Origin of the sequence: Nocardia sp. NBC_00416, from assembly GCF_036032445.1 — a bacterium.
Taxonomy (GTDB): Bacteria; Actinomycetota; Actinomycetes; order Mycobacteriales; family Mycobacteriaceae; genus Nocardia.
This window is the reverse complement of record NZ_CP107932.1, coordinates 2,074,974-2,305,659: the sequence shown is the minus strand read 5'-3', so window position 1 is coordinate 2,305,659 and position 230,686 is coordinate 2,074,974. Positions and strand designations below refer to the sequence as shown.

170 protein-coding genes, 2 pseudogenes and 1 riboswitch (2 of these 173 only partly in view) are annotated in these 230,686 nt (G+C 69.0%); of the genes and pseudogenes, 95 read left to right on the top strand and 77 right to left on the bottom strand.

Annotated elements, in window-relative coordinates; genetic code table 11:
• The 10 genes from OG804_RS09225 to OG804_RS09180 all read left to right on the top strand — a co-directional run.
• On the top strand, nt 1-861 hold the 3' portion of the coding sequence (locus tag OG804_RS09225; RefSeq protein ID WP_328395907.1) for an aromatic ring-hydroxylating oxygenase subunit alpha. Its footprint begins 324 nt before the window's first position; 861 of the gene's 1,185 nt are visible here — the last part of the coding sequence; the start codon falls outside the window, past its left edge; its stop codon occupies nt 859-861.
• Nucleotides 858-1,631, top strand: a complete 774-nt coding sequence (locus OG804_RS09220) for an enoyl-CoA hydratase/isomerase family protein (protein WP_328395905.1) — start codon at nt 858-860, stop codon at nt 1,629-1,631. The genes OG804_RS09225 and OG804_RS09220 overlap by 4 nt, the downstream gene beginning before the upstream one ends.
• Nucleotides 1,628-2,311, top strand: coding sequence for a PaaI family thioesterase (locus OG804_RS09215; RefSeq protein WP_328395903.1), 684 nt, complete (start codon nt 1,628-1,630; stop codon nt 2,309-2,311). Before OG804_RS09220 ends, OG804_RS09215 begins: the two co-directional genes overlap by 4 nt.
• On the top strand, nt 2,308-3,540 hold the full coding sequence (locus OG804_RS09210) for a CaiB/BaiF CoA transferase family protein (RefSeq protein WP_328395901.1): 1,233 nt from the start codon (nt 2,308-2,310) through the stop codon (nt 3,538-3,540). The genes OG804_RS09215 and OG804_RS09210 overlap by 4 nt, the downstream gene beginning before the upstream one ends.
• Nucleotides 3,541-3,760: 220 nt before the next feature.
• Nucleotides 3,761-5,302 (top strand): class I adenylate-forming enzyme family protein, encoded by a 1,542-nt coding sequence (locus tag OG804_RS09205; protein ID WP_328395899.1) that lies wholly within the window; start codon nt 3,761-3,763, stop codon nt 5,300-5,302.
• Nucleotides 5,303-5,316: 14 nt separating this feature from the next.
• Complete coding sequence (locus OG804_RS09200) at nt 5,317-7,449, top strand: molybdopterin-containing oxidoreductase family protein (RefSeq protein ID WP_328395897.1); 2,133 nt, start codon at nt 5,317-5,319, stop codon at nt 7,447-7,449.
• Nucleotides 7,446-9,680 carry a molybdopterin dinucleotide binding domain-containing protein gene (locus OG804_RS09195; RefSeq protein ID WP_328395895.1) on the top strand — a complete coding sequence of 745 codons (2,235 nt, stop codon included), beginning with the start codon at nt 7,446-7,448 and terminating at the stop codon, nt 9,678-9,680. Before OG804_RS09200 ends, OG804_RS09195 begins: the two co-directional genes overlap by 4 nt.
• Nucleotides 9,677-11,311 carry an FAD-dependent oxidoreductase gene (locus OG804_RS09190; RefSeq protein ID WP_328395893.1) on the top strand — a complete coding sequence of 545 codons (1,635 nt, stop codon included), beginning with the start codon at nt 9,677-9,679 and terminating at the stop codon, nt 11,309-11,311. The genes OG804_RS09195 and OG804_RS09190 overlap by 4 nt, the downstream gene beginning before the upstream one ends.
• Complete coding sequence (locus OG804_RS09185) at nt 11,308-13,488, top strand: molybdopterin-containing oxidoreductase family protein (RefSeq protein WP_442941774.1); 2,181 nt, start codon at nt 11,308-11,310, stop codon at nt 13,486-13,488. Before OG804_RS09190 ends, OG804_RS09185 begins: the two co-directional genes overlap by 4 nt.
• Nucleotides 13,485-14,285: an SDR family oxidoreductase gene (locus tag OG804_RS09180; RefSeq protein ID WP_328395891.1), complete on the top strand. Its 801-nt coding sequence runs from the start codon at nt 13,485-13,487 to the stop codon at nt 14,283-14,285. The genes OG804_RS09185 and OG804_RS09180 overlap by 4 nt, the downstream gene beginning before the upstream one ends.
• Before the next feature lie 148 nt (nt 14,286-14,433).
• Here OG804_RS09180 and OG804_RS09175 read toward each other — a convergent pair whose 3' ends face one another.
• Complete coding sequence (locus OG804_RS09175) at nt 14,434-15,576, bottom strand: N(5)-(carboxyethyl)ornithine synthase (protein ID WP_328395889.1); 1,143 nt, start codon at nt 15,574-15,576, stop codon at nt 14,434-14,436.
• Between the two features lie 87 nt (nt 15,577-15,663).
• Nucleotides 15,664-15,831, bottom strand: a complete 168-nt coding sequence (locus OG804_RS09170; protein WP_328395887.1) for a hypothetical protein — start codon at nt 15,829-15,831, stop codon at nt 15,664-15,666.
• Nucleotides 15,832-15,999: 168 nt separating this feature from the next.
• Here OG804_RS09170 and OG804_RS09165 point away from each other — a divergent pair, with 168 nt between their 5' ends.
• The 8 genes from OG804_RS09165 (at nt 16,000) to OG804_RS09130 (ending at nt 25,566) form a co-directional block, all read left to right on the top strand.
• Nucleotides 16,000-16,809 carry an enoyl-CoA hydratase/isomerase family protein gene (locus OG804_RS09165; protein WP_328395885.1) on the top strand — a complete coding sequence of 270 codons (810 nt, stop codon included), beginning with the start codon at nt 16,000-16,002 and terminating at the stop codon, nt 16,807-16,809.
• Between the two features lie 41 nt (nt 16,810-16,850).
• The gene (locus tag OG804_RS09160) at nt 16,851-17,888 is read left to right on the top strand and encodes an LLM class F420-dependent oxidoreductase (RefSeq protein WP_328395883.1); all 1,038 of its coding nucleotides are present in this window, start codon (nt 16,851-16,853) and stop codon (nt 17,886-17,888) included.
• On the top strand, nt 17,885-19,363 hold the full coding sequence (locus OG804_RS09155) for an acetyl-CoA acetyltransferase (protein WP_328395881.1): 1,479 nt from the start codon (nt 17,885-17,887) through the stop codon (nt 19,361-19,363). Before OG804_RS09160 ends, OG804_RS09155 begins: the two co-directional genes overlap by 4 nt.
• Nucleotides 19,364-19,494: 131 nt before the next feature.
• Nucleotides 19,495-19,806: a hypothetical protein gene (locus OG804_RS09150; RefSeq protein ID WP_328395879.1), complete on the top strand. Its 312-nt coding sequence runs from the start codon at nt 19,495-19,497 to the stop codon at nt 19,804-19,806.
• Nucleotides 19,807-19,987: 181 nt separating this feature from the next.
• Entirely contained in the window at nt 19,988-20,476 is a 489-nt protein-coding gene (locus OG804_RS09145) for a Zn-ribbon domain-containing OB-fold protein (RefSeq protein ID WP_328395877.1), read from the top strand.
• Nucleotides 20,473-21,657 (top strand): thiolase C-terminal domain-containing protein, encoded by a 1,185-nt coding sequence (locus tag OG804_RS09140; RefSeq protein ID WP_328395875.1) that lies wholly within the window; start codon nt 20,473-20,475, stop codon nt 21,655-21,657. Before OG804_RS09145 ends, OG804_RS09140 begins: the two co-directional genes overlap by 4 nt.
• Before the next feature lie 27 nt (nt 21,658-21,684).
• Nucleotides 21,685-23,130 (top strand): aldehyde dehydrogenase, encoded by a 1,446-nt coding sequence (locus OG804_RS09135; protein WP_328395873.1) that lies wholly within the window; start codon nt 21,685-21,687, stop codon nt 23,128-23,130.
• Nucleotides 23,131-23,154: 24 nt separating this feature from the next.
• Nucleotides 23,155-25,566: a CaiB/BaiF CoA transferase family protein gene (locus tag OG804_RS09130; protein WP_328395871.1), complete on the top strand. Its 2,412-nt coding sequence runs from the start codon at nt 23,155-23,157 to the stop codon at nt 25,564-25,566.
• An 82-nt stretch (nt 25,567-25,648) separates the two neighbouring features.
• Here the strand turns inward: OG804_RS09130 and OG804_RS09125 are convergent, their stop codons facing one another.
• The 3 genes from OG804_RS09125 to OG804_RS09115 form a co-directional block, all read right to left on the bottom strand.
• Entirely contained in the window at nt 25,649-26,548 is a 900-nt protein-coding gene (locus OG804_RS09125; RefSeq protein WP_328395869.1) for an alpha/beta fold hydrolase, read from the bottom strand.
• 313 nt (nt 26,549-26,861) lie between these two features.
• Entirely contained in the window at nt 26,862-28,013 is a 1,152-nt protein-coding gene (locus OG804_RS09120; protein WP_328395867.1) for an acyl-CoA dehydrogenase family protein, read from the bottom strand.
• Nucleotides 28,014-28,044: 31 nt separating this feature from the next.
• Nucleotides 28,045-29,214, bottom strand: coding sequence for an aromatic ring-hydroxylating oxygenase subunit alpha (locus tag OG804_RS09115; RefSeq protein ID WP_328395865.1), 1,170 nt, complete (start codon nt 29,212-29,214; stop codon nt 28,045-28,047).
• 155 nt (nt 29,215-29,369) lie between these two features.
• Between OG804_RS09115 and OG804_RS09110 the strand changes: the two genes are divergently transcribed.
• From OG804_RS09110 to OG804_RS09100, 3 genes are all read left to right on the top strand, one after another.
• A complete protein-coding gene (locus OG804_RS09110) occupies nt 29,370-30,299 on the top strand; it encodes a GNAT family N-acetyltransferase (protein WP_328395863.1) in 930 nt (309 codons plus the stop codon).
• A 196-nt stretch (nt 30,300-30,495) separates the two neighbouring features.
• Nucleotides 30,496-31,320 (top strand): mycofactocin-coupled SDR family oxidoreductase, encoded by an 825-nt coding sequence (locus OG804_RS09105; protein ID WP_328395861.1) that lies wholly within the window; start codon nt 30,496-30,498, stop codon nt 31,318-31,320.
• 12 nt (nt 31,321-31,332) lie between these two features.
• Nucleotides 31,333-32,826 (top strand): aldehyde dehydrogenase, encoded by a 1,494-nt coding sequence (locus OG804_RS09100; RefSeq protein WP_328395859.1) that lies wholly within the window; start codon nt 31,333-31,335, stop codon nt 32,824-32,826.
• 264 nt (nt 32,827-33,090) lie between these two features.
• On the opposite strand, the gene OG804_RS09095 is transcribed toward OG804_RS09100, so the two are convergent.
• The 3 genes from OG804_RS09095 to OG804_RS09085 all read right to left on the bottom strand — a co-directional run bounded on the left by OG804_RS09095 (nt 33,091) and on the right by OG804_RS09085 (nt 35,489).
• Nucleotides 33,091-33,741, bottom strand: a complete 651-nt coding sequence (locus OG804_RS09095) for a TetR family transcriptional regulator (RefSeq protein ID WP_328395857.1) — start codon at nt 33,739-33,741, stop codon at nt 33,091-33,093.
• A gap of 84 nt (nt 33,742-33,825) precedes the next feature.
• Entirely contained in the window at nt 33,826-34,683 is an 858-nt protein-coding gene (locus tag OG804_RS09090) for an alpha/beta fold hydrolase (RefSeq protein WP_328395855.1), read from the bottom strand.
• A 20-nt stretch (nt 34,684-34,703) separates the two neighbouring features.
• Complete coding sequence (locus OG804_RS09085; protein WP_328395853.1) at nt 34,704-35,489, bottom strand: SDR family NAD(P)-dependent oxidoreductase; 786 nt, start codon at nt 35,487-35,489, stop codon at nt 34,704-34,706.
• A 149-nt stretch (nt 35,490-35,638) separates the two neighbouring features.
• Between OG804_RS09085 and OG804_RS09080 the strand changes: the two genes are divergently transcribed.
• The 7 genes from OG804_RS09080 (at nt 35,639) to OG804_RS09050 (ending at nt 42,252) form a co-directional block, all read left to right on the top strand.
• A complete protein-coding gene (locus tag OG804_RS09080; protein WP_328395851.1) occupies nt 35,639-36,589 on the top strand; it encodes a PDR/VanB family oxidoreductase in 951 nt (316 codons plus the stop codon).
• Between the two features lie 32 nt (nt 36,590-36,621).
• Nucleotides 36,622-37,413, top strand: coding sequence for an enoyl-CoA hydratase-related protein (locus OG804_RS09075; RefSeq protein ID WP_328395849.1), 792 nt, complete (start codon nt 36,622-36,624; stop codon nt 37,411-37,413).
• A gap of 239 nt (nt 37,414-37,652) precedes the next feature.
• Nucleotides 37,653-38,516, top strand: coding sequence for an SDR family NAD(P)-dependent oxidoreductase (locus OG804_RS09070; protein WP_328395847.1), 864 nt, complete (start codon nt 37,653-37,655; stop codon nt 38,514-38,516).
• A 44-nt stretch (nt 38,517-38,560) separates the two neighbouring features.
• Entirely contained in the window at nt 38,561-40,078 is a 1,518-nt protein-coding gene (locus tag OG804_RS09065) for a class I adenylate-forming enzyme family protein (RefSeq protein WP_328395845.1), read from the top strand.
• A gap of 5 nt (nt 40,079-40,083) precedes the next feature.
• The gene (locus OG804_RS09060; protein ID WP_328395843.1) at nt 40,084-40,947 is read left to right on the top strand and encodes an enoyl-CoA hydratase-related protein; all 864 of its coding nucleotides are present in this window, start codon (nt 40,084-40,086) and stop codon (nt 40,945-40,947) included.
• 58 nt (nt 40,948-41,005) lie between these two features.
• Nucleotides 41,006-41,638, top strand: a complete 633-nt coding sequence (locus OG804_RS09055) for a TetR/AcrR family transcriptional regulator (protein WP_328395841.1) — start codon at nt 41,006-41,008, stop codon at nt 41,636-41,638.
• Between the two features lie 290 nt (nt 41,639-41,928).
• Nucleotides 41,929-42,252: a hypothetical protein gene (locus OG804_RS09050; protein ID WP_328395839.1), complete on the top strand. Its 324-nt coding sequence runs from the start codon at nt 41,929-41,931 to the stop codon at nt 42,250-42,252.
• 56 nt (nt 42,253-42,308) lie between these two features.
• Here OG804_RS09050 and OG804_RS09045 read toward each other — a convergent pair whose 3' ends face one another.
• The 5 genes from OG804_RS09045 to OG804_RS09025 form a co-directional block, all read right to left on the bottom strand.
• Nucleotides 42,309-43,070 (bottom strand): 3-hydroxyacyl-CoA dehydrogenase, encoded by a 762-nt coding sequence (locus OG804_RS09045; RefSeq protein WP_328395837.1) that lies wholly within the window; start codon nt 43,068-43,070, stop codon nt 42,309-42,311.
• A gap of 32 nt (nt 43,071-43,102) precedes the next feature.
• Nucleotides 43,103-44,296 carry a thiolase family protein gene (locus tag OG804_RS09040; RefSeq protein WP_328395835.1) on the bottom strand — a complete coding sequence of 398 codons (1,194 nt, stop codon included), beginning with the start codon at nt 44,294-44,296 and terminating at the stop codon, nt 43,103-43,105.
• Nucleotides 44,297-44,605: 309 nt separating this feature from the next.
• The gene (locus OG804_RS09035) at nt 44,606-45,952 is read right to left on the bottom strand and encodes an aminotransferase class III-fold pyridoxal phosphate-dependent enzyme (protein WP_328395833.1); all 1,347 of its coding nucleotides are present in this window, start codon (nt 45,950-45,952) and stop codon (nt 44,606-44,608) included.
• A 65-nt stretch (nt 45,953-46,017) separates the two neighbouring features.
• Entirely contained in the window at nt 46,018-47,751 is a 1,734-nt protein-coding gene (locus OG804_RS09030) for a hydantoinase B/oxoprolinase family protein (RefSeq protein WP_328395831.1), read from the bottom strand.
• Nucleotides 47,748-49,805, bottom strand: coding sequence for a hydantoinase/oxoprolinase family protein (locus tag OG804_RS09025; protein ID WP_328395829.1), 2,058 nt, complete (start codon nt 49,803-49,805; stop codon nt 47,748-47,750). The genes OG804_RS09030 and OG804_RS09025 overlap by 4 nt, the downstream gene beginning before the upstream one ends.
• Before the next feature lie 230 nt (nt 49,806-50,035).
• Here OG804_RS09025 and OG804_RS09020 point away from each other — a divergent pair, with 230 nt between their 5' ends.
• A complete protein-coding gene (locus OG804_RS09020) occupies nt 50,036-50,812 on the top strand; it encodes an IclR family transcriptional regulator (protein ID WP_328395826.1) in 777 nt (258 codons plus the stop codon).
• Nucleotides 50,813-50,867: 55 nt separating this feature from the next.
• Here the strand turns inward: OG804_RS09020 and OG804_RS09015 are convergent, their stop codons facing one another.
• Genes OG804_RS09015 through OG804_RS08995 form a run of 5 tightly spaced genes read right to left on the bottom strand, consistent with a single transcriptional unit; the run spans nt 50,868 to nt 56,395 of the window.
• The gene (locus OG804_RS09015; RefSeq protein WP_328395824.1) at nt 50,868-51,749 is read right to left on the bottom strand and encodes an ABC transporter permease; all 882 of its coding nucleotides are present in this window, start codon (nt 51,747-51,749) and stop codon (nt 50,868-50,870) included.
• The gene (locus OG804_RS09010) at nt 51,746-52,546 is read right to left on the bottom strand and encodes an ABC transporter ATP-binding protein (RefSeq protein ID WP_328395822.1); all 801 of its coding nucleotides are present in this window, start codon (nt 52,544-52,546) and stop codon (nt 51,746-51,748) included. The genes OG804_RS09015 and OG804_RS09010 overlap by 4 nt, the downstream gene beginning before the upstream one ends.
• 16 nt (nt 52,547-52,562) lie before the next feature.
• Complete coding sequence (locus tag OG804_RS09005; RefSeq protein ID WP_328395820.1) at nt 52,563-53,441, bottom strand: ABC transporter permease; 879 nt, start codon at nt 53,439-53,441, stop codon at nt 52,563-52,565.
• Nucleotides 53,438-54,751 carry a hypothetical protein gene (locus OG804_RS09000; protein WP_328395818.1) on the bottom strand — a complete coding sequence of 438 codons (1,314 nt, stop codon included), beginning with the start codon at nt 54,749-54,751 and terminating at the stop codon, nt 53,438-53,440. Before OG804_RS09000 ends, OG804_RS09005 begins: the two co-directional genes overlap by 4 nt.
• A gap of 54 nt (nt 54,752-54,805) precedes the next feature.
• Nucleotides 54,806-56,395, bottom strand: a complete 1,590-nt coding sequence (locus OG804_RS08995) for an AMP-dependent synthetase/ligase (RefSeq protein ID WP_328395816.1) — start codon at nt 56,393-56,395, stop codon at nt 54,806-54,808.
• Between the two features lie 248 nt (nt 56,396-56,643).
• Here OG804_RS08995 and OG804_RS08990 point away from each other — a divergent pair, with 248 nt between their 5' ends.
• Entirely contained in the window at nt 56,644-57,108 is a 465-nt protein-coding gene (locus OG804_RS08990) for an SRPBCC family protein (RefSeq protein WP_328395814.1), read from the top strand.
• Nucleotides 57,109-57,190: 82 nt separating this feature from the next.
• On the opposite strand, the gene OG804_RS08985 is transcribed toward OG804_RS08990, so the two are convergent.
• Nucleotides 57,191-62,656, bottom strand: a complete 5,466-nt coding sequence (locus OG804_RS08985; RefSeq protein WP_328395812.1) for an ATP-binding protein — start codon at nt 62,654-62,656, stop codon at nt 57,191-57,193.
• Nucleotides 62,657-62,913: 257 nt separating this feature from the next.
• Here OG804_RS08985 and OG804_RS08980 point away from each other — a divergent pair, with 257 nt between their 5' ends.
• Nucleotides 62,914-63,387: a MarR family winged helix-turn-helix transcriptional regulator gene (locus tag OG804_RS08980; protein WP_328395810.1), complete on the top strand. Its 474-nt coding sequence runs from the start codon at nt 62,914-62,916 to the stop codon at nt 63,385-63,387.
• 33 nt (nt 63,388-63,420) lie between these two features.
• Here OG804_RS08980 and OG804_RS08975 read toward each other — a convergent pair whose 3' ends face one another.
• Both OG804_RS08975 and OG804_RS08970 read right to left on the bottom strand, forming a co-directional pair.
• A complete protein-coding gene (locus OG804_RS08975; protein WP_328395808.1) occupies nt 63,421-64,458 on the bottom strand; it encodes an acyl-CoA thioesterase in 1,038 nt (345 codons plus the stop codon).
• A 277-nt stretch (nt 64,459-64,735) separates the two neighbouring features.
• A pseudogene (locus OG804_RS08970) lies at nt 64,736-64,915 on the bottom strand (hypothetical protein); the annotation flags it as partial.
• 395 nt (nt 64,916-65,310) lie between these two features.
• Between OG804_RS08970 and OG804_RS08965 the strand changes: the two are divergent.
• From OG804_RS08965 to OG804_RS08955, 3 genes are all read left to right on the top strand, one after another.
• The gene (locus tag OG804_RS08965; protein ID WP_328395806.1) at nt 65,311-89,757 is read left to right on the top strand and encodes a non-ribosomal peptide synthetase; all 24,447 of its coding nucleotides are present in this window, start codon (nt 65,311-65,313) and stop codon (nt 89,755-89,757) included.
• Complete coding sequence (locus tag OG804_RS08960) at nt 89,751-90,533, top strand: FkbM family methyltransferase (protein ID WP_328395804.1); 783 nt, start codon at nt 89,751-89,753, stop codon at nt 90,531-90,533. The genes OG804_RS08965 and OG804_RS08960 overlap by 7 nt, the downstream gene beginning before the upstream one ends.
• Nucleotides 90,534-90,656: 123 nt before the next feature.
• Complete coding sequence (locus OG804_RS08955; RefSeq protein WP_328395802.1) at nt 90,657-90,872, top strand: MbtH family protein; 216 nt, start codon at nt 90,657-90,659, stop codon at nt 90,870-90,872.
• Between the two features lie 124 nt (nt 90,873-90,996).
• Here the strand turns inward: OG804_RS08955 and OG804_RS08950 are convergent, their stop codons facing one another.
• The 5 genes from OG804_RS08950 to OG804_RS08930 all read right to left on the bottom strand — a co-directional run bounded on the left by OG804_RS08950 (nt 90,997) and on the right by OG804_RS08930 (nt 100,046).
• Nucleotides 90,997-92,211 (bottom strand): lipase family protein, encoded by a 1,215-nt coding sequence (locus tag OG804_RS08950; RefSeq protein ID WP_442941866.1) that lies wholly within the window; start codon nt 92,209-92,211, stop codon nt 90,997-90,999.
• A gap of 211 nt (nt 92,212-92,422) precedes the next feature.
• Complete coding sequence (locus OG804_RS08945; RefSeq protein WP_442941865.1) at nt 92,423-95,704, bottom strand: arabinosyltransferase domain-containing protein; 3,282 nt, start codon at nt 95,702-95,704, stop codon at nt 92,423-92,425.
• A 232-nt stretch (nt 95,705-95,936) separates the two neighbouring features.
• Complete coding sequence (helR, locus tag OG804_RS08940) at nt 95,937-98,129, bottom strand: RNA polymerase recycling motor ATPase HelR (protein WP_328395796.1); 2,193 nt, start codon at nt 98,127-98,129, stop codon at nt 95,937-95,939.
• A 432-nt stretch (nt 98,130-98,561) separates the two neighbouring features.
• Nucleotides 98,562-99,017, bottom strand: a complete 456-nt coding sequence (locus OG804_RS08935; protein WP_328395794.1) for a VOC family protein — start codon at nt 99,015-99,017, stop codon at nt 98,562-98,564.
• A gap of 192 nt (nt 99,018-99,209) precedes the next feature.
• A complete protein-coding gene (locus OG804_RS08930) occupies nt 99,210-100,046 on the bottom strand; it encodes a helix-turn-helix transcriptional regulator (protein WP_328395792.1) in 837 nt (278 codons plus the stop codon).
• Between the two features lie 101 nt (nt 100,047-100,147).
• Between OG804_RS08930 and OG804_RS08925 the strand changes: the two genes are divergently transcribed.
• Both OG804_RS08925 and OG804_RS08920 read left to right on the top strand, forming a co-directional pair.
• Nucleotides 100,148-100,699: a YceI family protein gene (locus OG804_RS08925; RefSeq protein WP_328395790.1), complete on the top strand. Its 552-nt coding sequence runs from the start codon at nt 100,148-100,150 to the stop codon at nt 100,697-100,699.
• Between the two features lie 289 nt (nt 100,700-100,988).
• A complete protein-coding gene (locus tag OG804_RS08920) occupies nt 100,989-101,762 on the top strand; it encodes a thioesterase II family protein (protein WP_328395788.1) in 774 nt (257 codons plus the stop codon).
• Nucleotides 101,763-101,837: 75 nt separating this feature from the next.
• Here OG804_RS08920 and OG804_RS08915 read toward each other — a convergent pair whose 3' ends face one another.
• Complete coding sequence (locus OG804_RS08915; protein WP_328395786.1) at nt 101,838-102,704, bottom strand: SDR family NAD(P)-dependent oxidoreductase; 867 nt, start codon at nt 102,702-102,704, stop codon at nt 101,838-101,840.
• A gap of 45 nt (nt 102,705-102,749) precedes the next feature.
• Here OG804_RS08915 and OG804_RS08910 point away from each other — a divergent pair, with 45 nt between their 5' ends.
• Both OG804_RS08910 and ilvD read left to right on the top strand, forming a co-directional pair.
• Nucleotides 102,750-103,235 carry a MarR family transcriptional regulator gene (locus OG804_RS08910; protein WP_328395784.1) on the top strand — a complete coding sequence of 162 codons (486 nt, stop codon included), beginning with the start codon at nt 102,750-102,752 and terminating at the stop codon, nt 103,233-103,235.
• 151 nt (nt 103,236-103,386) lie between these two features.
• Entirely contained in the window at nt 103,387-105,066 is a 1,680-nt protein-coding gene (gene ilvD / locus OG804_RS08905; RefSeq protein WP_328398290.1) for a dihydroxy-acid dehydratase, read from the top strand.
• Between the two features lie 9 nt (nt 105,067-105,075).
• Here the strand turns inward: ilvD and OG804_RS08900 are convergent, their stop codons facing one another.
• Together OG804_RS08900 and OG804_RS08895 are read right to left on the bottom strand one after the other, a co-directional pair.
• Nucleotides 105,076-105,321: a hypothetical protein gene (locus tag OG804_RS08900; protein ID WP_328395782.1), complete on the bottom strand. Its 246-nt coding sequence runs from the start codon at nt 105,319-105,321 to the stop codon at nt 105,076-105,078.
• A gap of 45 nt (nt 105,322-105,366) precedes the next feature.
• Entirely contained in the window at nt 105,367-106,197 is an 831-nt protein-coding gene (locus tag OG804_RS08895) for an enoyl-CoA hydratase/isomerase family protein (RefSeq protein WP_328395780.1), read from the bottom strand.
• Between the two features lie 80 nt (nt 106,198-106,277).
• On the opposite strand from OG804_RS08895, the gene OG804_RS08890 reads away from it, so the two are divergent.
• The gene (locus tag OG804_RS08890; protein ID WP_328395778.1) at nt 106,278-106,766 is read left to right on the top strand and encodes a winged helix-turn-helix transcriptional regulator; all 489 of its coding nucleotides are present in this window, start codon (nt 106,278-106,280) and stop codon (nt 106,764-106,766) included.
• On the opposite strand, the gene OG804_RS08885 is transcribed toward OG804_RS08890, so the two are convergent.
• From OG804_RS08885 to OG804_RS08870, 4 genes are all read right to left on the bottom strand, one after another.
• Complete coding sequence (locus OG804_RS08885) at nt 106,751-106,906, bottom strand: hypothetical protein (RefSeq protein WP_328395776.1); 156 nt, start codon at nt 106,904-106,906, stop codon at nt 106,751-106,753. The two genes, OG804_RS08890 and OG804_RS08885, sit on opposite strands and share 16 nt — an antisense overlap.
• On the bottom strand, nt 106,903-108,339 hold the full coding sequence (locus OG804_RS08880) for an amidase (RefSeq protein WP_328395774.1): 1,437 nt from the start codon (nt 108,337-108,339) through the stop codon (nt 106,903-106,905). Before OG804_RS08880 ends, OG804_RS08885 begins: the two co-directional genes overlap by 4 nt.
• A gap of 124 nt (nt 108,340-108,463) precedes the next feature.
• A complete protein-coding gene (locus OG804_RS08875; RefSeq protein WP_328395772.1) occupies nt 108,464-109,297 on the bottom strand; it encodes a GntR family transcriptional regulator in 834 nt (277 codons plus the stop codon).
• A 342-nt stretch (nt 109,298-109,639) separates the two neighbouring features.
• A complete protein-coding gene (locus OG804_RS08870; RefSeq protein ID WP_328395770.1) occupies nt 109,640-110,752 on the bottom strand; it encodes a fatty acid desaturase family protein in 1,113 nt (370 codons plus the stop codon).
• 227 nt (nt 110,753-110,979) lie between these two features.
• On the opposite strand from OG804_RS08870, the gene OG804_RS08865 reads away from it, so the two are divergent.
• The 3 genes from OG804_RS08865 to OG804_RS08855 all read left to right on the top strand — a co-directional run bounded on the left by OG804_RS08865 (nt 110,980) and on the right by OG804_RS08855 (nt 113,623).
• The gene (locus OG804_RS08865; RefSeq protein ID WP_328395768.1) at nt 110,980-111,300 is read left to right on the top strand and encodes a hypothetical protein; all 321 of its coding nucleotides are present in this window, start codon (nt 110,980-110,982) and stop codon (nt 111,298-111,300) included.
• Between the two features lie 138 nt (nt 111,301-111,438).
• Nucleotides 111,439-112,320 (top strand): LLM class flavin-dependent oxidoreductase, encoded by an 882-nt coding sequence (locus tag OG804_RS08860; RefSeq protein ID WP_328395766.1) that lies wholly within the window; start codon nt 111,439-111,441, stop codon nt 112,318-112,320.
• A gap of 385 nt (nt 112,321-112,705) precedes the next feature.
• Nucleotides 112,706-113,623, top strand: a complete 918-nt coding sequence (locus tag OG804_RS08855) for a DUF5995 family protein (protein ID WP_328395764.1) — start codon at nt 112,706-112,708, stop codon at nt 113,621-113,623.
• Nucleotides 113,624-113,701: 78 nt separating this feature from the next.
• On the opposite strand, the gene OG804_RS08850 is transcribed toward OG804_RS08855, so the two are convergent.
• Nucleotides 113,702-114,193 (bottom strand): beta-class carbonic anhydrase, encoded by a 492-nt coding sequence (locus OG804_RS08850; protein ID WP_328395762.1) that lies wholly within the window; start codon nt 114,191-114,193, stop codon nt 113,702-113,704.
• A gap of 435 nt (nt 114,194-114,628) precedes the next feature.
• Between OG804_RS08850 and OG804_RS08845 the strand changes: the two genes are divergently transcribed.
• Nucleotides 114,629-115,336 (top strand): SDR family NAD(P)-dependent oxidoreductase, encoded by a 708-nt coding sequence (locus OG804_RS08845; protein ID WP_328395760.1) that lies wholly within the window; start codon nt 114,629-114,631, stop codon nt 115,334-115,336.
• Nucleotides 115,337-115,430: 94 nt separating this feature from the next.
• Here the strand turns inward: OG804_RS08845 and OG804_RS08840 are convergent, their stop codons facing one another.
• A complete protein-coding gene (locus OG804_RS08840; RefSeq protein ID WP_328395758.1) occupies nt 115,431-115,913 on the bottom strand; it encodes a hypothetical protein in 483 nt (160 codons plus the stop codon).
• A gap of 41 nt (nt 115,914-115,954) precedes the next feature.
• Here OG804_RS08840 and OG804_RS08835 point away from each other — a divergent pair, with 41 nt between their 5' ends.
• Entirely contained in the window at nt 115,955-116,446 is a 492-nt protein-coding gene (locus OG804_RS08835; RefSeq protein ID WP_328395756.1) for an Lrp/AsnC family transcriptional regulator, read from the top strand.
• Between the two features lie 36 nt (nt 116,447-116,482).
• On the opposite strand, the gene OG804_RS08830 is transcribed toward OG804_RS08835, so the two are convergent.
• A complete protein-coding gene (locus tag OG804_RS08830) occupies nt 116,483-117,382 on the bottom strand; it encodes an LLM class flavin-dependent oxidoreductase (protein ID WP_328395754.1) in 900 nt (299 codons plus the stop codon).
• 384 nt (nt 117,383-117,766) lie between these two features.
• On the opposite strand from OG804_RS08830, the gene OG804_RS08825 reads away from it, so the two are divergent.
• The 3 genes from OG804_RS08825 to OG804_RS08815 all read left to right on the top strand — a co-directional run bounded on the left by OG804_RS08825 (nt 117,767) and on the right by OG804_RS08815 (nt 121,064).
• Nucleotides 117,767-118,966, top strand: a complete 1,200-nt coding sequence (locus OG804_RS08825; RefSeq protein WP_328398289.1) for a PP2C family protein-serine/threonine phosphatase — start codon at nt 117,767-117,769, stop codon at nt 118,964-118,966.
• A gap of 68 nt (nt 118,967-119,034) precedes the next feature.
• The gene (locus OG804_RS08820) at nt 119,035-120,624 is read left to right on the top strand and encodes a sensor histidine kinase (protein ID WP_442941864.1); all 1,590 of its coding nucleotides are present in this window, start codon (nt 119,035-119,037) and stop codon (nt 120,622-120,624) included.
• On the top strand, nt 120,621-121,064 hold the full coding sequence (locus tag OG804_RS08815; RefSeq protein WP_328395750.1) for a response regulator: 444 nt from the start codon (nt 120,621-120,623) through the stop codon (nt 121,062-121,064). The genes OG804_RS08820 and OG804_RS08815 overlap by 4 nt, the downstream gene beginning before the upstream one ends.
• 21 nt (nt 121,065-121,085) lie before the next feature.
• Here OG804_RS08815 and OG804_RS08810 read toward each other — a convergent pair whose 3' ends face one another.
• Nucleotides 121,086-121,454: an STAS domain-containing protein gene (locus OG804_RS08810; RefSeq protein ID WP_328395748.1), complete on the bottom strand. Its 369-nt coding sequence runs from the start codon at nt 121,452-121,454 to the stop codon at nt 121,086-121,088.
• A gap of 382 nt (nt 121,455-121,836) precedes the next feature.
• Between OG804_RS08810 and OG804_RS08805 the strand changes: the two genes are divergently transcribed.
• Nucleotides 121,837-122,256 (top strand): ATP-binding protein, encoded by a 420-nt coding sequence (locus OG804_RS08805; protein WP_328395746.1) that lies wholly within the window; start codon nt 121,837-121,839, stop codon nt 122,254-122,256.
• 162 nt (nt 122,257-122,418) lie between these two features.
• Here OG804_RS08805 and OG804_RS08800 read toward each other — a convergent pair whose 3' ends face one another.
• The 3 genes from OG804_RS08800 to ccrA form a co-directional block, all read right to left on the bottom strand.
• Nucleotides 122,419-122,886 carry a hypothetical protein gene (locus tag OG804_RS08800; protein ID WP_328395744.1) on the bottom strand — a complete coding sequence of 156 codons (468 nt, stop codon included), beginning with the start codon at nt 122,884-122,886 and terminating at the stop codon, nt 122,419-122,421.
• A 115-nt stretch (nt 122,887-123,001) separates the two neighbouring features.
• On the bottom strand, nt 123,002-124,072 hold the full coding sequence (locus OG804_RS08795) for a class I SAM-dependent methyltransferase (RefSeq protein ID WP_328395742.1): 1,071 nt from the start codon (nt 124,070-124,072) through the stop codon (nt 123,002-123,004).
• A 186-nt stretch (nt 124,073-124,258) separates the two neighbouring features.
• Nucleotides 124,259-125,626, bottom strand: a complete 1,368-nt coding sequence (gene ccrA, locus OG804_RS08790) for a crotonyl-CoA carboxylase/reductase (RefSeq protein ID WP_328395740.1) — start codon at nt 125,624-125,626, stop codon at nt 124,259-124,261.
• A 220-nt stretch (nt 125,627-125,846) separates the two neighbouring features.
• On the opposite strand from ccrA, the gene OG804_RS08785 reads away from it, so the two are divergent.
• From OG804_RS08785 to OG804_RS08735, 11 genes are all read left to right on the top strand, one after another.
• Complete coding sequence (locus tag OG804_RS08785; RefSeq protein ID WP_328395738.1) at nt 125,847-134,318, top strand: SDR family NAD(P)-dependent oxidoreductase; 8,472 nt, start codon at nt 125,847-125,849, stop codon at nt 134,316-134,318.
• The gene (locus OG804_RS08780; RefSeq protein ID WP_328395736.1) at nt 134,318-139,192 is read left to right on the top strand and encodes a type I polyketide synthase; all 4,875 of its coding nucleotides are present in this window, start codon (nt 134,318-134,320) and stop codon (nt 139,190-139,192) included. The genes OG804_RS08785 and OG804_RS08780 overlap by 1 nt, the downstream gene beginning before the upstream one ends.
• Nucleotides 139,193-139,226: 34 nt before the next feature.
• The gene (locus tag OG804_RS08775; protein WP_328395734.1) at nt 139,227-148,550 is read left to right on the top strand and encodes a type I polyketide synthase; all 9,324 of its coding nucleotides are present in this window, start codon (nt 139,227-139,229) and stop codon (nt 148,548-148,550) included.
• 146 nt (nt 148,551-148,696) lie between these two features.
• Nucleotides 148,697-149,566 (top strand): SDR family NAD(P)-dependent oxidoreductase, encoded by an 870-nt coding sequence (locus OG804_RS08770; RefSeq protein ID WP_328395732.1) that lies wholly within the window; start codon nt 148,697-148,699, stop codon nt 149,564-149,566.
• Between the two features lie 138 nt (nt 149,567-149,704).
• Complete coding sequence (locus OG804_RS08765; protein WP_328395730.1) at nt 149,705-151,342, top strand: ABC transporter substrate-binding protein; 1,638 nt, start codon at nt 149,705-149,707, stop codon at nt 151,340-151,342.
• Between the two features lie 2 nt (nt 151,343-151,344).
• A complete protein-coding gene (locus tag OG804_RS08760; RefSeq protein ID WP_328395728.1) occupies nt 151,345-152,325 on the top strand; it encodes an ABC transporter permease in 981 nt (326 codons plus the stop codon).
• A gap of 3 nt (nt 152,326-152,328) precedes the next feature.
• Complete coding sequence (locus tag OG804_RS08755; RefSeq protein ID WP_328395726.1) at nt 152,329-153,198, top strand: ABC transporter permease; 870 nt, start codon at nt 152,329-152,331, stop codon at nt 153,196-153,198.
• Nucleotides 153,195-155,027, top strand: coding sequence for an ABC transporter ATP-binding protein (locus OG804_RS08750; RefSeq protein WP_328395724.1), 1,833 nt, complete (start codon nt 153,195-153,197; stop codon nt 155,025-155,027). Before OG804_RS08755 ends, OG804_RS08750 begins: the two co-directional genes overlap by 4 nt.
• 15 nt (nt 155,028-155,042) lie before the next feature.
• Complete coding sequence (locus OG804_RS08745; RefSeq protein WP_328395722.1) at nt 155,043-157,013, top strand: FAD/NAD(P)-binding protein; 1,971 nt, start codon at nt 155,043-155,045, stop codon at nt 157,011-157,013.
• Nucleotides 157,010-157,408: a VOC family protein gene (locus OG804_RS08740; RefSeq protein WP_328395720.1), complete on the top strand. Its 399-nt coding sequence runs from the start codon at nt 157,010-157,012 to the stop codon at nt 157,406-157,408. The genes OG804_RS08745 and OG804_RS08740 overlap by 4 nt, the downstream gene beginning before the upstream one ends.
• A 343-nt stretch (nt 157,409-157,751) precedes the next feature.
• Nucleotides 157,752-160,598 carry a helix-turn-helix transcriptional regulator gene (locus tag OG804_RS08735; RefSeq protein WP_328395718.1) on the top strand — a complete coding sequence of 949 codons (2,847 nt, stop codon included), beginning with the start codon at nt 157,752-157,754 and terminating at the stop codon, nt 160,596-160,598.
• Between the two features lie 42 nt (nt 160,599-160,640).
• Here OG804_RS08735 and OG804_RS08730 read toward each other — a convergent pair whose 3' ends face one another.
• On the bottom strand, nt 160,641-162,092 hold the full coding sequence (locus OG804_RS08730; RefSeq protein WP_328395717.1) for an MFS transporter: 1,452 nt from the start codon (nt 162,090-162,092) through the stop codon (nt 160,641-160,643).
• Between the two features lie 133 nt (nt 162,093-162,225).
• Between OG804_RS08730 and OG804_RS08725 the strand changes: the two genes are divergently transcribed.
• Nucleotides 162,226-163,032: a TetR/AcrR family transcriptional regulator gene (locus tag OG804_RS08725; RefSeq protein ID WP_328395715.1), complete on the top strand. Its 807-nt coding sequence runs from the start codon at nt 162,226-162,228 to the stop codon at nt 163,030-163,032.
• Nucleotides 163,033-163,351: 319 nt separating this feature from the next.
• On the top strand, nt 163,352-164,563 hold the full coding sequence (locus tag OG804_RS08720; protein ID WP_328395713.1) for a cytochrome P450: 1,212 nt from the start codon (nt 163,352-163,354) through the stop codon (nt 164,561-164,563).
• A 79-nt stretch (nt 164,564-164,642) separates the two neighbouring features.
• Here the strand turns inward: OG804_RS08720 and OG804_RS08715 are convergent, their stop codons facing one another.
• From OG804_RS08715 to OG804_RS08705, 3 genes are read right to left on the bottom strand one after another with little or no spacing between them, the layout of a single operon-like run.
• Nucleotides 164,643-165,305: a methionine ABC transporter permease gene (locus OG804_RS08715; protein WP_328395712.1), complete on the bottom strand. Its 663-nt coding sequence runs from the start codon at nt 165,303-165,305 to the stop codon at nt 164,643-164,645.
• Between the two features lie 12 nt (nt 165,306-165,317).
• Nucleotides 165,318-166,346, bottom strand: coding sequence for a methionine ABC transporter ATP-binding protein (locus OG804_RS08710; RefSeq protein ID WP_328395711.1), 1,029 nt, complete (start codon nt 166,344-166,346; stop codon nt 165,318-165,320).
• Nucleotides 166,343-167,215: a MetQ/NlpA family ABC transporter substrate-binding protein gene (locus tag OG804_RS08705; protein ID WP_442941773.1), complete on the bottom strand. Its 873-nt coding sequence runs from the start codon at nt 167,213-167,215 to the stop codon at nt 166,343-166,345. The genes OG804_RS08710 and OG804_RS08705 overlap by 4 nt, the downstream gene beginning before the upstream one ends.
• 133 nt (nt 167,216-167,348) lie before the next feature.
• On the opposite strand from OG804_RS08705, the gene OG804_RS08700 reads away from it, so the two are divergent.
• From OG804_RS08700 to OG804_RS08690, 3 genes are all read left to right on the top strand, one after another.
• Nucleotides 167,349-168,230 (top strand): MetQ/NlpA family ABC transporter substrate-binding protein, encoded by an 882-nt coding sequence (locus OG804_RS08700; protein WP_328395709.1) that lies wholly within the window; start codon nt 167,349-167,351, stop codon nt 168,228-168,230.
• Nucleotides 168,231-168,428: 198 nt separating this feature from the next.
• Nucleotides 168,429-168,845 (top strand): hypothetical protein, encoded by a 417-nt coding sequence (locus OG804_RS08695; RefSeq protein WP_328395707.1) that lies wholly within the window; start codon nt 168,429-168,431, stop codon nt 168,843-168,845.
• Nucleotides 168,846-168,887: 42 nt separating this feature from the next.
• Nucleotides 168,888-169,046: a hypothetical protein gene (locus tag OG804_RS08690; RefSeq protein ID WP_328398911.1), complete on the top strand. Its 159-nt coding sequence runs from the start codon at nt 168,888-168,890 to the stop codon at nt 169,044-169,046.
• A gap of 97 nt (nt 169,047-169,143) precedes the next feature.
• On the opposite strand, the gene OG804_RS08685 is transcribed toward OG804_RS08690, so the two are convergent.
• On the bottom strand, nt 169,144-169,701 hold the full coding sequence (locus OG804_RS08685) for a TetR/AcrR family transcriptional regulator (protein WP_328395705.1): 558 nt from the start codon (nt 169,699-169,701) through the stop codon (nt 169,144-169,146).
• Between the two features lie 86 nt (nt 169,702-169,787).
• On the opposite strand from OG804_RS08685, the gene OG804_RS08680 reads away from it, so the two are divergent.
• Entirely contained in the window at nt 169,788-170,504 is a 717-nt protein-coding gene (locus OG804_RS08680; RefSeq protein WP_328395703.1) for an SDR family NAD(P)-dependent oxidoreductase, read from the top strand.
• Nucleotides 170,505-170,557: 53 nt separating this feature from the next.
• On the opposite strand, the gene OG804_RS08675 is transcribed toward OG804_RS08680, so the two are convergent.
• From OG804_RS08675 to OG804_RS08615, 13 genes and pseudogenes are all read right to left on the bottom strand, one after another.
• Nucleotides 170,558-171,607 (bottom strand): choloylglycine hydrolase family protein, encoded by a 1,050-nt coding sequence (locus tag OG804_RS08675; RefSeq protein ID WP_328395701.1) that lies wholly within the window; start codon nt 171,605-171,607, stop codon nt 170,558-170,560.
• A 271-nt stretch (nt 171,608-171,878) separates the two neighbouring features.
• Nucleotides 171,879-172,628, bottom strand: a complete 750-nt coding sequence (locus tag OG804_RS08670) for an MHYT domain-containing protein (protein ID WP_328395699.1) — start codon at nt 172,626-172,628, stop codon at nt 171,879-171,881.
• 474 nt (nt 172,629-173,102) lie between these two features.
• Nucleotides 173,103-173,303 (bottom strand): hypothetical protein, encoded by a 201-nt coding sequence (locus tag OG804_RS08665; protein ID WP_328395697.1) that lies wholly within the window; start codon nt 173,301-173,303, stop codon nt 173,103-173,105.
• Nucleotides 173,304-173,566: 263 nt separating this feature from the next.
• The gene (locus OG804_RS08660; RefSeq protein ID WP_328395695.1) at nt 173,567-174,304 is read right to left on the bottom strand and encodes an SDR family oxidoreductase; all 738 of its coding nucleotides are present in this window, start codon (nt 174,302-174,304) and stop codon (nt 173,567-173,569) included.
• Between the two features lie 233 nt (nt 174,305-174,537).
• A complete protein-coding gene (locus OG804_RS08655; protein ID WP_328395693.1) occupies nt 174,538-175,461 on the bottom strand; it encodes a hypothetical protein in 924 nt (307 codons plus the stop codon).
• Nucleotides 175,458-175,607 carry a hypothetical protein gene (locus OG804_RS08650; RefSeq protein WP_328395691.1) on the bottom strand — a complete coding sequence of 50 codons (150 nt, stop codon included), beginning with the start codon at nt 175,605-175,607 and terminating at the stop codon, nt 175,458-175,460. The genes OG804_RS08655 and OG804_RS08650 overlap by 4 nt, the downstream gene beginning before the upstream one ends.
• On the bottom strand, nt 175,600-175,866 hold the full coding sequence (locus OG804_RS08645) for a hypothetical protein (protein ID WP_328395689.1): 267 nt from the start codon (nt 175,864-175,866) through the stop codon (nt 175,600-175,602). Before OG804_RS08645 ends, OG804_RS08650 begins: the two co-directional genes overlap by 8 nt.
• A gap of 247 nt (nt 175,867-176,113) precedes the next feature.
• Nucleotides 176,114-176,398, bottom strand: a pseudogene (locus OG804_RS08640) (SDR family NAD(P)-dependent oxidoreductase); the annotation flags it as partial.
• Nucleotides 176,395-177,048 (bottom strand): class I SAM-dependent methyltransferase, encoded by a 654-nt coding sequence (locus OG804_RS08635; protein ID WP_328395687.1) that lies wholly within the window; start codon nt 177,046-177,048, stop codon nt 176,395-176,397. The gene OG804_RS08635 and the pseudogene OG804_RS08640, both read right to left, overlap by 4 nt.
• Before the next feature lie 126 nt (nt 177,049-177,174).
• Nucleotides 177,175-177,915, bottom strand: a complete 741-nt coding sequence (locus tag OG804_RS08630; protein ID WP_328395685.1) for an MBL fold metallo-hydrolase — start codon at nt 177,913-177,915, stop codon at nt 177,175-177,177.
• A gap of 179 nt (nt 177,916-178,094) precedes the next feature.
• Nucleotides 178,095-178,682 carry an LppU family putative lipoprotein gene (gene lppU / locus OG804_RS08625; RefSeq protein ID WP_328395683.1) on the bottom strand — a complete coding sequence of 196 codons (588 nt, stop codon included), beginning with the start codon at nt 178,680-178,682 and terminating at the stop codon, nt 178,095-178,097.
• 694 nt (nt 178,683-179,376) lie between these two features.
• On the bottom strand, nt 179,377-180,069 hold the full coding sequence (locus OG804_RS08620; protein ID WP_328395681.1) for an SGNH/GDSL hydrolase family protein: 693 nt from the start codon (nt 180,067-180,069) through the stop codon (nt 179,377-179,379).
• Nucleotides 180,066-181,466, bottom strand: a complete 1,401-nt coding sequence (locus tag OG804_RS08615; protein WP_328395679.1) for an MFS transporter — start codon at nt 181,464-181,466, stop codon at nt 180,066-180,068. The genes OG804_RS08620 and OG804_RS08615 overlap by 4 nt, the downstream gene beginning before the upstream one ends.
• 99 nt (nt 181,467-181,565) lie before the next feature.
• On the opposite strand from OG804_RS08615, the gene OG804_RS08610 reads away from it, so the two are divergent.
• Nucleotides 181,566-182,165, top strand: a complete 600-nt coding sequence (locus tag OG804_RS08610; protein WP_328395677.1) for a TetR/AcrR family transcriptional regulator — start codon at nt 181,566-181,568, stop codon at nt 182,163-182,165.
• Between the two features lie 12 nt (nt 182,166-182,177).
• On the opposite strand, the gene OG804_RS08605 is transcribed toward OG804_RS08610, so the two are convergent.
• Both OG804_RS08605 and OG804_RS08600 read right to left on the bottom strand, forming a co-directional pair.
• On the bottom strand, nt 182,178-183,308 hold the full coding sequence (locus OG804_RS08605; RefSeq protein WP_328395675.1) for an NAD(P)-binding domain-containing protein: 1,131 nt from the start codon (nt 183,306-183,308) through the stop codon (nt 182,178-182,180).
• A 136-nt stretch (nt 183,309-183,444) separates the two neighbouring features.
• On the bottom strand, nt 183,445-184,188 hold the full coding sequence (locus OG804_RS08600; protein ID WP_328395673.1) for an NADPH-dependent F420 reductase: 744 nt from the start codon (nt 184,186-184,188) through the stop codon (nt 183,445-183,447).
• 144 nt (nt 184,189-184,332) lie between these two features.
• Between OG804_RS08600 and OG804_RS08595 the strand changes: the two genes are divergently transcribed.
• The gene (locus OG804_RS08595; protein ID WP_328395671.1) at nt 184,333-184,974 is read left to right on the top strand and encodes a TetR/AcrR family transcriptional regulator; all 642 of its coding nucleotides are present in this window, start codon (nt 184,333-184,335) and stop codon (nt 184,972-184,974) included.
• On the opposite strand, the gene OG804_RS08590 is transcribed toward OG804_RS08595, so the two are convergent.
• From OG804_RS08590 to OG804_RS08575, 4 genes are all read right to left on the bottom strand, one after another.
• Entirely contained in the window at nt 184,953-185,228 is a 276-nt protein-coding gene (locus OG804_RS08590; protein ID WP_328395669.1) for a hypothetical protein, read from the bottom strand. The genes OG804_RS08595 and OG804_RS08590 overlap by 22 nt on opposite strands.
• The gene (locus tag OG804_RS08585; RefSeq protein ID WP_328395667.1) at nt 185,225-185,713 is read right to left on the bottom strand and encodes a hypothetical protein; all 489 of its coding nucleotides are present in this window, start codon (nt 185,711-185,713) and stop codon (nt 185,225-185,227) included. Before OG804_RS08585 ends, OG804_RS08590 begins: the two co-directional genes overlap by 4 nt.
• Before the next feature lie 190 nt (nt 185,714-185,903).
• Nucleotides 185,904-187,502 (bottom strand): sensor histidine kinase, encoded by a 1,599-nt coding sequence (locus tag OG804_RS08580; protein ID WP_328395665.1) that lies wholly within the window; start codon nt 187,500-187,502, stop codon nt 185,904-185,906.
• A complete protein-coding gene (locus OG804_RS08575; RefSeq protein ID WP_328395663.1) occupies nt 187,495-188,172 on the bottom strand; it encodes a response regulator transcription factor in 678 nt (225 codons plus the stop codon). Before OG804_RS08575 ends, OG804_RS08580 begins: the two co-directional genes overlap by 8 nt.
• Nucleotides 188,173-188,292: 120 nt before the next feature.
• Here OG804_RS08575 and OG804_RS08570 point away from each other — a divergent pair, with 120 nt between their 5' ends.
• Nucleotides 188,293-188,670 carry a PepSY domain-containing protein gene (locus OG804_RS08570; RefSeq protein ID WP_328395661.1) on the top strand — a complete coding sequence of 126 codons (378 nt, stop codon included), beginning with the start codon at nt 188,293-188,295 and terminating at the stop codon, nt 188,668-188,670.
• A gap of 137 nt (nt 188,671-188,807) precedes the next feature.
• Nucleotides 188,808-189,557 (top strand): dienelactone hydrolase family protein, encoded by a 750-nt coding sequence (locus OG804_RS08565; RefSeq protein WP_328395659.1) that lies wholly within the window; start codon nt 188,808-188,810, stop codon nt 189,555-189,557.
• Nucleotides 189,558-189,935: 378 nt separating this feature from the next.
• On the opposite strand, the gene OG804_RS08560 is transcribed toward OG804_RS08565, so the two are convergent.
• The 3 genes from OG804_RS08560 to OG804_RS08545 all read right to left on the bottom strand — a co-directional run bounded on the left by OG804_RS08560 (nt 189,936) and on the right by OG804_RS08545 (nt 193,710).
• Nucleotides 189,936-190,121 (bottom strand): hypothetical protein, encoded by a 186-nt coding sequence (locus OG804_RS08560; protein ID WP_328395657.1) that lies wholly within the window; start codon nt 190,119-190,121, stop codon nt 189,936-189,938.
• A gap of 519 nt (nt 190,122-190,640) precedes the next feature.
• Nucleotides 190,641-193,226 (bottom strand): MFS transporter, encoded by a 2,586-nt coding sequence (locus OG804_RS32315; protein ID WP_442941772.1) that lies wholly within the window; start codon nt 193,224-193,226, stop codon nt 190,641-190,643.
• Nucleotides 193,219-193,710, bottom strand: a complete 492-nt coding sequence (locus OG804_RS08545; RefSeq protein ID WP_328395655.1) for a MarR family winged helix-turn-helix transcriptional regulator — start codon at nt 193,708-193,710, stop codon at nt 193,219-193,221. The genes OG804_RS32315 and OG804_RS08545 overlap by 8 nt, the downstream gene beginning before the upstream one ends.
• A 197-nt stretch (nt 193,711-193,907) precedes the next feature.
• Between OG804_RS08545 and OG804_RS08540 the strand changes: the two genes are divergently transcribed.
• The 4 genes from OG804_RS08540 (at nt 193,908) to OG804_RS08525 (ending at nt 197,638) form a co-directional block, all read left to right on the top strand.
• The gene (locus OG804_RS08540) at nt 193,908-194,558 is read left to right on the top strand and encodes a nitroreductase family protein (protein ID WP_328398286.1); all 651 of its coding nucleotides are present in this window, start codon (nt 193,908-193,910) and stop codon (nt 194,556-194,558) included.
• 172 nt (nt 194,559-194,730) lie between these two features.
• On the top strand, nt 194,731-195,555 hold the full coding sequence (locus tag OG804_RS08535) for an NADPH-dependent oxidoreductase (RefSeq protein WP_328395653.1): 825 nt from the start codon (nt 194,731-194,733) through the stop codon (nt 195,553-195,555).
• A gap of 210 nt (nt 195,556-195,765) precedes the next feature.
• A complete protein-coding gene (locus OG804_RS08530; RefSeq protein WP_328395651.1) occupies nt 195,766-196,503 on the top strand; it encodes an SDR family oxidoreductase in 738 nt (245 codons plus the stop codon).
• Between the two features lie 103 nt (nt 196,504-196,606).
• Complete coding sequence (locus OG804_RS08525) at nt 196,607-197,638, top strand: aldo/keto reductase (RefSeq protein ID WP_328395649.1); 1,032 nt, start codon at nt 196,607-196,609, stop codon at nt 197,636-197,638.
• A 16-nt stretch (nt 197,639-197,654) separates the two neighbouring features.
• Here the strand turns inward: OG804_RS08525 and OG804_RS08520 are convergent, their stop codons facing one another.
• A complete protein-coding gene (locus OG804_RS08520) occupies nt 197,655-198,710 on the bottom strand; it encodes an LLM class flavin-dependent oxidoreductase (RefSeq protein WP_328395647.1) in 1,056 nt (351 codons plus the stop codon).
• 33 nt (nt 198,711-198,743) lie between these two features.
• A complete protein-coding gene (locus OG804_RS08515; RefSeq protein WP_328395645.1) occupies nt 198,744-200,051 on the bottom strand; it encodes an NtaA/DmoA family FMN-dependent monooxygenase in 1,308 nt (435 codons plus the stop codon).
• Between the two features lie 285 nt (nt 200,052-200,336).
• Here OG804_RS08515 and OG804_RS08510 point away from each other — a divergent pair, with 285 nt between their 5' ends.
• From OG804_RS08510 to OG804_RS08475, 8 genes are all read left to right on the top strand, one after another.
• Entirely contained in the window at nt 200,337-201,278 is a 942-nt protein-coding gene (locus OG804_RS08510; protein ID WP_328395643.1) for a TauD/TfdA dioxygenase family protein, read from the top strand.
• Between the two features lie 200 nt (nt 201,279-201,478).
• A complete protein-coding gene (locus tag OG804_RS08505; RefSeq protein ID WP_328395641.1) occupies nt 201,479-203,122 on the top strand; it encodes an ABC transporter substrate-binding protein in 1,644 nt (547 codons plus the stop codon).
• Nucleotides 203,122-204,141: an ABC transporter permease gene (locus OG804_RS08500; RefSeq protein ID WP_328395639.1), complete on the top strand. Its 1,020-nt coding sequence runs from the start codon at nt 203,122-203,124 to the stop codon at nt 204,139-204,141. The genes OG804_RS08505 and OG804_RS08500 overlap by 1 nt, the downstream gene beginning before the upstream one ends.
• Nucleotides 204,138-205,025 carry an ABC transporter permease gene (locus OG804_RS08495; protein WP_328395637.1) on the top strand — a complete coding sequence of 296 codons (888 nt, stop codon included), beginning with the start codon at nt 204,138-204,140 and terminating at the stop codon, nt 205,023-205,025. The genes OG804_RS08500 and OG804_RS08495 overlap by 4 nt, the downstream gene beginning before the upstream one ends.
• Nucleotides 205,022-206,671 carry an ABC transporter ATP-binding protein gene (locus OG804_RS08490; protein WP_328395635.1) on the top strand — a complete coding sequence of 550 codons (1,650 nt, stop codon included), beginning with the start codon at nt 205,022-205,024 and terminating at the stop codon, nt 206,669-206,671. The genes OG804_RS08495 and OG804_RS08490 overlap by 4 nt, the downstream gene beginning before the upstream one ends.
• Nucleotides 206,672-206,731: 60 nt before the next feature.
• Nucleotides 206,732-208,123: an NtaA/DmoA family FMN-dependent monooxygenase gene (locus OG804_RS08485; protein ID WP_328395633.1), complete on the top strand. Its 1,392-nt coding sequence runs from the start codon at nt 206,732-206,734 to the stop codon at nt 208,121-208,123.
• 32 nt (nt 208,124-208,155) lie between these two features.
• A riboswitch (SAM riboswitch) is annotated at nt 208,156-208,269 on the top strand.
• A 46-nt stretch (nt 208,270-208,315) separates the two neighbouring features.
• On the top strand, nt 208,316-209,629 hold the full coding sequence (locus tag OG804_RS08480; protein WP_328395631.1) for an aminotransferase class V-fold PLP-dependent enzyme: 1,314 nt from the start codon (nt 208,316-208,318) through the stop codon (nt 209,627-209,629).
• 103 nt (nt 209,630-209,732) lie between these two features.
• Nucleotides 209,733-210,929, top strand: coding sequence for a GNAT family N-acetyltransferase (locus OG804_RS08475; protein ID WP_328395629.1), 1,197 nt, complete (start codon nt 209,733-209,735; stop codon nt 210,927-210,929).
• On the opposite strand, the gene OG804_RS08470 is transcribed toward OG804_RS08475, so the two are convergent.
• The gene (locus tag OG804_RS08470; RefSeq protein WP_328395627.1) at nt 210,910-211,797 is read right to left on the bottom strand and encodes a polysaccharide deacetylase family protein; all 888 of its coding nucleotides are present in this window, start codon (nt 211,795-211,797) and stop codon (nt 210,910-210,912) included. The two genes, OG804_RS08475 and OG804_RS08470, sit on opposite strands and share 20 nt — an antisense overlap.
• A gap of 55 nt (nt 211,798-211,852) precedes the next feature.
• Here OG804_RS08470 and OG804_RS08465 point away from each other — a divergent pair, with 55 nt between their 5' ends.
• The 5 genes from OG804_RS08465 to OG804_RS08445 all read left to right on the top strand — a co-directional run bounded on the left by OG804_RS08465 (nt 211,853) and on the right by OG804_RS08445 (nt 216,204).
• Complete coding sequence (locus OG804_RS08465; protein WP_328395625.1) at nt 211,853-212,221, top strand: MerR family transcriptional regulator; 369 nt, start codon at nt 211,853-211,855, stop codon at nt 212,219-212,221.
• Between the two features lie 179 nt (nt 212,222-212,400).
• Nucleotides 212,401-213,675 (top strand): carotenoid oxygenase family protein, encoded by a 1,275-nt coding sequence (locus OG804_RS08460; protein ID WP_328395623.1) that lies wholly within the window; start codon nt 212,401-212,403, stop codon nt 213,673-213,675.
• A 4-nt stretch (nt 213,676-213,679) separates the two neighbouring features.
• A complete protein-coding gene (locus OG804_RS08455; RefSeq protein WP_328395621.1) occupies nt 213,680-214,564 on the top strand; it encodes a GntR family transcriptional regulator in 885 nt (294 codons plus the stop codon).
• A 154-nt stretch (nt 214,565-214,718) separates the two neighbouring features.
• Nucleotides 214,719-215,453: a membrane protein YczE gene (gene yczE / locus OG804_RS08450; RefSeq protein ID WP_328395619.1), complete on the top strand. Its 735-nt coding sequence runs from the start codon at nt 214,719-214,721 to the stop codon at nt 215,451-215,453.
• A gap of 73 nt (nt 215,454-215,526) precedes the next feature.
• Nucleotides 215,527-216,204, top strand: a complete 678-nt coding sequence (locus OG804_RS08445; RefSeq protein WP_328395617.1) for a GOLPH3/VPS74 family protein — start codon at nt 215,527-215,529, stop codon at nt 216,202-216,204.
• Here the strand turns inward: OG804_RS08445 and OG804_RS08440 are convergent.
• Entirely contained in the window at nt 216,201-217,112 is a 912-nt protein-coding gene (locus OG804_RS08440) for a DMT family transporter (RefSeq protein ID WP_328395615.1), read from the bottom strand. The two genes, OG804_RS08445 and OG804_RS08440, sit on opposite strands and share 4 nt — an antisense overlap.
• 378 nt (nt 217,113-217,490) lie before the next feature.
• Between OG804_RS08440 and OG804_RS08435 the strand changes: the two genes are divergently transcribed.
• From OG804_RS08435 to OG804_RS08420, 4 genes are read left to right on the top strand one after another with little or no spacing between them, the layout of a single operon-like run.
• A complete protein-coding gene (locus tag OG804_RS08435) occupies nt 217,491-217,883 on the top strand; it encodes a hypothetical protein (RefSeq protein ID WP_328395613.1) in 393 nt (130 codons plus the stop codon).
• On the top strand, nt 217,873-218,661 hold the full coding sequence (locus OG804_RS08430; protein WP_328395611.1) for a hypothetical protein: 789 nt from the start codon (nt 217,873-217,875) through the stop codon (nt 218,659-218,661). The genes OG804_RS08435 and OG804_RS08430 overlap by 11 nt, the downstream gene beginning before the upstream one ends.
• Nucleotides 218,658-219,125, top strand: a complete 468-nt coding sequence (locus tag OG804_RS08425) for a roadblock/LC7 domain-containing protein (RefSeq protein WP_328395609.1) — start codon at nt 218,658-218,660, stop codon at nt 219,123-219,125. Before OG804_RS08430 ends, OG804_RS08425 begins: the two co-directional genes overlap by 4 nt.
• A gap of 32 nt (nt 219,126-219,157) precedes the next feature.
• A complete protein-coding gene (locus tag OG804_RS08420; RefSeq protein WP_328395607.1) occupies nt 219,158-219,529 on the top strand; it encodes a hypothetical protein in 372 nt (123 codons plus the stop codon).
• Nucleotides 219,530-219,708: 179 nt separating this feature from the next.
• Here the strand turns inward: OG804_RS08420 and OG804_RS08415 are convergent, their stop codons facing one another.
• The 5 genes from OG804_RS08415 to OG804_RS08395 are packed head-to-tail and all read right to left on the bottom strand — an operon-like array spanning nt 219,709 to nt 224,470.
• Complete coding sequence (locus OG804_RS08415) at nt 219,709-220,584, bottom strand: short-chain dehydrogenase/reductase (RefSeq protein WP_328395605.1); 876 nt, start codon at nt 220,582-220,584, stop codon at nt 219,709-219,711.
• The gene (locus tag OG804_RS08410; RefSeq protein ID WP_328395603.1) at nt 220,581-222,047 is read right to left on the bottom strand and encodes a flavin-containing monooxygenase; all 1,467 of its coding nucleotides are present in this window, start codon (nt 222,045-222,047) and stop codon (nt 220,581-220,583) included. The genes OG804_RS08415 and OG804_RS08410 overlap by 4 nt, the downstream gene beginning before the upstream one ends.
• Nucleotides 222,044-222,553 (bottom strand): SRPBCC family protein, encoded by a 510-nt coding sequence (locus OG804_RS08405; RefSeq protein ID WP_328395601.1) that lies wholly within the window; start codon nt 222,551-222,553, stop codon nt 222,044-222,046. The genes OG804_RS08410 and OG804_RS08405 overlap by 4 nt, the downstream gene beginning before the upstream one ends.
• Before the next feature lie 19 nt (nt 222,554-222,572).
• The gene (locus OG804_RS08400) at nt 222,573-223,592 is read right to left on the bottom strand and encodes a PDR/VanB family oxidoreductase (RefSeq protein ID WP_328395599.1); all 1,020 of its coding nucleotides are present in this window, start codon (nt 223,590-223,592) and stop codon (nt 222,573-222,575) included.
• Entirely contained in the window at nt 223,589-224,470 is an 882-nt protein-coding gene (locus OG804_RS08395; protein WP_328395597.1) for a metal-dependent hydrolase, read from the bottom strand. The genes OG804_RS08400 and OG804_RS08395 overlap by 4 nt, the downstream gene beginning before the upstream one ends.
• A gap of 97 nt (nt 224,471-224,567) precedes the next feature.
• Between OG804_RS08395 and OG804_RS08390 the strand changes: the two genes are divergently transcribed.
• Nucleotides 224,568-225,179, top strand: a complete 612-nt coding sequence (locus OG804_RS08390; protein WP_328395595.1) for a TetR/AcrR family transcriptional regulator — start codon at nt 224,568-224,570, stop codon at nt 225,177-225,179.
• A gap of 366 nt (nt 225,180-225,545) precedes the next feature.
• Here OG804_RS08390 and OG804_RS08385 read toward each other — a convergent pair whose 3' ends face one another.
• Nucleotides 225,546-226,310 carry an IclR family transcriptional regulator gene (locus OG804_RS08385; RefSeq protein ID WP_328395593.1) on the bottom strand — a complete coding sequence of 255 codons (765 nt, stop codon included), beginning with the start codon at nt 226,308-226,310 and terminating at the stop codon, nt 225,546-225,548.
• A gap of 292 nt (nt 226,311-226,602) precedes the next feature.
• Between OG804_RS08385 and OG804_RS08380 the strand changes: the two genes are divergently transcribed.
• The 4 genes in view from OG804_RS08380 to OG804_RS08365 are tightly spaced (at most 34 nt apart) and all read left to right on the top strand, a layout consistent with a single transcriptional unit that may run on beyond the window.
• On the top strand, nt 226,603-227,679 hold the full coding sequence (locus OG804_RS08380) for an aldo/keto reductase (protein WP_328395591.1): 1,077 nt from the start codon (nt 226,603-226,605) through the stop codon (nt 227,677-227,679).
• 34 nt (nt 227,680-227,713) lie between these two features.
• Entirely contained in the window at nt 227,714-229,174 is a 1,461-nt protein-coding gene (locus OG804_RS08375; protein ID WP_328395589.1) for an NtaA/DmoA family FMN-dependent monooxygenase, read from the top strand.
• 3 nt (nt 229,175-229,177) lie between these two features.
• Nucleotides 229,178-230,605 carry an NtaA/DmoA family FMN-dependent monooxygenase gene (locus OG804_RS08370; protein ID WP_328395587.1) on the top strand — a complete coding sequence of 476 codons (1,428 nt, stop codon included), beginning with the start codon at nt 229,178-229,180 and terminating at the stop codon, nt 230,603-230,605.
• Nucleotides 230,606-230,618: 13 nt separating this feature from the next.
• Nucleotides 230,619-230,686 carry the beginning of an ABC transporter permease gene (locus OG804_RS08365; protein WP_328395585.1) on the top strand. The gene runs 787 nt beyond the window's last position, so the window shows 68 of its 855 coding nt (coding positions 1-68); it begins with the start codon at nt 230,619-230,621; its stop codon lies off the right edge, out of view.

The following is a 230,686-nucleotide window of genomic DNA, read 5'->3' as shown; positions in this document are numbered from 1 at the left end:
TGTAAACGTGTTTTCGCGTGCCCGTATCACAACTGGTCCTACGGCAAGGACGGGTCGCTGCGCGGGCTCCCGCATGCCGAAGGTTTCGAGGGGATGGATCGCGCCGAATACGGGCTGGTCGAGTTCCCGTGCGAAGTCCGGCACGGATTGGTCTGGGTGGTGCCGACGGTGGGCGCCGAACTGGATATCGCGACGGTGCTCGGTCCGAAGCACGACGCGGAGGTCACCGATACCGGAATGGCGGAGTCGTATCAGGTACGCAAGGAGACCTGGCGGCTGGGCATGAACTGGAAGATCGCCGTGGACGGTGTACAGGACTCCTATCACCTGTGCCAGTTGCACACCAAGACGGTGTGCAACTACCTCGAGGGCAATATCACCGCTTTCGACCCGGTGGGCCGGTCGTGGCGGCTGGTGGTGGCCCGCAAGGCGATCACCGAGGTGCGTGACGCCGACCCGGACAGTTTCGACGTGCGCGACTACTCGCTGGCGAACTACACGGTCTACCCCGGAACCATGCTGGTCACCGAGCCGAATCATTTCGAGATCTGGACCATCGTGCCGGACGAGGACGATCCCAACGTCAGCTACTGCACGATCCGGTTGCTGTCGCCGCGCAAGCCGCAGACGCCGCGTGAGGAACGGATCCTGGAGAAGAACTGGGAACTGCTCATGGAGACGCTGCACGCCGAGGACTGGTTCGTCACCAAGACCATCACCGATAACGCGGCGCACGGCCAGGTCCGTGAGTTGATCTACGGACGGAACGAGCTGCCGGGTCAGGTATTTCACAATATGGTCGCAGACGATGTCGCCATGCTCGAACGAGAGCGGGCGGAGCAGTCGGTGCCGGCCTCGTGACCACCGGCGACCTGCGGTCGGACCGCCCGGCGCCGGGCGTACTCCGGCTGACCCTGAACCGTCCCGCCGTCCGCAACGCGATAACGCTTGCCCTGCAGCGGGAACTGGATTCGGCGCTGGCCGCCGCGGCGGCCGACGATTCGGTGCGGGTGGTGATCCTGGCCGGGGCGGGCGACCTGGCTTTCAGCGCCGGATACGACTTGACCGAACTCGCGGCGCTGACACCGGCCGAGTCCGCCGCGGCGATGGCCGAGCGCGAGGAACTGCTGTGGCGGTACCTCGCGTTCCCCAAGCCGACCGTCGCCGCGGTGCGCGGCGCGGCCCACGGTGCGGGCACCCTCCTCGCGGTGTGCTCGGATCTGCGCGTGGGAGGTCCCGATACCTCGCTGGCGGTCACCGCCGCGAAGTACGGCGGGATGAACCTGACCTGGCTGCTCGATTCGCTGATCGGCGCGGCCCATGCCCGGGACCTGCTGATGACGGCGCGGAACGTATCCGGTGACGAGGCGTATCGGATAGGACTGCTGAGCCGCTGTTCGGCAGATGTGGCCGCGGCGGCGGTCGAGCTCGCGACGGATGTGGCGGTGCGGTCGCCCGACGCGGTGCGGCAGATCAAATCGCTGCTGCTGGCCGGGCCGGGCCGGAGTCTGCGGGATCGGTACGACCGGGAGAATGTCGCGCTCCGGTCCATGATGGCGGACCGGTCGATCGAGGATATGTTCTCGACCTTCTTCGCGGCCCGGGTTCCGGCGGCGGAGTCGAAGAGATGAGCTTCCCCGGAGAACCCGGAGCGAGCGAGCGGAGGCGTCCCGCCGATATCTGGAGCCCCGGCTGGGACGACCCGTTCGTGCCCACCGCCGAGTCCGACGACGAGTACGCGGCACTGATCGAGGCGTTGCGGGCGGTCCAGGAAGCGGTGACGAGAAGTAGGCCGACCCCGGCCGCGGCGGCCGCCGCGGCCTCCGGATTGCGCGAGATCGCGACCGCGATGCGGGCCTTCGAGGTCGACGAGGATTCGCAGATCGCGGGTAAACGCTGGGATCTGGCCGGTCACGGTCAAGCACTGGCGCCGCCGGTGCGTCTCGACGAGATCACCGCGACCTCGGCGCGCGGCGTGGTCACGGTGGGGCGCTTCCACTCCGGGCGGTACGCGATGAACGGCGGGGTGATGCCGCTGATCTTCGACGAGATCCTGGCCCGGCTGGCCAACCGGGACCGGCCGTGGGCGCGCACGGCCTATCTGAACGTCGCCTTCCGCGCGCCCGCGCCGCTGCACACCGAGCTGGTGCTGAACGCGTATCTCGTACGGCAGGAGGGCCGGAAACGGTTCCTGCGCGGGACCCTGCACCACGGGGAGTCGCTGGTCGCCGAGGCCGAAGGTCTCTGGGTCGAGCTGAAACCCGAACAGACACGGAATATCTCGAACGAACTGGAAGGGGTCGTCCGATGAGCGGCTTCTCGCTGCTGAACGGCGTGCGCGTACTCGAGGTGGCGCAACTCGCGCCGTCCTCGCTGGGCGGGCACCTCGCCGATCTCGGCGCCGAAGTGATCAAGATCGAGGCCGGTCCGGCCGGTGATCCGGTGCGGGTCGGTGGTAGCCGGGCGGTCGGCGGTCCGGACGGGCCGGCCTTCATGCACTTGCGCTGGAATCGGGGGAAGAAGTCGGTGGCCCTGGATCTGCGGACCGCCGAGGGGAAGCAGGCGTTCCTCGATCTGGCGCGGTCCTGCGACGCGGTGGTCGAGGGTATGCGCGGCGGCTACCTCGACTGGCTCGGGATCGGCTTCGCCGAGTTGCGCCGCGTGAATCCGAAGATCGTGCTGTGCACCGTGTCCGGAATGGGTACCGACGGTCCGTACCGCGGACTCGGCACCGGCGGCCCGGTCTTCGACGCCTACGCCGGCCTGCGCGAGGTGAGCACGCCGGACGAACCGCCGGTCACGGGAATCGCGGGCTCGACCAGTCCGCCGGTCGCCATGTACGCCCTCGGCGCCTATGGGGCGATGGGTCTGCTCGCGGCTCTGCACCGGGCCGCCGTCACGGGCACGGGCTGTCAGGTGGAGGTGTCGGGTATCGATATCGCCGCGGCCTGGATGCCGGACCTGGTGGACGCCGAGCTCAACCGCGACTGGTCGATTCCCCGGCCCACCTGGCTGCCCGACGGCCGGCTGCCGGACTGGCCGAGGCTGGAGGCCTATCGGACCAAGGACGGCAAAGCCGTGCTGTTCGGTTCCCATGTGGAGAAGTTCTGGCGCAATTTCCTGGTCGCGGTCGGTCGTGAGGATCTGGTCGAGGTGGATCTGGCCGGCACCGATGAGGGGGCCCCGGCCCGCGCCGATCTGGTGTGGCGGGCATTGCGGGAGATCTTCGCGCAGCGCACCAGGGACGAATGGGTGCGGTTGTTCCTGGAACACGGGATCGCGGGCGGTCCGGTCAATACCGGACCCGAGATGCTCACCGATCCGCATTTCCGGGCGCGTGACAACACCTACCGCGTCGAATACGAGGGGGTCGGCGAGCTGAAGTTCCTGGTGAGCCCGGTCCGGGTCGCGGGCGAGAAGTTCGCGCCCGCGCTGCCGCCGCCGGTGGGGGCCGACACCGCCGATGTACTGCGCGTGATCGCCGGATACGACACCGACCGGATAGCCGCGGCTACCGATCCGCAACTGCCCGGAAAATAGGCAAAAGCGGGCGACCTGCCCGCCTGTCAGCACCGAATACGACGCCCACGCGCGATCTGCGCGGTGGGTGTCGTATTCGTGCAAAAGGGACTATCGGTACGAACTTCCAGAATCGGGTATTGCACCGGCTACCTACAGCTGTTAGGTTTACGGCACGCAGTGAGGGCGGTCACACCGCCGCGGCGTGCGGCCGGCATCCGGCAGATCACGAGGAGCTCAGATGAATCTTGCGGATTTGACTCGTTACTGGGGCAAGACCCGCCCGAACCAGCAAGCCATCGTTTTCGGTGACACCGCTCAGACGTGGGCCGAGGTGGACGCGGTGACCGACGCGCTCGCCCGGGGTCTGGCCGCCCGGGGCGTCCGCAAGGGCGACCGCGTCGCGGTGATGATGCTCAACCGTCCGGAGCTGGCCCACATCATCCTGGCCACGCTCAAACTCGGCGCCATCAGCGTCCCGCTCAACTTCCGGCTCACCGCGAAAGAGCTGGCGCCGATGGTGGTCGACTCGGCGCCGCGCGTGGTGATCGTCGAGGACGACTTCGCCCCGTTGCTCGAGGTGGCCGCCGAGCAGACGCGATTCGAGACCTACGCGATCGGTGGCGACGCGCACCCTCCGTTCGGCACACTGCTCGATCCGGGCCCGGTGGCGCGGGTCGAAATCGCCGGTGACGACGCGGCCTTCATCTGCTACACCTCCGGCACCACCGGTGTGCAGAAGGGCGCGCTGGTCACCCACCGCAGTGCCATGGCACCGGGTATCTCCCAAACCGTCAGCCACGGATTCACCGCCCGCGATCGGGTCCTGTGCTCGGCGCCGCTGGTGTACACCGGCTCGGTGCTGTCGATCTTCATGCAGCTCGTCGTGGTGCCCGGCGCGACGATGGTGCTGCTGCGCGAATACGATCCCGAGATCGCGCTGGACACTCTCGAACGCGAACAGATCACCGCGACGACCACCGTGCCGGTCATCTGGGAACGGATGACGACGCTGCCCGATTTCGGATCCCGCAAGCTGGCGAAGTTCACCTTCGCCGGAACCGGCGGCGCACCGGTGAGCCTCGATCTGGTCGAGTTCTACCGATCCCATGGAATACCCCTCACCCAGGCATACGGCCTGACCGAGGCGTCGGGCATGGTCGCGACCCTGAGTTTCGCCGACGCCCGCACCCGGCCCGGCTTCGCCGGACTCGCGCTGGTCGGCACCCAGGTGAAGATCGGCGACCCGGATGCGGACACCCCGGCCGGTGAGGTCGGGGAGATCCTGGTGCGCGGCGAGCATGTGATGCGCGAATACTGGAACAAGCCCGAGGCGACCGCCGCGACCCTGGTGGACGGCTGGCTCCGGACCGGCGACCTGGGCCTGCAGGACGAAGGCGGTTTCCTCAAGATCGTGGACCGCAGCAAGGACATGCTGATCTCCGGGGGTCTCAATGTCTACCCCGCCGAGATCGAGCAGGCGCTGCACGCCATCGAGGGGCTGGTCGACCTCGCCGTCATCGGCGTGCGCGACGACCGTTGGGGCGAGGTGCCGATGGTGGTCTTCCACAGCGACCGCCCCGCCGGCGAGGTCGTCGCCGATATCGCGGCGGTGGCCGCCAGCGATCTCGCGAAGTTCAAACGGCCCAAACACGCGGTGGCGCTGGGCGAACCGCTGCCCCGGACGTTCTCCGGCAAACTCGCCAAGCCGGTGCTGCGCCGCCGGTTCCCCGAGGTCCCGGCCGACGCGGTCGTGGTCGAGGGCGCCACCGCCACCGCGTGAACGACGGTCCTCGCGTGAACTCCGCTGCGCGGCGGCAGGTGTCGTACTGCCGCCTGTGCGCTTCTTCCTGCGGTGTCCTGCTCGATATCGACGACGGCCGGATCACCAGGGTCCTCGGCGACGCCCACCATCCGATCTCGCGCGGCTACACCTGTGTGAAAGGCCGGCGCGCGGGTGACCTCGCGCACGGTCCGGACCGGCTGACCACCTCGCTGCGCCGTACCCGCGCCGGGGCGTACGCGCCGGCGCCGGTCACCGAGGCGGTCGCCGGTATCGCGGACCGCCTGCGCGGGATCGTCGACCGGCACGGCCCGGACGCGGTCGCGCTGTTCATGGGCACCCAGCAGAATTTCGCGGCGCTCACCCCGCTGCTGGCGCGCGCGTGGTTCCGCGGCACCGGCTCGCACAAGCTGTTCTCCACGATGACGATCGACCAGTCCGCGAAATGGGTGGTGGCCGAACGGATGGGCAGTTACCTCGGCGGGCGGCAGCGGTTCGAAGACGCCGATGTATGGCTGCTGGCGGGTACCAACCCGCTCGTGTCCGGAAACGGCGGCGACGGGGACGGCGCGGTCGTGCAGAATCCGTCGGTGACGCTGCGTGCCGCCCGCGCGCGGGGATTGCGGTTGATCGTGGTGGATCCTCGTCGCACCGAGACCGCCGCGCTGGCCGACCTGCACCTGGCGCCCCGGCCCGGCACCGACGCGGTGCTCTTCGCCGGGCTGCTGCGCTCGATCCTGACCGAACAGCGGCACGACGCCGACTTCTGTGCCCGGTATGTCGGCGACCTGCCCGAACTGGCCGCAGCGGTCGCGGCGGTGACCCCCACGGTGGTACGGCGCGTCTGCGGTGTCGGCGAGGACCAGTTGCGGGCGGCCGTCCGGATGTTCGCGGGCGGCGGTCGCGGGATGGCCACCACCGGTACGGGTGTCTGCATGGGGCCGCATTCGAACCTCGCCGAACACCTGGTGGCCGCGTTGAACGTCATCTGCGGCCGCCATCTGCGCGAAGGGGAGCGCGCCGATGACCGGGCCGTGCTCACCCGGCAGACGCCGGCCCGCGCCGAAGTGGCGGCACCTGCCCGCGATTACGAACACGGGTTCCGGAGCCGCATCGGTGGTGTCCGGGCGATCCGGGGTGAACTGCCGTCCGGGATCCTTGCCGACGAGATCCTCGAACCCGGGCCCGACCGGGTCCGGGCGCTGATCGTCTCCGGCGGAAATCCCGCGGCGGCCCTGCCCGGCCGGGCGAAGATCCTGCGCGCCCTGCGGTCGCTCGATCTGCTCGTCTGCGTGGACCCGCGCATGTCGGACACCGCGCGGCTGGCGGACTACGTGATCGCGCCCACGACCATGTACGAACGAGCCGACCACACCGTCATCATGGAACCTTTCTTCCCTCGTCCCTTCGCCCAGTACACACCCGCGGTACTGGACCCACCGCCGGGCGTCGTGGACGACTGGCGGTTCTTCTTCGACCTCGCGGCGGCATCCGGGCAGCCGATCAAATTCGCCGGCCGGATCCTCGATCCGCATCGGCCACCGACCGCGGAGCAGCTGTTGGCCATGACGACCGAACGGGGCCGGGTGGCCTTCGACGATCTGGCAGGCGCGCCGCACGGGTATCTCGCGGGTCCCAGCGGTGCGGTCGTCGGACCGGCGGACCCGTCCGCCGCGGGCAACCGCCTCCGGCTGATGCCCGGCGACGTGCACGAGGAACTGCGAGCCGCGCTCACCGGAACCGGTGACCAACCCGATTTCCCGCTGCGCCTCATAGTGCGGCGGATCCGCGAGGCCGTGAACTCCACCGGCACCCGCGTCCCGGGGCTGGTCCCCGGCGGAACCAACCCGGCCGCCCTGCACCCTGCCGACCTGGCCGCGCTGGGGCTCGGCGACGGCGAAGCGGCCACCGTGCGCTCGGCGGCAGGGCGGGTGCGGACGACGGTCCGAGCCGACCACACGGTGGCGCGCGGCACCGTTACTATGACCCACTGCTTCGGCTCCCTGGACCCGGACGAGGAGTTCGGCGTGAACGTCAACGATCTGGTCGGCGTCGCCGGGGCGCAGGCGATCAACGCGATGCCGACGATGACGGCGGTTCCGGTCGCCGTCGAGCCCGCGTGCCCCGCGACCCCGGAGACGAGATGACCGGCGTCCGCACCGGGCACCGGATCTGCCCGCTGTGCGAATCGACCTGCGGCCTGCTCGTCGACCTGGACGGCAGACGAATCGCCGGAGTCGCGCCCAATCCACGCGATGTCCTGAGCGACGGGCACAGCTGCGCCAAAGGACTCGGGCTGGGCGCCCTGGAGTCCGACCCGGATCGGGTCCGGACCCCGCTGTTGCGCGCACCCGGTGGTGGCTTTCGCGCGGCCACCTGGGCGGAAGCGTTCGACGAGATCGGCCGCCGGTTGCCCGAATTCGTCACCGGCGATCCGGGCACTTGCGCGGTGTATCACGGGAATCCCGCCGCCCACCACCTCGACACCACCTTCTACCTGGGGGAGCTGATCGGCGCGCTGGGTACTCGTGCCGTCTACTCGCCCGCCAGTGTGGACACCTGGCCCAAGAACCTCGCGCACATTCTCTTGTACGGCACCGGCCTCGGCCTGAGCCTGCCCGATATCGATCGCACCAACCACCTGCTGATCCTGGGGTCCAATCCTGTTGTCTCCAACGGCAGTACGGTGACGGCACCGGGGATGCGCCGCCGGTTGCGCGCGCTGCGCGAGCGCGGCGGCAGTCTGGTCGTCGTCGATCCCGTCCGGACCGATACCGCCGAGCTCGCCGACCTGCACGTGCCGATCCGGCCGGGCACCGATGCCCTGTTCCTGTTCTCGGTGCTGTCGGTGATCGCCGCGGAGAACCTGGCCCGGCCCGCCCGGGTTCCCGCGGTAGTGGACGGAATGACCGAGGTTCTGGCGCTGGCGCGGGAATTCTCCCCGGAGACGGTCGCCCCGGTCTGCGGTATCGATCCGGAGATCGTGCGGCGGGTCGCGCGGGGTTTCGCGGCGGCGCCCACCGCGGTGGCGCATTCCCGGATCGGCACCTGTATGCAGGAATTCGGCACACTTGCGAACTGGCTGGTCGAGGTGTTGACGATCGTCACCGGGAATCTGGACCGCCCTGGTGGCGCGATGTTCGCACTGCCGCCCTGCGGGGGCCCGAACACTTGGCCGGCCAGCACACCGCCGCGGCCGATATTCGGCCGCTGGCGGTCTCGGGTGCGCGGGCTGCCCGAGGCGATGGGCGAACTGCCGGCGGTCTGCTTCGCCGAGGAGATCCGCACCCCCGGGCCGGGACGCACCCGCGCCCTGATCACCGTGGCGGGCAACCCTGCCCGCTCGCTGCCGAACACCGGCTCGGTCGAGAAGGCGCTGGCAGCGCTCGATTTCATGGTTTCGGTGGACTGCTATGTCAACGAGACCACGCGATACGCCGATGTGATCCTGCCGCCTCCACCGCTGGCGACCAGAGGGCATCACGATGTGACGCTGGCGCATTTCCAGATTCGCAATGTCGCCCGCTACACCGCACCGCTGCTCCACCCCGCCGCCGGTGAACTGCCGGAATGGCAGATCCTGCTGCGCTTGGCCGCGATCGCGAAGGGCACGCCGGAGCGCGCGGTCACCGAACTGGACGACGAGGTGGCCGCCCTCGCCGCCCGGCGGGCCGCGAAACTGGCGGGCGTCGACCAGGATCAGGTGCGGGTATCGACCGCCGGTCGGCACGGTCCCGAGCGCCTGTTGGACCTACGGCTGCGCGGCGGCCCCTACGGTGACCGCTTCGGCGCCGAACCGGGAGGCTTGACCCTCGCAGTGCTGGAGGCGAATCCGGACGGGATCGACTATGGTCCGCTGCGGCCGCGGCTACCGGAGGTCTTGCGCACACCGGACGGCCGGATCGACCTGGTACCGGAGCTGATCGTCGCCGATATCGCCCGGCTGCGCGCGAGCGTCGCCCGACCGGTCGCGCCACTGCTGCTGATCAACCGGCGCCAGCGCCGCGGAATGAACTCCTGGCTGCACAACGCCCTGCCCCAACCCGACGACGGTCAATGCGCACTGCTGATGAACCCGGCCGACGCGGCCGGGCGCGGACTGGTCGACGGGGACCGGGTGCGCGTCGGTTCGGCGACCGGCACCGTCACCGCGGAGCTCCGGGTCGACGACGCCCTGCGTCCCGGAGTGGTGAGCATGCCGCACGGGTGGGGGCACCGTGGGCCCGGACTGGGCATCACCCGTGCGGCGGCCGCGCCCGGCGCCGATTACAACGCGCTGGTGGACGACGCCACCGCACTCGAGGCGCTGACCGCGTCGCCGATCTTCAACGGTGTGCCGGTCACCGTGACCCGCCGCAGCGAGGAGACCCGCCGATGACCTACGTGATCACCCAGAATTGCTGTAACGACGCCACGTGCGTCGCGGTGTGCCCGGTGGACTGCATCCACCCCACCCCCGCCGAACGCGAATACCGCGACACCGAGATGCTCTACATCGATCCGGGTGCGTGCATCGACTGCGGCGCCTGCGCCGACGTCTGCCCGGTGGACGCCATCGCCGCGGCGGACGCGCTCGGCGCCGACCAGCAACCCTACCGAGACCTCAACGCGGAGTACTTCACCCGGCATCCGCGCACCGTGGCGCCGGGTGCGCATATCCAGCCGCTGCCCCTGTCCATCGCGACCGCCGGGCGCGGCGAGCCGGTCCCGCTGCGAGTCGCTGTGGTCGGCTCCGGGCCGGCCGCCTTCTACGCGGCGGAAGAACTGCTGGCCCGCCGGGATATCGCCGCCGAGGTCACCATGCTGGAGCGGCTGCCCGTGGCCGGCGGGCTGGTGCGATTCGGCGTCGCTCCGGATCACGGGCGCACCAAGACCGTCGACCGCGTCTTCCAGCGAACCGCTCACCGCGCCGGATTCACCCTCCACCTGGGGGTCGAGGTCGGCCGGGACGTGACAGACCAGGAGCTGCTGGCCCACCACCACGCGGTGGTGCACGCCTCCGGCGCGGCCGGCGACCGGCGGCTCGGCATCCCCGGCGAGGAGCTGGCGGGTAGTCATTCCGCGCGTGAATTCGTCGCCTGGTACAACGGCCATCCCGACCACGCCGACCGGGCGTTCGACCTGGGCGCACGGCGTGCGGTGGTGGTCGGCAACGGCAATGTCGCGCTCGATGTCGCGCGCCTGCTCGTCACCGATGTGGACCGGCTCCGCACCACCGATATCGCGGATCATGCCCTGGCCGCGCTGGCGGACAGTGCGGTGGAGGAGGTGATCGTGCTCGGGCGCCGGGGGCCCGAACACGCGGCCTGCACGACCCCGGAACTGCTGGCGCTGGGCTCGTTGCCGGGGATCGATGTGCTCGTGGACGGAGCCGTCGAGGCAGGGCCGGACGCCCCGATGAAAACACGGGTCCTCGCCGAGTACGCGCGGCGCCGGGCGACACCCGGCAACAAGCGGATCGTGCTCAGGTTCGGCCGCACCTGCGCGGCGATCGAGGGGCCCGGCCGGGTGGCGGCGCTGACGGTCAGGGAGACCGCCGGCGGAACTCCGGAGTCGATCCGGTGCGGGCTGGTGATCCGCGCGGTGGGATATCGCGGCCTGCCGATCACCGGACTCCCGTTCGACGAGGCCACCGCGACGGTCGCGAACATCGCGGGCCGGGTGACCGAACCGGCCACCGGAGCGCCGATTCCCGGGCAGTACGTGGCAGGCTGGATCAAACGCGGCGCGACCGGGGTGATCGGAACCAATCGGTATTGCGCGACGGAGACAGTGGAGGCACTGCTCGCCGATCATCGCCGGGGCCTGCTCGCCGAACCGGTCGCGACACCGGCCGATTTCACCGCTCTCGTCCGGGAACGGTGCCCGAATGCGCTGAGCGGCGCGGATTGGCGGGCCATCGACCGCCACGAGCGGCAGCGCGGGCTCGAATCGGGACGGCCGCGGGTCAAGGTCGTCGATACCCGGACAGCCGTGCTGGTCGCCGACGCCGAGCGGAACCACGGGTGAGTCGGGTGGACCCGGACCGGATACACACCTTCTGCCGTATCTGCGAACCCGGCTGCGGATTGGTCGCCGAGGTGCGCGACGGCGAGGTCCTCCGGTTGCGGCCCGATCCGGAACACCCTGTGCACAAAGGCTTCTCCTGCCACAAGGGCGTGCACTACCTGCAGCTTCATCACGACCCGGACCGACTCGACCGCCCGCTGAAGCGGACGAACCCGCGCGGCGCGGACCAGGGTGTCTTCGAACCGGTCGACTGGGACGTCGCGGTCGGCGAGATAGCCGCCCGGATACAGGATGTGCGCCGCCGCCACGGACGTAACGCCCTCGCCGTCTACCAGGGCAACCCGTCGGCGTTCAACGGCGCCTACTATGCGAACGCGGCCCGGATCGCGCGCGGCTTCGACACCCGGATGCGGTTCAGCGCCGGGACCCAGGACACCTCCGCCAAATACGCGGCCAGCGAAGCGATCTACGGCGCGTCGATGGCCCATCCGATCCCGGACCTGCTGCACACCGACTATTTCCTGTGTCTCGGCAGCAATCCGGCCGTTTCGCATATGACCCTGATTCACGTCTCCGACCCGATGGCCAAGCTCCGCGCCGTCCGGGCGCGCGGCGGGACGGTCCTGTTCGTGAATCCGCGCCGTATCGAATCGTCCTCGCCGGAAACCGGTGCGGTGCTGCTGATCAAGCCGGACACCGATTTCTATTTCCTGGCCGGGCTGCTGCACGAGATCCTGTTCCGGATCGGGTTCGACCGCGCCGCCGTTGCGCGGCGTGCGCGCAATATCGACGGACTGCTGGAATTCGTCCGCCGCTATCCGGTGGAACGGGTAGCCGGGGTGACGGGAATCGAGGCCGAAACGATCCGGCGGGTGGCGGACGATTTCTGCGCGGCGCCCAGCGCGAGCGTCTACATGGCGACCGGTGTGAACCAGGGCCGGTTGGGCGCGCTGGCCTACTGGATGCTCACCATGGTGAGCCTGTTCTCCGGGAACCTCGGTCGTCGCGGCGGCAATATCTACTCCCGCGGCATCGCGGACGCGGTGCGCGGATCGAAGCGGCGGCGGGCCGATCCCTACTTCGACGGCCCGCTCGGGGAACTTCGCACGGTGAGCGGCGATCTGCCCGCGGCACTGCTGCCGGAGTTCATCGAGAATCCCGACGAACCCGTGCGCGCGCTGATCGTCGTCTCGGGCAACCCGCTGCTGTCGGTGGGCGGTGAAGCGCGCCTGCGCCGGGCCTTCGAGCAATTGGAGCTGATCGTGACGGTCGACCTGTACCGCACGGTCACCGGCGAGCTGGCCGACTATGTCCTGCCCGCCACGGACTGGCTGGAACGGGCCGACGTCAATTTCCTGAATACGCTGGGCGTAGCGCTGGAACCCTATGTGCAGTACACCCCGGCCGTCGTGCCGGCCGCGGGCGAACGCCGTGACGACTGGTGGATACTCTCCCGTATCCAGCAGGAACTCGGCGTATCGACACTGCTCGACGATCCGGATCCGGATCCGTTCGCCACCATCGACGCGACGCTGCGTGCCGCGGGGACCACCCTGGACCAGCTGGCGGCGATGCCCGCCGGGACCATGGTGCTGCCCGATGCCGACCCCGACCACGTGTTCGGCATCGCGGTCCAGCACGACGACGGCCTGATCGACTGCTGCCCGGAGCTCTTCCGACGGGCCTACGGGACCGCGGAGACGATCTTCGCGGAACTCGCGGCGGAGCCCGTCGACCAGCTCAAATTGATCACCCGGCGCACCCACCACATGGTCAACAGCTGGTTGCACAACCTGCCGGTCTTCGATCGGGAGATCCACCGGGGCAATCCGCTCTGGATGCATCCGCAGGACGCCCGCCGCCGGGGGCTGGTCGAGAGCGATCCCGTCACCGTCCGCAATCGGTACGGCTCGGTCGAGGCGGTAGTGCAGTACGACGAATCCCTGCGCCGCGGCGTGGTCGCCATGACGCACGGCTGGGGCCAGGGCCGCGCCGGTGGGCTCGGTGTGGCGCGGCGCAAGGCCGGGGTGAACGCGAACCAGCTCGCGCCCACCGGCCGGGACGGCTTCGACATCCTCAGCAACCAGTCCCAGCTCACGGGAATCAATGTCGACGTGGTGCGCGGTGGGACCGACGACCCGTGCCACGAACCGGAACAGGCGAGGTCGATCGAATGAAGCCCGGCAGAACTGGTCAGGCGACGAACGTCGAGGGGATCACCCCGCCGGATCGCGCCGCGCGTCGGCGGGTCGCGGTGGTCACCGGCGGCGGTCGGGGGATCGGGGCCGCGATCTCGCGCCGCCTCGCCGCCGACGGGTTCGCGGTGGCGGTCAACTACTCGTCGAGTGCACGGGACGCACAGCAGCTCGCCGAAGAGATCAACGCGACCGGGGGCCGGGCGACCGCGATCCGGGCCGATGTAGCCGATGCCGCCCAGGCGACGGAGTTGATCACGGCGACGACAGCCGCGTTGGGTGCGCCGACCGTGCTCGTGAACAACGCCGGCATGAATCTCGCCGGGTCGGCGCGGAAACAGTCGCCGCGGGATTGGGACCGGGTGATCGGGGTCAACCTCAGCGGGGCGTTCTACTGCACTCACGCGGCGTTACCCGAAATGTACGAAATTGGTTGGGGCCGAATTGTTTTCGTCAGCAGCCCGTCGGGTGGGCGCCGGCCCGCCCCGGGCATGAGCGCCTACGCGGCCGCGAAAGCGGGGCTGGTCGGGATGACGCGCACCATGGCGCTCGAGGTGGCCCGGCGCGGCATCACGGTCAATACCGTGATGCCGGGCTTCGTCGACACCGACATCATCGCCTCCGGCGGGCCGGGCGCGGCGCGGGATCTGGCGGCCAGTTGGCCACGGATCCCGGCCGAATCGGTAGCGGCGACCGTCGCGTTCCTGGTGAGCGAGGAAGGCGGACACATATCGGGCGAAGAGGTCGGAGTCTGGCTGGGCGGCCCGGTCGGGATCTGAATCCGGATCGTGGAGTCCGGGCTCGGAGGGTCGCCGGTCACGTTGAGCCGCGCAGTTGCTCGGCCGCGAGGCGTCCGAAACCGCCACTCGCGCCGGTCATGACGACTGTGCTCGATGTGTCCTTCCGGGAATCCGTGCGTGCCTCGATTCAGAGCACCGCGTAGGGATGGGTTTCGGCGCGCCCCTGGAACGACAGGATCCGCGGGTTCTGGATACGGCCCGCGCGGATCTCGATCGCGCGCCGGACGGTTTCGTTGCCGTCCCAGGCGTCCGGCCCGCCCACCACGATCGGCAGGTACTCCAGCAGCGCCTCGGAGTTCTCCCAGGTGGCCGAGTTCCACAGGTACGACGGGCTGTGGTCCACACCGTAGTAGTGCAGGTCGTCGCCGACGGTGAACATGGGGTCGGCGAACGACGTCGGACGCGACCATTCGAAGCCCATGCCCGCGTCGCAGGAGACATCGACGAACAGAGTCGAGCGGGCGAACAGTTCGAGATCGTCGTCCAGCACGAAGAGCAGCGGATTCTCGGTGTCCTGGAACATGCAGTTGACGATCACGTCGTAGTGGGCCAGCACCTCGGCCAGCGGTCCCGGTTCCGGGGATTTCAAAGCGAGCGTGTGGCGGGGGTCGTGGGGGTCGCGCTGAAAGGTCTGCATCCGCACCGACGCGAACGGTGAGGCGACCGCTGAAACGCTGCGCTGCGTCAGCACCGTCACATCGCTGATCCCGAGTGCCGACAGCGCGCGCACCGCGCCACGGGCAGTGGCGCCGAAACTGATGACCGCGGCGCGCAACCGCTTACCGTAGTCGCCGGTGAGACCCCGCAGCTGCAACGCGTGCAGGACCGAGCAGTAACCGGCCAGCTCGTTGTTCTTGTGGAAGACGTGCAGACTGAAATTCCCGTCGGCGGTCCAGTGGTTCATCGCCTCCCACGCGATCAGCGTCAAACGCCTGTCGACGGCCAACTGGGTGAGCCGCTGATCCTGCACGCAATGCGGCCACCCCCAGACAGTTTGTCCCGGATGCATGGCCTCGAGGTCTTCGGCCAGCGGTTTGGGCAGCAACAGCACATCGCAGTCGGCGAACAGCTCCGCACGCGTCCGATGTCCGGCGACCAACGGCGCCAGCCGCTCGTCCGAGTAGCCGAACCGTTCACCGTAACCGTGTTCGAGGAAGATACTCGCCCGGATCCCGGGGTCGATCCGGTCGAAGTGCGCCGGATGGATCGCGAGCCGGTGCTCGTCCTCCTTGCGGGAGGTCGCCACTACACCGAGCGTCAGTTGCTTCACTGTACGAGCCTACGCGTGGGCGGCCACCGCGGATTCCACGAAGCAGAACAGCGGCTCGGCCGGATCACGCCGCCGCGATCCACCAGGTCACGGGCTGAGATAGTGGTGCAGCAGGGTCGCCCGGCCGTCCGATGTGAACCAGTCTCCCCGCGCGCTGTGGATCCGCGTCCAGCCGGTCCGTTCGGACAACGCTATCGCCGCCGGGCCGCCTGCTTCGACATCGAGTACGGCCCGGCGCCCGGAGCGGGACGCCACCGGTGACGACGACGACCTTTCCGTGTAGTTCGTGCCCGTTGTCCACCTGGTTCCTCGATTCCGGCGCGTGCGGTTCTTGAGGTATAAATCTAAAGGTATTAGCTTTAGATGTCGACGGCCCGACGGTTTCGCAGGGGCCGTGACAGACGATCCGAGGGAATGCGACGTATGTCCGACCTGATCCAGACCGAGCATCCGCGGCCCGGCGTACTGCTGGTCCGCCTGAACCGGCCGGATGCGCTCAACGCGATGAACACCGACCTCATCGAGGCCCTGCACGAGGTGCTGGCCGCGGTGCGTGACGATTCGGAGGTTCGCGCGATCGTGCTGACCGGGAACGGGAAGGCATTCTGCGCCGGACTGGATCTGCGCGGCTACGGCGCCCCGCCCGGCGCCGCGGAGGGGGAGGGGCGGCCGCAGGCGGGTCTGCGGGTGCAGCAGCACATCGCCTCGCTCGTGGAGGCGTTCCGGGGCGCCCGACCGCCGGTGATCGCCGCGATCAACGGCGCCGCGGCGGGTGGCGGCATGGCGCTGGCGCTGATGGCCGATATCCGGATCATGGCCGATACCGCCGCGCTGCACGCCTCCTTCATTCAGCGCGGTCTCTCCAACTGCGATATCGGGGTCAGCTGGCTGCTGCCCCGGATGATCGGATTCTCCAGGGCCGCACAGATTCTGCTCACCGGACGGTCGGTCGACGCGGCGGAGGCCGAACGAATCGGGATCGTGTCCTCGGTGGAACCGGCCGACCGCCTGCTCGATGCGGCACTGGAGACCGCGGAGGCGATCGCCGGCAACAGTCCGTTCGGGGTGTGGATGACCAAAGAGGTCATGTGGTCCAACCTCGAGGTGCCCAGTCTGCGGGCCGCGATCGATCTGGAGAACCGCACCCAGATCCTCAGCGCCATGACCAAGGACCACCGGGAAGCCGTGCACTCGTTTCTCGAGAAGCGCCCGCCCGTCTACCGCAACCACTGACAGGGCAACAGAATGACCAGACGACAGAAGGGCGGACGGCGATGAAGGTCGGCATCGCGGCCGGGTACTGGGGTTCGGGGCCGCCGCGGCGGATGGAACAGACCGTCGCCGAAGCCGAGGCCCTGGGTGTCGACAGCTTCTGGACCGCGGAATCCTACGGATCGGATGCGCTGACTCCGCTGGCCTGGTGGGGCGCGAAGACGAGCCGGATCGCACTGGGGACCTCGGTGTGCCAGATCTCGGCCCGCACCCCGACGGCCCTGGCCATGGCCGCCCAGACCATCGACCATCTCAGCGGTGGACGGTTGATCCTCGGGATCGGCGCTTCCGGGCCGCAGGTCGTCGAGGGCTGGTACGGCCGGCCTTATCCGCGACCGCTGGAGCGCACCCGCGAGTACGTCGCGATCATGCGGGCCGTGTGGGCCCGGGACGAGCCGGTCAGCTATCAGGGCCGGCATTACGAACTCCCGTACACGGGCGGCACCGGGCTGGGTAAGCCGCTGAAGTCCATCGTGCACCCGCTGCGCCGCGATATTCCCGTCTACCTGGGAGCCGAAGGACCGAAGAACGTCGCGCTGGCCGCCGAGATCGCGGACGGCTGGACACCGCTGTGGTTCTCCCCCAAGAGCGACGACTTCTACCGGGCCGCACTCGCCGAGGGGTTCGCCCGGGAGGGCGCGCGGCGCGCGGCCGGCGACTTCGAGGTGGCCAATGTCTGCTGGCTGGTCGAGGACGATGATGTGGAACGTGCGGCGGCGCGACTGAAACCGGTCGTCGCGCTGTACGCCGGCGGGATGGGCGCCAAGGAGGCGAACTTCCACAACGACGTCTTCGTCCGGATGGGCTGGGGCGAGGCCTGCGCGGAGATCCAGGAGTTGTATCTCAACGGCCGGGCGGATCTGGCGGCGCAGGCGGTGCCCACGGCCATGGTGGAGGACGTCGCGCTCGTCGGACCCGTCGACAAGATCTGTGAGGACATCGTGAACCGCTGGAAACCGACCTGCTTGACCACGCTGATACTCGGCGGCTGGCCGCGCCCCGAATCGCGGGAGCGGATCCTCAAGGCGGTGCGGTCGTGACAGTGGATCCGCGAACTCCGGTACTCGTCGGCGGTGGCCAGATCACCGACCGCGCGGGCGGCCGCGAACCGGTCGACCTGATCGCCGACGCCGCGTTCCGGGCGGCCGACGAGGCGGGCAGCGCCCGGCTGCTCGCACTGGTCGACTCGGTACGGATCGTCGGCCTGCTCTCGTGGCGCTATCGCGATCCCGGTGCGCTCGTCGCGGCACGGATCGGCGCGGAGCCCGCGCACACCGGATATACGGGCAGCGGCGGCAGCACTCCGCAAGCTCTGGTCAACGCGGCCGCCGCGGACATCGCCGCCGGGCGCGCCGAGGTCGTGCTCATCGGCGGCGCCGAATCGTGGCGCACCCGGACGAAGCTGCGCGCCCAGGGGATTCGACCCGACTGGACCGTGCAGGACGACTCGGTGCCGTCCGCGCCGATGCTGGTTCCCGAGGTGCCGATGCGCTCGGACACCGAGAAACGCGCCGGGCTGGACCGGCCCGCGTACATCTACCCGCTGTTCGAACAGGCCTTGCGGATCGGCGCGGGCCGCTCGATCGACGAGCACCGGACGGCGATCGGGGAGCTGTGGGCGGGTTTCAGCAAGGTCGCCGCGACGAATCCGTATGCCTGGACGCAACGCGAGTACACCGCCGCGGAGATCGTGACGCCGAGTGCCGACAATCGGTGGATCGCGTCGCCCTACACCAAGCTCATGAACTCGAACAATATGGTCGAGCAGGGCGCGGCGGTGCTGCTGTGCTCGGTGGCGGTGGCCACGCGGCTCGGGATCGCCCGGGAGAACTGGGTGTTCCCCCAGTCGGGCACCGAAGCGCACGACACCTACGATATCGCCGCGCGCGGCGCGCTGGACCGGTCGCCGGCCATCCGCGTCGCGGGCGCCCGGGCGCTCGAATTGGCGGGTATCGGGCTCGACGATCTCACGCATATCGACGTGTATTCGTGCTTCCCGTCGGCCGTGCAGGTGGCGGCCCGGGAACTCGGACTCGCGGTCGACGATCCGGATCGGCCGCTGACGGTCACGGGTGGCCTGACCTTCGCGGGCGGGCCGTGGAACAACTACAGCACCCACGCGATCGCGGCATTGGCCACCCGGCTGCGTGAATCGCCCGGCTCGTTCGGGCTGCTGACCGCGAACGGCGGTTACCTGACCAAGCACGCCTTCGGCGTGTACCGGTCGGAGCCGCCGGCGGCGGGATTCCGGCGCGAAGATGTGCAGGCGGTCGTGGACCGGGAGCCGACGGTTCGTCCGGAACCCGGGTACGCGGGCCGCGCGACGATCGAGTCGTGGACGGTGGTCCACGACCGTGCCGGACAACCCGAGCGGGGCTTGCTCGCCGCGCTCACGTCGACTGGGCGAACGCTGGCGGCCACCGCGGAGCACGATGCCCTGCAACGCCTCGTAACCGCGGATGTAGCGGGTGATCGCATCGAGGTGGCGGCGGACGGAAGTTTCCGGTTTTCATAGCCTGACCTGGTTGGACGGTGCGCCCTTGTGGTCCGCCATTGACCAGGAAAACCTAAAGGCATAAGGTAAAAGTCGGTTGGTCGCCGGATGTCACGCGGCATCGACGGCCCCGGGGGAGCAAGGAGAGAGTCATGTCCGAAGAGGACTTCCGCGCGCTGTACGAGCGCCATGTCGGCCACGTCGTGAGCGGGAACATGAAGGCGGCACTGGCCGATATGGTGCGGGAGAACCTGCCCACCGTCTTCGACGGCGTCACCGTGCCCCGGGGCGAAGTCAACAGTTTCGAGATCAAGGACATCCGCGCCGAGGGCGACAAGCAGATCGGTGAGACGGTCTACGACACTCCCGAGGGCGTGATCGGCCTGCGCTCGATCTGGGAACTGCGCGAAGGCGCCTGGAAGGCCGCCGCGCTCGAGAACTTCCCCGCCGGGAACAGGGCATGAGCGAGTCAGGCCCGGAGGCGGCAGCGGAGCGTGACCACGCAGGGCCCTCGCTCGTGCCCAGTAGGCGCGGCATGAGCGAGTCAGGCCCGGAGGCGGCAGTGCGATACCTCCGCCTTCGCTGCGGCCTCCGCGTCGGAATCCGGACCGATCGCCGAGCGCAGCGATACGGACGGGGCAGAGCATGAGTGAGTCGAGTCCGGAGGCGGCAGTGGAGCGTGACGACGTAGACGCCCGTGTTCGCGAGTACCTCTGGGGGCCGGCCGCGGACGGTCTCGATCAGCCGTATTGGGACGGCCTGGTCGCGGGCGAACTGCGCCTGCAACGCTGCGGGAACTGCGCCGAGTGGATCTGGGGGCCGCAGTGGATCTGCGGCGCCTGCCACACCTTCGACCCCGGCTGGGCGGCGGTCGAAGCGGTGGGCACCGTCTACAGCTGGTCACGCAGTCACTATCCGTTCATCACCGAACTCGCCGACCGGACACCGTATGTGACGGTCCTGGTCGAACTGCCGGCCGCTGACAACCGCCGGGTCCTCGGCATCCTCACCGGCGACGACGCCGACGGGGTCCGGATCGGGCAGCGCGTGGTCGGGCATTTCGAACTCGACGAGGGCGCGACCTGGCCGCTGCTGCGGTGGCGGCGCGACAGCACAGAAGGAGCACGCTCGTGAGCACTGCGTCGCTACGCGGAGCCGCCGCGGTCGTCGGTGTCGCCGATCTGCACTACAAGCGGGGCGAGGCGCCGCACGGTGAGCTGCGGATGACCCTCGAGGCGATCGTCGCCGCGTGCGCCGACGCCGGGATGTCCCCGCGCGAGCTGGACGGGTTCGTCTCCTACGCCGGCGGCGGGCACGACGGCGCGATACTCGGCGCAGCGCTCGGCGTCGAGGAGGTGCGCTGGTCGAACATGATGTGGGGTGGCGGCGGCGGTACTGTCGCCGCCGCGCTCAACAATGCCGCGGTGGCCATCGCCACCGGCCAGGCCGAATGCGTCGTGGTGTTCCGGGCGATGGCCCAGGAGGACAGCGGCCGGCTCGGCTACGCGAAGTATTTCTACGGTCCGCACTATCTGGCGCACGGGGTCGGCTCGCCCGCCCAGGTGTGTGCGCTGCGGACCCAGCGGCTGCTCGAGCACGACGGGGTGCCGCGGGAGGCGCTGCGGGCCCTGGTGCTCGCCGCCTACCGGCACGCGCAGAACAATCCGACGGCCGCCGGATACGGCCGACCTCTCGACGAGGAGGGTTACGAATCGTCGCGGATGATCACCGAGCCGTTCCATCTCTACGACTGCTCCCGGGAGAGCGACGGCGCGGTGGCGCTGGTCCTGGTCTCCGCCGAACGAGCCAAGGCGATGCGTCCCGACGCCGCCTATGTGCTGGCGGGCGCCCAGGGCGCGCCCGGCGGCTACTCGTCGATCATCGACAACGACGATCTGTACACGAGCGCCGGATTCGCGGCTCGTCCCGGTCGATCCGGGGTGGCCGACCGGCTCTGGGCCGCGGCCGGGCTCGGGCCCGACGACGTCGATGTCGTGCAGGTGTACGAGAACTTCAGCGGCCCGGCGGTGGCCGCGCTGATCGACCACGGACTCGCCCCGGCCGGACCGTCCGCGGGCGAGGTGCTCACCGTCGACAACCTGACCGCGGGGATCGGAAAACTGCCCGTGAACACCAGCGGCGGCAATATCGCGGACTCTTTCGTCAACGGTATGGGACTCGCGGTCGAAGCCGTCCGGCAGATTCGCGGCACGTCGACCAATCCGGTTGCGGACACACATATCTCGCTGTTCATCGGCGGACCGATGGCGCCGCTGGTCAGCTCCACGCTGTTCGGCCGCGAAGACACCCTCTGACCATTCCCGCACTACCCGAGGACCGATATGGACACCACCCTGGACCGGCGCGCGCTGTTCATCGACGGCGAATGGGTCACTCCGCGTACCGATTCCACCGTCGAGGTGATCGAGGCGGCGACGGAGAAAGTGCTCGGCACCTCCGCGCTCGCGGAACAGGCCGATATCGATGCCGCCGTGGCAGCGGCCCGCCGAGCCCTGCCGGCATGGCGGGGGCTGAGCCCGGCGGACCGTGCCGCGCTGCTGGACGGATTCGCCGCGGCCCTGAAGGCGCGGGCGAAGCAGACCGCCGCGCTCACCAGCCGTGAGAACGGGATGCCGATCTCGTTGTCGATCGCCGTCAACGGCTACGCCCCGAGCCTCATGTTCGGGTATTACGCCGACGCGGTGCGCGATACCGTGCGCGATGAGGTGCGGCCGAGTGCTTTCGGCGGACGCACGGTAGTGCGCCGCGACCCGGTGGGTGTGGTGGCCGCGATCACCCCGTGGAACTATCCGCAGTCGCTGGCGGCGATGAAACTCGCGCCGGCCCTGGCCGCCGGATGCACCGTGGTGCTCAAGCCGGCTCCCGAAACCGCCTTGGACGCATTCGTTTTCGCGGAGGCCGCGCTGGAGGCGGGAATTCCGCCGGGCGTGCTGAACATCGTCCCGGGCGGGCGGGAGGCCGGTTCGTATCTGGTCGCGCATCCCGATATCGACAAGGTCGCCTTCACCGGATCCACCCCGGCCGGGCAGGCCATCGGTGAGGTGTGCGGGCGGCTGCTGCGACCGGTCACCCTGGAACTCGGCGGCAAATCCGCCGCTCTGGTCGCTGATGACGCCGATCTCGACGTCTTCACGGCGAATCTGCTCGAGGTCGCGTTGGTGAACAACGGCCAGACCTGCCATGCGAGTACCCGGATCCTCGCGCCCCGCAGCCGGTACGCGGAGGTCGTCGAGGCCGTCACCGAAACGGTGCGGAATCTGCGTATCGGTGATCCGCTGGATCGGCAGACCCAGATCGGCCCGCTGGTCAGCGCCGCGCAGCGCGACCGGGTGGTCGGCTATATCGACTCCGGGCGCTGGGACGGCTACCGGATCACCACCGGCGGCGGTATCCCCGCCGACCGGCCCACCGGCTGGTACGTCGAGCCGACGGTCTTCGAAGGCGTGCACAATGCCGCGCGGATCGCGCAGGACGAGATCTTCGGCCCGGTGCTCACGATCACCCCGTACGACGGCGAGCAGGACGCGATCGAGATCGCCAACGATTCCCGGTACGGGCTCGGCGGCACCGTGTGGACGACCGACGAGGAACGGGGGCTGGCCCTCGCGGACCGGATCCACAGCGGCACGGTGGGAGTCAACCACTATCAACTCGACCTGGACGCGCCGTTCGGCGGGGTCAAGGCTTCCGGCCTGGGACGCGAACTCGGCCCGGAGGGGCTCACCCCTTACTACACCACGAAGTCCGTCTACTTCGGTACGCGCTGAGCGGTACCACCGAAGGAGCCAACGATGACACTTCCGCTGCACGGCGTCCGGGTTCTCGACCTCACCGACAGCCTCGGGGAATCGAGTGGACGCTATCTCGCCGACCTCGGCGCCGAGGTGATCCGCGTCGAACCGCCGGGCGGCTCGCGGTCGCGCACGGCCGAACCGGTGCTCGACGGGGTGAGCATCCCGTTCGCACTGCGCAACGCCAACAAGCTCGGGATCACCGTCGACCTCACCACGGCGCCGGGCCGGGCCCGCCTGACCGAGCTGGCCCGTGACGCGGATATCCTGCTCGAGTCCCGGCCGCCCGGAGATCTGTCGGAGCTCGGTGTGGGTCCGGCCGAGATACGGCGTGCCGCACCGAGTCTGGTGTGGGTATCGATCAGCGGATTCGGCCAGGACGGGCCCTACCGTGACTGGCTGGCCACCGAACCCGTCCTCTACGGGATGTCGGGTGTGCTCTCCCGTTCCGGGGCTCCCGGCGCCGAACCGCTGCTTCCCCCGGCCGGTCTGGTCGAGGAGACCGTCGGTGTGCACGCCGCCTGGGCGGCGTTGCTCGCCTATCACCGCCGGCTCGACACCGGTCGTGGTGAGACCGTGGACATCTCGGCCTTCGAGGTAATGGTGCACGGTTTCGATCCGGGGTTCGGGACGCAGGGGTCCGCCGCGGCCGGGCGGTCGGAGGACTTTCCGCGTGGTCGCCCCGACGCGTCGAATTTCTACCCGGTTTTCCCGTGCCGCGACGGTCACGTCCGGATCTGCCTGCTGGCCAGGCGGCAGTGGCGCGGAATGTTCGAATGGCTCGGTGCGCCAGAAAAATTCGCGGATCCGAAGTACGACACCATTCCGGCCCGCTTCGCGGCCGCCGATTCCCTGCATCCCCTCATCGAGCGACTGTTCGCCGGGCACACCCAGGCGGAACTGGTCGCCGAGGGCGCCCGTCGCGGGGTACCGGTCGGGGGAGTGCACACGCTGACCGAAGTGCTCGCCACCGAACACTTCGATACGAACGGCTCTCTGGTGGACGCCGAGCTCGCCGTCGGCCTGCGTGCCCGCGTCCCTTCGGGCTACGTGTCGCTCGGCGGTCGCCGCGCCGGATTCCGCACGCGGGCACCGGAGCCCGGCGAGCACGATGCCCTGGACCTGACCCGAAGCCGCCCCGCCGCGACACCGGCCGGCGATCCGTCGGCCGCGCCCCTGGCGGGACTCAGAGTGCTGGACCTCGGTGTCATCGTCTTCGGCGCGGAACTGAGCCGGCAGTTCGCGGACTACGGCGCCGAGGTGATCAAGATCGAGAACGCGAATTTCCCGGACGGCCTGCGCCAGTCCAAACGCGGCGCCGCGCTGGCGGCCTCCGTCGCGTGGGGGCATCGGAACAAGCGCAGTCTCGGACTGGACCTGCGCAGTACCGAGGGCGTCGCGCTGTTCCGCCGCCTCGTCGCCGACGCTGATGTGGTGCTCGCCAACTTCAAACCCGGCACGCTCGCCTCGATGGGACTGTCCTACGAGGTTCTCGCGGAGATCAATCCACGCGTGGTCGTCTCGGAATCCAGTGCGTTCGGCAGTACGGGACCGTGGCGGGCCCGCCTCGGTTACGGACCGCTGGTCCGCGCCTCGTGCGGGGTGTCGGCGCTGTGGCGTTATCCCGACGACGCGGAACTGCTCTGCGATGGGCAGACGGTCTATCCCGACCATATCGCCGCCCAGGTCACCGCCGTATCGGTACTCGCCGCCCTGATCGCCCGCCGCCGCAGCGGCCGCGGCACCGATATCGAAGTCGCGCAGGCCGATACCGCGCTCGTGCAACTCGGGGCCCAATTGGTGACCGAGGGGCTGCGGCCGGGCACCGTGACCGCACCGGGGAACGCGGATCCCGGCGCCGCGCCGAGCGGTGTGTACGCGTGCGCGGGCGATGACGAATGGTGTGTGGTCACGGTGCGCGACGACAGCCAGTGGGCCGCACTGTGCGACCTGCTCGACCGGCCGGAGCTGCGGGACGACAGTCGATTCGCCACCGGGGCACAGCGCGTCGCGCACCGTGCCGCGGCGGATCAGCTACTCGCGCAATGGTTGCGTACGCAGGACCCGCGGACGGCCGCCGCGGCCCTCCAGCAGGCCGGGGTACCCGCCGGTGCCATGGTGCGGCTGCCGGAACTGCTCACCGACCCGCACCTGACGGCCCGCGCGACCTATACCGAGGTCGAGCACGAACTGTTGCCGATGACCCTGCCCGCCACCGCCCGTGCCGCCGCCTTCGCCGAGATCGCCGACCCTCCGGTCCGGCAGGCTCCCATCGCGGGCGAGCACACCCGGGAGGTCTGCGCCGGGGTGCTCGGGATGACGGAAACCGAGATCGACGAGATGGTGCGGGCCGGGGTTCTCCAGCCTCCGGCCACGGATCCGGCCCGCGTCCGCGAACCCGCCGCCGGCTAGCTCGGCCGGGCGGTTGTCGCCCTGCTCGGCGGAATGAGAGCGTTCCCCGTGGACGGGCCGGCGGCCCGGTTCGCCGGACGCCTCATCCGGCTGCGCGGGTGCGCGCGAGAATGATCGCGGCCAACTCGGCCGGGCGTTCCTCGGGAACCCAGTGGGTCGCGTCGAGGATTTCGTGGTCGAACGGGCCGGTCACGTATTCGGCGGTCAGCTCGGCGCCGCGTCGTGCGATGAAAACATCCCGGGTGCTGGATACGTGCGTGGTCGGCGCGCTGACCTTCTGACCGGCTCGCCGCCGGTCGACGATCGGTATCGCCCGGTACCAGTTCAGGGCGTAGTGCAAGGCGCCGCCGTCGACGATATCGCGGCGCAACCGAGCCAACTGCTCCTCGTCGAGACCCGACAGGGCGGCAGCACGGCGGCGCAGGCTCGTGTCGCCGGCCGAACCCGCCGCGCGAAAAGCCGCGGAAAGCACCACCTCGGGGATCCACGGCACCTGGAACAGCGCCATATAGCAGGTGCGCAGGGCTTGGCTACTGCTCACCAGGGAACGCGCGAAAGCCATCGGATGCGGTACCGAGATCGAGGTCAGCGTGCGGACCAGCTGCGGGTGCCGGGCGGCGGTGCTCCAGGCGACGGTCGACCCCCAATCGTGCCCGACGAGATGCACGGGTTCGCCGCCCAGCGCTGTGATCAGCGCCGCGGTATCACCGACCAGTGCGCTGATCCGGTAGGCGAAACGCCCGTCGGGCCGGGCGCCGGGCGAGTAGCCGCGCTGGTCGGGAGCGAGGGTGCGGTAGCCGCGTTCGTGCAGGAACGGGGTGAGCCGCGACCATTGCGCGGCCGTCTGCGGAAATCCGTGCAACAGCACGATCGGGATGCCGTCGAGTGGACCCTCGTCGATCACATCGAAGGTGAGTCCGTCGTTGACGAACGATGTCAACCGGGTGCCGGTGCGACCCCCGGACGGTGTATCGGCCTGCATGGTGAAACGCTACGGCACATCGTCTCGCGGTGCCCGGTCCGCGGACCGAGCGGGAGCGTCTTCACGGAGAGCGTCGGCCCGGCAGACTCCCATCGCGGGTGAGCACACCCGGGAGGCTGCGCCGGGTGTTCGGGAGGAATGACAGCGAAATCGACGCGCTGGTGCGGACCCGGGTTGTGCAACACCGGCGACGGACCCGGCTCCGGCCCGCGCGCCTCCCCGGCCGGAACCGGGTCGCCGGCGAACAGCCGGTGGTGGCCCGGGCCCGGCGAATCCGGTCTCGGCTGGCGGAACTGCTCGTGCAGTAAGGGTTTCAGGCCTTCAGGAGGTCGCGGTGGATGATCTCTTTCATGATCTCGTTGGTGCCGCCGTAGATCCGCTGGATCCGGTGATCCAGGTAGGCTCTGGCTACCGGGTACTCCATCATGTACCCGTAGCCGCCGTGGTACTGGACGCCGGAGTCGATGACTCGGCCCTGTAATTCGGTGGCCCACAGCTTCGCCTTGGCGGCGTCCACCGCGGTCAGCGTGCCCGCATTGTGCGCCCGGACGCATCGGTCGAGATAGGCCCGGGACACTTCGATAGCGGTCCGCAGTTCCGCGAGATCGAAACCCATACCTTGGAATTCGCCGATCCGCTTGCCGAACGCGCTGCGCTCGCGCACGTAGTCCATGGTCCAGGTGAATACCGCCTCGGCGGAGACCTGCGCCGCGATGCCGATCCCGAGTCGCTCCAGGGGCAGCGACCGCATCAGGTAGGCGAATCCGGCGCCGCGGTCCCCGAGCAGGTTCGCGGCGGGCACGCGGACATTGTCGAAGAACAGTTCGGCGGTGTCCTGAGCGTGCAGGCCCACCTTGTCGAGCTTGCGGCCGCGGCTGAAACCGGGAGTACCGTCCTCGACCACGACCAGGCTGAACCCCTTCGACCCGGCGTCGGGGTCGGTCTTGGCGAAGACGATCACCAGATCCGCGAGGATGCCACTGGTGATGAACGTTTTGGCGCCGTTGATGATCCAGTCGTCGCCGTCGCGGACCGCGGTGGTGGTGATCGCGCGCAGATCGCTGCCCGCGCCGGGTTCGCTCATCGCGATCGCGCCGATCGTCGCGCCGGTGACGAAACCGGGCAGCCAGCGGCGGCGCTGCTCGTCGTCGGCGTGCCGGAGCAGGTAGTTCAGCACGATGTCGTCGTTGGTCGAGAAGCCGGACTGCAGCGCCGAGGCGCCGGCCCGGGCGATCTCCTCCTGGATGATCACCCGATACCGGTAATCGGTTTCGGCGGGACCGCCGAACTCCTCGGGGACGGACAGTCCCAGCAGGCCCTGGCGGCCGGCCGCGAGCCAGATATCCCGGTCGATCAGCCGCTGCGCGTCCCACTTCTCCATATTCGGCACGACGTGCTTGTCGACGAATCCACGCACCGAGGCGCGGAACAGTTCGTGGTCGTTGTCGAAGAGATCGCTCTCCACTGTCGGTACTCCTTGGTTCGGGTGGCCCGGCTCAGGGCTGGGCGAGAAGTGTTTGCACGCCGCGGCGGAACACCTGGTTGGCCACCTCGTTGCGGCCCAGGATCATCCGTCCGGCGTTCGCGCTGGCCATACTCACCTGGGAGTCGCGCAGCAGCGGGAAATCCTCGGCGTGCAGGACGGCCAGCAGGATCTCCCAGTTCTTGTCCCAGATCCGGGTCCAGCGTTCCTCGGTCATCTCGGTGTCCTCGACCTTGGGCACGATCAACCGCATCTCCATCCGGCTGCGCTGCGGGTCGGTCGGATGGGGCCGGAAGGTGAGCAACTGGAAATGGTCAGGTTGGCGCAGCAGTGTGCTGTTGGGCAGCAGGAAATGGGTTTCGGTGACATGGCCGGCCAGGCTGGTGTCGCCCGGGTCCTCCTCGATCCACCGGTCGATCGACTTGCGCGGCGCGATGAAGCGGCAGTGCCGGCCGAAATCGTCGAATGCCAGCACATTGGTGTGGATGTGCTTGGCGGCGGTGTTGGGATGCGCGTACTGGATGTGGTAGCCGTCCAGGAAGGCATCCTGCATGATCTTCCAGTTCACCGGCTCGTCGAAACCCTCGGACCGGACGGTGACCAGTGCGGAAAGGTCGTAGGAGGCGAGGACCGCGTCCATCTCCGGGCCCAGCCAGGCCGCGACATCGATCTCGGCGTCGGCGTCGTCGACCACCCAGATGAAGCCGTGCCGCTCCTCGGTGGGTAGTGCGATCAGGCCCATCTGCTCCCGTTCGGCTTCGCCGAAGGTGTTGTCGCGGGTGATGGTGCGCAGGCTGCCGTCGGTGTCGTAGGACCACCGGTGGTACGGGCAGGAGAAGAGGCGGCACCGCCCCTTTTCCTCCTTCTCGACCATGGCTCCGCGATGCCGGCACAGGTTGACGAGCGTTTTCACGCCCCCGTCGCGCTGGCGGACCACGATCACGTTGTTCCGCGGCAACTGCAGGGTGAAGAAGTCGCCGGCCCGTGGGATCTCGGATCCGTGCGCGACGATGCTGGGCACCCGGCCGAAGACCAGATCGCGTTCGCGCTTGGCGATCGCGGTATCGGTGAACTCCTCCGGCCGGAACCAGGTGGTGTGTTCGAACTCGTCGGTGGTGTCGTTGCGCAGATGCTCGAGCGTGCGGCGAATGCGTTCCTCGCGGGGTGCTCCGACCTCGGTCATCGGGTTACCTCCATTCTCGTGCGCGGCGGTGTCACCGCCGCGCGATCATTGCCTAAATCTAAATGAGTTAGTTTTAGCTGTAAAGCCCGGGTCTTGTCTCCGGAAACCGACTACCGTTAGATTTAGCCACCGATTCCGCTCGCTGAGGAGTACGGATGATCTCTTACCGATGGCGCGCCGCACTGGACGAGGACGAGCGCGCGCAGGTGCTGGCGCTGGTGCGCGCGGCGGCCGGCTACGACGCCGAGGCCGGATTCTCGACGATCGATCCGCATGCGGTCGGCGAACGATCCGACGATCCGGTCCGGGTCGCGCATCTGCCGATCCGGGCCCGGCGGGATCTGAGCATCCGCGCCGACGCTCCCTGGGTGACGGTCGCCTACCTGAATCTGGTGGTCGACGCGGAAGGTCTCGGCACCGTGCGTTTCGTGGTGCACCCGGACTACCGATCGCGGGGCATCGCCACCCTCCTCGTCGAAGAGCTGGGCCTGGACACCTCCCCGGCCGGCGGCTGGGCGGGAACCGGCGCGCGTGCGCTGCGTGCCTGGGCGTACGGCAGTCATCCCGCGGCCGAGCGGCTCGCGACGCGATTCGGCATCTCGGTGGTCGAACGGCGCTGGACTCTGGTCCGGCATCTGTCCGGACCGTGGGCGGTGCCGCTCGCCGAGGTGGACCCCGGCCGGGCGGTCCCCGAGTCTGTTCCGGTCCGCCCCGGCGACGAGGTCGCCGAGTCCGCGGCGGTGTCGCCCGCATCCGACGGTGAGTCGCTGCACGGGCAGGGCCGGGTGATCGCCGTGCGGGACTCGCAGGGTGCGGTGGGGGCGATCCGATTCGATACCGAGTTGGTGGCACACGCCGAATTCCGGGCGGCCTGGATCGGCGGTGTCGCCGTCGCGGAACGAGCCGCGGACGGGGATCTGGGGTCGGCACTGCTGGGACGCGCGCTGGGGGAGATGCGCGCCGCCGGTGCCCAGCTGGCGCTCGTGCAAATCGATCCTCGCGATGAGCGAGATGTCCGGATGTGGCGATTGCAGTGGTTCGAGCAGGAGGACGCCCATGTTCGATACGGCGTCGGTGCTACATGAGATAAAGAACGTTTCTTGTTTTATGTTGACCAGCTCGTTATCCCGCAGTACCGTGTTGTGACGCCACTCACAGCCACTCGGCACACACACTTCCCGCTTCCGCGGTCGTCACCGCGGACCGGACGGCGGCCCGATTCGGAACTGCACCCCGTCCGGTCGGCCGGAAATCGAAAAGCACAGCGAGAGAGAGAAATTCATGAAGCGTCTCGAAGGCAAGGTCGCGTTCATCACCGGTGTGGCGCGTGGGCAGGGACGGTCGCACGCCGTCCGCCTCGCGGAAGAAGGCGCGGCGATCATCGGCATGGATATCTGTGCCCAGATCCCCTCGGTCTTCTACCCGATGGCCACCGAGGAGGACCTCGCCGAGACCGTCCGGCTGGTCAAGGAGGCCGGCGGGCAGATCGTCACCACCATCGGCGACGTCCGCGATCGCGTCGACGTGCAGCGGGCCTACGACGCGGGCATCGAACAATTCGGCCACGTCGACATCGTCGTGCCGAATGCCGGCATCATGCCGGTGCTCGACCAGGGCAGCGAGCCCCAGGCGTGGCACGACGCGGTCGACACCATGCTCACCGGTGTCTGGCACGCGCTGGAAGTGACCGTGCCCGGCATGATCGAACGCGGCGAAGGCGGTTCGATCGCGATCACCAGCTCGGCCGCCGGACTGCGCAGTATCGGGTTGAGCACCTTTCCGGGGCAGGCCGGATACTCCGCCGCCAAGCACGGAGTCGTCGGTCTCATGCGGCTGTACTCGAAGCAGCTCGCCAAGCATTTCATCCGCGTCAACACCATTCACCCGACCGGCGTCAACACCCCGATGGTGGCCAATGCCGAGTACGGGGCGTTCGTCAACGCGCACCCCGAAGTCGCCAACGACGACGCGTACAAGAACCCGATGCCGGTCGAGTTGATCGAGGCCATCGATATCAGCAACGCGCTGGTATTCCTCGCTTCCGACGAGGCCCGCTACATCACCGGCGTCACCCTCCCGGTCGACGCCGGCTACAACAACCGCTGAGGAAGGCCCGATATGACCATTACAGACACCCTTGCCTCGGCGCCACCGGTCGCCGACCGCGCACAGGTCTTCATCGGCGGCCGCTGGGTCGATTCGACCGGCGACGAGTGGATCGAACTCGTCGACCCGTGGAGCGAACAGACGGCCGCCCGGATCCGCAGTGCCACAACTCAGGACGTCGAACGCGCGGTGGACGCCGCCCGCCGGTCCTTCGACTCCGGTGTCTGGTCCGGTAAATCCATGTCGGAGCGGGCCGAGGTGATCGACGAGATCGCCACCCTGCTCGAGCGGCGACTCGACGATCTCACCACCATCGGAGTGCTCGAAGTGGGCGTCCCGATCACGGTGAGCGCCGGGACCCAGCAGATGAGCGTCGGCCTTTTCCGCGCGGTCGCGGCGGAGGCGCGCGACTTCACACCGCGCGAGGACCGGACTCGCGCCGACGGCGGGGTATCGCGCATTCTCGCGGAGCCCACCGGGGTCGTCGCCGCGATCATTCCCTGGAACGGGCCGATCGGAACCATCGCGTTCAAGGTCGCGCCCGCGCTCGCGGCGGGGTGCTCGGTCATCCTCAAGGGCGCGCCCGACGCGCCGTTGTCCCCGGCCGTGTTCGCCGATGTGATCGCCGAACTCGTGGCCGCGGGCAAGATCCCCGAAGGCGTGGTCAGCGTGCTGATCGCCGACCGGGAGGTCTCGGAGAGCCTGGTTACCAACCCCGGCGTCGATCACATCACTTTCACCGGGTCCACCGCCGCCGGACGGCGGATCGCGGCACTGGCCGGTGCGCGGATCGCGCGAGTGTCCCTGGAACTGGGCGGGAAATCCGCGGCGATAATCCTCGACGACGCGGACCTGGACCATGTTCTGCAGTCATTGCCGATGGGCGGCTGCATGCAGTCGGGACAGGCGTGTATCGCGCTGACCCGGGTACTGGTCTCACGAGCGCGCCACGACGAGGTCGCGGCCGCGCTTACCGCCGCCTATTCGGCACTGCCGATGGGCAACCCGTGGGCGCCGGAGAACTTTCTCGGCCCCCTTGCCGGGCAGCGTCATTACGAACGTGTGCAGGGCTATATCGACGCCGCCGTGCGGGACGGGGCCACCGTCCTCACCGGAGGCGGCCGCCCGGACGAACTGACCCAGGGGTACTTCGTCGCCCCGACCCTGATCGACGGAGTGCGCAACGATATGCGCATCGCCCGGGAAGAGGTGTTCGGTCCCGTCATCTCGCTCATCACCTACGAGGACGAGGACGACGCGGTGGCGATCGCCAACGATTCCATCTACGGCCTCTCCGGCGCGGTGTACACCGAGGACGTGGACCGCGGTTACGCGCTGGCCCAGCGGATCCGGACCGGCACCGTGAGCGTCAACGGTTCGGTCATCGATTTCACCCTGCCGTTCGGCGGATACAAGCAGTCCGGTATGGGGCGCGAGGGCGGAGTCGAGGGTCTCGCGGAGTTCTTCGAGACGAAGACCGTGCACATGCCCGCCCCGGCGCAATAGCCGAGACCGACGCGGCCGTGGCCGGCACGAGTTCGCCTTGATCTCGTACCGGCCACGAGTCGTCCTCGAACAACCGACGCGCAGGTGCCTGCCGGACTCCGTGTCAGGTCTTCCGATCAGCCGGGGTCGCGCCGGAGCCTTCGTCGGCCCGGTCGATGTCCCGTGCGAAGTACAGCTCGGTCGACTTCCGCCTGGCATCGTGGGTCGTGATCCGGAACAGCGTGAGCGACACGTCAGTACCGCACCGGATCACCCGATACGTTCTCAGGCGATGACGACCGCCGCGTCCACGGTCGCGTCCGCATTCCGCACCACACCGTGCAGGAAGCTGCGCACCATCTCCTCGAACAGCTGCTTCGAGGTCATCGTGTTGTCCGCCAGCGCCTCGGCGAGCACGGGCTGTGACGCCGCGTCCACGTTGGGGAAGATCGTCGTGCGGGTACTGGGCCCGCGCATCGCTTCGGTGAGCGCGGCGCCGAGCGTGAGCCGCTCCATCCCGTCGAGGATCTGGACGTGCAGGTGGGAGGGCACACCCGAATCCGCCAGGAAGCGGGCGGTTTCCTCATAGGTGCTGATCAGCAGGTCGCGCGGCAGGTACTGCAGCAGGATCGGCGCGGCGTTGCGGTGCCGCAGAATCGAGCGGCGGAAGTTCAGCGCGAGAGCGACGAAGAACTCGGGCCAGTCCGGGCCGGGTTTGCGGCGGGGGATGGTGCCCGCACCGGCTATCTGGCGGGCCACCGCGGCCAGGATCTCCGACTTGTCCGTGAAATGGTGGTACAGCGAGGGCGCGCGCACACCCAGATGTTTGGCGAGTTTCGGGAGGCTGAATGCGTCCAGACCCTCGGAGTCGATGATCTCGATGGAGGCCGCCACCACCGAGGAGCGGCTTATCAGAGGTTGCGACGGTCGGGGCATATCGGGCTTTCCACTCGGGTCGCGCCAGGAGATTTACCTAGCGTCGTGAGGCTGATCGTAACGTGTGGCCGGTCGGGCGCCGGGCTACGCCACTGTCTCGTCGAGGAATCCGAGCAGGCCGTCGGTCAGCACGTCGTTGTCATCGCCGCTGACCATGTGCCCGGCGCCGTCGACCGCGATATGACGTGCGTGCGGGATCAGGTCGAGCAGGTCGCGTACGCCGTCGGATCCCACGACATCGGATTGCGTTCCCTGGATCAGCAGCGTGGGCACGGTGATCCGCTGTGCCGCGGCACGCGCTCGATGCTCACGGTGCGCGGCCCGGTCGGGGGCGTTGTCGCGGTGGCTGATCATCCGTGGATCCCAGTGCCAGTACCAGCGACCTTCGCGCAGCCGGAGATTCTTGCGCAGCCCGTCGGGACGAGGCGGTCGCCGCCGGTGCGGGTTGTAGGCGGCGACGGCCGCGGCCGCCTCGTCGAGCGTGTCGAAACCGGACAGGCCCTCGCGCATGAACGCGGTGACCCGGTCGACGCCCGCACGCTCGGCCCGTGGGGTGATATCGACCAGCACGAGGGCGCGCGCGAGGTCCGGATGTGCGCCCTGGGCGAGGAGACTCGCCATCCCGCCCATCGACGCGCCGACCAGTACGGGCGCTCGATCCAGCTCGGCGACGAGTGCGATGAGATCCCGGGCGTGGGCGGCCAGGGAATAGTCGCCGTCCGCCGCCCACTCGCTGTCGCCGTGCCCACGGGCGTCCACGGCCAGGGCGTGCCAGCCGTGGTCGGCGAGATGAATGCCGGTGCGCCGCCAGGAATGCCGGGTCTGGCCGCCGCCGTGCAGTAACAGCACGGTGCCGCGATCGTCGTTCGCGGGTTCGAAACGGTCCGCGACGAGGGTGACTCCCGCGCCCGGTAGCTGCACGACGGTGCTGGTGCCGGTCATCTCAGATCTCCTTGGTGGGCTCAGTGGCCGGATGTTCCACCGTCGACCGCGAGGGTCGACCCGGTGATGTACCCCGATGCGGCACTGGCCAGGAACACCACGGCCGCATCGATTTCGCGCTGGGTGGCGGTGCGGCCGAGGGAGCATCCGCGCAGGAATTCGTCCAGGGTGTCGCCGTGCATCTCGCCGATCATGTCGGTGTCGACGAACCCCGGGGCTATCGCGTTGACGCGGATGCCTTTTCGTCCGGACCACTGGTGCGAGAGATCCCGCGTCAATCCGATCAGGCCCGCCTTGCTGGATGCGTAGGCGGCCTGTGGCAGCACCGATTTGATCAGCCCCAGCATGCTCGCGACATTGACGATGCTCGATCCCGGTGCCATCACCCGGGCGCACGCCTGGGCCGTCCAGTAGGCGCCGAACAGATTGACCTCGACCACGTTCCGGTAGTCCTCGGGGCGTTCCCGGGTCGCGGGTGCGGCGTGGGTGACCCCGGCATTGTTGACCAGGATGTCGAGCCGGCCGAATTCGTCGATCGTCGAACGCGCCAGGGTGTCGCACTGGTCGGGGTCGGTGATATCGGTGGGGACCGCCAGGCACCGTCGACCCAATTCGGTGACGGTCGCCGCGACCAGTTCGAGTTTGTCGCGCCGGCGGCCCGCCACCACGATATCGGCGCCCGCCTCGGCCAGGGCACGCGCGAAGCCCGCACCCAAACCGCTGCCCGCCCCGGTCACCACGACCACGCGTCCGGTCAGGCGGAACAGGTCGAGCACCGATTCCCTCGGCGGAGTGCCTGTGTCCATATCCGGACTCCCATCGTTCGTATGGCTAACTGTATTAGATTTACCATCAGATCGTGGTTCTTGTGTAGTCGATCTACGTCGCTCTTGCCTCGCATTAACCTAACAGCATAAGATTTACAGAATCGTGTTTCGAGTGGATGGGTAGGGCGATGAGCGAGAGTCGGGTACCCCGCCGGATGCGGGTGGTCGGAAAAGAGCCGGCCGCGGACGGAGTCGTCACCGTGACGCTTGCTGATCCGGACGGTGCCGCGGTCCCGGAGTGGGCGCCCGGCGCCCATATCGACCTCGTGCTCGGGGACGTCACCCGCCAGTACTCGCTGTGCGGCGATCCGGCCGACCGAACCGCGTGGCGGGTCTCGGTGCTGCGCGAACCGAACGGGCGCGGCGGATCGGTGTTCGTGCACGACAAGCTGGATGCCGGTGACCTGATCGAGGTCGGCGGACCCCGCAACAATTTCGCGCTCGTCGCCGCCCCGTTCCATCTGTTCGTCGCCGGGGGCATCGGCATCACACCGTTGCTGCCGATGCTGCGACAGCTCGACGAGCACGGTGCGCCGTGGCAACTGCTCTACGGCGGCCGGTCGCGCGCGAGCATGGCCTTCGCCGCGGAGCTCGCCGCGCGGTACCCCGCGCAGGTGCGGCTGTGCCCGCAGGACGAGTCCGGCCTGCTCGACCTGGACGCGGCGCTGGACGGCGCGGCGGCGGGCGCGGCGGTGTACTGCTGTGGTCCCGAACCGCTGCTGCGGGCGATCGAATCGGCGTGCATCGGGCGCGCGGACCTCGCCCTGCATGTCGAACGGTTCGCGCCCAAGGAGGTGGACGCTTCGCCTGCCGGTGCGTTCGAGGTCGAATTGGCGCGCAGCGGCGCGGTGGTGGAGGTCGCGGAATCGGAGTCCGTACTCGACGCTCTGCAACGCAGCGGCGCGGCCGTGGACTTCTCGTGCCGGGAAGGTACCTGTGGAACGTGCGAGGTGGCGGTGCTCGCCGGTCGGCCCGAGCATCGGGATTCGGTGCTCACCGAAGACGAGCAGGAAGCCAACGACGCCATGATGATCTGCGTTTCCCGTAGCCGCACGCCCCGTCTCGTCCTCGACCTCTGACCGTCGCTCGACCCGATTTCCCAGGAGGTACCGTGTCCCAGTCCGAGCCCGCCGCGCTGTACGAGGTGCGTGACCATATCGCGGTTGTCACGCTGAATCGGCCCGACGCCCTCAATGCCGTGAACTCGGCGCTGTCCGTGGCGGCCGGGGCGGCGCTCGACCGGGCGGCGAACGACCCCGAGGTGCGCGTGGTCGTGATCACCGGCGCCGGCCGGGCCTTCTGTGCCGGAGCGGATCTGAAAGAGATCGCGGCCGGCAGGAGCGTCTACGACCCGGCGCATCGCGACCGTGATTTCGCCGGGATCGTGCGGCACTGGATCCCCAAACCGGTGATCGCGGCGGTCAATGGTTTCGCGCTGGGCGGCGGTACCGAGATCGTATTGTCCGCGGATCTCGCGGTGATCGACGAAGCCGCCGCGCTGGGGTTGCCCGAAGTGCGCCGCGGGCTGATCGCCGCCGCGGGCGGGCTGTTGCGCATTCACCGCCAGGTGCCCGCCAAGGTGGCGGCCGAGATCGCGTTCACCGGGCAGCCGATCTCCGCGGCGCGTGCCTACGAGCTCGGCTTGGTCAACCGGGTCGCCGCCTCCGGTACCGCGCTCGCGGTCGCCCTCAAGCTGGCCCGGGTCATCGCCGCCAACGCGCCGGTATCGGTCCAGCAGAGCAAACGGGTGCTGCACGACAGTGCGGCGACGGATACGGGCTGGTCCGCCGCGGAATGGGATGTCAACCGGGCCGCGGCGAAGGTGGTGATGGCGAGCGAGGACGCGAAGGAGGGGCCGCGTGCTTTCGCCGCGAAACGGGAACCCCGATGGACCGGGCGCTGACCGGGCCGGTCGGTGGTTTGCCCGTCGTTCGCGGTGGCCGCCATCCGTTGTTTATCAAAATACAAAATTTGATTGACGTCTCACAGCTCGGTCTGTAGCGTGGATCACACGGCGACCGGTCCGATCCGGCAGCCTCGACTCAGCACCGTGACTCCGCTGCCGGTGCACCTCGACTCGAATCATCAAGAATCACTGACGCCGGATGCCGGTCGTCGCTTCATGGGCAAAGGAGCTCAGCTGTGAAACTCCAGGACAAAGTCGCGATCATCACCGGCGGCGGATCGGGCCTCGGGCGGCAATCCGCCCAGCTGTTCGCCTCCGAGGGCGCCCGGATCGCCGTGGTCGATATCGACCCGGAGCGGGCCAAGGGAACTGTCGAGCTGGTGCGTGAACAAGGCGGGACCGCGATCGCCGTGGTCGCCGACGTCAGCGTCAAGGCCGAGATCACCGACGCCGTGGCCGCGACCGTCGCGGAGTTCGGCAAGCTCGACATCATGTTCGCCAATGCCGGCGTGGTTTCCCGCGGTGGCGTTCCGTCGGTGGCCGGAGGCGAACAGGTCGCGTTCGAAGACCTCACCGAAGCGGACTGGCAGCATGTGCTCGGGGTCAACCTGAGCGGCGTCGTGTACTCGGCGCAGGCCGCGGTGCCCGCGCTGGAGGCCAACGGCGGCGGCGTCATCCTCGCGACGTCCTCGGCCGCCTCGATCGCCGCCTATCACAGCATCGCGATGTACTCGGCGACGAAAGCCGGCGTCAACGGCCTGGTGCGCGGTCTGAGCCTGGACCTCGGCGCCCGCGGCATCCGCGTCAACGCCATCGCCCCCACCCACGGAATGTCCCCGAACTTCCTGGCTCCGGCCGGTACTCCGGTCGTCGGCAAGTCCTACGAGGAGACCGCCGGTCCGTGGCAGCCGGGTATCTCGCCGATCCCTCTCAAGCTCAACCGTCCGCCGTCGCTGCTGGACAATGCGCGCGCGGCCCTCTTCCTGGTATCCGACGATTCCGCCTACATCTCCGGGGTCACCCTGCCCACCACCGACGGCGGCACGCTGTCCAGGGTCGCGATGTGGTTCGACGAGGACCGCGGCTTCACCGAGGCCTGAGCCGCCCGGGCAACGCCGACGCCGTTCACAGGAGAAGGACAACGATGGCTGCGACAATCGGATCGGCCCTACGCTGGTGGGCCGATACCAAGGGAGATCAACGCGCACTGATCGTCGAGGACGAGGCGCTGACCTACCGGGAACTGCAGGACTGGTCGAGCCGGGTGGCCCGCCGGATCGCCGACGCCGGGATCGCGCCGGGTGAGCGGGTGGGCGTGCTCGGTCCGAACTCGCTGGTCTGGCCGGTGCTGGCGCTCGGGGTGCTCAAGGCGGGGGCGGTGCTCGTACCGCTGAACCCCCGGTTGAAACCTGCCGAACTGCGCAAGGTGCTCGACGATTCCGGCGCGGTGCTGACCATCGCCCCGGTCGAATTCGCCGGGCAGATCGAACGGACACTCGAGCTGGGGCAACCCTTCGAGGCGCGCTTCTTCGAAGAATTCGCGGTATTGCGGGCCGGTGGCCGCGACGACTTCCGGATCGACACCGAGCGCGACGATCCGGTCGCGCTGTTGTTCACGAGCGGCTCGACCGGTTTGTCGAAGGGCGTCGTCTGTACCAACCGGACCCTGCTGGACATCGTCTTCGAGGCCACCCTCACCGAAGAGGGTCTGCGGCCCGGATCGACCGCGCTGCTGCTGCTTCCGCTGGTGTTCACTCCGGGCGTGGTCTGGGGCCTGGTCATGGCGGTGGTGCTGGGCAACACCCTCGTGATCGAAAAGGAACTGCGACCCGAACGAGCGGTCGCGCTGATCGGCGAGCACCAGGTGAACACCCTGTTCGGGGTGCCCCTGGTATTCGAGGCGATCGCGCGGACTCCCGCGTTCGCCGAAACCGATGTCTCGTCACTGCGCACCGCCATCGTGGGCGGCGCGGCCGTATCACCCGCGTTGCTCGAGACCTGGGCGGACAAGGGTGTAGCGCTGCGCCAGATCTACGGTATGACCGAGGCCGGCGGTGTCGCGACCGCGACCGTCCGCGCGGAGGCGTTCACCCACCCCGGCACCTGCGGCAGCGGCTCGATCTTCACCGAGCTGAAGGTGATCCGCCCGGACGGCAGCGATGCCGAACCGGGGGAGGAGGGCGAGATCGTGCTGCGCGGCCCGGGGGTCACCCCCGGCTACTGGAACGATCCGCAATCCACCGCACAGGCGCTGCGCGACGGCTGGCTGCACAGCGGCGACCTGGGCACCCGCGACGAATCCGGCCGGGTGAAATTCGTCGATCGCATGAAGGACCTCATCATCACCGGCGGTATCAACATCTCTCCGGTCGAGATCGAGCGGGTCATCGGCGAACTCGACGGTGTGGACGAGGTGGCGGTGATCGCCGCCGCGGACGAACGGTTCGGCGAGACGCCGGCCGCGATCGTCACCGCCGGTGGCGGGCTCGACGCGGCGGCGGTCGTCGCGCACTGCGATCGACTGGTGGCCGATTACAAGGTGCCCCGCTATGTCGTGATCCGGTCCGAACCGCTGCCCCGACTGCCCAACGGGAAGCTCTCCAAGACCGCGATACGCGACGAATACCGAGACGTCACCACCCGATTCGAGAAAGTGCGTTGAGTTCCATGACCCCGGATGCGGTGCACGACGAGCCGGTGCTGCTCGAACGCGACGGTGAGATCGCGATTCTGCGGTTGCACCGGCCGGATCGGCTCAATGCCTTCACCGACGAGATGTGCGAGCGGGTGATCGCCGCCATGGACCGGATCGACGCCGACGATACGGTGCGTGCGGTGGTGCTGACCGGAAGCGGGCGCGCGTTCTGCGCCGGCGCCGATCTGGCCGCCGGTGGCGACACCTTCGTCCTGGGCGACGACCCCGATACCGGGGGCGCACCGGCGGACCAGGGCGGGCGTGTCGCGCTGCGGCTGTACCGGGCGACCAAGCCGGTGATCGCGGCGATCAACGGCCCGGCAGCCGGCGTGGGAGTCACCATGACATTGCCGGCGGATATCCGGATCGCCTCGGATACCGCCAAATTCGGCTTCGTCTTCACCCGGCGCGGCATCGTCCCGGAAGCCTGCTCGTCGTGGTTCCTGCCGCGTATCGTCGGCATCTCGACCGCGTTGGAGTGGACGCTGGGCGGGCGGATGGTCGGCGTCGACGAAGCCTGTGCGCGGGGACTGGTGCGTGAGATAGTGCCGGCCGACCGGATACTGGCGCGCGGGATCGAACTCGCCCGCGAACTGGTCTCGGGAACCGCGCCCGTCTCGGTGGCGCTCACCCGCCAGTTGATGTGGAGAATGCTCGGCGCGGACAGTCCCGAGGCGGCGCACCGGGCCGACTCACTGGCCGTCTATCTGCGGGGCGCCTCCGGCGATGCCCGGGAAGGCGTCGAATCCTTCCTGGGCAAACGCGACCCGCAATTCCCCGATCGCGTCTCCGCGGGACTACCCGACCTGTTCGGTGAATCCGCGCCGGAGACCTGATTGCTACCATTCCCCAGGCCCGGCGTCCGGCCGGGCTGCCGACAGGAGGGGTGCGACGATGGCTCGACGGCGTACCGGAAGCGTCCTCAGCGAGGACCCCGCGGAGGCGCGCCGCCAGATCCTCGCGGCCGCCGAGGTCGTCTTCGAACGTTACGGCGTCGCCAAGACCACGATGGATGATATCGCGAAGGAAGCCAACGTTTCCCGACCGACCGTCTACCGCTACTTCGGTGACCGGGACACGCTGATCACCGCGCTGATCGAGATCCGCGCCCGGGCCATGTTCACCCGCGCTCGGACTTTCCTGCGCGAGCGTGCGACCTTCGTCGAGCAGATCGTCGACGGTCTGATCTACCTGGTGGACACCGGTCGCAAGGACCCGTTGGTGCGACTGATCGTCAGCCCCGAGCACATGGATCTGGCCACCGCCCTGGTCGGCAGCTCCGAGCTCGCGGCCCGGCTCACCGAGGAGATGTGGGCGCCGGTTCTGCACGAGGCCCGGGAACGGGGCGAGGTCCGGGCCGATCGAACCGATACCGAGATCTGCCAGTGGATCGCCCTGGTGGAATTGATCCTGGTGGGGCGGATGGACTTCGGCACCGATACAGATCCCGACCATCGCCGGATGCTGACGAAGTTTCTGCTGCCGGGGATCGTGACTCCCGAGGCTGCGGACCGGGCCGGCATCTGACGAATCGCAGCATGAGATGTCCGCTGTCGAGCCGGAGTTCGATGGCGCATCGGATATCGGATCACCGATCTCCGGGCCGGCGGATACGAGCTCCGAGCTGTACCTTCTGGCGAGCGGGTGCGTCCCGCGTCGATCGGTCTCGGCGGGTGATCTCGCTCGTAGCGGGCCGGGTCAGCTGCGTCCGGGCAGGAGGCGTGCGGCCACGTTGCGCGTGGCCAGACCCCACCGGGTCTTCGGGACCAGCAGGGCCGCGGCCCTGCTGGCGCCGCGCTGTTTCGGCGTGCGACGATATGGTCAGCCCGCTCGCCGCGCTGCGCCTGCGGCTCATCCACACCGTTCCGGCAGTGCGCGGACGGGCACTCCACATCCAGGCCGAGGCTCAGCGCGAAATTGCCCAGCGCTTGGCCGAGGCATTTCCCGACCGGCTCGATCGAGTCAGCGCGGCCGCGCTGACCGGTGCGTTCGTCGGCGCCATCACCAGCGCGCTCCAGGTTCTGCTCGACGGCGCAGACCAGCCCGCCACCTCCGCGTCACGACAGGCGGCGGTCCGCGCGGCCACCGATGTAGCCCTCGGCCCCTGGCGGGACCAGCTGGGCCGACAGCGGGTCCGATAGCGGCCGAGCGCGGATGAGCCCGGGCCGACTCCGGCGCGTGCGCCGGTCGGCTCGGGTCAGCGCGGGGCCATGCGGATGGCGCCGTCGAGGCGGATGGTCTCCCCGTTGATCATCGGGTTCGCGACGATATGCGCGACCAGGGAGCCGTATTCGGCAGGTTCGCCCAGCCTGGAGGGATGCGGAACCTGCGCACCCAGGGACTGCTGGGCCTCCTCCGGCAACGAACCCAGCAGCGGCGTCTTGAACAAGCCCGGGGCGATGGTGTTCACCCGGATCAGCAGTGAGGCCAGGTCGCGGGCGATCGGCAGGGTCATGCCGACGACGCCGCCCTTGGAAGCGGAATAGGCGGCCTGCCCGATCTGCCCTTCGAACGCGGCGACCGACGCGGTGTTGACGATGACACCCCGTTCGCCGTCGACCGGTTCGTTCTTCGCGATCCGTTCGGCGGCCAAGCGCAGCACATTGAAGGTGCCGATCAGGTTCACGCCGATGACCTTGGTGAAATCGGCCAGCGGGAACGCGCCGTTCTTGCCCACGGTCTTGATGGCGTTGCCGATGCCGGCGCAGTTCACCGCGACCCGCAACGGTCCCAAGGATTCCGCTACGTCGAGTGCCGCGGCTACCGCCGCTTCGTCGGTGACGTCGGCCGGGACGAAACGGACGTCGTTGCCGAGTTCCTCGGCCACGGTCGCGCCGGAGGAGGAGGCGAGGTCGACGATCACCACGCGGGCGCCTTCGGCCAGCAGGGCTTTCGTCGTGGCCAGTCCGAGGCCCGAGGCGCCGCCGGTGACGACCGCGACATTGTCCTGGATGATCATTTGTTGTGCTCCGATTCAGGTGATTTCCGGGGTCAAAGTCGTTCGATGACAGTCGCGTTGGCCATTCCGGCGCCCTCGCACATCGTCTGCAGGCCGTATCGGCCGCCGGTCCGTTCCAGGTGGTTGACCAGGGTTGTGAGCAGGCGGGTGCCCGAGGATCCGAGCGCGTGGCCGAGTGCGATCGCGCCGCCGAGCGGGTTGAGTTTCGCCGGATCGGCGTCGAACTCGTGGGCCCAGGCCAGCGGTACCGGTGCGAAGGCCTCGTTGACCTCGTAGGCGTCGATATCCCCGATGCCGAGCCCGGCCTTGGCCAGCGCCTTGCGGGTGGCGGGAATCGGTGCGGTGAGCATGAACACCGGGTCGTCGCCGGCGACGGCGAAGGAATGGAACCGCGCCCGCGGGGTGAGTCCGAGCCGGTTCGCGGCCTCCTCGCTCATGATCAGTACCGCGGACGCCCCGTCGGTCAGCGGCGAGGAATTGCCGGGCGTGATCTGCCAGTCCGCCTCGGGGAATCGCGCCGCGAAGGCGTCGGTGCGGAACGAGGGATTCAGGCCGGCGAGTCCACCGGCGCTGGTGGCGGCGCGGACCGTCTCGTCGACGGTGTGCGTGACGGTCGATCCGGCCGCGTCCACGACATCGATCGGCACGATCTCCCGGTCGAAATACCCTTTCGCGATGGCGTCGGCGGCGCGCTGGTGCGATTGCGCCGAGAACCGGTCCAGGGTCTCGCGGTCCAGCTTCCATTTCGCCGCGATGAGTTCGGCGGAAATGCCCTGGTGCACGAGACCTTCGGGGTAGCGGGCGGCGATTCCCGGCCCGGCGGCGTCCTGGCCGATCGGTGAGGTGCCCATCGGGATCCGGCTCATCGATTCCACGCCGCAGGCGATGACGATGTCGTAGGCCCCGGCCAGCACGCCCTGCGCCGCGAAATGCGCCGCCTGCTGGCTCGAACCGCATTGCCGATCGATGGTCGTCGCCGGTACCGAATCGGGGAAACCGGCCGAGAGCAGCGCGGTCCGGGAGATGTTGAGGGCCTGTTCGCCGACCTGCTGCACGCATCCGCCGATCACGTCGTCGACCTGAGCGGGATCGATTCCGGTGCGGTCGACGAGGGTGCGCAGTACATGCGCGAGCAACTCCACCGGATGCGTGCCGGACAGCGCCCCACCCCTCTTGCCTTTGCCGGAGGCGATGCGGACGGCGTCCACGATGACCGCGTTGCTCATATCGGTTCCTTTCATCGGCCGCGGCCCGGTGCGAACCGCATGCCTCGGAGCCCGGCGGCGCCAGTGGCGACCAGCCGAGTTCGCGTGTTCGGGCGTATGCTCACATATCTATCACCATTAGTTTTACTGGTCAACGGCAGTGGCGCGGAGATCGGCTGGATCGCGATGTTCCGCGGCGGATAGGTGCAGGTCGGAACTGCGCCATATCCTGTCCCGGGTGGGGCGCCGCCAAAGGCGTCACTCGGCGCTCCGGCGTCGCGGCGCCGTGACCCGGGCGGATTGCGGGTGGACGAGCAGGCCGAGGCGACCTCAGGACCCCGACCGCGACAGGAGCAGATCCGCGGCGGTCAGTCCCGCGTCGAGAGCTTCGACGATCCGGTCGATCTCGGCGTCGGTGATGATCAGCGGCGGTGCGATGAACAGGGAGGTCGCTTCGTCGCTGGTACCGATCTGCACGCCGCGTGCGCGGGCGGCCGCCACGACCTGATCGGCGGGCTGGGGTGCGTCGGTATCGGAGAGCCATTCGCGCCACTCCCGGCCGCGGAGTTCGACGGTCCAGTGCAAGCCCCGCCCGGCGACGCGCTCGACGCAGGGGTGTCGTCCGGCCAGTTCGACCAGCGCCGCGGCGATCCGGGGGCCGGTGCGGGCGGTTCGTTCGACCAGGCCTTCGGCCCGGACCACCCGGAGATGGGCGCGGACGGCGTGGATCATCGCGGGGTGCGCGCGGAAAGTGCTGTAGTTCTGCCATTTCGCCGCCCGCAGCAGATCCAGCACCCGCTTCGACAGCACCACCGCGCCCGCGGGGGCGGCGCCGCCGGCCAACGGCTTGCCCAGGGTCACCATATCGGGTCGGCTGGGCGCCCCCTGGAAAGCGAACCAGCTGCCCGATCGTCCCAGTCCGGTGACCACTTCGTCGGCGATCCAGATACTCTCGGCGGCGCGCGCGGCGCCCGCGACCCGCTCCTGGTAGCCGGCGTCGTAGTAGCGCCCGCCCTGGGTGTAGTCGACGATCACCGCAGCGGATTCCGAGAGCGCCGCGGTCAGTTCCGTATCCACCAGGGCTCGCGCCGCCGCGCTGCCCGCTGCCCGCCAGACCGCGCCGTCCGGGCCCGCGATGGTTCTCACCTCGGACGAGCGCGCGGGTGTGCGGACTCCGCCGGTGAGCAGGGACAGACCGCCGTGCCACTGCGGCTGCACGGTCACGGCACGCGATAGCCCGACCAGGCCGTGATAGGCGCGCTCGCGGGTGACCAGCGGATCGCGTCCGGTGAGCGATTGCGCCAGTGCGAGCGCGATATCGTTCACCTCGCTGCCGCTCAACCCGAATCGCACTCCACCGACCCAATCGGTCTCCCCCGCGAAGGCGATATCGACGAGTTCATCGGCCGCCGCGTCGCGTTCGGCCCACCGCTGCCCCTCGGTCGCGACCGGGAAGCGGGCCGACTCCACGACCGCCTCCACCATCGCCGGGTGCGCGTGTCCGAGTGGTCCTCCAGTGTTGGACGCGTCCAGGACGGTGGTGCCGTCCGCGTATTCGAGGTAGACGCCGCGCCCACCCACCAGCGCGGGCGGCCGGGGCGCAGTGGAGTTGACACCGGCGCGAACGAGCTTGCCCTCGACTCCGCGGGGCCGGCTCGCGTTCGAGATTTCTTGCATGGTGGGTCCTTTCCGGCTGTGTCACCACCCGATTCGCCCTGCCGCGTGCCGGGCGAATCGGGAGATCAGGGTCGGGTCGCTACGAGCTCGCCGTCGGGGCGCGCCGGATCAGTCCGGATCACCACGCCGTAATCCCGGACGGCGGCGGCGCTGGTGATGTAACCGTCGTCGAGATCGCTCTGGATATCGGCGAGGGGGCGCTCGGACGGAGGTCCGTAACCTCCGGCTCCCGCGCATCGGACCGTCAGCGTCGAGCCCGCGCGCACGCTGATCGGTGGCGTTTTGCTCGACAGTTCGGTGACGGTTCCGTCGGGATGGGTGAGCACGAATCGGGCGCGCCCGCCCGCCGAGCCGCCGAACAGTCCGTACGGGGCGCTGATATCGCGGTCGGCGACTATGGTCACCGTCACGTTCTCGGTGAACTCGAGTTCGCGGGTGATGCCGTTGCCGCCCCGGTGTTTCCCGGCGCCGCCGCCGTCGACGGTGAGTCCGTACCCGGTCATCCGCACCGGGTGCGAGCCTTCGAGGATCTCGTTGGGGGTGTTGCCGGTGTTGCCGATACTGGTGCGCCGGGCATGTGAACCGTCCGCCGCGGCGTTGCCGCCCTGCCCCGCGCCGTGCACCTCGTACATGATCGTGTCGTCGACGACGTCCTCACGACCGACGAGAAGGACCGTGGCGCTGCCGGTGCCGGCCGCGGGGACGCGGGTGGGTACCGCCTGCGCCAGGCATCCCAGTATCACGTCGGCGATCCGGGAGGACGTTTCGTGGTTGCCCGAGACGACAGGAGCGGGCGCGTGCGGATTGACGATGGTTCCCGGGGGCGCCACGATGGTGACCGGTCGATACGAGCCGGAGTTCGACGCGCTGCGGGGTTCGGCGATCGCCTTGAGTGCGAACAGCGTCGCCGAGTGGGTGACGCCGAGCGGGCTGTTCATCCCGCCCCGCGACTGCGGGGACGAGCCGGTGAAGTCGACGGTCACCTCGTCGTGTGCCACGGTGAGGGTGCCCCTGATGACGAGCGGCCCGGGGTCGAAGCTGTCGCCGTCGCAGACGTCCTCGAACACATAGGCGCCGTCGGGGATCTCCACGAACGCGGCGCGCGCACGGCGCTCGCTGATCTCGAGTACCTGTGCCATGGCCAGCCGCACCGCGGCTGCTCCGTAACGCTCGCAATAGTCCAGCAGTCGTCGTTCGGCGGCGACGCATCCGGCGTACTGGGAACGCATATCACCCAGGCGTTCCGCCGGGTTGCGCATATTGGCCGTGATGATGTCGAGGATCTCCGCGCTGGGTTCGCCCTCGCGGTAGAGCTTCACCGGGGGGATGCGCAATCCTTCGCCGTAGATGTCTCTGGCGAGGGTGTAATAGCTGCCGGGCGTCGGCCCGCCGATATCGACATAGTGGCCGCGTACCGCGGCGAAGCCGATGAGCCGGTGCTCGGCGAAGATCGGCTTCGCCATGAAGAAGTCCGGCATGTGATTGTTGCCCTGGTAGGGATCGTTCTGCAGGAGAACATCGCCCGGGCGGATCGTCTCGGCGGGAATCCGGGCGAGTATGCCACGCAGCGACAGCGTCATGCTGGCGAGATGGATCGGGATATCGCCGACGCCCTGCGCGACGATCTCACCGGTCGGGTCGAGGAGCCCGCAGGAGAGGTCACCGGCCTCCCGCCAGAGGTTCGAGTACGCGGTGCGCAGCACCACGGCCTTCATCTCGGCGACCGCGGCGCGCAGTCCCGAATCGAGCACCGACAGGGTGATCGGATCGAGTCGTGTGGCGTGGGTGGTCGTGGTCATGCCTGCCCCTTCAGGTCGATCAGGAGATTGCCGTAGCCGTCGACGCGCGATACCGATCCGTGCGGGATGACGACCGTCGTATCGGCGGAGTCGACGATGGCCGCGCCGTGGAAGGTGTCGCCGGGACGGAGATCCGCGCGCACATACCGGGGCACGGCGACGGTCTCCGATGCCGACAGGATCAGGTCCCGCGTTCCCGCAGGTTCGGGGTTCGTCGGGGTCGCGGTATCGGCCGGCGGCAGTGCGCTGTCGGTCAGCAGTCCGATCGCGGACACCCGGGCGACGGCGATGTCGACCGGTTCACCGTCCACTCGGAACCCGTTCGCCTTCTCGTGCATCACATGGAAACGCTCCGCGACGAGTGCGCTCCACCCGGCTACGGAGAGATCTCCCACCGGCACGGTGAGGGTCGAATTCTGGCCCGCGTAGTGCAGATCCAGTTCGAGTACGAGCGACCGGCCCGCCTCGGGCACACCCTCGTCGGTCAGCCCGGTGACCGCGCGCCGTGACATCGAGGCGAAGACCTCGTCCAGCTGCGTCTCGACCGTGGCGCCGAGCCTGCCGGTGAAGCTCGTGGCGTGGTTGTGCACGACATCGGAGACCACCAGGCCCACTGCGGAGAGGACGCCCGCGACCGGCGGGACGACGACGGTGGGGATGGACAACTCGCGCGCGATATCCGCGGCGTGCATGGGTCCCGCTCCGCCGAACGCGTTCATGGCGAATGTTCTGGGGTCGTGGCCCTTCCCGACGCTCATCGCCCGCACCGCCCCCGCCATCGCCGCGGTGCTGATCCGCCGGATCCCGAGGGCGGTGTCCACCGCGGACAACCCGAGCCGATTCCCCAGCCGTTCGCACGCGGCGAGCGCCGCGCCGCGATCGATGCGCACATCGTCGCCGAGTACGGTGCCGTCCGCGAGAATGCCGAGCACGACATTGGCGTCGGTGACGGTGGGTTCCGTCCCGCCGCGGCCGTAGGCGGCGGGGCCGGGATGCGCACCGGCGCTGGCGGGTCCGACGAGGAACTGCCCCCCGGAGTCCACATGCGCGATGCTCCCGCCCCCCGTCCCGATGGTCTCGATATCGACCGTCGGGACCTGAACGGGCAGATCCATGGAGGTGGATCGCGTGGTCAAGGGGATCTCGTGGTCGGATACGAGACATACGTCGAAGCTCGTGCCGCCCATATCGACGGTGATGATGTTGCGCAATCCGGTTCGGCGCGAGATCAGCCGGCTCGCGACGACGCCGCCGCTGGGGCCCGAGAGCAGGAGATTGACAGGCGTGCGGGCAGCGCGCTCGGTCGAGGTGATGCCGCCGTTGGACTGCATGATCCAGGTGCGAACCCGCGGATTCCACTGTTCGACCCGCTCGCCCAGGCCGGTGAGGTAGGGGGCGCAGACGGGTTTGAGATAGGCGTTGAGCACCGTGGTCGATGTGCGTTCGTATTCGCGTACCTGCGGCATCACCTCGCTCGACAGCGAGATCGCCAGTCCGGGCGCCGTGTCACGGATGATCTCGGCCGTGCGGCGTTCATGGGAATCGTTGAGGTACGAGTACAGGAAACTGACGGCGACACTGGTGATTCCGCGCGCGAGGATCCGGCGGACCGCGTCGCGCACCGATTCCTCGTCGAGTTCGGTCATCACCGCGCCGTCGTTGCCCAGTCGTTCGGTCACCTCGAATCGGTCCCGGCGGGCGACGAGTGGGGCGGCGCCGGTGTCGAGCAGGTCGTAGAGGCTGTCGGCGGGCCGGGTGAGGCGTCCGATCTCCAGCACGTCGCGGAATCCGCGCGTGGTGAGCAGCGCGATGCGTGGGCCGTTGCGCTCGAGGCTCAGATTCGTACCGATGGTCGTGCCGTGTACGAGGTCTCGAATGCTTCCGGCCGATCCCTCCGGCGCCAGCTCGACGACACGCTGGGCCGCGGCCAGGACCGCTCCCGCCGGGTCGCCGCCGCGAGAGGACACCTTCGCGCTGCTGACGAGTCCTGTTTCTTCGTCCCAGAGGACTGCGTCGGTGAATGTGCCACCCGCGTCGATACCGATGCGTTTCACGTCGTACCCTTCGTCCAGATCGACCAGAATTCCATCTGATGGAAAGCTAATCTGCTGTATGGAATGAGATTAAGCGCTGATTCTGGCGGCAGTCAAATGGAAGAGGCCGTGGATCTGTCGTAGATTCTTGTAGTGCGGAATACTTTCCCATTGAACGAACTGCTATCGCGGCCCTGAAAACGGGCTCGCAGAAACCGGGTCGCGGACCCGGGTCGAGCACAAGGAGGAACATGCCACCCGCCGAATCGCAGGGGATGCTGTCGAAAGGGCTCCTGTTGCTGCAAACCCTCGGTGATCACCCGCGTGGCGCAACGGCCACCGATATCTCCCGGGCGACGAAGCTGGCCGTGAGCACCGTGCACCGGCTCCTGCACACCGAAGTGGAACACGGCTTCGTCAGCTTCGACCCGTCCGACAAGACCTACCGCCTCGGCGTTCGCGTCTTCGAACTGGCGACCAAGGTGTCCGGTGTGCTCTCCATCGCCGAGACGGCCCGGCCGCTCATGCGGGAGCTGAGCCGTAAGACCGGTGAGACCGTCCAACTGGCGGTGCTGAGCAACAGCCGCGCCTTGTTCATCGAGAAGGTCGGCACCGAACAGGCCGTCGGGATCCGCGGTTCGGTCGGCGAGAGCGAACCCCTGCATGCCACCTCGACGGGGAAGGTCCTGCTCGGCCAGCTCGATCCCGAACGGTTGGAAGCGATCCTCGACGAGCTGACCCTCGACGCGTGGACCGCGAACACCGTCACCGAACGGAGTCGGCTGACCGCTGAACTGGACAGGGTGCGGTCCGACGATTTCGCGACCGCGAACGAGGAATTCGACCCGGGTGTCCGGGCGATCGCGGTTCCGGTGCGCAACGGTCGCGCGGAAATCGCCGCCGCCCTGTGCATCTCGGCTCCGGTGTTCCGTGTCTCGCAGGATCGCATGCTCGGCTGGTTGCCCGAACTGCGGGAATCGGCGGCGGCGATCGGCATCCGGCTTCCATTGAGCACCGCGCTGTACTGATTCCGTGCGGGCCCGGGTGGGCACGGATCGGGACCGGCCCACCCGGGTATCCGGATCAGGAATTCCACCTCGTGGCCCGGTTCACGAGCGCCCCGACGACCTTCATCGTGGTCAGCGCGAGTGCCGAGAACACGACGGCGACGACGAACATCCGGTCGATCTGGGAGAAGCGCAGCGTGTCGTTGAGCATCCAGCCGAGACCGGATTCCAGGCCGTACATCTCCGAGGCCAGCACACTGGTCCAGGCGACCAGGCCCGCGAACATCAACGGTCCGCGCAGTTCGGGCAGAATCGCCGGGAGGATCACCCGGACGTACAGTGACCGCGTCGAGACGCCCAGCGTGCGCGGGTACTCCGTGATCTGCGGCGCCAGGTTCGCCACGGCGTTCAGCACCGCGATCAGCACGATGAACGCCGCGCCGAACACGATGAACACCACACTGGCCGTCGACGTCGCGCCGAACCACAGGGTGAACAGCGGCGCCATCGCCAGGGCGGGCAGCATCCGCATCAGTTCCGCCGCCCCCGAGACGCCGAGCCGGACCGGACGAACCGCCGCGACCAGCAGACCCAGCACGGTACCGGCCGCGACGGCCAGGACCAGTCCGATCGCCACGCGGCCGGTGGTGACCAGACCGTTGTACACCAGCGCGGCCGCGGCCGAGACGATTTCGCCGTCACCGCCGGCCGCGACACCGAGCCCGCCCGAGTAGTAGTGGCCGAGCCCGAGGAAACCGCGTCGCGCGACGGTCGCCAGCGACGGCAGCACTCGATCGGCCTGCTCGTTGGTCGCCGCCATGACCCGGGCGGCGAGTTCCCAGGCGAGCAGTCCGACGAGCAACCCGCCGAGGATGCTCGATGTCTTCGCCCGGGTGCGCAGGACCAGTTTCGAACGCCGCACCGGGTTCGCCGCCGGCGCCGGGTGGACCGCGGTCACGATTGCCTGCCCGCGGGCGCCTGCAGGACCTCGAGCAGGCCCCGCCGGATCCGGTCGGCCTCGGGGTCCATCCGGAGCCCGTCGTCACGAGGACGGCCGAACGGCAATTCGATATCCGCGCCGACCTTTCCGTCGGTGACCACCACGATCCGATCGGCGAGCTTCAACGCCTCGTCGACATCGTGGGTGACGAACACGATGGTCTTGCGCGTCTCGGTCCACAGGTCGAGCAGTGTGCTGTGCAGCGTCGCTCTGGTGAAATAGTCCAGCGACCCGAACGGCTCGTCCATCAGCAGGATATCGGGGTCGTTGGCGAACACCGCCCCGATGGCGACGCGTTTGCGCATCCCGCCGGACAACTCCTTGGGCCAGGCGTTCTCCCGCCCGGATAGGCCCACGGCCGAGAGGAAATGGTCGACGCGCGGCTGCCATTCCCGGGCGGGGACCTTGCGCATGCGGGGTCCGAAGGAGATGTTGTCGCGCACCCGCAACCACTGGGGAATCGCGTCCTGCTGGAACACCATCCCGAGATTGGCGTCCGGTCCGGTGACCACCTGTCCTTCGGCCCGGACCGTGCCGGAGGTGGCGTCCTGGAGGCCGGCCATACACCGCAGCAGTGTGCTCTTGCCCTGGCCGGAGGGACCGAGAACGCAGAGGAACTGGCCGCGCGGAACCCCGAGGGAGAGCTCTTTCAACGGCGTGATCGCCGCTGCCCCCTTTCCGAAGGACACGGTCAGATCGGTGATCTCGAAAGCCAGGTCGGCAACTCCGACGGGCGCTATCGCTTCTGTCGTCATAACTGCTCCACTTCTGTCACTGCCAGCGCGTGAGAGTTCGGATGCCCCGGCGCAGCACGAGGTCGAGGAAGATCGCCACCAGGCCCAGGGCGATCGATAAACCGAGAACACCGGATACGTCGCCCTGACCGGCGCGCAGCGCGATCAGACGGCCGATTCCGATCTGCGATCCGAGCAGTTCGACGGTCGCCTGGACCGCGATACCGGTCGCCAGCGCGATCCGGAGCCCCGACAGCACGGACGGGAGCGTGCCGGGCACGATCACGTACCGGAATCGGGCCCGCGAGTTCAGGCCCTGGGTCGCCGCGTACTCCTCGAATGAGGGCGGGAACGCGGCGGCGGCGGATTGCGCGACGAGCCCGACCGAGACGAAACAGTAGAAGCCGACCAACACCATCTTGTTCAGGTGTCCCTGTCCGAACCAGACGAGGAAGAACGGGGCCAGTACCAAGGCGGGAACCGCTCCGAACACGAAGAACAACGGCTCGGAGATATTGCGAATCCACTGGATTCGCGAGCTGAGCAGGCCCACCGCCGCGCCCAGGGCGCTTCCGGCGGCCCACGCCACCACCGCCAGTCCCACCGTCCAGGCGAGATTGGTCGCGACGCCGGGGGACCGCACCCCGAGGTATCGAAGGCCCGGATCGTCTACGAAGCTGTCCGCGAAATCGGTGGCCACCTCCCACGGTCCCGGCAGAATCGCCCGAGAGCCGATACTCAGCGCGAGGAGATGCCAGACGATGAGGAAAGCGGCCAGGCCCAGTATCCGCCAGCCCGCCGCGCCGAGCGGTTCCCGCCACCGGCCCGGCCGTCGGCCCGGGCCGGACCGGATCGTGGGGCGGGTCGCGGCCGGCAGGTCCATGGTCGCCGCGGCCGGGCTCGATGTTGTCGTCATGCGGCGCCGTTCGCCGCGGCGGCCAGGCGATAGGCGTCGAGGTAGTTGCGCGCGTCGTACTGGGCGCGAGCCGCCTGCTTCAGTCCGCCGTCCGGCGCGGCGGCGAGGGCGGTGTCGGCCTTCGCCCGGTAGTCGGCGAGTGCCCGGTAGACCTGACCGGCGATGCTGATCTGGTCCGCGCTGTGCCCGTCGCCGATCACCTGTTGTGCGGCGAGTTCGGCGACCTGGGCGCCCGCGACCTTACGGAAATTGAAAGCATCGTCGTTATCGCCGTACAACGCCGCCGCGGCCTCGAAATCCCGCAGGGAGTACAGGCCGTCGAAGGTCGCGGCCAGCTCTTCGGCGGTCAGCGCGGACCCGGTGTAGCTGTTCACGTAGTCGACGAAATCGGCGGCCGTGCCGACCGGGTCCGCGCGCATATCGTCGATCAGCCGGTATATCACGCTGGTGAACCGCAACAGCGTGTCCCAATTCTGTTCCGCGTAGTCGGTCGTCGTCAGATATCCGGAAAAGGTCGAGCGCAGTGCAACGGTATCCGCCGCAGGCATATTGTCGATGACCTGCCGCAGGTCGATCAATGGTTCCCAGCCGTCCATCTGCAATCGGACTATTTCGACCGCGCCGGTGGGGGAGACGAAGTCGGCCTGCCCCGACTGCGCCGCGCGGACGATATCGGGGTTGGCGAGATGCTGGACGTTCCAATCGGTCATCGACCCACCCGCGGTACCGGTGATGAGGTTGTAGAAGGTGGGTGCGACGCCCTGGCGCAGGATGACATCGTGACCCTTCACCTGGTCGAGGACTGCCGCTACGGCCTCCTCGTAGGACAGGCCGGAGGCCATGACCTGAGAGAGCGTCTTGTATTTGCCCGCCGGGGCGAGAATCCGGTAGCCGTAGAAGACATCACTGATACCGAACCCCACCACGTTGTTCACATTGTCCAATTGCGGTGGTATCGCCGAAATGTATCCGGAACCGAGTTGGATCTGGTTGTTGAGCAACGGTGTCAATGAACCGATGAGGTCGGTCTGGGCGCCGTTGGGTGCCGGATCGACGGTGATTCCCACCTGGTCGAAATAGCCCCGGGCGATGCCCGCCACGCCCAGCAGTTCATCACCGTAGGGCGAGAACCCGGCTTTCACGGTGGCGCGCGGGATGGTCTCGCCCGCGCTCGCCGTCGCGGCCGGCGGGATGAACGGTGCGGCCGCGTTTCCGGAACCGTCGAGCCCGGACGCGCAGGCGGCGAGCATCGAGACGGCGGCAGCGGCGGCGGCGAATACGCCGAGGCGGCCACGAAAGCGTTTCTTCATTGTTCTCCTATTTCGACGGGATCCGTTTCCGGCGAAGATGAAAAGGGCGGTGGATCAGCCCGCCGATCGCAGTGGACTCGCTACCGTGTCGATCACGCGGACACCGTCGCGCACTGTGCCGCGGTAGACGTCGTCGAGGGTGCCGGCCATATTGGCCAGCACGATGTGCCGCACGGTCTTTCCGCTGTCGGTCAGTTCGCCGTCGGCCCTGGACAGCGCGCGGTCGACGACGACGATCTTGCGAACCCATTCGGGCGGGGAGACTTCGGCGTTGACGCGCCGCGCGGCAGCCGTCAATTCGCCGTCGTCGACGCGGTGATGTCCGGCCGTCACCACCGCGACGAGATACGGCCGGCCGTCTCCGGCGACCACGACGCCGTCGAGCCGGCAGCTCTGCCGGAATACGTTCTCGGCGAATTCGGGCGCGACATTCTTTCCGGTCGAGGTGACGATCAGATTCTTCTTCCGGCCGGTCACCGTGAGATAGCCGTCCGCGTCCAGCTGCCCCAGGTCGCCTGTGTGGAACCAGCCGTCGCGTAATGCTCGCGCTGTCGCTTGCGGGTCGTCGAGGTAGCCCGAGAACATATTCGGGCCGCGCGCCAGGATCTCACCGTCGCCGGCGATGCGCAGCTCCACCCCGGATAGGGCGCGGCCCACCGTTCCCGGGCGATTGTCGTGCGGTGTCGAGATGGTCAGGGCGGTCGAGGTCTCGGTGAGTCCGTAGCCCTCGACCAGTGAGATCCCCGCGTCCGCGTACGCGGACAGCATCTCCGGCGCGATCGGCGCACCGCCGGTGAGGGCGTACACCAGCCGGTCTCCGAACATCGCGCGCAGCCTGTCCGGGTCTCGGTCGGCCCGCAGGTACGCGCTCTCGAACAGCCGCGGCACCCCGGGGACATAGGTGGGTCGCGTCCGCGCGATCTGTTCCAGTATCTGTGCGGTGTCGCCGGATCCGTACACGAGTTCGCCGCCCACGGCGAAGGTGGTCAATTGCTGTAGCCGTGCCGATGCGTGGGCCAGCGGCAGGAAGACGAACGCGGTTTCCCGATGCGCGAGTCCGTGCCACGGATGGGTCTCGGCGGCCACCGCCATCTCGACGACCGCGGCGTAGCTGCCATGGGTGAGCAGGCATCCCTTCGGTTTCCCCGTCGAACCCGACGAGAACGAGATGGAGTACAGGTCCGCCGATTGCACCGCCGGCCGGGAACCGGCGTCCGGGCCGCCCGCCAACTCGCCGAGATCGCCGTCCTCGGCGCCCACGCGCACTATCTCGGGCCCGTCCGCATCCATGGCGGGTACGTCGTGCAGTGCCTCCACGACGAGGACGGCAGGTCTCGTTCGTTCGACGATATCGAGCAACTGGGCGGGCGCGCTGGTGGGATAAACCGGAACCAGCGGGGCGCCGAGCATTGCTGCCGCCAGATCGACGACGGACCAATCGGCGCGCGTCCGCAACTGGATCGCAACTCGGTCCCCGTGTCGTACACCACGTGCGTGGAGGGCGTCGGCGGTCGAGCGGATCAGGTGCCACAGATCGGCATAGCTCCGCTGCCGCCATCCCCGCGACGTGGCGAAACGTTGCGCCGGAGCGCTGTTGTCCGGCCGGATGTGCGGGGCGAGCAATTCGGGGATGCTGGTGACCATTTTCCCACCTGATAGGAACTGTATCTACTACGTGGTAGAAGCCTAGGGTGGTATTCCGCGCCGGACAATCGACAGCAGCATTTGTAACCGGCGATTAACACCGGGCGGCCCGGTGGGCGACCCGCATTGCTCCGGCACCGCCGCGCCCCGGCCGCTACCGACCGACAAGTGTGCGCGAGCGGTTCGGTGGCCGGGACAGTCGATGGGGCCCGCTTCTGGGGTGGGACCGATCGTGAGAGGCTGGGGCCATGACAGAAGAACGGTTCGAAGTGCAGCGCCAGATCGCCGCGCAGCCCGCGGAGATCTTCGCGGTACTGTGCTCGCCGGCCGGGCATGTGACCATCGATAGTTCGGGCATGCTGCAGTCGGCGGAGGGCGAGTCGGTGAGCGGCGTCGGCGACAAGTTCGTCGTGCACATGGACCGCGAAGCACTCAACGATTTCCCCATGGGCAAATACGACGTGACGGTGATCATCACCGAGTTCGCGCCGGACTCCCATATCGAATGGACGATCGACGGCACGATCCAGCCGCCGATCGAACATCTCTACGGCTATCGTCTCGAGCCGAGCGACGTCGGCACCCTGGTCACCTCGTACTACGACTGGAGCCGGATCGCACCCCCCTACCGGGAAGCCGGCATCTTCCCGATCATTCCGGAAGCGGCCCTGCGCGCCACGCTCGGCATCCTGGCACGCACCGTCCAGAAATAGCCGCGGAAGCCGGCGGCGGATACACGAAACGAGGCACGAGCGTGATTGCTCGTGCCTCGCTTCGTTACCGACCCCGGACGGTTCAGCGGGTCAGGCGCGCCTCGATGGATTCGATGATGCGCGGGCGCAGTTCGGCGGCGCGGATGACGGCGTCGACCGAACCGACCTCTACGGCGCGATGGATATTGTGCACGCGGTCGAATTCCGCGGCGACCTCACCGAGTTTCTCGGTGCGGACCGACGACCGGAGTTCGTCGAGTTCGGCGGTGAGCGTCGCGCGGTCGGTGCCGGACGCGTTCGCGGCCCGGGCCTCCAGATCGCGTACGCGCTGATCGGACGCGGTGCGGCTGTCGACCTCGCCGGCGAAGACCACCGCGGCGGCCGGGGCGCCGCCGAGCACCGAGGCGAACGAACCTTCCAGTGCGAGCACCGTCATATTCGGGTTCAGTGCCTTGGAGAACACCACGAACGCACCACCGTGGTAGCGCGAGATCACGCAGAACACGATGGGACCCTGGAAGTTCACGATCGCGCGGCCGATCTCGGCGCCGTACTCCAGCTGCAGTTTGCGCATCGATTCAGGTGAACCGTCGAAGCCCGACAGGTTCGCCAGCACGACCAGCGGCCGGTTTCCGCTGGCCGCGTTGATCGCCCGCGCGGCCTTCTTCGACGACCGCGGGAACAGAGTGCCCGCGGTGTAGGTGTCCGGGCCGTCGGTCGACGGGAAGCCGCGCCGCGGCACCCCGCGCGATTCGATGCCCAGCAGGCACACCGGGATACCGCCGAGATGCACATCCTGCACCACCGCGGTCTCGGCGTCGGCCATACCCGCCCAGCGTTCCAGCACCGCATGGTCCTGGTCGGCGAGCGCCCGCATGACAGTGCGGATATCGAACGGCTTCTTGCGGTCGGGATTGGCCGTCGCGGAGAAGATCTCGCCGACCGTGGTGAAATCGCTGTCGGCCATCACATGCGGGAATCCGGAGATATCGCGATCGACGGGATCGGTGGTCTGCGACCGGCGCGGTCCCTGTTCACCGGGTGCGACATAGGTGTGGTCGTAATGCGACATCAGCACCGCGCGGGCGGCGGTCAGGTTCGGCGCCCAGTACTGCGCCTGCCCGTTGGGGCCCATCACCCGGTCGTAACCGCCGATGCCGAAGTTGTCCTCGGCCGAGACACCACCGGAGAAGTCCAGCGCCTGCTTACCGGTGAGCACCATGGCGGAGTCCGGTGTCATCACCAGAATGCCCTTGGTGTGCATGAGCATCGTCGCCTCGGCGTTCCAGTACGGCTGGGCGCCGACATTGATGCCCGAGACCACGATATTGATCTCGCCGCCGTCCTGGGTGAACTCGACGATGCGCTTCAGTGCCGCCGCCACCCAGTCCATGTTCTCGGTGCCCGATGTCATCGAGATCCGGGCGCCGGAGGACAGCGCGTACCACTCCAGCGGTACCTGCATCTTCTCGGCCAGGTCCAGTGCGGCGATCACCCGGCGGCACTCCGGCTCCGACAGCGCGCCCAGCGATTTCGTCGGATCGCCGAGCAGTACCACGCGGGTGACGCCCTGCGGATGCTGCTCGGTGGGCGTGGTGACCACGCCCGCGACCATCGCCGCGGTATTGCGGCCCTTGGGCCGGTCGACCGGAACGAGCGTGTGCTCGGCGTCGAGATCGTATTCGGCGAATTCACCGAGCAGACCGGTCAATTCGTAGGGGTACACGGTGTTGCGGCTGCTGGCCCGCAGCACCTTCTGCCGGTAGGCGTCGAGCGGTTCGACCGGATCGTCGGATCGTTCGCCGACGGTCACCTCGGCGCCACCGGTGGCGTCGAAGGAGATGCGCAGCGCGAGCTTGACCAGGTCGCCGGACTTCGCGTCACGCTGCCGCGCGATGAGCAGGATCTCCTCCAGCCCGGCGCCCGCGGTCGTCGGCCGGACGCGGTCGACGATCATCTCCAGTTCGGAGCGGGTGATATCGATCGGCGGCCAGATGTACATCACGATGCGGTTGGTCTGGAAGCGTTTGGACGACGGCCGCCCCGACTGTGCCCGGCGAATGGAATCCAGGCAGGTGGCGATGGTGCTCTCCGCCGTCGGCAGCGCGACCAGCCGACCGTCCTGCTCGCGCAGCGCGGTCAGATCCCGGACCTGTGCGAAGGCGACGAGTCGCTCGTCGGCGGGGTTCTCCTTCGCGATGCATTTGAACAGGTAGACCTCTTCGTCGTCCGAGGACGGCAACCGGGTGAGGTCGAATTTGCGCAGCCGCGTCATCTGCATCCGCTGCGCGATGTAGGGGTGCAGCCCGCGGATCAGGCGTTCCTCGGCCATCCCGGTGGTCGACGGGCGGAAGGTGAAGTGGTGGTGCATCACCGCGCTGCCGCTTCCCGCGACAGTGGCGGTGATCCGGTGCACCTGGTTCGGCAACCGCTGGGCGCTGAGGACCTCCTGCAGCGCGGCGGCCATCGCGTCGAAGTCCTCGGGCTGGTTCTCCCAGCCGAGGTAGATATCGGCCTCGATGGACGCGGCGCCGGTCGCCAGTTCGGCGAGACCGCTCAGCACGCTGTCGAGCGTATCGAAACTCGCCGCGGCCGAGACCAGGGTCAGACCCCGGCGCTCAGCGACGACGAAGGCGCGGTCGCCCACCCGGTGGGTGCGCACATCGGCGAGACCTTTGTTGCCGTAGTACCGGCGGGTGAGCACCTCCAGCATCACCGTGTTGTCCACGCTGCCGCGCGACAGTCGCTGGCCGAGTAGCCGTACCAGCGGTTCGGTGCTCCGGACCATTTCCGATACGCGGTCCGCGCGGTCGGCGGCGTTCGGCTGTGCGTCCAGGTGGCTCAGGTGCTTGCGGACATTGGTGTAGACGCGGGCGCGGTTGCGCCGCAGCAGCGGCTGGCCGTACCAGGCGTACACCATGCCGCGGGTCAGGTCGGCGATCACGGGGAAACGCACCTGTGTCGCCGCCACCAGACGCTCGAGCGCCAGACCGACCGGCTCGCGCAGCGCCCGGTCCGGCACCGGCTCGCGCAGCCATTCGCGCAACAGTGTCGTGATGACCGTGACGGTGTCCGCGGGGCGCTGCTGGGCGAGGAAGATCCGGAAGACCGCGGCCTCGAGGTCGGGGGTGCGGTCCAGTTCGGTGACACCGTAGTGGCCGAGTGCCTTGGCGAGCTTGGTTCGGTAGGACTCCGGCAGGCCGGCCCGTTCGACGTCGAGACTCTGCAGGTAGGTGTGGAAATACTCGCGGGCGCTGTGTACGTGGCCGTGGCCGCCGTCCTCATCCCATGACCGGTTGTGACTCAGTTCGGCGAGATCGGCGAAGACCTGCACGAGCTCGAGTTCCTCGGCGAGGGGCCGGCGATTGTCGGCGATCGCGGCCCGGCGCGCGGTGAGGTAGTCGTCGAGCACCCGGCGGTCGTCGTGCGGGTCGACGTCGAAGCCCAGCAGCAGGCTGCGCAGATCCTGCTGGCCGCGGATCATGCGCTCGTGCGGCCGCACCTGGCCGGACTCGCCGGGCAGGTCCAGTTCGACCGCCGCGGTGGCCGCCGTTTCGCCGGCCTCGTCGTCGTCGGCGAGCGGCTCCAGGCGCATCAGCGGCGCACCGGTCTCCACCTGGGTGCCGACGGAAACGCTGCATTCCTTGAGCCGGGCGCGGAACGGTGCGCGCAGCACCGTTTCCATCTTCATGCTCTCCAGTACCAGGACCGGCGCACCGGCCTCGACCTCCGCGCCGACCTGGAGCGGCGTGGCGACCACGAGCGCGGGTGCGGGCGAGCGGACGACGCCGCCCTCGTCACGGCTGATCCGATGGGTCACGCCGTCGACATCGACCAGGTGGATCGGCCCGTGCGTGCCGGTGATCAGGCGGTACCGGGTGCCGTTGACCACGATCTGCCCGGTGTGCTGATCGAAACGTTCGAGATCGACGTCGGCGGTGCGGATATCGGCGCCCGCTTCGATGCCGACCCGGAAGCGGTGCGCGCCGATGCGGGCGACGCGCACGCGGTAGCCCGCGCCGCGCAGTTTGAGATCGAGCGGTCGCCCGCTCTCGTGCTGCACCTGCGGACGACCGCCGGAGGCGGTGGACAGCAGCCGGTGCTGCTCGGCCCGCTCCTCCTCTTCGTAGGCGTCGATGGCGGCGGCGGCGAGGGCGATGGTGGAATGCTGGTGCGAGACGAGACGTCCCTCGCCGCGTACCCGGTCGATCCAACCGGTGTCCGCGCTGGCGTCGATGACCTCGGGTTGATTCAACAGGTCGAGCACGAAACTCTTGTTCGTCGCGCCGCCCTCGATGATCACCCTGGTCTCCGCCACGGCGCGGCGCAGCCGGCCCAGCGCTTCGTCGCGATCCCGGCCGTAGGCGATGATCTTGGCGATCATCGAATCGAAGTCGGCGGGGATGGTGTCGCCCTGGCTGACCCCGGTGTCGACGCGAATCCCCGGCCCGGCCGGGAGGTCCAGCAGTGCGATGCGGCCCGGCGCGGGCGCGAAGTCACGGTCGGGGTCCTCGGCGTTGAGCCGGGCCTCGATGGCATGGCCGCGCTCGGCGGGCGGTTCGCCCTCGAGCCGGCCGCCGGAGGCCACCAGCAGCTGGGCGCGGACGAGGTCGAAACCGGTGGTGGATTCGGTGATCGGGTGTTCCACCTGCAGGCGGGTGTTCACCTCGAGGAAGGCGAACAGCTGGTCGCCGGGGTGGTAGAGGAACTCGACGGTCGCCGCGCCGCGATAGCCGACGGCGATCGCCAGCCGCTCGGCCGAGGCTTTGAGTTCGGCGGTCTGCTCGGGCGAGAGGACCGGGGACGCGGATTCCTCGATGACCTTCTGGTTGCGCCGCTGCACCGAACAGTCGCGGACGCCGAGCGCCCACGCGGTGCCCTGGCCGTCGGCGATCACCTGGACCTCGACGTGCCGGGCGCCGGTGACCAGGCGTTCCAGGAACACCACGCCACTGCCGAACGCCCGCGCCGCCTCCTGGCTGGTGCGTTCGTAGGCATCGAGCAGTTCGGCCTCGTTCGTGATCACTCGGATACCGCGGCCACCACCGCCGGCGGTCGCTTTCAGCATCAACGGGTAACCGATCTGCGCGGCGGCCGCCGCGGCGGCTTCCACGGTCTCGACCGCGCCGCGGCTCCACGGCGCTACCGGTACGCCCACCTCTTCGGCGATCAGCTTCGCACCGATCTTGTCGCCGAGTTTGCGCATCGCGTCCGGGCTGGGACCGATGAAGGTCACGCCGATCTGCTCGCACAGTTCCGCGAACGCCGGGTCCTCCGCGACGAAGCCCCAGCCGACCCAGGCGGCGTCGGCGCCGGTCGATACCAGTGCCTGCTCGAGGGCCTTGAGGTCCAGGTACGGGCGTGCGGAGGCCGGGCCGAGGTCGTAGGCGATATCGGCCTCGCGGACGAACGTCGCGGTCCGGTCGACATCGGTGTGCAGCGCCACGGTCTCGATCGGTTGCGCTGTCTCTGCCGCCAGATCGCGGACAGCGTGGATGAGGCGCATCGCAGCCTCTCCCCGGTTCACGATGGCGATACGGCTGAACACTCGCCTGGCTCCTTCCTGTCCTGTGCACGGGCCCGATCGACGGGTGAGCCGGTTGCGGCTCTCGCTCTGCGTAGTGTGCACCCTCACTATGTATAAGTGCACAGCGTGCGGGTGCTACTCGCGCGTACAAATGTCCGGAGTGTCGCACGGCGCGCCGCCGCCGCCCCGTCGTCCGCCGTTCCGCGGTCGCTCGTAACTCCGGATTCTCAGTGGAAGCCGCCCGATAGATACTCCAAGGTTGGAGTTAATATGGATTCATGGGCGCCGATCCGCAACCCCACCGGCTCCACCCGGAGGAGCAGCGGGACTGGGATGCCCTCGCCTGCCTGCTGACGCGCCTACCGGCGGCATTCGACGCGCAGCTGCAGCGCGACGCGAGTATGAGCCACTTCGACTACACGGTCCTGGCGACACTTTCCGCGGCGCCGAGCGGCGCGCTGCGATTGAGCCGGATCGCCCGACGCACGGGCAGTGCCCTGTCGAGGCTGTCCAATGTCGTGATCAAACTCGAGAAGCGCGGCCTGGTGCGCAGGTCGCCGGACCCGGTAGACGGCCGTTCCACCCTGGCCGCCCTCACCGAGGCGGGCCGCGACGCCCTCGCCGCCGGCGCGCCCGCACATGTCGCGGAGGTCCGTCGCCTCGTCTTCGATCCGCTGACCGGAACTCAGCAGCGGCAACTGCGCGCGATCTCGGCGCGGATCCTGCGAGCACTGGATCCCGAACAGTCCTGACATCCAGCGGTGGGCCGGGGTTGCCGGGGGCGGTCAGCCCGGCATCGGTGCGCGGAAACAGCTGGGTTCGGCGTCGGCCGGCATATCGGCGGCGGTGGCGAACGGCTCCACCTCGGCGCGCAGGTCGACGAGGTGCCGGGCATGAGCTGCCAGGGCGTGGTCCTCCTCCGACTCCGGTGTCCACTGCCGGATGGGCCGTGCTTTTCCGCTGTCGTCGATCGCGACGACGACGGCCAGGCCGTGCGCCGCGAGGGCGGGTGTGTCGGAGTGGGGATCGGTCGAGGTCACATGGGTGCTGATGTGCATACTGTGCGGCCCGGTATGGATGAGTCGTGCGGTGACCTCGACGATATGGCCGATGACGATCGGGCGATAGAAGCGGATGCCGCCGAAGTAGGAGGTGATCACATGCTGCGCGGCCCAATCGGCACCGCACACATATGCGGCGTCGTCGATCCAACCCATGGTGCGTCCGCCGTGTACCTTGCCTCCCCAGTTGATATCCGAGGGCGCCGCCAGGAATCGCAGGGTCGCGCTCGGCCCGGTGCCCGCCGCGGTGTAGCGCTGGGCGGCCATGGCCTCCTCGATCCGTTTCCGCACCGAGACCCGCGCCCGCGCCTGCCGATGCCGCCGCAGTTCGAGAATCGTGTTCGGTTCCCATTGCGGGACCGCCACAGTCTGTCGTTCGCTGTCGATCGCGACGAAGATCGTCAGGCACTGTGCGGTCTGGACCGGTTTCTTCCGGGTGGGATCGGTCGAATAGACACTCACCAGGATGTGCATGCTGGTGCGGCCGGTGTGCACGAGATTCGCGTGCAGTTCCACCAGTTCGCCGACCACGATCGGCCGGTCGAGATGGATGTTCCCGACATAGGCGGTGACGCAGTAGCATCCGCTCCACTGTGCCGCGGCGGCGTAGGCGACCTTATCGATCCATTCGAGGAGTTTTCCGCCGTCGACCGATCCCGCGATTCCCGCGTCGGTGGGTTTGACGAGGAAACGGTGGATCGCCTCGGACCGCTTACCTGCCGATACGGGGGTGGAGAGGGAGTCGAGGGTTGATGCGCGCACGGCCTACCGATCTGTTCGTGTTCACGGGCTACACAGGGTTCGACTCCGTTGTCATCCGTGGACAATAGGGATCCGCGCCGCTACGGGCGAGTAATGCGGGTCCGCGTCGCGGGGTGACCCTTTCGGCCCGACGGCGTGCGCTTTTACCGATTCGTACGCGTGTAGGCCTGTTCCGAGTTCGTCGGGCCGGTTCCGCTTACGCGGATTCCGGCCTGCCGGCGTCGCCGTCCGGGGAATTCTCCGAGCTCCGGCAGAAAGCGCCGTCGAGCAATTCGGCCAGTAGCACTACCACGCCGGTCGCGGCCGTCACGGCGCCGAAACTCAGCAGAATATGCCGCGTCAGCCCCTGGTGGAAGACGTCCCACGGGTCGAGCCCCACCGCCGCGCGGATCATCACGGCCATCGAGAATCCGTACAGCCAGAGTCCGGCGAAAAGTGCGGCGAGACGGCGGATCATGCGATGAGCATCCCGGCCACTGGTATTCGAGTGCATAGCCAAGCGACTATTACTGGACTTGTTCATCGAGGCCGGTCGACTCGCCTTTCCGGGGTTTACCGGTGCCCGCCTCCCACTTCCATTGCGCTACTGGGTCGCCCCGGTTTCCGGGGGGTGGATCTCGTGTCCGGCGCGCCGGTGAGCGAAACGCCGCCACCGGTTGCGGGTCGCGCGGACGGTGTGCATACACTGTGCGGCGCAGGCGTTATAGCTATTTGCTCTTAAGCGTGTCCGATGGCAGGGGTTCGGACGCCGCTTCGACGTAGACGAAGTCGTACACAGGCAATTCCGAGCAGGTGCAGGGGGCTGATTCTGCTGTCCTCCGGTGCCTCCGAGTCTGAGCGAGAGGGTAGAGGATGAATCTGAAGTCAGCCACCACTGCCGACGATCTGGACCTGATCCCGCTGTCGAGGGCGCAGTACAGCATGTGGCTGGCCGACAATCTGCCGGGCAGGCCCGCGGTCAATATCGCGCACTACGTCGAAATCGAGGGCGCGATCGATTACGACGTGCTGGTCGAGGCCATCAACCTCGCCGGCCGGGAGACCGAATCCCTCGTCGTCCGGGTCGTCGAGTTCGACGGCCGCCCCTACCAATTCGTCGATCGCAGCATCACCTACACCGAGCCCGTGCTGGACTTCGCCGCCGCGGCGGATCCGTTCGCCGCGGCGATGGAGTGGATGCGCCGGGACTACAACACCAAGGCGGTCGATCTCGCCCACGATCGGCTCAGCGCGTCGCGGCTCATCAGAATCGGCGCGGACCGCTACCTCTGGTACGCCCGCGCGCATCACCTCGTGATCGACGGCTACGGCGCGTTCAACTGCATGAACCGGGTGACCGAGCACTACAACGCCCTGCTCGAGGGGACACAGCCGCCACCGCTGATCGCGGCGAGCCTGCGCGATATCGCCGAGGCCGAGCGTGCGTACCGGGCCGGGCCGCGGCTGGAATCCGACCGGGCGTACTGGCGCGACAAGGTCGCGGATCTGCCCGGCGCGGCGAGCCTGTCGGGTCGTACCGCCCGGTGGAGCGAGACCGATCAGGTGGCCGGTCGGCAGCTTCCGGATCGGCTGTCGGAGTCGCTCGATCGTTTCGCCGAGGAGCTGCACGCCTCACCCGCGCAGATCGTCGTCGCCGCGTTCGCCGCGTTCCTCGCCCGGATGACCGGGACCGATGACGTGGTGTTGTCGATGCCGGTCAGCGGCCGGGTGACGCGGCGGCTGCGCCATGCCGCGGCCATGCTGGCGAATATGGTGCCCATCCGATTCGCGGTGGATCCGACCACCACGGTGGAGCAACTGGTCCGCGCGTCGGTGTCCGAACTCGTCTCGGCCATTCGCCACCAGCTCTACCGATTCGAGGATCTGCGCCGCGATTCGAATGCGGCCGACGCGGCCGCCAATTCGTTCGGCCCGGTGGTCAACATTCTGTTCTTCGACTCCGAGATCCGCCTCGGATCCGCCGTCGGCCGCTATCGCGCACTCACCTCGGGCGCCCTCGACGATATGCAGCTCAACCTGTACCGGCCGGGCGCCGACGGGCCGCTGCTGCTCGAACTGCACGGCAACGCCAACCTGTACAGCCAGGACGAACTCGAGCTCCACACGGGGCGTTTCGTCGAATTCCTGCAGCGGCTGATGGAGTCGCCGCTGGACACCCCGGTCGTCGCGATTCCGCTGGTGGACTCGGCCGAAGAGCAGCGCATCGTCGGGGAGCTCGCGGGCCGCGATGGCACGGCTACCGGCGAGACCCTGGTGGACCAGCTCGCCCGGCAGGCCGCGGCCACGCCCGACGCCGTGGCGGTGAGCGACGGTAGGACCACGCTCACCTATCGCGAGCTCGACGAGCGGTCCAACCGGTTCGCCCGCGCACTGATCGCGCGCGGCGCCGGGCCGGAATCGCTGGTGGCCATCGCGATGCCGCGGGAGACCGATCTGGTCGTCGCCGCGCTGGCGGTGCTGAAATCCGGCGCGGGATACCTGCCGTTGGACACCGCCCATCCGGCCGACCGGCTCGCCTATGTGCTGAACGACGCCGATCCGGTCCTCGTCGTGACCGACCGGGCGGCGCGGGACCTGATCCCCGGCGACCCCGGCCGCATGGTGCTGTTCGACGATCATCCGGCCGCGGCGGGAGCCGGCACCCCGGTGACCGATGCCGAGCGCACCGGTCCGGTGCGCCCCGACAACCTCGCCTACGTCATCTACACGTCCGGATCCACCGGCCGGCCCAAGGGAGTGCCGATAAGCCATCGCGCCGTCGCCGCCTACCTGGTGAGCGCCGGGGCGGAGAGCGGTGTTCGGCCCGGAGACGTATGGACGCTGTTCCACTCGTTCGCGTTCGACTATTCCGTGTGGGAGATATTCGGGCCCTTGGTCTCCGGCGGCCGCATCGTCGTCGTGGACACCCGGACCACCCGGTCGCCCGACGATGTCGTACGCCTGGCGGCGCGCGAGAAGGTGACGGTCTTCAACCAGACCCCGTCCGCCTTCCAGCAGTTCGCGGCGGCCCGTGAACGCTACGCGTCCGCGGGCGAACCCGACGGGGAGCTCGCGTTGCGCACGGTCATCCTCTCCGGCGAACGTCTCGATCCGGCGAGCCTGAGCGGTTGGTACGAGCACAACCCGCGGACGCCGGTGCTGGTCAACAGCTACGGCATCACCGAGACCACGGTCTTCGTCACGTATCTGCCCCTGACGCCGGATATCGCGGTGCCCGGTGCGCCGAGCGCGATCGGCCCGGCGCTGCCGGGGTTGCGCACCTATGTCCTGGACGACCGGTTGCGGCCCGCGCCGCTGGGCGCCTGGGGCGAGATCTACGTCTCGGGAGCTCAATTGTCCCGCGGCTATCTCGGCCGGCCGGCGCTGAGCGCGGCCCGCTTCGTCGCCGACCCGTTCGGTGCCGCGGGCGAGCGGCTCTATCGCAGCGGCGACGTGGCACGGTGGAATCACCAGGGCGAGCTGGAGTACCGCGGCCGCGCGGATCAGCAGGTCCAACTGCGTGGTTTCCGGATCGAACTCGACGAGATCCGCACTGTGCTGCTGACCGACAGTACGGTCGCGACAGCGGTGGTCACGGTGCACCGTCCCGATACCGCGGCGGCCCGGCTGGTCGCCTATGTGGTGCCCGCCGCCGGCGCAACCTGTGCCGGTGAGGCGTTGCGCGCGCACGTGTCCGCGATGCTGCCGGAGTACATGGTGCCGGCGAGCATCGTCGTCCTGGCCGATCTGCCGCTGACGGTCAACGGCAAGGTCGACCATCGGGCACTGCCGGAGCCGGTATTCGATTCGGTCGCGGTGTATGTGGCGCCGAGCACGGTGGTCGAGGAGACGATCGCCGATGTGTTCGCCGAGGTGCTGGGAATCGAGCGGGTCGGTGTTCTCGACCATTTCTTCCAGCTGGGCGGCAATTCGCTCACCGCGACCAGCGCCGCGGTCCGGATCGCGGAACTGACCCGCTGCGATGTCTCGGTACGCGATCTGTTCGGCAAACCGACCGTCGCCGAACTCGCCGCGCAGATCATGGCCGGGCACCGTCCGAGCCGGCGGGCCCTGCGCGCCGAGCCGCGAGTAGACCCGATACCGCTGGCACCGGCACAGAACCGCATGTGGCTGCTCAATCAGGTCGATCCGGCCTCCGCGGCCTACAACATCCCGCTGGTGGTACAGCTCACCGGACGGCTCGACGCCGCGGCCCTGCGCACCGCCCTGACCGATGTCCTCGACCGGCACGAGGCGCTGCGCACCGTCTATCCCGCGGTGGACGGGGTGGGGACGCAGGTCGTGCTGGCGGCCGCGGACGTCGTCGCGGATCTCGACCTGACACCCGCGCCGACCGATCCGGACGAATTCCACCAGCGGATACGCGATCTGGCGTCCCGGGGATTCGATGTGAGTGCGCGCCCGCCGATCCGGTGCGCGCTGCTCGCCTCCACCGACCGCCGCCGCCATGTCCTGGCCGTGGTGCTGCACCACATCTGCTGTGACGGCGCGTCCCTGCGGCCGCTGGCGGCCGATCTCGCGACCGCCTACGAGGCACGGGTGCAGGGCAAGACGCCGGACTGGCAGTCACTGCGGGTCCAGTACGCGGACTACAGCATCTGGCATCGCGCACTGCTCGGCGACGAAACCGATCCGGACTCTCCGGCGGCCCGGCAGTTGGATTACTGGACAGCGCAATTGGCCGGTAAGCCGCCGGTGCTGGAGCTGCCCGCCGACCGTGCGCGTCCGGCGCGGCGGTCCACGGCCGGCGGTCTCACCGAGACCGTGATCCCGGCCGAGGTGTTCGCCGGGATCGAACGGCTGGCGCGGGCCGCCGATGTCACGACCTTCATGGTGGTCCACGCGGCGCTGGCCGTACTGCTCGCCCGGCTCTCGGGGTCCTCGGACATCACGATCGGCACTCCGGTCGCGGGTCGCGGTGAGCACGCGCTGGAACCGCTCGTCGGAATGTTCGTCAACACGGTGCCGCTGCGCACCGAGGTGCCCGCCGGCGAATCGTTCACCGCATTCCTCGCACGAATCCGCGCTATCGATATCGACGCCTTCGCCAACAGCGATCTGCCCTACGAACGCGTCGTGGAGGAGATCGAGCCCCGGCATTCGGCGGCACACGCACCGCTGTGCCAGGTGTACCTCGCTTTCGAGAACATGGACCGCCCGAGCCTGGAATTGCCCGGGCTCACGGTGGAGATCCTGGACCCGGGGCCGCAACCGGCGAAGGTCGACGTGATCGTCACCGTCGCCGAGAACACCGCCGGCGGCGGCGATATCGCCCTACGGATCGACTACGCGAAGGATCTGTTCGATCCGGGAACGGTCGGCGAACTGGCCGCGCGGCTGAATCGGGTGCTCGCGGCGGTGGTGTCGGATCCGCAGACACCGGTGGCCGCGGTGGATGTGCTGTCGAGCGCCGAGCGGACCGAGCTGGTACCGGCCTCGGGCGGCCCGGCCGAACCGCCGCGCGTGCTGGCCGCCGTGCTGTCGGCGCGGGACACCGAGGCGGTGGCGGTGCTCGCAGGGGACCGCGCGGTGTCCTACGGTGTGCTGGACGCCCGGTCGAACCGGATGGCGCGCGAGCTGATCGATCGGGGAATCGGGCCGGGAGACCATGTCGCGCTGGTGATGACCCGCTCGATCGAGTTCATCACCGGTATCTGGGCGGTGACCAGGACCGGTGCGGCGTTCGTCGCGATCGATCCGCGGAACCCGGCCGAACGGGTCGCGCTGATGACTGCCGACGCCGGGGTCGAGGTCGCGGTGACGGTGGCGGCCACCCGGACGTTGCTGCCCGGGTCGGTCCGGCAGTTGGTCCTCGACGATCCGGAAACCCGTGACGCGATCGCGGCGCGATCCGCGGCCGCGGTCACCGACGCGGATCGACTGCGCCCCAGCCGTATCCGGGATACCGCGTACGTGCTGTACACCTCGGGGTCGACGGGCATCCCCAAGGGCGTCGCGGTGACGCACGAGGGATTGGCGAATTTCGCCGCCGAGCAGCGCACACGCTACCGGGTCGACAGATCCTCGCGGGTGCTGCAGGTGGCGGCGCCCGGGTTCGACGCGGTCGTGCTCGAAGTGCTGATGGCGCATGCCAACGACGCGACACTGGTCGTCTCGCCACCGGAAGTCTTCGCGGGGCCGGAGTTGGCGGAACTGATCCGGACGCAGCGGGTCTCGCACGCGTTCGTGACCCCGAGTGTGCTGGCGACCATGTCGCCCGACGGTCTGGAAACGTTGCGGGTGCTGGTGGCCGGCGGCGAGGCGGTATCGGCGGAGACGGTGGCGGTCTGGGCGCCCGGCCGGGAACTGTTCAACGGGTACGGCCCGACCGAGACCACGATCATGGTCGCCATCAGTGACCCGCTGTCGGTAGGGGAGCGGGTCACCATCGGCGGTCCGATCCGCGGTGTCGGGGCTCTCGTGCTCGACAGCGCCCTGCGGCCCGTACCGGTCGGGGTGACGGGGCAGCTGTACATATCCGGCGTGCAATTGGCGCGCGGATACCTGAACCGGCCGGGCGCCACCGCCACCACCTTCGTCGCGCACCCGTACGGTCCGGACGGCGCCCGGATGTACCACACCGGCGACCTCGCCCGCTGGACATCGGACGGCACGCTGGAGTACGCCGGTCGCACCGACTTCCAGGTCAAGATCCGGGGACAGCGGATCGAACTCGGCGAGATCGAAGCCGTCCTCGCCGGGCACCCCGAGGTGACGGTCGCGCTGGCGGTGGGCGTGCCGTCCGAGTACGGCACGCGGCTGGCCGCCTACGTGGTGGCGGCGTCCGACGTCGACACGACGGAACTGTTGGGCCACGCCGCGCAACGGCTGCCCGCGCATATGGTCCCGGAAACGGTGGTCGTCCTCGATGCGCTGCCGCTGTCGGCGGTGGGGAAGATCGACCGTGCGGCCCTGCCCGCCCCGGTGTTCGGCACCGCTGCCACGGAATTCGTCGCGCCACGGGACGCCGCCGAGCAGACGGTCGCCGACGTGTGCGCGGCCGTGCTGGGTGTCGAGCGCGTCGGCGCCTTCGACAATTTCTTCGAGCTGGGCGGCAATTCGCTGTCGGCCACTCGGGCGGTCGCACAGCTGGGCGCCGCGTTCGGGGTGGATGTCGCGCTCCGGACGATATTCGACGCGCCGACCGTCGCGGTCCTGGCGCAGCGGCTGCGCACGAGCGACACCACCGGCCGGGAACCGCTCGCGCCGCAGGAGCGCCCGGACCGCATTCCGCTCTCGCCCGCCCAGACACGTATGTGGTTCCTCAACCAGTTCGACCCCGACTCCGCGGTGTACAACATTCCGCTGGTCGTCCAGCTGTCCGGTGACCTCTATGTGGCGGCCATGCGCACGGCGCTCGCCGATGTCCTCGACCGGCACGAATCGCTGCGTACCCGGTACCCGGACAGCGACAGCGGACCACACCAGCTGATCGTGCCGACCGAGGCGGTGCGACCGCCGCTGGTGCCGGTGGAGGTCGCGGCGCACGAGGTGGCGGATCGGGTGGCCGCGGCGGCCGCCGCCGGGTTCGACGTCACCCGCGAGGTTCCGTTCCGGATCATCCTGCTGCGCAGCGCACCCGACGAGCACACCCTGGTGCTCGTCGTCCACCACATCGGCTTCGACGGGTCCTCGCTCGCGCCCCTGGCCGCGGATCTCATGGCCGCGTACCGGGCCCGGACTCTGCACGAGGCGCCGGGGTGGACACCGCTGCCGGTGCAGTACGCGGATTACACGCTGTGGCAGCGCACGCTGCTGGGCAGCGAGGACGACCCGCACAGCCGGACGACCGCGCAGACGGAGTACTGGCGTTCGGCTCTCGCCGACCTGCCGGAGGTGCTCGATCTGCCCACCGATCGGCCGCGCCCGGCGCAGCAGACCTTCCGCGGCGCCACGGTGTCGACGACACTGCCCGCCGATCTGCATCGCGCGGTGGCCGCGCTGGCCCACCGGCACGACGCGACCGTGTTCATGGTCATGCACGCCGCCTATGCCGCGCTGCTGGCGAGGCTGTCGGGCACCGGTGACATCGCCGTGGGCACCCCGATCGCCGGGCGCGGCGAGCCCGGACTCGACGGACTTATCGGTATGTTCGTCAACACCCTGGTGCTGCGCACGCGCATCGAGCCCGGCGCGACGTTCACCGGAGTCCTCGATCAGATCCGGGCCGCGGATCTGGCCGCCTTCGAGAACGCCGATATCCCGTTCGAGCGGCTCGTCGAGGTGCTGAACCCGCCGCGCTCGACGGCGCACTCGCCGTTGACCCAGGTCGGTTTCTCGTTCCAGAACATCGATATCCCCACCGTGCGATTCGACGGCCTGACGGTCACCGCCCGGATGGCCGACCCGAGTGTGGCGAAATACGATCTGCATCTGAACCTGGTCGATTCGCTGACCCCGGACGGCGAACCCGGCGGAATGACAGTCGAATTCGGCTTCGCCACCGACCTGTTCGACGAGGCGACGGTCGTTTCGATCTTCGACCGCTACCTGCTCCTGCTGCGGGCGGTCGTCGCCGATCCCGCCGGCGCCGTCGGGGATATCGACCTGCTGACCGCATCCGAGCAGCGGGAGCTGGAAACGCGGTCGTACGGGCGCCGCACCTCGGTATCGCCCGCGACGGTCCCGGATCTGTTCGCCGCGCAGGTGCGGACCACACCCCGGCACACCGCCCTGATCGACGCCGAAAGCGGCGCTTCGCTGGACTACCGGGAGTTCGGCGACCGGGTGAATCGCGCGGCCCGTGCGCTGATCGGGCGCGGGGTGGGCCCGGGGACGGTGGTCGCCGTCGCGATGCGCCGATCGGTCGATCTGCTGACCGCGCTGTACGCGATCCACGCCGCCGGTGCGGCCTATCTGCCCCTGGATCCCGAACATCCGGCCGAACGGGTGCGCGCGATACTCGCCGCGGCGGGCGCGAGCGCGGTGCTCACCCGCGCCGTCGACGAGGCCGACCTGCCCGGCGAGGTACCGGTCTGGTCTGCCGCGGAGCTCGACGGGGACGATCCCGCACCGGTGACCGACGCCGACCGGATCCGGACCCTGCATCCCGACGACCTGGCCTACGTCATCTACACCTCGGGCTCGACGGGTGAGCCGAAGGGCGTGGCCGTCCCGCATGCCGCGGTGGTGAATCAGCTCCGGTGGATGCGCGATCACTACGAGCTCGACGCCTCCGACGTGATGCTGTGGCGGACACCGGTGACCTTCGACCTCTCGGTATGGGAGCTGTTCTGCGCGTCGACCTGCGGCGCGGCCCTGGTGGTCGCCGGGCCCGACGCCCACCGCGATACCGATACCGTCGCGCGGCTGCTGGCCGACCATCGGATCACCACCGTCGATTTCGTCCCGTCGCTGCTGGCCGCGTTCCTCGCGTCGCCGCAACGCCGCGCACTGCCGGACCTGCGCCGCGTCCTGTGCATCGGTGAGGCGCTGCCGGCCGAGACCGCCCGGCGGTTCACCGAGTTCAGCGGTGCGCGAATCGACAATCTGTACGGACCGACAGAGGCGGCGGTCAGCGTCACCGCACACCGGATCGAGGCCGTGGACGGCGTCACGGTGCCCATCGGCGTGCCCGAGGCCGATGTCGTGGTTCGTGTCCTGGACGCGCGGCTGCGTCCGGTTCCGCCCGGCGTGACCGGGGAGCTCTACCTGGGCGGTGTCCAGCTTGCCCGGGGATATCACGAACGCCGGGCCCTGACTGGTGCGGCATTCGTCGCCGATCCGCTGGGGACGCGGGGCGACCGCCTTTACCGCACCGGCGATCTGGTGCGCTGGGATGCCGCGGGCAGTCTGCGTTATATCGGCCGCGCCGACTCCCAGGTGAAACTGCGCGGCCTGCGCGTCGAACTCGGCGATATCGAAGCCGCGCTGGTGGCACACGCCGAGGTGGCGGCCGCCGTCGCGCAGGTGCGCACCGACCACGGCGAGCAGCGCCTGGTCGCCTATGTGGTCGCCGGGGCAGCCGTCGACAACGCGGGGATCCGGAGCTTCCTGCTGGAGCGGTTGCCCGCCTACATGGTTCCGGCGTCGGTGATCAGGATCGACGCGATCCCGCTCACGGCGAACGGCAAGGTCGACTATCGGGCGCTGCCGGCGCCGGATCCGAGTTCGCGCGAGGCCGAGTACCGGGCTCCGCGGGGTCTGGTCGAGCAGACCGTGGCCGGGGTCTTCGGCGAACTCCTGGAACTGCCGGAGATCGGTGCCCAGGACAATTTCTTCGAGCTGGGCGGGAATTCGCTGCTGGCCACCCGCGCACTGAGCCGGATCGGCGATATCCTCGAGGTCGCCATCGCGGTGCGCGTGATCTTCGAGGCGGCCACGGTCGCCGATCTCGCCGACCGGATCACGCGGCTGCGGGCGGTCCCGAACCTGCCCGCGCCCACACCACGGCCACGCCCGGAGCGGGTTCCGCTGTCCTTGGCGCAATCACGCATGTGGTTCCTCAACCAATTCGATCCGGAAGCCACGGGATACATCGTGCCGCTGGCGATCCGGCTCGACGGCGCCCTCGACCTCGGGGCGCTCACGGCGGCGGTCGGCGATGTGGTCGAACGGCACGAGAGTCTGCGGACCGTGTATCCCGCCGTCGACGGCAACCCCGTCCAGATCGTGCTGGCCGCCCGCGACGTGGTCGCGGGCCGGGAGCTCACCCCGGAGGCGGTCGGCGAACGCGAACTGCCGGGCCGGTTGTCCGAGTTCTTCCACCGCGGATTCGACGTGGCGAAGGAGGTGCCGCTGCGTATCGGGCTGTACCAGCTCTCGGATCAGGCCTGGGTGCTGGCCCTGGCCGCGCATCACATCAGTTGCGACGGATACTCGGTGGCTCCGCTGGCCGCCGATCTGGTGACGGCCTATCGGGCGCGATCCGGTGACCATCGGCCGGAATGGGCGCCGCTGCCGGTGCAGTTCGCCGACTACGCGATCTGGCAGCGCGAGGTGCTCGGGCGCGCGGACGACCCGGAGTCGCGCGGTGCGCGCGATATCGCCTACTGGCGTACGCAGCTCGCGGGGATACCGGAGCTGCTCGAGTTGCCGGCCGATCGGCCGCGGCCTAACGAGCGGTCCCAGCGCGGCGCGGTCGTCGAGGTCGCGATCTCGGGTGAGTTGCACGGCCGGATCCGGGCACTGGCACAGCGGGCCGGCGCCACCACGTTCATGGTGGCCCATACGGCGCTCGCGGTGCTGCTGTCCCGGCTGTCCGGCAGTGCCGACATCACTATCGGAGTGCCGCATGCGGGGCGCGGACACCGGTCGCTGGACGGTCTGGTCGGGATGTTCGTCAATACGCTGGTGATGCGCTCCCGGATCGCACCGGACCGCAGTTTCCGGGAGCTGCTCGACGAGGTGCGGCGCACCGATATCGAGGCCTTCGACCATGCGACGGTGCCGTTCGAGCAGCTGGTGGAAGCGCTCAATCCGGCGCGCTCCACCTCCCACACGCCGCTGTTCCAGGTGATGCTCGCCTATCAGAACATGGCTCGGGCCCGAGTCGAACTCCCCGATCTCAGCATCGAGAACATCGATCCGGGCGATAGCGCCGCTATCTACGACCTGCTGCTGATGATGACCGAGGAGCACGGCACGCGCCATGAACCGGTCGGCATGACCTTGCGCCTCACCTACGCCGCGGACCTCTTCGACGAGGACACCGTCCGGCGCTTCGCCGCGCAGTTCGTGCGGGTACTCGACGCCGCCGCCGCCGACGCCGGGTCGCCGGTGGGCGCGGTCGAACTACTGGATCCCGCGGACCGGCAACTGATGCTGGAGCAGTGGAGCGGGATCACCGGTCCCGCCGCGCCGGGAAGGACGCTTGTCGATCTCTTCGACGAGCAGGTCGCCCGGACCCCGGAGCTGCCGGCATTGTGCGGCCCCGACGGCGCCCTCTGGACGTATCGGGAATTCGACGCGGGTGTCAACCGGCTCGCCCGCTGGCTCATCGGCTGCGGCGCCGGGCCGGAAACGACGGTCGCGGTGGCGATTCGACGGTCCGCGGATCTGATCACCGCGCTGTACGCGGTGGTCAAGACCGGCGCGGCCTTCCTCCCGATCGACCCGGAGCATCCGAGTGCGCGGATCGCCCAGGTACTGGACGCGGCCCGGCCGCTGCTGGTGCTCACGACCTCCGGCGACGACAACGGCCTGCCCGCCGGTTGTGCCTCGGCGCGGATCGATCGTCTCGACGTGACCGGGCAGTCCGGCGATCCGATCACCGATGCGCAGCGGCGATCGCCGCTGCGGCCCGGCAATATCGCCTATGTCCTGTTCACCTCCGGCTCCACCGGCGTTCCGAAGGGTGTCGCACTGACCCATGCCGCCACGGCGAGTCAGCTGGCGTGGGCGCAGGAGCAGTGGCCGCACGGCGAGTCCGACGCGGTGCTGTTCAAGACGCCGATCACCTTCGATATCGCGGTATGGGAGTTGTTCTGGCCGTTGCAGACCGGTGCGCGGATCGTCATCGCGGAACCGGACGGGCACCGTGATCCCGGGTATCTGGCGCGCGCCATCGCCGAACACGGAATCGGCACCGTGCATTTCGTACCCTCGATGCTCGACGTCCTGCTCGACACCACCGGCCTCCGATTGCCCTCCGTCCGGCGGGTGTTCGTCGCGGGCGAAGCGCTGGCCCAGCGGACGATCGATGCCGCGGCCGGGGTGTTCGCGAACGCCGAAGTGGTGAACTGGTACGGCCCGGCCGAGGCGGAGGTCGTCACGGCATATCGCGGCCGGCCGGGGGCCACCACCCGCGTGATCGTGCCGATCGGCACCCCGGTGCGCGGTATGCGGGTCTACGTCCTGGACCCCCGGTTGCGGCCGGTGCCGGTCGGGGTGGCCGGCGAGCTGTACGTATCGGGTGTCCAGGTGGCCCGGGGTTACGCGGGGCGCTCCGGTCCGACCAGCGCCGCCTTCGTGGCCCACCCGTTCGGTGAGCCGGGTGAGCGGCTGTATCGCACCGGCGACCTGGTGCGCTGGACCGGAACCGGCGAACTGGAGTATCTGGGCCGCGGCGACTTCCAGGTGAAGGTCCGCGGCCAGCGGGTGGAGCCCGGCGATATCGAGGCGGCGTTGTGCGCGCTCCCGGAGGTCGCCCGGGCTGTCGCCGTCGCGACGTCGGAACGGATCGTCGCGTACGTGACGCTCGTCCCCGGCGCGGCGATGGACGGCCGCGCCGTGCGCGACCGGCTGGTCCGGTCGCTGCCTGCCTATCTGGTCCCCGCCGCCGTGCAGGTGCTGGACGCCCTGCCGCTCACGGCCAACGGGAAGCTGGACCGTGCGGCACTGCCCCGGCCGGTGTTCGACGACGAGACCGAGTTCGTGGCGCCGCGCACCGAGCGCGAAACCGTGCTGGCCGAACTCGTCGGCGCCGTCACCGGCGCCGAACGGGTGAGTGTCACGGCGAATCTGTTCGAGATCGGGCTCAATTCGCTGTCCGCGGCCCAGCTCGCGGCGCGCGCCGAGGTCGCGCTCGGCCACGAGGTCGGCATTCGCGATATCTTCGACGCGCCCACCGTCGCGGACCTGGCCGAGCGGATCGCCACTCGGCCCCGGCGTGCGGCGGTCGCGCCGGGTCCGCGGGTCCGCCCGGCGGTGATTCCGCTGGCGACAGCCCAGCGGCGGATGTGGTTCCTCAACCAGTACGACACCGATTCGGCGGCCTACAACCTCTGCTTCGCGGCCAGGTTGACCGGTCCACTCGATATCGATGCACTGCGCGCGGCATTCCTGGACGTGGTGATCCGGCACGAGCCGCTGCGGACGGTGTATCCGGCCGTGGACGGCGAACCGTCCCAGGTCGTGCTGGATGCCCCGGCGGCACCGGAGAATCTGGTGCCGGACCCGGAACCGGTCGCCGACGAGGCCGACCTGGCCGAGCGGATCCGGCAGGCCGCCGGAACGGGTTTCGACGTAGCCGTGTCCGCACCGATACTGACCAGGTTGTACCGCACGGTCTCCGGTACGCATGTGCTCGTCCTGGTGGCTCATCACATCGCGGCCGACGGCGCCTCGATGGCGTCGCTGGCCCGCGATGTGTTCACCGCGTACGAAGCGCGGGCCCGGCGCGACGCGCCGCACTGGGAACCACTCGCGGTGCAGTACGCCGATTACGCACTCTGGCAGCGGGAGGCGCTCGGCGCGGAAGACGACCCGGAATCACTGGTCTCGCAGCAGATCGCCTACTGGACCGAGACCCTCGGCGACGCTCCGGAACTGCTCGAACTGCCCACCGACCGGCCGCGTCCCGCCACCGTGTCCACGGCCGGCGGCAGTGTTCGCTTCGATATCCCGGCGCGCGTGCACGACGATATCGTCCGGCTGGCCCACGCCGAGGGTGTCACCGTGTTCGTGGTGCTGCACGCGGCGTTGGCGATCCTGCTGGCACGCACCGCGCACAGCGACGACATCTCGGTGGGCACCCCGGTGGCCGGCCGGGGCCACGAGGTGCTCGACGACCTGGTCGGCATGTTCGTCAACACCGTGGTGCTGCGCACCCGGGTGCACGAGGACCGATCGTTCCGCGACCTGCTCGCGCAGGTGCGCGCGGTCGACGTCGACGCGCTCGCGCACGCCGACGTTCCCTATGAACGGCTGGTCGATGCCCTGGACCGCACCCGGTCGACGGCGTACACGCCGCTCTACCAGGTGATGTTCGGCTTGCAGAATGTGCGGGAGGCCCGGTTCGAGCTGCCCGGTATCGGGATCGACATCCTCGACCCCGGTATCGCCCAGGCCAAGACCGACCTCACCGTGCTCTTGCACGAACAGCACGACGGGGCACGACCGGCCGGCATCGCGGGCGAACTCGTCTACGCCACGGATCTTTTCCGGGGTTCGACGGCGCAAGCGTTCGCCGACCGGTTCGTGCGGGTGCTCAGGGCGGTCATCGCCGACCCGGCCGCGGCCGTGAGCGCCGTCGACCTGCTCGGCGCGACAGAATCACGGGATCTGGTCCCGGCCAGTGGCGGTGCCGCGACGCCCTCGTGCCTGCTGCCGCACCTGTTGGCCGCGGCCGTGGAGATGGACCCGGCGGCCATCGCGCTGATCGGCGAGTCCGAAACCCTCACCTACGCCGAGCTCGACCAGCGATCGGACCGGCTGGCCGCGCATCTGCTCGCCCGCGGTGTGGGCCGGGGAGTGTATGCGGCACTGGCCGTGCCACGGTCGGTCGACTATCAGATCGCCATGTGGGCGATCACGAAGACCGGCGCCACGTTCGTTCCGGTGGATCTGCGCTATCCCCGCGAGCGGATAACCCATATGGTCGCCGATTCCGGAGCCGCACTCGGTATCACGATCGAATCCGCGCGGCCGGCTCTGCCGGACGGAATCCCGTGGCTGGTACTCGACGAGCCGGGCACGGCCGCCGAGATCGCGGCGCATCCCGGGCATCCCGTCACCGCCGCCGATCGTGCGGGAACACGGGTCCGGGACGCGGCCTACGTGATCTACACGTCGGGTTCGACCGGGACACCGAAGGGCGTCGTGGTCACCCACGAGGGACTGGCGAGTTTCGCCGCCGCGCAACGGGACCGTTACCGAGTCGAGCCGGCGTCGCGGGTCCTGCACGTGGCGGCGCCCGCCTTCGACGCGGTACTGCTCGAGGCCTTGATGGCGTGTGCGGCCGGTGCGTCCCTGGTGGTGTCGCCGGCGGAGGTCTTCGGGGGTTCGGAGCTGGCGCAGCTGATCCGCGCTCATCAGGTGTCGCACGCGTTCCTGACACCTAGTGTGCTGGCGACGGTGTCGCCCGCCGATCTGGAATCGGTCCGGGTGCTGGCCGTCGGCGGCGAGATGGTGTCGGCGGATCTGGTCGCCACCTGGGCGCCCGGACGACAGCTGCACAATATCTACGGGCCGACCGAGACGACGATCGTGATCACCATGAGTGAACCGGTTCGGTCCGGGGCCGTCATCGATATCGGCGGTCCGATCCCCGGCGCGCAAGCTCTCGTGCTGGACGCGCGGTTGCGGCCGGTGCCGGTCGGGGTGGCCGGTGAGCTCTACCTCGCCGGAGACGCCCTGGCACGCGGGTACCTGAATCGTCCCGCCCTGACCGCGGGCGCGTTCGTGGCGAACCCCTACGGTGGCTTCGCGTCCCGGATGTATCGCACCGGCGATATCGTCCGCTGGACGGGTCGGCGCGCACTGGAATACGTCGGCCGCAGCGATTTCCAGATCAAGATCCGCGGTCAGCGGATCGAGCTCGGCGAAATCGACGCCGCATTGGTCGCGCTGCCCGGGGTGGCCTCGGGGGTCACCGTGAACCGTCCCGGACCGGACGGCCGATCCCGGCTCGCGGCCTACCTCGTCGGCGAATCCGGCGCGGATGTCGCGCCGCGCGCGGTGCTGGATCATCTCGCCGATGTCCTGCCCGCCCATATGTTGCCCACGACGATCACCGTGCTCGACCGGATGCCGCTCTCCTCGACGGGCAAAGTGGACCGGAAGGCGCTGCCGGAGCCGGACTTCGACCTCGGTGACGACGAAGTGGTCGCCCCCGCCTCCGAGCTGGAGCGCACCATCGCCGCTGCTTTCGCGGATGTCCTCGGTGTGGCATCGGTCGGCGCGACGACGTCGTTCTTCACCCTGGGCGGCGATTCGATCATGTCGATCCAGCTGGCGTCCCGGCTGAAGTCCGCCGGGATCGTCCTGCGGGCTCGCGATATCTTCGAACGCAAAACCGTGCGGGCGCTGGCGCAGGTCGCCGGGGCCGCGACCCAGGTGTCGCTCCCGGAACTGTCCGGCGGTGGGGTGGGTGAGATCCCGCCTACGCCGATCGTGGCCTGGTTCGGCGAGCGGCTCGGTGCGGCGAATCGGTTCGCGCAGTCGATGCTGGTCCGTTTGCCGGGTGACGCGTCTGTCGCCGATGTGGCCGCGACCGTGCAGGCGGTGCTGGACCACCACGATATGCTCCGCTCGCGGCTGCGGGACGGCCGCCTCGAGGTCTTGCCGGCGGGGGCGGCCGGTGCGCTGGACGCGGTCTCCGTGCGTACCTTCGGGGCCGCCGAGGCGCCCGGTACCGACGGTTTCACCGCGCTCGCCGAGACGGCGTTGCGGACGGCCTCCGATCGTCTCGATCCGGCCGGTGGCCGGATGCTGCAGGTCGTATGCCTGCTGCCGGAGTCGGGGGTCGACGCCGAGGGCCGCGCTCTTCTCGTGATCCACCACCTCGCCGTCGACGGCGTGTCGTGGCGGATCCTGCTCCCCGATTTCGCCACCGCATGGCAGCAGATCACCCAGGGCGGCGTCGCCGGGCTTCCGGCGCAGGGCACCTCCATGCGGCGCTGGGCGCATGCGCTGAACGCCGCCGCCGCCGAACGCGGCGCCGAGCTCGAGTTGTGGGCGCGGATGGGTGCGGCGGCGGATCCGCTGCTCGGGCGGGCCGCGCTCGATCCGGCGGTCGACACCCAGTCGACGGTGCGGCACCTGACGTTGTCCGTCGCGGCCGAGGACACCGCGGCTCTGCTCGACGCGGTACCCGAAGCCGTGCGCGGCAACGTCGACGACGCCCTGCTCGCCGGACTGACGGTTGCGTTGACGCGCTGGCGCGCCCGGCGCGGCCACCGCCACGCCGGGATGAAAGTGCTGTTGGAGGGCCACGGGCGGGAAGAGCAACTCGCCGCCGGCGCGGACCTGGCCCGCACCGTGGGCTGGTTCACCAATGCCTATCCCGTTGCGCTCGAACTGAGCGAGGCGGACGCCGGTGACCCGCGCGCGGCGGTGAAGTCGGTGAAGGACCAGCTGCGCGCGATCCCCGACAAGGGAATCGGTTACGGCCTGCTGCGCTATCTGAACACCGACACCGGCCACCGGCTCGCGGCCGCCCCGGAGCCGCAGATCAGTTTCAACAATCTCGGCCGGGCGGGTGTCGACCTCACCGCGCTGGCGGGTGTCGCGTGGGTGCCGACCGGCGAGGAGTTCGATCGGCGCGCGGCGTTCGACCCGGATATGCCCGCGGCGGCGGCGATCACGATCGATGTGCACATCGTGGACACTCCGGCGGGCCCCGGTCTGTCGGCGCATATCGGTTACGCCTCGCGGTTGTTCGGCCACGAGGAGGTCGCCGAACTCGCGGCGGGATGGGTGGAAGCGCTGGGCGAGATCGGCGTCGCCGCCCGCGCGGAGCGCGACTGGGGACTGTCCCGGGCCGATGTGCCGCTCGTCGAGGTCACCCAGTCCGATCTGGACTCGTTCGCCGACCGATACGGACCGCTGACCGATGTGTGGTCGCTGGCGCCACTGCAGGCGGGGCTGCTGTTCCACGCCGAATTCGCCGCGGGTGAACTCGACGTCTACACAGCGCAATCGGTGCTGACCCTGGCCGGTGTCGTCGACGAGGCCCGGCTCGAACGCGCCGCGCGCACCGTGCTGGCCCGGCATCCCAACCTGCGCGCCGCCTTCACGCGCACCGCCGACGGTGTTCCCGCACAGGTGGTTCCCGCGCTGGCCGCGTTGCACTGGGACAGCGTCGATCTGTCCGGCGACCCCGATGCACTGGACGGGCTGATCGAAACCGAGCGAGCGGTGGTGTTCGATCCCGCCGATCCGCCGCTGCTGCGATTCCTCGCCGTGACCGTCGGACCCGGTGATTTCCGGCTGGTGCTGACGGCCCACCACCTGCTGCTCGACGGCTGGTCGTTGCCGTTGCTGTGCCGGGAGCTGATCGGGCTGTACGCGGTGGGAGATCGTGCGGACCTGCTGCCGCCGGCACCGTCGTATCGCGACTATCTGGAATGGCTCGACCGACGCGACCACGACGCCGGCGTACGGGTGTGGCAGGAGGCCCTGGGCGATATCGCCGAACCCACGCTGATCACCGACCCGCAAATCGCGACCGTCGCCGAGATCCCGATCGATCTGCCGATCGTGTTCGACCGGGCCGTGACCCGACAGCTGGTGGAATTCGCCCGGGCCCGCGGCGTGACCATGGCCACGATCGTGCAGTTCGCCTGGGCAGTGGTCCTGGGCAACCTGCTCGGCGCCGAACGGGTGGCCTTCGGCAGCACGGTCTCCGGCCGGCCCGCCGACCTGCCGGACGTGGAGTCGATGATCGGCCTGTTCATCAACACCGTTCCGGTCGTCGTCGACGTCGGCCGGGACCGGACCGTCGCGGATGCGCTGACCGGTCTGCAGGCGGACAACACCCGGCTGCTCGAACATCACCATCTCGAACTGTCGCAGATCACGGCGGCCGCGCGCACCCCCCAGCTGTTCGACACCCTGGTCGTGTTCGAGTCCTACCCGGTCGACAGCAGCGGGCTCGGTGACACCGATATCGACGGTATGCGGGTGGTCGCGGCCGAGGGCCGCGACGCCGCGCACTATCCGCTGATGGTGCAGGCCCATCAGACCGACGCATTGCACGTCCGGGTCCGTTATCAGCGGGCTCGGGTGGACGACGCCACGGCATCGGGGCTCGCGTCGCGTCTCGGCACGGTGCTGCGCGCCCTGAGCACCGCCGCGGGAACCCGGTTGGGCGCGTTGGATCTGCTGACGCCCGACGAACGGTCGGAGCTGGTACCGGCCGTGCGCGGATGCGCCGAGGCGCCGCGTTCGCTCGCGGAGCTGCTGGCGGTGGGTGCTGCGGTGAATCCCGCGGCGGCGGCGCTGATCTCGGGCGAACGGACAGTGTCCTATGCGGAACTGGACGCGTGGTCGAACCAGGTGGCGCGGCAGCTGATCGACTGGAGTGTGGGTCCCGGCGACAATGTCGCGCTGGCCGCGCCGCGATCGGTGGAGTTCATGGTCGGTCTGTGGGCGGTGACCAAGGCGGGAGCCGCGTTCGTCCCCATCGATTCGCGTAACCCCGCCGAGCGGGTGGCGCTGATGGTCGAGCACGCCGATGTCCGGGTGGCGATCACCACCGGCGGCTCGCCGGATCTGTTGCCCGATACGGTCCGTCCGCTGGTTCTCGACGAGCCGCGCACGAGCGAGTCGATCGCGGCACTCTCGGCGGATCCGGTGACCGATGCGCAGCGGGCGCGGACCCCGCATATCCGGGATACGGCCTACGTGCTCTACACCTCGGGATCGACCGGAACGCCCAAGGGCGTCGCGGTCACCCATGAGGGGCTGGCGAGTTGCGCGGCCGAGCAGCGGGACCGATTCGGCATCGACCGCGCCGCGCGAGTGCTGCAGGGTTCGGCGCCCGGGTTCGACGTCATGGTGCTCGAAGTGCTGCTGGCGCATACGAACGGCGCGGTCTTGCTATTGCCGCCGCCGGAGGTGTACGCGGGTGCCGAACTCGCCGAATTGATTCGCATCCAGCGGGTATCGCACGCCTTCGTTACGCCGACCGTGCTGGCGACGATGTCGCCGGCGGGTATGGAAACGCTCCGGGTGCTGGCCGCCGGGGGTGAAGCGGTGACCCCGGAAACCGTCGCGGTGTGGGCGCCGGGCCGGCGCCTGCTCAACGGCTACGGCCCGACCGAGACCACCATTCTGGCCTGTATGAGCGAGTTGGATCCCGGCGCCGACGTGACCATCGGCAGTCCGGTCCGCGGCGTCGAGGCACTCGTCCTGGACCCGTGGTTGCGGCCGGTGCCGCCCGGAGTGGTGGGCGAGCTGTACCTCGGCGGGCTGCAACTGGCGCGTGGGTATCTCAACCGTGTCGCCATGACAGCGGTCGCGTTCGTGGCGAATCCGTTCGGTGCGGTGGGCTCGCGGATGTACCGCACCGGTGACCTGGTGCGATGGAAGCCCGACCACACGCTGGAATACCTCGGCCGCAGCGATTTCCAGGTCAAGATCCGCGGGCAGCGGATCGAACTGGGCGAGATCGAGAGCGTGCTGTCCGCACAGCCCGGTATCGAGCGCGCGGTGGTCGTGCTGCGCAAGGACGACCGGGGTCTGGACCGGCTCGCCGGCTATCTCGTGGGCGCCGGCGAGGTGGATCTCGACGCGGTGCGAGCCGCCGCCCGCACGCAGTTGCCGGTGCATATGGTGCCCGATGTGTTCACGGTGCTCCCGGCGCTGCCCCGCACCACCAGCGGCAAACTGGATCGCCGGGCGCTGCCCGCACCCGCATTCGATTCCGGCCGGGAGTGGGTGGCTCCGCGGACAGCGGCCGAACTCTGTGTCGCGGAGGTCTTCGCGCGGGTCCTGGACGTGGAGAAGGTCGGCGCGACGGACGGCTTCTTCGAGCTCGGCGGCAATTCACTGTCGGCGACGCGGGTGGCCGCGCAGTTGAGTGCCGCGTCCGGCGTCCGGGTCGGTGTCCGGGAGCTGTTCGAGGCGCCGACGGTCGCCGAACTCGCCGCGACCCTGGCCGGCCTCGGCGGCGACAGCCGGGCTCCGCTGGTCGCGGGCCCACGGCCGGCGCTCGTTCCGCTGTCCCCGGCGCAGCAGCGTATGTGGTTCCTCAACCAGTTCGATACGGCGGTGGGCGCGTACAACATTCCGCTGGTCATCCGGTTGCGGGGCGAACTCGATGTCCAGGCGCTGCGCCACGCGTGTGCTCTGGTCATCGAGCGGCACGAATCGCTGCGCACCAAGTTTCCGGTAAACGGCGGCACTCCGCACCAGGTCGCGGTCGGCGTCGCCGAGGTCGCGCCGGAACTGATCCCGATTCCGGTCGACGAGGACCAGCTGATGGACCGGGCGCTGGCCGCGGTCTCCACCGGTTTCGATGTGACCCAGGCGCCGCCGCTGCGTATCGAACTGTTCGAACTCGGCGCCGGGGATCATGTTCTGCTGATCACGGTGCACCACATCTGCGCCGACGGGCAGTCGATGCTGCCGCTCGCCCGCGATGTGGCGACGGCGTACCTGGCGAGCAGGCAGGGGACGGTCCCGGCGTGGCCGGCGCTGCCGGTCCAGTACGCGGATTACGCGTTGTGGCAGCACGAGATACTCGGCGCGCCCGATGATCCGGACTCGCTGGTGTCCCGGCAGTTGCGTTTCTGGGAGCAGACTCTCGCCGGGCTGCCCGAACTGCTCGAGCTGCCCACGGACCTGCCCCGGCCGCCGGTGGCGTCGCTGCGCGGCCGGGCCGTCGAGTTCGAAGTCTCTGCGGATCTGCACACCCGGATCGGCGCGGCGGCCCGCGCGGGCAACGCGACCGCGTTCATGGTGCTGCACGCCGCGCTGTCGATCCTGTTGTCGCGACTGTCCGGAGTCGGCGATATCGCGGTCGGCACTCCGGTGGCCGGGCGCGGAGTCCGTGAACTCGACGATCTGATCGGGATGTTCGTCAACACGCTGGTGCTGCGTTCGCAGGTGGCGCCGCGGCAGACCTTCGCCGAGCTGCTGGCCGCCACCCGGGAAAGCGACCTGGCCGCTTTCGGGCACGCGGATGTGTCGTTCGAACAGGTCGTGGAGGCCTTGAATCCGCCGCGGTCGACCGCGCATCTGCCGCTGTATCAGGTGACGTTGGACGTCCAGAACCTGAGCAAGGCCGCGGTGCGTCTGCCCGACCTGAGTGTCGAGCCGGTTGAGAACGGCTTCGACCAGGCGCAGGCGGATCTGAACGTGAAACTGGCCGAGCAGTTCGACGACCACGGCCGTCCGGCCGGGATGGTGGGCCGCCTGACGTTCGCGACCGACCTCTTCGTCGAGGAGACGATGACGCGGTTCGCGCAGGCCTTCGTGCGCATCCTCGAGGAGGTGACATCGGATCGGGACGTGGTCGTCGGCGATATCGATCTGGTGGATCCGGCGCAACGCCGGGCGCTGTTGGGCGCGGCCGGGCACGACGGCGCCGAGATCGCGGAGACGACTCTCGCGGAGCTGTTCGCCGCCCGGGTCGCGGCCGATCCGGAGGCGATCGCGGTGACCGACGGTGTGTCGACGTTGACCTACGCGGAGCTGGATCGGCGGGCCGCCCGGCTGGCCGTGCGGCTGGCCGCGCACGGTGTCGGGCCGGAATCGCTGGTCGCGGTGGCGCTGCCACGTTCGGTCGATCTGGTCGCCGGCCTGCTCGCGGTGGTGCGGGCCGGGGCCGGATATCTGCCGCTGGATGTGACCTATCCCGCGCAACGGCTGCGCTTCGTCGTCGAGGACGCACACCCGTCGGCGGTGCTGGCCTCGGCGGCGACGGCCGCCGCGGTGCCCGCGTATCCGGCTCCGATAGTGCTCGTCGACGACTGCGTGGCCGGCGACGGCGACGACGGTGGTCCGGCCGGGCCGTCCCCGCGGCCGGACAATATCGCATACGTGATCTACACCTCGGGGTCCACGGGCCGTCCGAAGGGGGTGACGGTCAGCCATCGCGAAGCGGTCACCCTGTTCACCAATGCGGCCGGCCGATTCGAATTCGGTCCCGGCGATGTGTGGACGATGTTCCATTCCTACGCCTTCGATTTCGCGGTGTGGGAGATGTGGGGCGCGCTGCTGACCGGTGGTCGGCTGGTCGTGGTCGACCACGATGTGTCGAGGTCTCCGGAGGCGTTCGTCGAACTCGTCGACCGGGAACGGGTGACCGTCCTCAGCCAGACACCGTCGGCCTTCTACGGGTTCGCCGAGGCGGAGCGGGAGCGGCGGGAATCCGGCCGTGGCACCGCCGAACTCGCGCTGCGGTACGTCGTCTTCGGTGGTGAGGCTCTGGACGCGGCGCGGCTGTCCGGCTGGTTCGCGGCCCACGCCCCGGGATCACCGCGGCTGATCAATATGTACGGGATCACCGAGACCACCGTGCACGTGACGCTCGGCGAGATCAGCGGGGCGAAGGTCGCGGGGATCGGATCGCCGCTGCCGGGCATGCGGGTCTATGTGCTCGACGAGCGCCTGCGGCCGGTTCCGATCGGCGTCGCCGGAGACATCTACGTCGCCGGTGGGCAGCTTTCCCGGGGATACCTCGGAGCTCCGGGGCTGACGTCGAGCCGATTCGTGGCGAACCCCTTCGAACCGGACGGGATGCGGCTGTACCGGTCCGGCGACCTCGGCCGCTGGCGGGTATCGGCGCACGGGCTCGAACTGCGCTACGCCGGTCGCGCCGACGCCCAGGTCCAGTTGCGCGGTTACCGCATCGAACTGGGGGAGGTCGAATCGGCGCTGCTGCGTCATCCCGCGGTGATACGGGCCGCCGCGGCGGTGCACCTGCACGAGCGTGGGGTCGAGCAGTTGATCGGGTACGTGGTCGCCGCCGAGGGACAATCGGTGAATCCGGCGGACATCCGAGCGGCGGCCGCGGAGGTGCTGACGAGCTATATGGTGCCCGCGACGGTCGTGGTGCTGCCCGACCTGCCGTTGACCGTCAACGGCAAACTCGACCGGAAAGCGCTGCCCGCCCCCGATTTCGCCCCGGCCGGCAAGGAATTCGTCGCGGCGGGGACCGAGGCGGAGAAGGCGATCAGCGATGTGTACGCGCAGATCCTCGGCGTCGAGCGGGTGGGCATCACCGACGGCTTCTTCGACCTGGGCGGCAATTCGCTGCTGGCCACCATGGTGGTGACCGAGTTGCGCACGCGGGGGGTGACCATCGCGCTGCCGTGGATGTTCGACGACGCCACCCCGCGGGCACTGGCCCGCCGGGTCGAGGACGCGGAGGGCGGATCCGGCCTGCAGGTGCTGCTGCCGCTGCGGACCGGTGGATCGAAACCGCCGCTGTTCTGCGTGCACCCGGCCGGCGGACTGGCGTGGTTCTACGGCGGCCTCGTCGAGCATGTGCACGACGATCGGCCGATCTACGGGCTGCAGGATCCCCATGTCGTCGCGGGGGAGTCCCGCGCAGAATCGGTGGAGCAGCTGGCCGAACGCTATGTGACCGAGATCCGCCGAGTGCAGCCCGAGGGTCCCTACCATCTGCTGGGATGGTCGCTGGGCGGACAGATCGCGCACGCCGTCGCGGTCCGGCTGCAACGCGGCGGCGCCGCGGTGGGGCTGCTCGCCGTGCTGGACAGCGCGGTCGGTGCTCCCGGCGAGGCGGGTGCGGCGGCTGCCGCCGACGTACCCGATCGTCTGCCGGGCCGGTTGATGGCGGATCTGCTCGGCGGCTGGCGGGAGCTGTTCGCACTCGGTGACGATGTGCAGGCCGATACCGCCGAAGCGGCGTGGGCCGTCGTCCGTGAACAGGTGATCGGCACCGCGATGTTCACCGCCGAACAGGTCGACCGGGTCATGTCGAGCTTCGAGACCTCGGCCGAGATCGCCGACCGCTACCGGCCGGGGCAGTTCGACGGTGACCTCCACTTCTTCACCGCGGGCCGAGATCACGCCGACCACGATTCGCTGGCGCGAATATGGCGTCCCTATGTGACCGGCGAGATACACAACCGGGTCGTCGATGCCCGCCACCTCGAGATGAGCCATCCGGATGCACTGGCCGTTGTCGGATCGGTAATAGAAAGGGTCGCGAACGAATGCTGAACACTCTTCAGACGCTCAAGCTCGACGATGGCAGAGTCGTCACCTGCCCGAGTCCCGCGGAGGCCCGGTTTCTGTGGGGCGAGATCACGGCGGAGCCGGGTTTCTACCGGCGGGCCGCCGCCAGGTTGCGCCCCGGGGACATCGCACTCGATATCGGCGCGAACATCGGGCTCAGCGCGATGCTGTTCGCCGCGGCGTGCCCGGGCGCCCGAGTGATCGCGGCAGAGCCCGTTCCGGTGACTTTCCAGTGTCTGGAACGCAATATGTCCGCCTTCGTCCCGGACGGTGTCCCGCTGCGCGTCGCGGTCGGGGCCGCGCCCGGCGTCCTCCCGCTCACCTGGTACCCGCAGGCTCCGGCCAATTCCGGTCTCTATGCCGACCGCGACGAGGACGATGCCGCGACCAGAACGTTCCTTCGCAACAGCGGCCTCGACGATGAGGCCATCGCGATGATCACGGCGGGCCTGCACCAGGGTGAGCAGATCGAGGTCGACGTCACCACGGTGTCGGCGATATTGGACGAGCACGGGCCCGACGCCGAGATCGGTGTCCTCAAGGTCGATGTCGAGCGGGCCGAACTGGATGTGTTGCGGGGAATCGCCGCCGCCGATTGGCCCCGGATCCGCACCGTCGTCGCGGAGGTGCACGACAGTGCCGATCGGTTGGCGCAGGTCGACGAATTACTGAGCGGCCGGGGTCTTTCCGCGGAGATCCGCCAGGATCCGAGTCTGCGCGGTACCGATATCTACGAGGTGTACGCCGAGAGGAAGGGGTGAGGAGGGTCCCGGTGCTGCCGGGCCTGGTCGCCCGTGGCGGCGATCTCGTCCGTTTCCCGGGACCGGTCGGTGCGAACGATACGGGGACAGAGAACAAACGATGACGATATTCGGTGAGGTGAAATGAGCGCGAATCCCTTCGACGACGAGGACGGCCGGTTCTTCGTTCTGGTGAACGACGAGGCGCAGCATTCGCTGTGGCCGGCCTTCGCCGACGTTCCACACGGGTGGCGAATCGTATTCGGCGACGGCAGCCGGGCCGCCTGCGTGGAATACGTCGAGAAGAACTGGACCGATCTGCGTCCGGCCGGCCTGCGGGAAGCGATAGCGGCCGAATAGGTTTCCCGGCTCTCCGCCCAGCGACCGGTGCCGGGGGTTCCGGTCGAGGTCGACTGGGCGGAGACCGGTCGCCGGGCTGCGGCGCGGCAACGTCGTGCGCACCGGCTGCGGCGCGAGCCGGTGCTCAGCAGTTCGAGGGAGCCCGGTCGCCGCGGAAACGTCCCTCGAGCCAGGTGAGCACCGCGGGGACGCCGAGTACTGCCGCGGACAGATGTTCCGGGGATATCGTCAGTTCTGCCTGCACCGGCACCCCGGCGTCGCAGTACCGCCGGTTCGTCCGGACGATGGAATCCACCGGAATGAGCGGATCGCTGGCCGAATGCCATTCGAAAATGGGTATGTTCGGCACGCCGTCGAACAATTCCAGACTGTTCTGCTCGACCACCGCGCGTGCTTCCGCGTCGCTCACCAGCGACATGCTGGTGGCGTATTCGGCCACATTGTGCCCCGCCCCGGCGGCCAGAATCTCATTGGTGCAGCCGTTGGCGACGGTGCCGCGGGCGGCCAGGCCCCGGGTGTTCATCGAATCGCTGATGGGAAAACTATCGGGATATTCGCGTTCGAGTCCGATACCGGCCGCCATGACGAGACCGAAGGCGGGATGCGGAGTGGTGTTCACCGCCTCGAGCATGCGCACCAGATTCATCGGGACACCACCGGTCGCGGCGCCGGCGATCTCCAGTTCGGGTGCGTAGTGCGGGGCCAGCGCGGCCGCCCATGCCGTGGCCATACCGCCGCCGGAATATCCGGCCATGGCGATGCGGCTGCCGCTCAGGCCCAGTCCGGCCGCCCGTGCGGCCCGGATGCCGTCCAGGGTGATCTGGCCACCGAGCCGGGCCGCGCCGTAGGCGAAGGTCGGGCCGAGGTGGTCGGGCAGGGCCACACTCCATCCGCGGGCCAGCACCGCGTTCAGTGCGGCGGCTTCGCGGACCTGCAGGGTCGGATCGGGTGTGTAGAGCACCCGGGAGACCGCGCAGCGGGCGCCGAGGCCGTTGATGATGTGCTGGTAGGACAGCAGCGGTCCATCGGGGACGCGCCACTGTGGCGTGAGCACGGTAGAGGTCGCCGCGATCGGCAGTCCGCGCGAATTCGCCGAGCGGAATTTCACCAGGGTCACGGTGGTGCCCGGGAATATCGGAAGTGGCGGCATGGTCCGCGTTTCCAATATCTCGCCCGGCGATTTCTCCGCGATATCGCCGGGGGCGGCATAGAAGGGGTCCGGATCGGGTAGTGGATAGAGCGGCGCGGCTACGGCTGGGCTCGCGCCGAGCGCAGATACCGCCGTCACGCCGCTGAGGAGTACGGCGCCGAGGGCGCGTACCAATAGATTTCGATCGATCGTCGGGATCTGCACGCGACAAGTATCACGGACCGTCGCGCGATTTCGTGAACGTGCGCGTTCCAGTCGCGTTGTGTCGTGTCCGGAGGACGACGACGGCATCCCATTTATCTCGTGTGTCCGCGCAGGCGACCTGTCCGGTCCCTGCCACGCAGTGGTCGCCGGTGCGGTGAGTTCCACTGCGTGACAGGGCCGACGCGACGGCCTCCGGTTACCAGGAGACGTTGATATGCCCGGGACTCCAGAGACCGGATCGGGGCTCCTGGGTGACCGTCGGCACCGCGGTCCGCGCCGCGGTGTCGAGGGGGGTCAACCGCTGTAGCTGACCCCAATCGTGGCTCCAATCGTCCTTCAGATAGGTGGCCAGGGTCTGCGAGCTGAGCAGCTGCCGACTCCAGCCGAGCGGCCCGCCGCCATCGTGACGCTGCCACAGATTGGTGGTGTTGGCGGCCGGCCGGTCGGGCAGGATGCGCCAGCCGGGCGTCTGCGCGATACCGTCCTTGTGGTCGTAGGGCCGTTGACACGGGAACTGCAGGCCCACGGCCCAATCGAGCAGGACCGGCTGGTCCGATCCGATCAGGTCGTTCAGCGTGCGGGTCTGCGGGATCCGCGGCGGCGTCAACGCGATCCACTGCTCGGGGTCCAGCGTCTTGTCCTTGGCGACGATGCGCACTACATCGGCCTGTTCCGGTATCTGGTCCAACGGCACCCGCAGGTTCCGCCACGACGGCGTCGGACCGATATCGATCGGTATCACCGTGCCGAGCGGCCGCGCCGTGGTCGCCGAATCCGTGCTGCCGTATTCGATGTCCACGGGTTGTCCGGGCATCACCGAACCGTCCTGCGTGATCGCGCGGAACCGGCCCGCCGCGGTGATCGCCATGATCCCCTGGCGGTCGCCGGGGTCCGGTAACCGGTACCAGCCGGTGGTCAGCTCCGCAGCCTCCTGCTGTCCGGCGGTGCCGAGAACAGGAGTGCCGGGGGAGAGCCCGAAGGGCAGTGGCGCGCCACCGGTTTGCGTCCCGGAGCTGTTGTCGGACCTATCCAGCGCGTCCGCGATGCTGTCGTCGTCTTTCGACTGATCGTCGTCGTCGGAGGTGACGTCGTCGACGCCGTTGGGTACGAATCCGGACGCGTCACCGGTGAAGGTGCTCGCCGGGTCACCGTTGAGCGGCGCGAGCATCGAGGCATCGGGGTCGGTCTCGACCAGTACATCGTTGGCGAGCCCGCACGGCTTGCCCAGTACCGCGTCGATATTGGAACGAGCCAGCGAGAACGCCGGATACTGGGTCGCCGCGGCCGTCGCGAACGAACCCACCTGGAACAGTACGATCAGCGCCGCGGCCACCGTCAACGGAGGTACTTTCACCAGCCGCCAGGCGCGCGGCGAGACCCGGTGCGGTGTACCCGGTTCCGGCGCCCGGACATGCCACCAGGCGGCGAGCAGCAGGCAGAGCACGGCGATGGTCAGGAAGATCTGGCTCATTGCGACGCCGCCGATCGTCGGCGCCCGGTCCCACCACGGAATACCGTGGCCGGACGCGTAGAACCACTTGTTGACGCCGGTGAAGATCTGCGCCATCACCACCGCCACGATGGCCGCGAACAGTGCCCGGTAACGCGGGGCCCGCAGCACCTTCGGGCCCACCGCCACCGCCGTGACGACGGCGACCGCTCCGGCCAGTCCGGCGAAGACACCGTTGTGGTGGGTGAACTTCGTCGGCACGGTCGCCATCAGCAGCATCGCACCGAAGGTGATTCCCAGTAGCCGTTTCGCCGGACCCGACGCGACACAGGGGATCCGGCTGCCCTTGCGCAGCATCACGAAGGTGCACACCAGCAGGCCGAGCCACATCGCGACGACCCCGAAGCGGCGGCCGATCGAGCCGTCCGCGGTGGGGGTGAACAGGCGCTGGTAGGCCTGGTAGTCGTCGTACCAGGGCACCGCGGGCCCGACCGCGTTGTGCACGCGGGTCATCTCGAACAGCGCCGAGAGCGGCTGTACGCCGAACGCGAAGACCAGTACCAGTGTGCCGGCCGCGGCGAGTGGGGCCAGCAGTGCGCCGTAGGCCGGCAGCCGGGAAACCCACCGGGGCCGGGATCCGGCGGAGCCGAGCGGGCCGTCCTGCCCGGCGGCGGTCGCGGTCAGCGCGCGGGCCCGGTCGATGCCGAATCGCACCACCGAACGTGCCCCGGCCGCCAGGGGCGCGAAACAGATCACCCCCGAGGGCGCCGCGGTGAGACTGAACGCGGCGATCAGCACGGCTATCGCGTAGGGCAGCAGCCGTTTCGCCGCGATGGCGCGTTCGACGAAACACCAGGTGAGCAGGACCGCGACCGCGATCACCGGTTCCGGCCGCAGACCGTTGTTGTAGGGGAGCCATATCGCGAGAAATCCCAGTGCGCCGGTCCACACCACGATCTTGTCGTGGCGTAACCGCGTTCCGAGCCGGGGCATGACCTCGCGGCTCAGCGCCAGCCACGCGATGACCCCGGCCAGCAGGGTGGGCAGCCGCACCCACGGGCTGGCGGTGCTGATCTCGGTCATCTGCGCGATCACGTCGTAGGGCGGCGTGCCGACCGGATTCTCGGGCACGCCGAAGAACCGGAAGTAATTGGCCATGTAACCGGAGGCCAGTGAGGTGCGGGCCATGCCGAACTGGTAGCCGTCGTCGGAGGTCGTGGAGCCGATGAAATGCCACAGCAGCAGGGTCGCGAGCACCGTGGCGTCGATGCCGGTGAAGGTGCGCCAGCGCCGCGGTATCAGACGTCGCATCCGAAGCCCGCGGGATCGGTCCAACCGGTACAGCGCCGCCAGGGAGACCAGTGTGAACACCACCGCCAGCACCGTGGCGGCGCGTTTGAGGAGCGTCGGCTCGACCGAGAACCGGCTGTCCACCTCCGCGGTGACCGAGGTACCGCCCGAACTGGGCAGATCGCTGAAGATCCCGACCAGCTGGGGCCGGAAATCCCCGTACAGCACCACCGGCTCGGTATCGGTGCCGGTCAGCTCCGCCGTGGTGGACGAGCTGTCGGAATGCACCGTGAGGGTGGCGCCGGTAAGGCTGTCCAGCGGGACGCCGAACATCGACTGGCTGCGCAGTATCACCTCGAGGCGTGCGGGTTCACCGTTGCGTTCGGGCTGCACCCGAGCGACGAAACCGTACTTCTCGAGGTCGGGCGCGTCCGCGGGCATGGTCGCGGCGGCCGGTCCGCCACGTTCGGACAGCTGCGCCAATGCGGCGCCGGGAATGGTGACATCGAAGGTCAGCGGCGCGTACGACATCAGCGGCGCGCTGATGCTGCGGGTCGAACCGTCCTGGGGCCATGCGAGCGTGGTCCGGTCGACGTGCACCGGCAGCAGTGGCACCGCGACGGCGCACAGTGTCGCGAGCAGGCCGGCGATCAGGGCCACCCACCTCGCCCATTGTCCGCGTGCGGGCCGAATGGCCCCGGGTTGCTCGCCCGAGGGCGCCTCGTCCGCCCTCACCATGGTGTCCGTCACGGGGGGCGATCGTATCGTGACGCATTCGTAACCGGAGGAATCGGGCGAACTATTCTCAGCCTGCGCTCAGCGGGATTGCGGTGCGCAGTCCTCTGAACAGGGACGGCGTATTTTCGGGTCGCGCGCCGGGTGGCGGAACGGGATTTCCGATCGCGAGAACCTCGCGAGCCCGGGGGCGAGTGCCGGGGCGGGGCACACGCCCGCGAGTCGGCTCCGCGAACTATCGGTTTCCGGCGTGCACGGGCGCCCCGACATCCGTGAGACCGGCCAGAGCCGGCGGCAGCGGTGCCCGGTGCAGGACACCCAGCCGCTGGGTGGCGCGGGTAAGGGCCACGTACAGTTCGGCCGTGCCGCGTGGGCCTTCGGCCAGGATCCGCTCCGGTTCCACGATCAGCACCGAGTCGAACTCCAGTCCTTTGGTCTCCGAGGCCGGTACGGCGCCCGGCACGCCCGGCGGTCCGATCACCACGCTGGTGCCCTCGCGCCCGGCTTCCTCCTGGACGAATTCGGCTATTGCCGCGTCCAATTCGGCTGCGGTGACCTGCCGGGACCAGGGCCGCACGCCGCACGCGCGAACCGATTCCGGCGGCTGTACTCCCGGCGCGAACTCGGCGAGCAGTGCCGCGGCCACGGTCATGATCTCCGCCGGTGTCCGGTAGTTCACCGAGAGCGAGCGATACTGCCAGCGGCCGGGAACGTAGGGCTCGAGCATCGTCTTCCACGATTTCGCGCCGGCCGCCGACCGTCGTTGGACGAGATCGCCCACTACCGTGAAGGACCGACCCGGGCAGCGCCGCATCAGCACCCGCCAGTCCATTTCGGACAGTTCCTGAGCCTCGTCCACCACGACGTGCCGGTAAGTCCAATCGCGGTCCGCCGCCGCGCGTTCGACGAGCTCCCGGGTATCGCGCTCGACGAAACGGTCGGCCAGATCCTCGGCGTACAGCATGTCCTGGGCGAACAGATGGTCCTCGTCGTCCATCATGTCCTCGCGCCCGACCATGAGATCCAGCACGCCGGCCGCGTACTGGGCCTGGGCCTTGTCTTCCCGCTCGGCCGCCACATCCGCCGACTTGTCACCACCCAGCAGATCGACCAGTTCGTCGAGCAGCGGCACGTCCGATACCGTCCAGGCGTCACCCTCGGCGCGCCACAGCGCCTGTTCCGCGCCGGCCGCGCGTAGCCGCTCGGGTGCGGCGAACAGCTGTGCCAGCAGCGCTTCCGGCGTCAGCACCGGCCAGAGCTCGTCGAGCGCCGCGGTGAAGGCGTCGTTTCCCGCGAGCTCCTCGATCAGATCTTTGCGCAGGTCTTCCCAGGCGTCACGGTCCGACCTGGTCAGCCAGCCCCGGCCGATCCGGCCGATCGCCCGTTCGGTGAGCACATAGGTGATGATCTCCCGGAACACCGTGCGGGCTTCGTTGTGCGGTCGCCCGCTCACGCGCGCCTCCTCCCGGGCCCATTCCGCGGTCTCGGCATCGATACGCACCGTCACGTCGGCGAGTTCGATGGGCAGCGGTCGCTGCGGCAGCCGCTGCCGATCGGCGATCGCCGCCGCCAGCACCTCGAGGATCTGCAGCGACCCTTTGATCCGCGTGGCCTCCGGCGCGTCCTCCGCGGTGACGTGCAGGCCGGGGACGAGGTCACCGGTGGTCGTGAACACCACATCGGACTCGCCGAGCGACGGCAGCACGCGGCCGATGTGGTTCAGGAACGCCGGGTTGGGGCCGACGACGAGCACCCCGTGGCGCTCTATCCGTTCCCGCTGGGTGTAGAGCAGGTAGGCGACGCGATGCAGCGCCACCACCGTCTTCCCGGTGCCCGGCCCGCCCTCGATCACCAGGACCCCTGGGTGATCGAGCCGGATGATCTCGTCCTGTTCGGCCTGGATCGTCGCGACGATATCGCGCATCCCGTCACCGCGTGGTGCCGCGACCGCCGCGAGCAGGGCCGCGTCGCCACGTTCGGCCCCGTCGGGACGTCCCAGCACCTCGTCGGTGTAGTCGACCACGCGTCGACCGCGACTGTGGAACTGGCGACGGCGCCGCATGTTCTCCGGGGTCGCGGCGGTGGCGACGTAGAACGCGCGAGACGCGGGCGCCCGCCAATCGAGTAATTTCGATTCGAACTCGTTGTCCGCGTCGAGCAGGCCGATCCGCCCGATATAGGAGACCTCGCCCGACAGGGTGTCCAGTCGGCCGAAGCACAGTTTGTTGTCCGCCACGTCGAGCCGCTTCACCTCTTTGGCCAGCGCGCGCACCTCGGCATCGCGATCCAGCAGGGTCCCGCCGTTTCCCCGCAACGTCGCGGCGTACCGTTCCCCGGCTCGGGCGCGCTCGGCGTCCAGCTGTTCGTAGAGCCCGTCCACGTAGGTCCGCTCGGACCGCAGCTCGGTCTCGTACCCCTGCTCTGACATATGCCCTCGTTCCCTCGGCTCGCCGATCCCCGCGGTGCGCTCGGACACGGGTCCGCCGCTCCGGTGAAGTGCGACGGGCGTGGCGACGTGTCCACCCCTGCCGGGGCGTACGACGGCACGCTCTTCCGTGGCCCGTGTCCTCGGCTTCTGGGCTCGGCGGATGATTCTGCGGCAAGACCGGGGTCTTGCCGCAAGCCCCCCTGTGCGCTATATGTTGAAAGTGGAAAGGCTGGAACTGGCCTTTCCTTACTCGGTCGAGTGGGCACACTCACAGTTCTTTCCGGTCCGGAATCTCCCTGCCGACACCATTGCCGTGAACTGTCGTCCTCCACTGTTGCGACCCGAACCGCGGGGACCGCAAGACCGGGGCGATGACCGCGGTTCGATGATCATTCGCGGCGGGACCCACTCCGTGAGCGCGCGGCCGGGCCGTCACCGTTCGGCGGGGGCCTGCCAACATCGACGCATGCTCGGCTCGGCCCGGCGGTCCACCAGTTCGATCCGGAACCCGCCGGGTTTCTGCAGGAACGCGAAGAACAGTGCGCCATCCGGCATCTCGCGGGTCGCTTCGACCTGCCATCCGTGCCCGACCAGTTCCGCGATATCGGCGGTCACGTCGTCGGACCAATATCCGAGGTGATGCACACCACCGCCGGCGACCGGTTCCCACAGTGTTCCCGGCACGGCACGCACTACCTCGAGTCGCGGCTCGGTGATCGAGAACACGCACGCCAGCTCGACATCGTCGACGCCGGAGGGTCCGGTCACCTGGACGATATTGCCCAGTTGGTCGCCCCATTCGTAGCCGAGGGCGGCCGATAGCGCGGCGACGGTCGCGGCCATATCCGTGGTCACCAGGCCGAGATGGAAGTGGTCGTCAGCCTTCATGGCGGAGAACCTTTGCGCGCCGTGACCGGACAGCACGTGCCGGCCTATCGATCAGAATCTCATTCTCTTGCATAAGAAGAATATTCTCATCGAGCGGGGGTGGGTGCAATGGCGCCGACCTCCCGACCGGATAAGAAATCCGATTCATCGGGACGAGCAGGCAGGGGAGCGCCGGTCCTACCTAGGTGGGCTTCACTCCCCGACGGCTTGCCGGGGCACCAGGCGCAGGCTCTGACCGGACGCGGGAGCGCGGTCGACCAGCCAGACGACCAGGCTCTGTTGCCGGTCGCTTTCCAGGCTCTCGAAGGGGACGTCGACGGTGCCCAGTTCCGGGTGGTCGAAACGGAGGGTCGTGGCGATATCGTGGTGCGCACCCTGCGGGCGCCAGCGGGCGGCGAAGTCGGGGATTCGGTGCAGTGCGTCGATCGTCTCGCGCAGGCCGGTGTCACCGGGCCAGCGCAGGGCGGCGCGCCGCAGCGTCTCGGCGAGAGCATCGGCCGTCTCGGACCAGTTGCGCAGGACTCTCCTGGCCATCGGATGCGCGTACACGTAGTGGGCCAGATTCACGTTCTCCCGATCGTCCAGCAGGCCCAGCGGGGCGGCGAAATCCGCCCACGCCGCGTTCCAGCCCAGGACGTTCGCCCGGCGGCCGAGCACGAACGCCGCGGTGGGTGTCAGCGCCCGCAGAATGGCTTCCATCGTTTCGGGAACCTGCTCGTGCGCCTCGGGCTCCTTCGGGCACCGGGCCGCATGACTGCTGGTCAGCGCGAGCCAGCCGAAAGTGCTGCGCTCCCGTTCGTCCAGCAGCAGCGCCGTCGCCAGGGCCTCCACCACCGCAATCGAGGGATTGCTGTCACGACCCTGCTCGAGCCGGGCCAGATAGTCGACGCTGACCCCGGCGCGAACGGCGACCTCTTCGCGCCGCAGCCCCGGGGTGCGGCGCCGCCCGCCGGCGGGCAGGCCCAGATCTGCGGGGCGGAGTTCGGCGCGGCGCCGGACCAGGAACTCCGCGAATGCGCTTCGGGTCATCTCACCATCGTGCCCCGTCAGGGCGCGATCAGCCGCGCCTTGTCAGGTCCAGGATAAGGGGGGTCTGGCTAACGGCCGCCGCCGCGGTGATCGTCGATGCCATGACCACATCCCAGGAAACCGCCGGCCCCGCCGCGACCTTGCGCTCAGGTGAATGGGCACTCGATACCGCGCACTCCTCGATCGCCTTCACCATCCGCCACCTCGGTATCGCCAAGGTGCGTGGCGGATTCACCCGCTTCGAGACCCAGTTCGTGGTGGACGACTCCGGCGCCGCCGCCATCGCGGCGATCATCCACCTCGATTCGTTCGACACCGGAAACCCGGACCGGGACAACCACGTGCGCGCGGCCGATTTCCTCGATGTCGCCAACCGCCCCACCTTGACCTTCCGTGCCACCGAACCGGTTCGCATCGCCGATACCTTCGCGGTCGCGGGGGAAGCCACGCTGGGTTCGGTGACCCGGCCGGTCACCTTGGATGTGGAATGGGGCGGCATCGGCGACCTCGGTCCCGGCGGTGGACGCCATGCCGGGTTCTCCGCGACCGGCACCATCAAGCGCAGTGATTTCGGGGTCGGCGTCCCCGCGCCGGGGATGCTGAGCGACGCCGTCAAGATCGAGCTCGAGATCCAGCTGATCGAGCCGGTATAACCGCTCTCGTCGAGGCGGGGAATCCGCGGCCGGGGCCACCGCAGGAGGCGCCGACCGAGGCGATCGGGTCCCTCGATGCGCGTGACCACGAGCGGTTGTCGCCGTTCGTGGTCACGTGGGGCGCTGTGCGGCCGGTGGCCGGTCTGCGCGGCGGACCCTGGCGGGCGCGGGATCGGAGTACGGGCGTACCGTTTCTGCGCGCGCTCCCTACCGGAGCGGCCCGGTGCCCGATTGTGTGAACGGTCGCGTGCGGCGCCGTGGTGCCAACCGGATCGCAGAGGAGAGACCCGTGCCGAGCAGTGCCGAGCCGTCCACCTGGTTGCGGGAGTTGCGACCCGGGCGCGCGGGGCATCCGACGCTGATCTGCTTTCCCCCGGGTGGCGGCTCGGCCACCGGTTACAGTCGCCTCGCTTCGAGTTTCGGCCCCGGCCCGGCCGTGTACGCCGTCCAGTATCCGGGCCGTCAGGATCGGCTCGGTGACCCGCTCGTCCCCTCGATCACCGAACTCGCCGCTCTCATCGCCGCGGCGATCCGGCCGCTGACCGCCGCGCGGCCGGTCCTCTTCGGTCACAGCATGGGTGCGACCGTCGCCTTCGAAACCGCCCGGTGCCTCGAAGCGGACGGGCGGCCGGTCGCGGCACTGTTCGTGTCCGGTCGCCCGGACCCCACGTTCGTCGAGCAGGGGACCCTGCACCGGGCGTCCGACGACGCGTTGATCGCCGAGCTCGAGCGGCTCGCGAACGACCCGGCGTCGGTGCGGGTGCTGCGTGACGAGCCCGGTCTCGCCGAACTCGTATTGCCCGCCGTGCGTAACGATTACCGGGCGGTCGAGACCTATCGGTACCGGCCCGGGACGAGGCTTGGCTGCGATATCTTCGCGCTGCTCGGCCGATCCGATCCGACGACCACACCCGATCAGCTCGGCGGGTGGCGCCACCACACCGCCGGCGGTTTCGCGACGAGTTCGTTTCCCGGCGGCCATTTCTATCTCGACGACAACAGTCGTGAGATCGCGGATCTCATCGTCCGGAACGTCGGTGCGGAGAATCCTTCGAGCCCGTAGGCAGATCGTTCGATCCGATCGGCTCCGAAGGCGATTCGGACCTCGAAACCGGTGCCGGGGCTCGGCGTGCTCTGTTCACATTCCTTTGGTGAAGCGGTCGCCGCGCCCGGCTGCCGAGTACTCGGGGAAAGCGGTGTCGATCACGGCGGCCAGGCGTCCGAGGAGCGGCCCGACGTGCCGGGGACGGTCGGTGAGCGCCCGGCAGATGATCTGTGCACCCTGTTCGGGAGTCAGGGCCGCGCTGTCGCGGTATTGCGCGTTGGGGGCGATCATCGGGGTGCGGACGAGCGGCATGTACACCGAGGTGAAACGGACGTCCTCGGGCAGGGTTTCGGCATCGAAACTGGCGGAGAGCGAGTCCAGTGCCGCTTTCGACGCGACATAGGCGCTGTAACCGGGACCGCCGAAGAGGTTCGCGACCGACAGGATATTGACGATATGTCCGGACTGTCGTTCGCGCATACCCGGTAGCACGGCGAGCATCAGGCGCAGTGCGGCGAAATAGTTCAGGCGCATGGTGCGCTCGAAATCGTGGAAGCGTTCATAGGATTCGTCGAGCCGGCGCCGGATCGACCGTCCGGCATTGTTGATCAGGACGTCCACGCCGCCGTGCTCGGCGAGTACGGCGGCGACCGCGGCGTCGAGTGCGTCGAAATCGTTGAGGTCGCAGGGGTGGACGCTGGCTGTGCCGCCCTGTGCGCGGATCTGCGCGGCGACTTCGTTCAGTTCGGTTTCCCGTCGCGCCAGCAGCGCGACGTCGGCGCCTGCCGCGCCGAGCCGGACGGCCGCGGCCCGGCCGATGCCCGAGGAGGCGCCGGTGATCAGCACGGTCCGTCCGGTCGCCACGGTGGGCAGGGTGGGCCGCGGGCGCAGCCGGGGGAGTCCGAGGTGGGTGTCCAGTCCGTGGCCGACCTCGTAGATCAGACGGGATATTCCATGCATAGTGATGGATCATAATTTATATGACTAGAGATGTATATTGCCGTCATGGATGCTGCCAGCCTGCACCTGGTCGCCCGCAGGCTCCGGGCGATCGCCTTCGTCGCGACCGGCAATACCGGTAGGCGCCGGATCCCGCCGAGTGAATACGCCGTGCTCGAGGATGTGGCGCTGCACCCCGGCTCGTCGATTCGCGATATCACCGACCGGACGGCCATCACCCAGAGCCTCGTATCGCGAATCGTGGCGCGCTTCCGCGATCAGGCCCTGCTCACGACGGTGCCGGACCCCGCCGACGGCAGGCGCGTACTGGTCACGGTCGAGCCGGGCGTCGTGCAGGAGGTCTTCCGGACCCGCGGCCGGGTACCGGTCGATTTCGCGCTGGGGGCCGAACTGCCCCATCTGTCACCGGTACAGCAGACCCGGGTGATCGCGCTGCTCGACGAATTGGTCGGGCTCATCGAGGTACCCGGCGGGAGTGCCGGAGCCCCGGGCTCCGGCGGGCCGACTCGAACCGAGCGCGCCGCGCAATGATCATCGGCCCGTCGCGGCCGGTCCGCGGCGACCGTTCCGATGTGCCACCACCGTGCCGAGTTCTGCTCCCACTGCCGGGCGTGGTCCGGCGGACTTCCGGTACGGAAAGAGGATGATGGGCGTCGTGTCTTCCCAACCGAGTACTCCCGATATGAAACCGCGCAGCCGTGATGTCACCGACGGACTCGAGAAGACCGCCGCGCGCGGGATGCTGCGCGCGGTCGGCATGGGCGACGACGACTGGGGGAAGGCCCAGATCGGAGTGGCGTCCTCGTGGAACGAGATCACCCCGTGCAACTTGTCGCTCGACCGGCTGGCCGGCGGTTGTAAGGACGGCGTATTCGCCGCCGGCGGATTCCCCATGCAATTCGGCACCATCTCGGTCTCCGACGGGATCTCGATGGGCCACGAGGGGATGCACTTCTCTCTGGTCTCGCGTGAGGTGATCGCCGACAGCGTGGAGACCGTGATGCAGGCCGAACGACTGGACGGATCGGTTCTGCTCGCGGGTTGCGATAAATCGCTGCCCGGGATGTTGATGGCGGCGGCCCGGTTGAACCTGGCGAGCGTGTTCCTCTACGCCGGATCCATCCTGCCGGGTATCGCGAAATTGTCCGACGGCAGTGAGCGCGAAGTGACCATCATCGATGCGTTCGAGGCGGTGGGCGCCTGCTCGCGAGGTTTGATGAGCCGGGCGGACGTCGATGCGATCGAGCGGGCGATCTGCCCGGGCGAGGGCGCGTGCGGCGGTATGTACACCGCCAATACGATGGCGAGCGCGGCCGAGGCGCTGGGGATGTCGCTGCCCGGCAGCGCGGCGCCCCCGGCCACGGATCGTCGGCGCGACGGATACGCCCGCCGCAGCGGTGCGGCGGTAGTCGAACTGATCCGGCGCGGCATCACCACCTCCGACATCCTCACCAAGGAGGCGTTCGAGAACGCCATCGCGGTGGTGATGGCGTTCGGCGGGTCCACCAACGCGGTGCTGCACCTGCTGGCGATCGCGCACGAGGCCGATGTGGCGCTGAGCCTGGAGGATTTCGCCCGAGTCGGTCGTCGCGTTCCGCACCTGGCCGATGTGAAACCGTTCGGACGGCATGTGATGACCGATATCGACCGCGTGGGCGGTGTCCCGGTGTTGATGAAGGCGCTCCTCGACGCCGGACTCCTGCACGGCGACTGTCTCACCGTGACCGGTCGTACGGTGGCCGAGAACCTGGCGAGCATCGCGCCGCCGGACCCGGACGGCAAGGTCGTGCGGGTGCTGTCCGAGCCGATCCATCCGACCGGCGGTATCACCATCCTGCACGGGTCCCTCGCGCCCGGCGGCGCCGTGGTCAAATCCGCCGGGTTCGAATCCGATGTCTTCGAAGGCACGGCCCGGGTCTTCGACCGCGAGCGGGCCGCCATGGACGCGCTCGAGGACGGGACCATCGCGGCGGGTGACGTCGTGGTCATCCGGTACGAGGGACCCAAGGGCGGGCCGGGAATGCGCGAGATGCTGGCGATCACCGCGGCGATCAAGGGCGCCGGACTCGGCAAGGACGTCCTGCTGCTGACCGACGGACGGTTCTCCGGCGGTACCACCGGCCTGTGTGTCGGCCATGTGGCCCCGGAAGCGGTGGACGCGGGACCCATCGCCTTCGTTCGGGACGGCGACCGCATCCGCCTCGACGTGGGCACGGGCACTCTCGACCTGCTGCTGGAACCGGCGGTACTCGACGAGCGCCGTGACGGCTGGGCGCCGCTGCCGTCCCGCTACACGCGAGGGGTGCTCGCGAAGTACGCGCGCCTGGTGGGCTCCGCCTCGCAGGGGGCGGTCTGCGATTGAGCGCCGGTGTCAGCCGGAGGTCCGCGCCAGCAGGGGCTGCGGGCCCCGGATGACCCGGGACGGGCAGTGGACCGGTTTTCCGACCGCACGCAGGTGCGGATAGCGCCGATAGAGACCGCGTCGCGCGATCTCCGCGTCCCGATCCGGCGCCGGCCGCGGGGCGGCGCGGCCCGGCGGCAGCCCGTCACGATTCTCGCCGCGGGCGTGGATACGCGACAGACCCGACACCAGGGTGGTAGCGGCGGCATCGTTCACTCACAGCGAGCGACCGGGAACGCTCCTGGCGTCCCGGCCGGTGGTCTACTCGACCGCGACGGCGCCGAGGCGACCGAGCAGACCTTCGAGGTCGAGTTCGCCCGGGTGGGTTTGCGCGCCCGCCGCGAGCGCGTCGGAAAAGCGCTGCCGTGCCTCCGGCCCGGTGAACAGCGGCATGAGCAATGCGGTTTCGCGGTCGGTGTCCGCGTCGCGCGCATCGGTCGCGTGGGCGATGGCTTCCTTCGCTGCCGCGACCGCGGCGGGTGGCTGGGCGGCGATGCGGAAGGCGAGATCGTCGACGAAGGCGTCGAGTTCCGCGGCCGGGAGCGCTCGGTCGATCCAGCCGTACCTCTCGGCGGTCGCGGCGTCGTAGCGGCCCCCGCCGAGCACGACCTCGAGCGCCCGGGATCGGCCGATCAGCCGCGGGAGCAGTTGGGTGCCACCGCCGCCGGGAATGATGCCGAGACTCACCTCGGGCTGCCCGAACCAGGAACTTCCGAGGGCGGCGTAGCGCAGGTCGAGGTACAGCAGGAATTCGGCGCCGCCACCGCGCACCCGGCCGGCGACCTTGGCGATCGTCACCTGCGGTAGTCCGGCGAATCGGCGGTAGAGGCCGGGGCCCGGTCCCGCCGCGTAGGCGGCCAGGGTCTCCGGTTCGCTCACCAGGCGCATATCGCCGTGGGCGAGGAAGAAGTCCGGAAGGGCGCTCTGGAAGACGATCACCCGAATCGCGGCGTCGTCGTGGATCTCGTCGTGGAAGCGGTCGAGGTCGGTGATCAATTGTGCGTCGACCAGATTGACCGGGGGATGGTCGAAGGATACGAAGGCGACTCCGCGGTCTCGGCGGACGGTCAGCGCGGTGTAACCGTGGCTCATTCCAGTAGCTCCTGACTTCTGTTGTAGAAGCCAGAATCTAGCTGAGTTCGTGATGAGAACTCAAGGATTAGAATCACCGCATGGAGTGGATGGAGGTCGGCCTGGACAATTGCCCGGTGACGCGTGCCCTGGATGTCGTCGGGAGCCGCTGGACGCTGCTGGTTCTGCGGGAATTGTTCAACGGGGTACGTCGTTTCGAGGACATCCAGCAGCACCTGGGGGTATCGACCTCGGTGCTGAGCCGCCGTCTCGCCGAGATGGTGGGGCACGGTTTGGCCCACCGCATCCCCTACCGCGCCGAGGGGCAACGCGCGCGATCGGAGTATCAGCCGACGGAGAAGGCATGGGAGCTGTATCCGGTGATCGTGGGTCTCATGCAGTGGGGAGACCGGCATCTCGCCGATCCCGCCGGTCCGCCCGTCCGTCTGGTCGACAACCGCTCCGGGAAGCCGGTGGTCGCGGCGGTCGTCCCCGCCGATGCACAGATCTGCGCACCGGCGGATATCAGCGTGATACCCGCCGGTGCGGCCGGGGAGACCCGCCGATCGCGAACTCAGCCGACGGTGTAACCGCCGCTCGGATCGGTGTAGCGGGCACCCTCGAATCCGTGCAGCAGCGCCGCCATCTCACCCACCACGCGGTACATGGTGTCGACCGCGGCGTTCTCCGCGGCGTCGTCGGTCCAGGAAACAGTGGTATCGGTGCTCATCGAGCTCCTCCTCGTTCGACGGTGGCCGGGATCTGGGTGTGGTGGCCGGTGCGGCGTTGGAAGGCGTCGCCGGCGCGCAGCACCGCCGCCTCCGCGAAAGGGCTGCCGGAGAGGGACATCGACAGCGGAGTGCCCTCGCTGGACAGTCCGATCGGCACCGCCAGGGTCGGGTTGCCCAGCGGATTCCAGTACGGGGTGTGCAGGGAGGGCAGGACGCCGAGCGGGTCGAGCGGGTCCATCGTGTCCAGGGCGGGCGCGCCGAGGTGGCCGGTCGGTGTGACGACCAGGTCCACCGTGTCGAGCAGTTCGGCCATCCGCTGCTGGGCGATGCGCCGGACACGTTGCGCCTGAACATAATCGGGACCCCCGATCCCGGCCCCGCCGGCCAGGATTATCCGGGTCGCCCGCCCGTAATCGGACCACCGGGTGCGCAGGGTCTGCCGGTGGTAGGCGTGCGCCTCGGCGAGCATGACGACGAAGTCGATTGCGGTGAGCTCCTGGTACATCGGTACCTCGATCGGAACCACCTTCGCCCCCGCCGCCCGCAGCGCCTCGAGTGCCGCGCCGAACAGTGCGGGCTGCGCCGGGTCGATGCCGCCGGTCGCGTACCGCTCCAGATCGTCCACACCGATGGTGACGCCGCGCAGGTCGCCGGTCAGCGCCCCGGCATAGTCATCGATGGGAGTACGCGAACTGTACGGATCGGACCCGTCGAATCCCGCGACGGCGGCGAGCATCACGGCGCAGTCGGCGGCGCTGCGCGCCATCGGACCCACGTGGTCGAGGGTGTAGCCCAGCGGAACCACACCGGATTTCGGCACCCGACCGAAGGTCGGTTTCAGACCGGTGATGCCGTTGAACGCCGCCGGAATGCGGATACTGCCCGCGGTATCGGTTCCGATCGCGCCGCAGAACATCCCGGCGGCCACACCGCTGCCCGATCCCGAACTCGAGCCACCTGCCCAGCGGGTGGTATCCCAGGCGTTGCGCGGTACCGGGAAAGGCTTGTCCGGGTCGGGTGCGCCGATGGCGAACTCCATGGTGGTGGTTTTCCCGGTCACGATGGCGCCCGCGCGCTCGAGCCTGCGCACGACAGCGCAGTCGCCGATCGAGGCGCCCCACGCCGGATCCAGCACCAGGCTCTGCGCGGTGGTCGGTCCGTGCGAATGGGCGAGAATATCCTTGATTCCCAGCGGGATTCCCTCGAGCGGGCCGAGTGGCAGACCGGCCGCGAACTTTTCATCCGCGCGGGCGGCCGCGGCGCGCGCACGATCGTCGAAACGGGCCAGGTACACCCCGATATCGCCATCGGCGGCGTCGGCCGCGGCGATGGCCTGTTCGACGAGTTCGGTGGCCGTCGTCTCGCGGCGGCGCAGGGCGCTCGCCGCGTCGGTGAGTGTCGGCAAGGTGGTGGTCGGGACTGTCGTCGTCATTCTGGTCCTCGTTCTCGGGAGCGAACGGTCTGCGCTGTGCGCAAGAGCTCGAGCACGGACGGCTCGAGGGCTGTCGGCGGGAAAGCCGGAGCGGTCGGCCGGTGCGGTGGCGCACCGGACGCGATCAGCGTGGAAGCGCCGCGGTCATATCTATTCGGGGGATACCGCCGATCTCCAGCTGGAGTTCGCCGCGGCAGGTGCCGAGCGCGTAATCGATCGCGGCGCCCGTGCCGTCGCGGATCGTCTGCTCCACCAGGAGTACGGGCTCACCGGGCAGCACATGCAACAGGGCGGCCGCGCAGTCGTCGGCGCGCGCGGCCTGGACCCCGACATCGCAGCCGGCGATATCGATACCCCCGGTGTGCAGCAGGGAGTAGAAGTCGTCGCGAAAGACGGCCTGGTCGACACCGCCGGCCTCGGGCGCGCGCAGGTAGTTGGTGAACACGGCGAGCGGACGGTCGTCGAGGAGCAGGACGTATTCGATGCACAGGCAGTCCTCGCCCACGGCGACGTCGCTCAGCCGTGCGGCGATCACCGGCGGCGCGGGTATCCATGCCCAGTGCAGCAGGCGCGGTGCGATCCGGCCGAGCGCCAGATGCGCCTCCAGTGACCGGCCCGCGGGCGGCGGCGCTCCCGCGACGATGTACTCCTCGCGGATCGGCAGGGTGCCGAGTCCGCGCCTGCGTTCGATCAGGCCGTCCCGCCGCAACAGGTCGAGTGCCGCCCGGACCACGTCACGGGAGGCTCGATGCCGGGCCATCAGCTCGGATTCGCCGGGCAGCCGGCCCCCGCCGAACGCCCCGGACCGCAGCTCCGCACGGAGCAGGTCGCGCAGGCGGCGAGCCATCAGATGTCCCGAGGTCGGCAACAGACGGCGGATCTGTCCCTCGAAGATCGGACGGTCGCGCGCCGCGTCGCCCGGGTCGAGTCGCTCGTCGTGTTCGGCGGTGTGGTGCATATCCGTAGCGTGCGTCCGCGGCGGGTTACGCGACAAGGTTCAGAGGTAAACGTCGAGTTACGCTCTGCCTCGAGCTATCTCCACCGCTCTGAACTGCACTTATGTTCGTCGTCCGGCGGGTTGTGCGGATACCGCGCCGTATTCGCGACGCCGGTGCCCGGTCCCGCGGAAGAGTTACGCGGCTCGCGCAGCCGCGGTCGCCGGCGGTTCGGTCGTGTCCGCCTCTCGGCCGGTACCCGCGTCATCGAACGGCGGCCGAGGGACCGGACGGCGAGCTCTCCGGCGACGGAACGCGCGGAGCAGCGTCCGGAGCCGACTCTCGCCGGCCCAGGAACGCGCCGATCACCGCTCCGATTCGGAATCGGCGGGGGCGGCGGCCGCCGCGGCGCCGCGCCGGGTGGACTTTCCGACAGTGTTCAGGTGGCCGACCGACTGCGTATAGGAGGCGATCAACCCGGTCTCGCAATAGGGCACGCCGATCTCGGCGCAGTACTGCGCGACCATCGGCTGAGCCCGGCGCAGATTGGGCCGGGGCATGGAGGGGAACAGATGATGCTCGATCTGGTAGTTGAGGCCGCCGAAAGCCGTATCGACGACGGGCCCGCCGCGGACATTGCGCGAGGTGAGCACCTGGCGGCGCAGGTAGTCGGTGGAGTCGCCGGCCGGCAATACCGCCATGCCCTTGTGGTTGGGCGCGAAACTGGAGCCCATGTAGAGGCCGAACAGTCCCTGCTGCACCGCGATGAAAACGACCGCCTTGACCGGTGAGAGGACCAGGAACACGATGGCCAGGTACCCGGCGGCGTGCGCGAGCAACAGTGCCGCCTCGAGGCCGCGCCGGGGGATATCGCGCCGCACGATCGCCCGGACACTCGAATAGTGCAGGCTGGCGCCTTCCAGGAGCAGCATCGGGAAGAACAACCAGCCCTGATAGCGGAAGATCACTCTGCGCAGGCCGCGGCCCGCGCGCGCCCGCACGCTGGAATGGGCCAGGACTCCCATGATGTCGGGGTCGGCATCCTCGGTATTGGGATGCGCGTGGTGACGGTTGTGGTTGCTCGTCCACCAGCCGATGCTCACCCCGATGGCGAGGTTCCCGAACAGCGTCCCCACCAGGTAGTCGGCACGTCGGCTGCCGAAGATCTGCCGGTGCCCGGCATCGTGGCCGAGGAAGGCGAGCTGGGCGAATATCGCGGCGAGGAAGGCGGCGACGGCGAGCTGCCACCACGAGTCGCCGATCAGCGCGAACGCCGTCCAACCGGCGATCAGCGCCGCTACGACGGCCCCGCCTTTCCAGGCGTAGTACGACAATCGCCGGTCCAGCAAACCCGCGTCGCGCACTCGCCGCAACAGGACCGAATAGTCACTGCGGTGTGCGCGCGCCGCCGGTTCCGGAGGCGGTGAGACCTCGATCCGGTCGACAGGAACATCTCGTGTGGCGGCTTTTGCCGTCATTTCGTCACCGATCTCTGCACGGGCATCGCTTCACCGGTAGACGGTCGATCACCGCGGGCGGTTCGCCGTTCTCGCCGACTCTCGCCTGTACCCTACCTTTGCCGCGGGTCCGGGGCCGACCGGCCGGGCGCACCGGCCCGGCGGCGGGCAAGCTCATTCGAGGTGGCCACCGGGAACCGTTGCCGGGTAATCTCTCTCGCGACAGTTCGAATTTCCGGGGAGGTACCGTGCTGTACATTTCGGCTGCAGCGGCCGCACTGGGGGGTCTCATCCTGACCGATATCTTCGGATTCGTGACGGGTGGGTGGTTCTTCGCGCTGGCGGTGGTTCTCGTGGTGACGGCCCTGGTGCGCAGATTCCGGCAGGGTCGTGCTCCGCTGCGCGCCCGCTCCCGCTCGGCCGGAGCGGCCGGGGCGGCGGCAGGCGGCTGGTATGTCGGGGGCCGAGACGGCGGCGGTGACAGCAGCAGCGGAGACAGCGGCAGCGGAGGTGGCTGCGGCGGGGGCGGATGTGGCGGCGGAGGCGGTGGCTGCGGCGGAGGCGGCTGAGTACCGGACCGATCGGTCTCTATCGGGTGCCACCGCGGGCGAGTGACGGTGCTGGTCGGGCCGGTGCGCTCGATCCCTCATCGGGTCGAACTAGAACATGTTCTTGCAAAGCGGGGTGAGGTGCCCGATGCTGGGGCGATGGATATCGGGATCGCGTTGCCCACGATGTGCCGAGGATACGACCGGGCCGCCACCGTCGAGTGGTGCCGGCTCGCCGACCAAGGGCCGGTTTCGAGTATCTCGTGCGGTGAGCGAATGGCCTTTCACAACCCGGAGATGTGGACGACCCTGGCCGCTGCCGCCGCCGTGACGGAGCGGGTGCGGATCTTCGCCAACGTCTCGGTGCTGCCGGCGCATCCGGTGGCACTCGTGGCGAAGCAGTCCGCGACCCTGGACGTGCTGTCCGACGGGCGCTTCACTCTCGGCGTCGGGGTAGGCGGCCGCGCCGACGATTATCGCAGTCTCGCCTCGGGTTTCGGTCGTCGACACGACCGGCTGGATCGCGCCGTCGCCGAGTTGCGGGCGCTGTGGGCGGGTGAGCCTCCGGCCGACGGGGCCGACCCAATCGGCCCGTCCTGCGTCCAGCCCGGCGGCCCGCCCGTGCTCGCGGGCGCCCTCGGACCGAAATCGCTGGCCCGCGCCGCGCAGTGGGCCGACGGTGTGGTCGCGTTCAGTGTGGGCGGGGTGCCCGGCGAGATCGAATGGTCCGCCGATGCCGCGCGGCGTGCCTGGGCCGGTGCCGATCGCGAACCGCCACGATTGGTGAGCGGATGCTTCTACGCCCTGGGCGTGGCCGAGCCCGATGCCGTGCTCCGCGATTTCACGGCGGAGTACCTGGGTTTTCTCGGTGCCGACAATGCCGCGGGCGCCGCCGCTTCCATGAAGACATTCGACGCCGAAGCGCTGCACCGCACGCTCGACGCCGCGGAGGCCGCGGGGCTCGACGAGTTCATCCTGGTTCCGAGTTCGGTGGGGCTCGGCGTCCTGGAGGAAACGCTGGAGCTGATCGGGTCGCGCTGAACGCGACGGACCCGCGCACCCCGTCAGCCGGCGCGGGGTACGCGGGCGGGGTGGTCCGTCATTCACCCTGCGGCAATGGAGTCTCGGCCGACTCGATCGGCCGGTTACGGTGACCGATACGGCTGCCGCGGCGGGACTTTCCGCGCGGACCCTGGCCCGCCGATCAGAGGATCAGGTCGGCACCACCCCGGCCGCCTACCGTCGCGTCTTTCGTGGTCGACCCGACCGGCCGACTCCACAGGCGGCGACCGGGATCCGGGCGGAAGCTGGGCTAGTCTGAGGCCCGCGCCCGATCGGGCGGCTCGCGCGAACACCGCTGTTCCGGCTCCACCGCAGATAGGTTTCTCGGCCCAGTCGTCCGTCGTCGAGTGAAAGCGGAATACGCATGTCCAGCGAACGTCCCGCGCGGCCGAGCTATCTCGTGGTCGTCGCCGCAACTGTGTTGTCCGTCGTATTCGCGCTGTCGGCACCGGCGCGGACCGCCGCGGCCGAGGTCGATACCGCCTGTGGCGCACCACTGTCGGCGGCGGCCGTGGCCGAGATCGTCGAACTGTCCGACACCTCGGCACTGACGGACGACGAATCCGGCTCCTCGCTGGCTCGGCTCGAGCGGGCGGTGGAACAGCATCGGCGGATCACCGAGATCCTGGTCGCGCATCGAGATCGGCGCGGGCTGCTCCCGCTGGGGCTCGATGCCGTCGAGCAGGCCGCGGTGATGCCGCTGCAACGGAATCCGGCCGCGTTCGATGATCCCGAATGGGCGCACCGCATCAGCCTCGATCTGCTGCTGCGGTTGCTGCGCAATGTGCACGCGGAGTTCACCGGCGCGCCCACCGAACCGCAGTGGGCGCACTATTTCGCGCTCGCCCGCCGGTGCGAGTTGTCCGCGGGACGGGTGGCGATGGCGGGTTACAACGCCCACCTCACCGTCGATCTGTCCAATGCCGTCGCCGCGACCCGTGCCGTACCGGCGAACGCACGGGATCATTTCGTGATCGTCGACGCGATCGCCAGTCACGGCTCGCTCATCGTCGACCTCACCGAAACGATCTACGGCGGAGATCTGGGACCACTGTGGCGGTTCTATTTCGTGGGTGAGGGACTGGATGCCGTCTTCGGTGCCGGAGTGGTGACCGGGCCACTGTTGCGGCTGGTCGACGCCGGCGCGAACGTGGTGATCTTCGGCAACGGCCTGGCCCTGCAGGATCCGGCGGCGGAGCCGGCGGTCCGGGCGGAGATGGATGTGCTGTGGCGCAGCGCGGAGGCCGCCTTCGATGTGCTCGCTGCGCAGGGCGGACTCTGAGCGACCGGAGCCACGCCGCGATCACCGGATCCGACGGTGATCGCCGCGCCGCCCCGCGTGCTGTTCAGCTGCCCGATTTCAGGCGGTGACTTCCTCGAGCTTGCCGGTGGCGACATCGAAGACGAATCCGCGCAGCGAGGAGGTCTTGGTGACGAAGGGGCTGGCCTCGATCCGTCGCAGCGATTGCCGCACATCCTCGTTCAAGTCGGTGAACGCTTCGGCCGACCAGGTGGGCTTGATCCCGGTTTCGTCCTGGATGGCGCGTTTGAAATCGTCGTCGGTGAAGGTCAGCATCCCGCAATCGGTGTGGTGGATCAGGATGATCTCGGTGGTGCCGAGTAGTCGCTGGCTGATCGCCAGCGAGCGGATCTCGTCGTCGGTGACGACGCCGCCCGCATTGCGGATGACATGGGCCTCGCCCTCCTGCAGGCCGAGGATCCGGTACACGTCCAGCCGGGCGTCCATGCAGGCGACCACGGCGGTGTGCTTGCTGGGCGGAAGGGGCAGCGGTCCACTGAACTGCGCCGCGTACTGCGCGTTGTTGGCCACATAGTCATCGGTAGCTGTCATATGTACCGACCTCCGTTCGTCGACGTCTGAATATGCGAATGTCCGCATCCACATTCTCGAGCTGTCGTACGGGATCACGACCGATTGACCCCGGCAGAGTAAAACCCTGGCGTGTCGCGAGCGACCGTGCATAGTGGCGAGCACAGCCGGTTGTACAGCGTACCGGGGCGGTATCGCCGCGGGCGGGATCCGCGCCGCGCGCCGCCTCGCACCCAGGTGAGCGCATCGTGGTCGCACAGGCGTCGTAGCAGCCCGGCGCGGCCAAATTTCGGCCCGCCACGCCCGAGTCCGTGACAGCTTATACGGAAGATCGCTCCTCCGAAATGGGGTGGGATCGCGAGTGGCCGCCGATCACGAGCCGGGTCGGCTGGAGGACGCATTCGTGGAAGTGCCTGCGCTTGACTTCGAGCGCGCTCGAGATTCTAGCGTTGACGTATGACAACGACATTGATCACCGGGGCCAACAAGGGCATCGGATTCGCGACGGCGCGACGGCTGGTCGCCGCCGGGCATATCGTCTATCTCGGTTGCCGCGACGCCGAACGCGGCCGCCGCGCCGCCGCCGAATCGGGCGGCCGCGCGCTGCCTCTCGATATCACCGACGAGGCGTCCGTGGTGTCCGCGGCCGGGATCATCGAGGCGGGCGGGGGATTGGACGTTCTCATCAACAATGCCGGTGTCCAGGCCGAGATGGGGGCGGATACGACCCTCGGCGCGGCCGATCTGACCGTGGACACGATGCGTCGGACATTCGAGACCAATGTATTCGGCACGGTGCGTGTTCTGCACGCGTTCCTCCCGCTCCTGCAACGGTCCACTGCTCCGGTCGTCGTCAATGTCAGCAGCGGCCTGGCGTCACTGACCCGGATCTCGACTGCGGGCACGGCGGCGCGCGCGTATCCGGGTGTCGCCTATCCCGCGTCCAAGACCGCGGTCAACGCACTCACCGTGCACTACGCGAAGGCGTATCCGGACATGCGGATCAATGCGGTGGAGCCGGGATTCACGAAAACCGATCTGAACGGGCACACCGGAACCGGAACCGTCGAGGAGGCCGCCGAAGTCATCGTGCGGATGGCCGAGATCGGTCGCGACGGACCGACCGGAGGCTATTTCGATGCCACTGGAGCCCTGCCCTGGTGACCAGCCGGGTCAGTTCGCGGGCGGGGGCGGAAGGTGGACGCGAGATGCTCGGCATATCCGGGCGGTGAGGCCTCTCGCGTCCTCCGGGTCCCGCTCAGGCGGGTTCGGGAACCGAGTGGCTCGGGGTTGCGCTGGATTCGGCCGGTGCGGGAACGAAATCCCTGCTCCGGACGAGCAGCGTGGCGCAGACGGCGCCGATCACCGCGACCACGCCGCTGACGACGAGCAACGAGTCGAGAGCCGCGGCGAATGCCGCGTGGATCGCCTGCGCGACCACCGCTCGATCGGAGTCGGGCAGGGTGGCGAGCACGGCCTGTGCCCGGCCGTCGTGCGCGGCGCCGGCCAGTCGGTCGGTGTGTGCCGCGAGCCCCGGGTGGTCCGCGAGCCGGTCGCCGAGCGCGGAGTGCAATCGCGCGGTGAACAAGCTTCCGTATACCGCGATTCCGAGCGCGATCCCGACCTGGCGGCAGGTGTTGTTGATCCCGGAGGCCATACCCGAGCGCTGCACCGGTACGACGCCGACGGCCGTGGACGCGAGCGGGGGGTTGACCAGGCCGCTGCCGATACCGCTGAGCACCAGCCCGGGTATCAGATGGGTCCAAGACGAACCCGCGTCCGGTGGAACTGACGGCCGCGGACCGGGTGCTGCTCGACGCGCTCGCCCGCGACGGCCGCACCCCGTTCACCACCTTGGCCCGCGCGACCGGCAGCACGGCGGGACGGGTCACCCGCCGTATCGAGGCGCTGGTGCGTTCGGGCGTGGCCTATTTCGATATCGATATCGCCCCGGCCGCCAGCGGTCACCGCACGACGACCACGCTGTGGATGACGGTCGAGCCCCGGCACCTGCGCCAGGTCGGGCACGCCCTGGCCGATCACCCGAATGTGCCGTTCGCGGCGGCGATCTCCGGCTCCGCCAACCTCACGGCCAACCTCACGACGAGCGGCCTCGGCGCCGTCTACCGGTTCGTCACCACCACGCTGGCCGAGGCGCCCGGTATCACCGGATACGAGCTCGTTCCGCTGACCCGGCAGACCAAATACGCGGGTGCGCAGGTTCTCGGTGACCGGTTGGCGCCCCCGTCGGCTCCCGCGCCGCGTCGCGGATGAGGAAATGATCGGCGGCGCGGCGCGGCGTCGAATGGATCAGCCGCCCGCGGTGGCGGGCGTCCGGTGTGCGGCGCCGAGCCATTGGTCGCCGAGGGCGTCGGCGAGGAGCTGGATCTGGTCCGGGTCGCCCGAACAGGGCAGCAGGATGACATCGTCGGCGCCGGACTCGGCGATCCGGAACACCTCGTCGCACAGGTGCGCGGTGTCGGTGAGGAGGTCGGGCCGGACCTGGGGGAACATCTCCGGACCGTAATAGTTCTGCGCGTAGGACTCCGCTGTCGCCACCGCGTCGGCGCCGAGCTGGAAATAGCGGACGGCCAGCACCCGGGGCCGGCCGGGCCGGGCGAGGCGGGCCCACTCGGTACCGACGATATCGAGTCCGGTGCGCAACAGTTCGACGCTGAAGGCCGGTGCTACCCATCCGTCGGCGAGGGCGGCGGCGCGCACTATCCCGGCGGGCACCATACCCGCGAGCAGCACCTGCGGTCGCCCCGGCGGCAGTGCCGGAACCGGTCCGGCCGCGCCCGCGAGTTCGCCGCGCCACGCTCGTCGCAGCTGCGCGAGCGCGCTTTCGAACCGGGCGCCACGAGTGGTCATCGCCACCTCGCTCACGGTGTAGTCGTCCTGCCAGGCTCCCATGCCGAGACCCGCGGTGAGCCGGCCGCCGGAGAGCCGGTCCAGCGAGGCGAGCTGGCTCGCCACCACGAACGGGTTCCCGCGGTAGCCGATGTTCAGCACGGTGCTCACCAATTCGGTCTCGGTGGTGTGCGCCGCTGCGACCGCCAGCGTCACCAGCGGGTCCAGGCTGTCGTACACCAGCCGGTCGGTGGCTCCCAGCGATGCGAAACCGGCCTGTTCGCTGTGTGCCGCCCAGGTCCCGATGGTTTCGGGGGTGGCACCCGGGACTGCGGAGGGCAATCCGATTCCGATCCGCACCGTTCTCTCCTTCGACACCGTTCGCGCTCGTAAAATGCGGGGCCGCAAGGGGTCTCAGGCGGCCGACGAGGTGCACACGCTAACACGCACGGCTGCTCGCGGTCGGGTTTCCGGATCGGTGGGATCGGCGAACGGTCTGTTCCCGGGTCGGCGCGGCATCCCGGATGCGTTCGCACGGAGGTCCGGCGAACAGTGGCTCGTCAAGTCCCGTTCACCGGACCCGGCGCCATCCGCTACGATCAGTGCTGCCTCTCGGTCCAGCAACCGGCCGCTGAGCGAGCGTGCGCGTGTCGCCGTTGTTTCCTGTGCGATCGGAGGCCGTGGTGTCGGTGGGTGCTGGCGAATTCGGCGGTGCTGGTGCGCGATAACGCAAACCGGCCCGATATCGGTGCGGCCGGGTGGTTCGAGCGTGACCCCTTCGTACTGCTGGTAGAGGACGATCCCGGCGATGCCCTGCTGGTCGAGGAACTGGTGGCGGACGCGGAACGGGGTATGCGCCTGGAGTGGGTGCGCACCCTCGCCGAGGCGGGGGAGAGCCTGCGGGCCGAGGTACCCGACTGTGTGCTGCTCGACCTGCGGCTGCCCGACGCGCAGGGGCTGGAGGCGGTGGCCCGGATCCGCGCGCACAACGACCGGGTCGCCGTGGTGGTGATGACGGGACTGGACGAGGAGAGCACCGGGCTGGCCGCGCTCGCTTCCGGCGCGCAGGACTATCTGGTGAAGGGCCGGGTGGAGCCGGAACTGTTCGCCCGCGCGGTGCGCTACGCCATTCAGCGCAAGCAGGCCGAGCGCACCAGCGCGGAGCTGCAGGCCAGCCAGATGCGCGCACAGGAGAACGCCCGGCTGGAGCGTGGCCTGCTGCCCACCCCGCTGTTCGGCGCCGACCGCGCGGTGGACGTGGTGGCGCGGTACCGGCCCGGCCGCGCCCATTCACTGCTCGGCGGCGATTTCTATGATGTCGTGCAGGACGCCGCGGGAATCGTGCACGCCATCATCGGGGATGTCTCCGGCCACGGCCCCGACGCCGCCGCCACGGGTGTCGCGTTGCGGTTGGCTTGGCGCACACTGGTTCTCAGTGGCGTGACGGGCTCGCGGCAGTTGCGGCTGCTGGAAGAGGTGCTGCTGGCCGAGCGGACCGACCGGCAGACGTTCGCCACCGCGACGAGCCTGACCCTCGATCCGTCGACGCAGCGAGTGGTGGTGCGTCGAGCCGGGCATCCGGGGATGTTGCACCACGTCGGTGGTGAACTGTGCTGGGTCGAGGTCACCGGCGGGGCGGCGCTCGGTTTCATGCCCGGCCGCGCGCAGTGGCCGGCCGCGCAGATCGACCTGGCCGGCGACGCCGGGCTGATGCTGTTCACCGACGGGTTGTTTGAGGGCCGGGTGGGCGGGGACGGCGACCGGCTCGGCGAGGACGGCCTGCTGCGGATCGCGAAGGCTGTTCCCGACGTCCGCCCCGAAGTCTTCGTCGACGAATTGATCGGCCGTGTCGAGGAATTGGCGGCCGAGGCCGGCGGTCTCGACGACGATCTGGCCATCATCTACTTGCGGTGGAACGATACGCAGAAGGGCGAACTCTCGTGACGAACACCGAGTCCGGGGTGGTCGGCCGGCTCACGGCGCAGGTCTGGTTCCAGCTGGTCCTCGGGTCGATGATCCTGGTCGTCCTGATCGGCGCGATCGCCGGTGCGCAGGTTATCGCGAACACCAACGAGGTCACCGACCGGTTGGCACGCCAGACCTTGCCCGCCGCGGCCGAGGCATACCAGCTGCAGAGTGCGCTGATCAATCAGGAGACCGGTCTGCGCGGTTATGCGATCGCCGCCGACCCGCAGTTCCTCGAACCCTATGTGCAGGGGCGGCGGGAACAGGACGGCGCGGCCGGTCGCCTGCGCGAACTGCTGGCGGACCGGCCGGACCTGACCGCCGATCTGGACGTGATCGAGCGGGGCACGCAGCAGTGGCGCACCGAGTACGCGGGCCCGCTCGCCGCGACGGCGACACCCGAGCGAGCCCGCGCGCTGGCCGCGACGACGGCCGTGCGGGCCAAAGGCGTCTTCGACGAGTTGCGGGTCGCGTTCACCGTGCAGAACGACAATTTGGCGGCGGCGGTGGCGGCGGACAACCGCGCGCTCGCACATGCCCGCACGATCCGCGACGCGGTGCTGACCGGCATGGTGATCGTATTCCTGCTGACCGCGATCATTTTGACCGTCCTGCTGCGCAGGCTCGTGGTACGTCCGCTCGCCGAGCTCACCGCCTCGTCGCTGCAAGTCGCCAACGGAGAGTTCGACCGGCACATCGACAGCCGCGGCCCGGCAGATATCGCCCAGGTCGCCGACGCGGTGGAGGATATGCGCACCAGGATCGTCGCGGAATTGGGTTCCTCGCGGTCCCAGAGCGCACAGCTGCGGCAGCAGAAGGCGGAGCTGGATCTACAGGCCGACGAACTGCGCCGCTCCAACGCCGAGTTGGAGCAGTTCGCCTACGTCGCCTCGCATGACCTGCAGGAGCCGCTGCGCAAGATCGCCTCGTTCTGTCAGTTGCTGGAGAAGCGTTACGGATCCCAGCTCGACGACCGCGGTAAGCAGTACATCGATTTCGCGGTGGACGGCGCCAAGCGCATGCAGGTGCTCATCAACGACCTGCTCGCCTTCTCGCGCGTCGGCCGGGTGAGCGAGGGGGCGGAACCGGTGCGCCTCGACCTGCCGTTGGACAAGGCGCTGACCGATCTGTCGGTGACGATCGAGGACAGCGACGCCGTGATCGAGCGGCCCGCGGCGCTGCCCGAGATACTGGGCGAACCGACCCTGCTGGCGATGCTCTGGCTGAATCTCGTCAGCAACGCGATCAAGTTCCGCAAGCCCGATCTCGCACCGGTCGTGCGGATCGAGGTCGAGGACGAGGACGGGGATCCGGCGCGCCGGGTGTTCTCGGTGTCCGATAACGGTATCGGTGTGGCCCCGGAATTCGCGGAGAAGGTCTTTGTGATCTTCCAGCGGCTGCACGCCCGCGACGAATACAGCGGCACCGGGATCGGCCTGGCGGTCTGTAAGAAGATCGTCGAGTACCACGGGGGAACGATCTGGCTCGATACCGACAACACCGTGGGAACCCGGATCTGCTTCACGCTGCGCACCTCCGACCCGGCGGCCGCGGCCCCGGACACTGCCGGGGAGTCCGAGGGTGCGCGAACACCTACCCTGGAAACGGAATCCGTCCTCGAAGGAGAAACTCTGTGACCGTACCGGGCCAGCCGATCGACATCCTGCTCGTCGAAGACGATCCGGGCGACGAATTGATGACCAGGGAGGCATTCGAGGACAACAGGATCGGCAACACCCTGCACGTGGCTCATGACGGCCAGGAGGCATTGGATTTCCTGTACCGCAAGGAGGGGTACGCGGACGCCCCGCGCCCGGACCTGATCCTGCTCGACCTGAATCTTCCGAAGTACGACGGCCGGCAGGTGCTGGAAAAGATCAAGGCCGACCCGGATCTCACGCATATCCCGGTGGTCGTGCTCACCACCTCCGCTGCGGAGGAGGACATCCTGCGCAGCTACAAACTGCATGCCAACGCCTACGTCACCAAACCGGTCGATCTCGACCAGTTCGTGGCCGCGATCAAGCAGATCGATGATTTCTTCGTGCAGGTCGTCCGGCTGCCCCGCGCCCAGTGACCGCGGCGGCCGAACGGTGAGTCAGGACGCCGGGGTGTTGGTGCCCGCCGCGACTGCGGCGGCCAGTGAGTCGTACACCGCCAGCAGCTTGTCGAGTCCGGTCAGTTCGATGGGACGGCGCACGGCGTCGGAGACGACCACCCGCAACCCGTTCCCGGACCCGGCGGCCTCGGAGACCACGAGCAGGACGCTCAAACCGGCCGACCCCAGGAACCCGACCTCGGACATATCCACGATCAGCGGGTGTCCCTCGCGCTGAGTGTCTTCGAGGGCGGCCTGCAACTGCGGCGCCGAGGCCATATCCACCTCGCCCTGCACGGTGACGATCGCGGTGCCGTTCTCCGTGCGCACCTGTACGTCGAGCAGGCGGGGCGCGCTCTCACCACTCATCGCCGGTCCTCCAGCTCGCCATTCGCCACATTCCACCTCTACCGCTTGGAGGCCCGGCCGCAGTACGCGGCCGGGCCGTCACCGATCTCCGCAGTGAACTTACCCGATCGCCGAAGCGGAGTCATGGGCGTGAGAGCCGGTCGAAGCCGACCGTAATCTGCGCCACGTTTGCGCCGGGCGAACACCTCCTACGGTGCGAGATCCGGGTGGCCTCCTGTCCCCGGCCGGCGGCGGTGCGGTGATCGCGCGCCGCTCGGTCGAATGCCGCGTGACCGAATGGGTATGGCTAGCAGTGCACGCACTCGAACGCACAGACAGCCGAACGCCACGGGCCCGGTACCGCCTACGCCGCCCGACGGCGAGACCTACAGGAGGCGATCAGGTGACGACGACCCGCCCACTCGGGCTGGACAGTCCGCCGAAAAGATGGGAGCTGGACTTTCCGGCGAAGCCCGACCGGTTGGCCGGGGTCAGGCGCGCAGTCCAGGAGTGGCTGGCGCACTGCCCGCTCGACGAATGCCGGTCCTATGACGTATTGCTAGCCGTGGGGGAGGCCTGCGCCAACGCGGTCGAGCACGGACACCAGGGCGACGGGGGCACGATCCGGGTACGGTGTGCACTCCGCGGCGCGGGCCTGCGCATCGTGGTCGCCGATCGGGGCCGTTGGAAAGAACCCGATCCCGGACCGGACCCGATACGCGGCCGGGGTCTGGCGATCATCCGGGCCCTGATACCCGAGGTGGAGATCATCGCCTCGTCGCGCGGCACAACCGTCGATATGCGGATGCCGCTTCCTGTGTGAGCACTACAAGCGGGTCGGTGTTCGCCGGTAGTGCCGCGCCGCCGCCGGTGCCGCCGGACAGTCCGGCGGCCGAACGCATCCGGTTCTCGCGCCGCCTGCACGGCCGTTTGCTCGGTCCCGCTGCCGGACTGTCTCGGGCCGGCGGCCTGGATCAGCTCCCGGTCAGCAGCCGGTGCCGACGAAATTGCCGATGGTGCACACGGACTCGCGGCTGAGCTTCCAGGTGCCCTCGATCTGCTTCCAGGTCAGGTCGAAGGTCCAGGGCTCGTACCCCTCGGTGGTGGTGACCAGTCCGGCTGCCGCGGTATCGCCGTTGACCACGACGGGCCCGGCGATGTCCCAGCGCCAGCTGGGCGGCGCGATGGCGATCAGTCCGGCCGCGGCGTCGAATGCGGTCAGCCCGGCCTCGCCGGTTTCCAATTCGGCGGCCCGGGCCGAGCGCGGCGCGTTCAGGTTGAACAGGACGCCCATCTTGACCTTCAGTTCACCGGTCGTCGGCGCGGCGGTGTGCATCGGCGCGGTGACCGGAGCGGCCTGCGCGATACCGGCGGTGGTGACGGCGCCGAAGGTGCCGACCAGTGCGGCCGCGGCGAAACCGAGGACTGCCAGTTTGTTGCGCGTGCTGATCATGAGTTCGATACTTCCTCTGTTTGTCCGTGCCGGCCCGCTGCGCCGGGCTACCACACCGGTTAAGGTAAGGCTATCCAAACACATTGGAGCCCTGGTGGGAAGTGGCGCCGCGATCTCAGCTCAGACGGTAGAAACGCCAGAATCCGAAATCGGCGATGGGGAGGACGTCGACCGAGGTGAAACCGGCGGCGAGTGCGTACCTGCGCAGTGTCTCCTGGCGCATGACAGTACCGGTACCGGCGCTGGGCCGACTCGACATACCGTCGGGCAGGCATACGAAGAGGCTGAACCCGTACATCAATCGTTCCAACTCGTCGCCGTCGGGCCCGAACGCCTCGGCCACCGCCTCGTCCATCACCACCAGGAACCCGCCGGGCGTCAGGGCGCGGCGCGCGGCCGCCAGCACATCGACCGGCCGGGGCATATCGTGCACGCATTCGAAGGCGAACGCGATATCGGCGCCGCCCTCCGGTAACTCGGCGGCATCCGCGATCCGGAACTCGCTGCGATCCTCGACACCCGCCGCCGCGGCGTTGCGTCGCGCCATCCGCACCGAGGGCGCATCGATGTCGACGCCCTGAACCCGAGCCTGCGGGTAGGCGTGCGCGAGCGCGATGGCCGACCAGCCCGCGCCGCAGCCGATATCGAGAATTCGCGCGCCGGGGGCGCGCAGGACGGCGTCGATATCGGGTACCCCGGCCAGGGCATCGGCGAGGCGGTGCTCATACCAGGGCCGATTGCCGTCGGCCTGACCTTCACGCGCGTTGTCCCCCAGTTCGTCCCAGCTCACGCCGCCGCCGGTTCGGTAGGCCTCGAGCAGTCCGGGCAGCGCGGGTCCGGTCGCGCCGAACAACCGGGCGAACGGCGCCAGATAGTTGAGACTGTGCTCATCGGTCAGCACCTCGGCCGTGGCCGGCGGGAGGGCGAACACCCGGTCGTCGGCGCTGCCGTCGCGGTGCACGATCAGCAGCCCGGTCACCGCCTGTTGTTCCAGCCATTCCCGGGCATAGCGGGGGTGGGTCGCGGTGCGTTCGGCCAGTTCTGTGGCGGTCGCGGGACCGCGGTCGGCCAGGCTGCGATACCAGCCCAACCGATCGCCGACGAATATCGCCAGCATATCGACGGCGCCGAGTATCGCGTGGAAGACCCGGTCGGCCACGGCCGCCGCGTCCCTGTCCGCGTCCATGCCGGTAACTATCCTCCGCGGCGAGCGGGTTGTCAGCTATCCGCGCTGGTCCGGTGCATTCGCCTGCCCGGCGGCACCGCGATCAGCGAGCATCGCGGACCGTCGCGCGGCGAAACCGGACCGTCGAATCTATCCGACCGATTCGACGGGTGCCGAGTTCGGATCCGGGTCGAGCACGACGGTCTCTCACGGCGCCGGAACCAGATCGGGCTCCGGGCGCGGCGCGGAACGCAGGGGAGAGAGGAACGCCTCGCCCAACAGGTCTCGTTTGGCCTGGTCGGTGACACCGAGGCCTGCGCGCGGCGCGAGCCCCAGGACACCGACCTTGCCGACGTGCTGGTTCGTTTGCACCGAGCGCACCGCTTCGGCGACCTCCGAGAGCGGGTGCACGGCCGAGAGCGGTGGGGTGAGATGGCCGAGATCGAACAACCGGATCATCTCCGCCGCCTCTTTGAGGTTCATGGCGTGACTGCCGATCACTCGCTTCAGGTTCATCCAGAGGTAGCGGTTGTCGTATTCGTGGCGGTAGCCGCTCGAGGAGCCGCAGGTGATCACCGTGCCGCCGCGCCGGACGACGACCACGGAGATGCCGAATGTGCCGCGTCCGGTGTAATCGAAGGCGATGTGCGGATCCTCGCCGACAGCCGAACGAATCGCCCGCCCGAGTCGTTTGGCGGCCTGCACCGTGTCCTCCGGGGTGCGGTCGCCGCCGCCGATCCCCAGTTCGGCACGGTTGATGACGATATCGCAGCCGAGTTTCTTCAGGAGGGGCGCTTTGTCGTCGGAAGAGACGATGCCGACGGGCACACCACCGCCGTTGCGCACCAACTGGGTGGCGAAGGCGCCGAGACCTCCGGCGGCCCCCCAGATCAGCACGATATCGCCCTGTTTGATGCGGGCGCCGTGTTCGCCCACCAGCATCCGGTAGGCCGTACCGCCGCACAGGTTGATGCAGGCCGCCTCCTCCCAGGTCAGGTGGGCGGGTTTGGGCAGCAGCTGGCTCACCCGCACGACGCAGTAGTGGGCGAGCGCGCCGAAATTGGTCTCGTAGCCCCAGGCCGTCATCGCCGGATCGAGCATCGCGTCGTCGTGGGCGGCCGGATGCTGATCGTCGACCACGACGGGCGAGACCGTCACATGATCGCCGACCTTCCAATTGCGGACCCCCGCACCGGTCCGGACGATCACGCCGGCCGCATCCGACCCGATCACCTGATAGTCCTGCTTGTGCCGGGTCGCGTAGCCGCCCGCCCGGGCGAAGCGGTCGAGCATATCGAAGGTCGAGACGGGCTCGAAGATCGACGACCACACGGTGTTGAAATTGATGGAGCTCGCCATCACCGCGACGAGCGCTTCGTCCGGCGCGAGCTCGGGCATGGGCACATATCCGAGATGGATCGACCGCCGCGGATCCTTATCGGTGTGGCCGGCGAAGATGCCGACGTCCTCGCGCCGCAGATGCGCGGCCAGATAGTCGCGCGGAACCTGCTGTGCCTGCAATACTTCGGCGGGTGCTCCGTCGAGTACCGCCTCGGCGAGGGTATCGTCCGTCATGATCGGGCTCCTTCCCACCACGCGGGAGACCTCACGCGGGTAATCTGTTGGGCTACAGCGCCATTGATTCCGAGGCCGGGGCACCGACGATCAGCCTCAACGGAACGTTAGGTCGCGTCGCGGGGACCGTGAAAGCCCCTACCGCCCCCTAATGAGCCGCCGGTCGCGGCGGCTCGGGTAGGGGTGTTCGGCACCGGGATTTCCCGCAACGCTGATCGGTATGCCAGCCGATCTTCGTGCTTTCGACTCGTCCTCCCCGGGCTCCGATCGCCGGGGACAGGACGAACTGCCCGCATCCGCTAGCGGTCCCATTGCGATCGTCGGGATGGCGGGCCGCTTCCCGGGTGCGGACGACATCGCGCGGTTCTGGGAACTACTCGCCGCGGGCGGCGACGCGATCACCACCGATGATCGGCAGCCGCGGCCGGGCGGCTTCCTCCGGAATGTGACCGGTATGGACGGCGGCTTCTTCGCCGTATCCGCCGCCGAGGCCGCCGCGATGGACCCCCAGCAGCGGCTCCTGCTGGAGCTCGCCTGGGAGGCGCTCGAGGACAGCCGGACCTCGCCGGCCGCGAAGCGCGGCGGTTCCGTGGGCGTGTACATCGGCGGCATGCACGGGGATTACGAGAATCTGGCGAATGCGGCGCCGCCCACCCGGCACACCCTCACCGGACTCAACCGCGGCATGCTGGCCAACCGGATCTCGTACTTTCTCGGCCTGCGCGGGCCCAGCCTCACCGTCGACGCCGGGCAGGCGTCCTCACTGGTGGCGGTCCATCTGGCGGTCCAGGCCATTCGCCATGGTGAATGCGACGAGGCACTGGCGGGTGGGGTGAATCTCGCGCTGAGCGACCGCGAGACGGGGATTGCGGAGCAATTCGGTGCGCTCTCACCTGATCACACCTGCTTCACCTTCGACGAGCGCGCCAACGGCTACGTCCGGGGCGAAGGCGGGGCCCTGGTCGCGTTGAAACCGCTGGCGGCCGCGGTCGCGGCGGGTGACCGGATCTATGCGGTCGTTCATGGATCGGCGGTGAACAACGACGGCGCGAACTCGGATTCGCTGACCACTCCGAGCGCCGACGCCCAGGCCGACGTGCTGCGGGCCGCGCTCGACGACGCGAGCCTGGGCCCCGAGCAGATCGACTATGTCGAATTGCACGGCACCGGAACACCGGTCGGCGACCCGGTCGAAGCGGCGGCCCTGGGCCGGGTCTACGGCACCACGCCGCACCGGAGGGGTGCGCTGCGGGTCGGATCGGTCAAGACGAATATCGGTCATCTGGAGGGTGCGGCGGGTATCGCGGGCCTGGTCAAGGCGGCTTTGGCGATCCGGCACTCCGAGATCCCCCCGACCCGCAACTTCCGGTCGCCGAATCCGCGTATCCCGCTGGGGGATCTCGGGTTGGAGATGGTGCTGACACGGACCCCCTGGCGGGCGGCCGGGACAATCGCGGCCGGAGTGAGTTCGTTCGGCATGGGCGGCGTCAACTGTCATCTCGTGCTCTGTGCGCCGCCGGATGCCGGAGCACCGGACCCGCGGCCGCCCCGCCGGGGTGATGATCCCACTCCGCTCGTACTTTCCGCCGCGACGCCCGGTGCGCTACGGGCGCGCGCCGGGCAGTTGCGCGATGCGCTCACCGCCAGCACCGACCTGGACGATCTAGCGTATTCGCTGCATACGACCCGGGCGCGGCACGACCATCGGGCGGTGATCGTCGGGCGTGATCGCGGTGAACTGCTCAGTGGTCTGGAGGCGGCGGCGGCGGGCGCCCCCACCGCGCAGGTGGTGGCGGGCGCGGTGGCGCGGACCGAGCACGGGGCCGCCGGGCGGATCGCTTTCGTGTTCCCCGGGCAGGGGGCGCAGCGGCCGGGGATGGCACGAGCCCTGTACCGGACCAGCCCGGCGTTCGCGGCTCGGCTCGACGCGGTCGTCGAGCATTTCGCCCCGCACCTCGATATCGATCTGCTCGACCTGCTGACCGGCGAGAGCGATACCGCCGCGCTGCTGGACCGGACGCAATACACGCAACCCGCACTCTTCGCGGTGGAACTCGCGTTGTTCGAATTCGCCGGTGAATTCGGCGTGGCCGCCGACTATCTGATCGGACATTCCATCGGAGAACTGGTCGCCGCCACGGCCTCCGGCGCGTTCGAGGTGGCCGAGGCGGCCCGGTTGGTCGCCGAACGCGGCCGCCTGATGCAGTCGGCCCCGCGGGGTGGTGCGATGGTGGCGATCGCCGCCGCCGAAACAGAATTGCGCGAGTACCGGGAGACCGTGGGGGCCGACTTCGATATCGCGGCGGTGAACCATCGCCGGGCGACGGTGATCTCGGGCGACGCGGCGACTGTCACCGTGGTCGGCGCGGCGTTCGCGGCCCGCGGGCACCGGACCACCGAACTCGCCGTGAGCCACGCCTTCCATTCCGCGTACATGGATTCCGCGGCCGCGGCCTTCCACGACGTGGTGTCCGCGACCACGGTAGGCCCGCTGGCGATTCCGGTCGTCTCGAATGTGACCGGGCGACTGCTCACCGGTTCGGAGCTGGCCGATCCCGGTTATCTCGCCCGGCAACTGCGGCAGACGGTGCGGTTCGGCGCCGGTGTGGAGACACTGCTGGACCACGAGGTCACCTGTTTCGTGGAACTCGGGCCCGGGTCCGGACTGTCGAGCGCGATCCGGGCCGCGCCGGGCGTCGATGGCCGGTCGATCGCGGCGATACCCGCGCTGCGTGCGGGTATTGCCGGCGCCGCCGAGTTCGTGCGAGTGCTGGCCGAGATCGAATGCGCGGGGGCCGGTGTCGGCTGGGAGAAGCTGTCCGGCTCGCGCCGGCGGATCGACCTGCCCACCTACCCTTTTCAGCGCACAGCCCATTGGCTGGACCCGGCAGCGGGCAGGGAGGTGTCCGCGACGGCGGTACCGCCGCACGGTGCGGAACCGGATCCGTCCGTGTCCGCGGCAATCGAACCGGCGGCCGCTGTCGGCGCGGCGCTGGCACGGGTACTCGGCACGACCTCGCCGACCGACGACGAACTGCGACGTGACTTCAAATCTCTGGGCATGGACTCCCTGGGCGCGGTCCAGTTCCGGGACACGGTCGCGGAGCTGTCCGGACTGACACTGCCCGCGTCACTGGTCTACGACCACCCCACACCCCGCGCGGTGATCGCCCATCTCGCCGAATTGCGCGGGGCGGAGGAGCAACCGGTGCCGTGGACCGGTGCCCGGGCGCCGAGCGGACCCGGTCCGGCGGACACCGGGCAGGGTCCGGTCCGGCCGGAGTCCGGCGACGACGAGGTGGTGATCGTGTCGACGGCCGGACGCTGGCCCGGCGGACTGGATACGCCCGAGGAACTCTGGGCGGCACTCGCGGAAGGCCGGGAGCTCGTGGGTGAGTTGCCCACGGATCGCGAGTGGGACCTCGCGGCGCTGCGCGACACCGGGGCAGGAGGTGCTCTCGGCACCCAGCGGGGCGGCTTTCTCTACGACGCCGCGGAATTCGACGCCGCGTTCTTCGGTGTCGGCCCGCGCGAGGCGCAGTCCATGGACCCACAGCAGCGCCTCCTGCTCGAATCGACGTGGACGTGCCTGCAACGGGCAGGTCTGGCGCCCAGTGCCCTGCGCGGCAGTGTGACAGGTGTGTACATCGGTGCGGTCCAGCAGGAGTACGGGCCGAGAATGCACGAGGCGGAGTCCGCCGCGGCCGGGTATCTGCTGACCGGGACCACCAACAGTGTGATCTCCGGCCGGCTCGCCTACCACTTCGGCTTCGCGGGGCCCGCGGTCACCATCGATACCGCGTGCTCCTCGTCGCTGGTCGCACTGCACCTGGCGGTGCGGGCACTGCGCGACCGGGAATGCGACCTCGCCGTGGTCGGCGGGGTGTGTGTGATGGCGGCCCCCGGCATGTTCACCGAATTCGGCAGACAGGGCGGCCTCGCGGGCGACGGCCGGTGCAAACCCTTCGCCGACGACGCCGACGGTACGGTCTGGGCGGAAGCTGTCGCGACGCTGCTGGTCGAACGTCGCGCGGACGCGGTGCGCGCGGGGCATCGCATCCTCGCCGTCGTGCGTGGCACCGCGATCAACTCCGACGGTGCGAGCAACGGGCTCACCGCGCCGAGTGGGACCGCGCAGCAGCGGGTGATCACGGCCGCGCTCGCGGACGCACGAATCACCGCCGACGCCGTCGACGTGGTGGAGGCGCACGGCACCGGGACCGCTCTCGGCGACCCGATCGAGGCGGAGGCGCTCGCCGCGACCTACGGCCGGGCGCACGGTCCGCAGCGGCCCGTACTGGTCGGATCGGTGAAATCCAATATCGGCCACACCCAGGCCGCGGCCGGGGTGACCGGCGTGATCAAACTGGTCGGCGCGCTGCGTTCGGGCACGGTGCCGCCGACGATCAATGTCGGCAGCCCGAGTCGCCTGGTGGATTGGGACCGGGCGCATCTCGACGTCCCGGCCGCCGGGCCGGTGCCCTGGCCGCGTACCGGCGGCCCGCGGATCGCCGCGATCTCCTCGTTCGGCATCAGCGGAACCAACGCGCACGCGATCCTCCAGGAGCCGGGCGAGCCGGTCGGTTCGTGGCGCACCGATGAGAGCGGCAACGAGGAATCTGTCCGAGTGCGGGGGCAGGGATCCGCAGCGGACGAACTGCCGGTGCCGCTGGTGTTCTCGGCGCGGTCGGCGCAGTCGCTGCGCGCCCATGCGGCGGCGCTGCGTACCGCGGCGGCTGCCCGTGTTCCGGCCGGCCTGCTCGCGGTGGCGGACGAATTGTGCCGCGTGGACGAGGGATTCGCATATCGCGCGGTGGTACGGCCGGACCCGGACGGGATATTGGAGGCGCTGCACGCGGTCGCCGCCGGTTCGCCCAGCGCCGGCGCATTCGTCGCCGGACCTCCGGATCGAGTGCGCCCGCGCGCGTTCGTATTCTCCGGCCAGGGCAGCCAGCGGGTCGGGATGGGTGTCTCGCTGGCCGGATCGGTCCCGGCGTTCGCGACGGCACTGGCCGAGGTGATCGACCACCTCGACCGGTACCTGCCACAGCCCCTCGGGCCGGTGCTGTCCGGCGCGGCCGGGGCGGATCTCGTCCACCGGACGCGTTACACCCAGCCGGCCGTTTTCGCGTTCGAGGTCGCCATGTTCCGGTGGCTCGAATCGTTGGGCCTTCGGCCGGATTTCGTAGCCGGACATTCGATCGGCGAACTGGCCGCCGCGCACGTTGCCGCGGTGCTGGACCTCGATGACGCCTGCCGACTGGTCGCGGCGCGTGGGCGGCTGATGGACGAGATCGCCGAGCCCGGGGCGATGGCCGCGCTGGAGGCCACCGAAGCCGAGGTCCTCGGCTCGCTCGCCGAATACGCCGGTGTGGATATCGCGGCGGTGAACGCGCCGCGCGCCATCGTGATCTCCGGGGACCGCGCCGCGGTCGAGGCGGTAGCCGACGAGTATCGGTCCGCGGGCCGGAAAGCCCGCCTGCTCACTGTTTCCCATGCGTTCCATTCCCCGCACATGGACGCGATCACCGATGAGTTCGCACGGGTCGCCGACAGCGTGCGGATCGAGTCGCCGCGGATCGCGCTGGTCTCCTCGCTCACCGGCCGGATCGTCGACTCCGCGGCCGAACTCGGCAGCGACTACTGGGTGCGGCACGCACGCCGCACCGTCCGATTCGCCGATGCGGTCCGGACGTTGCACGACGCCGGAGTCCGCACCTACCTGGAGGTGGGACCCGACGCGGTCCTGCTGCCGATGATCACGCAGTCGGTACCGGACTCGGCAGCGGAACCGCCGGTGGTCCTCGCGGCGACCGCGACCCGCCGTGGCGCCGAACCGGTCACCGCGGCGCGGGCGCTGGAGGCGCTCTACCTCGACGGCGCGGACCTGCGGTGGCGCGACCTCGCGCGGACCAGGCCCGCGGAGACGACCCCGCTGCCCACCTACGCCTTCAGCCGTACCCGTTACTGGAGCAGTCCGCGGCCGAGCGACCGGAACCATCCGGTCCTCGCGACGGTCGTGCGTTCCGTCGACGACGCCGTGCTGCTCACCGGAGTCGTCTCGTTGCGCTCCGCGCCGTGGCTCGCCGATCACGTGGTCGGCAGCGCAGCGATCTTTCCCGGGACCGGATTCCTGGATCTGGCGCTGTACGCCGCCGCGGTCGCGGGAGACGAGGAGGTCGAACAGCTCGACCTGACGGTCCCGATGCCGCTCGCCGAATCCGACCGAGTCGTCGAGGTCGTGGTGGCCGCACCCGAGCACCGCGGTCCGGGAGCGACGCGGCACCTGTCCATCCGCTCGCGCACCGCCGACTCCGACTGGGTGACCCATGCGACCGGGCAGCTGACGCGGTCCGGGTCGGCGTGTGCCAGGGCGCAGGCGCAGGGCGAGCTGCTGGTCCCGCAGCGGTCGACCGCGGAACTGTACGACGACCTGGCCGCCGACGGTTACCGGTACGGTCCGGCGTTCCGGAATCTGCGGCAGTGGGCGGTGGCAGAATCCGGACGGCTCCGGGCGGTCGTCGAACTCGACCGGACAGTCCCGGCCGACAGCGGATATCGCGTGCATCCGGCGCTGCTCGACGCGGTGCTCCACCCGTTCGTCGCGGCCGTGCTGAACGCCGGATCGGGTACGGTGGTGCCCGCTCAGTTCCGCGGGGTCCGGGTCCGCTCCCAACCGCGTGGGCCGGTGACCGCGTATCTCGCGCGCACCGATCGATACAGCGCCGGAATACGACTCGCGGCGGCCGACGGTGATCCGATCGTCGAGATCGATGAGGTGACCCTGCTGCCGGCGACTCTGCCGACCGGCCCGGACGACGGGGTGCCCGGCCGGTTGATCCGGCGGCCCGCCGGCCCGGTAGCGGCCGTGGCGCGCGGCGAGGTCGCGGTCATCGCGGCCGGCGGCGGTGCGGGCGGATTCACCGGTCCGGCAGCGCTGCGTGACGCGGTCCGCGACGGGAGACCGGTACCGGCGGTGGTGCTCGCCGTGCCGGAGCCGTCGGCGAGCGATATCGACGATGTCGCCGCGGCGACGCATCGCGTCGTCGCCGAGCACATCACGCTGCTGCAGGACTGGGTGAACGACGATCTGTGGGCCGATTCGCAACTCGCGGTGGTGATCGACGGGACGGACTGCTCACCCGGGGCCCTTTCGCGGCAGGCGCTCGCGGGACTGGTGCGCAGTGCCCAGCACGAATGGCCGGGACGGTTCCGGTTGGTCGACACCGATGCGCCTGCCGAGGTCGGGCAGTTGGCGGCCGCAGTCGAGACCATCGCCGATCCCGAGGTCGTGCTCCGGTCCGGCCGGGTGCACGAAGCCGCGGTGGAACCGCTGCGGCCCGCCGACAGCTCCGGCGGAAATGGCCGCGACGCCGATCCGTTCGACGGCACGGTGCTGGTCACCGGCGCTTCGGGAGCGCTGGCTCGGATCGTCTGCCGGCACCTCGTCACAGCACATCGCGCGCGGCGTCTGCTCCTGGTGAGCCGCACGCCCGTGCGCGCCGAGCTGATCGGCGAACTCGAGCGGCTCGGCGCGGAGGTGACCACGGCCGCCTGCGATATCGCCGAGCCCGGCCGGATCGGGCAGCTGCTCGCCGGAATCGACCCGGCCACACCGCTCACCGCGATCTTTCACTTGGCCGGCGTCCTCGACGACGCGGCGTTGACCACTATCGAACCCGGGCAGCTCGCCGCGACCCTGCGGCCCAAGGTCGACGGCGCCTGGAACTTGCACGAGCAGACGCTGCACTGCCGGGAACTCAGGGCGTTCGTGCTGTTCTCGTCGATGGTGGCGACCACCGGCAATCCGGGCCAATCCTGCTACGGCGCCGCGAACTCCTTCCTCGACGGGCTGGCCCGGCTGCGGCACAGCCTGGGCCTGCCCGCGACCTCGATCGGCTGGGGGCTCTGGGAAGCCGCCGAGGGTATGGGGTCCGCGCTCACGAACACCGAACGCGCGCGGCTGCGGCGATCGGGTGTCGGGTCGCTGACCGCCGAGCAGGCGACGCGGTACCTCGATATCGCGCTCGCCGCCGGGGCGCAGCATGTCCTGGCCACGTCGGCATGGCGGACGGCGGCCGTCACCCCGGCCGGTCGGTGGCCCGCCACGGCCTCGCGACCTGCCGATATCGATACCGCTCCCGTCGACCCTCTCGATTCGGCCGACCAGGGCGTGCTGCCGCCCGGCCCGCGCAAGGACATCGCCGCCGCGCTCGTCCGGGACGCGGTGGCCCGGGCACTGGGCTTCGCCTCGGGCGCCGATCTCGATCTCCGGCGGGGATTCCTGGACATGGGGGTGGATTCGCTGGCCGCGGTGGAACTGCGCAATGAGATATCCCGGGCCTGCGGTCTCCGCCTGCCCGCGACGGTGCTGATCGACTATCCGACCGTCGAACAGCTCGGCGAACACCTCGCCGAACTCCTCGAACGCGGCGAATCATCGCCGGTGCCGAAAGCATCCGGCGCGGACTTCGACCTCGCGGGTCTGCTCGCCCAGCTGGAGCGGGCGAACCGGGAATCCACCATCGCCGACGGCGCGGCCCGCGATCAGCTGTTGACCCAGCTGCGGGAGCTCACCTCGAAAGTCGATCGCGCCCGCCGCACCGACGAACTCGATCTGACCCCGGCCACCGACGACGAAATCTTCGACCTGATCGACAACCAGCTCGGATTGAGCCGAGATGAGGCGTGATGACGACCACCAGCGAAGACAAACTGCGCGACTATCTCAAGCGGGTCACCGCTGAATTGCAGCGCACCAGAAGAGAACTGGAAGAGACGGCCGCCCGAGCCGACGAACCCATCGCGATCGTGAGCATGGCGTGCCGTTATCCGGGCGGTGTGCGGTCCCCGGAGGACCTGTGGGACCTCGTCGCCGGCGGAACCGATGCGGTCGGCGAGTTTCCCGGCAACCGCGGGTGGTCGTCCACGCTGTACGACGCCGACCCGGACACGCCTGGTAAATCGACGACGAACCAAGGCGGATTCCTCTACGACGCCGACCAATTCGACCCTGCGTTCTTCAATATCGGGAACCGGGAGGCGGTGGCCACCGATCCACAGCAGCGTCTCGTACTCGAACTGAGCTGGGAACTGCTGGAGCGGGCCGCTATCGTTCCCGACAGTCTGCGCGGCAGCAACACCGGTGTGTTCACCGGCGTCATGTACTACGACTACGGCACCCAGCTGCCGACCGGTTCACCACAGGACGGGTACGTGGTGATCGGCAGTGCGGCGAGCGTGGTCTCCGGCCGGGTGGCCTACCACCTGGGCCTGACCGGGCCCGCGGTGACCGTCGATACCGCCTGCTCGTCCTCCCTGGTGGCGATCGCGCAGGCCTGTGCCGCGCTGCGCCGCGGCGATACCGATCTGGCGGTCGCGGGTGGTGTCACGATCATGTCGACACCGACGACGTTCATCGATTTCAGCCGGCAGCGTGCGCTGTCACCGGACGGCCGGTGCCGGTCGTTCTCCGAGACGGCCGACGGCACCGGCTGGTCCGAGGGTGCGGGACTCCTGCTGCTCGAACGGGTTTCGGACGCGCGCCGCAACGGTCGCCGGATCCACGGCCTGATCCGGTCCTGCGCGATCAACCAGGACGGTGCGAGCAGTCAGCTGACCGCACCGAACGGTCCCGCGCAGGAACGGGTCATCGGCGCCGCTCTCGACCGGGCCGGTCTGTCGCCTGCCGATATCGATGTCGTCGAGGCGCACGGGACGGGAACCGTGCTCGGCGACCCCATCGAGATCGGCGCGCTGGCCCGGGCCTACGGCGCCGGGCGGTCGCCCGACGACCCCATCCACGTCGGGTCGTTGAAATCCAATATCGGGCACAGCCAGGCCGCCGCCGGGGTCGGGGCGGTGATCAAGATGGCGATGGCCATGGCGCACGCGCGCCTACCGCGATCGCTGTACGCCGACCGCCCCACCCGGCACATCGACTGGGACGAGATACCGCTGCGGTTGCTGGCCGAAGAGCGCGACTGGCCGCACCGGGACAGACCTCGGCGCGCGGGCATCTCCTCGTTCGGGATCAGCGGCACCAACGCCCATCTCATCCTCGAACAGGCCGGGGAACAGCCCGGCGGCACTCGCGACGGCCGGACGGCGAACACCGGCGGGCCGCATCCGTGGGTGCTGTCGGCGCGCAGCGAGCAGGCGCTGCGGGGGCAGGCGGCGGAGTTGTCCCACCACCTGCGCCGCCAGGAGTCCGCGGATCTCGCGGCGATCGCCCGGACCCTGGCGGTCGGCCGGACCGCCTTCGAATACCGGTCCGCGATCGTCGGCGACACTCTCGACGATCTGCTGTCCGGGCTCGGCGCCCTGGGCTCGGGGGCCGGACTCGCTTCCGCGCATATCGGCAGGGCGCGGCATTCTTCGGTCACCTTCCTGTTCAGCGGACAGGGCAGTCAATTCCCCGGAATGGGTCGCGAACTGCGGCAGCGGTTCCCGGTGTTCCGGGAGACCTTCGACCGGATCTGCGCGGTCTTCGACACCGTGCGCGCGGGAACACCGGCGGTTCCGCTGCGCGACGTCGTGCTCGGAGAGGACGCCGGCGCAGCCCTGCTCGACCAGACTCTCTACACCCAGACCGGGCTGTTCGCCGTCGAAGTGGCCCTGGCCGAACTGTTGCGCTCCTGGGGTATCCGGCCGGCGTGCGTGGTCGGACATTCGATCGGTGAGATCGCGGCCGCGCACGTGGCCGGTGTGCTGTCACTGGACGACGCGTGCCGCCTGGTAGCTGTGCGGGCCCGCCTGATGCAGCACTCGGGCCGGACCGGGGCCATGATGGCGGTCGAGGCCACCGCCGACGAAGTGCGCGTCCGCGCGAGCGGGTCGGCGGTGGATATCGCCGCCGTCAACGGACCACGTTCCGTTGTCGTCTCCGGCGACCCGGAGCGGATAGCGGCGGTCGCGGAACTGTTCCGGCGGGAAGGTCGCCGGACCAAACGCCTCAACACCTCGCACGCGTTCCACTCCGCACAGATGGACGGGGTACTGGCCGAATTCGAGGCCGCGGCCGCGGAGCTGACCTACCGGCCCGCAGTGCTGCCGATCATCGCCGATCTGAGCGGAGAACGGGTCGAGACCGGGGACGTGCTCGATGCCCGGTACTGGACCCGGCAGATACGCGAGACCGTCCGGTTCGCGCAGGCCGTCGAATCGGCTCAGGCGCTGGGGGAGAACGTCTTTCTCGAAGTGGGGCCGGGTGGTGTGCTCGCCGCGCTCGCCGCCGATACGCTCGGTGCGCAACCCGCGCCGACGGGGCCGGGCGGCGCGGAGCCGGTGGTGATCACCACCTTGCGCGCCGGAGTTCGCGCCGACGAATCCGTGCTGGCGGCCGTGGCCCGCCTGCACGTCGAAGGCGTGACACCGGATTGGACCGCGGTGCTCCCGGACTCTGCGCTCGTGCCGTTGCCCACCTACGCGTTCCAGCGGGAACGGCATTGGCCGGCGCGTCCCGCGGAACAAGGTGCGGCCGCCGATGCGTCCGATACCGACTTCTGGACCGTGGTCCGCGAGCAGGATCCGGATGCGCTGCGGCTGCTACTCGGAGATGTCGGCGACACGGTGACCGTTGAGGGCCTGGTGGAGAGGCTGGCGGCCTATCACGAGCGGACCCGCACGGCCGGCGAGCGCGACAGGTGGAGCTATTCGGTCGAATTCGCCGATATCGCGGTCCCGTCCGCGAGTGCCGAACCGGGGACGTGGCTGGTGGTCGATCACCGCGGCAGCGACCAGGGCGCGGGGGTGCCGGCCGCGCTGCGGGCACTGGGTGCGACCGTGCGCGAACTGCTGTTCGAGCCGGACGAATTCGACGATCTCGCGGCCTTCCGGGCCCGAGTGCGCGACGCCGTCGGCTCGGTCGCTCCGTCGGGGATCATCGCACTGTCGGCGCCGCCGGGCGCAACCGCCGCGGACCCCGGACCGGCGCTGGCCCGGACTCTGTATCCGATCGTCACGCTCGTGCAGGAATGCGAGAGCCTCGGAGTGGACACCAGGGTATGGGCGGTGACCACGGGGGCGGTCGCGGCGGTCGCGGCAGACCGGGCACCCGGTCCGGCGGACGCGCTGGTGTGGGGATTCGGCGCCGTGGCCGCGGTGGAAGTACCGCATATCTGGGGCGGCGTGATCGATATCGACGATCCGGCTACCGCGGCCGGCGCCGTGGCCGCGGTGAGTACCGCCGGGGCAGGTCGCGAAACCGAGATCGCCGTGCGGTCCGGGCGGATGCTCGCCCGGCGGCTCGTCCGTCATCGCTCCGCCGCAACCGGGCAGGCCTGGACACCGGACCCCGACACGACGATCTTGATCACGGGCGGATTCGGCGCGCTGGGTCGCGCACTGGCCCGATGGCTGGTCGAGCACGGCGCCCGGCAGCTGCTGCTCACCGGCCGGAGCGGGGCCGAAAGCGCCGGGGCCCGGGAATTCGCCGGCGAACTGACCGGCCTCGGTGCGCAGGTGAGCGTCGCCCGATGCGATGTGGCCGATCTGGGGGCCCTGCGAGCCGTCGTGGAGTCGGTGGATCCCGCGCATCCGCTGGCCGCTGTCTTCCACACGGCGGCCGCACTCGACGATGCGTCGATCGCCGCACTCACCCCCGCGCAGATACGCAACGCCCTCGCCGCCAAAGCGGTCGGGGCGCACAATCTGCACGAGGTCACCCGGTCGCACCGATTGTCCGCCTTCGTGTTGTTCTCCTCGGTGGCCGGACTGTGCGGAGTATCCGGACAGGCCAACTACGCCCCCGGCAACAGTTATCTCGACGCGCTCGCCCGCCATCGGGAGCGCAACGGTCTACCGGCCACCTCTATCTCCTGGGGTCTGTGGGCGGGCGACGGAATCATCGACGAGTCCGGCGCGCGGCGTGCGGCGGCCAACGGGTTCCGGCCGATGGACCCGGCCCGAGCGCTGGCCGTGCTCCCGTTCGCCATCGCCGGGCGCGACAGCCACCGCGTGGTGGCCGATGTGAACTGGGACCGGCTCGCCGCGCAGCAGCACAATGCCGTCACGAGCGGCCTGGTCGAGGTCACCCGGGCCGACGCCGCCGCCGAAACCACGCACGACACGCTGTGGCGTGAGCTGACGGCACTGCCCGACGCGGCGCGGCGCGACCGGGTGGTCGGGCTCGTCCAGGAACATATCGCCGCGGTCCAGGCGATCGGCTCGCCCGCACGGATCGATCCGCAGCGCAGCTTCAGCGACCAGGGGTTCGATTCGATCACCGCCGTGGAACTGCGCAACCGGTTGCGGGCGCGCACGGGTCTCGCGCTGTCGCCGGCGGTGCTGTTCGACTATGCGACCCCGGCGGCGCTCGCGGACCATCTGCTGTCCCAGCGGTTCGCCGAGCATTCCGGGCCCGATGTCGTCGGGCAGATCGCGCACCTGGGTGAATCGCTGACCGGCCTGGACGGCGACCTGGCCGCCCGGGCCCGGTCCGAACTGACCGCTCTGCTGGCCGTACTCGACCGTCGCGCGACCGACGCGGACCCGGTCGAGCAGTTGGACGACGCCACGGACGCGGAGCTCGCCGAGTTCATCGAGAAGAACCTCGGCATCTCCTGATCAACCCGCACGATGCGACCAATGAGGTAGAGGGATGCAAGACGATCGTATTCGCGACCTGCTCAAGAAGGTCTCGCTGGAGCTGCAGCAGTCACGGCGCGACCTGGCGACGCTGGAGAACGACCGCCGCGAGCCCATCGCGATCGTCGGGATCGGCTGCCGTTTCCCGGGCGGAGCGGAGGGACCCGACAGCTTCTGGCGACTGCTGGACGACGAGCGGGACGCGGTCGGCGAGTTCCCCGCCGACCGCGGCTGGGATCTGGCGACCTTGTTCGACGAGGAGCAGGGACCGGGAACATCGACGACCGCGCAGGGCGGATTCCTCTCCGATATAGCCGGTTTCGACGCCGGGCTGTTCGGGGTGTCCCCGCGGGAGGCGCTGGCCTCCGACCCGCAGCATCGGCTCCTGCTCGAGACGACGTGGCAGGCCTTCGAACACGCCGGTATCGACCCGACCGGTCTGCGCGGCAGCCGCACGGGCGTGTTCATCGGCACCAACGGCAACGACTACCCGAGCACACTGTCGGGCTACCCGCCGGAGCTGGAAGGCTATCTGGGAGTGGGGAACGCGGCCAGTGTCGCCTCCGGCCGGATCTCGTACTCCTTCGGGCTCGAGGGCCCCGCGCTCACCGTGGACACCGCCTGCTCGGCGTCGCTGGTGGCCACCCACCTCGCGGTGCGGTCGCTGCGCGAACGGGAATGCGACAGCGCCGTGATCGGCGGGGTGACGCTGATGAGCTCCCCCGCGCTGTTCGTGGAGTTCTCCCGGCAGCACGGATTGGCGCGGGACGGCCGCTGCAAGGCATTCGGCGACGGGGCGGACGGCACCGGCTGGGCCGAAGGCGTCGGAGTACTGGTAGCCGAACGTCTTTCCGATGCGCGGGCCGCGGGCCGGCGGATCCTGGCGGTCATCCGGGGCTCCGCGGTGAACCAGGATGGTGCGTCCAACGGGCTGACCGCGCCCAACGGTCCGGCGCAACAGCGGGTCATCGAGGACGCGCTGGCGTCCGCGGGTCTGCTGGCCGACGATATCGACGCCGTCGAAGCACACGGAACCGGCACCGCGCTCGGCGATCCCATCGAGGCGCATGCCCTGCTGGCCACCTACGGCAGGCGGCGCGGACGCGATCCGCTGTGGCTGGGATCGGTGAAATCGAATATCGGGCATACGCAGGCCGCGGCGGGGATCGCGGGACTGATCAAAATGGTCCTCGCCCTCGGCAACGAGCGGCTGCCGCGCACCCTGCACGCCGACCGTCCGTCGACGAAGATCGACTGGACCGGTGGGAACGTGCGGATACTGGATACCGCGCGGCCCTGGCCGCGCCGGGAAACGCCGCGGCGGGCGGGTGTATCGGCCTTCGGAGTCAGCGGTACCAATGCCCACATCCTCATCGAAGAAGCGCCGGATCCGGTCGATGCCGCCGTATCCGGCAACGGGCCCGAGACAGTGGATCCGGCCGCGTCGCCTCCGGGTGAGCCGGCGGCGACGGCCCTGCTCCTTTCGGCCCGTTCCCCGAAATCGCTGGCCGGGCAGGCCGCCGGCCTGCTCGCGGCGGACCGGGTGCTCGACGCGGCGCCCGGCGATATCGCCTCGTCGCTGCGCGGCCGGGCACTGCTGGGAGAGCGCGCGGTCGTGGTCGGCTCGACCGGGGAATCGTTGCGCCGCGGGCTCGCCGCCTTGGCCGGCGACGGTCTCGACGACGATCTGGTCCGCGGCACCGCCGCCACCGGGCGCCGGACGGTGTTCGTGTTCCCCGGCCAAGGCTCGCAATGGGCGGGTATGGCCGATTCGTTGCTGGAGTCGAGCCCGGAGTTCGCGACCTATCTGGGCGAATGCGCCGAAGCGCTCGAACCGTTCGTGGACTGGTCACTACTGGATGTGCTCACCGGTGCGGCAGGCGCGCCGGACCTGGACCGGGTCGACGTGGTGCAACCGGTGCTGTGGGCGATGATGGTGTCGCTGGCCAAGCTGTGGATACACCTCGGCGTCCGCCCGCAGGCGGTGATCGGCCACTCCCAGGGCGAGATCGCGGCGGCCCATATCGCGGGTGCGCTGAGCCTGCGGGACTCGGCGCGGGTGGTGGCCCTGCGGAGCCGGGCGATCACCCGGATAGCCGGGCGCGGCGGGATGCTCAGCGTGGCGCTGTCCGAAGCGGACGTCCGCACCCGGCTATCCGGCCGGGAGACCAGGCTGTCGGTCGCCGCGGTCAACGGCCCGGGCGCGGTGGTGGTCGCCGGTGACGATACCGCCATCGGCGAACTGGCGGCGGAGCTGGACCGGCACGAAATCTGGCACCGCCGCGTCAATGTCGACTACGCGTCGCACTCCCACCACGTGGACGCGGTGCAGGCCGAAGTACTGGATCAGCTGGCGCCGATCACGTCGCGGTCCGCCACGATCCCGCTCCTGTCCACCGTGACCGGCGCGCCGATCGACACCACGACGATGGGCGCGCAGTACTGGTACACCAACCTGCGGTCGACGGTGCTGTTCGACACCGCGCTGCGCCGGGCCCTGGCCGACGACTACGACACCGTGGTGGAGGTCAGCCCGCACCCGGTGCTGCGGTACACCGTCGACGCGATCGCCGAGACCGTGGGCGATGTGGACTTCGCCTCCACCGGGACCCTGCGCCGCGAGCGCTCGGGCCGACACGAACTGCTGCTCGCCGCGGCGCGGCTGCATGTGCGCGGCATCGAGGTGAACTGGGACGCGTTGCTGCCGGTGCGCCAGGGTAACCGGGTCGAGCTGCCGACCTACGCCTTCGACCGGCAACGGTACTGGGGCGCCGACGATTCCACGGTGCGGGCGGTGGACGCGCGCCGCCTCGGCGTACACACCGCCGCGCATCCGCTGTTGGGCGGGGTAGTGGAGATATCGGCCTCCGGCGCGACGCTTTTCGTCGGACAGATCGCGCTGTCGGACCAGCCCTGGCTGGCCGATCACGCGGTGGGGGACACCGTGGTCGTGCCCGGCGCGGCCTGCGTCGACATCGCACTGTGGATCGGCGCCGAACTCGGCCTGCCCGACGTCGCCGAGCTGGTCAACGAGCGGCCGATCACGGTCCCGGAGTCCGGCCGGATCCGCGTGCAGGTGTACGCCGGTCCAGAGCAGGAGGGCCGGCGTGCTATCACCTTCTTCACCGCTGACGACGCCGACGGCCTCGGCGGTGAGTGGCAGCAGTGCGCCTCCGGCGTGCTGGCGGCAACCGCCCCCGGCCCGGCCCCCGACGCTGGCCCGGGACTCGGCGTGCGCCCGGCCGATCCCACGACGATCTATGCGCGGCTCGCCGATCTCGGCTTGAACTACGGGCCGGCCTTCCAGGGTTTGCGCGCAGTGACGGCCGACGGAGACGCCCTGCGGGCGGTCGCGTCCCTGCCCGGGAGCCACGAGGCCGGGCCGGCGTTCAGTATTCATCCCGCACTGCTGGATTCGGCGTTGCACGCGATTCCGTATTTCCAGGGTGAGCTGGCATTGCCGTTCAGCTGGTCGGGCGTTCGGTTGTGGGCCCGCGAGGCCCGCGAACTGTCCGTGCGAGTGACCGGTCTCGGCGACCACACCTTCGGTGTGATCGCGGTGGATCCGCAGGGCGCCCCGGTGGTGACCATCGAATCGGTATCACTGCGGCCTGTCGCGGGACTGGCCCCGCCGCCCGCGGCCGGGGTCCGGCCGCACCGCGTGTCCTGGCGGCCGCTGCAGCCGGTGGAACCCACCGGCTCCGCACCCGCCGCGGTGCTGCTGACCGAACACGCGGACCGCCACCGGGACAGCGGAATTCGTCCTGTCACGGCACTGTCCGAGGTGGCGCCCGCGAATACCGCTCTCGTTCTGCTGGACACCGCCGAACTCGGTGACGACACACCGACCGGATCCCTCGCCGCCGAGGTGCACGCGATCACCGCGCGCGCCCTCGCGCGTCTACGGGAATGGCTCGCGCACGACAACCCCGGCGCCCGGCTCGCCGTGCTGGTCCGGTGCGGACAGGCGGTACTCGAGACCGACGCACCCGATCTGCGCTTCGGCGCGCTGGCCGGTCTGGTCCGGGCGGCGCAGACGGAGAATCCGGGGCGTTTCCTGCTGGTCGACCATGACGGGACCGCCGACCACACGGCGCTCGCGGACGTGGCCGCGACCGCCGTCGGCGCGGACGAGTCCGAGGTGGGGGTGCGCGCCGGTCACCCGGTGTTCGTCCCGCGCCTGGAGCCGGTTTCGGATACGGATCCGGGCACCGCCGAGGATCCCGTGCCGGACGGTCCGGGTACGGCTCTGATCGTCGGCGGGCTCGGCCTGCTGGGGCGGATGACCGCGCTGGAGCTCGCGGACCGCGGCGACGTCTCCACCGTCGTACTGGTGTCGCGCCGGGGTCCGGCCGACGACCAGGCGATGGCCGCGCGCGCGGAACTCGAGGCGGTAGGTGTCGGCGTCGAGGTGGTCGCCTGTGACGCGGCCGATCGCGCGCAGCTGGCGGCCGTGCTGGCGGTGATCCCGGACTCTCGGCCGCTGACCGCCGTCGTGCACGCGGCGGGCGCGCTGGCCGACCGACCGCTGCACAGCCTGACCCCGGAGGCACTGCACGAGGTGCTGCGCAGCAAAGTGGATATCGCCTGGAATCTGCACGAACTGACGGCGGGTATCGCGCTCCGTTCGTTCGTGCTGTTCTCCTCGGCGGCCGGCACGCTCGGTATCGCCGGGCAGTCCAACTACGCCGCGGCCAACACGTTTCTCGACTCGCTGGCGCAGTACCGGCGGGGCACGGGTTCGCCCGCGTCGTCGCTGGCATGGGGATTGTGGGAATCCGCCAGTGCCCTGACCGGCCATCTCCGCGACGCCGACCGACAGCGGTTGGCCCGTCAGGGCGTACGCGCCCTGACCTCCGCGGTCGGGGTGGGGCTGCTGCGCCAATGCCTGCGTGCCGGTTCGGTCGATCTGGTGCCGGTCGATCTGGTCGCCGCGCAATGGCAGGACACGATGTCGCCGATCCTGCGTGGCGCGTTGCGCTATCGGCCCGCGCTGCGGCAGGCAGCAGCCGACCGAGCGGGCGACGCACAACGTCTGCGGGCGCTGGCCGGCCGCGAGCAGGCCGCCGCCGTGGACGCGCTCGTTCTCGAGCATGCGGCAGCGGTGCTCGGCTACGACACGCCCGCGGCGATTTCGGCGACCTCGACCTTCAAAGACCTGGGTATGGATTCGCTCACCGCGGTGGAACTGCGCAACCGGCTCGCCCGGGCGCTGGAGATCCGGCTCGCCGCGACTGTCGTGTTCGACCATCCCACGCCCGTGGCGCTCGCTGCCGAGATCGGCGCCCGGCTGGCCGGGGCCGGGGTGTCGCCGCGACCGCGCGTGCGCACTGCGCCCTCGGCCGCGGCCGAGGAGCCGGTGGCGGTGGTGGGTATGGGGTGTCGTTATCCGGGGGGTGTGCGTTCGGCGGGTGGTTTGTGGGATCTGGTGGTGGGTGGGGTGGATGCGGTGTCGGGGTGGCCGGGGGATCGGGGTTGGGATGGTGCGGGTTTGTTCAGTGTGGATCGGGGGCGTGCGGGTTCTTCGTATGTTCGTGCTGGTGGGTTTGTGGAGGGGATGGCTGATTTCGATGCGGGGTTGTTCGGGATGTCGCCGCGGGAGGCGTTGGCGACTGATCCGCAGCAGCGGCAGTTGTTGGAGGTGACGTGGGAGACGTTGGAGGGGGCGGGTATTGATCCGTTGTCGTTGCGGGGCAGCAACACCGGCGTCTACACCGGTATCGTCGCCGCCGACTACGCCGACGGTTACTGGACGGCGGTACCGCCGGAGTTGGAAGGCTATGTCGGAGTCGGCACCATGACCAGTGTCGCGTCGGGCCGGGTGGCCTACACCTTCGGGCTGCAGGGGCCGGCGATCTCGGTGGATACGGCGTGCTCGTCGTCGCTGGTGTCGATCCATCTGGCTGTCGCCGCGCTGCGCAACCGCGAATGCGATCTGGCATTGGCGGGCGGGGTGACTCTGCTGACCTCGCCCGCGGGTTTCATCGAATTCTCCAGGCAGCGAGGCCTGTCGCCGGACGGCCGGTGCCGGTCGTTCGCGGCGGGGGCGGATGGTACGGGCTGGGCCGAGGGTGTGGGGATGGTGTTGTTGCAGCGGTTGTCGGATGCGCGGCGGTCGGGGCGGGAGATCTTGGCGGTGATCCGGTCGACGGCGATCAATCAGGATGGTGCGTCCAATGGTTTGACCGCGCCCAACGGGGCGGCGCAGCAGCAGGTGATCCGCCGGGCCCTCGAATCGGCGGGATTGGATATCGGCGAGGTCGACGCCGTCGAAGCCCACGGCACCGGCACCGTGCTCGGCGACCCCATCGAAGCCAACGCGCTGCTGGGCACCTATGGTCGCCGCACCGGCGCGGAGCCCCTGTACGTGGGTTCGCTCAAATCCAATATCGGTCACACCGCCGCGGCCGCCGGGGTCGGCGGGGTGATCAAGATGGTGGAGGCGCTGCGGCGCGGCGTACTGCCCGCCTCCCTGCACGTGGACCGGCCGACCGATCTGGTGGACTGGGAATCCGGTTCGGTCCGGGTCCTCACCGAATCGCGCCCGTGGCCCGAGACCGGTCGTGCCCGCCGCGCCGGGGTGTCGGCGTTCGGGGTGAGCGGTACCAACGCGCACGTGATCCTCGAACAGGCCCCGGTCCCGTCCGCGCCGCCGGCCGATGAGGGGCCGACGGGCGAGACGACGACAGCGTGGCCGCTCTCCGGGCACACGGCGTCGGCGCTGCGCCGCCAGGCCCGCGATCTGGCCCGGCACATCCGGGAACATCCCTCGATCGATACCGCCGCCGTCGCGCATACGCTGATCACCAGCCGCGCCCGGCTCGCGCACCGCGCGGTCGTGGTGGCCGCCGCTCCGGACGAATTCGTCACCCGGCTGACCGCCCTCGCGGACGGCTCTCCCACCTCCACCACCGTGCACGGGGCCCGGAAGCGGGACGCCGTTCTCGGATACATGTTCACCGGTCAGGGCAGTCAGCGTCCGGGTATGGGATCCGCGCTGGCCCGGCGATACCCGGTCTTCGCCGATACCTACGCCCAGGTGCTGGCATTGTTCGACGCGCGTCTGCGCGGCCGGATCGAGGGCTCGCTGCCGGAGCTCATCCGAACGGGTCCGGCGGCGACGCTGGACCGGACCGTGTTCGCTCAGCCCGCGCTGTTCGCGTTCGAGGTCGCGCTGTTCCGGTTGCTCGAATCCTGGGGGGCGCGCCCGGCGTATCTCTGCGGGCACTCGATCGGGGAGATCGCCGCGGCGCACGTCGCGGGGGTGATGACGCTCGATGTGGCAGTGGACCTGGTGGTCCATCGCGCGACGTCGATGTTCGCCCTGCCGGCGGGCGGCGCGATGCTCGCGGTGGAGATGTCGGTCGCGGAACTCGACAGCCTGGCGGACTGGCGTGCCGACCTCGATCTCGCCGCCGTGAACGGGCCTACCTCGCTCGTCGTCGCGGGCGGGTCCGCGGCCGTCGAGCGCCTGCGCGGCACGGTCCTGGAACAGGGGCGGCGCGCGCGGATCCTCGGCGTGAGCCATGCCTTCCACTCCCGGCTCATGGACCCCATGTCGGCGTCCTTCGAACAGGCCCTCGCCCCGATCGAATTCGCTGCGCCCCGAATCCCACTGGTGTCCACGGTGACCGGGACGATCGCACCGGCGGAGGAGATCGGCTCCGCCGGTTACTGGGTGCGCCAAGTGCGGCGGCCGGTGCTGTTCCGCGAGACGGTCCGTGAACTCGCCCGGCTCGGTGTCACCCACCTGGTCGAACTGGGTCCGGACGCGCATCTGACCCCGCACGCGCTCGCGACCTCGGCCGCGGACGCATCCGATTCCGGGCTCACGGTAACGGCCGCGGTGCGTCGAGACCGCGACGAGGTGGAGACCGTGCTGCTGGCCGCGGCACGACTGGAACTGGGCGGGACGGGAATCGACTGGAACCGGGCGACCGGTATGGGCCGGGCGGTAGCGGCCACCACCTTGCCCACCTATCCGTTCGAACGGGAACGCTATTGGCTACCGCCGGGCCCGGCCGCGCTCGCCGCCGTACGGCGCACCACGGCCGCGCCCGAACCCGCAGCCGCAGCCGCGCCCGAACCCGCGCCCGAACCCGAACCCGCGGCCGCACCCGAACTCGCTGGTGAACCCGTCGATCCGGTGGCCCTTTCCGGCGCCGATCTGCTGCACCTGGTGCGGCGGGCGGGCGCGGAGGTGCTCGGGCTCGACGATCCGGCCCGGGTCGGTGACCGGACGTCGTTCGCCGAACTCGGGATGACCTCGCTGGCGGCCGTCGAACTCACCGAGAAGCTGCGGGCACGACTGCGCATCGACCTGGCGGCGAGTGCTCCGATCGAATTCCCCACACCGGCGGAACTGGCCGCGCACCTGGAGGTCGCGACGGCCGGAACGGGTTCGGTTCGTGCGGTATCGGACCACTCGTTGCCGACCTTCTATCTGGAACTCAATCGTCGCGGTGAGCGGGAGGCGGCGGCAGCGCTGATCGTCGCGGCGTCGCACACCCGGGACAGCTTCGACGGAAACCGCTCCCGCGAGCTCACGCCGCCGCCGGTCCGGCTTTCGCCCGGTGACGACCCGGCTGCGCCGCTGGTCGTCTGCTTCCCCGCACTGACCGCGATGTCGGGCCCGCACGAATTCGCCGGTTTCGCGCGGGCACTAGGCGAAAACCACCCCGTCTACGCCATGGAAGCGCCTGGGTACCGCCCGGATTCGTCGCTTCCGGCGGATCTGCGGACCTATCTGCACGCGCAGGCCGAGGCGATCTCCGCGGCGGTCGGGGATCGTGATTTCGTGGTCGTCGGACGTTCGCTCGGCGGCTGTGTCGCCCACGCGGTGACCACGGAACTGATCGGGCACGGCCGAGCACCGCTGGGACTCGCGCTGATAGACACCTATCCGATCGACACACCTACGCGGCCGGGCAAGCAGTGGTGGATGGCCGCGCTGATCGACGGAATGCTGCGCCGCATCGACGATCTGCAGCTGGACCTCGCGCCGCAGCGCCTCACGACGATGGGCGCCTATCTGCGGCTCACCGCGGACCTGGCGGCCGAGCCGATACCCGTGCCGACACTGCTGGTCCGGGCCGCGGACCGGCTACCGGGGATGCCCACCGAACCCGGTGTGCCCTGGCAGGCCGACTGGCCGTATGCCACGGACCGAGTCGATGTCCCCGGTGACCATTTCTCGGTGCTGGAGAGTTGTTCGGCCGATACGGCGGCAGCGGTCGGCGCCTGGATTCGGGCGCTGGCCGCGGAACCGGTGGACGCCGCCGACGTTCGCGCGGACCGAGCGCGGGGCTCCGATCCGCGGCGGGCGGTCACTCCGTGAGACCGGGGCGAGGCCGGCTGCCCGGCGACCATATTCGGCCGGGTCCGGTCAACCGCCCCGGACCCCTATTCCCGGTCCGGGACGGCTGGTCCGCCGGTGCTGTTTAGGGGTGATCAGCTTCCGGCCCGCTTGCTAGCGTCCCGATCATGACCGAAATCGCTTCTTCCGCAACCAGAACCGTGCTGATCACCGGGACGTCCTCGGGTGTCGGCCTCGCCTCCGCCGTCGCGGCCGCGCAGGCCGGCTGGCGCACCGTAGCGACCGTACGCGACCTCGACCGGACCGAAAACCTACGCGCGGCGGCGCGGGCGGCGGGGGTGGAGCTGGATATCCGCCGCTTGGACGTGACCGAGCCGGAGTCGGTCGAGGAGACCATATCGGGTGTCGCGGACGCCTATGGCCGCCTGGACGCAGTGGTGAACAATGCGGGCGTCGGCAGCGTCGGCACGCTGGAACTGCTCACTCTGGAACAGATCCGGGCCAGCATGGAGGTCAACTTCTTCGGTGTGCTCGCGGTCAGCCGCGCCGCGCTGCCGCATCTGCGGGCCAGTTCGGGCCGGCTGATCGTGGTGGGCAGCGCCTACGGCGCCGTCGGCCAGCCGTTCAACGAGCCCTACTGCGCCGCCAAGGCTGCCACCGAGGTGTACATGGAAAGCCTGGCGCCGGTGGCCGCCGAGGTGGGTGTCACGGTTTCGGTGATCGAGCCGGGGCCGATCGCCTCGAATTTCTTCGACAATATCCCCGTCGACCGCGCGGCCATGCGGGAGTCGGCGGGGCAGTACAAGGCGGCGTACGAGAACTACCTGGTCCACATCCCGAACCTGATCGCGGGCGCGGTGCAGACCCCGGAGAAGGTCGCCGAGAGCGTGCTGTACACCCTCACCGACCCCGCGCCCGCCTTTCGCGTGCAGACCTCGGACTTCTCCCGCAACTTCGTGGCCGACAAGCTGATCGACGTCGACGGGGCGGCGGTGCAGTCCATCACGAGGCAGTGGCTCAGCCCGGCGAACGATTGACAGGCAGCGGTGCGACCGCGGGGGTCGATCCGGCGCCACCCCTATCCCGGGTCCGGTGGCAACCCCTACCCCGACGAAAATTCCGGTCGTCATTTTCTGGGGTAACCGGTCGAGATCTCTGTTGTTAGCGTCGAATACGTGCGTTCACTCTCGTCGTTGCGGCTGTTCGTCCTATTCGTCGCATCCGTGTTGTCCCTCGTTGCTTGTGCCGGTAGCGGCGTGCCGGGAGAGGATGCGACCGAACCGGTTTCCGGTGGCACCCTGACCTACGGAATAAACGACTCACCACAGTGTTTCGATATTCACGCCACCTCCAAGGATATTGCCGCCGAGATACAGCGCAATGTGGTGGATTCTCTTGTTTCCGAGGATGCCGAGCATCGGTTCCACCCGTGGCTCGCCACCGGGTGGACCGTGGCGGACGATCTGACGAGTTATACATTCACCCTGCGACGTGATGTGACTTTCACCGACGGAACGCGGTTCGACGCGGCGGCCGTGAAAGCCAATTTCGACCATATCGTCGCGCCGGCGACCAAATCGCAATACGCGATCAATCTGCTCGGTCCCTACACCGGTGCCGATATCGTCGATGATTTCACCGTCCGGATCAATTTCTCGGCGCCGTTCGCGCCTTTCCTCCAAGCCGCCAGTACGGCCTATCTCGGCTTCTACTCGCCCCGGGCGCTGGCCGTCGACGCGGACAAGCTGTGCGCGGGTGGTCCGGTGGATGTGGGCAGCGGTCCGTTCGTGTTCACGAGCTATACCAAGGGGCAGAGCGCGGTGATGACCCGCAATCCCGCGTACAACTGGGCTCCGGCCGACGCGAAACACAGCGGGCCCGCCTATCTGGATTCGCTGGTGTTCCGGATACTGCCGGAGGACGCCACCAGGGTCGGGGCGCTCACCAGCGGTCAGGTCGATATCGCCAAATCGATACCGCCGATCCAGGTGCCGACCGTCGAGGCCGACGCGCGGTTGGCGCTGACCCGCGCGGACCAGCCCGGGCAGACCTACAGCCTGTTCCTGAACACGACCGCCGCGCCGCTCGACGATCAGCGCGTGCGGCTCGCCATCCAACAGGGCATCGATGTGGCCCAGAATGTCGAGACCGTCTACTTCGGGCAGTACAAGCGGGCCTGGGGACCGCTGTCCCCGACGACACCGTCCTACGACCAGTCGGTGACCGATTCGTGGCGCTATGATCCGCAGGCCGCCGGCCGACTGCTCGACGACGCGGGCTGGACCCAACGGGACGGCGACGGCTTCCGGACCAGGAACGGGCAGCGCCTGACGCTGTACTGGCCCGCGCTGCCGGCCTCCGGAGTGCGCGATCAGCGCGATCTGCTGGACCAGGCCGTGCAGGCGGATCTGGCGAAAATCGGTGTGGAGGTGACACATCCGCGCCTGACCGCCGGCGAGTACAACGCCCGGGTGGCCGAGGGCAGTTTCCAGCTCTTCTCGGTCAGCTGGGCCCGGGCCGAGCCGGATCTGCTGCGACTGTTCTTCCACAGTGCCAGCAGACCGCCCAGCGGCAACAACGTCGCGTTCCTGCACGAGCCCCAGGTCGACCAGTGGACCACGGCGGGATCGGCCACCCTCGATCAACACATCCGCGACACGGTCTACGGGGACACGCAGCGCCGGGTGCTGGCGAACGGGTCGGTCGTGCCCCTCTACGTTCTGGCCGCGCTCAACGGCTACCGGAAGAACGTGCACGGGCACACCTTCGACCCGAACGGCTGGCTGCTGTTCTACGACGCCTGGAAGGCCTGACCGTGAGTGTGCGCGACGTGGCGGAGCGGCCGCCCGGGCAGGTCTTCGGACGGGTCACCCTGGTGCTGGGCAAGTGGCTGGTGGCCACCGTGGTGGTCGTCTTCGGCGCGGCCACCGTGGGTTTCATCGCGTTGCAACTGTTGCCCGGCGACCCGGTGGACTGGCTGCTCGGCCCGAGTATGACGGCCTCACCGACCCTGCGGGCCCAAGTGCGCGCCGATTTCGGTTTCGACCGGCCGGTTTTCGAGCAGTACCTGTCCTACCTGAGCATGGTCGCGCACGGTGATCTCGGCCGCTCCTATCAGCTGCAACAGCCGGTGGCGACCCTGATCGCCGACCAACTCCGCCCGACCGTGGAGCTGGCCGTCACGGCTCTGCTACTGGCTCTGGTGATCGCCCTGGTCGCCGCGGTCGGCACCGCCGGCCGGCGGCCGCGCCTGCGCGAGGCGGTGTCCACCGCCGAGCTCGTGCTCACCTCCGCGCCCCAATTCTGGGTGGGAATCCTGTTGCTGACGGTGTTCTCCTTCCAGCTGCGGCTCTTCCCGGTGGCCGGCGCCCAGACTCCGGCCGCACTGGTACTGCCGGCCGTCACGCTCGCGCTCTCCATCGCCGGTGTCCTGTCGCAGGTGCTGCGCGAGGCTCTGGAAGCCGCGCTGACCCAGCCCTTCGTCGTCACGGCGCGGGCCCGGGGACTGAGCTTGGCCGCGGTCCGCCTGCGGCATGCGCTGCGGCACGCCGCGGCACCGGTGCTCACGCTCACCGGATGGATGACGGGCACCCTGCTCGGCGGCGTCGTCCCGGTGGAGATCGTCTTCGGCAGACCGGGTATCGGCGCCCTCGTCCTGCAGGCGGTGACCAGCCGGGACATGCCGGTCGTCATGGGCGTCATCCTGCTGTCCGCGGTGGTTTTCGTGGTGATCTCCACCCTGGTCGACCTGCTGCACCTGGCGCTCGACCCTCGTATCCGCACGAACGGAGACTGACCCGTGATCGCCACCGATATCAGGGTGCCCGAACCGGTACCCGATCTCACGGCCCCCCGCCGATCCTTCCGATGGCCCGGCGTACTGGTCGCCGCGCTCGTCCTCGCGGTGATCGTCGCCATGGCGATCCTGCCGGACCTGTTCACCGGCGCGTCACCGACAGCGACCGATATGAGGCAGGCGCTCGAGGCGCCGGGCCCCGGACATTGGTTCGGCACCGACCAACTGGGCCGTGACGTGTTCACCCGCGTGGTGTACGGCACCCGGCCCGCGCTGCTGCTGGGCGTCCTGGCCACCGCGCTCGCCGTCGCCGCGGGGGTACTCGTCGGTCTGCTGGCCGCACTCGGCGGCCGGATCGCCGATCAGCTGCTGATGCGCGGCGCCGACGTACTGCTCGCCCTCCCCGCGCTGCTGTTGGCGCTGCTGGTCATCGCGGTGCTCGGAGAGGGCACCGTCAATGTCGCGGTGGCTGTGGCGGTCGCGTTCGTGCCGCTCTACGCCCGGCTGGTGCGCGCCGAAGCGCTCGTGGTCCGCAACTCCGGGTATGTGGAATCCGCGATCGGCCTCGGTCTGCCGCGGCGCACGGTGGTCTACCGGCACGTGGTGCCGAATGCGCTGGGACCCGTGCTGGTGATGGCGCCGGTGGGCTTCGGCACCTCCCTGCTGTATGCCTCGGCGCTGAGTTTCCTGGGCCTGGGACCCCAACCGCCCACGGCCGATTGGGGCGCGATGCTCTCGGAGGGCAAGGATGTCCTGGCCGCCGCGTGGTGGGTCGGTGTCTTCCCCGGTGTAGCGGTGACCGGCACCGTGATCGCCGTGAACATCGTCGGCCGCCGCCTGCGGACCAACGTGACGGGGCGGGGTGCCGAATGAGCAAGGCACATCTGGTGGTCGACGGACTCGAGGTGAGTTTCGGATCGGGACCCGACCGGATCCGGGCGGTCCGCGATGTGTCGTTCGAGGTCGGGCCGGGGGAGTGCCTGGCGCTCATCGGTGAATCGGGCTCGGGAAAGAGCGTCACCGCGCGCACCCTGATGGGTTTGACCGGTGACCGCGCGACCGTCACCGCCGGACAACTCAGTTTCGGCGGCGAGGATCTGCGCGACCTCGACGAAACCCGGTGGCGCGCCTTGCGCGGCCGCCGGATAGCGCTGGTCCTGCAGGATGCCATGGTCGCCCTGGATCCGCTGCGCCGCACCGGCGCCGAGATCGCGGAGACCCTGCGGACCCACACCACCGCCGGGCGGTCCGAGATCGACAGCCGGGTGCTGTCGCTGCTCGCCGAGGTCGGCGTCCCCGAGCCGCGGCGCCGCGCCCGGCAGTATCCTCACGAGCTGTCCGGCGGGCTGCGCCAGCGGGCGCTCATCGCCTCGGCCGTGGCCGCCGGCCCCGAGTTGCTGCTCGCCGACGAACCGACGACCGCACTGGACGCCACGGTCCAGGCGCAGGTGCTGGATCTGCTGCGCGAACTGCGCGCGGGCGGTATGTCGATGCTGCTGATCAGTCACGACCTGACCGTCGTATCCCGGCTCGCGGACCGGGTCGCGGTGATGTACGGCGGGCGGATCGTCGAACGCGGTCCGGCCGAACAGATCCTGCGCGATCCGCGCCACCCCTACACCCGGGCGTTGCTCGCCGCGGTGCCCACCGGGGACAGCAGGGGCAGCCGGCTGTCGGTGGCCGCGCCGGCCCGCCCGCCCGCGGGTCCGGACGGTTGCCCCTACGCCGCACGCTGCCCACTGGCCGACGCATTGTGCGTGCGCGAGATGCCCGCCCCGACCGATATCGGTGGCGCGCACGACTTCCGGTGCTGGCATCCCGGCACCGTGATCCGCGCCGCCGCGCCGGCGCCGGCGCCGGCGCCGGCACGGGACAAGGGACCCGGGCGGGCACTCCTCGAGGTCGACGGTCTCGTCAAGCGGTACCGGTCGGCCGGCGGCTGGCACGACGCGGTCCGGGACGTGTCCTTCACACTGCGGGCCGGTGAGGTGCTGGGTGTGGTCGGTGAGTCGGGTTCCGGCAAGACCACCACCGGGCGGATCGTGCTCGGTCTGACCCGGCCGGATTCGGGCAGCGTCCGTTTCGACGGGCAGCCGTGGAGTGATGTGCCCGAACGCGTCCGGCGGCCACGGCGACACCGGATCCAGCCGGTGTACCAGGACGCCCTCGGTTCGTTCGATCCGCGCCCGACCGTGGAGCGAATCCTGGGTGAGGCGATCGCGTCCGCCGGAGTACCCCGCGGGCCCGGCCGCCGGGCGAGAACGCTCGAACTGCTCGACCAGGTCGGTCTGGCGGAGAATGTGCTGCGCCGCCGGCCGCGCGAACTCTCCGGCGGGCAGCGGCAGCGGGTGGGGATCGCCCGGGCGCTCGCCACCGAACCGGAGGTGCTGATCTGCGACGAACCGGTCTCCGCGCTGGATGTCTCCATTCAGGCGCAGATCCTCGATCTGCTGACCACACTGCAGCACGAACTCGGCGTCGCCATGCTGTTCATCTCCCACGATCTGGGCGTCATCCACCATCTCAGCGACCGGATCCTGGTGATGAAGGACGGCCGGATCGTGGAGGAAGGCGAAGCGAGCCGAGTGTTCTCCCAGCCCGAAGACCCGTACACCAGCGAGCTGCTCGCCGCGACCGTCGTGCGCGCCGACGACCCCGACTCGTCCGCGCATCACGGGCGAGTGGTCTCGCTGCCGGGATGATTGCGCGGAGTCGCCATGTACTCACCCTCGCCGGCGGCCGCCGCCGACTCAGTACCCCGCCCACGCGCCGTCGCCATCGTCGGCGCCGGGCCGAAAGGAATCGGGGTGCTCGAGCGCCTCTGCGCGAGCGCGCCCGAGCTGCTCGGCGGCCAGCGGTTCACCGTCCATCTGGTCGACCCGTATCCACCCGGACCCGGCCGGATCTGGCGGCACGACCAGTCCCCGCTGCTGATGATGAACTCGAAGGCACGTGACGTCACGATGTTCACCGACGACACCGTGCTGTGCGAAGGCCCGGTGCGGCCGGGCCCGACGCTGGCCGAATGGACCGAGCAGGTGCGCGACGGCACGCTGACGGCCGAGATCGACCCCGGCCTGCGCGCGGAACTGAACGGCGCCACGCCGGCGAGTTTCCACACCCGTCGCCTGCAGAGCGCCTACCTGCGCTGGTGTTATGAGCGGGTCATCGCGACCTGTCCGGAATCGATCGATGTGCGCGTGCACACCGCTGAGGCGGTCGATCTCACCGAAGGCCCCGGCGGCGAGCAACTGGTCTGGCTGGGCGACCGGCCGGAGCCGTTGCGGGTCGACGTCGTGGTGCTCACCGTCGGGCACCTGGACGCCCACGCGGACGAGGCCGGACAGGCCCTGACGCGATTCGCCCGACGGCACGGTCTTCGATATCTACCGCCCACCTACACCGCCGATGCCGACCTGTCGGCGATCCGACCCGCCGAACCGGTGCTCGTCCGTGGGATCGGCCTCGCGTTCATCGATCTGATGACACTGCTGACCGAAGGCCGCGGGGGCCGGTTCGAGACGGCGCCGGACGGGCGCCTGACCTATGTGCGCTCCGGTGCCGAGCCGGAACTCTATGTGGGTTCGCGGCGCGGGGTTCCGTACCGGCCCAAGATCGACTACCGCTTGCTCGGCGTGCCCGCGGAACTGCCCCGCTTCTTCGGGCCCACCGAGATCGACGCCCTGGCCGCCCGGCCCGGTCCGATCCGGTTCTGGACGGATCTGTGGCCGTTGATCGCCAAGGAACTCGGCTGGGGCTACTACACGGAGCTGTTCACCGCGCATCCGGAACGGGTGCAGATGCGGTTCGCGGATTTCGGCGCGCACTACGCCGACCTGGCCTGGGCCAGCGACGAACTGCGCAGACTGGTGCGCAAGGCCGTTCCCCGCGCCGCCGACCGTTTCGATCCGATGGACCTGGACGGGCCACTGGCCCGTGCGATCGCCGCCGATGCCGACGCGATGGCGGCCGGTGTCCGTGACCATATCGAGGACGTGCTGGCCCGCTGCGGTGACGACGCGTTCAGCGCCGACCTCGGCGCGGTCGGCGCGATGCTCTCGGTGTTCCGGCAGCTGCCCCGTGCGGTGGCCACCGGCAAACTGGACGCGAAGTCGCAGGCGGTCGACGTGGACGGCTGGTGGTTCGGTTTCTTCAGTTATATGGGCAGCGGTCCGCCCCGGGTGCGGCTGGACGAACTGCTGGCCTTGGAACGCGCCGGTGTGGTGTCGTTCGTCGGACCCGACATGTGGTCCGAACCCGATGAGCAGCGGGGGGTGTTCATCGGCGGCAGCCGGAAGTCGCCCGGCACGTTCACGGCGACGACGCTCATCGATGCCCGGTTGCCCGCGCCGGATGTCACGCGGACGACGAACCCCATCGTGCGGGCACTGCACGCCCGCGGACAGCTCGGCGAGGAATCGCTGGCCATGGACGGGGCCGGGCAGCGAACCGGCAGGATCCACACCTCCGGCATCGACGGGCAACTGTTCGACGCCGCCGGCGTGGTGCATCCGCGGCGATTCGCGCTGGGGCCGCACACCAGCCTGCGCGTGGCGGGCGCGTTCAGCCGCCCGCGGACCAACGCGCTCGGCTTCCGGGAGAACGACCGTGTCGCCCGGCAGATACTGCGCGCGCTGAGCGCCGCACCGGCGGCGGAGAAATCCGAAACGAGATCGGGAGATCAATGATTCGTAAGACCTATGCTCGTGTACTCACCAACGACCTGGACGCCACGCTGCCGGTACTGCGGGAACTGACCGGGCGAGATCTGGATCTGCGCGTCCGGTTCGGCAGGTTCGAGATCGGGCTGATCGGCGGTTTCTGCGTCGTGGCGGGCGCGGACGAGGCGCTCGACCGGTACCGCGGCACGGTCGGCCCGGTGATCGTCGACGATATCGCCGCGGTGCTGGCGACGGTGGAGGGAGCCGGTGCCGAAGTCACCCTGCCGCCGTTCGACGGACCGGCGGGTCGCGGTTTCCTCGCCCGGCACACCGACGGTGTCGAATACGAGTACATCGAGTTCCGCGACGATCTGGCGCGGCAGGTGTTCGACGACGAGAGTGCGGTTCGGCGTCCGGCATAGTCGGCGAATTGCGCGCACTCGAGATCTGCTCGGCCTGAATCTAATTCGATGTCGGAAATCTACTGTGTTCAGCCCGTCCGGACGGGCGGCGGCCGCGCCGGCGCCCTGCGACGGGCTCGTCGGCCGGTTATCATGACAACGACACGGAAATATTCAGATTCGGCCATATGCTCTATGCGCGCTCAGCCGGAAATATGACGCGATGTCGCGTCGAGAGTGATGTGTCGTTTTCCGGCCCTGTCGCGTAGAGCTGTCCGAGACCTCGTCCCACGGAGTCTCGCAGAACGGTGTGGTTCTGTGACCACCGATTTCGAGGATTCCCAAGCGCTACGTCGGGGGTCATATGTTTGTGGAACGCAGATCACAGATTGTTTCCCTTGACAGAATCTATCAGCAGTGCAGCGAAGGCAAGGGCGGAATCTCGCAGATCGTCGGCCCGGTCGCAGGTGGGAAGACCGAACTGCTCAAGGTTTTCATCGAAAGGCTCAATTCCGAAGGCGCCACCGTACTCGAAGCCGTCGGTTCGCCACGGGAATACGATCAACCATTCGGAATTCTTCGCCAACTGTTCGCGGGGCTGCCCGATCCGATCGATCAGCGCCGGATTCAGCGGTTGCTCACCGACAGCGTTACGCGGCCGGTCGGCAGTGATGACGGCGCGCCGTTTCTGCACAACCACGCCAATCAGGAATTGTGGGCGACGGTGCAACGTCTTTCGGACTCGGCGCCGGTGGCAGTCATCGTGGACGACCTGCAACACGCGGATCTCGCGTCGTTGCAATCCCTGCTGTACTTCGGCGGCCGGCTCCGCGCCGCCCGCGTGCTCATTGTGGTCACGCAGATGGACGTCCCGCTGTCGGCCGACCAGCAGCGTGCGGTGCTGGTCACCGAATTGCTCCGCCAGCCACGCTTCCGGCTGCTGCGAGCCGATCCGCTGACTCCCGACGGTGTCCGGGAACTGCTCACCGAACATCTCGGGGTCGCGGTGGACCAGGAGCGAGCCCGGCCCTGGCACCGGATCACCGGGGGCAGTCCCTTTCTGCTGAAGGCGCTCATCGAGGACAACAAGATCACCGGACGGTCCCCGGCCGAGCCGCTGGACGAGCCGATCGCCGGGGAGGAATTCGCCAAAGCGGCGTTGGCGTGCCTGCACCGGGGCGGTCGCATCTTCCTCCGTACCGCGGAATGTCTTGCGGCACTGGTCGAATCGGGTTGTTATTCTGTGCTGCCGCAGCTGGTCGGCGAGGACGAGGACACGGTCACCGGGGTGATCGCCGCGATGAGTGCCGCCGGAATACTCGACGGCCGGCGATTCCGGCATCCGGCCACCCGGACCGCAGTATTGAGCGCGCTTTCCGGCCCGGCGCGCGCAGAGCTGCACAACCGCGCCGCCGGGCTGCTGCGCGACAACGGCGAACGTGCCTGCCGGGTCGGGATACACCTGGTGGCGGCCGGCTGTGCGCGCCCGCCGTGGGCGCTGGACGTGCTCATGACCTCAGCGCAGGAAGCGCTGCGCCGTGACGATCTCGGCTTCGCCGCGCAATGTCTGCGCCTGGCCGAAACCGTCTCGGCCGGTCTGGAACAGCGGATAGCGGTGGCGATTCTGCGCATCCACACCGAGTTCCGGGTTCAGCCCGACAATGCGCAGGCCCAGGTCGCGGCCGTGCTCGACGCGGTACGCGGGGGCCGGGTACCGGTCGACCAGATGATCGGCCTACTGCGGCCGCTGTTGTGGCAGGGCCGGTTGTCGGAGGCCGCCGTGATCCTCGAACGGCTCGAACACACGGCGGACAGCCTGGACGATCGTGCGGCGGCCGACCTGTCCTCGGTGTACACCTGGATACGGTCCACGCACCCGGCGCTGGCAGGTAGCGGATGGCCCACGGTGCTGTGCCACAGCGCGCAGGTGGCGGTCGTCGCGAACCGGCCGGTGCGGGGCCCGGCGCTGCTCGCCGATGTACTGGAAAGCGGCCCCACCGAGCACACCGTGCCGACCGCGGAATGGCTGTTGCGGACCACTCCGCTCGACGGGCCCCGGCTGAATTCGATAGTGGCGGCGTTGCTGGCGCTGGCGCACGCCGATCGGGCCGCCGCGGCCGAGCAATGGTGCAACGCGCTGCTGGACGAATCGATCACGCGCGGGGCCCGCACGTGGCAGGCGCTGTTCACCGCGCTGCGCGCCGAGGTCGCGATCCGGCAGGGCGATATGCACGGCGCGCGGCGGGACGGGCTGGCCGCGTTGCGGCTGCTGCCCCGGGAAGCCTGGGGAGTCGCCATCGGTTCGGTGATGTCGAAGGTCCTGATCGCGGCTACCGCGCTCGGCGACTGGCAGACCGCCGACGAATGCCTCACCGAAATGCCCGATGCCGTCTTCGACACCCGGTACGGCGTCCAATACCTCTATGCCAGAGGCCGTCGGCTGCTGGCCGCCGATCGGCTGCCCGCGGCGTTGGACGACCTGCTCACCTGTGGTCGGCTGATGGATGAATGGGGTATCGACCAGCCGACATTCGTGCCCTGGCGCGCCGACGCCGTGCGGGTTCTGCTGCGACTCGGGCGGGAGGGGCAGGCGGGCGAGCTGGCCGCCGAGCAGTTGTCGCGCACGACCGACCAGCAGCCGCGCGCCCGCGGTATCGCGCTGCGGACGCTGGCGGCGACCGAAACCGATCCGCGGATCCGGAAGGAGACCCTGCTGCGGGCCGTCGATGCCCTGGAGAACTGCGCGGACCGGGTGGAGCTGGCCTATGCGGTAGCCGATCTGAGCGATACCCATATGCGCCTCGGCGATCCCCGCCGGGCGCGGCAGTCCGCCCAGCGCGCGGTCCGGCTCGCCGAGGCCGGGTCGCTGGCGCCGCTGCTGGGCCGGCTGGATTTCGGTCGCAGGCTGCCCGAACCGGTCGCGATCACGCCCGCCACGAGCCCGGCCGACACCGATAACGAGATGTTGAGCGCGGCCGAGCGCCGGGTGGTGCTGCTGGCGGCGAGCGGTCATACCAACAGGGAGATCGCGGCCGAGTTGTACATCACGGTCAGCACGGTCGAGCAGCATCTGACGCACGTCTATCGGAAGCTTCGGGTCAAGGGCCGGGGAGAGCTCGCGGCCCATCTCAACGGTTCCGGGGTCGGAAACCGCGGTGCGGCGGCGCGTTCCGGTGTGGATACCGATCGTCAGCCCCTCCTCTCGAGATGATGACCGGTCCCCCCGGTGGTTCCGGAGGGGACCGGTGCGAACTCAGGCCGTGACAGCCGGCTGCTTCGGGATCCGTATCACGAACAGGCTGATCAGCAGCGCGAGGGCGGCGAAGACGACGGCAGCGATGACCGCGGTGGACAATCCGCGGGCCAGCGCCTCGTGCCCCGCCTGCCCACTTCCGGTCCGGGCGGTGTGCTCGATCGTGGTGAGGACGGCCACGCCCAGCGCCAGCCCGATCTGCTGGGCCGCTTGCAGCAGGCCCGAAGCTGCGCCCATATCGCGCTTCTCCAGGCCGCCCAGCACGGTCAGGTTCAGCGTGACGAACGCGAAGCCCAGCCCGGCGCCGAGCAGGATGAACGGCCCCAGCACGCCGGTGAAGTAATTGCTCGATGCCGTGGTCGTGGACAGCCACACCGCTTCCAGCAGCATCAGCACCACACCGGCGATCAGTACCGGTTTGCGACCGAACCGGGCGATGAGCTTGGGCGCCGATTTCGCCGAAGCGAACTGGACGATCGCCATCGGCAGGAACGCGATACCGGCCAGGAGCGGGCTGAAACCGAGGGCGTCCTGGATGTAGAGCGAAAGCAGGATGTAGGTGCCGGCCATCGTGGCCATCAACAGCACGAACGTGAGGTAGGCGCCGGCGCGGGTGCGTTGGGTCAGCAGCCGCAGCGGCATGATCGGCTGCTCGGCCCGGCGTTCGACGTAGACGAAGAGTGCCACCAGCAGCACACCGCCGAGGAACGAGGCCAGCGTGCCGGGACCGGTCCAGCCGTCGGCGGACGCCCGCGTCAGGCCGTAGACGATGCCGACCATGCCCAGCGTCGACAGGATCGCGCCGAGGAAATCGAATTCGGCCGGATGCCGCTCGGTCTCGGTGAGAAAGCGCAGCGCCAGCACGATGGTGACCAGACCGATCGGGACGTTGATGAAGAACACCAGACGCCAGCTCAGGCTGGTGAGAATCCCACCGACGATGAGGCCGAGCGTAATACCGAAACCGGTGACCATGGAGAAGACCCCCAGGGCGCGGGCCCGCTGGGGTCCTTCGTCGAAGGTGGCGGCGATCATCGACAGTGCGGCCGGGCCGGCGAAGGCGAAACCGACACCCTGGAGGGCGCGTGCCGCGATCAGCAGGCCCTCGTTCGGCGCGATCCCGCCGAGGATCGAGGCGACGACCACGAGCGCCAGGCCCCAGACGAACATCCGGCGCCGCCCGAGAATATCGCTGGCGCGCCCGCCCAGCAGCAGTAGACCGCCGTAGGCGAGGGAGTATGCGCTGAACACCCAGGCCAGCGCGGCCGCGGACATGCCCAGCCCGGACTGGATCTCGGGCAGGGCGATATTGACGACGTTGCTGTCGACCGAGACCATGAGCTGACAGGTCACGATGACGCCCAGGACGATGGCCGCGCGCCGGCCAGTGGGTGTGCTCACGCCGCTGTCGGCGGGCGGTTCGCCGGCGAGCACCTTTTCTCGGCTGGTCATTTCAGTCCGTTCGCAGAGTTGGTGGGGGACAGCGTGAGCCGCTCGCCCCGATGCGCGCTGCTCTACGCCTGTAGACTGACTACAGCATAGGCAGATCCTATGATTTCGTCTACAGGTGTTGAGTGAGGATGCGATGACGTCGAGCCGAATGGACACCGCCGCGCCGCCGAATGCGACCGCGAGCCGGGCGCAGCGGCGCGAGCAGACCAGGCAGCAGATCCTGGACGCGGCGCGGGCGCTCTTCGCCGATCGCGGCTACCTCGAGACGACGATCAGGGCGATCGCCCAGCGGGCCGGTGTCGATCCGGCCCTCGTGATGCAGCACTTCGGTGCCAAAAGCGCACTTTTCGACGCGGTGTCGGGTATCGCGATCACGCTGGACGATGCGCTGGAAGGGCCGCCCGAGCAGCTCGGTGAGCGGCTCTTGCGGCACGCCCTGGCCGATGTGGACCGCAAGGAGGATCGGACGATGCCGGTGCTGCGGTCGATGCTGACCCACCCGGAAGCGGCCCACGCAGTGCGGTGCGCGATCGTGAACCCGGAGACCAGCCCGTGGACTCGGGTGCTGGCCGGCCCGGACGCCGATCGGCGGTCGGCGCTGATCGGCACGCTGGTCCTGGGCGTACTGGTCGCGCGCTATATGGTGCACATTCCCGGTGTGGCGGACGCGCCCGCGGAGCGTCTGGTCGAGCTACTGGGTCCGTGTCTGCGCCCGCTGGTCATGGCAGGTCTGCCGCCCGGGCTCGCCGCGGCGGACGGTGCGCTCGAGGCGCTGGCCGAAGCCGAGAACGCGCGTGCGGCCGCCGCCGCGCAAGTCGACGAATACGCCCGGACGGCCTTGGCCGCCGGCGCCAGCTATGGCGACATCGGCCGGGTGCTGGGGATGAGTCGGCAGGCCGCCCGTAAACGCTGGCCGAACGCTCAGGATGAAGCCTCGTAGAAATGACAACTTGAGTTGTCGGCAAACGGCCCGCTCCGGAGCGATGGGCCATGGCGGAAATTGTGACAACTCAAGTTGTCATTAGGGGGCACGGAGCAGCTGTGGCAATGCGCACCGACCGGGGAAGAAGGTCGCCGGGAACCCCTACCCAACGGCCGTCGCGCCGCACCCCTAGGGGACGCGGGGTCGCGCTTAGGGGTGCCCCGCGTCTTTCCGCATCCGTAATCTCGGCCCTGCTGGAAGATGCGCCCCCGCAACGGGTTCGAGCGCGCCGAGTGCGCAGCCAGCGGAATCGGCCGACGATGAAGGAGTCACTGCGTTGACCACCCTCGAAAGTATCGATGTCTTCGATCAGGAACGCTATCTCGACGGGGCGCCCTATGACGATTTCACCGTACTGCGGAAACAGGCGCCCGTTTTCCACAATGTGGACCCCGAAGTGCCGGAAGGGCATTGGGCGCTGACCCGGCACGCGGACATCGTCTATGTGGCGCGGCATCCGGAGCTGTTCTCCTCGGAGCAGAAAGGGTCGCAGCCCCAGGAGTTCGACGAGGTGGCCATCGACGTGCAGCGTCGGATGATGATCCACCAGGATCCGCCGAAGCACAGCCGGGTGCGCACTCTGGTCAACCGCGGCTTCACACCGCGAGCGGTGGAGAAGCTGCGGCCGCGGATCGCCGCGGAATGCGAGCAGATCGTCGACGATGCGCTCGACAAGGGCGAGTTCGACCTGGTCCGCACTATCGCCGCCGAACTTCCGCTCGTGGTGATCGCAGAGCTGATGGGGATCCCCCGGGCCGACCGCCGGCACATCTTCGAATGGTCTCGGGCGATCGCCGGGCAGACCGACCACGAGCACGGCGGGGCCGAGCGGACCCGCAACGCGGTGGTCGAGATGTCCGGGTACGCGGCGCAACTCGGCGCGGACCGCCGACGCTGCCCGGTGGACGATACGGTGACCAAGATGGTGAGCCCGGACGACAAGGGCAATCAACTCACCGACGAGGAATTCCAGGCGTTCTTCATTCTGATGACCGTGGCCGGTAACGAGACCACCCGTTACTCGATCGCGGGCGGAGTCGAGGCGTTCGCGCAGTTCCCTGACCAGTGGGCGCGCCTCAAAGCGGACCCCGGGCTGGCGCGGACCGCCGCCGAGGAGATCGTGCGCTGGGTATCGCCGACCAAGGTGTTCCGCCGCACCGCTGTCACCGATACGGAGGTGGGCGGCCAGGTGATCCGGGCGGGCGACAAGGTCATGGCCCATCTGACCTCCGCAAACCGGGACGAGTCGGTGTTCACCGATCCCGAATCCTTCGATATCGGTCGCGATCCCAACCCGCATCTCGGTTTCGGCGGCGGTGGACCGCACTTCTGCATCGGCAAACATCTGGCCGTGCTGGAGATCGAACTCATGTTCAAGACGCTGGCCGAGCGGGCGGCGCGGATCGAGATCACCGGTCCGACCCCGCGGCTGCGCTCCTATCAGTTCGCCGGAATCGTGGAGATGCCGGTCCGCATCGTGCCGGCCTGAACTGCCGCGCCGGACGCGATCCTCGCGAACGCGCGTCCGATCCGGCGGCCCGCGCCGCGGACCCGGCACGGCCCAGGAGTTACCTGCGCAGCACCTTGCGTGCCGTCCAGTTGCCGAGGAACTGGATGCCCTGCACCCCCGCGATGATGAGGAGGGTGGCCACCAGCGTGACCTCCCAGTCGAATCGCTGATACCCGTAGACCAGGGCGAAATCGCCGAGTCCGCCGCCGCCGACCGTGCCCGCCATGGCCGACATGTCCACGATGGAGATGACCACGAATGTGTATCCGAGGATCAACGGGCCCAGCGCCTCCGGAATGAGCAGTGTCAGGATTATTCGCAGCGGCCCAGCCCCCATTGCCCGGGCCGCCTCGATCACCCCTGGGTCGACGGTGACCAGGTTCTGTTCGACGATCCGGGCGATCCCGAACGAGGCGGCCACGATCATGACGAAGACGGCCGCCTCGGTGCCGATCGTGGTGCCCACCACCTCGAGCGTGATCGGGCCGAGCGCGGCCAGCAGGATGATGAAGGGGATCGGTCGCACGATATTGACGGCCACGTTGAGCACCCAGTTGAGCGGACCGTGGGAGAGCAGACCGCCCTTCCGGGTGGTGTAAAGGGCCGTGCCGAGGAACAGGCCGATGATGCCGCCCACCACGAAGGTCAGTAATACCAGGTAAATGGTGGTGCCGACGGCCTCGAGCAGGATCGGGCGCAGCTTGTCCCAGTCGGTGTGCATCTGTGGTCCTCGCTACCGTTGGTCGAGTTGTGCGATCACCTTGTCGACGGCGTCGTCCGGGCCGTCGAGTGCGAGGGTGATATTGCCGAAGGTTTTGTCCTGCAGGGTGCTGACGCCGCCGTAGACGACTTCGAATCGCACCCCGGCGTGGGCGGCGCCGGTGAGTGCCGATCCGATACCGCGCGCATCGTCGATATCGACGGTCACCAGGCGGCCCCGGTGCAGTTCGGTCAATCGCCGCAATTCTTCGGGGGCCGGCCGATTGTGCAGCACGGTGTCGACGAACGAGCGGGTCGGCGCGGCCTGCGGCGCGGCGAATACGTCGAAGGTGTTCGCCAATTCGACGATCCGGCCCTCGGCCAGTACCGCCACCCGGTCGGCGACCGCCCGGATCACATCCATCTCATGCGTGATGACGACGATGGTGACGCCGAGTTCGGCATTGATCTTGCGCAGCAGGCGCAGCACTTCACCGGTGGTTTCCGGATCGAGCGCCGAGGTGGCCTCGTCCGCCAGCAGCAGCGACGGCGAGGTGGCCAGCGCCCGTGCGATGCCGACCCGCTGTTTCTGGCCGCCGGAGAGCTGATCGGGGTAGCTGCCGGCTTTATCGGACAGCCCGACGAACTCCAGCAGCTCGGCGAGTCGTTCCTTGCGTTTCGCGCGTGGCCAGCCCGCCACTTTCAGCGGGTACTCGATATTCCCGGCCGCGGTACGGGAGCGAAAAAGGTTGAACTGCTGGAAGACCATGCCGATATCGCGGCGTAGCCGGCGCACCCGGGCCTCCGGGACCCCGGTGATCGGGGTGCCGGAGATGTCGATGGTGCCGCTGGTCGGCTTCTCCAGGGCATTGATGAGACGTACCAGGGTGCTCTTGCCCGCACCGGAATAGCCGATCACACCGAAGATCTCACCCTGCTCGATCCGCAGATCGATTCCCGACAGGGCCGTCTCCTCGTGCTTTCCGGTCCGGAAGACCTTGGTCACCGACCGGAACTCGACCGCGGGTACGGCGGTGTCCGGACCGGGCGATGTACCGCTCACTGCCCGTCGCGGATCGTCTGCTGGACGCGCTGCAGAATCGGTTCGAGCTCGTGCCCGCCACGCCGGACCTCCACCGAGGTGCCCTTGGAGGATTCGGAGACCGCCTGCTGCACTTCGGGGTCGTGCCAGATGTCCACGAGCCGCTGGTAGGTCGGATCGTCCTTGTCTTCGGCGCGGGCGACGAAGGTGTTGATGTACGGTTCGGCGCCCGGGCTCGACGGATCGTCTTTGTACAGGGCCGAAAGCGGGTCGATGCCGGATCGCTCCAGGTATGTGTTGTTGATGACCGACCCGTCCACCGACGCGAGTGACAGTGCGGTCTGCGCCGCGTCGACGGGCGTCACCTTCACCTTCGACGCGGCCCGATCGATATCGGCGGGGGAGGGCGCCCGGGTGTCCGAGGACAGTTTCACCAGGCCCGCCGCTTCCAGGACGAACAGTGCCCGCGCCTGGTTGGAAGGATCATTGGGGATCGCGATCTCCCCGCCGCGCGGGATCTCGGCCACGGAGGCGTGCTTCTTCGAATAGAGGCCGAGCGGAACGATCTGTGTGGCGCCGATCGGTGTCAGATCCGCGTTGTTGGCGACGTTGAATTCGCCGAGGAACTGCAGGTGCTGGAACAGGTTGACGTCGATCTGACCCTGCGACAGGGCGATATTGGGCTGCGAGTAGTCGGAGTAGTTCGTGATCTGCAGGGTGATGCCCGCGTCCCGGGCCTTCTGCTCGAACACATCCCACCCCTGATCGCTCTCGGTGGTACCGATCCGGACCACGTCATCGGACCCCGCGTCGCTGCCGCCGCAGCCTGTGAGGGCGAGCGCGGCGGCGGTGATCAGCGCTGGGATCGCCAGTACCCGAGGGAATTTCAACGCGTGCTCCCGATAATTCGTGGCGGTGTGGACTCGACCATCCAAGCGACGGCCGCGGTGGCGCGGCAACGGTTGCGATTGTGCTGAACGAAATTCTGGCCGGTATCGCGGTCGACCGTCTACGTTGCGCACAATGCGAGGTCTGCGTCGTATCGCCGTTGTTCCGGTCCTACTCGCGCTGGTCGCGTTGCTTCCCGCCTGCGGGCAGGGGCGCGACCCGGATGTGGTGCGGATCGGGGTGAACGATCTGGCGCTGCCGCACTGGGAGGTGTACCGGGCGAAGGCCGCCGAACGCGGGATCACCGTCGAGTTCGTCAACTTCTCCGACTACAACCAGCCGAACCCAGCGCTGTCTCAGGGCCGGATCGATCTCAACAAATTCCAGCATGTGCGCTACCTGGCCAACTACAACGTCGCCGACAACGACAATCTGACACCGATCGGCGCCACCGAGATCTTCCCGCTGACCCTCTATTCGAAGAAACACGACTCCGTGGCCGATATCCCGCCCGGGGGCGAGATCACCCTGAGCAATAACCCGGCGAACCAGGTGCGCCCGCTGCTCGGACTGGCGGCGGCGGGGCTGATCGTCCTGAAGGGCGGTGCGAGCTGGGATTCGCGCATCGAGGATGTGGACACCGCCGCGTCACGGGTCCGGCTGACCACGATCGATCCCACCCTGACCGCCCAATCCCTCGACAGTGTCGACGCCGCGTTCGTGGACGACACGTTCGCGGTGCCCGCCGGACTCACCGCGGACGATGTCGTCTACACCGACGATCCCGGCCGTCCGGAGCTGACCCAGTACATCAATGTCTTCGCCGCCCGCGCCGAGGACTCCGACGATCCGACGCTGCTCGCCCTGGCCGCGCTGTACCACGACCCCGCCGTGGAGGCCGCGATCCGCGCCGAATCCGGATACGACGGGATCTTCAAGTACAACGACCCGGCGGAACTCCGGACGACCCTCGCGCACCTGGAGGACACCTTCCGGGGCCGCTCCGGACCGCGATAGCTCTGCGAAACGTCCGAGCGACGGCCTGTCCCCGGTAGCTCGGCGCATCGGACGGCCGCGCGTTGCGGGTTGCCCGTCCGCCGGGTGGTGGCCCGCCCGGTGCCGCCGTCGCGGTAACCCATTGGCCTTCGCCGGGTTTGACATCATATTTGCCGGGAATAGCGGGAGCATAACGTCCCTCGACCCTTGGGAGTTGCCATGCTAATCATTCTCGGGCTTGTCGTCGCCGTCGCCGCGGTCGCTGCCGGTGTCGCCGGTGTGGCGGCCAATACCAGCGACGTCAACCGGCTGACCAGTGACTTCTCGGTATTCGACTACCACTTCGCCGGGACCACCGGCGAACTCTTTCTCATCGGCATCCTCGTCGGAGTGGTCGGCGGGCTGGGAGTGGGGCTGGTGTCCGCGGGCGCTTGGCGTTCCACCCGCCGAGGGTTGACGACCCGTCGTGAGCTGCGGGAGTCGCGGCGGGAGATGGCCGCGGTGCAGCGGGATCTCGCCAAGACCAAGGAACCGGTCAAGAAGCCGGTGCCGACCACCACCGGCAAGCGGGAATCGGCCTGGTCGGTGAGCCGCTTGCTCCGCAAACCGGACAAGAGTGCGGCGGCGGCGAAGTAGCGCCGGCCCGTATCCAGCTCGAATCTTCGAAAGAAAGACAGTGTGATGATCGTTCTCGGACTCGTTCTGCTCATCGTCGGCTATTTGCTCGGCATCGGCTTGCTCACCACCATCGGACTCGTTCTGCTCGTCGTCGGAGCGGTGCTCGCCATCGCCGGTTCGGTGGGCCGTCCTGTTGCGGGCCGCCGGCACTATTACTGACCTCCTTCGATAGTCCCGCCGGCGGTGCGGGTGGCTCCTGGTGGGCCACCCGCACCGCCGTCTCTGTGCCACCCGGCACCCGGGGACCAGTGGCGTCTCACTGCCGTTCGGCCCGCAGCCCGTCCAACGCCAGGCTCGTGCACCGGCCGACCGCTTCCGCCCCGGCCGCGTCGCCGAGCAGCGACAAGGCCCAGATCAGATGCACGACATCGGCATCGGTGACATCGTGGCGCAGGGCGCCGGCGTCGCGTGTCCGTTCGAGTAGCCGGGACAGCTGGGCCATGCCCCGATGACAGGCCGCGGCCACCTGTTCGGCGGCGGGATGGTCACCGGTGAACGCCTCCAGGAGCCCCCGATCGGCCGCCATCTGCTGCGTGAGTCGACCGACGAACCCGGTGAACGCGCGCCACGCGTCGGGTTCGGACTCCGACGCCGCGGCGAACTCGTCCACTGCGGCCAGCCGGGCGGGGAGTAGCGCGTCGATCAGCGCATCTCGGGTGGGGAAGTGGTTGTAGACAGTGCCGATGCCCACTCCGGCCCGCCGCGCCACCTCTTCGAGCGATCCGCGCAGTCCCTGCTCGGTGAACACCGCCGCGGCCGCCTCGAGCACCTTTTCGCGGTTGCGGGCGGCGTCGCGGCGCAGGGGTCTGGTCATAACCGCCATTGTACGAAACTGAGGGCTGCCTCGACTTCGTGGTATCTTCGAAATTGAGGGGGGCCTCGATTTATCTGAAGGGAAGCATGATGTCCAACAAGGGAACGGCAGTGATCGTCGGTGTCGGGCCGGGTCTCGGTATGTCCATGGCCCGGCGCTTCGGACGCGAAGGACGCCGGGTGGCGCTGCTGTCGCGCGGCGAGTCCAGGCACGCCGGCTACCGAGCCGACCTGGCCGAGCACGGCGTCGAGGCCGCGACCTACGCTGTCGACGCCACCGATCGGGCCGCATTGCGGTCGGCTCTCGCCAAGATCGAAGCCGACGGCGATATCGACCTCGTCTACTACGGCTGCGGTTCGAGCCGGCCGCCGACGCCCATCGCCGACGTGGACTCGGCGACCGCCGCGGCGGCGTTCTCCTGGGTATGGCCGGCGATCGATGTGGTCGAGGCGGTGCTGCCGGGGATGCGTGCGCGTGGTCGCGGCGGGCTGCTGTTCGCCGGTGGGCTCTCCAGCGTGCGCCCGATGCCCGCGCTGGGCGAACTCGCGCTCGCGGCGGCCGCGCTACGGAACTATGCGCTCACGCTCAACGCGGCGATCGCCCAGGACGGACTGTACGCGGGCACCCTCACCATCGGCGGAGTCGTGGAGCGCGGGGATATCCACGCGATGATCAGCGCCGATACCGCGCGCTACGGTTCACTGCAGGGCCACACGCTCGATCCCGACCGTATCGCCGACACCGCGTGGGAAATGTACCGGTCCCGCGACCGCGCCGAAGAGATCTTCGACGTGCTCGACTGAGCGGCCGCACCGCGGCGTCGGGGAACGCACGCCGCGGTGGCGGCGACCGGCATTCAGGAGGCGCTCATCGCCGATTCCGATCGCGGGGTGATATCGCTGAACCAGCTGGCTCCGCCGGTATCGAGTCGAGTGACGACGGTTCGATCGAAGTCGATCGCCGAGAGGTCGACACCGTGCCACACCGGATTCTCGTAGTACCTGACGAAATACCGGCAGTGTCCCCCGTCCAGTGTGGAAATCGTTGACCATTGGGTGTATTCGAGTGATTCGCGGCCGTCCTCCTCGCCACGCACCAGCCCCTCGGTGATATCGAAGCTGTCCAGGATGTGGGAGGCCAGCACCGCCGCCTGTGTGTTGTTCTCGGGCTCGCGTGCCGACCGGCTCAGCGCGACCGCCCGCACGAATCGTGAAGGTGGGGTGAAGTCGCCCGGCAGACCCAGGAGCCCGGTGCCCTGGCCGAGCGCCTTCACGTCGTATCCCGAGAGTTCCAGATCGGGAACATTGGTGGCCGACAGATTGATGAAGTTGCCGAGGTTCAACAGATGCCAGTCGAACGGTGGTGAGTTGGTCAGTACTCCCAGTGGGTTGTCGTGGGTCCGCAGTTCCCCGGCGATATATTCGACGACCATCGATCGCCCGGCCTTGTCGTGCACCGCGTAGTGCAGTTCTATCGGCTCGTCCCGGCCGGGAAACGTCGCTCCCCAGACCAGCACCTGCTGGAGCGCGCGCCGCGCTTCGTCGACGGTGGCGCAGGTCGACAGCAGATAGTTGCCGATATCGCGCACCTGGGAGAGCGAATCGGATTCCTTTCCGGCCGGCACTGTCTGAAATTCGGCGAAGCCCGGAAGGTACAGCGCGCCGAAGTAGAGCCCCGCCTCGTTGACGCCGTCCAGCAGGCAATCGAGACCGAACAGATCCATGCCGACGGTGCCGTAGGTGCCCTGCCAAGCGAGCCCGGGTTCGCCGGGGACGGGGCTCTCGGCCCGATAATTCCACTTCCGCGGAAACACCGTGAGTCTCGAACCGAGGTCGGGCGCGAATTCCATGGTGCGGCCGACGGCGATCGAATGGTCGGCCGCGGTGAGGGTGAACGTCGTGCACATTCCAGTCGACCTTTCCTGAGCGGCGCGGGGATCGGACGTGACGGATACGGTCGGCGCCCTGTTCCGGGGGCCTCCAGTAGCGCACCGGAAGGGCGGTCGGGTCCGCTCCGAAACGATACTGTCCGGGCGGTGCCCGGAGCCGGTTGCTCGCGGTGTGTTGCGTGGACAGCATTCGCGGAAGTCATCGATGGGTATCGCGCTCAGCACCGGCGGCGGGCAGCGAGGCGTTCCGCACGGGCGGTGCTCACCGGGCCGGGTGGCCGCCGGCCGGCTATCGACCCTGGACGGGCGCCGAGTGCGGATCCGTGAGGGCCATGCTCACGCCGATGAGAACCGCGACGGTGACGACGCTGATTCCGCCGAGTAGCGGTCCCAGCACCTGGAGGGCTTCGGCGCCCTGCGGCTCGGCGGCCCCGGGAACGGAATGCGCGTGCATCGCGGACATGCCGGTGTAGTGCATCGTCGCCACCGCCGCCGCCATGATCGACGCGGCGCCCAAGGTGGACAGCAGACCCCAGGACCGCATGCTGAACCACAATGTCGCGGTCGCCGCGACGGTGGCGATCACCAGCGAGAGTGCCACGCGGGCCGCGTCGTAGTCGATATGCGCATCCGTCTTCATCGCGTACATACCGGTGTAGTGCATGGCCCCGATGCCGAGACCGGTGATCACGCCGCCGGCGAGCAGCGCGGTGATCCCGGCGCCGGGAGAACTCACCAGATACAACCCGATGCCCACGACCCCGATCGCGATGACCGCGCTCAGCACGGTGAGCGGAACATCGAACCGGATCTGCGCGCCGTGTATGGAAAAGCCCAGCATCGCAACGAAATGCATGACCCAGATACCTGTGCCGCCGACGGTGATCGAGGCCAGGAACAGCCAACCGAAGCGGCCTCGTCCGTTGCGGGCCTGTTTGGTGCACTGCAGTCCGATGGCGCAGCCGATGGCCGAGAGGCAGTAAGCAAGGGCGGGCGTTAACCAGCCGAACGCGAAGTGTTCGAGGTGAAGCATGTCCATCCAAAGTCCCGCCGGGATACCCGGAGCTTGTTCGTCGGGCTAGACAGTACGGCGAGCGCCTCGGTGTTGAGTGCTGATCATTTGCCTGAAAGCCTGTGCTTTCAATCACATTGGCTATACCGGTGCGTTGAATCCGCAACATTGCGTTGTCTACGTTGCGGATTCGAGGAATGTCACCTACGGGATCCGATGATCCGGGTCGTGGCGTAATCCCAGCTGTCCCCGCCCTGTTGGAAGGCCTCTGTTTCGGAGTTCGCCGAACTGCTCGATGCGGAACCCCCCGCACCTCCGCAGCGGACCGGGCGGTATATCAATTCTCGAACCGCCGATAACTGATCTATAACTGATCCATAACTTATCGGCCGCAGTTCGGCATTCGGTGAAACACTCTCGCGCACAGCCGTAATCCAACGGCAGCGCCCACCGGACGCGGACACGCGCCCGGCGGGGCGAACCGCACTGTCCGCGGCGGGACTACTGTCGAGTCCCGCTCCCGTAGCGCAGCAGTTCGGAAACCGGGGTGATCCGGCTGTCGAAGGCCATCCACAGGGAGTCGTCGGTGACCCGCCGGAGGATGAACCGATACTTGCCGTAGCAGGCGCGCGATACTGCCGAAAGACGCGTCCTCTCCACTACCCGGTAGGGGTCTCCATCGATACGCACCGTCTGCTTCATTCCCGTTCTCCCCTTTCGCCGTTCGATCGCGATCTCGATACGGCAGCCACTGTCGCAGGCAGCCGCTGAAGGCAGCCTGAAGTGGTCTGAAGGGTGCTTCAGGAACGAGCCGGGGGCACGGCGTTCACCACGACCACGGATTCATCGATCTGCGCGAGCATCGCCGGGCGGCGATGAAAACCGCCACACGTGGGCGAGGCGTTGGATATCGCGCGTGTCGGTGCCGGGTCGACCGCGGCCGGTCGACCCGGACACTCCGCCGCTCAGTGCGTGGCGAGCCAGTCCCGGTAGTGGGTGGTGGACAGGTGTGCGTCCGGGCCCGCGATGAGCGCGTCATCGGTGACCGCGCCGAACATCCCGGCCGTCTCGTCGGTGACGACGATCCGATCGTCGTGCCGGGCCGCCAAGGTGATCCTGCCGAGTTCGTCGAGCGGGAAGACATCGGGCCCGGCGACGTTGCGGATTCCCTGCAGCGGGGTGCCGGTGGCGACCCCGATCACCGCGTCGACGACGTCCGCGGCGGCCATCGGTTGCAGGCGGGTGGCGGGTAGGCGGACGGTGCTGTCGTCGGCGCTCCAGGAGAAGACCGCGTCCATGAACTCGAAGAACTGGGTGGCGCGCACGATGGAGTACGGCGTCGGTCCTTGCCGGAGCAGCTCCTCCTGGAGAGTCTTGGCCCGGTAGTAGTCCAGCTGCGGTACCTGGTCCACGCCCACGATCGACAGGACCACCTGATGCTCGACACCGGCTCGGTCGCCCGCGGAGAGCAGATTGTTCATGGAGGTGCGGAAGAAATCCAGGGATGCCTCGTCGAAGGTCGGCGAATTGGCCAGGTCGACCACGACGTCCGCCCCCTCCAGCGCCTGGTCGATGCCCTGTCCGGTGATCAGGTCGACGCCGGTGGACGGTGCCGCGGGCACGGCCTCGTGGCCGGCGGCGGTCAGTTGCCGGACCACCTGTGAACCGATCCGCCCGGTGCCGCCGATGACTGTCAGCTTCATGTTTCTCACCTTTCGCCGCCTGCCCTGCGGGCAGGCCGGGGCTCAGAGAGGTCGATGTGCACTGAAAATCCGAGCTGTTGTCCACTGGGGCGGTCCGCGACCGTCGGCCGCGGCTCCCGGAGTGATCCTGCGGTGCCGACTACAGCATCCCATCAGCAAATCTGACGGCGGGAGGCGGCTACCGGATCAGATGAATTCGAGACCTGCGTCGACGCCCGGAGCGCGGCCGGATATCAGGTGCTCAGCCGATTATCGGATACGAGGTGGGTCATCGACAGATCACGGTGGGCTATCCCGGGACCGTGCTCGTGGACCGGGCGCACTGCCTCGACGACGTTCACGCAGGTCAAGTGATCGGCCGGATGTAGTCCATCGGTGAACCGGAACCTGACGTTCGCCGTGCCCTTCGCGGTATCGGTCGTCGTGACGAGCTGATAACGCAGGGGAGCTCGGTCCGCAGTGGCCGTGGTCCACACGGACCGGTAACTCAGTCCCGGTCCGAGGTCCCGGTCGACGATGACCTTCTGGACCGTGCCGGAGCCGTTGGTGACCACGTCCACCGTTCGGCTCGGACTCGCGGCGATTCCCGCCGCACTCTGGAATACGGCGTCGTCGAGGACACGCAGCCCGGCCGCGTAATAGCCGTCGACCGCGGCCGCCCCGGCAGTGGCGGCGGCGGCGTCCGCGGATCCGATACCGGTGTCGCACTGGGTATCCCACGGGTACACGCCGGTGGCGGGCAGGTCGAGTTCCTCGATGAGTTCCACGCGGCGGATTCCCCGGGTGACCTCGGTCAAGGATCGGATGAGCCGGGCCGGGATGGTGGCTTGGAAGGCCCCGGTGGCATGAAAGGTCGAATTCCCGGTTCGGCAGGCGTCGAGCAGCTCGGCGGGCGGAACGTGTCCGTCCAGCGGCGCTGTCGAGATCACGTCATGACCGTCCCGGAGCAATCGCGGGAGAACGGTGTTCGGTGTCTGCGCCGCGATCTCGGCGAAGGCCGGCACGTAGACGACGCAATTCACCGCCTCCGGCGGGGCCTGTGAGGTCGAAAGCCGTGCGGTCACCTCGAGATCCGCCCGCGCGCCGATCCGCTCGGCGATCCGGTCGGCCAGCAGGCCGGCGCCCAGCACCGCGACAGTGAGCGTGGGTGAACTCATGAGGACTCCAGAAGGTAGTGAGGACGCAGGTCCGGCATCACCACGCCGGGCGGCGCGGCGCACAACTCGGGAACCACGCCGAACCGGGCGCCGACCGAGACATCGGCAACGGCGGACCGGTCTGCGGCGTAGGCCTCATCATCCATTTCGTTGCATCTCCAGGGCGCCGGGGACGCCGTCGAGGGTGAGCACGTGCCCACCGGCCGGGCTGCTCGGATGGCCCGGACCGAGATGGGCGTCGCCCGGCCCGGCGGGCCGGCACTCCTCCTTGGTCATGGCGAGGCGGTCGCCGATATGGCCACGGTAGGTCATGTGGATGGCGCCGTCGGCGTCGAGGGCGATGCGCAGGGCTCGTCCACTCATGTCGCCGGGGCTCCGGATGATGGGCCGATAGGGATCTGACACAACCGCCTCCTTGCCGTTCGCGGAATTTCTAACACACCACCGGATGTGACACACTGTTCTTTGTCGGCGGGGGAGTCGGCAACTGCCGAGATACGCTGGGCGACAAGGACTCGGCACGCGGAGAGTGCCGGATTTGTGAGTCTTCGAGCCGGTGTCGGCGAGGGCGGTCAGGGCGGTCCCCGAGCGGCGACGGTCTGGTAGCGCGGACACGGCTTCTTCCTTCCAGCAGTGGTTTTCAGCGAGCGACCGCCTGGGGCTCCCTCGCCGCCAGCGGCTGCGCCACGATGTCGATCTCGCCGAAGGTCTCCACGGTCGTCTCCACCAACGCGTGCAGGGCGTCCACCTCGCCGAGATGCGTCGGCACGTCGATCGCCTCCGTGCCCAGCTCGCGCAGCCGGACGGCGGCCTGTTCACACGCCTGCGGCTTGCGGCTCGCGACGACGACCCGCGCGCCCGCCGGCGCGAAGCCCTCGGTGATGGCGAGCCCGATACCCCGGGTGCCGCCGGTGACGACGGCGGTTCGCCCGGTCAGGTCGAACAGCTGCTCTTGTCGGGCTCGCCCGAGGAGAAAACCGCCACCAAGAACTCCGAGGTCTCGGTGAACGGGCGTAGATCCCAGGTCGAGAGCAGCAGGTCCACGGTGAGGCCCTGGCCCGCGGCGTCGGTGCGGAACTCGGTGAAGTCGTAGCCGCGTCCGGCGCCGAAACCGGTGACCAGCCGGCCGTCCGGCGCCAGGTGCCGCGCGAATCCCGCGAGCACCGCCGACCGGGTGGACGGCGCCAGGAATGTCATCACATTGCCGGCGCAGACGATCACATCGAAATCGGCTTCGATCCCCCGGCCGGGGAGGTCCAGTTCGGCGAGGTCGCCGACGAGCCAGGCCGGCCCCGGATAGTCGGCCTCGGCGGCGGCGATCAGCACTGGATCGACATCGACACCGACGACCGAGTGACCGGCATTGTGCAGATGCCCGCCCAGACGGCCGGGCCCGCAGCCCGCGTCGAGGACCCGTCCCCGCCGGCCGAGCATGGCATCGATCAGCCGAGCCTCGCCGAAGATGTCCTGACCCTCGGCCGCCAGGGTCCGGAACCGCCGCACATACCATTCCGAATGCGCGGGGTCGGCGGCGGTGAGTTCCTCCCAGCGGCTCGGGGTACGCCCCGGCGGTGTCTCTGCGTTCATCCGATTCCTCCTTGCCCGGAGCGCGCCGACGGCCCGTCACCCGAGACCGAACCCTACGTGCAGGGCGCAACGACAACCCGCGCGGCGATGCGGAATTCGCCGGCGAGTGTGCGCGGCCGTCCGGTGTCACGCCCGGGGTGCGCCGGTCCGATCGGCGGCGATCCGCTCGTCGTAGACCGACGCGAGATCGCGTAACGCCGTCTCGCCGTTCCCGGTGAAACTCGATCCGTGCATGACGGCCAACGTGGTGGGGCGCAGGTCCGCGAGTCGCCGCAGCGCCGCGGGCACGGCGGGGCCGAGCGAGGTCGCGTGGAACAGATCCTCGGCGACGGCCGCCGGTCCGACCAGGTCGGCATCGGTCAGGGCGGGGCCGTTGCCGAGCTGGGTCATCAGATCACCGCAGAACAGCACATTGGTGGTCTGGTCGTAGAGGACGCGCGCTTCCCAGTTGTGCGGTGCGTGCGGGGTATCCAGATGCTGGATCCGGCGGTCACCCACATCGATGACCTCGTCATCGGCCAATCGGCGTGGCAGCCGGTCGGCCAAATCGTCGATCGAGACCTCGCAACCCACCACTCCGTGCGCCACCTGCGCTCGCGGGGCCGCCGCCAGGAAGAGGTTCATCGCGCCGCATTCGTCGGCTTCCACGTGGCCGAAGGTGATCCAGCGCAGTTCCTCGACCGGCCTGATACGCGCTATCGCCGCGGATACGGCCGGAAAGAGCGCCCGCATTCCGGTGTGGAACAGCAGCGGTTCCGCGGCGTCGACGAAGAACTGATTGAAGGTGAACCCGGTGGGTCCCACCTCGGGGACGAAAGTGGAGAATCGGTAGATTCCGTCGGCGATCTCGTCTGTTCTGGTTTCCATCACAGATCCCTGGTCGGGCGATCCCCCCACCATTCGCGCGCCAGAACGCGCATTCGGGTAGCGAGTGCACAGTTTACCGCCGTTGGTCAACGGTGGGTACCCGGCACGGGACCCGCGACAGAGCGCGTGGCCTCACACGCGAGGTGAGGCCACGCCTGCCGGTATCCGGACGGAGACCGCTACACCTCGGCTACACAGGTGACGAGCTGGCGTTCCGCATAGGTGTAGTAGCTGGTGGCCTCGGCAGGGCATCCGGATTCGTCGGTGGTACCGGTCAGGATCTTCAGGACGTGGACCGTGTCCGGCTTACCCGGAGTGCACGGGCTGTGGGTGGGGCTGTCGCTTCCGGTGGGCACCGTCATGCACTGACCTTCGACCCAGTCGATATCGAGGCACAGGGCGCCCTGTTCCGCGCCGCCCAGTGTCACGTAGTAGGTCTGGTCCACATCCGACGCGCAGCCGTCTTTGGTCGCTGTCTTCGCGACCACCTTGTAGTTCGAGTCCTCCGTGCCGCACTGCGCGTGGTCGATCTTCGCGTCCATCATCGTGCCCGACAGCGCGACGCAATCGCCGATGGCGGCGTCGAAGTCGACATCGCCGCCCTCGTCGTCACCGTTCTGGCCGGCAACGGTGACAGCGGGGGAGGCCGGCGAGCTCTGCGCCTCCTCACCGCTGGTACACGAGGACAACGTCAGTACCACACAGCTCAGTACGACCAAACCGGCCAGCACGCCGGGAATGCGGAACCCGGGGAAACGTCTGGACATGGGAACTCCTTCTTCGAATTACATGATGGTGAACAGTGTTCGGGCAGTACACGATTCGTGAAACAGGTGCGCGAAGGTCCGATGTCTGCGCGTGATCGGAGACGGAGACATCGGAAAAAGGGAAGCCCACAGGGTGTGGGTTATCGGCGCACGGTCCCGTGCAGGACAGTCCGGGATCCGATGACGTATCGATCATCGGGCCGGCTGTCGGAGAGAGGGGACGTCTACCTGCCGTACCGCGTCGTGCCGGGCCGTCGGTCGTCCGACCGGCGAACCGAGAGTGAGCGGGGTAGCGTGGAGGCGCCGTGCCTGTGTGGCATAGCGATACGGGCTACGAGGTTCGCCCGAGTCCGTGCCCCCCGGGCACATCGCATCGGTGCCATCGTCACCCGTTGATGCTCGCGCGAGCTTACCGGTCGACCCCCCGACCTGCGGCGATCGTATTGGCTTTTTCCCTTGCCCCGATTCGCCGCCGCGCCCGTGACCTACGGCCGAAGCTTCCCACGTCGGTACCTACTCCTCCTCGCTGGTGCCCGGCGAGGATCTTATCCGTTCGCGCTGACAACGTGGAAGACATGTGGAATCTGCTCGACCGGTTCGCCTTCGGCAGGTCCGGAGGCTCGTCACCGTGTGTTCGTGAACGGCAAAGCGGTGTGCCCGGGCCGGGCACACCGCTTTCCCGCGGTGCGGGCGGTCAGGCCGTCCGCGCGCCCATGGCGATACGTGCCGACAGCGCGCGGATCATCTCGGTGGCGACCACCGCGTGCCCGGCAGTCGCGAAATGGATGAGATCGTCGCTCATCAGATCCGGTCGCAGGCGCAGCGGATGTTCCCAGAAGTCCACCAGGAGCGCGTCGTAACGGGCGGCGAACTCGCGGACGATCGCGTTGAGCTCTGCCATCCGTGCGCGCATCGGCCGCATCGGCGCCATCCGATCGCTGTCCCATACATCGGCCACCGTGAAAACGCAGAGTTGTGCGCCGGTTCCGGCCAGGGCGGAGAACGCCGTGTCGAGGTTCGCGCGCAGTCGACCGGCATCGCCGCCCTGATGGAACAGGTCGTTTCCGCCACAGCTCAGGTGCACGAGGTCGGGCCGGAATTCCAGGACACGCGACAATTGTTCGTCGAGCATCTGGCCCGAGGTTGCCCCGATCCGGCCGGTGTTCAGGTACGCCGTTGCGGGGTTCACCGCGGTGAGCGATTCGGCGACGCGATCCGCCCAGCCGATCTCTCGGTAGCCCGGGGTAGGGTCGCCGACGCCGCGGGCGATGGAATCGCCGAGTACGGCGTAACGCCGCCACGGGGCGCCCTGTAGCAGTGCCCGGGCGGTGTCCGGTGCGATGAGCATCGGGTCGTCGGTTTCGGTGCGACTGTGGTCGTGGGTCATGGTGACTCCTGTTGTGCGGGGAGGGCGATGAGGCAGGCCGATACTGCGGCGATACCGGCGCACAGAGCGAACAGTGAGTGGAAGGCGGCGAGGGTGTCGGCAGGGTGGGCCGCGAATACCGCGGCCAGTACGGCGACGCCGAGCGCGCCGCCCAGTTGCCGCGCGGTGAGATTCATCCCGGTGCCCGCGGCGAACTGATGCGGCGGTAGCGCACGTGCCGCGGTGGCGCCCAGGACCGTCACCACGATCCCGACGCCGCCGCCGCCGAGCAGTCCGGCCGGGACCCACGCCGACCACAACGCCGGTGTCGCACCGAACATGTCGGTGCTCATCCAGATGAGGGTGGCTGTGAACATCAGTGCGCCGAGTACTCCGACCCACCGGCGAATGCCCGGTGCGACGATGCGGCCGGTGAGGGTCGCGGTCACCATCGAGGCCACCGCGCCCACGGTCAGCGCCGCCGCGGACGTGAGAATCGAATACCCCCACACTTCGTCGAGGAACATCGGTCCGGCCAGCAGCCACGCGAACATGGCCGCACCGAAGGCGAACGAAGCGGCGTTCGCCAGCGCGAACGCTCTACTCCGCCAGAGTTCCACGGCGATGGCCGGATTCGGATGCCGGACCGAGCGCAGCAGTGCCGCGAGGGCGAGCACGGCCCCGAGGCCGAGTACGACCAGGGTCTCGGGGGCGGTCCAGCCCCAGCTCTGGCCCTCGGTCACCCCCGCGACGAGCCCGCCCAGGCCGAGTGCGACCAGGACGGTGCCGAGCGGATCCGGGACGGCGCTGCCGGGCTGCCGGGTGTCGGATACGCGCAGGCGCAGGCCCGCGACGACGAGCGCGAGCGCGATCGGCACATTGATCACGAAAATCGAACGCCAGCCGAACGCTTCGACAAGGACGCCGCCGAGCGCGGGACCCACGACCGCGGCGAGGCCACCGGCTGCCGACCAGGCTCCGATGGCGGCGCCGATACGTTCTCGTGGCGTGACGCTGAGCACCGATCCGAGTGCCGCGGGCACCATCAACGCCGCCGTCGCGCCCTGCAGTACGCGTCCGGCGACGAGCCAGCCCACAGTGGGCGCGAGTCCGCACAGCAGTGACGTGAGGGCGAACCCGGCGAGAGCGACCAGGAAGAGCCGACGCCGTCCCAGCGCGTCCGCAACCCGTCCGCCGGGGGTGAGCAGCGCGGCGAAGGCGACGGCGTAACCACTGACCACCCAGGTCAAGGTGGTGGTCGAGGTGTCCGGGTGGTCGCGGGCGAGGGAGGGGAAGGCGATGTTCACGACCGAGAGGTCGAGGAAGGCGATGAAGGCCGCACCGCTGGCGACGAGCAGCGCGCCGGTGGCGGTTGCGGTGGACGGCGGGTCGGTGAACCGCACGGGCGTTTCGGTCATGAGGATCCTGTAGGTCGGGAAACAAAACGTACGAACGTTCGTATAGAAAATACGACCGATCGTTCGTATTGACAAGTCCGGAGTGTCAGAATGGTGGGTATGACAGAGGCGACAACGGACCAGCGGCTGGTCAAAGGCGCCCGGTCCCGAGCTGTGATCGCGCGCCATGCCGCCGATGTGGCATCGGTCGAAGGGCTCGCGGGCGTCAGTATCGGCAGGCTGGCCGGCGATCTGGGTATCAGCAAGAGCGGGATCGCCACCCTGTTCAAGACGAAGGAGGCGCTGCAACTGGCGGCGATCCGGGCCGGGCGCGAGGTGTTCGTCGAACAGATCATCACGCCCAGCCTGCGGGAGCCGCGTGGATCGGCCAGAGTGCGCGCCCTGATCGACCGGTGGCTCGCCTACATCACCGACCCGGTTTTCCCCGGCGGCTGTTTCCGTGCCACGGTGCTGGCCGAATTCGACAGCAGGCCGGGGCCGGTGCGCGATGCCGTCGCCGGCGACCACGACGACTGGATGGAATTCCTGGCCGCCGAGATACGCAAGGCCCAGGAGATGGGTGAGCTGGCCGAACGCGACGCCGAGGCGCTGGCCTTCGAGATCGACGCGATCGTCGGCGCCGCGAATATCGCCCGGCAGCTCGGCGACGAGGCGCGGGTCGCGACCGCGCGACAGATCGTGGACCGGCTGCTGGAGTGAGTGCCGACCCGCTCAATCCTGATCCAGGCCGAGGTGATCCGTGAGTTCGGCCGCCGCCGCGCGGCCGGCGCGATTCGCGCCGACGGTGCTCGCCGAGGGCCCGTAGCCGATCAGGTGGATACGTGGATCCGCCGCGACCCGAGTCGCCAGGCGGCCGGTCATGGTGATGCCACCGCCGGGGCCGCGCAGCCGCAGCGGCGCCAGATGGTCGAGGGCGCTGCGGAATCCGGTGGCCCACAGGATCACCTGCGCGGGTTGGAAGCTGCCGTCGGCCCAGCGCACGCCGTCGGGTTCGATGTGGTCGAACATGGGGCGCCGGCGCAGGGCGCCGCGGTCGAGGGCCGCTCGGACGCGGTCATCGAGCGGAAGTCCGGTTACCGACACGACCGAACCGGGTGGCAGTCCGCGGCGCACCCGATCCTCCACGACCGCCACGGCGCGGCGTCCCGCGTCGGCGTCGAATGCCGTATCCCGGAACGCGGGTTCGGACCGGGTGACCCAGGTGGTGGCAGTGACCCGGGATATCTCGTCGAGCAACTGGACCGCCGAGATACCGCCCCCGACCACCACTACGTGCTGTCCGGTGAAATCCTGCGGACGGCGATAGTCGCGGGTGTGCAGTTGGCGGCCGGCGAAGGCCTGCGCGCCGCGGTAGTGCGGGATGAAGGGGTGCTCCCAGGTGCCGGTGCCGTTGATCAGACCCCGCACCCGCAGGGTTCCCGCCCGGTCGGTTTCCGCGTGCAGCAGTCCGTCGCGTTCGGACCGGTCACAGACCACTCGCACGCTGACCGGCCGGCGCACCCGCAGCTCGAAATGCTCTTCGTAGCGCCGGTAGTAGTGCGGGACCGCCGTCGCGGCGGCTACTCCGGCGTCAGCGGCTCCGGACGCGGCGGTCGGGAGATTCTCCTCGAACGACATACCGGGAAGATCGTGCACCCGGTTCACGGTGCTCAGCGTCAGTGACGGCCAGCGGAACTGCCAGGCGCCGCCGGGGCCGGGGGAGTGGTCGACGATGAGAAAGTCCCGCCCGGGCACGAGGCCGTGCCGCCGCAGGTGATAGCCCGCCGACAATCCGGACTGCCCGGCGCCGATCACCAGTATCGGGAAATCCGGTTGTGCCGGTTCCGCTGCCTCGGGCGCCATGAACGCCGATGCTAATCCGAGCCGGGCCCGCGTCCGATCCCGCCTACGTCCCGGGTCGGCCCTCGGTCCGTTGTTCGGTGGGCGAGTGGTCGACGGGGATCTCGTGATCCGGCGGCGCCGCGAGCGATAGTCGCCGCTATGCGGGGAATCGTCCGCCGGCGACGCCGCGGACGGCCGTGCTGGTCAATTCTTCGATCCGGCGGCGGGCCACCGCGGTTCCCGGGGTCTGCATGAACCAGTGGAAGGCCGCTTCGGGACCGAGGTCCGTCGGCGGCTGCTCGGGAAAGTACGGCTGCACGTAGACCGGGGTGCCGGGTTCGCTACGCCAGCTGTCGGCGAGCGTGCCGATATCCACTGTGTCGTAGCCGAGGGTGCTCAGCAGTCGCGCCACCTCGGAACGGGCGGACGCGTCGTCTCCCGCGAGGGGGAGCGCGCTGCGATCGGCTGCACCGGTCGGCCGGGCCAGGGTCTGCAACCGGCGGAAATCGATGTTGTTGCACACCTTGACGACACGGGATCCGGCGAGATGTCCCTGCACCATCGAACTGGAGGTCAGCTCGTTCGAGTCCAGGAGCGGGATGCGGTCGTCTCGCTGTGGGTAGTAGTTCATGGTGTCGATCACGATCTTGCCGGTCAACGCGTCGACGGGAAGCTGCTCGTAGGCGTGGAGTGGAATCGTGGCCACGACCAGATCGCCGGCTCGCGCCGCCTCCGACGGTGTGGCCGCCCGGGCGTTCGGCCCGAGTTCGGTCACGAGGTCGGCGAGGGTCTCCGGGCCGCGGGAGTTGCTGAGGACGACGTCCAGCCCGGCCGCGACGGCGAGGCGGGCCAGGGCGCCGCCGATCATGCCGCTTCCGATGAGTCCGAGGGTGCTGACCATGTGCGTTCGCTCCATCTCAGGGGTGATCCGGCCGCGCGGCGGCTGCTGCGCGGCGGCCGGACGAGTCCGACGTGACCGGAACAATATCCTACATCTGTAGGTTTACCTACAGATGTAGGATTGGTGATGTGCTGAGATGGTGGAATGACTCGAGGGAGTAATCCGGCCGGCGATCGCCGGGTGCGTCGCACCCGATCCGCGCTGCAACGCGCGGTGATCGAACTGGTGGAGGAGCGGGATCTGTCCCGGATCGGCGTGGCCGATGTCGCCGAGCGCGCCGGCGTGAGCCGCTCCACCTTCTACGACCACTACACCGATGTGCACGAACTGGCCGAATCCGCCTGCACCTCGACGATCGACGATCTGATCGAATCCCTGTCCGGGCTGATGGACGACGGGCAAGCGGAACCCGAGTGCTCGACTCGCCCGCTGGAGGCGTTCTTCACCGAATTGGCCGAGCACGCGGGCCTCTACCGGAGCCTGCTGGGGCCCGAGGGCAGCGCCCGCGTCATCGACCATGTGCGCTGTCGCGCGACGGCGGCCGTCCGCGGCGGTATGCTGCGCGGCGTCGCGAACGAGCATGTCGATGTGGACAGCGAAACGTCAGGTGCGGCCGATGTCTCGGCGGCGTTCACCGCGGGCGCGTTGATCTCCGTCGCCACCGACTGGCTACACGGGGGTTGCGCGCGTTCGCCCGCGGAGATGGCCACCCTGACCGGACCGCTGGTGGCCGCCTGCGGCCACGGCGCGGATCCGGCAGGGCGTCAGTTCACCACCACCAGATAACGGTCCCAGATCAGGGCCTTTCGATAGGGGCCGTCACCGTCGTAGTCGAATTGCGATTCGTCGAACTGGACCCAGTACTCCAGCTCGCCGGGCCGGGCACTGGAATTGGTGACCGGTCGCGGCGGGTCCACCGAATAGTCGACCGTCCCGTAGAACTCGTCCCGCCACGGACCTTCCCATTCGGCGTCGTGCACAACCTTGACCCGGGTCCCCGGCGTGAGTGCGCCGACCGGCGATTCGCTGCCCGTACTCATGTCTTGATCTGCTCCGTTCGATCCTTGAACTTGTAATCCGCGGCCTCACGGGTGGCCGGGTTGTACACGTAATGGATCTCGGTGTCGTCCACCGTCTGGCTCATCTTGACCCATCCGTCGGTCGCCGGCCAGCGAGGGTCTCGCAGAGTGACGTTGCGGAGTACCTCACCGTATTCCGGGTAGTCCTGGACCCAGCCCATGGCGGCTTTCTCTTTGTGGCTGCCGGGCGTGGTCCGCCCCGTGGGTTCCTTGAAACGGATTTCGTCGTCGCGCTTGACGTGGCGAATATTTCGATCGACGGCGATGTAGGTCTTGTCGCCGATCTTCACCCTGAAGGTACGGTCGAGGGTCGAGAAGGTGCCGTCGGCGTCACGCAGCGACCGACTCGCGCTGTTCAGCCTCCGGTGGGTGAAGGAACTGATCTTTCTGGTCAGGTCGTCGAGCTGCTTGACGGTCAGGACTATCGCGCCGATCGGTGTGCTCACACGGTGCTCGCTTTGCCCGGCAGGGGGATGGCATCCCGGTGTTCGGTTCGGCGAATACACCAGCCCCCGGCATCGTCGCAGTGAATTCTGGCTGGTGCTACTCCCCGGAAACGAAGATATAACGCCGACGATCCCTGCGCACGCCTATCCGCGGGACTTTGTGAACCTCACCGGTTGGCCTCCGGGAATTCTATTGCGATACAGGGAATTCGACGACGAACCGGGCGCCGCCGCCGGAGCCGGTCTCGACCCGGATCGCACCGCCGTGCCGCTCGATCACATCGCGGACGATGGCCAGGCCCAGGCCGGCGCCGCCCTCGTCGCGGCTGCGGGCATCGTCGAGTCGGACGAATCTCTGGAATATCCGTTCCCGGTCGGCCGCGGGTACCCCGGGACCGTCGTCGTCGACGACGAGGGTCGCGGTGCCGTTGCGCTGTTCGAGGCTCACGCGCACCTCCGTCGCCGCATGTCGCTGGGCGTTGTCGACGAGATTGCCCAGGACACGGGCGATCTGAGTCCGGCTGCCGGTGAGCACGACCGGTTCGTCCGGCAGGACGGAATCGACCCGGAGACGGTCGCCGACCCGGTGGTCCAGCTCGTCCCCGATCAGGGCCGCCAACTCCACTCGGTCGGCCCGGGGCTGTTCGCCCGCGTCGAGCCGTGCCAGGAGCAGCAGATCGGCGGCAAGATGTTCCAGCCGCACGGTGTCGCCGAGCAGGCCGTCCAATTCGAGCAGCCCCGGATGCGCCTGGGCCACCTCGAGTTGAGTGCGCAGGCTGGCGATGGGGCTGCGCAGTTCGTGCGCGGCGTCGGCGATGAAGCGGCGCTGTCGCTCCGAGGAGCGCTCGAGTGCCGCGAGGGTGTCGTTCGTGGTGGCGGCCAATCGAGCGATCTCGTCGCGGGCGGCGGGTTCGGGGACGCGCCGTGACAGATCACCGTGCATGATCTCGGCGAGTTCGGCCCGGATGGACTCCACCGGACGCAGCGCCCATCTGGTGACCAGCCAGGTCACCGCCGCCACGACCGCGAGCAATAAGGGCAGGCCGATCAGCATGGCACGGCGCACATCGGTCACCGCGCTGTCGGCGGTATCCAGGGACGCCCCCGCGTAGATCGTCACCTGTTGTCCGTCCCGCGTGGTGGCCGCGAGTGCGGCGATACGGTAACCGGCGGGGTCGGCGTCGCCGACGGTCAACAGGGTCTGGCCGAACACCGGATCGGTGGTGGTGGGTGTGCTGTCGGCGGGACCGGTGCGCACGCCGCCGGCGCTCACCGCACCGGCGTCGCCCTCCGTGCCGCCGCCTGCCCCGAGCGCCCCGGCGGCACCGTCCGAATCGTCCTCGTCGTCGTCCTCTGCCTCGTCCTCTGTCTCGTCGTCGTCTTCGTCCTGGTCGTCCGCACCGGTGTCCTCATTCTCTGCCTCGTCGGCGTCGCCACCGTCCCCCGCCGCCGAATACGGCCCGAAATCGGCCATCGGAGGACGCCCGCGCAGATCCTCGTCGGCCGCGAGCACGCGGCCGTCCGCCGAAACAACCTGAACCGGTTCGTCTTCGGGGTCCGGCAGCCGCAGCTGAGCGAGTTCGGTCCCGGCCTCGAGCTGGGCGGAGATGTCACGGGCGGTGTTACCGGCCTGCAGATCCGCGCTCTCGACGAGATTGTCACGCAGCGCCGCGAGCACGATCAGCCCGGCGGCCGTCAGCGCCACCGCGACGACCGCCGTCGCCGCGGTGGTGGTGCGCGCCCGGACCGAACTCCACCGCGCTCGTCCGCGCCGCGCACGCTCAACCACGTTCGGCCGCCAGCCGGTACCCCGCCCCGCGGACGGTCAGGATGGTCCGGCAGCCGAAGGGCGCATCGATCTTGCGGCGCAGCGTGCTGATGTACACCTCGACGATATTGGGGTCGCCGTCGTAGGCGAAGTCCCAGACATGCTGCAGGATATCGGCTTTGGAGACCACCTCACCCGCTCGCACGGCCAGGTGCTCCAGTACCGCGAACTCCTTGGCGGTGAGCGATACCTCCCTGTCGCCGCGACGGCAGGTGCGCGTGCCCGGATCGACGGTCAGGTCGCCGATCCGCAGTACCTTCGCCCCGCCGCGGGTCCGGCGGCGCAGCAGGGCGCGGATCCGGGCCACCAGCACCACATACGAGAACGGCTTGCTGAGATAGTCGTCGGCGCCCGTGTCCAGTCCCTCGGCCTCGTCGTATTCGCCGTCCTTGGCCGTGAGCATCAGGACGGGAGTCTCGTGGCCCGCGGCCCGCAGTGTGGCGCACACCCGGTAGCCGTTCATACCGGGCAGCATGATGTCGAGGATGATCAGGTCGTAGTCGGCGGTGGTCGCCCGGTGCAGCCCTTCGGTCCCGTCGTGCACGACGTCCACCGCGAAACCCTCGGCGGACAATCCTTTTGCCAGGGCGAGGGCCAGACGTTTCTCGTCCTCCACGATCAGCAGACGCATCCCCCCAGGGTGTCAGATGGTTGCTGAAATCTTCTTCAGGTGGCTTCAGGTCACCTTCAGCCTCGACTTGCCACAGTGGTGATCACATTCGGGACGAAAACCCACACAGGAGGTTTCACCATGGCAAGCGTCTTTCGCCACGCGGTCGCCGGTCTTCGCTGGATTCTCATCGGCGCCGTGGTCGCGGCCGTGGTCGTCGGGGCCAGTATCGGTGTCGCGTCGGTAACTCTCGGTCACGATCGGTCCGGCGATTCGGTCTCCCTCGGCAGTCCGGAACCGCAGTGGGCGTTGGTCGCCGATCCCACGATCGAACGGCAGCAGGCCATGGATGCGGCGGCGGCCGCGGTGCCGGACAGCCGCGCGGTCTCGGCCGAGTTCGATACCGAGCACCGCCGGGCGGTCTGGGAGGTCGAGGTCGTGACCTCGGCCGGTGTGGAGTACGACGTGACGATCGACGCGGATACCGGCGAGGTCGTCGGTGCCATCGATCGCGATTGATCGGTGGGATCGCCTGTCCCGAGCGACGGGTTCGTGCGCCGGTGGCCGCCGTCCGATCGGACGGCGGCCACCGGCGTCGGCACGCGCGATCGGTCGTCTCGTATCGGACGGGCGAACAGCGCTCGGCACTAGACTCGGTGCCGCTGTTGTCCGCGACGGTCCGGATAGAACAGAAGGTGACGCTGATGCCGGTGATCGAGTTGTCCGCGCCCGACGGCGCCATTGCCGCCGTCCGGGAGGCGCCCGAGGGCGCCGGACCGTGGCCCGGCGTGGTCCTGTTGCACGACGCGGTCGGTCTGACCGCCGACCTCCGCCGTAACGCCCGCATGATCGCCGATAACGGGTACCTGGTGATCGCCCCCGATCTGTTCGCCCGCGGTCCCCGCTGCGTGCCCGGGGTATTCCGCGACCTGCTGTTCACCGGCGACGGAAAGGCCGTGCGCGATATCCTCGCCGCGCTGCAGCGGATACGCGACGACTCGTCGTGTACGGGCCGGGTCGCGGTGGCCGGTTTTTGTATGGGCGGTGGTTTCGCGTTGCTGACCGCGCCCCGTGGTTTCGACGCCGCCGCCCCGTTCTATCCGACCGGCCGGGGTAAGTACGCGCAGATGTTGCGGGGCAGCTGCCCGATCGTCGCGAGCTACGGGCGGCTGGACCCGATCAATATCGGGCGCGGGGACCGGTTGGCGCGGGTGCTGGATGATTCCGGGGTGGCGCACGATGTGAAGACCTATCCGGGTGTCACCCATGGGTTCGCCAATGAGCTGCCGGTCGATCCGGTGCTTCGGGTGGCCGGCCTCGGTTACGACGCGGACGCCGCCGATGATGCGTGGCGCCGGGTCTTCGCGTTCTTCGGTCAGCACCTGAAAACCTCGTTGCCGCAATAACTGTCACGGTCGCGACCGCCTTCAGCTGTTCCCGTAGAAGGGAAGAGTCCGAAGAGTTGAACCGTTGGGCATCGTGCCGTTGAATAACGGCATAATCGCCGTGGCCTCCCGAACCCTTGTTCGGGCGAACCGGTTCGGTGCGACGGAAGCAGGTTTGAGATGTCCGATTACTTCATCGGTCTCATGCTGATGATGCTCGGCATGATGATGATGTTCTAGCGGGGTTCATCGGCGCAGGATAAAGCGGCCCCGGTCGGACGGCCGGGTTGCCGCACCGCGCACGAATCGGGATGAGCAGGTCGCGAACAGCGCGACCCACTCATCCCGGCACACGCTCCTCAGGAGCAACGTGCGCGCTTCCAATCGGGTCGATGGGTCTCAGAAGCAGATCGAGGCGCTGCCGAGCGGGAGGCAGATCACGACCGAGCCCTCGATGGGGTCGGCGGCTGCGGAAGCCGGCGCCGGCGTGGGCGTCGACGCGGCCGAGGCAAGGGGAGCTGCGACGGCACCCAGGGACAGAGCGATAACAGTCGCGGCGAAGATTTTGGTGATTCTGGCTGACATTTCGCATCCTTCGTTAGGGATGGAGCACAGGCACCATTCCGGCACCAGCTATAGTTTTCGCCGGTCAGCGGGTCGGCACCAGACAACGAACGGTCAATTTCCGGCTGCTCGGTCACGGTCGGATCACCGATTACCGGAAAGTCGGTCGCGCCGCGGTCGCGGCGGAGCGGGCCGGATGCCGCCCGTGCCGCGCGGAGGCGTTTCGTGGCCGGGATATTCGTATCCGAATCGAGGCTCGCCGGATCGGGTTTGCTACCACGGGGGCGGCGTCCGTCGCGAAGAACCGAGTGACCCGGCCCGGTTCCGGGCTCTGCCGACTGCCCATCGCGTACCCGGGTCACAGCTCGATCACCATCCCGACTCCATTGCGTAAGGCGAATCCCGGTCGGCGCGCGGCAGATCGACCGAGTTCCGGTCGCGAGGTCGGTCAGAGACGGCGCGCGTCCGGCACGGGGGTCGCGAACGCGAAGACGGCCGGACGAGAGTCGTCCGGCCGTCTTCCCGAGGCATCGAATCAGATCACGCGGGCCCGTCCGTTCCGTACCCGAGTTCCACGTCGTGGCCGACCTCTTCACCGGACACGCTGACCTGCCCGGTCACCGGCGGGTAGCCGCGGGCGACGATCGTGTACTGCCCTTCGGGCAGATCGGGCACGGTGTACCGGCCGTCGGCGTCGGTGCGCGCCGTGGCCGCCACATCGCCGGCGGCGTCGAGCACCGTGATCTGGATGTCCTGCACGGTCCGTCCGTCCTCGGCCCGGGCCGAACCTGTCAGGACGGCCATGGGCGCCAGGTCGATATCGTGGTCCAGCCGGCCGCTTTCGGGCACGGTGAGCGCCGTGGCGCTCGGGCGCATGTGCTCGGCCACGGCCACCAGGGTGTAAGTCCCCGGGACCACGCCGTGGCAGAGGTACGCGCCGTCGCGCGCCGATTCGGCCGCCGCCACCACTTCACCGTGCTGGTCGGTGACGGTGACGGTCGCGCCGGCGAGCGGCTCGCCGCTGCGGCCCGACCGGACCACGCCCGACAACTCACCGAGTCCGGACAGGGTGAGACCCAGCCGCTGCGGTTGCGGAGCGTGGGCGACATTGATCGCCGTCGGCCGATGTCCGGGCGCCGAGACGATCAGGACGTAGCTGCCCGGGCCCGGTGCGCTGATGGCGTAACCGCCGTCGGTGGATCCCGTGGCCCGCGCGACCTGATGGCCCCGCTGGTCGATGAGCGTGAGCGCCGCACCTGATACCGGGTGACCGTCCTCGCGGCTGATGTGGCCGTGGAACGCGCCGTCCCCGAGCTCGGTCTCGGTGTAACGGGCGACCGGCAGTGCGGTCTTCGCGGTAGTGGTCGCGCCGTAGACGCCGTGGCCGTTCTGTCCCACCGATGCGGTCGCGGTCATCGCACCGACGGGGACCGGCGCCGACTCGGGGAGCCGATCGGGGGAATCGTCGGACGCATGGTGGCGGCCGACCGGCTCGGGGACGGCGGGCGTGCGGTCGAGGTCCGCGAGATCGTCGGGCACGAGGTCTTTCGTGTCCATATCGGTCGCTGTCGCGGGATCGACCGTCGGTTCGATATCGATCGTGCGGCGCAGCGGACGGTTCGGCAGCAGCGCCGCGGCGACGAGGGCGACCACGGTCGTGATCGCGGCGATCAGGAAGATCCGTCCGGTGGCGTCTCCGTAGGAGAAGCGCACGATCTCGGCGATCGGTGCGGGCAGTGACTTCAGATCGAGATTGCCGCTCCCCGACGAGGAGGTGTTGATCCCGAGTTCGGCGAACCGCGCCGTGGACAGTTCGCTGACCCGGGTCGCGAGGACCGAGCCCAGCACCGAGACTCCGATGGCGCCGCCGAAGGTGCGGAAGAAGGCGACGCTGCTGGAGGCGGCGCCGATGTTCTGCACGCTCACGGTGTTCTGGACCGCCAGCACCAGGTTCTGCATCATCATGCCGACACCCGCGCCGGTCACCGCGATGAAGCAGCCGATCAGCCAGATATTGGTGGCGTGATCGACGGTGGACAGCAGGCTGAATCCGATCACCAGCAGCGCCGCGCCGGTGACCACGAACCGCTTCCATTTGCCGAAGCGGGTGATCAGCGCGCCGGAGGTCACCGAGGCGACGAGCATGCCGGCCACCATCGGCGACGACAGCAGGCCCGCCGCGGTCGGCGAATAGCCGCGCGCGGTCTGCAGGTACTGGCCGAGGAAGGTGGTGGCGCCGAACATGCCCACGCCGACGGCGATCGAGGCGATGATGGCCAGGGCGGTGGTGCGTTCGGTGACGATCTTCAGCGGGATGATCGGCGACTTGACTCGCGATTCGACGAACACGGTCGCCGCCAGCAGCAGGACGCCGCCGCCGACGTAGAGCGCGGACTCCGTCGACCACCACTTGTAGTACCCGGCTTTTCCGGCGAACGAGACCCAGATGAGCAGCACGGACACACCGGCGGTGAGCAGCAGGGCGCCGACCCAGTCGATGGACACGTCGTCCTTGCGGACGGTGGGCAGCCGCAGGGTGCGCTGCAGCAGCAGCAGGGCGATCACGGCGAGTGGAATGCAGATGAAGAAGCACCAGCGCCAGCCGAGTGTGCTGTCGACGATGACGCCGCCGAGGATCGGTCCGCCGGTCATGGACACGGCCATGACCGCACCCATATAGCCGGAGTAGCGGCCGCGCTCACGCGGCGGAATGATGCTTCCGATGATCGCGACGACCAGCGCGGTCAGCCCGCCCATCCCGACACCCTGCAGTGCGCGCGCGGCGAGCAGCAACCCGACATTGTGGGCGAAACCGGCGATCACCGAGCCGACGACGAAGATGACGATGGCGATCTGCACCAGTGTCTTCTTGTTGAACAGGTCGGCGAGTTTGCCCCAGATGGGCGTGGACGCCGCGTTGGTGAGCAGAGCCGTCGTGATCACCCAGGCGTAGGCCGTCTGAGAAGCGTGTAGGTCGCCGATGATCGTCGGTAGTGCGTTGGCGACGATCGTGGTGCTGAGCAGCGCGGTGAACAGCGCGGCCAGCAGTCCGGTCATCGCTTCGAGGATTTCGCGATGGCTCATGGCGAGCGGATCGCGAGAGGCTTGCGCCTCGGTGTCAGACATCGGCTCTCACTTTCGAAACCTGCGGGTTGTCGTCCGCCGTGCCACAGCGGTCCCGGGCATTGAGGGAATTCCGGAGCCGGCGTACGACCTGGTACGCCTGCTCCACGTCGTCCTCGGTCCAGTCGCCGAGGGTTTCCTGCAGGTGCTCGGTGTGGAACGCCCGGACACGGTGCAGGAGGTCCTGGCCCTCAGGGGTGAGCTGGACCAGGGTCGCGCGGCCGTCGCTGGGGTCGGCCTGTCGGCTGATGTGCCCGCTGGCGACGAGTTCGGTGATGTGTCGGCTCATCGCCGACGGGGTGATGCGCAGGCCGGCCGCGACGTCGACCTGACGGCAGGGGCCTGCCGTTTCGAGGGTGGACAGTACGCCGAGTCCGCCCGGCAGGAGCTGGCCCGCGTCGGAGTGGGCCAGCGTGCTCCGGAGAGCACGGCTGATGAGGAACAGTTCACCGAGGAGGTTCTCTGTGGTATCCGATGAGACTGGCACGGCGACTCCAAACGGTGATTAGTTCTCTTCGCTAACTAAAAGTAGATCAGTTGCTTGCGGTAATCAACTAAAGCTGGTGTGACGCTGCTCCAGGTCGGAGGGGGCAGGGTCGGGCGCTGTGTCTCCGTTTAGCCTGGAACGGGTCCGGGTCGCCGGTCGAGGCGTCCCCACGATCGACGGAAAGGGCAATTGTGCCGATAGAGCTGGAGCTGTCGCCGGACGAACTGCTGTCCACCACGCGGGCGGTGCGCAAGCGTCTCGATCTCGACCGGGAGGTACCCCTGGAGATCGTCCGTGAATGCCTCGAACTGGCGATCCAGGCGCCGAGCGGTTCGAATCAGCAGGGCTGGCACTGGGTCGTGGTCACCGACGCCGAGAAGCGGCGCGCCCTGGGTGAGCTGTACCGACAGGCGTTCGAGTTGTACGCGGCCTCGAAATACTTTCCCGGGAACCAGCCCGGCACGGACGGCGAGGCGGATAGCACCCGGCTGCGGATCGCCGGTTCAGCGACCTATCTGGCCGAGCGAATGGGTGACGTCCCGGTGCTGCTCGTGCCGTGCCTCGAGGGCCGGGTCGACAACGCGCCGAGTGCCCAGAGCGCTTCCTATTGGTCGTCGCTGTTCCCGGCGGTCTGGAGTTTCTGTCTGGCGGCCCGCTCGCGCGGCCTCGGCACAGCGTGGACCACGCTGCATCTGCGGTATGAGCGCGAGGCGGCCGATATCCTCGGCATTCCCTACGACACGGTGTCCCAGGGTGCGCTGCTGCCGGTCGCATATACGAAGGGCACCAGCTTCCGACCCGCACCGCGCAAAGACCTCGATCAGATCTTGCACGTCGGCAGTTGGTAGACCGGTCGCATCGCGGCGATTCCGCACCGGCAGGCCGACGATGGTTCCACCTCGCTCGAGCGGGTCGGGCCGGCCTACACCGACACCCTCGTCGACGTCGGTGCTCCCGGATGTTCTGCTCGAGCTGCGGGCAATTGCTGACCGCATCGGCCGGCCCGGAGACGATGGCATCATGACCCAGATTGCACCGTCCCCGGAGCAGGTGGTGGCCGAGCGCTACCGCGACCCCGCACCGACCGCCCCGGCCGAATGGAATCCGGTGCTGCAGATTCTGCACGAGCATCGGTCGGTCCGTCGCTACCTGCCCGACCCGCTGCCCGACGGTGTGCTGGAGCTGCTGGTCTCGGCGGCCCAGTCCGCCCCCACCTCGTCCAATCTGCAGGTGTGGAGCGTTGTCGCGGTGCGTGACCCGCAGCGCAAGGCGCGGCTGGCCGCCCTGGCCGGTGACCAGGAACAGATCCGGCAGGCCCCGCTGCTGCTGGTATGGACCGCCGACCTCGCCCGGGTGCGCGGCCTGGCCGCCGATCGTGGCGCACCGCTGGACGGCGCGGACTACCTGGAATCGAGTTATGTCGCGTTCCTGGACGCGGCACTGGCCGCGCAGAACGCGGTGGTGGCGGCCGAGTCGCTGGGTCTGGGCACCGTCTACATCGGCGCGATCCGGAACAATCCCGAACAGGTGGCCGCGGAACTGGCGCTGCCCGCCGGTGTGTTCGCCGTGGTCGGCCTGGTGGTAGGCCGTCCGGACCCGGCGGAGAATGCCCGGGTGAAGCCGCGACTGCCCCGGGCCGCGGTGCTGCACGAGGAGTCCTACGGTACCGATCAGCGGGCGCATCTGGACGCCTACGAGGAGCGCATCGCGCAGTTCTACGCCGAACAGGATCTCGCGCACTCCTGGTCCGACCGCGTGCTGGCCCGCCTCGCTTCCGCGGCGTCGCTGAAGGGACGCGATCGTCTCCGTGAATCGCTTGCCGCGCAGGGGTTCCCGTTGCGTTGAGTGATCGGCTCGGTGACCGGATTTCGCCTCGCCGCGGACTGCGCGATCGGCGGATCCGGCCCCACGAGGTCGCGCCCGAGCGTTCCCACCGGACCGCACCCGCGTGTCGTTCCGTGATCGCGGCTCCCGATGCGACGATCGACGTCGAACGCGTGCGTCGCCGATTCTGGTAACCGGCGCCGCACTCAGGTGACGTCCCAGGAGGTGCACGTGCCCGCGTCGACCGATCGCATCGCCCTGGTCACCGGAGGTTCCGGAGGTATCGGCCGCGCGGTGGCCGAACGCCTCGCTGCCGATGGAATGAGCGTGATCGTGCACTACGCCGGCAACGCCGAACGCGCCGGCGAGGTCGTTTCCGCGATCACCGGCCGAGGTGGCAGCGCGGTGGCGCTCGGCGGGGACGTAGCCGACTCCGAGCGGATGGAAGAGCTGTTCACCGAGATCGCCGATCGGTTCGGCGGAATCGACGTGGTGGTGAACACCGCGGGGATCATGCTCCTCGGGCCCGTGGCCGAATTCGAGCTGGACGCGTTCGACCGAATGCATCGCACCAATGTCCGCGGCACCTTCGTCGTCTCCCGGCTGGCGGCCCGCACCCTGAATCCGGGCGGGGCGCTGATCAATTTCTCGTCCTCGGTGATCCGGCTCCAGCAGCCCGGATACGCCGCTTACGCGAGCACCAAGGGCGCGGTGGAGGCGATGACCCTGATTCTGGCCCGGGAGCTACGGGGTCGCGATGTGACCGTCAATGTGGTCGCCCCGGGACCCACCGCGACGCCGTTGTTCCTCGACGGCAAGGATGCCGACGCCATCGCCGGGCTGGCGAATCTGTCCCCGCTCGAACGTCTCGGCGAGCCGGCCGATATCGCGGAGACGGTCGCGTTCCTGGCCGGTCCGGCGCGCTGGGTCGACGGGCAGATCCTCTACGTCAACGGGGGTCTCGCGTGACACTCGGCTCGGCGTGCCGCCGGCTCGACCGCCGGGCGCGCAGATTTCGATCAGGGTGAGCCGCATCATCGCCGCGGGCCCGCGGCGATGATGAACTGTCCGGATGAGCTACGGCCCTTTCGACCTGACCTATACCGCCGCTGCGGACCGCTACGAGAAAGTCCCGTATCGGCGTAGCGGGAACTCCGGCCTCGACCTGCCCGCGTTCTCGTTCGGACTGTGGCAGAAGTTCGGCACGGACTATCCGTTCGAGACGCAACGCGAGATCATCCTGCACGCGTTCGACCTGGGCATCACCCATTTCGACAATGCCGATCGGTACGGTCCGCCGCACCGGGCCGCGCAGCAGAACTTCGGCCGGGTGCTGGGCAAGGACCTCGCGCCCTACCGCGACGAGCTCATTCTCTCGACCAAGGCGGGTAATCCGATCGGACCCAGCCCCTACCTCCGGGGTGGTTCCCGCAAGTCGATCCTCACCTCGCTCGAGCACAGTCTGCGTGACCTGGGGACCGACTATGTGGACGTCTTCTACCACCACAGCCCCGATCTCGATACGCCGCTGGAGGAGTCGGTGGGTGCGCTGGTCAGCGCGGTGCAACAGGGGAAGGCGCTCTACATCGGCATCTCCAACTATCTGCCCGACCGCACCCACGATGCCGTCGAACTGCTCCGGGAGGCGGGGGTGCCGCTGCTCCTGCACCAGACTCGGTACTCCCTCTACGACCGCCGTCCCGAACAGAACGGTCTACTGGACGCCGCGCGTCGTGACGGATTCGGCGCCATCGTCTATTCGCCGCTGGCGCAGGGCCTGCTGACCGACAAATACCTCGAGCGCATTCCGGCGGGCGCGCGGGCGGCGAACAGCGTGTTCCTCTCACCGGATGTGATCGACGAGACCTACCGGCAGCGCACCGCCGAACTCGACAAGATCGCCGCGGCCAGAGGGCAGTCGCTCGCTCAACTGGCCCTGCAGTGGGTACTGCGGCGGCCCGAGGTCACCTCGGCGCTGATCGGCGCGAGCAGCACAGCCCAGCTGGACCACAATATCGCCGCGCTGAGTTTCCCGGAACTCACCGACGCCGAGCTCGCCCTCATCGACGAGCACGGCGTCCACGGAACCGGGCAGAAGCTCTGATCCGACGGCGCCCGGCTCAGTCGCGCAACAGCGGCAGGAGCTGGGCGCCCTGTCGGCGGATCTCGCGCAGGTACGGGGTATCGGAGAGAACGAAGTGGGTGATGCCGAGATCCTGGTACCGGCGTAGCGATTTCGCCACGTCCTCGGCGGAGCCGACCAGCCAGGTGGTGCCCGCGCCACCGCCGCCGACGGTGCCCGGAGCGGTGTAGAGGTTGTCGTCGAGCACCTCGCCGCGCGCGGCCAGATCGAGCAGTCGCTGCTGCCCGACCGCGGCGCGGCGTGGTGCGCCGGGGTTGTAGGCCCGCGCCATCTCGGCGACTTTCGCTTCGGCGTCCGCCCAGGCCTGTTCGGTGGTGTCCCGGACGAAGGTGGTGATCCGGAGCCCGAACTCCAGTGGGGGAAGGGCACGGTCGAGTTCATCGCTCAGTCCGCGCAACCGTTCGATCCGATCCCGGACCCCGGCCAGCGGCTCACCCCAGAAGAGCTGGACATCGGCTTCGGTCGCGGCGACCCGTTCGGCGGCCGCCGACGCACCGCCGAAGTAGAGCTTCGGATGGGGGCGGCCGGTGCGGGCGGCGATCCGTGGGGTCACGGTGGACCCGGTGACCTGGTAGTGGTCGCCCCGGTAGGTGACGTTCTCCTCGGTCCACAACCGCCGGACCAATTGCATGAACTCCCGGGTGCGGGCGTACCGCTGGGACTGATCCTCCTCGGCCGCGCCGTAGGCGGCGAGATCGTCCTTGCCGGACACGATATTGACGCGCACCCGTCCCCCGGTCAGATGATCCAGACTGGCGGCGGCCGACGCGAAATGAGCGGGCTGCCAGTATCCGGGCCGGATGGCGATCAGCGGTTCGAAAGTCGTTGTCGCGGTAGCCAGAGCGGTGGCGACGGTGAACGTATCCGGGCGACCCCAGCCGGTGCCGATCAACGCGCCCGTCCAGCCGTACTCCTCGAGTGATCGTGCCTGGCCGGTCAGCGTCGACAGGCTGTTGTGGTCAGCGGTGACGGCGTCACCGCGGTGCCCGGGGATGACCTGATTCGGGATATACCAGAGGAATTCGGGGCTCATCGGAGTCGGCTCCTGTTCGGTGGTGGTGAGCGGTCAGCCGACCGGCAGCGGCTGCGGCAGGGCGAAGCGCTGCCGGACAGTGGATTCCGGATAACCCGCCGAGAGCGCGCCGGCCGCGCGCAGCAGCGGGATCACGTCGCGGACGAAGGTGCGCAGATCGTGCGGGAGGGTCGGGGGCTGGACCGTGTAGCCGTCGACGACTCCGTCGCGCCACCAATCCAAGATCTGCTCGGCCACCGCCTCGGCAGTGCCCAGGACGAGGCGGTGCCCGCCGTCGACCCGGCGGGCCAGCTGTCGCAGTGTGAGTGTCTCGGTGGCGACCAGATCGTGCAGGGAACGGGTGAAGCCGATCGGCCCCTGCTGGTCGGCTTCGGAGACGAACAGTTCGGGCAGGAGGACGGCGTCCGGGTCGAACGGCAGTCCGTGGCGGTCGGCGAAGGCACGTAGCAGGGCCGTCTCGTCGGGGTGCCCGTTGAGCTGTTCGTGCCGGCGCAGGGCCTGCTCGGTGGTGTCCGCGACGATGGGCACCAGCCCGGGCAGCAGGCGGAAGGAGCTGGGATCCCGACCGTGTGCGGCGGCCCGCTCGCGCACCTGGTCGCGGTATGCGCGGGCGGCGTCCTTGCCGAGCAGCGCGGCGTACACGAGGTCGGCGTGTTCGCCCGCGAGATCGATTCCGGCCGCGGAAGCGCCCGCCTGCGCGATCAGCGGCCGTCCCTGGGGGCCGATCGGTACATTGAGCGGACCGCGGATGTCGAAGAACTCCCCGTGATGGTCGATCGGGCGGGCCGTGGCGTCGGTCCACAGTGGTTCGCCCAGCGCCTCGGGTGCCGGGCCGGCCGTGCGGTCCCAGCTGGACCACAGTGCTTTCACCACCTCGACGAATTCCGCGGCCCGGCGGTAGCGCTGCGCGCGGCCGGGAAGCGGTCCGGCACCGAAATTCGCGGCGATATCGGGATTGAAACTCGATACCACATTCCAGATCACCCGGCCCCCGGAAATATGGTCCAGGCTGGCGAGGCGGCGGGCCAAATTATAGGGGGAGTTGTAGGAGCTCGAGGCGGTGATCACGAAACCGATATCGGGTACCCGCGCGGCCAGCGCCGTGAACAGCACGAGGGGATCCAATGAGTGCAGCGGGCGGCTTTCGGCGGCGCGCTGCAGGGCGGGATGGTCGGAGAGGAAGACCGCGGCGAAGCCGCCCGCCCGCGCCAGTTCCGCGACCTCCAGATAGTGGTCGAACGAGACGAAGCGGTCCCAGGCGGCCCCCGGCGCGAGCCATGAATTCCCGTGGTAACCAGTGCTGTTCACGCCGACATTGAGGAACAGTCCGCGAGAGGGCATGGAGGTCTCCGTTCGGGCCGGGTTATTCGTGCCGAGGCGCACACCGCCTGTGCCGTGAGGCGTCGGCCGGGGGTGGTCATACGGAGAAAACACTGCGCCGGATCCGCTTTCCGGGCTACGGACCGGATCACGATGATTCGAAATTCCGGACCCCGACAGTATTTCAAGACGAACTCGACGGATGGTGCAGAAAATCTTGGCGATCGCAATGGGCCGGGAATCGGCACGATGAGACATAGCCTGGCCCCCGACATCCTCTCCGGGCGAATCAGGCGGTGGTTTCCGATGACAATTTCAACGACAGAACCGATTTCGGTGGAATCCGCGCTCACCGTGCTCCCGCAAACGGGTTACACCGGCGCCGAGATCGCCGGGGTCGATCTCGCGCGGGACCTGTCCGATGAGGTGATCGCCGAGATCCGGCAGGCGCTGCTGAAATGGAAGGTGGTGTTCTTCCGTGACCAGTCCATCGGGCACGCCGAGCAGATCGCCTTCGCACGCCGTTTCGGCAAGGTGACCCCGGCACATCCCTACGAGGAGAATCCGCCGGCGGGCTTCCCCGAGATCCTGCCCATCGACAGTCGCCGCTACGACGTGCAGTACGGCCGGAAGCGGACCTCCTACGACAGCAGCTGGCACACCGATGTCACCGCGCTGGTCAATCCGCCGGCCTTCTCGATTCTGCGGGCCGACATCCTGCCGCCGTACGGCGGTGACACCGCCTGGACCAACCTGGTGGCGGCGTACGAGAACCTGCCCGCCGAACTGCGCGATTTCGTGGACAACCTGGATGCCGAACACACCTTCGACAACCGCGCGGCCCGGCGGAGCAGCCGGGCGGAGGCCATCGATAACAAACCGCTGCGCACTTTCCATCCGGTGGTGCGGGTGCATCCGGAGACCGGTGAGCGGGCACTGTTCGTGAGTCCCGGATTCACCCGCAAGGCCAAGAACATTCGCAATCTCGGCCCCCGCCTGAGCTCGCACCTCCTCGACGCGCTGTGGGACGAGGCGACCCGGACCGAGTACACGGTCCGGTTCCGCTGGCAGCCGGGCAGTGTCGCGTTCTGGGACAACCGGGCGACCGCGCACCTGGCCATCCCGGACGCCGGTCATCTCGGGCACGACCGGGTGCTCTACCGGGTGACCATCGAGGGCGACGTACCGGAGGGTGTCGACGGCCGCCGTTCGGAATCCGTCGAAGGAGAGCCGTTCTACGGCTCCTGAACAATCGTCCGCTGTTCCGCGTGACACCGCGGGACCTCGCACCGCCCCCGTGCCCGGGCCGCGACGCCGATTCGCGGCCCGGGCACGGGGGCGTCCGGATCCGCGGCCGGGTATCCGGCCGCGAATGCCTCCTCGCACCTCCCGTGCATGCGGGCCCTTTCTCATACGCGCAAGCCAGATCCTGTTCGAAGTGGAGCATCATGAAGCGATCGAAGACCATCCTGCGAGCGGGCGCGGCCTGCCTCGCGATTCTGATGATGGTGCTCGCCGGATGCTCATCGGGCGGTGGGGCGGCGAGCGAGCACAGTGAACCGGTCCCGGGCGGTACGGCCCGGTTCGGACTCTCGCTCGATCCGCCGTGCTTCGACCCGCACTACACGGGCACGATCATGAACTACACGGTCGCGCGCAACGTGATCGATTCGCTGCTCTACTGGAAGCCGGACGGTACATTCGCGCCGTGGCTGGCGGACAGCTACCGGATCTCCGAGGACCGGCTGACCTACACCTTCGAACTGCGCAAGGGCGTCACCTTCTCCAACGGTGAGGCGTTCGATGCGGCCGCGGTGAAAGCCAACTACGATTTCATCCTGGACCCCGCCAACGCCACCAACGCGAGCAAGGTCATCGGCAGTATCCGCCAGGTGGACGTGGTCGACGCCGATACGGTCGTCTTCCGGTTGGCGAAGCCGGATTCGGGTCTGCTGCGGTCACTGTCGAGTGTGCGTGCCGGTTTCCTCGCGCCGTCGGTGCTGCCGTTGAAGGACACACTCTGCAAGGACACCGGCCATCTCATCGGCACCGGCCCGTTCACCATCGCGCAGTACAACCCGGGCCAGGACGTCACCCTGGCGAAGAATCAGGCCTACAGCTGGGCGCCCGCCTCCGCCGGCCACCAGGGTCCCGCCTACCTGGACCAGGTGGTGTTCACCTTCCTGCCCGAGACCTCGGCGCGGACCGGCGCTCTGCAGTCCGATCAGGTCGACATCATCGACAGCGTGCAGTCCTACGATGTTCCGCTGTTCGAGAACGTCGACGGTTTCAAATATCTGGTCGGGTACGACACCAGCACCTCGTTCGGGTTCAACCTCAACGCCGGTCGCTTCCCGACCGACGATGTCCGGGTCCGGACGGCGTTGCGCGACGGATTCGACGTGGACGCCGTCGTCGGGAGCCTCTATCAGGGGCATGTATCCCGCAATTGGAGTTGGGCGGGCGCCGACAGCCCGTATTACGACCCGAGCCTGGAAGGGCAGTGGGGCAACAAGATCGACAACGCCAACGGCCTGCTCGACCAGGCCGGCTGGACCGGACGCGACGCGGCCGGGTTCCGCACCAAGGACGGAAAGCGGCTGACGGTCACCGTCGAGTACATCGCCGAAGCCGTTCGTGACCAGCGGGATATCCTCATCCAATCCATTCAGGCCGAGCTGAAGAAGAACATCGGGCTGGACCTCGTCCTGGAGACACCGGACTCCGGCACCTTCTACTCGCGGCTCTACAGCGGCAATTACGGCATCTACCCCAACATCTGGACGGGCGCCGATCTCGCCAACAACGTCACCACCTATATCCACGACTGGCTGTACAAGTACGCGGCGCGTAAACCCGCCGAGGTCGCCGGGATCAACGATCTGGCGCTGCGGGCGGTGGCCACCCCCGACGAGCAGGAGCGTATCGACCTGATCCATCAGGTCCAGCGCAAAATCGTGCTCGACGACGCGCTGTTCGTGCCGCTCTCGTCGGGGGCCTTCCAGATCGCGACGTCCGCGCGGGTGCACGGCATCGGATTCGAACCGGATTCGCTGACCGTGGGCAGCTTCCACGACGTCTGGATCGGCTGATGGGCGGCCCCGCCGGACCGCTCGTGAACGGGACGGTCGCGGCCCCGGCGGTCGACGGGTCCGCGACAGCGGTCCCGGGCCGGCGCCGCGACACCACCCTGCGCGCGACGATCGCCGGCCGCCTGGCCGGTGCGGTGATCGTGCTGTGGGCCGCGTTCACGGCCACCTTCGTGGCACTGCAGTTCATCCCGGGCAAGATCGAGGACATCATGGCCGGCGATATCGACTATCCCGGTCTGCGGGAGGCCATCCGCGCCGACTGGGGCCTGGACGAGCCGCTGCTCACACAGTACTTCCAATACCTGGGCCGGCTGTCACAGGGCGACCTGGGCCGGTCCTATGTGAGGCGTCAGGAGGTCACCGAACTCCTCACCGCGCAGATCGGATCGACCGTCGAACTCGCCGTCGCCGCGGGGGTTCTCGCGTGCGCCGCCGCGATCCTCGTCTCGGTGTTCACCGCCGGCCGTAACCGTTTCGTGCGGTCGATCTTCTCGGCGGTCGAGGTCGTCGCGAATTCCGTGCCGGTGTTCTGGTTCGGGTTGCTCCTGTTGCTGGCGTTCTCCTTCAACCTGAAGCTGTTCCCTGTTTCCGGGGCGAAGGATCTGTCGTCGCTGGTGCTGCCGGCCCTCACCTTGGCGCTGCCCACCTTCGGGCTGCTGACACCGGTCCTGCGCGACGGGATGGAACGTGCGCTGGAACAACCTTTCGCGGTGACGGCGCTCTCCCGCGGGATCGGCGAATCGCGCCTGCGGGTGCGGCACGCGCTCCGGCACGGCCTCGTTCCGACGGTCACCCTGGCCGGCTGGCTGGTCGCGCATCTGCTGGGCGGCGCGGTGATCACCGAGACCGTGTTCGGCCGACCGGGCCTGGGCACCCTCGCGCTGCAGGCGGTGATGAGCAAGGACGTGCCGGTGGTGTTGGCGATCGTGCTGATCGTCGCCGCGATCTATGTGGTGATCTCCACGATCGTGGACATCACCTACGCACTCATCGATCCGAGACTGAAGGCAGCGCGATGACCGTGGACACGACATCGGTACTCGACACCGCGGGCGCCCTGCCCGACACCACGAAGGCGCCGCCGCGGCGCGCCCGAGCGCGGCTCCCGCTGCCGGTGATCGTCGCCCTGGTGTATCTGGCGCTGGTACTGCTGGCGATCCTGTCGCCCGCGCTGCTCGGCGCGACCGATCCGACCGCGACCGCCCCGGCCGCCGCGCTGCGCCCGCCGGGCGATGGATTCCTGCTCGGCAGTGATCAGCTCGGCCGTGATGTCTATTCGCGCATCCTGCACGGTGCCCGCTGGTCGCTCGGTATCGCGCTGGCGGCGTTGGTGATCGGTGTCGCGTTGGGCGCGCTGCTGGGCTCGACCGCGGGCTTGGCGAAAACCGTCGTCAACGAGATCGTGGGGCGGGTGTTCGACCTGCTGTCGGCTTTCCCCGGCGTGCTGCTGGCACTGCTCATCGCGGTCCTGTGGGGGCGGGGCCCGCTCGGGATCGCGCTCGCGATCGGGATATCGAGTGTGCCGAAATTCGGGCGGATCATCCGGGCCCGGACTCTGCAGGTCACCGGGTCGGATTACGTGATCAACGCGGTCACCTTCGGTCACTCCCGGTTCCGCAATATCGTGCGACATGTCCTGCCCAATGTGATCGGTTCGATCGGATTGGTGGCGGCCCTGGATCTGGGCGCCTCGATCCTGGCCGTCTCCGGGCTGAGTTTCCTGAAAATGGGTCCGCAACCGCCCACGCCGGAATGGGGCATCATGCTCGCCGAGTCCCGCGATGTGCTCCGGGTGGCCTGGTGGGCGAGTGTGTTCCCCGGGCTGGCGCTGGTGCTCACCGTCGCGTCGTTCCTCGTTCTCGGCCGGTACGCGCAGGCCCGATTCGAACGGAGGATCCGATGACCGGCGACCGATTGCTCAACGTCGAAAATCTGCGGATCGGTTTCGGTGCCGCACCGCCGATCGTGTCGTCGGGGATGAGTTTCACCCTCGACGCCGGGGAGTGCGTGGCGTTGGTGGGGGAGTCGGGTTCCGGGAAGAGCCTCACCGCGCGCAGCCTCGTCGGGCTCGCGGGACCGGGGTCGATCGTCGCCGCCGATACATTCCGGATCGGCGGCGGCGACGCCCTGGATTTCGACACCCGGGCCTGGCAGCGGGTCCGGGGCCGCTACATCGGCCTCGTCCTGCAGGACGCGCTCGTGAGCCTGGACCCACTGCGGACCATCGGGCGTGAGGTGGCCGAATCGCTGGACACCCACCGGATCGGAGACAAGAAGCAACGGCGCGCCGTGGTGCGGACGCTGCTGGAATCGGTGGGGATCGGCGGCGCCGAACGCCGCGCGGAACAGTACGCCCATCAGCTGTCCGGCGGCCAGCGGCAACGCGCGCTGATAGCGTCGGCCATCGCCGCCGACGCGCGGGTTCTGGTCGCGGACGAACCGACCACGGCGCTCGACGTCACTGTGCAGCGCCAGGTTCTCGGCGTGCTCCGGTCGCGGCTCGCGGCCGGTGCGGGACTGGTGCTGGTCAGCCACGACCTCGCGGTCGTTTCCGGTATCGCCGATCGCGTCCTGGTGCTGCGTGACGGCGAAGTGGTCGAGTCGGGGCCGACGTCGGAGGTGCTCCGTGCGCCGCGGCACCCTTATACGCGCAAGTTGATCGCCGCGGTCCCCACCCGGGAAACACGCGGATTCGCGCTGAGCTCGATCGGCGCGGCGGCCGACGGCGCCGGAGCTCTTCCACGGGTGCGGATTCCCGCGCACACCGTGGACGCCGGGGATACCGCCCTCGAGGTTTCGCACCTGACCAGGACCTACGGGCGGCCCGGCCGGAGCCGCGTCGTGGTCACCGCCGTCGACGATGTGAGTTTCACCGTCCGGCGCGGCGAAACACTCGGCATCGTCGGCGAATCCGGCTCCGGGAAGACAACGACGGTGAAGGCGATTCTCGGACTCGTCGCGCCGACCTCGGGTGAGATCCGGCTCGACGGGAGGCCGTGGAGTTCGCTGCGCGAGAGCGAACGCCGTAGCAGGCGCGAACAGGTCCAATTGGTGCCGCAGGACACGCTCAGTTCGTTCGATCCTCGATACACGGTCGAGCAGATCATCGCGGAATCACTGCTGCGCGCCTATCCGGACGAACACGCGCGGCGGCGGCGGATCCGCGAGGCACTCGACTGGGTCCGGTTGCCCGGCGCGATTCTGGATCGGCAACCTCAGTTCCTGTCCGGCGGCCAGCGTCAACGGGTCGCGCTCGCCCGGGCCCTGGCCCCCACCCCGCGAATCGTGGTGTGCGACGAGCCCGTATCGGCCCTGGATGTCTCCGTTCAAGCGCAGATCCTGGACCTCCTGCAGGAGTTGCAGGCCGAGCACGGGACGACCTTCGTCTTCGTGACCCACGACCTCGGTGTCGTACATCAGATCGCGGATCGGCTGCTGGTGATGAAGGACGGCCGGATCGTGGAGCAGGGCGATGTGGTGGAGGTCTTCGACAAGCCGCGGCACGAGTACACCCGCGAGCTGCTCGACGCCGTCCCGCGGATCTCGTGAGGGCCGCCCGGCAGCCCGAAGTATCCGAAAAAAGTCCGAGCACAACGAGAAGGTGAATCTGTGGCACACCGACCCGGGCTGATCCTCAGCGCGTTCGTCATGGGAGCCGGCCATCACGCGGCATCGTGGCGGCATCCGGCCGCGCCGGACGAGGCGGCGGAATTGACTCCCGCCCACTATGTCGACCTGGTGCGGATCGCCGAACGCGGCAAATTCCATGCGTTCTTCCTCGCCGATACGCTCGCGTTCTCACCGAACGTAGCGCTGAACGGGGTGAGCAACCTCGAACCGCTGGTGACACTCGCGGCGCTGTCCCAGCACACCGAACGCATCGGACTGGTCGCGACGATCTCCACGGCCTTCTACCCGCCGTACCACCTCGCCCGGTTGATCAACACCCTCGACCATTTCAGCGGCGGCCGATTCGGCTGGAACGTGGTGACCTCGACTTCCGACCACGAGGCCCGGAACTTCGGGTCGGCGCGGCTGGCCGAGCACGACGACCGATACCGCGCGGCGGCCGAACTCGTGGACGCGGTCGATCATCTGCTGCACTCCTGGGAGCCCGGCGCGGTGGTCCGTGATCGCGCGTCGGGCCGGTATCTCGATCAGGACCGGGTGGCGACCGAACCGAGCCGGATCGGGCGCTTCACCTTCGGCGGACCGCTGGACCTGCCCCGGTCGCCGCAGGGCAGACCGGTGATCGTCCAGGCGGGGAGGTCACCGGCCGGTATCGAGTTCGCCGGGCGGTACGCGGAGGTCGTGTTCACGGTGCAGCAGACGTTCCAGGAGGCGAAGTCCTTCCGTGACGCGCTCCGCGGCGCGGCCCGGGACGCGGGGCGTTCACCCGGCGATGTCCGCGTCCTGCCCGGGTTGTGGCCGTTCATCGGTTCGACCGAGGCCGAGGCCCGCAAGCTGTACGACGAACTGGAGGAACTCGTTCTGCCCGCTCAAGTGGCCCGGCAGATCGCCACCTTCACCGGGCTCGATCTGAGCGGATACGGCTACGACGAGATCCTGCCCGCACTTCCGGCGACCGGCTTCCAAGGACAGCAGGGCAGATACCAGACCTTGCGCGATCTCATCGACAGCGGCCGGAACACGCTCCGGAAATTGCAGGAGCAGTTCGGGACGAGTCGCGGTCATCAAGTGGTGATCGGGACTCCCGAGCAGATAGCCGATTCGATCATCGACTGGCACGACCGCGGTGCGGTGGACGGGTTCAGTATCCAGCCGCCCATCCTGCCGCACGGCCTGGCGCAGTTCGTCGACCATGTGGTCCCGGAATTGCAGCGCCACAAGGTTTTCCATGACGATTACCTGCCCGGGGCCCGGACCTTCCGAGATCAGTTGGGGGCTTCGCGCCGGGATCGGTCGCCGGAATCGGCGGATCCGGTGCGCCGGTCTGTGCCCGACGAGCCCGTCGGCGCGCACCGGTCCGGTTCGAGTTGACAAGTCGGTGAGCCTCTGACAACCTCGCCTCAGGTCATGAGTGCCAGCGTGAAGCCCCGGCTTGCTGGCCGGCAACCCTCCTCCGCGGTGGGGTGCCCCGGGTGACGACCTGGCCGCTGCTCGCCCGAGCGCGGCAAGCGCGGGCTCCGTTCACTCCCCGATCCGGAGTCCCTCGATCGAAGGGATTGCGTGATGACCGCTGTATACGACCCGACCTGCGCCCCGGCCCGGGTGTCCGGTGCCGACCTGCGGGTACCGCTGGTGCAGGGCGGGACCGGCGGCTACGCCAATTTCGACTACGCGGCCAGCGCGCCGGCGTTGGAGCAGGTCGGCGCGCGGGTCGCCGAGCTGCTGCCCTACTACGCGAGCGTGCATCGCGGCGCGGGCTACGCGTCCCGGATCTCCACCCAGTGCTACGAGGCGGCCCGGGAGTCGGTGCGCCGATTCCTGCGCTGCGCCGACGATCAAGAGGTGGTGTTCACCCGCAACACCACCGACTCGTTGAACCTGCTCGCCGGATGCGTCCCCGGCGAGACCGTGGTGCTCGATATCGAACACCACGCGAACTACCTGCCCTGGGACCGGCACGGCCGCCGGGTGGTGCCCGCGGCGGATACCCTCGCCGAGACGATCGACCGGCTGACCGCCGAACTGTGCGCGAAACCCGCCGCCCTGCTGGCGGTGACGGGGGCGTCCAATGTCACGGGTGAGGTGCTGCCGCTGGAGCGCCTGGCCGAACTCGCGCATCGGTACGGTGCGCGGATACTCGTGGACGCGGCGCAACTGGCCCCGCACCGCCGAATCGACCTGTGCGCCACCGGGATCGACTACCTGGCCTGCTCGGGTCACAAGCTGTACGCGCCGTTCGGCGCCGGTGTGCTGGTGGGCCGCCGCGACTGGCTCGACACCGCGCCCCCCTATCTGGCCGGCGGCGGCGCGGTCACCGCGGTCACCCGGGAGACTGCGATCTGGGCCGCCGCCCCACACCGGCACGAGGCGGGTTCTCCGAATGTGCTGGGCGCCGCGGCGCTGGCGGCCGCCTGCGAGGCGCTCACCGAGCTCGCCGGTCCGGCGCAAGCGCACGAGCAGGCACTCACCCACCGGCTGCGGACCGGACTGGAGGACATCGCGGGGGTGCGCTGTCTGCGGATCTGGCCGGACAGCGCCGATTGTGTGGGAATCGTCGCCTTCACCGTAGACGGATTCGATGCCGGACAGGTCGCGGCCTATCTGTCCGCGGAACACGCGATCGGTGTGCGCGACGGCCGTTTCTGCGCGCACCCGCTGCTGGCGCGGTTCGGTCTCGACGCCGCGTTGCGCGCGAGTATCGGGCTCGGTTCCACGGCCGCCGATATCGACCGGCTCCTGGCCGCCGTGCACGCGCTGGTCACCCGGGGACCGCGGTGGGACTACGCCTGTGCGGGCGGCCGCTGGGATCCGGTTCCGGAGACCCGCCCGGGTCTGGTCGCGGCAACGGCCGCCGGGGCGGGGCCGTGCACGATTTGAAGCCGTGCCCGATAGGACAAGGGTCGCGACCCGCGGGCCGCTGTACGAGGCAGCGAGCCCGAGCGTCCCTACCGAATCCGACTCACGACGGGGGTGACCCGATATGCCCATCGATATCGACATACTGACCGACGCAGCGGATCTGCGTGCCGCGCAGCAGGTGTTCCGGACCGCGATGGTCGGGGTGCCGCCACTGTCGGCGGAGTCCGGGGACGGGCTGAACGAACTCGGGCGCACACTCGGCGCCCGCGTCGCCGGCGAACTGGTGGGAACGGTCAATTCCTACACCAGCTGGCTGGTGGCGCCGGGTGGGGCACGGCTGCCGCATGCGGCGGTGACCCATGTGGGGGTGCTGTCGACATACGCGCGTCAGGGCATCGCGTCCGCGCTGCTGCGCCGGCAACTCACCGATATCGCCGAACGCGGAGAGGTCGTGGCGTCGCTGCGTGCCACCCAGGGCGGGATCTACGAGCGGTTCGGTTACGGCGTGGCGGGGTCGGCGGCCCGCTGTGAGATCGATGTCCGCCGGGCCCGCTTCCGTGACACCGTGCCCGCCGCGGGACCGGTCCGGTTGCTCACGCCCGCCGACGGCTGGGAGGTTCCCGCCAAGATCTATGCCACCGCCGACGTATCGTGGACCGGCGCCATCGACCGGCCCTCCCACTGGTGGCGATTGCAGCAACTGATGCGGGGCCACGGCCATGTCGCCGTGCACGGTGAACCCGGCGCCGAGGACGGATTCGTCCGCTACCGGGCCGATGAAACCACCGATTGGTCCCGCCGGCCGGAACGGACCGTGGTCGTGGACGATCTGGTCGCGACCACCCCCGCCGCGTACCTGGGGCTGGTCCGCCACCTGCTGTCCGCCGATATCGTCGACCGGGTGGTCCTGACGGCGACCGCGCCCGACGCCCCGCTGCGCCATCTGCTGACCGACGAGCGGGCCCTGCGGGTCACCGAGATCCGGGATGAGACATGGTTGCGGCTGATCGATGTCGCGGCCGCGCTGACACGTCGCGCCTACCGGCCCGGCCGCCCGGTCGTCCTCGCTGTCACCGACCCGCTCCTGCCCGCCAACACGGGGACCTACCGGATCGCGGACGGTGCGGTGACCGCGGTGGACGCTCCCCCCGACCTGAGTGCCGATATCGCGGCGCTGGCGGCGGCCTATCTCGGTGGCACCCGCTGGGGTCATCTGTCCCTCGCGGGCCGCGTCACCGAGCATCGGCCCGGCGCCGCGGCGGCCGCGGACGTGCTGTTCGGGGTGGCGGATCACCCGTTCAGCGGGACGTACTTCTGACAGTCGGCCCGGTGCGGGTGGCCGCGTAATGCGCCGCGATCTCGTCGCTGGTGGTGACCCATACGCCGGGATGTTCGACGATGTAGGCGAGCGCCTGATCGAGGTAGCGGGCCCGGAACGCCTGGCCGGTGACGAACGGGTGCAGTGCCAGGGCCATGACGCGGCCGCTGGTCGCCGATTCCTCCCACAACCGGTCGAGCTGGTCCCGGACGGTCCGGACGAAATCGGGTCCGGTGAGACCGGTGCCGAGGAACAGTGTGTTGTCGTTCAACTCCACCGAGTACGGCACGCTCAGCATCCCCGGGACCCGCAGCGGGTAGGGCTGGTCGTCGTTGGTCCAATCCAGGACGTAGTCGAGACCGAGCTCACGCAGCAGGTGCGGGGTGCGGAAACTCTCGCTGAGCGCGGGACCCATCCAGCCGCGCGGCCGGGTCCCGGTGGCCCGTTCGATGGTGGTGACCACGTCGGCGAGGTAGGCGCGTTCGTCCGCGGCCGAGAGTTCGGCCTGGAGTACGGAGTTGTTCTTGCCGTGCGCCAGCCAGGCCCAGTCGCGTTCCCGCCCGGCCTCGATGATGCGCGGATAGTGCTCGGCCACATCGGAATTGAGCAGCGCGCTGGCTCGGATGCCGTGGCGGTCCAGCGACTCCAGGATCCGCCAGAATCCTACCCGCGGCCCGTAATCGCGCCAGCCGTAGTTGAGCGGATCGGGGACCTGTCCCGCGGTGCCCGCGAAGATGCTGGTCGACGGCTGATCCACCTGATAGTGCTCGATATTGAGCCCCACATAGAACGCCACCCGCGCCTCGCCCGGCCAGCGGAGCGGATCGCGGTCGACGATGGCGCTGTAATCGAACAGTTCGTTGTCCATTCGCTTATCGTCAAAGGTTGACATCAATGTGAAGGTCAAGCGGTGAGGTGATGGGATGAGAATCGGGGAGCTGTCGCAACGCACGGGCACCTCGCGCCGGTTGCTGCGCTATTACGAGGACCAAGGGTTGATCGTCGCGCAGCGGTGTGCCAACGGCTACCGCAGTTACGACGAACGGTTCGTCGATCGGGTGCTGCAGATCCGAGGGCTGCTCGACGCCGGTCTGCCGACCCGCATCATCAAACAGATCCTGCCCTGCCTGGACAAGCCGCGCACCATCTATTTCCCGGACGCCACCCCGGAGATGCTGGCCACGCTCGAAGGGGAACGCGATCGGATGAGCGACCGGATCCACTGCCTGGAACGGAACCGGGACGCCATCATCGAATACCTGGCCGCGGTGCGCGAATACGGGACCGGTTGACGAAGCCGGCCGGTACGCTTCCGGCTCGCGGGCCTCGTTTCCGGCGACACCCCGTTGTGAGGCCGAACCGCGTCCCCCCGGGTGCCCGTCTGATGCGGTTGTGCTCCTGTACTAGTGCACATTCCGGTATCTCTCGCGGGGGACCACCGCGGGTGCCGCCCGGTTCCTACGGTGTGCACATGAGGTATTTGGAAGACCATTTCACCCCGGTCGAAGAAGAGATCACCGCTTACGACCTCCCGGTAACCGGCCGCATACCGGCCGAGCTCAGCGGCCGCTATCTGCGTAACGGCCCCAACCCGGCGAGTGTGGACGACGCCCGGACGCACATCTGGGGAATGGGTCAGGGCATGGTGCACGGGGTGCGCCTGCGCGATGGGCGTGCGGAGTGGTACCGAAACCGTTTCGTGCGTGTCCCCGGATACGCACCCATGGTGCATGTGATCGAACACGCGAAGCAGATATTCGCCCTGGCCGAAGGTGGATTGCCGCCGGCCCGGCTGGACGACGAGTTGAACACGGTCGGGTTCGCCGAGCTGGGCGGAACCGCTGATGGATTCACGGCGGGGGCGCACTCCAAGCGCGACCCGCTGACCGGAGAACTGCATTCGCTGTCGTATATGCCGGGACACGACTTCGTCCGATACACCGTGACCGACACGGCCGGAGCCGTGGCCGAGACCGTCGCGATCCCGATGACACGGACGCCGTTCCTGCACGACTTCGCGCTCACCGAGAACCATGTGGTGCTCTGGGATACGCCGCTGGGCTTCGACGGGTTCGAGTGCCGGTGGCTACCGCAGCACCCCACCCGGGTGGGCGTCATGGCGCGGTCCGGTGGTGACGTTCGCTGGCTCGATATCGATCCCGTCCATGTCAGTCACACGCTCAACGCCTATGACGACGAGAACGGCGTCGTCGTCGATCTGGTCACCGCGCAGGGCCCGTTCGATCCCGCCGACCCCGGGGCGATCCGGCCGGTGCTGGATCGCTGGACGATCACCCCGGACAAGGTCCACCAGCGGCGTATCGACGACCGACCGCAGGACTTCCCGCGCATCAACGACGCCTTCGCCGCCCGCCCGCACCGATACGGTTATTCCGCCGCGACGGCTCTGTACGGGATACCGTTCTCATCCGAGGGCGCACCCTCGGATGAGGTTTTCACCAACGCGCTGGTCAAGCACGATCTGCTGCGGGGGACCACGCAGGTGCACGCGTTCGGCCGGGACGAGGCGGTCGGCGAGGCGGTGTTCGCCGCGACCGGGCAGGCCGAAGACGAGGGGTATCTGCTCACCTACGTGCACGATCCACGCCGCGGCGCCGCGGACCTGGTGATCCTGGCCGCCCAGGATTTCACCGGTGAACCGGTCGCGCGCGTCCACCTGCCGGCCCGGGTGCCGTTGGGGCTGCACGGCAATTGGCTGCCCGACCGAGCAGGCGTGGCAGCATGAGGTCGTGAACGAGCCCCGCCCGCCGTATCTCCTGATCGTCGCCGACATAGAGCGGCGCATCACCGCGGGCGAGTTGCGACCCGGTGATCGAGTCCCCACGACCCGGGCGATCGTGCGGGAGTGGGGTGTCGCCATGGCGACGGCCACCAAGGCGCTGGCGACGCTCAAGGAGTCGGGCGCCATCGAGTCCACCTCCCGGGTGGGCGCCGTGGTCGCCGCCCGGCGATTGCCCGCGCGTTCCAGCGAGGGGCTCGACAGTGATCGTGTCGTGCGGGTGGCGATGGAGATCGCCGATGTGGGCGGTCTGGCCGCGCTCTCCCCCCGGAGGGTGGCCGCCGAACTCGGCGTCGCGACCGTGACCCTCCATCGGTACCTCGAAGCCGCGGCCGAACTTCCCTATTTGATCGCGGACGCGGCGTTCGCCGAGATCGACTACCCGGAGCCGCCACCGGGCTGGCGGTCGCACCTGCGGGTGGCGGCGCATCTGCAATGGGAGGCCTACCAGCGTCATCCGTGGCTGCCGCGGCTGGTCTCCATCACCCGGCCGGTCACGCTGCCGGGTCTGCTGGCCTACGGGGTGTGGACCTTGCGCGCGTTCGACGGCTCGGACCTGGACGCGCGTACCCGGCTGCACGCCTACGGCACCCTGGTGAACTATGTGCGGGGAACAGCGGTGAACATCGAGACCGAGGCGGTCGCCGAACTGGATTCGGGAATGACGAGCACGCAGTGGGGCACCGCGCGGCTGGCCGTCGACAGGCCGCTGATCACGCAGGTCACCGAGCCGGGAACAGAGCTGGATCTGGAGTCGCTGTTCGCCTTCGGTCTCGAGCGACTGCTCGACGGGATGACCGTTGTCATGGCGCCGCGCAGGTCTCTGCGGCCGTGAGCACGATCCGGTGGCCGGCGCATCGGGCCCCCGGTGCCGGGGCGGGCAGGCCGGTGTCGCCCAACCGGCTCTTTCCCGCGGCAGCCGATCGAACGATCATGGTCGGGATGCCCTCGGTTCGTTTCCGAGTGGCCGGGAAACAGCGGAGGACAGGATGACGATCACCCGGCGAGTCGATCGAAGCCGCCCTTTCGTGGCCCGCCGGATGAACGCGGTGGAGCAATTGCGCGCCGAGAAGAAGCCGTGGCGGCTCACCCAACTCGTCCTCGGGCTGGCGGGATACGGCATCTCGCTGACGCTGCTCGTCGAATCATCGCTGGGCGCGTCCAGCTGGAACATCCTCGCGGAAGGGGTGGCCCTGCATTCGGGCCTGACGTTCGGGCTGGCGACCAATATCATCGCCCTGGTCGTACTGGTCTTCTGGATCCCGCTGCGGGAACTGCCGGGACTCGGGACGCTGCTGAATGTCGTATTGGTCGGCGCCTGCGCGGATCTGAGCGCTTTCGTGCTGCCCTCGCCCGGCTCGCTACCGGGGCAGCTGCTGTACTACGTCCTCGGTCTGCTCATGCTGACCTGGTTCGACGCGGTCTACCTGGGAGCCCGCTTCGGCCCGGGCCCGCGCGACGGGCTCATGACCGGGGCGGTGCGGGTCTTCGGCAAACCCATCTGGATGGTGCGCACCGGAATCGAGGTGATCGTGCTGATCGTGGGATGGCTCCTCGGCGGAACCGTCGGTCTCGGAACCGTCCTGATCGCGGTGCTGATGGGCCCGCTCGTCCAGCAGTTCCTCCGCGTCACCACGGTGCGCCTCGCCGCTGACGAGCACGCTCCGGAGTCACCGGAAAGTGGTGAGAAACCGTTGGGCGGCCGGCCTCGAGCGCGTTCGTAGGCCAGGCTGTGACCAGGATCATGGCCGTCCGGCATCGACTGTGCCGTGACGGCGTGGAGTAGAACAGGAAGTTATGCGGAACGAGATGCTGATCGTCGAAGACGTGCTCCTTCTGATGCTCGACGACGAGACGGGAGTTCCGGCCCGAACCGGCGCCCTGCACTTGACCCTCGGCTGCGCTGTGCTGGTCGATCTCGCGCTTCTGAGCAGGGTCGAGATCGACGAGGCCGGTGCGGGTCCGGCCGGTCCCGAAGTACGCGCGGTCGGGGACGGCGCACTCCCGGATCGCCTGCTCCAGTCGGTCTACGACAAGCTCGCCGAGCGACCGCGGGGCATCCAGTCCTTGCTCCCCGGCATCGGCGGTGGCCTCTGGAAACCCGTGATAGACCGTCTCATCGAACGCGGACTCGTTCGCCGCGAGAGCAAACGGCTGCTGGGGGTGTTCCGTACGACCAGCTGGCCGGCCGAGGACACCCGGCACGAAGACGCGCTGCGACAGCGGATCAGCGCCGTGCTGGAGGGCGGCCAGAGCCCGGACGCGCGCACCGCGGCGGTGATCGCGCTCCTCTCGGCGAGCGGCGCGCTGACCGATATCCGGCCCGCGCTGCCCTGGTCGGACGAGATCCGCGAGCGCGCGAAGAACCTCGAGCAGGGTAGTTGGGGCGCCGCGGCCGTGAACGCCGCCAGGACCCGGACCGCCGCGGCCATCGCCGTTTCCAGCGCCACCATGGCGATCACGACGGTCACCTAGTCGGTCGGTTCGGGAGAACTGCGTCGTGCGCGTCCCGGCCGCCATCGGGTGATCGCCACTCCGCCCAGGCACAGTACGCCGCCGGCGAGGGCGAGTGGGCCGGGGACCTCGCCGAGAACGATCCACGCCAGCACCACGACGAGCGCCGGCACCGCGTAGGTGGTGGCGCCCACCTGCCCGGCGGTCATCCGGGCGAGAGCGTATGCCCAGGTGGTGAAGGCGATCGCGGTCGGGAAGACGCCGAGGTAGATCAGGCTCAGCGTCGCGGACAGCGGTGCCGCGGCGGCTTCCTCGAGCAGCTGCCCGGCGAACGGCAGGCAGGCGATCGTGCCCACGACGCATCCACCCGTGGTCACCTGCAGGGCCGAACCCTGGACGAGCGCGGGTTTCTGCACCAGCACCGCCACCGCCCAGGCCGCGGCCGCGATCACGCACAGCGCGACGCCGAGCAGCGTCGCCGCACCCGCGGAGCTGGACATCCCCACCACCGCCGCGCCGGTGAACGACACCGCGATCCCGGCCATCAGCCGTATCGGAAACCCCTCGCCGAGAAAGAATCCGCCGAGCAGGGCGATGAGCACCGGCCCGGTGTTGATCACCAGCGCCGCGGTGCCGGCGTCGAGATGCTGCTCGGCCCAGTTCAACGCCACCATGTAGACCGCGAACCACAGCAGTCCGGAAACGACGATCCCGCGCCAGGTGGAGCGCGGCGGCGGACCGTGACCGGCCATGAGCAGGATCGTCACCAGGACCACCGATCCCGAGAACAGCCGGCCCAGTGCGAGCGCGCCCGGCGAGAAGTCCGCTCCGGCACTTCGTATGAAGACGAAGGCCGACGCCCACAGTACGACGGTGACGGCCGCGGCGAGTGCCGGACGCGCTCGCCCTGGACGCAGGTCCGATGTCATATACCGAACTTAGGATCCGCACCTCGCAAGATGCCACGGGATTGCGTGGACCGGCGGTCGCGCGGCGGATCACGCTGCTGTCGCCGCGGACCGGTGATCTCAGCATTCGGGCGGCGGGGAGTTCACGCACCGCATCCGCGCGGTACCTCCGGGGTCGGGATCGTGGAGCCGGCGTCGGTGAGCTCCTCGCACCGGTCGACTGCTGCGGGGCGCATGCGAACTCCATTGTGCTGCTGCTGATCTCGGGCAGGTTCGATCGATGGGTTTTCAGCGGGACGTCACGGGTATTCTTGTAGGTCATATGTTCAGTGGGCATCAATCGTCACCTGTGTGTAGGGTTCCAGAAATCTGAAACACTCATGAAACAGGGTAGGCGTAGTGATCGGTATCGACGGATGTCTGGAACGAATCATGGGCATCCCCGGCGCGCGCAGCGTGACTTTGGTGGACGGGGCCAGCGGTCTCGCGGTGGCCGCGGCGGGACAGCACGAGCTGGTCGATCAACACGAGGACGCGGCGGCCACCACGGATGTGGTGCGGGCAGTACTCGGTTGTCCGGCACTGGCGACCGGTGGAGACGATGACGACGTCAACGAGATCATCGTCTGCGGCAGCGGCGGATATCACCTGTTGAACCTGGTGGACGGCGATTTCGACGGCCGCCTGTTCGTCCACGTGCTGTTCGACGAGGACACCGGCAATCTGGCGATGTCCCGATTCCAGTTGCGCGGCATCCTGGCCGAACTGGCCGAGGACGGTCATGGGCGTTGAGCTCGCGGACGAGCTGCGACGGTTGGAAGACGAGGGGCGGACCGGCGTACTGCATGCGGGGGACGGAGTTTTCCACCTCGCCGACGGCGCCATCGCCTCGGCCGCCTGCTCGCGTACGACCGGACTCGACCGGCTGGTGGTCGAGGCCGGAGTCGCCAGCGCCGAGGACTGGCAGCGGGCGGGCGCCGGTGACCCGGGCCCGATCCTGGGCCGGCCGCGCCTGGAAACCCTGGCCCTGCTCTCGGTATTCGATGCCGCCTATTTCCTGCTGGCCACCCCGGTCGTCCCGGAATTCCGGGACGCGCCCCCGCACTGGCTGGCGGGTGTCTGTCATGTGCGGCCACGGGCGCTGGTACGCGAATGCGTGCGCCGGGGAGATCCGGCGTCGGGGCCGTGGCCCGTGGAACTGGTCGACCGCGCCGCCGTCGTCCCGGTGCGCCGCGTCCGGCGGCGGCGCGTGGTGCTCACCGGAAGTCAGGCCGAGATCCTGGCGGCGGCGGACAACCAGCGCAGTATCACCGGAATAGCCCGTGACCTCGGCCGAACCGCGTACGGCTGCCTGGAGGCGGTGCGGGACCTGACCACTGCCGGGCTGATCGAACCGCCCTTGGGCGCACCGGCGTCCGGCGCGGGGCGACCGGCCGCCGAACCGGTCGCGGACCCGCCGTTACGGCGCCGGGTCCGGCACTCCACACCGGTTCCCGAAGCGGACGACTGGGAACCGGTGGACCAAGACCTGCTCATCCGCCTCCGTGCGGCTCTGGAGGACCTCGCGTGACGGCGCGCAAGAATTTGCTGGGAGAACTGATGGGGAGGCTGACCAAGGTGCCGATGTCGGGACCCGAACCGAATACCGCGGTGACGGCGGAACTGTGGGCGCTGCGGGAGCGTGTGCCCCGGTTGACCGGTGCGCTGGTGGCGTCGAGCGACGGCCTGTTGGTCACACACGACCTACCCGCCCATATCGAGCCGACCGGAATGGCCGCGCTGTCGGCCGCTCAGCTGTCGCTGTCGGCCCGGCTGGCCGACACCGCGCACGGCGGCGGGTTCCAGGAAGTGGTGGTGGACGGCACCGGGGGCCACGTGGTGATCTACGCGGCCGGCTGGGCGTCGTTGACCGTGCTCGCGTCCCCCGAGGTGAACATAGGCCGGTTGCACCTGGAGTCGCGCCCGGTCGCGCGCCGGATCGCCGCACATCTGTCCGCCGTGGCGAAAGACCCGGCAAACAATGGAAGAACCTAGGAAGAACGAACTCCACCCGAGAGGAACGACCCTTGTCCGATATGGATTTGGCACTCAAGGACATGATGTCGATCGAGGGCGCGCTCGGCGCGGCCGTCGTCGACTACAACAGCGGTATGGCGCTGGGTACGCTCGGCAGCTCGAAAGCGCTGGATCTGAACGTCGCCGCGGCCGGTAACACCGAGGTGGTCCGGGCCAAGCTGCGCACCATCGAACAGCTCGGGCTGCAGGAGGACATCGAGGACATCCTGATCTCGCTCAGTAGCCAATACCACCTGATCCGGCCCATGACCGGACGCAAATCGCGGGGCCTGTTCCTTTATCTCGCGCTCGACCGTGGCCGCGCCAACCTGGCGCTGGCCCGGCACCGGCTCCGCGGGATCGAAGAGGAGCTCGAAGTCTGAGCCAGTCGGCGAACCGGCCGAGGTAGCAAAGACGATCGCCTGTCCGCGGTGCGTCGGCCGCACGAACGTCACGGGCCCGGCTCCGGATCGTGTGCCCCGACCGACCACCCCGGGCGGTCGGGGGTAGGTCGGGGGCGTACCGACCGCGCGCCATGATCCGCGCACCGGGTCCGGCAGGGTCATCGGCGCCGCTCGATGGCGCGAACGAGTTCCTGCACTGTCGAATCGGCGGCGAGGCGGCTGTCGAGCACGGTATTGATCGCGCCCCGCAGCAGCGCGTAGGGCTGCCAACCGCTCGGCGCGATGGTGCGTGCGGCCCGGCGCCCGATGCCGTCGGCGATGGTGCGCGCCGCGTGTTCGGCGGTGATCCGCACATTCAGCGGCCACGGCAGCAGATCGTTGATCCGCCGGCCCAGATCGTCGGCGTCGAGCACATCGTGGGTCATCGAGGTCTCCACGACGCCGAAATAGGCGATTCCGGCGGTGGCGCCCGAGCCACCCAGTTCCACCCGTAGCGCGCGGCCCAGCTGTTCGACCGCGGCCTTGCTCACCATGTAGGGGGAGCCTCCCATCCCCGGGGCGAACGCCGCGCACGAGGACACCAGCACCACATGACCCCGGGACCGCACGATATGGTCGAGCGCCGGATGCACGGTATTGAACACCCCGGTGAGATTGATGCTCATGACCCGATCGAAATCGGCCGGGTCCATGGTCCGGATCGTGGCGGGCACAGGCGTGACACCGGCATTGGCGACCACGATGTCCACGCCGCCGAACCGATCGACGACCTCGGCGATCACCTCGTCCATCCGGCCGCGATCGGCGACATCCGCGCCCACTCCGTGCGCACGGGAGCCCAGATCGTGTGCGGTGCGCTGCGCGGCGCTCTCGTCGATATCGACCACTACGACCACGGCGCCGCGCCGGTGCAGAATCGTCACCAGCTCGAGGCCGATACCCTGCCCGGCGCCGGTGACCAGCGCTACCTTGCCCTTCACGTCATAGGTGGCGGAGGTGAGCCAGCCCCGGGGATCGGGCAGCGTCGGTCTCATCGGGTCACCTCGTAGGACTCGGTATCGAATCGTCTGGTGCGCCGCCGGTATTCGAAGCTCCAATTCGGGTAGAGGCCCGCGTTGCCGCCGTCGGAGGTGGTGTAGTAGCTCTGGCATCCACCGGTGAGCCACACTGTGTCGGCGCTGCGCCGGGCCATCTCCTCGACGAAGGCGTCCTGGGTCGCCTGCCGTACCTCCACCCGGCTCGCGCCGCGATCGCGCAGCGTGGTCAGCGCGTCGACGATGTAGCAGATCTGCGATTCGAGCATGAAGATGGCGGACTGGTTTCCGGCAGCGCCGAAAGGACCCAGGGTGCAGAAGAAGTTGGGGAACCCGGCCATCGCCGCGCCCAGATAGGTCTGGGGCCGCTGGTGGTAGAGGTCGGCGATCGAGTCGCCGTCCCGGCCGACGATCCGCTCGAACGCGGTGGGGATCGAGGTGAAGCCGGTGCCGTAGATGATGGTGTCGACGGGGATCTCGGCTCCGGCGCGGGTCAGGATGGAGCGCGGCCGCACTTCGGCGATACCGTCGGTGACCACGTCGACGTTGTCGCGGTCCAGGGCCGGCAGGTAGGCGTCGGAGAAGATCGCGCGTTTACAGCCGATCACGTAATCGGGCGTGGCCTTGCGGCGCAACCGTGGATCGCGGATCTGGCGGCGCAGCTGGAGGCGGCCGAGCATCTCGTACGGGTGGCGGAAGCGATTGTCGACGAAACCCACCAGGCCGAACCCCTCGATCAGGGTGTACCAGGTACCGCGGACGGCCTTCTGCGCGAGCGGGACGCGGCGCAGCAACGCGCGCTCCAGACCGAGGGTCGGCCGATCCATCCGCGGCACGATCCACGGCGCGGACCGTTGGAACACCGTCAGCGCGGCTACTTTCGGCTGGATCTCGGGAACGAACTGCACGGCGGACGCTCCGGTGCCGATCACGGCTACCCGCTGTCCGGTGAGGTCGTGGGTGTGGTCCCAGTGCAGCGAATGGAACGCGGTGCCCTCGAAGCTGTCGATACCGGGCAGCTCGGGGTACTTGGCCTCGGCGAACACCCCGGCCGCGGAGATGAAGTAATCGGCGGTCAGCGGGCCGCGGGAGGTCTCGATCCGCCATCGGCGGTGGTCTTCGTCCCAGCGGGCCTCGTTCAGTTCGGTGCCGAGCCGGATATGGCGCACCACATCGTGTTCGGTGGCGACCCGGCGCAGATATTCGAGGATTTCGCGCTGCTTGCCGTAGGTCCGCGACCAGTCCGGATTAGGGGCGAAGGAATAGCTGTACAGCTGGGACGGAACATCACAGGCGCAGCCCGGATAGGTGTTGGCCTGCCAGGTTCCGCCGAGATCGGCGGCCCGCTCGAGCAGGATCAGATCGTCGAAACCGGCCTGCCGCAGCTTGATCGCCAGCCCGATACCGCCGAAACCGGCGCCCAGTACGACGATGCTGCGGTGTTCGACGGTGTCGTGGCTCATCGGCGTGCTCCCACCGGATCGGCGCCCACCCGGCGGGCGGCGCCGCCGGCGATGGTCTTGGTGACGAACCGGTTGACCGGGCTCGCCGCCGCCAGCAGCGGTCGCAGCGGCGCTGCCCCCTCGAGGGCGAACGTCCAGATCAGACGGGTGCCCGTGGCCAAGGGGAGCAGGGTGATGTCCTCGGCGAACCGGCTCAGCCCGGGTATCGAGGCGGCGTCGACGGTGAAGGTCATCCGCGACCCCTCGTCCCAGCGGTAGAACCGCTCGTCGAGCCGGAGGATGCCGCCGAGTGTCATCTCGCGGGTGGTGCCCACGCCGAACGGCCGCGGCGAGGTCCAGCGCGCGGCCGTGATCACCGGTGACCACGACACCAGCGCGTCGTCCGCGACCAGTGCGTCCCATACCCGCTCCACCGGGGCCGGTATGTCGACGATATGGGTGTAGCGGCGGTCGGTGGTGTCGAGGAAGGTGTCATCGGAGGGGGAGAGGGGGAATCGTGCGGTCATGGAGCCGGGCCTTTCGAAGTCAGAGATCGAGTACCAGCGGTCCGCCGGCCGAACGGGACACACAGGTCAACATGTGTCCGAGGCGGTCGCGCTCGCTCAGCAGCCGGTCGCGGTGGTCGATCTCGCCGGCCGTGACGCGGGTTCTGCAGGTGCCGCAGAACCCTTGGCGGCAGGAGTAGACGGCAGCGGGCTGTACCCGCCGGATGGCGTCGAGGGTCGTTTCGGTCGCACCCACCCGCACGCGGCGACCGGATCGGGCCAGCGTGAGGTCGAATTCGTGCCCGTCGAGCACCGGCGCCGCCGAGAAACGTTCGGTGTGCAGCGATCCGGTGGGATTCAGGGTGAACAGACAGCGCTGGGCCGCCTCCAGGACCGGCGGTGGTCCGCAGACGTACACCGCGGCGCCGGGTGCCGCGGTCGCCAGCAGGGCCGGGATATCGGCTACCCCGGTCTCGTCGTCGGGCCGGATCTCACAGTCGCCGGGCAATTCGTCGAGGAAGGGCATGGTCTCCCGCGACCGGCCCAGATACACCAGTCGGCCGCGCGACCCGGCCGCGTGCGCCATCGGCAGGATCGGGGTGATACCGATACCGGCGGCCACGAACAGGTACGACGGCGCGGAATCGACGAAGGTGAACGCGTTGCGCGGGCCCCGGATCCGCAGCAGGTCACCCGGCCGCAGCTCGTGGACCTCGCGGGATCCGCCGCCGCCGTCGGGGATGCGGCGCACCGCGATCCGGTAGCGGTCCCGTTGCGCGGGGTCACCGCACAGCGAGTACTGGCGCTGCCGTCCCGAGGGCAGGAAGAGGTCCAGATGGGAGCCGGGCCGCCATGCCGGCAGCTGCTCTCCGCCCGGCCGCGCCAGGGTCAGCGAGACGACATCGTGCGCCTCGGCGCGCACCTCGCGCACCGCGACCTCGAGGTCGAAGCCGCTGCGGCGCACCGGGTTCGGCGGTGAGAGGGCGGGGTTGGTGAAGACCTTCTTGTACGCGTCCACCGCGAGACCGAGCAACCGCAGACTCGCGGGCGCGGTGGTCATGAGCGGGCCGCGGGTGAATGCGCCAGATAGCGCAGCGCGTTGTCCATCGACCCGAGTTGGGAGGGGTGGAAGCCGGGCCGCAGGTAGCGCGGCATCTCGGTGATGAAGGTGGTGAAGCTGGGGATCACGCCCCGCAGGGTCGCGCTGACGAACTGCCGGCCCCAGAACCGTCCTTTTGCGGGGCTCGGGTCCTTGCGGTAGAGGTATGCGGTGGAGATCACGAACAGGGGCAGCAGCAAACCGCTGGCGAGCAGGCCGGTGCGGAGGCGTCGGGCGTATCCGCCGTCGACATGCATATAGGCGTCGAACACCACGCTGCGATGTTCGACCTCTTCCGCGCCGTGCCAGCGGACCAGATCCAGCATCGTCGGGTGCATACCGAGTTCGGCGAGGACTTCGGATTCGAGCAGCCATTCGCCGATGACCGCGGTGAAGTGCTCCATCCCGGCGAACAGGCCGAGGCGTTCCTTGAGCCACTCCTGTTCGGCGCGACCGGTCAGTCCGTGGTCACCCAGTACCCGGTCGACGAGCCAGCCGATCTTCTCGACATACGATTCGACGTCCAGGCCGATCGCTTGCAGATGCTGCCGCGCGCCCTCGTGGCTGCTGGCGTGCATCGACTCCTGGCCGATGAACCCCGCCACCTCTTCACGCAGGCGCTCGTCGTCGATATGCGGGAGGGCTTCGGCCAGGCAGGTGGCCATGGCCCGCTCGCCCTCGGGCAGCACCAGGTGCATCACATTGGTGACGTGGGTCGCCAGCACTTCTCCCGGGATGTAGTGCATGGGAACCGTCGAGAAGTCGAAGTGCACGTCTCGGGCGTGGATCGCGTGCGCTTCCTCCCGGTAGGAGCGCGTCGTCGCACCGTCATCAGCCATACGCCGACCGTACAATGCAACATATTGCTTTGCAATGTTGTCGCAACGAATTCTTTGAGATTGTTGCAGAATCGCCCATCGCTGCTAGCGTGGTCCCGTGTCCGCCCCCGCTCCTACCTCGAAAGACCGCTCCGCCGCCGACAGTATCGAAGTGCGCATCCTGGACGCGGCTCGCGTGCAGTTCGAGCGGCTCGGCGTGAAGAAGACGACGATCGGAGACGTCGCCCGGCAGGCCGAAGTCGACCGCGGCACCGTCTATCGGCGCATCGGATCCCGTGACGATCTCGTCCGCGCGGTCAGCGCCCGCGAAGTGCGCGAATTGCTCACCGAACTCGAGGGCATACCCGCTCGCCACGAGAGCATGGAGGCGATCGTCGCCGATATCTTCGGCACGGTGATCACGCGGTGGCGGGAGCACGCTTTGATCAATCGCGTCCTCGCGCTGGAACCCGGGCGGCTGCTGCCCTATGTCACCACCGAAGGCGGGCCCTTCTTCACCATGGCGGTCGGCACGACCGCCGCCATCCTGACCGAGGCGCTGCGGCAGCGGCAGTTGCCCGAGACTCCCGACTTCACCACTCGGATCGAGATCGCCGCCCGGATCGTGCACTCGCTGATCCTGCAGCCGGTCGGTGCGATCGCCCTGGAATCCGAGGAGCAACTCGCCGCATTCGCCCGTGCGTACATCGCGCCGCTGATCCTGGGGTGACCTGGTGCCCGATCGTCGTCCCCGGTCTCCGATCGGACAATTCCGGAGGGCATCGGGGTGCAGGCCTCGCCCAACTGGTAGTCCAGCCGAGGTGCTCGCGGTGTTCCGGAACGGCTGACGGGCGCCCGGCGCCGCTCTGCGCACCGCTCACGCGATGGGTGGTCCGGCCGGTGCTCACCTATGCCTTCGGCCGGGTGCTCGACGCTGCCGGTCGTGACCTCACCGTTGGCCCGACCGCCTGAGTCGCACGGAGGTCTCACCGGCGTCCGAGGCGGTCGATCCGCCCGACGCGCTCGGCGCCGGCCCGGGGCTGCTTGCCCCGGACGTAACACCCTGGATCCGCCACGGCCACCTCCGGCCGCGGAATCACGTCCGGGTGGCATCGCGGAACAGGGTGTTCGAGATAGCGGTGGCGGTGACGCGCGCGAGGTCGGCGAGGAAGGGTATCCGCTCGGGAATCATCAGCTCGGTGGTCCCCCGGACACCGAGCGCGAAACGGGCGTGGCCGTTCGTGTCGAGCACGGGAACGGCGATGATGCGGTAGCCCCATTCGGTCTGCTCGTCGTTGATCGCGTAACCGGCCGCGTGAGCGAGTTCGAGTTCGGCGCCGAGTGATTCGGCGTCGGCAGGCGTGCGGTCGGTGCCCTGGTGGTACGGGAGGGCGTCGAGTTCTTCCCGGGTCACCGGCGACCAGGCGAGCAGTGCCTTACCGAGGGCGCTGGCGTGGAGCGGAAAGCGGACCTCGGAAAGGTTGTGCCCGTGCGCCTCTCGCCACCGTGTGAAGACCAGGTTGAGGGCATCGGTACCGTGCCGCGTCGCCAGTGAGACCGCGGTGCCGGTTTCCGCGGCGAGCTGCTCGATATGAGGTTCGGCCAAATAGATCAGATGCCGCCGGTAGGAGAGCCGGCCGTACTCGGCCAGCGCGACACCGAGACGGTATCGGCCGGTCCGTTCGTCCTGTTCGACGAACTCCGATTCGAGGAGTGCCTGCAGTAGCCGGTGGGTCGTGCTCATGGGCAGATTCTCGGCGCGCGCGATATCGGTGACGCCCAGTTCGATATCGCCCTGGAAGCACCGCAGTACGGCGAGCGCGCGAGAGACCGTCTGCAGTCCCGGCTGGTTGACCGCCACGTGTTGTCCTTTCGGGGCGACCCGCGGCCGTTTCCGCGAGCCTGTATTCCGATCACCGGAATACTAGCGGGGAGTCCGAGGTATCGGCCCGGGTGCGGTACGCGGATATTCCAGGTTGCCAGAGCGAAATCGGCTGATGCACGAATATTGACCGAGGTCAACTATTCCGATTTCTGGAATGCGATGTGTTGCTCGAAGTTGCCTGGGATCTCTAGCGTGACCGTGTTCGATACGTCAGTTCCGGGAGACGGCCGCCGCCGAGCGGTGCCCCCGGATTGTTGGAAAGAAGCCCATGACTGCAGTCGAGTCCCGCCGCCACCCTCCCGGCGCACCGGCATCCCGGATCGGCGCGGTCGGCGCACTGCCGGAAGGGTTCCGGGCGGTCGGGCATTCGGGTCTGGTGGTGTCGGAAGTGGGGATCGGGGCCAGCACATTCGGCCGGACCGGCATGATCGCCGACACCCAGGACGCGGTCGATCGGATCGTGGGCCGTGCCCTCGATCTGGGGATCACCTACTTCGATGTGGCCGATGTCTACGGCGATCACCCCGGGCAGAGCGAGACCATGCTGGGCAAGGCCCTGGGCGGCCGTCGCGACCAGGTCGTCATCGGCACGAAATTCGGAATCGGCCTGTCGGGCCTCAACGGTCCGGACTGGGGAGTCCGCGGATCGCGCCGCTACATCCGGTCGGCGGTGGAGGCGTCGTTGCGCCGGCTCCGGACCGATTGGATAGACCTCTACCAGATCCATACGCCGGACCAGGTGACGCCGATCGAGGAAACCCTCTCGGCGCTCGACGATCTGGTGCACGAGGGAAAGGTCCGCTATCTCGGCAACTCGAATTTCGCGGGCTGGCAGGTCGCCGACGCCGAATACACCGCCCGCCTCAACGGGCTCACCCGGTTCGTCTCGGCCACCAACGAGTACAACCTGCTCTGGCGTGAGCCCGGCAAGGAGCTGCTCCCGGCGCTCGCCGCGTACGGGCTGGGCTTCTTCCCCTATTTCCCGTTGCAGAACGGGCTGCTCACCGGAAAGTACCGGCGCGACAGCGTTCCGGCCGGTCGCAAGATCACCAACCTCAAGAAGCATCTGCTGGACGCCGCGCCGTGGGACGCCCTCGATCGCTACACCGAGTTCGCTCGCGCTCGTGGACTGACCCCGACGGCCCTGGCCTTCGGCTGGCTGCTCGCCCAGGAACCGGTATCGAGCGTGATCGCGGGAGTCACCGAACCGGACCAGCTCGACGACAATCTCGCCGCTTCCCGGTGGCGGCCCACCTCGGCCGAGTTCGCGGAACTCACCGCCCTGTTCACCGGTGACCTCAGCGGCGCGCCGGGCCAGGTCACGGGGACTGCGGCACATGTCTGAGCACCACCATCTTCCAATCCACGCAGAGGCAGATATGAGCGTCGATCCCGCACCCGACCGGAGCCTGCACCTCGGTTACATGTACTGGTCCAACGGCACCCATCCCGCGGGCTGGCGGCTACCCGAGGCCGTCCACGACCGCGGGTTCGACGGCGGATACCTCGTCGAGCTGGCGCAGCTCGCCGAATCCGCCAAGTTCGATTTCTTCTTCTTCGGTGACCGGCTCGCCACCGGTCCGGAGTACCAGTTCACCAACACCTCGGTGCTGGCCCGCATCGAACCGTTCACCGCGGCGAGCTACATCGCGACCTCGACCAGCCGGATCGGCATCGTGGTCACCGCCAACCCGACGTACTACGAACCGTTCAACCTGGCCCGGCTCACCGCCTCGCTCGACCACATCTCGGCCGGGCGCGCCTCGTGGAACATCGTCACCGGCGCCGATCACCGGGCCGCGGCCAACTACACCCGGACCGAACACGGTGACGCCGCCACCCGCTACGACCGGGCCGACGAATTCGTCGGCGTGGTACGCGATCTGTGGGACAGCTGGGAGGACGACGCCTTCGTCCGCAATGCGGAGACCGGCGAGTTCGTCGTGGCCGATCGTATCCATCCGGTGCACCACCGCGGCCGATCGTTCCGGATCCGCGGGCCCCTGAACATGGCCCGGCCGCCGCAGGGGCAGCTGGTGGTCCTGCACGCGGGCACCTCGGACCGGTCGCGTGACCTGGGTGCGCGGGAGGCGGATGTCCTGTTCGCCGCGGCCGCGACCATCGAACAGGGCAAGGGCTACGCGGCCGATATCCGCCGCCGTGCGGTCCGATTCGGCCGGGCGCCGTCCGAGCTCGCGATCCTGCCCGGTCTCACCCCCATCGTCGCCGCGACCCGACAGGCGGCGCGCGAACTCTACGACCGGCTCAACGACCTGATCGTGCTGGACGACGATATCCGCTACGGCGGCGCCGATCCCGTGGAGTGGACGGCGGGCGCCGCCGCGCCGCGGGAAGCGCAGGGTCCGGGTTCGCGCAATCTCGGGGCCCTGTCCCAGCGAGTCGGCGCCGATCTCACCGACCGGCGGCTCGGCGATGCGCTGGACGACGGTACGGCGGCGCGGTTCACGGCCGCCGGTCGCGCGCTGCTGAACACGACGGCGGCCCGTACCGGGCGCGCGGTCGGCGGCAGTGCGCCGCTGACCGTCCGCGACCTCCTCAACACCCATATCGTGGGTGGGCACGTGGTGGTCGGCGACCCCGTCGATATCGCCGACTACATCCAGGCCTGGTTCGAATCCGGCGCCTGCGACGGCTTCAACATCCAGTCCGCCTACCTCACCGAACAGTTCCGGACTTTCGCCGAACACGTCGTTCCCGAACTGCAGCGGCGCGGACTGTTCCGCACCGAGTACACGGGCCACACTCTGCGCGAACATCTCGGATTGAGCCGGCCCACCAACCGCTGGGCCCACCAGAACACTCGAGCTGGAGGACAGTGACCCATGTCCGGAAAACAGCGGGAACTGCACCTGGGACTCATGTTCTGGGCCACGGGCACCCACACGGCGGGCTGGCGATACCCGGGAGCCAGATCGGACGGCGCCTTCGATATCGGGTTCATACAGGAAGTCACCCGGCTGGTCGAGGACGCGAAGTTCGATTTCCTGTTCCTCGGCGACCGGCTCGCCACCGACCCGGCGCTGGCCAAGACGAATCCGGCGCAGATGTCGCGGATGGAGCCGTTCACCGTCGCGTCGGCGATCGCGGCAGCGACCTCGCATATCGGGATCGCGGTGACCGCCAACCCCACCTACTACGATCCGTACACGGTCGCGCGGCTGACCGCCTCCCTGGACCATCTCAGCGGCGGGCGCGCGGCATGGAATCTGGTGACCGGCGCCGACGGCGCCGCGGCGTACAACTTCAGCCGCGACGGGCACTGGGATACCGAGAAACGCTACGACTGGGCCGATGAGTTCGTCGAGGTCGTCCGGGATCTGTGGGACAGCTGGGAGGACGACGCGTTCACCCGGGACAAGTCCGGCGGACGCTATATCGACGAGTCGAAACTGCACACCATCGACCATGTCGGAGAACACTTCTCGGTGAAGGGGCCGCTGAACGTGGCGCGGCCGCCGCAGGGCCAGGTCGTGCTGCTGCACGCGGGCACCTCCGATCGTTCGCGGGAACTGGGCGCGCGGGAAGCCGATGTCATCTTCGCGGGTCAGCCGGACCTCGAATCGGCCAGGGAGTACTACGCCGATGTGAAGTCGCGGGCGGCGCGGTACGGCCGCGGCCCCGACGAGATCCAGATCCTGCCCGGCCTGAGTGTGGTCGTGGCGCCCACCACCGCGGCGGCCGTACAGGTCTATGACCGCCTCAACGCGCTGGTCCCGCTGGATCCGGAACACGAAACCGTGGACTCGGTGCGGTTCGGGGGGCTCGGCCAGGGGTTGAAACGCAATCTCGCCTCGGTATCGCAGGTGCTCGGTGTAGACGTCACCGATCGGACGATCCACGATCCGGTCGCGCAGGAGGTGTTCGACGGGTCCGGCGACGCGGGACGGAAAGTGTTCGCGGGCATCACCGCGACCACGCGGCGAACCGTCGCGGGCCCGGAACCGATCACCTATTTCGACCTGATCAACGGCATCACTGTCGGATCCCGGACCGTGGTCGGTGACCCGATCGAGATCGCCGACCATATCCAGCTCTGGTTCGAGCAGGACGCGGCCGACGGCTTCAATATCTTCCCCGATTTCGTGCCCGGTTCGGTGCGGGCCTTCACCGAGCTGGTGGTTCCCGAACTCCAGCGCCGCGGCCTCTTCCGCATCGACTACGACGGCACCACCTTCCGCGACCATCTGCGGCTCGGGCGGCCCGGCAACCGTCATCGCGGCCCGGGTCCGGCTCTGACAGAACCGAACTGAAAGGACCATCACGGTGGCTCTCGATCAAGCCGAGGCACTGGCCGGCCCGACGGCCGCAGCGCCGCCCCGGACGCCGGCGCG

Excerpts from the sequence above, each read along its gene's own strand:
- OG804_RS09215 (WP_328395903.1), top strand. The coding sequence starts at position 1,628 with ATGAGCTTCCCCGGAGAACCCGGAGCGAGCGAGCGGAGGCGTCCCGCC.
- OG804_RS09210 (WP_328395901.1), top strand. The coding sequence starts at position 2,308 with ATGAGCGGCTTCTCGCTGCTGAACGGCGTGCGCGTACTCGAGGTGGCG.
- OG804_RS09205 (WP_328395899.1), top strand. The coding sequence starts at position 3,761 with ATGAATCTTGCGGATTTGACTCGTTACTGGGGCAAGACCCGCCCGAAC.
- OG804_RS09195 (WP_328395895.1), top strand. The coding sequence starts at position 7,446 with ATGACCGGCGTCCGCACCGGGCACCGGATCTGCCCGCTGTGCGAATCG.
- OG804_RS09190 (WP_328395893.1), top strand. The coding sequence starts at position 9,677 with ATGACCTACGTGATCACCCAGAATTGCTGTAACGACGCCACGTGCGTC.
- OG804_RS09180 (WP_328395891.1), top strand. The coding sequence starts at position 13,485 with ATGAAGCCCGGCAGAACTGGTCAGGCGACGAACGTCGAGGGGATCACC.
- OG804_RS09165 (WP_328395885.1), top strand. The coding sequence starts at position 16,000 with ATGTCCGACCTGATCCAGACCGAGCATCCGCGGCCCGGCGTACTGCTG.
- OG804_RS09160 (WP_328395883.1), top strand. The coding sequence starts at position 16,851 with ATGAAGGTCGGCATCGCGGCCGGGTACTGGGGTTCGGGGCCGCCGCGG.
- OG804_RS09150 (WP_328395879.1), top strand. The coding sequence starts at position 19,495 with ATGTCCGAAGAGGACTTCCGCGCGCTGTACGAGCGCCATGTCGGCCAC.
- OG804_RS09145 (WP_328395877.1), top strand. The coding sequence starts at position 19,988 with ATGAGTGAGTCGAGTCCGGAGGCGGCAGTGGAGCGTGACGACGTAGAC.
- OG804_RS09135 (WP_328395873.1), top strand. The coding sequence starts at position 21,685 with ATGGACACCACCCTGGACCGGCGCGCGCTGTTCATCGACGGCGAATGG.
- OG804_RS09130 (WP_328395871.1), top strand. The coding sequence starts at position 23,155 with ATGACACTTCCGCTGCACGGCGTCCGGGTTCTCGACCTCACCGACAGC.
- OG804_RS09125 (WP_328395869.1), bottom strand. The coding sequence starts at position 26,548 with ATGCAGGCCGATACACCGTCCGGGGGTCGCACCGGCACCCGGTTGACA.
- OG804_RS09115 (WP_328395865.1), bottom strand. The coding sequence starts at position 29,214 with ATGACCGAGGTCGGAGCACCCCGCGAGGAACGCATTCGCCGCACGCTC.
- OG804_RS09110 (WP_328395863.1), top strand. The coding sequence starts at position 29,370 with ATGATCTCTTACCGATGGCGCGCCGCACTGGACGAGGACGAGCGCGCG.
- OG804_RS09105 (WP_328395861.1), top strand. The coding sequence starts at position 30,496 with ATGAAGCGTCTCGAAGGCAAGGTCGCGTTCATCACCGGTGTGGCGCGT.
- OG804_RS09100 (WP_328395859.1), top strand. The coding sequence starts at position 31,333 with ATGACCATTACAGACACCCTTGCCTCGGCGCCACCGGTCGCCGACCGC.
- OG804_RS09095 (WP_328395857.1), bottom strand. The coding sequence starts at position 33,741 with ATGCCCCGACCGTCGCAACCTCTGATAAGCCGCTCCTCGGTGGTGGCG.
- OG804_RS09090 (WP_328395855.1), bottom strand. The coding sequence starts at position 34,683 with ATGACCGGCACCAGCACCGTCGTGCAGCTACCGGGCGCGGGAGTCACC.
- OG804_RS09085 (WP_328395853.1), bottom strand. The coding sequence starts at position 35,489 with ATGGACACAGGCACTCCGCCGAGGGAATCGGTGCTCGACCTGTTCCGC.
- OG804_RS09080 (WP_328395851.1), top strand. The coding sequence starts at position 35,639 with ATGAGCGAGAGTCGGGTACCCCGCCGGATGCGGGTGGTCGGAAAAGAG.
- OG804_RS09065 (WP_328395845.1), top strand. The coding sequence starts at position 38,561 with ATGGCTGCGACAATCGGATCGGCCCTACGCTGGTGGGCCGATACCAAG.
- OG804_RS09060 (WP_328395843.1), top strand. The coding sequence starts at position 40,084 with ATGACCCCGGATGCGGTGCACGACGAGCCGGTGCTGCTCGAACGCGAC.
- OG804_RS09055 (WP_328395841.1), top strand. The coding sequence starts at position 41,006 with ATGGCTCGACGGCGTACCGGAAGCGTCCTCAGCGAGGACCCCGCGGAG.
- OG804_RS09050 (WP_328395839.1), top strand. The coding sequence starts at position 41,929 with ATGGTCAGCCCGCTCGCCGCGCTGCGCCTGCGGCTCATCCACACCGTT.
- OG804_RS09045 (WP_328395837.1), bottom strand. The coding sequence starts at position 43,070 with ATGATCATCCAGGACAATGTCGCGGTCGTCACCGGCGGCGCCTCGGGC.
- OG804_RS09040 (WP_328395835.1), bottom strand. The coding sequence starts at position 44,296 with ATGAGCAACGCGGTCATCGTGGACGCCGTCCGCATCGCCTCCGGCAAA.
- OG804_RS09035 (WP_328395833.1), bottom strand. The coding sequence starts at position 45,952 with ATGCAAGAAATCTCGAACGCGAGCCGGCCCCGCGGAGTCGAGGGCAAG.
- OG804_RS09030 (WP_328395831.1), bottom strand. The coding sequence starts at position 47,751 with ATGACCACGACCACCCACGCCACACGACTCGATCCGATCACCCTGTCG.
- OG804_RS09020 (WP_328395826.1), top strand. The coding sequence starts at position 50,036 with ATGCCACCCGCCGAATCGCAGGGGATGCTGTCGAAAGGGCTCCTGTTG.
- OG804_RS09010 (WP_328395822.1), bottom strand. The coding sequence starts at position 52,546 with ATGACGACAGAAGCGATAGCGCCCGTCGGAGTTGCCGACCTGGCTTTC.
- OG804_RS09005 (WP_328395820.1), bottom strand. The coding sequence starts at position 53,441 with ATGACGACAACATCGAGCCCGGCCGCGGCGACCATGGACCTGCCGGCC.
- OG804_RS09000 (WP_328395818.1), bottom strand. The coding sequence starts at position 54,751 with ATGAAGAAACGCTTTCGTGGCCGCCTCGGCGTATTCGCCGCCGCCGCT.
- OG804_RS08995 (WP_328395816.1), bottom strand. The coding sequence starts at position 56,395 with ATGGTCACCAGCATCCCCGAATTGCTCGCCCCGCACATCCGGCCGGAC.
- OG804_RS08990 (WP_328395814.1), top strand. The coding sequence starts at position 56,644 with ATGACAGAAGAACGGTTCGAAGTGCAGCGCCAGATCGCCGCGCAGCCC.
- OG804_RS08980 (WP_328395810.1), top strand. The coding sequence starts at position 62,914 with ATGGGCGCCGATCCGCAACCCCACCGGCTCCACCCGGAGGAGCAGCGG.
- OG804_RS08965 (WP_328395806.1), top strand. The coding sequence starts at position 65,311 with ATGAATCTGAAGTCAGCCACCACTGCCGACGATCTGGACCTGATCCCG.
- OG804_RS08960 (WP_328395804.1), top strand. The coding sequence starts at position 89,751 with ATGCTGAACACTCTTCAGACGCTCAAGCTCGACGATGGCAGAGTCGTC.
- OG804_RS08955 (WP_328395802.1), top strand. The coding sequence starts at position 90,657 with ATGAGCGCGAATCCCTTCGACGACGAGGACGGCCGGTTCTTCGTTCTG.
- OG804_RS08945 (WP_442941865.1), bottom strand. The coding sequence starts at position 95,704 with ATGGTGAGGGCGGACGAGGCGCCCTCGGGCGAGCAACCCGGGGCCATT.
- helR (WP_328395796.1), bottom strand. The coding sequence starts at position 98,129 with ATGTCAGAGCAGGGGTACGAGACCGAGCTGCGGTCCGAGCGGACCTAC.
- OG804_RS08935 (WP_328395794.1), bottom strand. The coding sequence starts at position 99,017 with ATGAAGGCTGACGACCACTTCCATCTCGGCCTGGTGACCACGGATATG.
- OG804_RS08930 (WP_328395792.1), bottom strand. The coding sequence starts at position 100,046 with ATGACCCGAAGCGCATTCGCGGAGTTCCTGGTCCGGCGCCGCGCCGAA.
- OG804_RS08925 (WP_328395790.1), top strand. The coding sequence starts at position 100,148 with ATGACCACATCCCAGGAAACCGCCGGCCCCGCCGCGACCTTGCGCTCA.
- OG804_RS08915 (WP_328395786.1), bottom strand. The coding sequence starts at position 102,704 with ATGCATGGAATATCCCGTCTGATCTACGAGGTCGGCCACGGACTGGAC.
- OG804_RS08910 (WP_328395784.1), top strand. The coding sequence starts at position 102,750 with ATGGATGCTGCCAGCCTGCACCTGGTCGCCCGCAGGCTCCGGGCGATC.
- ilvD (WP_328398290.1), top strand. The coding sequence starts at position 103,387 with ATGAAACCGCGCAGCCGTGATGTCACCGACGGACTCGAGAAGACCGCC.
- OG804_RS08895 (WP_328395780.1), bottom strand. The coding sequence starts at position 106,197 with ATGAGCCACGGTTACACCGCGCTGACCGTCCGCCGAGACCGCGGAGTC.
- OG804_RS08890 (WP_328395778.1), top strand. The coding sequence starts at position 106,278 with ATGGAGTGGATGGAGGTCGGCCTGGACAATTGCCCGGTGACGCGTGCC.
- OG804_RS08885 (WP_328395776.1), bottom strand. The coding sequence starts at position 106,906 with ATGAGCACCGATACCACTGTTTCCTGGACCGACGACGCCGCGGAGAAC.
- OG804_RS08880 (WP_328395774.1), bottom strand. The coding sequence starts at position 108,339 with ATGACGACGACAGTCCCGACCACCACCTTGCCGACACTCACCGACGCG.
- OG804_RS08875 (WP_328395772.1), bottom strand. The coding sequence starts at position 109,297 with ATGCACCACACCGCCGAACACGACGAGCGACTCGACCCGGGCGACGCG.
- OG804_RS08870 (WP_328395770.1), bottom strand. The coding sequence starts at position 110,752 with ATGACGGCAAAAGCCGCCACACGAGATGTTCCTGTCGACCGGATCGAG.
- OG804_RS08860 (WP_328395766.1), top strand. The coding sequence starts at position 111,439 with ATGGATATCGGGATCGCGTTGCCCACGATGTGCCGAGGATACGACCGG.
- OG804_RS08855 (WP_328395764.1), top strand. The coding sequence starts at position 112,706 with ATGTCCAGCGAACGTCCCGCGCGGCCGAGCTATCTCGTGGTCGTCGCC.
- OG804_RS08850 (WP_328395762.1), bottom strand. The coding sequence starts at position 114,193 with ATGACAGCTACCGATGACTATGTGGCCAACAACGCGCAGTACGCGGCG.
- OG804_RS08845 (WP_328395760.1), top strand. The coding sequence starts at position 114,629 with ATGACAACGACATTGATCACCGGGGCCAACAAGGGCATCGGATTCGCG.
- OG804_RS08820 (WP_442941864.1), top strand. The coding sequence starts at position 119,035 with ATGATCCTGGTCGTCCTGATCGGCGCGATCGCCGGTGCGCAGGTTATC.
- OG804_RS08810 (WP_328395748.1), bottom strand. The coding sequence starts at position 121,454 with ATGAGTGGTGAGAGCGCGCCCCGCCTGCTCGACGTACAGGTGCGCACG.
- OG804_RS08800 (WP_328395744.1), bottom strand. The coding sequence starts at position 122,886 with ATGATCAGCACGCGCAACAAACTGGCAGTCCTCGGTTTCGCCGCGGCC.
- OG804_RS08795 (WP_328395742.1), bottom strand. The coding sequence starts at position 124,072 with ATGGACGCGGACAGGGACGCGGCGGCCGTGGCCGACCGGGTCTTCCAC.
- ccrA (WP_328395740.1), bottom strand. The coding sequence starts at position 125,626 with ATGACGGACGATACCCTCGCCGAGGCGGTACTCGACGGAGCACCCGCC.
- OG804_RS08785 (WP_328395738.1), top strand. The coding sequence starts at position 125,847 with ATGCCAGCCGATCTTCGTGCTTTCGACTCGTCCTCCCCGGGCTCCGAT.
- OG804_RS08780 (WP_328395736.1), top strand. The coding sequence starts at position 134,318 with ATGACGACCACCAGCGAAGACAAACTGCGCGACTATCTCAAGCGGGTC.
- OG804_RS08775 (WP_328395734.1), top strand. The coding sequence starts at position 139,227 with ATGCAAGACGATCGTATTCGCGACCTGCTCAAGAAGGTCTCGCTGGAG.
- OG804_RS08770 (WP_328395732.1), top strand. The coding sequence starts at position 148,697 with ATGACCGAAATCGCTTCTTCCGCAACCAGAACCGTGCTGATCACCGGG.
- OG804_RS08750 (WP_328395724.1), top strand. The coding sequence starts at position 153,195 with ATGAGCAAGGCACATCTGGTGGTCGACGGACTCGAGGTGAGTTTCGGA.
- OG804_RS08745 (WP_328395722.1), top strand. The coding sequence starts at position 155,043 with ATGTACTCACCCTCGCCGGCGGCCGCCGCCGACTCAGTACCCCGCCCA.
- OG804_RS08740 (WP_328395720.1), top strand. The coding sequence starts at position 157,010 with ATGATTCGTAAGACCTATGCTCGTGTACTCACCAACGACCTGGACGCC.
- OG804_RS08735 (WP_328395718.1), top strand. The coding sequence starts at position 157,752 with ATGTTTGTGGAACGCAGATCACAGATTGTTTCCCTTGACAGAATCTAT.
- OG804_RS08730 (WP_328395717.1), bottom strand. The coding sequence starts at position 162,092 with ATGACCAGCCGAGAAAAGGTGCTCGCCGGCGAACCGCCCGCCGACAGC.
- OG804_RS08725 (WP_328395715.1), top strand. The coding sequence starts at position 162,226 with ATGACGTCGAGCCGAATGGACACCGCCGCGCCGCCGAATGCGACCGCG.
- OG804_RS08715 (WP_328395712.1), bottom strand. The coding sequence starts at position 165,305 with ATGCACACCGACTGGGACAAGCTGCGCCCGATCCTGCTCGAGGCCGTC.
- OG804_RS08700 (WP_328395709.1), top strand. The coding sequence starts at position 167,349 with ATGCGAGGTCTGCGTCGTATCGCCGTTGTTCCGGTCCTACTCGCGCTG.
- OG804_RS08695 (WP_328395707.1), top strand. The coding sequence starts at position 168,429 with ATGCTAATCATTCTCGGGCTTGTCGTCGCCGTCGCCGCGGTCGCTGCC.
- OG804_RS08685 (WP_328395705.1), bottom strand. The coding sequence starts at position 169,701 with ATGACCAGACCCCTGCGCCGCGACGCCGCCCGCAACCGCGAAAAGGTG.
- OG804_RS08680 (WP_328395703.1), top strand. The coding sequence starts at position 169,788 with ATGATGTCCAACAAGGGAACGGCAGTGATCGTCGGTGTCGGGCCGGGT.
- OG804_RS08675 (WP_328395701.1), bottom strand. The coding sequence starts at position 171,607 with ATGTGCACGACGTTCACCCTCACCGCGGCCGACCATTCGATCGCCGTC.
- OG804_RS08670 (WP_328395699.1), bottom strand. The coding sequence starts at position 172,628 with ATGGACATGCTTCACCTCGAACACTTCGCGTTCGGCTGGTTAACGCCC.
- OG804_RS08665 (WP_328395697.1), bottom strand. The coding sequence starts at position 173,303 with ATGAAGCAGACGGTGCGTATCGATGGAGACCCCTACCGGGTAGTGGAG.
- OG804_RS08660 (WP_328395695.1), bottom strand. The coding sequence starts at position 174,304 with ATGAAGCTGACAGTCATCGGCGGCACCGGGCGGATCGGTTCACAGGTG.
- OG804_RS08655 (WP_328395693.1), bottom strand. The coding sequence starts at position 175,461 with ATGAGTTCACCCACGCTCACTGTCGCGGTGCTGGGCGCCGGCCTGCTG.
- OG804_RS08650 (WP_328395691.1), bottom strand. The coding sequence starts at position 175,607 with ATGGATGATGAGGCCTACGCCGCAGACCGGTCCGCCGTTGCCGATGTC.
- OG804_RS08635 (WP_328395687.1), bottom strand. The coding sequence starts at position 177,048 with ATGAACGCAGAGACACCGCCGGGGCGTACCCCGAGCCGCTGGGAGGAA.
- OG804_RS08630 (WP_328395685.1), bottom strand. The coding sequence starts at position 177,915 with ATGGAAACCAGAACAGACGAGATCGCCGACGGAATCTACCGATTCTCC.
- lppU (WP_328395683.1), bottom strand. The coding sequence starts at position 178,682 with ATGTCCAGACGTTTCCCCGGGTTCCGCATTCCCGGCGTGCTGGCCGGT.
- OG804_RS08620 (WP_328395681.1), bottom strand. The coding sequence starts at position 180,069 with ATGACCCACGACCACAGTCGCACCGAAACCGACGACCCGATGCTCATC.
- OG804_RS08615 (WP_328395679.1), bottom strand. The coding sequence starts at position 181,466 with ATGACCGAAACGCCCGTGCGGTTCACCGACCCGCCGTCCACCGCAACC.
- OG804_RS08610 (WP_328395677.1), top strand. The coding sequence starts at position 181,566 with ATGACAGAGGCGACAACGGACCAGCGGCTGGTCAAAGGCGCCCGGTCC.
- OG804_RS08605 (WP_328395675.1), bottom strand. The coding sequence starts at position 183,308 with ATGGCGCCCGAGGCAGCGGAACCGGCACAACCGGATTTCCCGATACTG.
- OG804_RS08600 (WP_328395673.1), bottom strand. The coding sequence starts at position 184,188 with ATGGTCAGCACCCTCGGACTCATCGGAAGCGGCATGATCGGCGGCGCC.
- OG804_RS08595 (WP_328395671.1), top strand. The coding sequence starts at position 184,333 with ATGACTCGAGGGAGTAATCCGGCCGGCGATCGCCGGGTGCGTCGCACC.
- OG804_RS08590 (WP_328395669.1), bottom strand. The coding sequence starts at position 185,228 with ATGAGTACGGGCAGCGAATCGCCGGTCGGCGCACTCACGCCGGGGACC.
- OG804_RS08575 (WP_328395663.1), bottom strand. The coding sequence starts at position 188,172 with ATGCGTCTGCTGATCGTGGAGGACGAGAAACGTCTGGCCCTCGCCCTG.
- OG804_RS08570 (WP_328395661.1), top strand. The coding sequence starts at position 188,293 with ATGGCAAGCGTCTTTCGCCACGCGGTCGCCGGTCTTCGCTGGATTCTC.
- OG804_RS08560 (WP_328395657.1), bottom strand. The coding sequence starts at position 190,121 with ATGTCAGCCAGAATCACCAAAATCTTCGCCGCGACTGTTATCGCTCTG.
- OG804_RS32315 (WP_442941772.1), bottom strand. The coding sequence starts at position 193,226 with ATGTCTGACACCGAGGCGCAAGCCTCTCGCGATCCGCTCGCCATGAGC.
- OG804_RS08535 (WP_328395653.1), top strand. The coding sequence starts at position 194,731 with ATGACCCAGATTGCACCGTCCCCGGAGCAGGTGGTGGCCGAGCGCTAC.
- OG804_RS08525 (WP_328395649.1), top strand. The coding sequence starts at position 196,607 with ATGAGCTACGGCCCTTTCGACCTGACCTATACCGCCGCTGCGGACCGC.
- OG804_RS08520 (WP_328395647.1), bottom strand. The coding sequence starts at position 198,710 with ATGAGCCCCGAATTCCTCTGGTATATCCCGAATCAGGTCATCCCCGGG.
- OG804_RS08515 (WP_328395645.1), bottom strand. The coding sequence starts at position 200,051 with ATGCCCTCTCGCGGACTGTTCCTCAATGTCGGCGTGAACAGCACTGGT.
- OG804_RS08510 (WP_328395643.1), top strand. The coding sequence starts at position 200,337 with ATGACAATTTCAACGACAGAACCGATTTCGGTGGAATCCGCGCTCACC.
- OG804_RS08505 (WP_328395641.1), top strand. The coding sequence starts at position 201,479 with ATGAAGCGATCGAAGACCATCCTGCGAGCGGGCGCGGCCTGCCTCGCG.
- OG804_RS08500 (WP_328395639.1), top strand. The coding sequence starts at position 203,122 with ATGGGCGGCCCCGCCGGACCGCTCGTGAACGGGACGGTCGCGGCCCCG.
- OG804_RS08495 (WP_328395637.1), top strand. The coding sequence starts at position 204,138 with ATGACCGTGGACACGACATCGGTACTCGACACCGCGGGCGCCCTGCCC.
- OG804_RS08490 (WP_328395635.1), top strand. The coding sequence starts at position 205,022 with ATGACCGGCGACCGATTGCTCAACGTCGAAAATCTGCGGATCGGTTTC.
- OG804_RS08480 (WP_328395631.1), top strand. The coding sequence starts at position 208,316 with ATGACCGCTGTATACGACCCGACCTGCGCCCCGGCCCGGGTGTCCGGT.
- OG804_RS08475 (WP_328395629.1), top strand. The coding sequence starts at position 209,733 with ATGCCCATCGATATCGACATACTGACCGACGCAGCGGATCTGCGTGCC.
- OG804_RS08470 (WP_328395627.1), bottom strand. The coding sequence starts at position 211,797 with ATGGACAACGAACTGTTCGATTACAGCGCCATCGTCGACCGCGATCCG.
- OG804_RS08465 (WP_328395625.1), top strand. The coding sequence starts at position 211,853 with ATGAGAATCGGGGAGCTGTCGCAACGCACGGGCACCTCGCGCCGGTTG.
- OG804_RS08460 (WP_328395623.1), top strand. The coding sequence starts at position 212,401 with ATGAGGTATTTGGAAGACCATTTCACCCCGGTCGAAGAAGAGATCACC.
- yczE (WP_328395619.1), top strand. The coding sequence starts at position 214,719 with ATGACGATCACCCGGCGAGTCGATCGAAGCCGCCCTTTCGTGGCCCGC.
- OG804_RS08445 (WP_328395617.1), top strand. The coding sequence starts at position 215,527 with ATGCGGAACGAGATGCTGATCGTCGAAGACGTGCTCCTTCTGATGCTC.
- OG804_RS08440 (WP_328395615.1), bottom strand. The coding sequence starts at position 217,112 with ATGACATCGGACCTGCGTCCAGGGCGAGCGCGTCCGGCACTCGCCGCG.
- OG804_RS08430 (WP_328395611.1), top strand. The coding sequence starts at position 217,873 with ATGGGCGTTGAGCTCGCGGACGAGCTGCGACGGTTGGAAGACGAGGGG.
- OG804_RS08415 (WP_328395605.1), bottom strand. The coding sequence starts at position 220,584 with ATGAGACCGACGCTGCCCGATCCCCGGGGCTGGCTCACCTCCGCCACC.
- OG804_RS08410 (WP_328395603.1), bottom strand. The coding sequence starts at position 222,047 with ATGAGCCACGACACCGTCGAACACCGCAGCATCGTCGTACTGGGCGCC.
- OG804_RS08405 (WP_328395601.1), bottom strand. The coding sequence starts at position 222,553 with ATGACCGCACGATTCCCCCTCTCCCCCTCCGATGACACCTTCCTCGAC.
- OG804_RS08400 (WP_328395599.1), bottom strand. The coding sequence starts at position 223,592 with ATGACCACCGCGCCCGCGAGTCTGCGGTTGCTCGGTCTCGCGGTGGAC.
- OG804_RS08395 (WP_328395597.1), bottom strand. The coding sequence starts at position 224,470 with ATGGCTGATGACGGTGCGACGACGCGCTCCTACCGGGAGGAAGCGCAC.
- OG804_RS08380 (WP_328395591.1), top strand. The coding sequence starts at position 226,603 with ATGACTGCAGTCGAGTCCCGCCGCCACCCTCCCGGCGCACCGGCATCC.
- OG804_RS08375 (WP_328395589.1), top strand. The coding sequence starts at position 227,714 with ATGAGCGTCGATCCCGCACCCGACCGGAGCCTGCACCTCGGTTACATG.
- OG804_RS08370 (WP_328395587.1), top strand. The coding sequence starts at position 229,178 with ATGTCCGGAAAACAGCGGGAACTGCACCTGGGACTCATGTTCTGGGCC.